This window comes from Maribacter flavus, from assembly GCF_008386635.1.
Lineage (GTDB): Bacteria > Bacteroidota > Bacteroidia > Flavobacteriales > Flavobacteriaceae > Maribacter > Maribacter flavus.
Window position 1 is genome coordinate 805174 of the sequence record NZ_VUOE01000001.1, and the last position, 230686, is coordinate 1035859.

The 230686-nt window shown below is 41.8% G+C and carries 188 protein-coding genes and 3 tRNA genes (2 of these 191 running past the window's edge); 110 read left to right on the forward strand and 81 right to left on the reverse strand.

Annotated elements, in window-relative coordinates; translation table 11 throughout:
* The 4 genes in view from F0361_RS03565 to F0361_RS18770 are tightly spaced (at most 12 nt apart) and all read right to left on the reverse strand, a layout consistent with a single transcriptional unit that may run on beyond the window.
* Nucleotides 1-1028, reverse strand: the 5' portion of a protein-coding gene (locus tag F0361_RS03565; protein WP_154917247.1) for a nucleotidyltransferase domain-containing protein. It extends 604 nt beyond the left edge of the window; 1028 of the gene's 1632 nt are visible here — the first part of the coding sequence; the start codon lies at nucleotides 1026-1028; the stop codon falls past the left edge of the window.
* Nucleotides 1029-1856 carry an SMODS-associated NUDIX domain-containing protein gene (locus F0361_RS03570; protein ID WP_154917248.1) on the reverse strand — a complete coding sequence of 276 codons (828 nt, stop codon included), beginning with the start codon at nucleotides 1854-1856 and terminating at the stop codon, nucleotides 1029-1031.
* Entirely contained in the window at nucleotides 1849-2265 is a 417-nt protein-coding gene (locus tag F0361_RS03575; protein WP_154917249.1) for a lecithin retinol acyltransferase family protein, read from the reverse strand. The genes F0361_RS03570 and F0361_RS03575 overlap by 8 nt, the downstream gene beginning before the upstream one ends.
* Before the next feature lie 12 nt (nucleotides 2266-2277).
* Entirely contained in the window at nucleotides 2278-2454 is a 177-nt protein-coding gene (locus tag F0361_RS18770; RefSeq protein WP_170257975.1) for a hypothetical protein, read from the reverse strand.
* 106 nt (nucleotides 2455-2560) lie between these two features.
* Here F0361_RS18770 and F0361_RS03580 point away from each other — a divergent pair, with 106 nt between their 5' ends.
* Both F0361_RS03580 and F0361_RS03585 read left to right on the forward strand, forming a co-directional pair.
* Nucleotides 2561-3229 carry a sigma-70 family RNA polymerase sigma factor gene (locus F0361_RS03580; protein WP_154917250.1) on the forward strand — a complete coding sequence of 223 codons (669 nt, stop codon included), beginning with the start codon at nucleotides 2561-2563 and terminating at the stop codon, nucleotides 3227-3229.
* Entirely contained in the window at nucleotides 3216-3947 is a 732-nt protein-coding gene (locus F0361_RS03585; RefSeq protein ID WP_149304598.1) for a hypothetical protein, read from the forward strand. The genes F0361_RS03580 and F0361_RS03585 overlap by 14 nt, the downstream gene beginning before the upstream one ends.
* A 71-nt stretch (nucleotides 3948-4018) precedes the next feature.
* Here F0361_RS03585 and F0361_RS03590 read toward each other — a convergent pair whose 3' ends face one another.
* Nucleotides 4019-4681 (reverse strand): N-acetylmuramoyl-L-alanine amidase family protein, encoded by a 663-nt coding sequence (locus F0361_RS03590; RefSeq protein ID WP_149304597.1) that lies wholly within the window; start codon nucleotides 4679-4681, stop codon nucleotides 4019-4021.
* A 189-nt stretch (nucleotides 4682-4870) separates the two neighbouring features.
* Here F0361_RS03590 and F0361_RS03595 point away from each other — a divergent pair, with 189 nt between their 5' ends.
* Genes F0361_RS03595 through F0361_RS03635 form a run of 9 tightly spaced genes read left to right on the forward strand, consistent with a single transcriptional unit; the run spans nucleotide 4871 to nucleotide 12007 of the window.
* Nucleotides 4871-5158 carry a hypothetical protein gene (locus F0361_RS03595; protein ID WP_149304596.1) on the forward strand — a complete coding sequence of 96 codons (288 nt, stop codon included), beginning with the start codon at nucleotides 4871-4873 and terminating at the stop codon, nucleotides 5156-5158.
* Complete coding sequence (locus tag F0361_RS03600; protein ID WP_149304595.1) at nucleotides 5158-5436, forward strand: hypothetical protein; 279 nt, start codon at nucleotides 5158-5160, stop codon at nucleotides 5434-5436. The genes F0361_RS03595 and F0361_RS03600 overlap by 1 nt, the downstream gene beginning before the upstream one ends.
* Nucleotides 5429-7831: a TraG family conjugative transposon ATPase gene (locus F0361_RS03605; protein WP_154917251.1), complete on the forward strand. Its 2403-nt coding sequence runs from the start codon at nucleotides 5429-5431 to the stop codon at nucleotides 7829-7831. The genes F0361_RS03600 and F0361_RS03605 overlap by 8 nt, the downstream gene beginning before the upstream one ends.
* A 4-nt stretch (nucleotides 7832-7835) precedes the next feature.
* Complete coding sequence (locus F0361_RS03610; protein WP_154917252.1) at nucleotides 7836-8411, forward strand: conjugal transfer protein; 576 nt, start codon at nucleotides 7836-7838, stop codon at nucleotides 8409-8411.
* A 2-nt stretch (nucleotides 8412-8413) separates the two neighbouring features.
* The gene (locus F0361_RS03615; protein ID WP_149304592.1) at nucleotides 8414-9256 is read left to right on the forward strand and encodes a hypothetical protein; all 843 of its coding nucleotides are present in this window, start codon (nucleotides 8414-8416) and stop codon (nucleotides 9254-9256) included.
* 11 nt (nucleotides 9257-9267) lie between these two features.
* Complete coding sequence (locus tag F0361_RS03620; RefSeq protein WP_149304591.1) at nucleotides 9268-9891, forward strand: conjugal transfer protein TraK; 624 nt, start codon at nucleotides 9268-9270, stop codon at nucleotides 9889-9891.
* On the forward strand, nucleotides 9872-10801 hold the full coding sequence (gene traM, locus F0361_RS03625; protein ID WP_154917253.1) for a conjugative transposon protein TraM: 930 nt from the start codon (nucleotides 9872-9874) through the stop codon (nucleotides 10799-10801). The genes F0361_RS03620 and traM overlap by 20 nt, the downstream gene beginning before the upstream one ends.
* Nucleotides 10798-11628, forward strand: a complete 831-nt coding sequence (locus F0361_RS03630; RefSeq protein ID WP_154917254.1) for a DUF4138 domain-containing protein — start codon at nucleotides 10798-10800, stop codon at nucleotides 11626-11628. Before traM ends, F0361_RS03630 begins: the two co-directional genes overlap by 4 nt.
* Nucleotides 11629-11635: 7 nt before the next feature.
* The gene (locus F0361_RS03635; protein ID WP_045802046.1) at nucleotides 11636-12007 is read left to right on the forward strand and encodes a hypothetical protein; all 372 of its coding nucleotides are present in this window, start codon (nucleotides 11636-11638) and stop codon (nucleotides 12005-12007) included.
* A gap of 13 nt (nucleotides 12008-12020) precedes the next feature.
* Here F0361_RS03635 and F0361_RS03640 read toward each other — a convergent pair whose 3' ends face one another.
* A complete protein-coding gene (locus F0361_RS03640) occupies nucleotides 12021-13400 on the reverse strand; it encodes an RNA-binding domain-containing protein (protein WP_154917255.1) in 1380 nt (459 codons plus the stop codon).
* Between the two features lie 184 nt (nucleotides 13401-13584).
* Here F0361_RS03640 and F0361_RS03645 point away from each other — a divergent pair, with 184 nt between their 5' ends.
* Nucleotides 13585-16440 (forward strand): TrlF family AAA-like ATPase, encoded by a 2856-nt coding sequence (locus F0361_RS03645; protein ID WP_154917256.1) that lies wholly within the window; start codon nucleotides 13585-13587, stop codon nucleotides 16438-16440.
* Here F0361_RS03645 and F0361_RS03650 read toward each other — a convergent pair.
* From F0361_RS03650 to F0361_RS03690, 10 genes are all read right to left on the reverse strand, one after another.
* Nucleotides 16437-17879, reverse strand: coding sequence for a type IV secretory system conjugative DNA transfer family protein (locus tag F0361_RS03650; protein ID WP_154917257.1), 1443 nt, complete (start codon nucleotides 17877-17879; stop codon nucleotides 16437-16439). The two genes, F0361_RS03645 and F0361_RS03650, sit on opposite strands and share 4 nt — an antisense overlap.
* Complete coding sequence (gene mobB / locus F0361_RS03655) at nucleotides 17876-18907, reverse strand: MobB family relaxase (protein ID WP_154917258.1); 1032 nt, start codon at nucleotides 18905-18907, stop codon at nucleotides 17876-17878. Before mobB ends, F0361_RS03650 begins: the two co-directional genes overlap by 4 nt.
* A 10-nt stretch (nucleotides 18908-18917) precedes the next feature.
* On the reverse strand, nucleotides 18918-19298 hold the full coding sequence (locus tag F0361_RS03660) for a BfmA/BtgA family mobilization protein (protein ID WP_154917259.1): 381 nt from the start codon (nucleotides 19296-19298) through the stop codon (nucleotides 18918-18920).
* A gap of 429 nt (nucleotides 19299-19727) precedes the next feature.
* On the reverse strand, nucleotides 19728-19925 hold the full coding sequence (locus F0361_RS03665; protein ID WP_121847525.1) for a hypothetical protein: 198 nt from the start codon (nucleotides 19923-19925) through the stop codon (nucleotides 19728-19730).
* Between the two features lie 12 nt (nucleotides 19926-19937).
* Nucleotides 19938-20318, reverse strand: a complete 381-nt coding sequence (locus tag F0361_RS03670; RefSeq protein ID WP_154917260.1) for a DUF6876 family protein — start codon at nucleotides 20316-20318, stop codon at nucleotides 19938-19940.
* A gap of 76 nt (nucleotides 20319-20394) precedes the next feature.
* Complete coding sequence (locus F0361_RS03675; RefSeq protein ID WP_149304580.1) at nucleotides 20395-20742, reverse strand: single-stranded DNA-binding protein; 348 nt, start codon at nucleotides 20740-20742, stop codon at nucleotides 20395-20397.
* Between the two features lie 732 nt (nucleotides 20743-21474).
* Entirely contained in the window at nucleotides 21475-22311 is an 837-nt protein-coding gene (locus F0361_RS03680; protein WP_154917261.1) for a DUF932 domain-containing protein, read from the reverse strand.
* A 17-nt stretch (nucleotides 22312-22328) separates the two neighbouring features.
* Nucleotides 22329-22487, reverse strand: coding sequence for a hypothetical protein (locus F0361_RS18655; protein ID WP_157518033.1), 159 nt, complete (start codon nucleotides 22485-22487; stop codon nucleotides 22329-22331).
* A gap of 254 nt (nucleotides 22488-22741) precedes the next feature.
* Nucleotides 22742-24529 (reverse strand): ParB/RepB/Spo0J family partition protein, encoded by a 1788-nt coding sequence (locus tag F0361_RS03685; protein ID WP_154917262.1) that lies wholly within the window; start codon nucleotides 24527-24529, stop codon nucleotides 22742-22744.
* Nucleotides 24530-24912: 383 nt separating this feature from the next.
* Nucleotides 24913-24994: transfer RNA gene (locus F0361_RS03690), tRNA-Leu, on the reverse strand.
* A 200-nt stretch (nucleotides 24995-25194) separates the two neighbouring features.
* Here F0361_RS03690 and F0361_RS03695 point away from each other — a divergent pair.
* Nucleotides 25195-26589, forward strand: coding sequence for a dipeptidase (locus F0361_RS03695; protein ID WP_154917263.1), 1395 nt, complete (start codon nucleotides 25195-25197; stop codon nucleotides 26587-26589).
* Nucleotides 26590-26695: 106 nt separating this feature from the next.
* On the opposite strand, the gene F0361_RS03700 is transcribed toward F0361_RS03695, so the two are convergent.
* Nucleotides 26696-27274: a PhnA domain-containing protein gene (locus F0361_RS03700; protein WP_154917264.1), complete on the reverse strand. Its 579-nt coding sequence runs from the start codon at nucleotides 27272-27274 to the stop codon at nucleotides 26696-26698.
* A 91-nt stretch (nucleotides 27275-27365) separates the two neighbouring features.
* Nucleotides 27366-28568: an NAD(P)/FAD-dependent oxidoreductase gene (locus tag F0361_RS03705; RefSeq protein WP_154917265.1), complete on the reverse strand. Its 1203-nt coding sequence runs from the start codon at nucleotides 28566-28568 to the stop codon at nucleotides 27366-27368.
* Between the two features lie 155 nt (nucleotides 28569-28723).
* On the opposite strand from F0361_RS03705, the gene F0361_RS03710 reads away from it, so the two are divergent.
* From F0361_RS03710 to tamL, 5 genes are all read left to right on the forward strand, one after another.
* Complete coding sequence (locus tag F0361_RS03710; RefSeq protein WP_154917266.1) at nucleotides 28724-29089, forward strand: BlaI/MecI/CopY family transcriptional regulator; 366 nt, start codon at nucleotides 28724-28726, stop codon at nucleotides 29087-29089.
* Nucleotide 29090: 1 nt separating this feature from the next.
* A complete protein-coding gene (locus tag F0361_RS03715; RefSeq protein ID WP_154917267.1) occupies nucleotides 29091-31400 on the forward strand; it encodes a M56 family metallopeptidase in 2310 nt (769 codons plus the stop codon).
* A gap of 113 nt (nucleotides 31401-31513) precedes the next feature.
* Nucleotides 31514-32614, forward strand: a complete 1101-nt coding sequence (locus tag F0361_RS03720) for a DUF4407 domain-containing protein (RefSeq protein ID WP_154917268.1) — start codon at nucleotides 31514-31516, stop codon at nucleotides 32612-32614.
* A 384-nt stretch (nucleotides 32615-32998) separates the two neighbouring features.
* Nucleotides 32999-37975, forward strand: a complete 4977-nt coding sequence (locus tag F0361_RS03725; protein WP_154917269.1) for a translocation/assembly module TamB domain-containing protein — start codon at nucleotides 32999-33001, stop codon at nucleotides 37973-37975.
* A 3-nt stretch (nucleotides 37976-37978) separates the two neighbouring features.
* A complete protein-coding gene (gene tamL, locus F0361_RS03730) occupies nucleotides 37979-40300 on the forward strand; it encodes a translocation and assembly module lipoprotein TamL (protein WP_317131722.1) in 2322 nt (773 codons plus the stop codon).
* A 34-nt stretch (nucleotides 40301-40334) separates the two neighbouring features.
* Here tamL and rfbD read toward each other — a convergent pair whose 3' ends face one another.
* The 14 genes from rfbD to F0361_RS03800 form a co-directional block, all read right to left on the reverse strand.
* Nucleotides 40335-41201 (reverse strand): dTDP-4-dehydrorhamnose reductase, encoded by an 867-nt coding sequence (gene rfbD / locus F0361_RS03735; RefSeq protein ID WP_154917270.1) that lies wholly within the window; start codon nucleotides 41199-41201, stop codon nucleotides 40335-40337.
* A 9-nt stretch (nucleotides 41202-41210) separates the two neighbouring features.
* Nucleotides 41211-41759: a dTDP-4-dehydrorhamnose 3,5-epimerase gene (gene rfbC / locus F0361_RS03740; RefSeq protein WP_154917271.1), complete on the reverse strand. Its 549-nt coding sequence runs from the start codon at nucleotides 41757-41759 to the stop codon at nucleotides 41211-41213.
* Between the two features lie 507 nt (nucleotides 41760-42266).
* Nucleotides 42267-44042, reverse strand: coding sequence for a MutS-related protein (locus F0361_RS03745; protein ID WP_154917272.1), 1776 nt, complete (start codon nucleotides 44040-44042; stop codon nucleotides 42267-42269).
* Nucleotides 44043-44292: 250 nt separating this feature from the next.
* Nucleotides 44293-44652, reverse strand: coding sequence for an MmcQ/YjbR family DNA-binding protein (locus F0361_RS03750; protein WP_154917273.1), 360 nt, complete (start codon nucleotides 44650-44652; stop codon nucleotides 44293-44295).
* Between the two features lie 114 nt (nucleotides 44653-44766).
* Nucleotides 44767-45090: a Dabb family protein gene (locus tag F0361_RS03755; RefSeq protein WP_317129170.1), complete on the reverse strand. Its 324-nt coding sequence runs from the start codon at nucleotides 45088-45090 to the stop codon at nucleotides 44767-44769.
* Between the two features lie 95 nt (nucleotides 45091-45185).
* On the reverse strand, nucleotides 45186-45809 hold the full coding sequence (locus tag F0361_RS03760; RefSeq protein ID WP_154917274.1) for a DUF4230 domain-containing protein: 624 nt from the start codon (nucleotides 45807-45809) through the stop codon (nucleotides 45186-45188).
* Nucleotides 45802-46161, reverse strand: a complete 360-nt coding sequence (locus tag F0361_RS03765) for a DUF4260 domain-containing protein (protein ID WP_154917275.1) — start codon at nucleotides 46159-46161, stop codon at nucleotides 45802-45804. Before F0361_RS03765 ends, F0361_RS03760 begins: the two co-directional genes overlap by 8 nt.
* Entirely contained in the window at nucleotides 46158-46910 is a 753-nt protein-coding gene (locus tag F0361_RS03770; RefSeq protein ID WP_154917276.1) for a cyclase family protein, read from the reverse strand. The genes F0361_RS03765 and F0361_RS03770 overlap by 4 nt, the downstream gene beginning before the upstream one ends.
* A gap of 32 nt (nucleotides 46911-46942) precedes the next feature.
* On the reverse strand, nucleotides 46943-48109 hold the full coding sequence (hemW, locus tag F0361_RS03775; protein WP_154917277.1) for a radical SAM family heme chaperone HemW: 1167 nt from the start codon (nucleotides 48107-48109) through the stop codon (nucleotides 46943-46945).
* Nucleotides 48110-48208: 99 nt separating this feature from the next.
* Entirely contained in the window at nucleotides 48209-48565 is a 357-nt protein-coding gene (locus tag F0361_RS03780) for a four helix bundle protein (protein WP_154917278.1), read from the reverse strand.
* 35 nt (nucleotides 48566-48600) lie between these two features.
* Nucleotides 48601-49158: a crossover junction endodeoxyribonuclease RuvC gene (gene ruvC, locus F0361_RS03785; RefSeq protein ID WP_154917279.1), complete on the reverse strand. Its 558-nt coding sequence runs from the start codon at nucleotides 49156-49158 to the stop codon at nucleotides 48601-48603.
* Nucleotides 49159-49161: 3 nt separating this feature from the next.
* Nucleotides 49162-49638 (reverse strand): hypothetical protein, encoded by a 477-nt coding sequence (locus tag F0361_RS03790; protein ID WP_154917280.1) that lies wholly within the window; start codon nucleotides 49636-49638, stop codon nucleotides 49162-49164.
* A gap of 233 nt (nucleotides 49639-49871) precedes the next feature.
* Nucleotides 49872-51776 carry a TonB family protein gene (locus F0361_RS03795; protein ID WP_154917281.1) on the reverse strand — a complete coding sequence of 635 codons (1905 nt, stop codon included), beginning with the start codon at nucleotides 51774-51776 and terminating at the stop codon, nucleotides 49872-49874.
* Complete coding sequence (locus tag F0361_RS03800; protein ID WP_138257743.1) at nucleotides 51773-52135, reverse strand: BlaI/MecI/CopY family transcriptional regulator; 363 nt, start codon at nucleotides 52133-52135, stop codon at nucleotides 51773-51775. Before F0361_RS03800 ends, F0361_RS03795 begins: the two co-directional genes overlap by 4 nt.
* 197 nt (nucleotides 52136-52332) lie before the next feature.
* Here F0361_RS03800 and F0361_RS03805 point away from each other — a divergent pair, with 197 nt between their 5' ends.
* Nucleotides 52333-52842 (forward strand): DUF456 domain-containing protein, encoded by a 510-nt coding sequence (locus F0361_RS03805; protein ID WP_154917282.1) that lies wholly within the window; start codon nucleotides 52333-52335, stop codon nucleotides 52840-52842.
* Here F0361_RS03805 and F0361_RS03810 read toward each other — a convergent pair.
* The 4 genes from F0361_RS03810 to F0361_RS03825 all read right to left on the reverse strand — a co-directional run bounded on the left by F0361_RS03810 (nucleotide 52839) and on the right by F0361_RS03825 (nucleotide 56080).
* The gene (locus tag F0361_RS03810; protein ID WP_154917283.1) at nucleotides 52839-53393 is read right to left on the reverse strand and encodes a nitroreductase family protein; all 555 of its coding nucleotides are present in this window, start codon (nucleotides 53391-53393) and stop codon (nucleotides 52839-52841) included. The two genes, F0361_RS03805 and F0361_RS03810, sit on opposite strands and share 4 nt — an antisense overlap.
* A gap of 144 nt (nucleotides 53394-53537) precedes the next feature.
* Nucleotides 53538-54398: a hypothetical protein gene (locus F0361_RS03815; protein ID WP_154917284.1), complete on the reverse strand. Its 861-nt coding sequence runs from the start codon at nucleotides 54396-54398 to the stop codon at nucleotides 53538-53540.
* A 15-nt stretch (nucleotides 54399-54413) separates the two neighbouring features.
* Nucleotides 54414-55115: a hypothetical protein gene (locus F0361_RS03820; RefSeq protein ID WP_154917285.1), complete on the reverse strand. Its 702-nt coding sequence runs from the start codon at nucleotides 55113-55115 to the stop codon at nucleotides 54414-54416.
* A 77-nt stretch (nucleotides 55116-55192) separates the two neighbouring features.
* Entirely contained in the window at nucleotides 55193-56080 is an 888-nt protein-coding gene (locus F0361_RS03825; protein ID WP_154917286.1) for a LysR family transcriptional regulator, read from the reverse strand.
* A gap of 85 nt (nucleotides 56081-56165) precedes the next feature.
* Between F0361_RS03825 and hutH the strand changes: the two genes are divergently transcribed.
* The 6 genes from hutH (at nucleotide 56166) to F0361_RS03855 (ending at nucleotide 64034) form a co-directional block, all read left to right on the forward strand.
* Complete coding sequence (hutH, locus tag F0361_RS03830) at nucleotides 56166-57740, forward strand: histidine ammonia-lyase (protein WP_154917287.1); 1575 nt, start codon at nucleotides 56166-56168, stop codon at nucleotides 57738-57740.
* A gap of 3 nt (nucleotides 57741-57743) precedes the next feature.
* Nucleotides 57744-58994: an imidazolonepropionase gene (hutI, locus tag F0361_RS03835; RefSeq protein WP_154917288.1), complete on the forward strand. Its 1251-nt coding sequence runs from the start codon at nucleotides 57744-57746 to the stop codon at nucleotides 58992-58994.
* Nucleotides 58995-59002: 8 nt separating this feature from the next.
* The gene (locus F0361_RS03840; RefSeq protein WP_154917289.1) at nucleotides 59003-61006 is read left to right on the forward strand and encodes a urocanate hydratase; all 2004 of its coding nucleotides are present in this window, start codon (nucleotides 59003-59005) and stop codon (nucleotides 61004-61006) included.
* A 141-nt stretch (nucleotides 61007-61147) separates the two neighbouring features.
* A complete protein-coding gene (gene hutG / locus F0361_RS03845) occupies nucleotides 61148-62125 on the forward strand; it encodes a formimidoylglutamase (RefSeq protein WP_154917290.1) in 978 nt (325 codons plus the stop codon).
* 425 nt (nucleotides 62126-62550) lie between these two features.
* Nucleotides 62551-63744, forward strand: coding sequence for a hypothetical protein (locus tag F0361_RS03850; RefSeq protein WP_154917291.1), 1194 nt, complete (start codon nucleotides 62551-62553; stop codon nucleotides 63742-63744).
* A gap of 62 nt (nucleotides 63745-63806) precedes the next feature.
* A complete protein-coding gene (locus F0361_RS03855; RefSeq protein WP_138257752.1) occupies nucleotides 63807-64034 on the forward strand; it encodes a hypothetical protein in 228 nt (75 codons plus the stop codon).
* Here F0361_RS03855 and F0361_RS03860 read toward each other — a convergent pair.
* Nucleotides 64027-64932 carry a universal stress protein gene (locus tag F0361_RS03860; RefSeq protein WP_138257753.1) on the reverse strand — a complete coding sequence of 302 codons (906 nt, stop codon included), beginning with the start codon at nucleotides 64930-64932 and terminating at the stop codon, nucleotides 64027-64029. The genes F0361_RS03855 and F0361_RS03860 overlap by 8 nt on opposite strands.
* Nucleotides 64933-65018: 86 nt before the next feature.
* Entirely contained in the window at nucleotides 65019-65708 is a 690-nt protein-coding gene (locus F0361_RS03865; RefSeq protein WP_154917292.1) for a Crp/Fnr family transcriptional regulator, read from the reverse strand.
* Between the two features lie 121 nt (nucleotides 65709-65829).
* Here F0361_RS03865 and F0361_RS03870 point away from each other — a divergent pair, with 121 nt between their 5' ends.
* The 11 genes from F0361_RS03870 to F0361_RS03920 all read left to right on the forward strand — a co-directional run bounded on the left by F0361_RS03870 (nucleotide 65830) and on the right by F0361_RS03920 (nucleotide 77044).
* Nucleotides 65830-68226 (forward strand): heavy metal translocating P-type ATPase, encoded by a 2397-nt coding sequence (locus F0361_RS03870; RefSeq protein WP_154917293.1) that lies wholly within the window; start codon nucleotides 65830-65832, stop codon nucleotides 68224-68226.
* 93 nt (nucleotides 68227-68319) lie between these two features.
* The gene (gene ccoS / locus F0361_RS03875) at nucleotides 68320-68523 is read left to right on the forward strand and encodes a cbb3-type cytochrome oxidase assembly protein CcoS (RefSeq protein ID WP_138257756.1); all 204 of its coding nucleotides are present in this window, start codon (nucleotides 68320-68322) and stop codon (nucleotides 68521-68523) included.
* Between the two features lie 6 nt (nucleotides 68524-68529).
* Entirely contained in the window at nucleotides 68530-70731 is a 2202-nt protein-coding gene (gene ccoN / locus F0361_RS03880; RefSeq protein WP_154917294.1) for a cytochrome-c oxidase, cbb3-type subunit I, read from the forward strand.
* A gap of 2 nt (nucleotides 70732-70733) precedes the next feature.
* A complete protein-coding gene (locus tag F0361_RS03885) occupies nucleotides 70734-70925 on the forward strand; it encodes a CcoQ/FixQ family Cbb3-type cytochrome c oxidase assembly chaperone (RefSeq protein ID WP_125221360.1) in 192 nt (63 codons plus the stop codon).
* Nucleotides 70922-71905 carry a cbb3-type cytochrome c oxidase N-terminal domain-containing protein gene (locus F0361_RS03890; RefSeq protein ID WP_154917295.1) on the forward strand — a complete coding sequence of 328 codons (984 nt, stop codon included), beginning with the start codon at nucleotides 70922-70924 and terminating at the stop codon, nucleotides 71903-71905. The genes F0361_RS03885 and F0361_RS03890 overlap by 4 nt, the downstream gene beginning before the upstream one ends.
* A gap of 132 nt (nucleotides 71906-72037) precedes the next feature.
* The gene (gene ccoG, locus F0361_RS03895; RefSeq protein WP_154917296.1) at nucleotides 72038-73456 is read left to right on the forward strand and encodes a cytochrome c oxidase accessory protein CcoG; all 1419 of its coding nucleotides are present in this window, start codon (nucleotides 72038-72040) and stop codon (nucleotides 73454-73456) included.
* Between the two features lie 14 nt (nucleotides 73457-73470).
* A complete protein-coding gene (locus F0361_RS03900; RefSeq protein WP_154917297.1) occupies nucleotides 73471-73917 on the forward strand; it encodes a FixH family protein in 447 nt (148 codons plus the stop codon).
* Between the two features lie 5 nt (nucleotides 73918-73922).
* Nucleotides 73923-74627: a sulfite exporter TauE/SafE family protein gene (locus tag F0361_RS03905; protein WP_154917298.1), complete on the forward strand. Its 705-nt coding sequence runs from the start codon at nucleotides 73923-73925 to the stop codon at nucleotides 74625-74627.
* Between the two features lie 10 nt (nucleotides 74628-74637).
* On the forward strand, nucleotides 74638-75126 hold the full coding sequence (locus tag F0361_RS03910) for a GTP-binding protein (RefSeq protein ID WP_138257762.1): 489 nt from the start codon (nucleotides 74638-74640) through the stop codon (nucleotides 75124-75126).
* Nucleotides 75127-75164: 38 nt separating this feature from the next.
* Nucleotides 75165-75560, forward strand: a complete 396-nt coding sequence (locus F0361_RS03915; protein ID WP_154917299.1) for a group III truncated hemoglobin — start codon at nucleotides 75165-75167, stop codon at nucleotides 75558-75560.
* Between the two features lie 92 nt (nucleotides 75561-75652).
* Nucleotides 75653-77044 (forward strand): Gfo/Idh/MocA family protein, encoded by a 1392-nt coding sequence (locus F0361_RS03920; protein WP_154917300.1) that lies wholly within the window; start codon nucleotides 75653-75655, stop codon nucleotides 77042-77044.
* 59 nt (nucleotides 77045-77103) lie between these two features.
* Here the strand turns inward: F0361_RS03920 and F0361_RS03925 are convergent, their stop codons facing one another.
* Complete coding sequence (locus tag F0361_RS03925; RefSeq protein ID WP_154917301.1) at nucleotides 77104-77925, reverse strand: universal stress protein; 822 nt, start codon at nucleotides 77923-77925, stop codon at nucleotides 77104-77106.
* A 24-nt stretch (nucleotides 77926-77949) separates the two neighbouring features.
* Nucleotides 77950-79311: an oxygen-independent coproporphyrinogen III oxidase gene (gene hemN, locus F0361_RS03930; RefSeq protein WP_154917302.1), complete on the reverse strand. Its 1362-nt coding sequence runs from the start codon at nucleotides 79309-79311 to the stop codon at nucleotides 77950-77952.
* Between the two features lie 200 nt (nucleotides 79312-79511).
* On the opposite strand from hemN, the gene F0361_RS03935 reads away from it, so the two are divergent.
* The 4 genes from F0361_RS03935 to F0361_RS03950 all read left to right on the forward strand — a co-directional run bounded on the left by F0361_RS03935 (nucleotide 79512) and on the right by F0361_RS03950 (nucleotide 84399).
* Nucleotides 79512-80387 (forward strand): nucleotidyltransferase family protein, encoded by an 876-nt coding sequence (locus F0361_RS03935; RefSeq protein WP_246160798.1) that lies wholly within the window; start codon nucleotides 79512-79514, stop codon nucleotides 80385-80387.
* A 786-nt stretch (nucleotides 80388-81173) separates the two neighbouring features.
* A complete protein-coding gene (locus F0361_RS03940) occupies nucleotides 81174-82034 on the forward strand; it encodes a UDP-2,3-diacylglucosamine diphosphatase (protein ID WP_154917303.1) in 861 nt (286 codons plus the stop codon).
* Nucleotides 82035-82048: 14 nt separating this feature from the next.
* The gene (locus F0361_RS03945; RefSeq protein ID WP_154917304.1) at nucleotides 82049-83044 is read left to right on the forward strand and encodes a glycosyltransferase family protein; all 996 of its coding nucleotides are present in this window, start codon (nucleotides 82049-82051) and stop codon (nucleotides 83042-83044) included.
* A gap of 8 nt (nucleotides 83045-83052) precedes the next feature.
* Nucleotides 83053-84399, forward strand: coding sequence for a GH1 family beta-glucosidase (locus tag F0361_RS03950; protein WP_154917305.1), 1347 nt, complete (start codon nucleotides 83053-83055; stop codon nucleotides 84397-84399).
* Between the two features lie 147 nt (nucleotides 84400-84546).
* On the opposite strand, the gene F0361_RS03955 is transcribed toward F0361_RS03950, so the two are convergent.
* Complete coding sequence (locus F0361_RS03955; RefSeq protein ID WP_154917306.1) at nucleotides 84547-85725, reverse strand: acyl-CoA dehydrogenase family protein; 1179 nt, start codon at nucleotides 85723-85725, stop codon at nucleotides 84547-84549.
* Nucleotides 85726-85775: 50 nt separating this feature from the next.
* Nucleotides 85776-86435 carry a tRNA1(Val) (adenine(37)-N6)-methyltransferase gene (locus tag F0361_RS03960; RefSeq protein WP_154917307.1) on the reverse strand — a complete coding sequence of 220 codons (660 nt, stop codon included), beginning with the start codon at nucleotides 86433-86435 and terminating at the stop codon, nucleotides 85776-85778.
* 169 nt (nucleotides 86436-86604) lie between these two features.
* Between F0361_RS03960 and F0361_RS03965 the strand changes: the two genes are divergently transcribed.
* A complete protein-coding gene (locus F0361_RS03965) occupies nucleotides 86605-88557 on the forward strand; it encodes a CHRD domain-containing protein (protein ID WP_211361138.1) in 1953 nt (650 codons plus the stop codon).
* A 70-nt stretch (nucleotides 88558-88627) separates the two neighbouring features.
* Here F0361_RS03965 and F0361_RS03970 read toward each other — a convergent pair whose 3' ends face one another.
* A complete protein-coding gene (locus tag F0361_RS03970) occupies nucleotides 88628-90070 on the reverse strand; it encodes a sulfatase family protein (protein WP_154917308.1) in 1443 nt (480 codons plus the stop codon).
* A 188-nt stretch (nucleotides 90071-90258) separates the two neighbouring features.
* Between F0361_RS03970 and F0361_RS03975 the strand changes: the two genes are divergently transcribed.
* Together F0361_RS03975 and F0361_RS03980 are read left to right on the forward strand one after the other, a co-directional pair.
* Entirely contained in the window at nucleotides 90259-93069 is a 2811-nt protein-coding gene (locus F0361_RS03975) for a DUF7133 domain-containing protein (RefSeq protein WP_154917309.1), read from the forward strand.
* Nucleotides 93066-94109, forward strand: a complete 1044-nt coding sequence (locus tag F0361_RS03980; RefSeq protein ID WP_154917310.1) for a sugar phosphate isomerase/epimerase family protein — start codon at nucleotides 93066-93068, stop codon at nucleotides 94107-94109. Before F0361_RS03975 ends, F0361_RS03980 begins: the two co-directional genes overlap by 4 nt.
* Here the strand turns inward: F0361_RS03980 and rimM are convergent.
* Nucleotides 94106-94633: a ribosome maturation factor RimM gene (rimM, locus tag F0361_RS03985; RefSeq protein WP_154917311.1), complete on the reverse strand. Its 528-nt coding sequence runs from the start codon at nucleotides 94631-94633 to the stop codon at nucleotides 94106-94108. The genes F0361_RS03980 and rimM overlap by 4 nt on opposite strands.
* A gap of 11 nt (nucleotides 94634-94644) precedes the next feature.
* Nucleotides 94645-95229 carry a 30S ribosomal protein S16 gene (locus tag F0361_RS03990; protein WP_094996311.1) on the reverse strand — a complete coding sequence of 195 codons (585 nt, stop codon included), beginning with the start codon at nucleotides 95227-95229 and terminating at the stop codon, nucleotides 94645-94647.
* 276 nt (nucleotides 95230-95505) lie between these two features.
* Here F0361_RS03990 and F0361_RS03995 point away from each other — a divergent pair, with 276 nt between their 5' ends.
* The 27 genes from F0361_RS03995 to F0361_RS04125 all read left to right on the forward strand — a co-directional run bounded on the left by F0361_RS03995 (nucleotide 95506) and on the right by F0361_RS04125 (nucleotide 126438).
* Nucleotides 95506-95961, forward strand: coding sequence for a ferritin-like domain-containing protein (locus F0361_RS03995; protein WP_154917312.1), 456 nt, complete (start codon nucleotides 95506-95508; stop codon nucleotides 95959-95961).
* Between the two features lie 243 nt (nucleotides 95962-96204).
* Nucleotides 96205-100641: a DNA polymerase III subunit alpha gene (gene dnaE / locus F0361_RS04000; protein WP_154917313.1), complete on the forward strand. Its 4437-nt coding sequence runs from the start codon at nucleotides 96205-96207 to the stop codon at nucleotides 100639-100641.
* Nucleotides 100642-100658: 17 nt separating this feature from the next.
* Entirely contained in the window at nucleotides 100659-101879 is a 1221-nt protein-coding gene (locus F0361_RS04005; protein ID WP_154917314.1) for a multiheme c-type cytochrome, read from the forward strand.
* A 108-nt stretch (nucleotides 101880-101987) separates the two neighbouring features.
* Nucleotides 101988-102305: a thioredoxin gene (trxA, locus tag F0361_RS04010; protein ID WP_138257780.1), complete on the forward strand. Its 318-nt coding sequence runs from the start codon at nucleotides 101988-101990 to the stop codon at nucleotides 102303-102305.
* Nucleotides 102306-102378: 73 nt separating this feature from the next.
* On the forward strand, nucleotides 102379-103308 hold the full coding sequence (locus F0361_RS04015) for a DUF58 domain-containing protein (RefSeq protein WP_154917315.1): 930 nt from the start codon (nucleotides 102379-102381) through the stop codon (nucleotides 103306-103308).
* Between the two features lie 72 nt (nucleotides 103309-103380).
* Nucleotides 103381-103454 (forward strand) — tRNA-Asp (locus tag F0361_RS04020).
* Nucleotides 103455-103903: 449 nt separating this feature from the next.
* Nucleotides 103904-106051: a tetratricopeptide repeat-containing sensor histidine kinase gene (locus F0361_RS04025; protein WP_161598197.1), complete on the forward strand. Its 2148-nt coding sequence runs from the start codon at nucleotides 103904-103906 to the stop codon at nucleotides 106049-106051.
* A complete protein-coding gene (locus F0361_RS04030; RefSeq protein WP_246160799.1) occupies nucleotides 106048-108243 on the forward strand; it encodes a tetratricopeptide repeat-containing sensor histidine kinase in 2196 nt (731 codons plus the stop codon). The genes F0361_RS04025 and F0361_RS04030 overlap by 4 nt, the downstream gene beginning before the upstream one ends.
* On the forward strand, nucleotides 108240-108977 hold the full coding sequence (locus F0361_RS04035) for a LytR/AlgR family response regulator transcription factor (protein ID WP_154917317.1): 738 nt from the start codon (nucleotides 108240-108242) through the stop codon (nucleotides 108975-108977). The genes F0361_RS04030 and F0361_RS04035 overlap by 4 nt, the downstream gene beginning before the upstream one ends.
* Nucleotides 108978-109196: 219 nt before the next feature.
* Nucleotides 109197-109412 carry a hypothetical protein gene (locus tag F0361_RS04040; protein WP_154917318.1) on the forward strand — a complete coding sequence of 72 codons (216 nt, stop codon included), beginning with the start codon at nucleotides 109197-109199 and terminating at the stop codon, nucleotides 109410-109412.
* Nucleotides 109413-109428: 16 nt separating this feature from the next.
* Nucleotides 109429-109998, forward strand: coding sequence for a hypothetical protein (locus F0361_RS04045; protein WP_154917319.1), 570 nt, complete (start codon nucleotides 109429-109431; stop codon nucleotides 109996-109998).
* A gap of 48 nt (nucleotides 109999-110046) precedes the next feature.
* Nucleotides 110047-110994, forward strand: coding sequence for a cadherin repeat domain-containing protein (locus F0361_RS04050; protein ID WP_154917320.1), 948 nt, complete (start codon nucleotides 110047-110049; stop codon nucleotides 110992-110994).
* Nucleotides 110995-111033: 39 nt separating this feature from the next.
* Nucleotides 111034-112758, forward strand: coding sequence for a cadherin repeat domain-containing protein (locus F0361_RS04055; RefSeq protein ID WP_154917321.1), 1725 nt, complete (start codon nucleotides 111034-111036; stop codon nucleotides 112756-112758).
* Nucleotides 112759-112843: 85 nt separating this feature from the next.
* Nucleotides 112844-113227, forward strand: coding sequence for a hypothetical protein (locus tag F0361_RS04060; protein WP_154917322.1), 384 nt, complete (start codon nucleotides 112844-112846; stop codon nucleotides 113225-113227).
* A 64-nt stretch (nucleotides 113228-113291) separates the two neighbouring features.
* Entirely contained in the window at nucleotides 113292-114497 is a 1206-nt protein-coding gene (locus F0361_RS04065) for a YbjN domain-containing protein (RefSeq protein WP_154917323.1), read from the forward strand.
* A 12-nt stretch (nucleotides 114498-114509) separates the two neighbouring features.
* A complete protein-coding gene (locus F0361_RS04070) occupies nucleotides 114510-115574 on the forward strand; it encodes a trypsin-like peptidase domain-containing protein (RefSeq protein WP_154917324.1) in 1065 nt (354 codons plus the stop codon).
* Between the two features lie 45 nt (nucleotides 115575-115619).
* Nucleotides 115620-116636 carry a hypothetical protein gene (locus F0361_RS04075; protein ID WP_154917325.1) on the forward strand — a complete coding sequence of 339 codons (1017 nt, stop codon included), beginning with the start codon at nucleotides 115620-115622 and terminating at the stop codon, nucleotides 116634-116636.
* 80 nt (nucleotides 116637-116716) lie between these two features.
* The gene (locus F0361_RS04080) at nucleotides 116717-117679 is read left to right on the forward strand and encodes a hypothetical protein (RefSeq protein WP_154917326.1); all 963 of its coding nucleotides are present in this window, start codon (nucleotides 116717-116719) and stop codon (nucleotides 117677-117679) included.
* Between the two features lies 1 nt (nucleotide 117680).
* On the forward strand, nucleotides 117681-118454 hold the full coding sequence (locus F0361_RS04085) for a hypothetical protein (protein WP_154917327.1): 774 nt from the start codon (nucleotides 117681-117683) through the stop codon (nucleotides 118452-118454).
* A 38-nt stretch (nucleotides 118455-118492) separates the two neighbouring features.
* The gene (locus tag F0361_RS04090) at nucleotides 118493-120022 is read left to right on the forward strand and encodes a hypothetical protein (RefSeq protein WP_154917328.1); all 1530 of its coding nucleotides are present in this window, start codon (nucleotides 118493-118495) and stop codon (nucleotides 120020-120022) included.
* 10 nt (nucleotides 120023-120032) lie between these two features.
* Nucleotides 120033-121250: a hypothetical protein gene (locus tag F0361_RS04095; protein WP_154917329.1), complete on the forward strand. Its 1218-nt coding sequence runs from the start codon at nucleotides 120033-120035 to the stop codon at nucleotides 121248-121250.
* Between the two features lie 11 nt (nucleotides 121251-121261).
* Entirely contained in the window at nucleotides 121262-121609 is a 348-nt protein-coding gene (locus F0361_RS04100) for a hypothetical protein (protein WP_154917330.1), read from the forward strand.
* 112 nt (nucleotides 121610-121721) lie between these two features.
* Nucleotides 121722-123056, forward strand: coding sequence for a hypothetical protein (locus F0361_RS04105; protein ID WP_154917331.1), 1335 nt, complete (start codon nucleotides 121722-121724; stop codon nucleotides 123054-123056).
* 12 nt (nucleotides 123057-123068) lie between these two features.
* On the forward strand, nucleotides 123069-123446 hold the full coding sequence (locus F0361_RS04110; RefSeq protein WP_154917332.1) for a hypothetical protein: 378 nt from the start codon (nucleotides 123069-123071) through the stop codon (nucleotides 123444-123446).
* Between the two features lie 8 nt (nucleotides 123447-123454).
* Nucleotides 123455-123796: a carboxypeptidase regulatory-like domain-containing protein gene (locus tag F0361_RS04115; protein WP_211361139.1), complete on the forward strand. Its 342-nt coding sequence runs from the start codon at nucleotides 123455-123457 to the stop codon at nucleotides 123794-123796.
* A gap of 9 nt (nucleotides 123797-123805) precedes the next feature.
* Nucleotides 123806-125710: a PA3715 family protein gene (locus F0361_RS04120; protein WP_154917334.1), complete on the forward strand. Its 1905-nt coding sequence runs from the start codon at nucleotides 123806-123808 to the stop codon at nucleotides 125708-125710.
* Nucleotides 125698-126438, forward strand: coding sequence for a hypothetical protein (locus tag F0361_RS04125; protein WP_154917335.1), 741 nt, complete (start codon nucleotides 125698-125700; stop codon nucleotides 126436-126438). The genes F0361_RS04120 and F0361_RS04125 overlap by 13 nt, the downstream gene beginning before the upstream one ends.
* Nucleotides 126439-126530: 92 nt before the next feature.
* Here F0361_RS04125 and F0361_RS04130 read toward each other — a convergent pair whose 3' ends face one another.
* Nucleotides 126531-126965, reverse strand: a complete 435-nt coding sequence (locus tag F0361_RS04130; RefSeq protein WP_246160800.1) for a VOC family protein — start codon at nucleotides 126963-126965, stop codon at nucleotides 126531-126533.
* Between the two features lie 246 nt (nucleotides 126966-127211).
* On the opposite strand from F0361_RS04130, the gene F0361_RS04135 reads away from it, so the two are divergent.
* The 4 genes from F0361_RS04135 to F0361_RS04150 all read left to right on the forward strand — a co-directional run bounded on the left by F0361_RS04135 (nucleotide 127212) and on the right by F0361_RS04150 (nucleotide 133542).
* A complete protein-coding gene (locus F0361_RS04135) occupies nucleotides 127212-127625 on the forward strand; it encodes a hypothetical protein (RefSeq protein ID WP_154917336.1) in 414 nt (137 codons plus the stop codon).
* 126 nt (nucleotides 127626-127751) lie between these two features.
* Nucleotides 127752-128834, forward strand: coding sequence for an efflux RND transporter periplasmic adaptor subunit (locus F0361_RS04140; RefSeq protein WP_154917337.1), 1083 nt, complete (start codon nucleotides 127752-127754; stop codon nucleotides 128832-128834).
* Between the two features lie 21 nt (nucleotides 128835-128855).
* Nucleotides 128856-132098, forward strand: a complete 3243-nt coding sequence (locus tag F0361_RS04145) for an efflux RND transporter permease subunit (protein WP_154917338.1) — start codon at nucleotides 128856-128858, stop codon at nucleotides 132096-132098.
* The gene (locus F0361_RS04150; protein ID WP_154917339.1) at nucleotides 132091-133542 is read left to right on the forward strand and encodes a TolC family protein; all 1452 of its coding nucleotides are present in this window, start codon (nucleotides 132091-132093) and stop codon (nucleotides 133540-133542) included. The genes F0361_RS04145 and F0361_RS04150 overlap by 8 nt, the downstream gene beginning before the upstream one ends.
* 68 nt (nucleotides 133543-133610) lie before the next feature.
* Here the strand turns inward: F0361_RS04150 and F0361_RS04155 are convergent, their stop codons facing one another.
* The 6 genes from F0361_RS04155 to dinB form a co-directional block, all read right to left on the reverse strand.
* Nucleotides 133611-135392: an alkaline phosphatase gene (locus F0361_RS04155; RefSeq protein ID WP_154917340.1), complete on the reverse strand. Its 1782-nt coding sequence runs from the start codon at nucleotides 135390-135392 to the stop codon at nucleotides 133611-133613.
* An 88-nt stretch (nucleotides 135393-135480) separates the two neighbouring features.
* Nucleotides 135481-136527: a phosphatidylinositol-specific phospholipase C1-like protein gene (locus F0361_RS04160; RefSeq protein ID WP_211361140.1), complete on the reverse strand. Its 1047-nt coding sequence runs from the start codon at nucleotides 136525-136527 to the stop codon at nucleotides 135481-135483.
* Between the two features lie 128 nt (nucleotides 136528-136655).
* On the reverse strand, nucleotides 136656-138401 hold the full coding sequence (locus tag F0361_RS04165; RefSeq protein ID WP_154917342.1) for a RagB/SusD family nutrient uptake outer membrane protein: 1746 nt from the start codon (nucleotides 138399-138401) through the stop codon (nucleotides 136656-136658).
* Nucleotides 138402-138440: 39 nt separating this feature from the next.
* Complete coding sequence (locus F0361_RS04170) at nucleotides 138441-141527, reverse strand: SusC/RagA family TonB-linked outer membrane protein (protein ID WP_154917343.1); 3087 nt, start codon at nucleotides 141525-141527, stop codon at nucleotides 138441-138443.
* A 395-nt stretch (nucleotides 141528-141922) separates the two neighbouring features.
* A complete protein-coding gene (locus tag F0361_RS04175) occupies nucleotides 141923-144955 on the reverse strand; it encodes a DNA polymerase III subunit alpha (RefSeq protein WP_154917344.1) in 3033 nt (1010 codons plus the stop codon).
* Between the two features lie 110 nt (nucleotides 144956-145065).
* Nucleotides 145066-146280, reverse strand: a complete 1215-nt coding sequence (gene dinB, locus F0361_RS04180) for a DNA polymerase IV (RefSeq protein ID WP_138257992.1) — start codon at nucleotides 146278-146280, stop codon at nucleotides 145066-145068.
* Nucleotides 146281-146408: 128 nt separating this feature from the next.
* Here dinB and F0361_RS04185 point away from each other — a divergent pair, with 128 nt between their 5' ends.
* From F0361_RS04185 to F0361_RS04195, 3 genes are all read left to right on the forward strand, one after another.
* Complete coding sequence (locus F0361_RS04185; protein WP_154917345.1) at nucleotides 146409-147230, forward strand: 3-keto-disaccharide hydrolase; 822 nt, start codon at nucleotides 146409-146411, stop codon at nucleotides 147228-147230.
* A gap of 16 nt (nucleotides 147231-147246) precedes the next feature.
* Nucleotides 147247-148206 carry a 2-hydroxyacid dehydrogenase gene (locus F0361_RS04190; protein ID WP_154917346.1) on the forward strand — a complete coding sequence of 320 codons (960 nt, stop codon included), beginning with the start codon at nucleotides 147247-147249 and terminating at the stop codon, nucleotides 148204-148206.
* 349 nt (nucleotides 148207-148555) lie between these two features.
* Entirely contained in the window at nucleotides 148556-149212 is a 657-nt protein-coding gene (locus tag F0361_RS04195; protein ID WP_154917347.1) for an outer membrane beta-barrel protein, read from the forward strand.
* An 87-nt stretch (nucleotides 149213-149299) separates the two neighbouring features.
* On the opposite strand, the gene F0361_RS04200 is transcribed toward F0361_RS04195, so the two are convergent.
* Nucleotides 149300-150415: a Gfo/Idh/MocA family protein gene (locus tag F0361_RS04200; RefSeq protein WP_154917348.1), complete on the reverse strand. Its 1116-nt coding sequence runs from the start codon at nucleotides 150413-150415 to the stop codon at nucleotides 149300-149302.
* A gap of 211 nt (nucleotides 150416-150626) precedes the next feature.
* Between F0361_RS04200 and F0361_RS04205 the strand changes: the two genes are divergently transcribed.
* Nucleotides 150627-151520, forward strand: a complete 894-nt coding sequence (locus tag F0361_RS04205) for a hypothetical protein (RefSeq protein WP_154917349.1) — start codon at nucleotides 150627-150629, stop codon at nucleotides 151518-151520.
* Between the two features lie 99 nt (nucleotides 151521-151619).
* Nucleotides 151620-152972 carry a TolB-like translocation protein gene (locus tag F0361_RS04210; protein WP_246160802.1) on the forward strand — a complete coding sequence of 451 codons (1353 nt, stop codon included), beginning with the start codon at nucleotides 151620-151622 and terminating at the stop codon, nucleotides 152970-152972.
* A gap of 229 nt (nucleotides 152973-153201) precedes the next feature.
* On the opposite strand, the gene F0361_RS04215 is transcribed toward F0361_RS04210, so the two are convergent.
* Nucleotides 153202-154287: a Gfo/Idh/MocA family protein gene (locus F0361_RS04215; protein ID WP_154917350.1), complete on the reverse strand. Its 1086-nt coding sequence runs from the start codon at nucleotides 154285-154287 to the stop codon at nucleotides 153202-153204.
* A 459-nt stretch (nucleotides 154288-154746) separates the two neighbouring features.
* On the opposite strand from F0361_RS04215, the gene F0361_RS04220 reads away from it, so the two are divergent.
* From F0361_RS04220 to F0361_RS04235, 4 genes are all read left to right on the forward strand, one after another.
* Nucleotides 154747-158892 (forward strand): hybrid sensor histidine kinase/response regulator transcription factor, encoded by a 4146-nt coding sequence (locus F0361_RS04220; RefSeq protein ID WP_154917351.1) that lies wholly within the window; start codon nucleotides 154747-154749, stop codon nucleotides 158890-158892.
* Between the two features lie 307 nt (nucleotides 158893-159199).
* Complete coding sequence (locus F0361_RS04225; protein ID WP_154917352.1) at nucleotides 159200-160318, forward strand: endo-1,4-beta-xylanase; 1119 nt, start codon at nucleotides 159200-159202, stop codon at nucleotides 160316-160318.
* 10 nt (nucleotides 160319-160328) lie between these two features.
* Nucleotides 160329-161783 carry an MFS transporter gene (locus tag F0361_RS04230; RefSeq protein ID WP_154917353.1) on the forward strand — a complete coding sequence of 485 codons (1455 nt, stop codon included), beginning with the start codon at nucleotides 160329-160331 and terminating at the stop codon, nucleotides 161781-161783.
* Nucleotides 161784-161788: 5 nt separating this feature from the next.
* Complete coding sequence (locus tag F0361_RS04235) at nucleotides 161789-162826, forward strand: glycoside hydrolase family 43 protein (protein ID WP_154917354.1); 1038 nt, start codon at nucleotides 161789-161791, stop codon at nucleotides 162824-162826.
* 80 nt (nucleotides 162827-162906) lie between these two features.
* Here the strand turns inward: F0361_RS04235 and F0361_RS04240 are convergent, their stop codons facing one another.
* The 8 genes from F0361_RS04240 to F0361_RS04275 all read right to left on the reverse strand — a co-directional run bounded on the left by F0361_RS04240 (nucleotide 162907) and on the right by F0361_RS04275 (nucleotide 175857).
* A complete protein-coding gene (locus tag F0361_RS04240; RefSeq protein ID WP_161598198.1) occupies nucleotides 162907-166161 on the reverse strand; it encodes a VCBS repeat-containing protein in 3255 nt (1084 codons plus the stop codon).
* 184 nt (nucleotides 166162-166345) lie between these two features.
* Entirely contained in the window at nucleotides 166346-167878 is a 1533-nt protein-coding gene (locus F0361_RS04245; RefSeq protein ID WP_138257831.1) for a RagB/SusD family nutrient uptake outer membrane protein, read from the reverse strand.
* Nucleotides 167879-167909: 31 nt separating this feature from the next.
* Entirely contained in the window at nucleotides 167910-170990 is a 3081-nt protein-coding gene (locus F0361_RS04250; protein ID WP_154917356.1) for a SusC/RagA family TonB-linked outer membrane protein, read from the reverse strand.
* A gap of 510 nt (nucleotides 170991-171500) precedes the next feature.
* Nucleotides 171501-171851 carry an L-rhamnose mutarotase gene (locus tag F0361_RS04255; protein WP_138257833.1) on the reverse strand — a complete coding sequence of 117 codons (351 nt, stop codon included), beginning with the start codon at nucleotides 171849-171851 and terminating at the stop codon, nucleotides 171501-171503.
* Entirely contained in the window at nucleotides 171848-173173 is a 1326-nt protein-coding gene (gene fucP, locus F0361_RS04260; RefSeq protein ID WP_154917357.1) for an L-fucose:H+ symporter permease, read from the reverse strand. The genes F0361_RS04255 and fucP overlap by 4 nt, the downstream gene beginning before the upstream one ends.
* Before the next feature lie 19 nt (nucleotides 173174-173192).
* Entirely contained in the window at nucleotides 173193-173987 is a 795-nt protein-coding gene (locus F0361_RS04265; RefSeq protein WP_154917358.1) for an SDR family oxidoreductase, read from the reverse strand.
* 6 nt (nucleotides 173988-173993) lie between these two features.
* Nucleotides 173994-174827 carry an amidohydrolase family protein gene (locus F0361_RS04270; protein WP_154917359.1) on the reverse strand — a complete coding sequence of 278 codons (834 nt, stop codon included), beginning with the start codon at nucleotides 174825-174827 and terminating at the stop codon, nucleotides 173994-173996.
* Between the two features lie 13 nt (nucleotides 174828-174840).
* The gene (locus F0361_RS04275) at nucleotides 174841-175857 is read right to left on the reverse strand and encodes a zinc-binding alcohol dehydrogenase family protein (RefSeq protein ID WP_154917360.1); all 1017 of its coding nucleotides are present in this window, start codon (nucleotides 175855-175857) and stop codon (nucleotides 174841-174843) included.
* 211 nt (nucleotides 175858-176068) lie between these two features.
* Between F0361_RS04275 and F0361_RS04280 the strand changes: the two genes are divergently transcribed.
* From F0361_RS04280 to F0361_RS04310, 7 genes are read left to right on the forward strand one after another with little or no spacing between them, the layout of a single operon-like run.
* Nucleotides 176069-178540, forward strand: coding sequence for a glycosyl hydrolase family 95 catalytic domain-containing protein (locus F0361_RS04280; RefSeq protein WP_154917361.1), 2472 nt, complete (start codon nucleotides 176069-176071; stop codon nucleotides 178538-178540).
* A 2-nt stretch (nucleotides 178541-178542) separates the two neighbouring features.
* Nucleotides 178543-180108, forward strand: a complete 1566-nt coding sequence (locus F0361_RS04285; RefSeq protein ID WP_154917362.1) for a glycoside hydrolase family 43 protein — start codon at nucleotides 178543-178545, stop codon at nucleotides 180106-180108.
* 11 nt (nucleotides 180109-180119) lie between these two features.
* Nucleotides 180120-181322, forward strand: coding sequence for an esterase (locus F0361_RS04290; protein WP_154917363.1), 1203 nt, complete (start codon nucleotides 180120-180122; stop codon nucleotides 181320-181322).
* 17 nt (nucleotides 181323-181339) lie between these two features.
* The gene (locus F0361_RS04295; protein WP_154917364.1) at nucleotides 181340-182698 is read left to right on the forward strand and encodes a glucuronyl esterase domain-containing protein; all 1359 of its coding nucleotides are present in this window, start codon (nucleotides 181340-181342) and stop codon (nucleotides 182696-182698) included.
* Nucleotides 182699-182728: 30 nt separating this feature from the next.
* Nucleotides 182729-184480, forward strand: coding sequence for a glycoside hydrolase family 43 protein (locus tag F0361_RS04300; protein WP_154917365.1), 1752 nt, complete (start codon nucleotides 182729-182731; stop codon nucleotides 184478-184480).
* Between the two features lie 49 nt (nucleotides 184481-184529).
* Entirely contained in the window at nucleotides 184530-185423 is an 894-nt protein-coding gene (locus tag F0361_RS04305; RefSeq protein ID WP_154917366.1) for an alpha/beta hydrolase, read from the forward strand.
* Nucleotides 185424-185459: 36 nt separating this feature from the next.
* The gene (locus tag F0361_RS04310) at nucleotides 185460-188171 is read left to right on the forward strand and encodes an alpha/beta hydrolase-fold protein (protein ID WP_154917367.1); all 2712 of its coding nucleotides are present in this window, start codon (nucleotides 185460-185462) and stop codon (nucleotides 188169-188171) included.
* 245 nt (nucleotides 188172-188416) lie between these two features.
* Here F0361_RS04310 and F0361_RS04315 read toward each other — a convergent pair whose 3' ends face one another.
* The 13 genes from F0361_RS04315 to F0361_RS04375 all read right to left on the reverse strand — a co-directional run bounded on the left by F0361_RS04315 (nucleotide 188417) and on the right by F0361_RS04375 (nucleotide 207000).
* A complete protein-coding gene (locus F0361_RS04315; RefSeq protein WP_154917368.1) occupies nucleotides 188417-189604 on the reverse strand; it encodes a fumarylacetoacetate hydrolase family protein in 1188 nt (395 codons plus the stop codon).
* 212 nt (nucleotides 189605-189816) lie between these two features.
* Entirely contained in the window at nucleotides 189817-191028 is a 1212-nt protein-coding gene (locus F0361_RS04320; RefSeq protein ID WP_154917369.1) for a cupin domain-containing protein, read from the reverse strand.
* Between the two features lie 61 nt (nucleotides 191029-191089).
* Nucleotides 191090-193339 (reverse strand): outer membrane protein assembly factor BamB family protein, encoded by a 2250-nt coding sequence (locus F0361_RS04325; protein ID WP_154917370.1) that lies wholly within the window; start codon nucleotides 193337-193339, stop codon nucleotides 191090-191092.
* A 59-nt stretch (nucleotides 193340-193398) separates the two neighbouring features.
* A complete protein-coding gene (locus tag F0361_RS04330) occupies nucleotides 193399-194334 on the reverse strand; it encodes an RraA family protein (protein WP_154917371.1) in 936 nt (311 codons plus the stop codon).
* A gap of 27 nt (nucleotides 194335-194361) precedes the next feature.
* A complete protein-coding gene (locus tag F0361_RS04335) occupies nucleotides 194362-195642 on the reverse strand; it encodes a mandelate racemase/muconate lactonizing enzyme family protein (protein WP_154917372.1) in 1281 nt (426 codons plus the stop codon).
* Between the two features lie 40 nt (nucleotides 195643-195682).
* Nucleotides 195683-196789, reverse strand: a complete 1107-nt coding sequence (locus F0361_RS04340) for a bile acid:sodium symporter family protein (protein ID WP_240042695.1) — start codon at nucleotides 196787-196789, stop codon at nucleotides 195683-195685.
* An 11-nt stretch (nucleotides 196790-196800) separates the two neighbouring features.
* On the reverse strand, nucleotides 196801-197253 hold the full coding sequence (locus tag F0361_RS04345) for a nuclear transport factor 2 family protein (protein ID WP_161598199.1): 453 nt from the start codon (nucleotides 197251-197253) through the stop codon (nucleotides 196801-196803).
* 36 nt (nucleotides 197254-197289) lie between these two features.
* Nucleotides 197290-198228, reverse strand: coding sequence for an RraA family protein (locus F0361_RS04350; RefSeq protein ID WP_154917374.1), 939 nt, complete (start codon nucleotides 198226-198228; stop codon nucleotides 197290-197292).
* 181 nt (nucleotides 198229-198409) lie between these two features.
* Nucleotides 198410-199912: a mandelate racemase/muconate lactonizing enzyme family protein gene (locus F0361_RS04355; RefSeq protein ID WP_240042696.1), complete on the reverse strand. Its 1503-nt coding sequence runs from the start codon at nucleotides 199910-199912 to the stop codon at nucleotides 198410-198412.
* A 61-nt stretch (nucleotides 199913-199973) separates the two neighbouring features.
* Entirely contained in the window at nucleotides 199974-201539 is a 1566-nt protein-coding gene (locus F0361_RS04360) for a SusD/RagB family nutrient-binding outer membrane lipoprotein (protein WP_154917375.1), read from the reverse strand.
* A gap of 4 nt (nucleotides 201540-201543) precedes the next feature.
* Nucleotides 201544-205107 carry a SusC/RagA family TonB-linked outer membrane protein gene (locus F0361_RS04365; RefSeq protein WP_161598200.1) on the reverse strand — a complete coding sequence of 1188 codons (3564 nt, stop codon included), beginning with the start codon at nucleotides 205105-205107 and terminating at the stop codon, nucleotides 201544-201546.
* A 113-nt stretch (nucleotides 205108-205220) separates the two neighbouring features.
* Nucleotides 205221-206381: a FecR family protein gene (locus F0361_RS04370; RefSeq protein ID WP_154917376.1), complete on the reverse strand. Its 1161-nt coding sequence runs from the start codon at nucleotides 206379-206381 to the stop codon at nucleotides 205221-205223.
* A gap of 112 nt (nucleotides 206382-206493) precedes the next feature.
* Entirely contained in the window at nucleotides 206494-207000 is a 507-nt protein-coding gene (locus F0361_RS04375) for an RNA polymerase sigma factor (protein WP_154917377.1), read from the reverse strand.
* Nucleotides 207001-207241: 241 nt separating this feature from the next.
* Between F0361_RS04375 and F0361_RS04380 the strand changes: the two genes are divergently transcribed.
* Nucleotides 207242-208195 (forward strand): alpha/beta hydrolase, encoded by a 954-nt coding sequence (locus tag F0361_RS04380; protein ID WP_154917378.1) that lies wholly within the window; start codon nucleotides 207242-207244, stop codon nucleotides 208193-208195.
* Nucleotides 208196-208318: 123 nt separating this feature from the next.
* On the opposite strand, the gene F0361_RS04385 is transcribed toward F0361_RS04380, so the two are convergent.
* Nucleotides 208319-208400 (reverse strand) — tRNA-Leu (locus F0361_RS04385).
* Nucleotides 208401-208588: 188 nt separating this feature from the next.
* Between F0361_RS04385 and F0361_RS04390 the strand changes: the two genes are divergently transcribed.
* The 3 genes from F0361_RS04390 to pth all read left to right on the forward strand — a co-directional run bounded on the left by F0361_RS04390 (nucleotide 208589) and on the right by pth (nucleotide 210951).
* Nucleotides 208589-209530 (forward strand): ribose-phosphate pyrophosphokinase, encoded by a 942-nt coding sequence (locus tag F0361_RS04390; protein WP_138257884.1) that lies wholly within the window; start codon nucleotides 208589-208591, stop codon nucleotides 209528-209530.
* Between the two features lie 57 nt (nucleotides 209531-209587).
* The gene (locus F0361_RS04395) at nucleotides 209588-210238 is read left to right on the forward strand and encodes a 50S ribosomal protein L25/general stress protein Ctc (RefSeq protein ID WP_138257885.1); all 651 of its coding nucleotides are present in this window, start codon (nucleotides 209588-209590) and stop codon (nucleotides 210236-210238) included.
* 83 nt (nucleotides 210239-210321) lie between these two features.
* Nucleotides 210322-210951 carry an aminoacyl-tRNA hydrolase gene (pth, locus tag F0361_RS04400; protein ID WP_154917379.1) on the forward strand — a complete coding sequence of 210 codons (630 nt, stop codon included), beginning with the start codon at nucleotides 210322-210324 and terminating at the stop codon, nucleotides 210949-210951.
* Here the strand turns inward: pth and F0361_RS04405 are convergent.
* Both F0361_RS04405 and F0361_RS04410 read right to left on the reverse strand, forming a co-directional pair.
* Complete coding sequence (locus F0361_RS04405; RefSeq protein ID WP_246160804.1) at nucleotides 210948-211631, reverse strand: hypothetical protein; 684 nt, start codon at nucleotides 211629-211631, stop codon at nucleotides 210948-210950. The genes pth and F0361_RS04405 overlap by 4 nt on opposite strands.
* Nucleotides 211628-215413: a reprolysin-like metallopeptidase gene (locus tag F0361_RS04410; RefSeq protein ID WP_154917380.1), complete on the reverse strand. Its 3786-nt coding sequence runs from the start codon at nucleotides 215411-215413 to the stop codon at nucleotides 211628-211630. Before F0361_RS04410 ends, F0361_RS04405 begins: the two co-directional genes overlap by 4 nt.
* 53 nt (nucleotides 215414-215466) lie before the next feature.
* On the opposite strand from F0361_RS04410, the gene F0361_RS04415 reads away from it, so the two are divergent.
* Both F0361_RS04415 and F0361_RS04420 read left to right on the forward strand, forming a co-directional pair.
* A complete protein-coding gene (locus F0361_RS04415; RefSeq protein ID WP_154917381.1) occupies nucleotides 215467-216396 on the forward strand; it encodes a bifunctional riboflavin kinase/FAD synthetase in 930 nt (309 codons plus the stop codon).
* Nucleotides 216396-217718, forward strand: coding sequence for an HTTM domain-containing protein (locus F0361_RS04420; protein WP_317131723.1), 1323 nt, complete (start codon nucleotides 216396-216398; stop codon nucleotides 217716-217718). Before F0361_RS04415 ends, F0361_RS04420 begins: the two co-directional genes overlap by 1 nt.
* On the opposite strand, the gene F0361_RS04425 is transcribed toward F0361_RS04420, so the two are convergent.
* On the reverse strand, nucleotides 217715-218095 hold the full coding sequence (locus tag F0361_RS04425) for a VOC family protein (RefSeq protein ID WP_154917382.1): 381 nt from the start codon (nucleotides 218093-218095) through the stop codon (nucleotides 217715-217717). The two genes, F0361_RS04420 and F0361_RS04425, sit on opposite strands and share 4 nt — an antisense overlap.
* A 79-nt stretch (nucleotides 218096-218174) precedes the next feature.
* On the opposite strand from F0361_RS04425, the gene serS reads away from it, so the two are divergent.
* On the forward strand, nucleotides 218175-219446 hold the full coding sequence (gene serS / locus F0361_RS04430) for a serine--tRNA ligase (RefSeq protein ID WP_154917383.1): 1272 nt from the start codon (nucleotides 218175-218177) through the stop codon (nucleotides 219444-219446).
* Between the two features lie 3 nt (nucleotides 219447-219449).
* On the opposite strand, the gene F0361_RS04435 is transcribed toward serS, so the two are convergent.
* Nucleotides 219450-220757, reverse strand: coding sequence for a ComEC/Rec2 family competence protein (locus tag F0361_RS04435; RefSeq protein WP_154917384.1), 1308 nt, complete (start codon nucleotides 220755-220757; stop codon nucleotides 219450-219452).
* Between the two features lie 206 nt (nucleotides 220758-220963).
* Here F0361_RS04435 and F0361_RS04440 point away from each other — a divergent pair, with 206 nt between their 5' ends.
* The 13 genes from F0361_RS04440 (at nucleotide 220964) to F0361_RS04505 (ending at nucleotide 230295) form a co-directional block, all read left to right on the forward strand.
* Nucleotides 220964-222748, forward strand: coding sequence for a tetratricopeptide repeat protein (locus tag F0361_RS04440; RefSeq protein WP_154917385.1), 1785 nt, complete (start codon nucleotides 220964-220966; stop codon nucleotides 222746-222748).
* A 203-nt stretch (nucleotides 222749-222951) separates the two neighbouring features.
* Nucleotides 222952-223581 (forward strand): DUF4286 family protein, encoded by a 630-nt coding sequence (locus F0361_RS18935; RefSeq protein WP_211361142.1) that lies wholly within the window; start codon nucleotides 222952-222954, stop codon nucleotides 223579-223581.
* A 53-nt stretch (nucleotides 223582-223634) separates the two neighbouring features.
* The gene (rsmA, locus tag F0361_RS04455; protein WP_154917386.1) at nucleotides 223635-224510 is read left to right on the forward strand and encodes a 16S rRNA (adenine(1518)-N(6)/adenine(1519)-N(6))-dimethyltransferase RsmA; all 876 of its coding nucleotides are present in this window, start codon (nucleotides 223635-223637) and stop codon (nucleotides 224508-224510) included.
* Entirely contained in the window at nucleotides 224497-225852 is a 1356-nt protein-coding gene (gene mgtE, locus F0361_RS04460; RefSeq protein ID WP_154917387.1) for a magnesium transporter, read from the forward strand. The genes rsmA and mgtE overlap by 14 nt, the downstream gene beginning before the upstream one ends.
* Nucleotides 225853-225871: 19 nt before the next feature.
* Entirely contained in the window at nucleotides 225872-226237 is a 366-nt protein-coding gene (locus F0361_RS04465) for a cupin domain-containing protein (protein ID WP_154917388.1), read from the forward strand.
* Between the two features lie 7 nt (nucleotides 226238-226244).
* Nucleotides 226245-227189 carry a 2-hydroxyacid dehydrogenase gene (locus tag F0361_RS04470; protein ID WP_154917389.1) on the forward strand — a complete coding sequence of 315 codons (945 nt, stop codon included), beginning with the start codon at nucleotides 226245-226247 and terminating at the stop codon, nucleotides 227187-227189.
* A gap of 32 nt (nucleotides 227190-227221) precedes the next feature.
* Nucleotides 227222-227593 carry a VOC family protein gene (locus tag F0361_RS04475; protein WP_154917390.1) on the forward strand — a complete coding sequence of 124 codons (372 nt, stop codon included), beginning with the start codon at nucleotides 227222-227224 and terminating at the stop codon, nucleotides 227591-227593.
* A 1-nt stretch (nucleotide 227594) separates the two neighbouring features.
* Nucleotides 227595-228050, forward strand: a complete 456-nt coding sequence (locus F0361_RS04480) for a DUF1801 domain-containing protein (RefSeq protein WP_154917391.1) — start codon at nucleotides 227595-227597, stop codon at nucleotides 228048-228050.
* A gap of 7 nt (nucleotides 228051-228057) precedes the next feature.
* Nucleotides 228058-228444 carry a VOC family protein gene (locus F0361_RS04485; protein WP_154917392.1) on the forward strand — a complete coding sequence of 129 codons (387 nt, stop codon included), beginning with the start codon at nucleotides 228058-228060 and terminating at the stop codon, nucleotides 228442-228444.
* 53 nt (nucleotides 228445-228497) lie between these two features.
* Complete coding sequence (locus F0361_RS04490) at nucleotides 228498-228884, forward strand: TM2 domain-containing protein (protein ID WP_138257900.1); 387 nt, start codon at nucleotides 228498-228500, stop codon at nucleotides 228882-228884.
* Nucleotides 228885-228960: 76 nt separating this feature from the next.
* Nucleotides 228961-229284, forward strand: coding sequence for an ArsR/SmtB family transcription factor (locus tag F0361_RS04495; protein WP_154918490.1), 324 nt, complete (start codon nucleotides 228961-228963; stop codon nucleotides 229282-229284).
* Between the two features lie 16 nt (nucleotides 229285-229300).
* Nucleotides 229301-229786: a DUF6428 family protein gene (locus F0361_RS04500; RefSeq protein WP_154917393.1), complete on the forward strand. Its 486-nt coding sequence runs from the start codon at nucleotides 229301-229303 to the stop codon at nucleotides 229784-229786.
* Nucleotides 229787-229800: 14 nt separating this feature from the next.
* The gene (locus F0361_RS04505; RefSeq protein ID WP_154917394.1) at nucleotides 229801-230295 is read left to right on the forward strand and encodes a GNAT family N-acetyltransferase; all 495 of its coding nucleotides are present in this window, start codon (nucleotides 229801-229803) and stop codon (nucleotides 230293-230295) included.
* A gap of 4 nt (nucleotides 230296-230299) precedes the next feature.
* Here F0361_RS04505 and F0361_RS04510 read toward each other — a convergent pair whose 3' ends face one another.
* On the reverse strand, nucleotides 230300-230686 hold the end of the coding sequence (locus F0361_RS04510; RefSeq protein ID WP_154917395.1) for a GNAT family N-acyltransferase. The gene runs 1428 nt beyond the window's last position; 387 of the gene's 1815 nt are visible here — the last part of the coding sequence; its start codon lies beyond the right edge, outside the window — the gene reads right to left on this strand; its stop codon occupies nucleotides 230300-230302.

Below are 230686 nucleotides of genomic sequence, written 5' to 3' on the forward strand. Positions count from 1 at the left end.
CTGCCAAACAAGTCTTCCGCAACACTAAAGTTCCCATTTTTTAACTGCTCCCATTTTTCTTTATAGCTCCTAACAAAACTGATGAATTGAGTATAGTATTCTTTGTCCTTATCCCACTTTTCAGTAAAGTCCTCATCTTCATTTACTGGATTTAAAACCTTAATCCTTTTATAGACTCCACTACTTTCAAAAAGCTTTTCATAGCTAGTGTAGCGCTCTAAAATCCTATTGAGTGTATTATCAATTGTTTCATAAATCGATGCCTCACCTTGGTATAATTCTCCGAAAATTGTAGTCAATACGATACTTGATGTTTTGTGTTTTGGTTTTTTCTCAAAGAAAATATCTCTGTATCGTTTAGTAAGCTGTACAGCACGTTTTAGCGGCTCTTTTTCATAGATGTTCTCGTCTGGTAATTCCTCCTGTTCAGCCTTCGCTTCAGATAGGGTAACATAATCAGTAAATGCTTTTCGCAACAATAATGGCTCTCGGACATCTTCGGCTTTATCCGTAAACCATTTAGCATATCCCTTTGGAAAAGAAGAAGTCCAAGATGCAAGTTCTCGGTCGGGTACCATAATTTTATCTTCGAAAGGAATGATTATGCAACCAGGCAAAATATCTAAATGAAAATCCCCAGCGTAATTTATTCTTGCGCACCTATTCTTTTTTAGAAGTTTTGGCCTATAAACCTCATTGCTTGTGAAAACACGTATTAGGTGATTGTAAATCTCTGAAGAGGTGTAGTTCCTGTACGAATCCTTAATTTGAACCACAATATCCAAATCAAATTCATCCTTTCCTATTGGCTTTGTTGTTGTTCCTATGGCTTTTGAGCCTTGCGGGTAAACCACAAAATCAACCTTAGAGAAAAACACTGGGTCTGCTTTTAAAACATCATAGATGGCATTGTAGGCAGTCTCCATCTTATTTGACCTTGTTTCGTCAAGCTCGAGAGACTCAGCAAGTCTTGCCAATAAGTCCTCTCGCTGAAAGCCATTTCTATATAAGTAATCTTGAAAATTCATTTACGATATGTATTTTGCGTGTTGTCCTATTCTTGTTTTATGTTCGTTAAAGCATTCTTTTTTTATGTCATCTTCACTAACAAAGGCATACTTCTCATTAAATGAGCTGCTTTTTAATAGTTTTTTAAATTCCTTTAACTGCTTTGTATTTAGTTCAATCTGGAAAATATCGTAAATCAAAGTATGATACTCTTCATCCTTAAAGCGTGTTTGTTTGCACAGGATGTTCTCCTCAGTCCCGAGGTATTCTGCTCTAATAGATTTGAAATTAGTAGCACTTAAAATTTGAGTTTCAACCAATTCTTCCGAAAATTCTCGCCATACCCCAGTTTCCCTGTCCTTTCGAGAATAGAACCAACTGATAATTTTTGGGACGAATTTTGCGCTTACAAAAAACCGTAGGTCTTTAGGGTTCTTTCCATCCGCGTTCGGGGCTGCCTTCCAGTCCTTGTATAAATCCTTATTACCAACTAATTTATATACACCTCCAACTGGCTGATATTGATTAATCTTACCACCCTTGACCAAAAAATACTTTTCGTCTCCTGGTATTTTAATTCTGAGTAAGTAACTTAGAGATACGTATACTTTTTTGTTTGGAATTAAAAGGAAACACCTTAAGGCAATCCAAAAGTATTTCCCATGTGCTTTAACGATTTCTATAATACCTGTAAAGCATCCGATTACAACTGCGAAGGCTGCTGTTACCAAAATTTCTTTGTGAAAATCGTTTGCACCCTCTAAATACAGATAACGATATGACAAATAGCTAATTGCTACAAGAAATCCGATTAGGTAAAACAAAAAGCGTCTAAGTACTTTATTCATCGTTCGATATAAGTCTTAAAAAGATTACGCTTCCAAGCACCATCAAGCCGGTATTTACTTGACTACTTCTCTCTTTACCGTATTGTACCCAATTTGCAAAATGCTCACAATTGAAGCCTAAGAAGCTATAACGCTGACCCAGCTTTTGATACGCCCTCTTAATTGCATTTTGAATGTCAAAATGGCTCCCTCTAAACTTTCGGATTCTCACAGGTTCGTATTCTTGCAGGAGTTCCATAAGTTCATTCTCTGGGATAATTTTAACCGCACCTTTAAGATTACCTATAAAAACACCATTGCCTAAATAAACTACGTAATGGTCCAGTATTCTTCCTAGACCGTTTCTCTTTTTAGCCACTATTGCATCGATAGGGGCTAACTGTTTAATCAATTGTAAGTATTTTGTCATATTACTCAATTATTACTTTTCCTTTCTTACTCCTTTAAATGGTTTTTTACTTGATGTTTTTCCATCCATAAACTTACCGGTTTCCGAATCACGCTTGGTCCAAATCCCTGTTTTAGGGTTTTTTACTTGGGATCTTTTCTTAACTGCTCCGTGCCTGCGGTTGTCGCCGCTTTTTCCATTTGTTGCCATAATAAAATGTTAAAAAATATGCTTAGTTTTGTTTTAGCGTGTTACGCCAACCTTAGTACGCAAAACCATCCCCAACGCTTTTTCGTACCATTATTGAAAACAACCAATGTCAGATTGGAAAAAACTAAAAGATGAGCACACTTTACGACTTACCGAGATTTATCAGGATAAGAGCAACCCCCAATCCTTAAGGGAAAACGCCTTTCACGCGCTGACGCATAGATTTAAAGATGACATATTAAAAAAATGCGAGATTAGATGTAAAAGATTTGGTCACGACATCAATGTCGCCGAACAGGTTGTTACAGCGACTTTTAAGTCCTATGCTGAAAAAGGGAAGTTTGAAATTAATCCTGAAGATGAAGCAGATGTAGATTACTTATTTGTGGGTTATTTAGTTGGTATAGTAAAAATAGAACTCACTAATTATTACAGACAACAACAGAGAAAACTTAATTACCCTTATGATGGTTCTGAAGAGATTGTTACAGACATTCCTGACGTTGATGGTATGGAAATGAATCTAGAACAACAAATTCTAATTAAGGCAATACATTCACTTACGCCTTCCCAAAGAACGGTTTATCTCACATACAAGCAATACGAAATAGACGGTTTTAATCTACCAAATAAACTACTTAAAAAACTTCGAGAACATCTGGGTGATGTTAAACAGCCTACGATTCGAGGCTTGAAAAAGGAAGCATTAGATAAAATAAAGAATTATACTTCTGCGATGGAAGTAACAAAAGAGTTTTACAATGGAAGAGTCTAAGATTAATGAAATACTGATTTCATTGGGTTTTGGTCTTCCCCAAAGTCCAGATGAAATAAAAGCTTTTGACGATACATTCAAGTCTTGTAAAACAGAATCAAATCCTGACAAAATAGATTCATACAAGATTTTAGAGGGGTTAAGGCCTAAAAAAAAAGCAACAAATATTGATTATCACAAGAGGACAGTGCTTGCTGCAGAAATCGTATATCAGTTGCACCAAGAAAATACACTAGGACATTTAAAGCTTCAGAAGCTTCTTTATTTGTGCCAAAATTCCGCAAGAATTGATATCCACGCCAACTTCTTGAAACAAGCTATGGGACCTTATGATAATCGCTTAATGCGTTCAATTGATAAAAAGTTTAAGGAAAATAAATGGTTCTCTTATAATCCAAGAGAATATGAAAAATATCAACCTTTAGAGAAATATGGTGGCCATAAAGAATGGTATGAACGCTATTTCAATGAACAACTCTCTGAAATTGATTTTATAATAAATAAGTTTCGAAAGACTAAAACTAGAGCCATAGAATTGATTGCCACCATTTTTGCTTGCTGGAAGGAAATTATTGATGAAAAGCAACTACTTACAGAAGAAATTTTAGTTCATAAATTTTATCAGTGGCATCCTGATAAATCAAAATTTGATAAAGATGAAATTCTGCAGACCATCGCTTTTATGAAAAATGATGGTTTTCACCCTAATCAACAGTAGCTCATTTTTTCGATAAAGACAGAATAAAATTCAAAATAGAAAGAATTACTTTTCTCAAACATTTTACAACCTCAATCCCCAACTCTTTCATAACTATCAATATTTTTTATTAAACATTCCCAAATCACCAGTGCCACAGCATTCAGAGATTCTGGCTTTAGCAGATAACCTTGTTCATCTTCATTACTTACAAACCCCAATTCCAAAAGAATTGAAGGCATATAGTCAGTCGTTTCCCTAAGCACCTGAAAATTAGCAAATTTTACGCCTCTACTTTCAAATCCCAACTTCTCATTCAATTCTGCTTGTAATTGAAAGCCAAACCAAGTTGCTTCATCCAAAAACTTCAACCTTTTATTGGGCACATAGACTTCCACACCTCTTGCATCTGGATTATCAGAATGATTGCAATGCAGGGAAAGAAACAAATCTGCATTTAGAACTTTGGCCAGCTTGGCTCTATCACTTAAAGAAACTAAGGTATCGCTATACCGTGTTTGATAAATTTCCACAGTTTTATTGTAGTTTTTCTCAGCCAATTCTGAAATCAACCTTACTATTTCTAAGGTGATTTTCTTTTCCCTTAAGCTATTTACCCCAATTGCACCAGAATCATTTCCGCCGTGGCCAGGGTCAATGACAATGATTTTTTTCTCATCCAAATCCTGACCCAAAAGCAAGCAACTTTTGAGAAGTAAAAACACAAAACTGACGTTTTTGAGCCACTTTTTCATTTTCCAATTTTAGGTTTTCAACAGTTACACTTCAAAATTCCATAGAATTTGATGCCAAATAATAGCATCGAAAACCAAACAATATCAAATAATATTTTATTCACATATATTTGATTTTCAATTATTTATGTTCAAATATATGTAAATTTCACATAACGAAAATGAACCAAAATTTTAATCTAATTCGTTATGAAAAAAACACATTATTTGGCAGGCGTTCTTTCGCTCTTATCAACTTCGCTTTTTGCTCAGATTGGTGGTATTGAAGATTCGGTCAACGATGTTTCCGACACCATCCGAACTATTTTCCCAATTATATTGGGTGTCATCTTCCTAATAGGTTTCCTGTTTAATGCAGGACACTTCTTTGGTGAAAACGCAGACCTTAAAAAAGGGATTACGCGTGTATTGGTCTTTGTGCTAATTGCTGGTGCAGTCGTTGGAATCTTCACCTATCTAATAGGCATTGTAGTGTAGTGAAGAAGTTTGAAGTCTATAGAAATATGCGGAAACGTGCGGTCATCTTTGGTCTGCCCATTTCCCTGTTTGCCTTGATGATGGTATCCATTTTGGCATCACTTCTCATTATCATCTTTTCCTTCAGCTTTGGTGTCATCATTGGGTTAATGGTATTCAATGGTGGTCTCTACATCGCATTAACTCGAATTGCCAACAATCCACAGCTATTTCAAATGGGTAATCCTTTTCCAAAAATCATCAGCAACAAGCGTAACTCAGGTTTTGAATATGAATAAGATGAACCTCTCAGCATATCAACCCATTGCAGATATTCAGGATAATATTGTCTTTGCCAATAATGGCAATGTGGTGTTGTGCTATAAAGGGAATCTGCCAGAAATCTATTCGCTTTCTGAAAAGGACTTTGAGGATATACACGGTGCGTGGTTCCAAGCCTTGAAGTCACTACCTGTTGGAATTGTGGTTCATAAACAGGATATTTATTTAAAGAAGTCCTACTCTTCAGAACAATTGCCCAATGAGTCCTTTCTCGAAAAGGCAACGCACAATCATTTTAAAAGTCGTGGTTACATCGAACATCAATGTTATTTGTTCTTTATCCTGACAAAAAACAAGGCACTCAACAATCCAAAATATGTCAACCCATTCCGAAAGGTTTTCAAAGGAATTGTCCAGCAAATGGATGACAACATTAAGGTGTTTGCCAATGCGGTGAGCGATTCGGTGTCCTTTATCAATAACAGCCGAAAGATGCGTTTTGTTTCGCTTCAAGCGAAAGAAATACTACAACTCACCACAAACTATTTCAACGGATTCAGCGAAGGTTTTGATACCGACATCCTACTGGAAAAAAAGAACGTCACCATTGGCGATAACCATTTTGATGCCCTGGCCGTCAATAGCGAACTGTGCTTTGGCGAAAGTGTACAGAGTAGCAAGACCAATGAGAAATTCACTTCGGACGATTTTGTGTTTCATCAAGGGTTTATTGATGGCTTAGGGCTTACGCTGAATGAGAACCACATCGTCAACCAAATCCTGTATTTGGATGATAAACAGAAATGGCGAAAGCTGCTGGATAAGAAAATAGAAGAGCTTAACAAAAGTTCCAATTTCGGTTCGCAGAATAAGGTGGTTCTTGGTAAAATCCAGCACATCCTTGACCAAATCAATGCCGATGATAATGCTCGGATCATCCGTGGTCACTTAAATGTGGTCTATTGGGCAAAGGATAAAAAAAGTCTCGATTCAATTACCTCGAAAATCAAGACTGAGTTTAAGGAACTCGATATCATCCCTTACTATCCGAGAGGTGAAGAACGTAAAAATTATATTCTGAACAGTTATTGCTGTTTTTCATCCAACTTCTCAAACAACGATTTGTACGTAACCGATTTGAAGCACGCCCTATGTCTGTTCATCAACAATACCAACTACAAATCTGATGCTACCGGAATTATTTTTAATGATAGGGAACATAACATTCCTGTGCTAAAAGATGTTTGGGATGAACGCAAGAGACGTATCAAAGCCCGGAACTTTGCAATTTTCGCACCGACTGGCGAAGGCAAGTCCTTTTTGGCCAATAACATCCTACGCCAATATTTTGAAAGTGGTGTTCGCCTGGTCATAATTGACCTCGGTGGATCCTACACCAAATTTGCCAAACTCTATCCTGAGAAATACACGGTACTTCGCTATGAAAGTGGAAAGAACTTGGGTATCAACCCATTCTTCATCAGCGATAAAAATGACCTAACACCGGAACGTCTCGAAGACTTGTCGGTTTTCCTTTTTGAATTGTTCGCTTCAGACCTAAAAGTGACGAAAGCACAATCCGTTTCGGTCAAAAAGATATTGCGTCACTATTACGATAGCACTTCTGAAAATCATTCGCTCGAAGGTTTCTACAATTTTATAGAGAGGCATCAAAAGGATATTCTGAAAACCCTTAAAATCCATCCCGACTACTTTAATGTCACGAGCTTCTTGCACGTAATGTCCGAGTATGTCGGTGATGGTCTATACAGTTTTCTGTTCGAGGTGAGCGAAGACCAGACCTATAAAATCGAAGATAAACGCTTGATTGTCTTTGAGCTTGATGAAGTAAAGGATAATAAGGAAATCCTATCCGTAATGCTTAAGCTTATTAAGTCAGCTATCCAACGCACCATTTGGCGTAATCGAGCTGAAAAAGGCATTATCCTTTTCGATGAGTTTGCCAAACAACTGAAGTTTGACAACGTGCTGGAAAGTGTGGAATTCTACTATCAGGCCATACGGAAACAGAATGGTGCTATCGGTATCATTTTGCAGTCCATTAATCAGCTACCAAACAATTCCACATCGGCAAGTATTCTTGAGAACACACAGGTTATCTACAGCTTAAACAATGAAAAAGGCTACGATGAGCTGGTCAAAAGGCTCAACCTTTCCAGTCACGACCTGAACCAGTTAAAGTCCATCAAAAACAATCTTTCCGGACTACGGAAATACACCGAAATGTTTATCAAAATAGGCAAGGAAAGCAACATCTTCCGGTTAGAAGTTCCGAAAGAAGTCTATGCGGCTTATCTGACCGATGGATTGGAAAACGAGGAAATAATGAAGCTCTACGACGAGCATCAGGATATGGAAAAAGCAATAATTCAATTCACATCTAAAACATAATGTTATGAAGACAAAACTTTTAATTATAGCAACGGCATTCATCTTTTTACTGCCTGCACGCGCTGCGTGCCAGGGAATGCCCGTTTATGACAACACCAACTTCATCAGCTTGGTAAAACAGCTCTTGGAATCGGGTAAACAGACGGCAGAAATGATTAAGTCCGTAAAATTCTTGAAGGATGCCAAAGAAGCTATTGAAAAAGTTTCAAGCGTTGTCCAACAGCTTAGGGCAGTTGAGGAAATCGCACAGAACAATCAGCGCCTTATCAATGTAATGCAAAATGACCTTCAGGATATTCTAAATTCCCCCTACATCAAACCCGAGGAAATAGACAAGGTTATGGGCTCTTTTGAAACCATTGTACAAAATTCCCTTGACACGGTTGATTTCATAGACGAAGTTCTCTCCAGCGATTATCTCAAAATGAGTGATGCCGAACGCGCCGAAATACTGAAAGCAAAAGAACTGGAATCAAAGCAAATGGTTTCCAACATCACTATGAAAACAAAACGTTATCGTGATATTATTTCATTCAGAAAGATGCAAGATAAAGTCAATAATCGAGAAACCGAATACTAACAATGACTGCGACCATCATTTTAGGAATTGGGCTGGAATACATCGATACGGTGTTCCAGACCATACAGGCCAGCGACTTTTCGCAATATACCATTGCCGGAATGAAAACGCTTGCTGTCCTATTTTTCTTGGTCAACATCCTTAAAAAATACAACGAAGGTATTGCAGACAAGGACGGTTACACTTGGGGGTTAAGTCCGGGCGAATTGGCAAAAAATTTTGCCATTGTGGTTTTGGTCATATTCTCAACGCAGGTATTAGGGTTTTTTGATGGGATTTTAGTGGCCATCGAAGGACAGTATCGAGGAACTGCACCTGCATTACTACCGTTACAGATGCAGGATATACCATTAGAGGAAGATGTAAGTCTTTTTGATGCGGCAAGTTCGGCAATGACACTTTTGTATGAGGCGTTAGTGACACCATTGTTTGGATTCAAAATTTTGGCCTTTATATTAAGTACCATACTCTGGATATTGGATTTGTTCATCTATCCGCTATTCTTGGCAGAGCGTTTTTTCCTGTTGGGAATAATGCAAGCCTTTTTCCCTTTGGTCATAAGCCTTGCCGTATTTGAAAAGTTTCGCTCGCTCGCATATACCTTCTTTAAATTGTACGCTGCCGTTTATATGCTTGTGCCAGCATTTTTTCTGGTCAATGTATTTGTCAATGCCATTTATACCGAAATCAACACCAATTTCTGGGTAAACCTGTTTGGAACCGATACGGGCCAGGGCTTCTTTGCACCTGTCGTACAATTGGGCTCAGTAGGGTTTATCGTGTTCCTGAAATTCAAACTATATCGGCGTGCCACCTCGTTTACCCTCAGATTGTTTACCAACTAATTCCATTCAGAATGAAAACACCCTTTAAAAATATATACAACGTCCTAAAGCTAAATCGGTTTATTGTTTTGGCGGTCGTCATTTGTGCACTGCTATCCAGTACTTTTTCAGTTTGGATGGTATTCAACACCAATCAGAAGGCGCTCAACAGCGCTTTTGCAATCAATACTGATGGCACTATCATCCCGCTCAAACTCGTCACCCAAAAAGAGAATTTCAGGGTCGAAGCCCTGGCTCACTTAGAACTGTTCCACAACTATTTCTATAACATCGATGCCAGCAATTATGAACGCAATCTCAAAAAAGCACTTTGGCTGGGTAACAGCTCTGTGGACAATCTGTACCGTCAGAAAAAGGCTGATGGTGTTTATAACCGATTGTTGCAGTATTCCTTAGTGCAAAAGGTGCTAAGTATCGATTCCCAAGTTGAGCAACAAAACGGAAGCCACGTCTTCCGAACCGTTACCATTTTTGAAATTAACCGTGGACCCGTCATTGACACTTACGAATTGGTATCTACAGGAAACTTGATTATGGTAGACCGAAACTTTCCCAACAATCCACACGGATTGTTGATTACCAATTATTTCGAAAACACTTTAAGAAAAATAGATTATGAAAGTAGAAAAGAATAAAATCATTTTCGCTGGTGTCCTCGCCATCATTTCCCTCTTCCTTATCTCATATTCAGTGATGCTTATGGAAGATGAGGACAATGATGAAGACACCTTGCAACAGACGCTTGTACCTGAACTGGAAGATGACCAAAAGGAATACGATTCCAAACTCGATGCCATAAACGACCTCAAGGAAGTGCGTGAAAGCACCGCACCGAGCATCTATGATGAAAAGCTGATTGATTCCCTGGGCTTTTACGACCCAGATTTACCGGAACTTGAAAAAGAACGTATTGTGGACAGCATTTACAATGCTGGTAAGATAAAGTATTCCGAAAAACGCTACCAACATTTGGGACATAAACGAGTTGTTCAGCAAACGGTACCAAAGGTGGATTCTGCTGAAGTTAAAAGGGAACAAAAAATTGAAGCCAAAGAATTGGGCCTGGAACATCAACTGTTCTTTGCAGCTTCGCCCAAGCCCAATGAAGTTTCAATTATTGGCAATACTGATGAAACGATTTACGTAGTCGTAGATGGTGACCAAATTGTTCAAGCGAATACCCGATTACGGATGCGCCTAACCAAATCGGCTACTATCAATGGTAAACTTATGCCAAAGAACACACCGATTTTCGGCTTTATCAGTTTTCAGCCTAATCGTGCTTTAATTGAAATTGAGAATATTAAACACCATCCCACCAAACTAAAAGCCTACGATTTACAAGACGGTAGCGAGGGCATTTATGTAGAAAACAACTTTAGGGAAGAAGTAACCAGAGAGGTATTTGATGATGTTATTGGTGATATTAATATTCCCAGCGTACCGCAAGTGGGTGGACTTACCCAAGTATTTAGGCGTTCTAACCGAAGAGTAAAAGTAACCGTCCTGAACAATTACAGATTAATTCTAAAACCAAAGTTATGAGAGCGATAATTTCAATATTGACTGTATTTATTTTTGCTTTCGCGAAAGCGCAAACAACTATAAAATTAGATACCATTTATGCAAACGACACCAAGAATGTTGCGCTATTCTTCCCAGAACCTATTCGGCAAGGTATAACCGGTTCAGATAATTTTGTCTTTACCTACAATCGTGAGAAAGAACAGTATTTCGGCCTGTTGCAAGCCAAGCCAGGAAAGGAAAGTAATTTACTGGTAGTCAACAGAAATGGTTCGATTTTTTCGTATATTGTAAGGTATAAAAAACAGCTTTCTAAGCTCAATTATTTTATTCCGATATCAAGTAGTATCGGGAATGAAAAACCGATTGTTACCGATTCAATTCTTGCTGAATCTTCTGAAGAGCGTGTAGATAACAGAACATACCATTACCAAAAATTCTGCGCATACCTTCTCAATAGGAAACAGCGCATTGGACGAATCAAAAAGCGAAATGAAGGCATTGTTTTAAGTGTTGAGAATATTGTTTTCGATAAAGAAGAACTGTACTTCGTCATCCAGATTGAGAATAATTCTACTTTGGATTACGATTTGAATTTCTTGAACCTTTCGATTGAAACACGACAAAAAGGAAAAAGAAAGTCATTGCAACGCCTGTATCAAGAACCGATATACAAACATAAATTGCCTTCAAAAATTGTGGAAGGCCAAATGCTACGGTTTGTTTATGTGTTGCCCAAGTTCTCGTTATCCAATTATCGTAGGGCTGTTTTAGAACTAAACGAAAAAGATGGTGAACGAAATATCGAAATGAGACTATCGCACAGATATATTAATAACCCAAATTAAAGTCATTATGAAAAATATTGTTGTTTTCTTACTTGTAGTGCTGTTCCTCTCTTGTGCCGATTCTAAAACTAAAGTTTCAGGACCAAGTGCCACAGCCCAAGTTGTTATCGAAAGCTTTTATGAAAAGGATGAAGAAACCTTAAAGGCTAACTCAACGCCACAGGCGTATTCAAACTATATGAATACCATAAATATGTTCAACGCTACACCAAAGGAAGATTCCAACTTTACTGTTTTGCAGGATACAATTATGGGTGATGTGGCTTGGGTAAAATATACAACAGCTTACGACAAAACGCCTGGTCTTTTTAAGTTGGTTAAACAAGATGGTAAATGGCTGGCAGATGCAAGAGGTTCAAAGGATAAGTCGCCTTTTTGATGAAAGTTAGTTGTTAGTGTTTCGGTAGTTTAACTTCCCAATATCCTCTCGTTCCACCCACACGCCCTATATATCCAGCATCCTTTAAATTATTAAGGTGTTTCTGAATTGCAGATTCATTGATATGTAAAACTTCAGCTATACCCGAGCGACTTATCCGATTATCTTGAGCAATTAACTTCAAAACTTCTTTTTGCCTATGAGTTAATTCAGAAATAGCCTCGATATCCTTTTCGATTTGACCACCTATTTGACCACCTTTTAGACCACCCATTACACCACCTATTTGACCACCTTTTGCACCACCATCTTCAACAGTAGTTTCTTTAGCTACAAAAGTCATTCTAAGAAAGTTGTCAGAAAAGCTAAAGTTCTCTTTGCCATAATGTTCCAAAATACGAGGAATGCCCGAACCTAATTGTTCTACCAGTTCCAAGTCCTTGAAAATTCGCATCAGTTCTTTGTTGCGTGGCACGGAAAAGCCCTCAAAAAACTCTTGCTTGCTCAAACCTTCAGGAAGTCCGCCAGCCGAAGTAATCTCAATCCTATCCACAAAGATTTCAAACTTTGGGGTAATCTCATTGGTATAGTCATTATGTACAAAGGCATTGATAATTGCTTCACGCAAAGCGATAGGATTCCAAAGATTGGTCTGTTGCCGTTCTTTAGGGGTTATCTTGGTTGTGGTTCTATTTTCTACCGTAATCTTATCGATAACCTGCTTGGTCGCTTTAACCAAACATTCGTGGCCATATTCGTTGCTTTCAATAAGGTCTGTACGTGTCTTCCCTGAATACTTGGCAACCTTGATTGAGGTATTGTTCTTATCGGCCAAAAGATAACCGGCGTAATTGAATGCGCCATCCTCGGTAAGCAGTTCCAGATTCTTTGCAAAGGCTTTACCAAGATTATAGCCAGCTTCTTCGTAGTAGATTTTCAACTGGCCAAAGCTCAGGTCTTGTCGTCCAGCCTTAATTTTGCTGATGGAATTTCGAGTGCGCTTGGCAAAGAGCTCGTCTATCATCTTTTGGGACATTGGCTCTACAGATGAGCCGATGCGGATGAAACAACCCTTTTCGCTCATCCCATATTTTTTGAGATGATAGGGTTTTTCGGGACCACTGGCCACGATAATTTTAAGAACATCCTTATCATCCCGTTCTTCACTCACAATGTCAAACAGTCCCAATGCAGAAGGTCGGATGTTGTTCTTTAGCCTATCCTTAATCTTAAGTTGGTCGCCGTCCGGGTCTGCCAAACCGTAAACATTTTCATTCTTGTCAATACCGATATAGAGAATACCACCCTCCCGATAGTTCAAAAAAGCAATGACTTCTTTTTCAAGTCCATCGGACAGTTCTCGTTTGTATTCTATACGGTTTGTTTCTGGCATTCATTAAGGTAAATTAGGGGATAAAGATAGTGATATTAAATTGTGGCATTTAGCAAAAAACAGATATAATAGGATTGCGGTGATTTAATATGAAAGAAAATATTTGTTAAAACTAAACTGAAATGAACTGTTAAAATCCACAAAATGTTAATTAACTTTAGCGATTTTAATAACCTATCTTTTTATGAATAAAGGCGCAAAATTTTATCGATGTGATTTCCAAGTACACAGCCCTCGTGATATTGCTTGGACAGGTTCACGTTTTGGTGTAAGTGAAGAGCAAGTAGAAGGCTTAACTCAAGAAGATAAACAGCAAATTGATGATAACCGAAATCAATTTTGTAAGGAATATTTAGATAAGATAAGCAGTGCAGGAATTGACGCCATCGCTATGACAGACCATCACGATGTAGTTTTTGTCCAGCACTTAAGAAGAGTCGCCATAGAGCAGAATGAGATACACGAGATAATGGGCGAGCCAGAGAAAAAAGTTACGGTTTTCCCAGGCATTGAACTCAGCCTATCCAATCCTGCAAGTCAGGCCATTATTATTTTTGATGCAGATTTCGAGGACACCCATCTCAACTCAGTCCTTAATTTTCTTGGGATACAACCTACAGACGCTTATGATAGACAAACGGTTCAAACCCAGAGAATTTCCCAAGAGGTAATCAACAACCTTCCCCAGCTTCATAAAATTTTAGATGAAGTAAGTTATTGTAAAGGTAGGTACATTGTACTTCCTAATGTTGGGAAAGGTGGCCAACATTCCATAATACGTCAAGGCTTCCAAGAACACTACGTTAAAATGCCTTGCGTTGGCGGTTATGTTGATAAGGAAATATCACAGGAATCCGGTTATCAAAATAAAATTAACGGTGGGGATGCAAACTACGGAAACAAAAGCATAGGTCTTGTATCTACTTCAGATAATAGGTACGAGGACGGTCGTGAGTTTGGAAAATATTCTACTTGGGTTAAATGGGCAGAACCAACTGCAGAAGCTATTCGGCAGGCCTGTTTGGCCAAAGAATCCAGAATTTCTCAGAATGAGCCAGAAATGCCTCAAATATTTATTGAATCGCTGGACGTTACAAATTCTAAATTTCTGGGTGGTTTCAATATCAACTTCAATCAACAATATAACGCATTGATTGGTGGAAGAGGAACTGGCAAGTCAACTATTTTAGAATACATACGATGGGGATTGTGTGACCAAACGGTTAAAATAGGCAACTATCAAGAATTGGATATTATTCAGAACCGAAGAGATACGCTAATAAGGAAAACGTTGACAGCCGTTGAGGGTGAAGTAAGAATTACGATGGTGAAAAATGATGTCCGCCACATCGTTAAAAGAAATTCTGCCAGCAGAGAAATACTTTTGAAAATTGGTGATGGTGAATTTCAAAAAGTTAGTGAAGAAGATATCCGGAAAGTACTGCCAATACAATCATATAGCCAAAAACAACTTAGTGATGTTGGTGTAAAGACAGAAGAACTAAAGCGGTTTATAGAGCAGCCTATTAAGAGCAGCTTAGAGCGTACTTCTTACAATTTAGACGAAACAAATCTAAAACTCAAAACTGCTTACAATCAATTAGTACGCAAAAAGAAAGTGCAGAGTGAGATAGCAAATTTCAATATTGAAGGTAGTTCTATAAAGGGCCAAGTTAAAGGTATTCGAGAGTCTTTAAAAGGGATTTCGGAAGCTGACCAAAAAACCATTAACAAAAAATCAAAATTTGAGTTAGAGAAGACAATTATAGAAAATACTGAATCTGAACTATCGCTTTTTGAGTCTAAAGCTGATGAGCTTCTTGAGCTTTTAAAATTATACCCAGAACCTATTGAACCTCAAATTGATAACATAGAGAACAAGGATTTGATAGAAAATCTTAATACAGAGGTCAAAGCAAAATTCAAAAACATCAATGAAGCTGTTCAAAATTTGAAGGATATTTTCAATGAAAGTGGATTAAAGCGGTACACTGAAATTGTAGAAGAATGGGGGAAAAAGCAAGCGCAGTTTGATAGTGAATATGAGGCTGCCAAGGGGAAATCCATAGCAAGTCAAGAACAACTGACGAATATTAAAAAACTCGAAGACCGTCTGGCAGAGATTAATAGTTTAGTTGCCGATAGGAAATCAGTATTAAAAGAGCTTGGAAATCCAGAAAACGACTATAACGCCCATAAAGAAGAATGGAAGGATCTACACTTGGAAAAAGTTCAGGTATTAAATGATCAGGCAACAAATTTCACCGACTTATCAAATAAACTAATCAAAGCAGTAGTTACCAAAAATATCAATCTTGCTAATTTCAAGGAAAAATTACGTTCTATTCTTGAAGGAACGAGAATCAGAGAAGAGCGAGTAGATGCACTAATAGCACATATCCGCAGCAAAGCTGACCCAATTTCTGAATTTATAGCGGTCTCGGAAGAATTAAGATTATTGGCAGAATTTAAACTTGACGAAGAGAATCCAGAAGAATTACCATCTACACCAATCTTGGACACAACCGGATTCACCGAAGACCACAAATTAAAGATACAATCCAAAATCACAACCGATGACTGGCTACAATTGACAGCAACAGAATTAGAATTTGACCCTGAATTCTTTTATACAACAAATAACGAACTTGGCGATGAAATCCCCTTTCGAGATGCATCAGCTGGGCAGCAGGCTACGGCACTACTTACAGTATTACTCAACCAGCCCGGAATACCTTTACTAATCGACCAACCCGAAGATGACATTGACAATAGAGCCATTGATGCAATAATCCAAAATATCTGGAATGCCAAAAAGAAAAGGCAATTGGTTTTTACGAGCCATAATGCCAATTTGGTAGTTAACGGTGATGCCGAATTAGTGATTTGCTGCGATTATAAAGACGCCAGTTCACAAACAAGAGGGATTATCAAAGCTGAAGGTGCTATTGACACCAAAGAGATTAAAAACGAAATTACATCTGTAATGGAAGGTGGCGAAAAGGCGTTCAGGCTTAGAAAAGATAAATATGGATTTTAGTTGAATATCGACCTCGCCTCATCATAAACCCGCTCAAAATTTGCTCTTAAATCCGCATCAGAATATCGTTTTGTGCTCTGTGGAAGTTGCCTTTCGATTTTTGATAATTTGAACCGCACTTTCTTGTCCTTTCCATCAGCGAACGTGACAAACTCACCTTGCTTTAATCTGAAGAAAATATCTGCCCTTCTTTTGGAAACCTCTCTTTCGCCTTTTGTGATTCTGGTATCCGTTTTAAAGATGTTGGCGGCTTTGCTCACGCTTTTCGTAGGGTTTTTAATGATTTCAAAGAAGCGTTCATAATATTTAGCGGTGTCTGGGTCGTTGACCTTGCCAAAGAATTGATAGGAAAGATTGCTCAGAATGGCCTTGCTTGCCTTATCACCATACATCATATCGTTTTGTATCTTATCCTGCATCACATAAATGGTGGCGATATCATAGCTTCGCAGTGTCGCTGGAATGCGGTGCATATTGAGTAAGCGAATGGTCGGTGCTTCTTCCATTAATAGAAATGAAGGTTTGGAATTACGCACACTCATCTGTTTGGTGATGGTGTGGATGATGGTTGCGATGACAGGCGAATAAGAAGTCTCAAATTTGGGATTGTTCACTACGGAAATAACTGCTGGATTTTTTGTGCTATTGATATTCAACGGCACTTCATCTGCGGACAATGCCATAAAAATCCGTTGCGTACTGATGCGTTTGAGCGCATTGGCCAGAGTGCTTTTTACGCCAGCGGTCTGCCGTTCGGAATCTTTACCACTTATGAAAGCATCTGCCATTGCCCTCGATGTGGTATTGGTTTCCAGAAACTGGACCAGGCTATCGGTATCGAGCATTTGATAAATCGCAATTAAATGGGGCAACGTGCAGAACTGAGAGTAATCGGATTTCATCTTCCAAATCAATCCGCCAATCAACCCTTCAGCAGCATCGTTAAAGAATTTTGTCGTCCCAGTTGTTCCGCTTTCTCTTTGTTCTAATAGATTTTCGATTAGTACCCTTGACACTTCATTGACGCTTTCCTCATTTTCCAAATAACGCGGCGCAATGGGATTGACCCGATGGATAATCCTGTCAAATGAAATAACCTTCATAGGAATTTCACCATCAGCAAAAAGCGGGTATGCCATTTCGGTTAGTTCAAAATCCTTGTAGTCGTGTATGATTCCACAGAAATCGTTTTCACGAAAGTGTTTTAAAAAACCATATACCACACTTTCGGTCTTTCCGCTTCCTGCAGAACCGATTATAGATGCACCACGTTTGATGTTATCGATTTTGAATTTTCCGGATTTGGTGAGAAATTTTACTTGATACCTTTTATCCTTTTTACCGGTGGGTTCACTATCGTAAAGCGCATAAAAAAGTATGGCTACAGACAGGATTGGCACTACAATATAGATGAGTATTTCTACCAATGACCAATTCATATCCCAATAGAACTTGATTTCACAGCGATTTCAGCACCTTTACGCAACCGCTTAAAAACCCGAAGTGCCAATTGTGCTTTACTGGTCGGGATGTTTGGAAGTAGTGGGATTCCTGACTTGCCCATTATCTTAAAAGCCATTGCCTTGTCATTGGCTGGTAATTTCATCAAAGCAGCAAAGTAGAGTTTGGGATTTTTTACAAAATCTTTCTTCGCTTTGTAGGTTTCAGCATAGTTGCGTTTGTAACCAAATGTTTTATCAAAAGTCTTTTCGGCACGCTCAAAAAACTGGTCACGGTCAAAACCACGCTTTACTTTTTTACCGTGCATCTCAACTTCAGAGGCTTTGTGTTTGCTCCCTGGGGAAAGACTAAACGAATTTGAAGCATCCTTTCTGCTCACGATGATGTGGATGTGGCTTTGGTTTCCAGGTTTCTTCATTCCCTGAACGATGCGTTTGCCATTTTGTTGGTGTGGTGCTTCTTTTTCCAACTTTCCTATCTTCAGTTTTAATCGGTCAATATTGCCTGTTACCTGACCTTGTTGAATGCGCTTGACTTCCTGTTTCAATTCAAGGATTTTAGTGGCAAAGGATTGATTTTCCCTCACCTGAAAATCTGTGCCCTTAAAGGTGCGTTGGTGTTCAATTTTGGCGAAGTATTTAATGTCATCAACATTAACTGGTCGCCCATTGATTTCCCGATTGAAGCTGGAAGCATAATCTTTCATCAGCTCTCGGGTGTATCGTTTTAAATCTTCACTACTGCTCTCAAGCTTTCGTAATTCATATTTGGATGGACTTACTGTGATTGAATAGAATTTTGGTTCTTTCTTTTTGAGTTTTGCCGTATTTCCGTCAATCTCTTTGACCGCTTCTTTAGCTGAAATCTCATCACCATATTGGTTAAAAAAGTGTTCCATTTCTTCTTTTTCCAGACCTTCGTTTTCCTTTTCGAGATAGTCCACAAAATCTGCTGAGCTCTGACTATAATTAGTTCCTAATTTTTGTGCGGTGATGTTGATATACATAGCCAGGGCTTTAAAGTTGATTTGAGTTATTTCGCTTTTCTTGAAACTTAACTTCTTTATTTTCTTCTGCGAATTTCTTTTCCAAAATCAGCGGTTTCTTTTTTGGCTCATCCATTTCAAAAAGGGATTGCAACATTGCGACCGTGGGTTTGGTTTGAGTCTTTTCCACATCACGCATTATGGCAATGACCGCGTTAATTCGCTTCAATAATTTTGCTTCTATGGTGCGCCCGGTCGGACCTAAATTTTCCTTTGGTGAAATCTCGTTGTAGAAGAAAAAATCGAGGATGGCTTCCATCGCCTCGGTGTGCGTCTTGAAGTGTGTACGTGAGAATTCCTGAAAACGTTTTGCTGTTTCTTTCTTGAACCTGATACCAATAAATGTGTCCATATTTCGCCGATTTGTCGCAAATCCTTCCCGAAAAATGGGCGTTTTGAGGGCATTTGTCGCAAATTACTGAAAATCAAAGAATAAAAATGAATCTAAACGATTGATTTTCAATGATTTGAAAACGAAAAGGAATATGTAACATCGCAACGCGTGTTACCCTCTTGCTGTTCCTTTTCGTCCCGCTCACGGGACAAAAATCCATACAATCCAGCTAAAAAGCTGATTGCCATTTTCGAGGAAATGAAATTTCCGATACATTAATTTTCGATGGGTACTGTTATCGGCGAAAGTCAAAAAGTGGATAACTGTACTTAAATTGTGTGCTGTATTTCAGCGAAATAAAGATACGATTTTTTCGTGATTATGAATGCACTAAAAATGAAAACACCTCTGAAAATTCAGAGGTGTATTTCTTTCAAAAAACATCATTCAGATATTAAATACATAGGTATAGGAATATAAATTCCGTAACGCTTCTTCGTCAAGCATTTGGTCTAAATTGGTATGATGCTTGGTGGCATAGTCCATCAAATCCTTGCCATATTTTTTCTTGACATCTTCCTTGGAATTGGCAATTAATCGCTCTTGCGCTTCCTCACTCAAATCGGTAAAATTTAGATAAATCATAGCTTCCCGATTTTAGTATTCACTTGGTAACATCAGCGTATCGTTCACAAAGAACATCCGCAATTCATCCAGTGGAAAATCGGTGGCATTATAGCGGTGGGTTTCCAAAACGTTGTCGTTTCCATCGCTGTAAATGATTTCAGCTTCGTAACCTGTAAAGTCTTGTTTTTCTTCGGACATTCTTTTAAAGTCAATCGTGATAAATTCACTTCGGTTCATCAGACTTTTAGCGATTACCGACGCATCCGTTATGAGCCAAAAACATTCAGCGACTTCGGCTAAATATTTTAAACCGTCAGTAAATCGGGTTTTCAAAAGCGGTATTTGGTAGAACATTTCCGTTCCCGTAAAAAATTGCAACCGCTCTTTTATTTCGTTAACTTGTGTCTTCATTGTGATTTCGATTTAGAAATTAAGAATGAAAAAGAGGGCGAAACTTTCCACAGGTGCGCCCTCTTTGTTTTTGTTTTTACTCGTTGCCATTCTTTGTACCCAACAATAGGATTTCGTTGGCTTCGATTTCGGTTAGGTATCGTTTGATACCGTCCTTGTCCTCATAGCTTCGGGATTTCAGTTTTCCGCTTACGCCTACCTCTTTTCCTTTGACTACATACTTCTCTACAATTTCAGCAGTCTTGCCCCAGGCAACCACGGTATGCCATTCGGTGTTTTGCTCTTTTTCGCCTTTCTTGTTCTTATAATATTCATTTGTGGCGAGTGAAAAACGGGCTACCTTGCTTCCGCTTTCAAGGTTCGTAATGGTTGGCTCTTGACCAACGTTTCCAATCAGTTGTACGTGATTTCTTAAAGTACTCATAACTAAAATTTAAAGATTAATAATTCCCCTGTTTAATTAAATTGAGATGAAATTTTAAGGGGTGTTTGTTTGATTTCTTACGTGCGTAGCACAATGGGTGACGTGGGTTTTGTCAAGACTTTCAGGGAATAAATCAGGTGTGTCTGCGACGTAGTAAAATGCTCGCATTTTCAAGGAAGTAGATACCTTATTTTTCGCTGAAACTTGTCACGGTCTTGACAAGTTCCATAAGGGCATTAGCAATTCTTTTAAAGCCGGTCGTGAGTTGAGCGTACGGGAAGTTAAGCGAGGCGAGCGATCGGGTTTAATTTAGAATTGGTTATGCACTGCCTGTTTTTCGATGCCCCGAAAAACATTCAAGGCTTCATCCATTATAAACCCCTTAAAATGTGTGGGCCGGTGCCGTGGTTTTTAAGAATTTTCGAGCAAGGGCTCAAGAAGTTCTTGCCGTAAATTCTGTTAAGAAAATCGAGGTGCTGGCCTTCCGATTTGGTAAGGCGGACTTAATTCACAATTTTCGCTCTGGAATGAAGTGTTCCTTCCCAGCCTAAGCGGGAAGGGTTAGCGAAATGGAAAGCTGAAATTGGGGATTGTGTCCAAGATATTTGCAGTGAAGCTCTTTTCCCGGAATGTAGGGAAACGGAATGCAGGGGAATGTGCTGAGTGGTTTTAGTAGTACGGATTTGTAATAATGGAAAATCCAGTTTAAGGTACTGGATATACCTTTTAAAGCTATGCCAGGGCATACACTTCATCGAACAACTTTTTATCCAATAGTTCCTGTTGGCCGAAACTCTTTTTCAGCACATTGTGCAATACCGAATTAAAGGCATTATAACCTAACCAGAGATTTGGTTCTTCATCAACTAAAAGAGCTTCGTAATTGAGGATTTCCAAAACCTCTCTCGACTTCTTCGATGGGTCGCTGTTTTTATCGCTACATTCATAGCGGAACAGTTTGGTTCTGTCAAGAATGGCTTTTACGAATTCTTTAGTATCGATGATTTTAAATTCCTTCATCCTATCAAACTTCTTGGTTATGGTATAGAATTCATTGTCAAGAAATTTATCAAACAGGTTGTTCAACCTTGGCATTATGAGGTCTGTATTGTTCCTGCTGTGCTTTATCGAAAATTCGATTTCAGCTTGTGAGACGTGAAGTCCGTTGGAACATACTTTTCGATAGAATCCGAAGTGGCCAGAGGTCTTTTCGCTACCATCATACGAGTTCTTGAACCTTAACATTGGCAGTATCAAGTCCTTATCATTCTTAACAGTAAACTGGCTTTTGTCGTCTATGATAAAATCGGTAATGAAAGACCTATCATTTTTGTTGATGGTGCGCTTGTGATAATTTAATCCGGCATCAGTTAACATTTCCTCTGCTTTCTTGAAGAACAGTTGGTTCGGTATGTGGCCATAACTGTTTGATACCACGTTAACGATTTTGCCATTCGAAATGATGGCATTTTCAAGTCCGCGACGGGATTCCATCTGGGTCAGGTTTTTCAAAGATTTCATTTCGTTTGAAACGAAAATCTCATCTTGTTGCAAATTTTGTAAATACATAGCTTTTGAATTTTAGGTTAAACAATTTGTGATAGCAGAGCGTAATACTCTGGATGCTTCTCTCTATAGTAAGCCAGATGACTTTCGGCACCTTCAATGATGTAATTTTCCTTACTGGATTGATAATGTACTTCGGCTTCCTCGACCGAAATCTTTGCTTTTGATGCTTGTTCCATAATGTTGAAATTTTAGTTAAACAATATTTGAGCATCACCCAAACGGAAGCTAAAATCACAGCTCAAAAGGAAACGGAATAAATAAGAAGAGGGATGCGCGCAACGGCTTTATGCCGTAGTCTTTTGATGGGTGTATTTTACGAGTTTACCTTTGCGCTGATATTGATTGATGCTTTCTCTTAGTACCCTTTTGTTAATATCATAAAAAGAAAAAGGGCCGACACGAATGCCGACCCTTCTTCAAACAACAAAAGCTAATCCTTGAGCTCTTGGATTTTCTTTTCAAGAACTGCGATACGCTCTTTCAAACGTGCTTCACGCTTGTTTCGTTTCTCAGCATAGCTCTTCTCAATGTCTGCAATCTTGGATTTGTAATATCCCTGCATCGCATAGTAAAATGAAATATTCGTGAGGTTATTGTTATGGTTGCTTTCGCTAAAATGTACTTGCTTCGTGAGCATATACCGAATCAACTTGTGAAAGATTTCCTTTTTGAAATTCTTCTTGAAATGCTCGACTATTTCAACCCTGGACATTTTCGATGTTTTGGCGAAAAATCCTGAAAAGCATTTTTGCCGGCTCATATAGTCCACATTGTTTTCAAAGAGTGAAATGGAAAACGCAACCATTTCATCTACCGAAAGCGTTTTTTTGGTATCGATATAATCCGTCTCACGAATCATCTGCACCACTTCCTCAAATTGCTTGTTGTTTTCAATCTGTCGCTTGCGGATTTCACGCTCGTTGATTTTGATGATTTGTTCTTCGGGCGTACAATCTGCCATTTTCCTATTGGCCAATGGTGCTGAATATTCAGAAGAATCATTCTTTAATTTCTCAATCACTTTTATGAAAACATTCTTGTTTTGATATGTTTCAGGATGGAAGACGATACCATTTACAAAACCATTCTTTTCTGCTGAACAATACGTTTTCAGTTCTTCCTTATATTGCTGAATAGCCTCTTTGAACTCTGCTTTCAGTTCATCCTCGGAATAATCATAATGCTGATATTCAATCTTAATGGCATCCATTGTCGGCTCGATAGGATTCTCTATAATTTCGACATCGTCCAGCAAATAGACTTTCAATCCATTATTTTCCAGTTGGGAAATAACGAGCTGATTTTTTTCTTCATCAGCCCAGTACTGTCTTATTTCAGGAATGAGCAAAAGGTTTTTTTTCTTGGATTTTTCAATAAGGTTCAAGAACGATTTGGTCTTTTTCGTCTCAAAACAGGGCGATTTCGTACAGACCATCTTGCCTTCACCAAAAAGGTTACCTTGATTCGCAGCATTGAATGGACATTCTACACAAGAACCCGCTTTAACCACCAAAGTCTTATCGGCTACATCAAAGGGTGCTTTTTCCAAATCATAGGTTCGATTGTTTATCATTCGGTTTATCTGATGTGCATTGAAGTCTTCGCCCATCGTTTCCAGCATCATCTGTTGTTCCTCTGGCTCAAAAAGTGCGACACCAACACCTAACGAAATGGTCATTTCACCATTGCGAACAAAATGTTTGAAACCGTCAATCAATCCAGCCAACTTCAAACGTTGTCTTATGAAATTGTCGGTTCTTCCCAAACGCTTTGCGATTTCAGAGGGTTGATATTTGTCGCTTAGATAAGCTATCGCTTCGGCTTCTTCGGTAGGCTCTACGTCCTTTCTTTGCAAGTTTTCGATGATTTGAACTTCCAACACTTCATCGTTTTCATAAGTTCTTACTATACTGGGAATTGTATTCTTTCTGGCAATCTTGCTTGCGCGAAATCGTCTTTCGCCCATAACGATGATAAAGTCCTTTCCAGATTTCCGAACCGTTATCGGTTGTAGCACACCAAACTCTTTGATACTATCCGAGAGCTGTTTTAGCTGTTTTTCATCAAAGGTCTTTCTCGGTTGCTTGGGGTCAGGCTTAATTTTGCCAATTGGAATGTTCTCGATTTGAAGTACCGGAACTTTTTTTCCGTTAACTTCTTTCTTCGCAGTAGTTGTTGTACTTCTACGCTTTCTTGTGGTACTTGCTTTTGTTGTCATAATACTCAAATTTTAGATTAAACAATATTTGAGCAGTGAACCAAACGGAAGATAAAATCTTGGCTCAAAAGGAAACGGAATAAATAAGTATGGACAGAAGCGGTGGCTTTATGCCGTAGTCTTTTGATGGAAGTATTTTACGAGTTTAACTTTCGGGAATATTGTATGATAATAAACTCCAAATCGAAGAACAAGAGTCGAGAAAACCTAAATTCTATGAATTTATATTGATTGACATAGTGGTTAATATCAAATGGAATTATATGACACTAAATCAAAGTTTATCTTGAAAATAGGTCAAATGTTGTACCTATGTTGTACCCGTGCTTTTTTTTGGTCAATTTTCAAAGTAAAAAAGCCGAAGATTTCTCTTCGGCTTTTAGTGCGGGTGAAGGGACTCGAACCCCCACACCTTGCGGCATCAGATCCTAAGTCTGACGTGTCTACCAATTCCACCACACCCGCATAAAGTGCAAATTAACACTTTTTATTTGGATAAATCCTAAGTCTAGCGTGTCTACCAATTCCACCACGCCTGCATTTCCCATCCGACCACTGTCGAATTATTCGGGAGGCAAATATAAAGTAAATTTTCAATTCTCTAAATAATCAATCTTTAAATTCCAGCTTTTTGTATTTTTAAATGGATTATTCAAAACACATACATGCAAAACGTAAAAGAATACATTGCCCAACACAAAGACAGATTCCTACAGGAACTTATTGAGCTTTTAAAAATTCCTTCCATCAGTGCCGATTCCGCCTTCTCCCAAGACGTATTGGATACTGCCGAAGCGGTAAAAAAAGCCTTGGAAAAGGCCGGTTGTGATTTGGTGGAAATTCATGAAACGGACGGCTACCCCATTGTGTATGGTGAAAAGATACTAAACACCAATTTACCCACCGTACTGGTTTACGGACACTATGATGTGCAACCTCCAGACCCCATGGATCTATGGAACTCCCCTCCGTTTGAACCTGTCATCAAGAAAACGGAACTCCATCCTGAAGGTGCCATTTTTGCCCGGGGCGCCTGTGATGATAAAGGTCAAATGTACATGCATGTAAAGGCTCTGGAATTTATGGTCAAAACGGATCAATTGCCCTGCAATGTAAAATTTATGATCGAAGGGGAAGAAGAAGTGGGCAGTAACAATTTATCTACCTATGTTTCGCAAAACAAGGAAAAACTAAAAAACGACATAATCCTTATTTCCGATACCGGAATGATTGCCAATGATGTGCCTTCCATTACCACGGGACTTCGTGGGTTAAGCTATGTGGAGGTAGAAGTCACAGGGCCTAACCGCGATTTGCATTCAGGTCTCTACGGCGGTGCCGTCGCCAATCCCATCAATATACTCGCCAAAATGATCGCCAGTCTACATGATGGGAACAATCATATTACCATTCCGGGATTTTACGATAAGGTTCAGGAACTTTCAGATGAAGAACGCGCCGAAATGGCCAAAGCCCCCTTTTCTTTGGAGGTGTATCAAAAAGCGTTGGATATCGATTCCGTCTACGGTGAAAAAGGATATACCACTAATGAACGAAACTCCATTAGGCCTACCTTGGACGTGAACGGTATTTGGGGTGGATACATTGGCGAAGGTGCCAAAACGGTCATTGCGAGTAAAGCCTACGCGAAAATATCCATGCGATTGGTGCCCAATCAGGATTGGAGGGAGATTACGGAGCTCTTCAAACGTCATTTTGAGTCCATAGCTCCTAAAGGGGTAAAAGTGAAAGTGAAACCGCATCATGGGGGTCAAGGCTACGTAACACCGATAGATACTGATGGCTATCAGGCCGCCTCCAAAGCCTATGAAACTACCTTTGGCAAAAAACCGATACCGCAACGCAGTGGTGGAAGTATCCCAATCGTTTCGCTTTTCGAAAAAGAATTGGATAGTAAAACAATCCTAATGGGTTTCGGCCTCGACAGTGACGCCATCCACTCCCCCAACGAACATTTTGGGGTTTGGAACTATTTAAAAGGCATTGAGACCATACCCTACTTCTATGAATATTTTACGGAAATGAAAAAGAGCAGTTAGCAGTTAGCAGTTAGCAGTTAGCAGTTAGCAGTTAGCAGTTAGCAGTTAGCAGTTAGCAGTTAGCAGTTAGCAAAAAAACTCTTTTAACTATTAACTTTTAACTTAATCAGACCTTCTTCACGTACTTCGTAATGATGACGATTTGCTGACCATCTACTCTGCCCTCTATATATTCGGCATTTTCATGGTCCAAGGAAATTCTACGAACGGCCGTACCCTGTTTGGCCACCATACTGGAACCTTTAACTTTTAGGTCCTTAATCAACACCACGGAATCCCCGTTCTCCAAAATGGCTCCGTTGGCATCCCTATGGACGATTTTATCGGCTTCCAAAACGCCCTCTCCCGTGGCCTTGGCCCATTCCAAGGTCTCCGGTTCCAAATACAGCATATCCAACAAATCCTGAGGCCATCCTTCAGATTTTAATCGGGACAGCATGCGCCAAGCCACTACTTTGACCGCATCGTGCTCGCTCCACATACTATCGTTGAGACAACGCCAATGGTTGGCATCGGTCGTATCTGGATTTTCAATTTGGCCAATACAGGTACTGCACGACAATACGCTGCCATCAAATCCGCCCGTAGAGACCGGGGGCACTTCGTAGATCGATAAGGTATCGGCAGTGCCGCAAAACTCGCACACTTTGCCACTTCGGTCTTGTAAATCTTCCAATAACCCCATTTTCAAAATATTTATCGGCAAACATACACCAATTCGTTCACTATTGCCGATTCCCAAAATCTATATCGCAATAAAGGCTCAAAAAACGATACTACGGTAAAAAGGAATAGCCCTTTCTGGTCTTCCAAAGAAAATATTTTTCAAAAAGTACCTTGTTGAAATCGTACAGTACGTTGGGAATCATGATGGCAAAATTGCGAGGTTTGAACAAGTGATCGCTCAAAATGATGACCTCCTTTTTACCGGCGTCCATGACACAGATTCCCGGGATTTTGCCCCATGCCTTTTTTCTGAGTTTGCTTTTGCCCGATAGGGTCCTTATAATGTTTTCGGCAACTATTTTTCCGGTTTCATCCGATGGATACCCCGTTTTGGGTCCGGAAAAAGGGATTTTTCCAGGTTCAAACGGCAACTTGACATCTACGGCGATACCGGCTGCCCAAATATTATGATAAACGGCATGTCTATAATCCTCGCCAACGGGTAGATAGCCCGTGGCCGTTGGTTGGAGCTCCGGTGAGTTTAGTACAAAATCAACCCCTTTGAAAGGAGGCATCAGCATGGTAAAACTACTTTTCAACACCTTTCCGTCGCTTAAAACCACGGCATCCTTTTGTACCTCGGCAACGCCGACCTCGGTATGGTAGTGGATATTGAACATCTTCATAAAGGACTTCAACATGGTTTCGGCTCCGGGCATACCGTCAATGCCAAAATGTCCCAAATAGGTTTCAGGGGTTATCCAATGTAGGTCGACCTTCTTGCGAATGTTCTCTTCCCGCAACCATTTCTCTATATTGAACAAGAACTCATAGGCAGCACCCATACAACCTGCGTTTTGGGTGGCCCCTATGACAATAGGACCAGGATTCTTTTTGAATTCCTCCAAGGCCTTGCGGGTCTTCATGGCACCGTCTGGAGTTCCTATGTAATGGGCATGCTCCAGAACGCCAGGTGCGACATCAAAATCGACCTTGGGTCCCGTAGCTATGACAAGGTGGTCATAACCGATTTCCCCTTTGGTGGTTTTTAGCTTTTGGGCTTGGGGGTCTACACGAAGTGCTTCGGCATGTACAAATTCCACCCCCTTCTTTTGAAGTATCTTATCTTTCCTAAAGGATATATCTTTTATATTCCGTCTCCCAAAGGGCACCCAAATTAAGGACGGGATAAATAAAAAGAGGGGCGATTTATCGATTACGATTACCTTTTGTTCCTTTTTCCCCTTTCTTTTAAGTTCGAGGGCGGCGGTCATTCCGGCGAAATTTCCACCTATTACTACAGTTGTGGTCATTATTCGTGATTTATAGTTCAAAGGTAAAATGGTGCATAGGCCGATTTTATGACAACTATCAGTTTCCAAAAGATTTCACAAAACCGATATTCTACATTTGTAGAATAAAATATTTTATTCTATATTTGTAGAAGAAACCCTAACCTGTAGAAAAAATGCAGTTGTCAAAATCCGAAGAAGAGCTCATGAACATCGTATGGAAACTCAAAAAGGCCTTCATGAAAGACCTACTGGAGGCGTATCCGGAACCAAAACCGGCTACCACCACGGTGGCGACTCTTTTAAAGCGTATGGCGGACAAGGGGTTTGTGGCCTACAACAGTTACGGAAGGAGTCGGGAATATTATCCCTTGGTAAAAAAGAAGGATTATTTTTCCAAACACGTAAACGGACTGATCAAGAACTTCTTCAACGACAGCGCCAGTCAGTTTGCCTCCTTTTTTGCGCAAGAAACCAATCTCAGCAAAACGGAACTGGAAGAATTGAAAAAATTGATAGACGACGAAATAAAAAAGAAGTGATATGCTGTTGTTTCTTTCAAAATTCACCGCCTGTTTGGCCATTTTTCTCCTCTTTTACAAGCTTTTGTTGGAAAAGGAAAGCATGCACCACTTTAAAAGGGCCTACCTACTGGGTGCCTTAGTGGCTTCTTTACTGATACCTACCATCGTTTTTACCGAATACGTTGCGATTCCCACAAATACCGACCTGCTTAAAGCAACACCTCGAGAGGCCAATCCCGTCCTTACCGATGCCCCATCAAAAATCCAGACTGAAAAAATGAATTGGGAAACCGTTCTCTGTAGTATATACTTGTTTGGCGTAACCATATTCGGGATTCGGTTTCTGCTTCATTTAAGACAACTTTGGTGGCGTATTCGTAAAAACCCAAAATTAAGGACACGTCTTACAACAAGGGTCTTATTGATACCAAAACTACCTCCTCACACCTTTTTTAGCTATATTTTCTTGAACAAGACCGCTTACGAAACGGACCAAATTCCACAAGAAGTATTGTTACATGAGGAAACCCATGCCAACCAATGGCATAGTTTGGACATTATTTTGGTAGAGCTGGCCCAAGTACTCCTTTGGTTCAATCCCCTTATTTACCTGTTAAAATCGGCCATAAAGCTGAATCATGAATTCTTGGCGGATAGTGCCGTCGTCAAGAACGATACTAGCATACCAAAATACCAACATCTTCTTCTTTCCTTTTTAACAAAGGCGAGTGAAAACCACCATTCATCCATCAAAATAGCGAACGCTATAGTTTATTCATCAACCCGTGCCGAGCGTAGCCGAAGCATCAAAAAACGTTTTACAGTCATGAAAACAAACACATCAAAAAAATCAATTGTATTGAGGAGTTTTCTATTGCTCCCATTAACCGTATTCCTACTTCTTGCATTTAGCACCAGCAAGGAAGTTTATATACCAAAAAATGCATCATCGGACACTTCTTCTGAACATTACGCAAGAAGCCTAAGCATAGAAATTTTAGGGAATGGTAATTACCTTGTTGAAGATATAGCGGTGAATAAAAATAATTTTTTATCCATTGTAAATCAGTTCAATACTGATATAGATGCAGATATAAGAAACAAAATCTTAAACATCCATTTAACCTCCTCACAGGACATTCCAAATAGCGAAGTTTGGTTCGTGTATAATTCACTTTTGGATTATGGATTTTACCGCATAGTTGCACCAAATCAAGAAGTTATACGTGAAAAGGGAAATACCCCTTTCGCCATTGAAAATGATTATCCAGAAAGGCAGGAAATTGAAAAATACAATGCCTTGGCCACAAAATACAATGTCATTCCTATTGAAAAACGAAAAATTCCATTGAATGATTTAAAAACTCTAGAGACCATTTACAGTAAAATGAGCGAGGTGCAGAAAAGGGAAGCGCAACCCTTTCCTGAATGTTTACCAAAAACCAACACAACAATTCAGCATACCGTTAAACAGATTTCTGTCAACATCAATAATAAAGGTCAAATATTGGTCCAAGAAGATTTGGTTGCTTTGGAGGCGTTAACAAAGTTCCTTACGAATATCAATCCACATTTATCCGTTGAGCAAAGAAGAAAGATTGTAGCTTCTAAAATATATGTCGATACCAAAGCACCTAAAGAAGTGGTTCAAAAAGTCGAACGAATACTTGTTGAATATGGTGTAGCCACCATCAATATTGTAGGCCCGGAGGATAAACAATTCTCTAAAGTTCAGCATAGCGCCACCCGTGAGGAAATGAAGGAATACAACGCATTGGCCAAAAAGTACAATGAAATGGACCGTAACAGTATAATCATCAAAAACAAGGAAATAAAACGCCTAAAAGAACTGTATGGCAAAATGTCCAAAAAACAACAGGCGGATGCGGAACCTTTTCCAAATTTTCCCCCACCGCCTCCGGCTCCCAAAGCTCCCGAACCTCCCAAAAATGTTTCGGATACAGAGTATGCAGTGAACCAAATAGAAAGCATTATTGACACCCAGGATCCGTATGATGTGGTTGGCAAGACCATACTGGTTCATCGGTCGGAACTACCGGAGTCTCAACCGATCCCAACCTATATTAAGATGAGCGAACCCAATATAGCAACGCCACCACCTCCGCCAAACCCTATCTCCCACGTTGAAAGCATTGAGAAGTTGGCCAAAGAAGGAGCCGACTTTATGCTCAACGGCACACCCATTTCCGCCGAAAAAGCTCTGGAGGTCGTAAAAAAAAATGACAAGATAAATATCGACCCAAGGGAATCCACGAATGAAAAAACATTGGTAAAGCTGTCGGTCGACCCAAACCATCTAAAGAACTAAAAAGAACTCACAAATACTGTTAAAAGCCCCTTCCAAGGGGCTTTTTATGTAACAAACTTTGGTAAACTACGTTCTAACAGGTAAGGCTTTAATCAATCAAAAAACAAATCATCATGCTACAAAACTTTTTTATCCTCTGTTCCGGAGCGGATTCCGAAATTTTAAAAACCTGCTCCAAAGGCGAGCAGAACAAATACGCCGGTATTGGCGCCACCGTATTCTTTACGGCCGTCATGGCCTTTATTGCCAGTAGCTACGCGTTATATACGGTATTTGACAGTGTGTATGCCGCTGCATTTTTCGGGCTTATTTGGGGGCTTTTGATTTTTAATCTGGACAGATTCATCGTTTCCACCCTAAAAAAAAGGAACAATTTTTCACAGGAATTGCTGCAGGCCACCCCAAGGATTATTTTGGCCATCATCATCGCGGTTGTCATTTCCAAACCGCTTGAAATGAAAATTTTTGAGAAGGAAATCAATCAGGTGCTTTTGGAGCAGAAAAACGAACTTACCTTGGCCAACAAGGAACAACTTGCTTTACAGTACACGCCCAAAGTGGAGCAATTGAACCAGGATATCGCCAATCTAAAATCGGAAATAGCGGCAAAGGAAGCCGAAACAAACGCCCTCTATGATATCTATATCAACGAAGCTGAGGGAACTGCCGGAACTGGACTTCTGGGGAAAGGTCCCGTATATAAGGAGAAACGTGAAAAACACGATGCTTCCTTGGCCGAACTACAGCAATTAAAAACCACCAACGGTGAAAAGATTGTTGGTTTGGAAAACCAAATAACCTATCTTAATACGGAATATGCCGAAGTAGTACAGAACACACAACCTATCATAGACGGTTTTGACGGACTCATGGCCCGTATCAATGCCTTAGGTGAACTACCTTGGTTTCCCTCCTTTTTCATCTTCCTTTTGTTCCTTGCCATTGAGACCTCCCCCATCATTGCCAAGTTATTGGCTCCCAAAGGTGAGTACGATGTAAAATTGGAAGAACAGGAAAGTATCCTTTCCTCTTGGGTGACCCAAAAGGTGGCACAGCGTCAACTCATTGTTGCTACAGATGGGGAACTCAACCAAAAAATCTACGAAGATTTAAAAGGAGAAGAGGAACTCTACGGGTACAAAAAACAAAAAGCAGAAGAACTCTTACGCCTCCAGGCCGACAAATTCCACGAGGTTCAGGTTAAAAACCTCTAAAGACCATTTAAGTTTAGATTTTCTAAAATGTAAGATATTCCTTGTGGCCATCCCTACAAAGGACAAACCACAATTTCTCTGCTATTTCGGCCTGGACTATTGAATTTTAAGCCTTCAAATCAGCGTGATAGAGGTGGGCGTTCCTCTATCTAACTACAAGTAAAAGAGACACTCTTTATTTCATAACAGCATCACCTTTTGAAGATATCAACCTACCTTTGCGCTTAATGGGTACATTAAAGGAACAAAAGCAGAAAAAGAGGAGGGTATACAATCTGGTAATTATAATTTCCCTTCTGCTTGTAATTATTACCGCGATTTTGGTGAATACCTTATAAAATGGCCAAGGGCCAATCGCCTATTTATCTCCTTTTTTAACGACCTATGGAAAACAAAAAATGGAACCGCAAACGCATTCTTAAATCGGTAGGAAAGATTTTTCTTGCCCTTTTAGCCTTGTTCGTTTTTTTGGTTTTGGTTCTTAGAACACCATGGGCACAAAACTATATCGTTACGCAACTAACGGATTATGTTTCCGGTAAGACAGGTACAAAAGTAGCCATAGAACGAGTATTCATCACATTTGCAGGAGACTTAAAAACCAAGGGTATTTATTTGGAGGATATCCAAGGGGATACTTTACTCTTTGCAAAGGAACTTCAATTGGATCTACCCCTCTATCCACTGCTTTTTAAGAACCGACTTTCCATCGACGATGTTTCTGCGGATGGTATTATTGCCAATATCCATAGAGGTTCTGAGAGGGACCGATTCAATTTTTCCTTTATAATCGATGCTTTTTCGACGCCGACCGATTCCACACAGTCCTCGGAACCTATGGAAATTAGCTTGGGTAATTTTTCCCTTTCCGACTGGAAAGTGGACTACGAGGACGACTATTTGGGGACCAACGTACATCTTTCCTTGGGAACCTTAGAAACCGATATGGAGGAATTCGATTTGGAAACGATGATTTTTAGTGTTGTCGATTTTGAACTTGGAAATACCCAAATAACCTATAACCAAGCACATGCTTTTCCGGAAAGCGACGAACCTAATTCAAGTCCATTACCCAAAATAAACGTCGACCAATTGTTACTTGACAACGTAACGTATGAATATTCTTCCTCTCCCGATAGTATTGAAACATCTGGAAAACTAAACCATTTTAACATCACAGAAGCGAATGTGAACCTTCCTGAATTTATATTCACTGTGGAGGACTTCATTCTTGAAGATTCATCCATGTCCCTCGCCCTTAATCAGTCCGTGGATACCACCCAGACACAGAATACTTCCTTCGAGTGGCCCGAAATGGAACTTTCCACGAACAACATCCGCCTAAAGAATAATGAATTCCATTTTTCCAGACCGGACGCCCGTACAAACGAAACTACTTTCAATCCGAACAATCTCAACTTTCAAGAGATGACGTTCCTTGCGCGAGATTTCAATTATAAGCCTAAAAATTTTGAACTGATCTTGGATGAAACAACTTTTAAGGAAGCCAGTGGCATGGTCCTTAAACAATTAGCTTTCAATGTGCAGGTATCTGACAAAGCGTCCTCTCTAAAAGATTTATCTGTTTCCTTCAATCAGAGTAAAGCTCGTGCAAATTTGGAGATGGAATATGAAAGCTTAGAGCAGGCGTTGGTCAACACGTCCAACTCCAACCTAAACGCCAGTATTACGGATGTATCCATTGCCACCAAGGATGTTCAAAAATTCCTTCCACAACTCCAACACAACCAATATCTGGATTCCCTATCGCAGCACAATATTACAGGGAACCTAGAGGTATCCGGAAACTTGAAAAGGATTGACCGATTTCAGTCGGAAATACATTGGGGTCCCAATACACATCTTTACATTCAAGGGGAGGCCAGTGCTATCACGAATGAAAATGAATTTTACTATAATTTGCACGATATTAACCTAAACACGATAAATACGGATGCTTATAAGTTCATATCGGACAAAGAATTGGGAATTGAAATTTCAGAATCGATAGCGCTTACAGGGAATGCGAAAGGCACATTAAAATCCTTAGAAACGCATTTACAACTTTCAATCCCTGAAGGATCCGTCCATCTGGATGGCAATGCACGTTTTGATACGACTCAAAGTTTTGATGGCACCCTAAAAACCGATAGTCTCCATCTGGGTAAAATCTTGAAAAATCCGCAATTGGGATTGCTATCACTACATCTAAACGCCAGCGGGTCCGGAACAAACCTTTCCAACCTAAATTCTAAAATTAATGGTCAAATCCCGATGGTGGAATTTCATGACTACGCGTATAAAGATATTCTTATCAATGGGGAAATTAGTAATGGAACAGGTGGTGCGTCCCTTGAAATGCAGGACAGGAATCTTAATTTCAAATCCACGGCAACTATTGATTTAAAAGCAGCAACCAATTCCGTAAACTTCAATGCCAATTTAATAGGGGCGGACTTAAGGGCATTGGGCCTTACCAGAAAGGATATTAAACTAGCCGCCAATATGGAGGGCTCCTATACGGGGCTTTCGAATAATTTCAGCCTTGAAACCACCATCGACAATGGAATTGCGGTAACGGACAACCAACAATATCAAATTGCGCCGCTCAACATCAATGCCCATGTAGAAGATTCTATTACGGATATAAAAATAAAGAGCGGTTTTATTAACGGAGGACTATTTTCAAACGCCTCCCCTGCCAGAATCACAGCCGCTTTAAAAAACCAATTTGAAACCTATTTCAGTTCGGATTCCCTAACGACCATGGAGTTGGACAGTGTTAAAGCCACCCTGGACTTGGCACTTGCACCTACCCCCATAATTTCAAAGGTGTTTTTTGATGGTATACAAGAACTGGATTCCCTGACCATTGATGCTAAGTTCGATTCGTTTACCAAGGAAATATCCGGTCAGGTCATCGTCCCCAGGGTCTCCTATGCGGGGAGCACGATAGATAGCCTCCGGGTGGATTTGGAGGGCGACTCCCAGGATTTTAAATTCATGGCCGGAGTTTCTGAACTTGATTACCAACCGGTTCTTTTAAAAAGGACGTATTTGGAGGGCAGTCTTAAAAACAAGGAACTGGTCTTGGATTTTAGTTCGGCCAATGATACTACTACAGTGATGCACGTTGCATCGGAACTTGTTTTCCAACGTGATACGGTTCGGCTTCATGTGTCTCCAAAAAATCTCGTATTGAACAAAAAACCATGGGACATTCCAGAGGACAATGTCATACACTTAGCGAACTCGTACTCCCAATTTAAAAACGTATTACTCTCCAGAAACAGTCAAAAATTGGAGGTATCAACCCAAATTCCTGAAATGTCATCGGACCATATCGGCATCCAATTTGAAAACTTCCAGCTACAGACCTTTTTAAGCCTTTTCAATCCAGAAGAATCCTTGGCCAAGGGCATCGTGGATGGCAACTTTGTCATTTTAAATCCGTACGGGGCATCCGGTTTGGTGTCTGAACTCAATATAGACCAATTTCGGTTGCTACAAAACCCGTTAGGGACCCTCAGCTTAAATGCCTCCTCAAAATCGCTATCGGATTATGATATCGACTTACTATTAAAAGATGGTGGTGCCAATGTACGCCTTACGGGGGATTATGCGGCAACACAGAACGGCGCCGATTTAAACTTGGAGCTGGACATACAAAAATTGGAGACTGCTATTGTACAAGGTTTTTTTGCCGATGAACTCTCAAACCCTTCAGGAAATATATCTGGAAGTTTATTGGTCAACGGTTCACTAACCGAGCCAGAGTATTCGGGTAGGATCAAATTCAATGATGTGGGTCTTACACTATCTGCCTTTAAAACCGATCTAAAAATAAATGGCCAACAGTTGGATCTGAACGAAGAAGAAATCGCCCTCAACGCCTTTCGTATAAATGACTCGAACCAAGGCAGCCTACTATTGGATGGAGCGATTACCACGGACAACCTCTTAAATCCAGGTTTTCAACTTACCGTAAAGGCCAAAAACTTTACAGCCTTGAATTCGGAAAAAGGAGATAACGAATTGGTGTATGGGTCTGCCGTAATCGATACCGACCTAGAAATTACAGGAGATTTGGAACTACCGGTTATTAATGGCTCCCTGAGTATAGGTAACGCTACGGACCTTACCTATTTGGTACCTCAAACACAATACGAAATTCAGGAAAGGGAAGGTGTGGTCATCTTTGTAAATCGAGAAAACCCGGATGCTATATTGACGAGAAATACCGGGGAGACGGCCAGCTCCGTCTTTTCCGGAATGGATATCAATACCACCTTGGAGATTTCGGACGATGCCGTTTTCAACATTGTACTGGATGAAAAGACCCAAGACAAATTACAAGCCTCCGGCAATGCCAGTTTAAGCCTAAACATTGACCCCAATCAAGATATTCGATTATCAGGAAGGTTGGAACTCAATTCAGGTTTTTACAGGACCAGTTTGTACAATTTGGTTAGCAGGGAGTTTACCATCAATGAGGGGAGTAGTGTCACCTGGTCTGGTGACCCATACAATGCAAAATTGAATGTAACGGCCATCTACGAACTGGAAACATCGGCTGCACCCTTAATGTCATCCATTAGTTTTGGTCAGGATACCGGAATTTCGGGGCAATATCAAAGATCATCCACTTTTCTAGTGTATCTGATGGTCGGTGGGGAAATAACCACTCCCGAGCTCTCCTTTGCCCTCGATATGCCCGAAAATGCACAGGGTTCCTACGGTGGAGCGGTGTATGGGCGCATACAACAATTGAACGAGCAGGAATCTGAATTGAACAAACAGGTATTCTCCCTCCTGGCCCTGAATCGTTTTTATCCCACCTCCGGTAGTGATGGAAGTAATGGGGGCGCCATTGCCTTGGCAAGAAACAATGTCAACAAGGTATTGTCCAGCGAACTGAACACGATTTCGAACAAAATATTGGGAAACAGTGGTTTTGAACTTGATTTTGACCTGGACAGTTTTCAGGATTATCAAGGAAACGGCTACCGGAACAGAACCCAACTGAATGTCAATGCAAGTAAAAAATTATTCAATGACCGCCTAATTGTTACGGCCGGAAGCGGCTTGGATGTGGAGGGCAGTGCCGCCAATTCAGACACTTCCACTCCGGTCATCGGTAATGTAATGCTTGAATATCGTTTATCCGAAAAGGGAACCTACCGCTTAAAAGGATTTAGAAGACAAGAATATCAAAATATCATTGATGGACAATTAATCGTGACCGGACTTGCATTTATCTTCGATAGGGAGTTTAATAAATTTAGTCAACTTTTTAGTCCGGTCAAGGTAAAAACAGAAGACGATATAAAGGAAAATGACAACCAAAAAAAGGAGAACTAGACTTTGAAAACGTTGCACCTAAAATACGCGCTCTTCCCCCTATTGGTAATGTTCCTCTCCGCCTGTAGTGTTGAGAAATTCATTCCTGAAGGAGAAAAACTATATACGGGTGCCACTTTAAAAGTGGATACCATTGGTGACATTAGGGACCTTAAAAATATCGAGAGGGAATTAACAACTTTAATAACCCCTAACCCAAATACCAAGTTTCTAGGTATGAAACCAGCACTTTTTTTTTATTATAAGGCTCAAAGGGAGCGTCCAGGTTTTATATATAAATTCCTAAACAATTCTTTTGGAGAAGAACCTGTATACTTCTCTGAAATAAATCCGGAACAAGTAGAGGAGCTCTTATTGAACCGTTTGGACAATAACGGTTTCTTTTACAGTAAATCAAGCTCAGAAGCCAACATAGGGGATAAAAAGGCTTCGGTCAATTATAGTATCTCCATTCAAGAACCCTACATCCTTGGGAACTATCAATTGGATAGGGATTCGCTTCCAATTTATAAGGAGTTGGAAAAGCTAATTGTAGAAACTCCCTTAAAAAAGGACAATCGATTTGACCTTGACCTGTTAAAAGCGGAACGGGAAAGGCTTGACAATGGCCTGAAACAGAAAGGGTATTACAACAGCCAAGCCAATCTTTTGATTTTTGAGGCGGATACCAACCAATACAATAACAGAAAATTCGACCTGTTCCTTAGACTTAAAAAAGAAGTCCCTAAAAAATCAGCCATTCCATTCACTATAGACTCCATTACCGTTTTCCTGAATTATTCTATAGAAGGCGACACCATACCCGTTTCTAACCAAAAGAAAACCACCGTAAACGGAACTGATTTTATCCAAAACGAATTCTACTTTAGACCCGAATTATTGGAAACCTACCTACTCTTTAAGGAAGGTGATCTATATGATGCCAATACCTCTAGGATTACCAGCAATAGGCTTTCTTCATTGGGCAGTTACAAATATGTGAATATCCAATATACAGAACTGGACACTACCATGACCGATGGTGACGGGGGTTCCCTTGCTGCCGATATTTATTTGGCCCCTTTAACGAAACGTTCCATTCGGGCAGAGGTGCAGGCCGTAACCAAATCCAATGGTTTTACCGGACCCGGAATACAACTGACCTATAGTAACAGAAATTTGTTCAAGGGAGGCGAAACACTTAGTTTATCCACGAATTTTTCCTATGAATCGCAGCTATCTTCAGGAAACAATTCAAGTCTGAGCAGCATTGCCTGGGGGGTCAAGGGAGACCTAATATTCCCCAGATCCATTCCCTTTTCCCCAAAAAACTTTAGATATTCCGTGCCTAAAACAAAAATTTCTGCTGGTATCGATTACTTGAGACGTAGTCAGCTGTTCACCTTGAGCTCCATTAACGGTTCCTTTGGTTATACATGGAAGGAGAACAGGTATGTGTACCATCAATTAGACCCCGTAAGCCTCAGCTATGCGAGATTAACGAACGTAACGGAGGATTTTCAGGTAATTCTGGATGACAACCCCTTTTTAAGACGCAGTTTTGAGCAACGGTTCATCGCCGGATTGTTATATGGATTTACCTATGATGAAGTTTCTGATTTGGAAAAAGACTACCCAATATTCTTCTCCACCAACCTGGACATTGCAGGAAATCTTTTCAGTTTGATCGATGGAGGTTCGGGGACCATCATCGGTTCTGAGTATGCCCAATATGCCAAATTGGATGCAGACTTTAGGTTTTATTTGCGTTGGGGCAATGATCAAACCTTGGTATCGCGTGTCTATGCAGGGTGGGGCGTACCCTATGGCAATAGCGAAACCTTACCTTTTGTAAAACAGTTTTTTTCTGGAGGGCCCTATAGTGTCAGGGCCTTTAACATTCGATCCCTAGGTCCCGGGAATTTTAATGCCCAACAAGAAGATGCCACTACCGATTATTTCGATAGGTCCGGAAACTTGGTGCTAGAAGCAAATTTGGAGTATCGGTTCCCAATAGTATCCTATCTAAAAGGTGCTTTCTTTGTTGATGCGGGAAATGTTTGGTTGACCGGAAGCTATGAGGATTTAGAAGCGGACCAACAACAAAGTGCAGCTTCCAATTCGTTGTTTACTGATGGGAAATTTGAATCCGGTTGGATTAGTGAAGTAGCTGCCGGATTTGGATTTGGAGCGCGGGTCGACATTCAAAACTTTGTAATTCGGTTGGACTTGGCATCACCGTTTCGCATTCCTTACCGACCAGAAAACGACCGATGGAATATTCCATTTTTTGGGGATAAAGGGAACAGAATGACACTGAATTTTGCTATTGGATACCCTTTTTAGGAGTTGCTCTTTGGCACCTACAAGGCTATAAGGACTATTCCATAAATTTGGATACCTCTGCAAGACTTCTTCTCCAATGTCGTATGCGCAAATGCAATACATGCTTGATTTTGCTTTTGTCCAAAACACTATAGCTGGGTCGCTCAGCTGGCGTTGGATAGTCTTTGGAACGGATGGGTCTTAGGTCTACCTCAATATGGTTGATTTCGAAGATGGCCGCCGCAAAATCGTACCAACTGGCCACGCCTTCATTGCTAAAGTGATAGATTCCATACGCGTCTATTTCCTCCGAAATGATTTTTAGAATTACTTCGGATAGATCATGTGCCGATGTGGGCGTGCCCACTTGATCGAAAACGACCGATAACTGATCCCGCTCCATACCATATTTGAGCATGGACTTAAAGAAGTTATGACCATATGCCGAATACAACCAAGAAGTACGTATGATAAAATATCGCTCCATATTCCTTACTACCTCCTGTTCGCCCTTGAATTTGGAATGTCCATAAATACCCATTGGACGAGGTCTATCAGTTTCCAAGTAGGGAGTATTTTTTGTGCCATCGAAAACAAAATCCGTAGAAATGTGTATTAAAACAATGTTGTATGCATGGCAGGCTTTTGCTAGATTTTGGGCACCCTGCTGATTTATGAGCAAGGCTCTTTCCGAATCCTCCTCTGCTTTGTCCACTTGGGTATAAGCAGCACAATTGACACAATAATCAAAGCTGTCCTTATTTAAAAATTCCGTGACTGCCTCTAGGTTCGTAATATCCAAATCCTTCGAATTAGCGAATTCAAATTCAATGCTCTCATCAATCGGTTGAACCAATTTTTGTAAGGTTGTTCCCAACTGACCCGAACTTCCGGTCACCAATACTCTTTTTTTACGCTGCATCTATAGGGCTTAATGGATTACCAAATCCTTGAATTGAGGAAGTATTTGATCTTTCTCGGAAATGATAAGTTCGCTATCGGATAATTCCCAATCGATATTCAGGTTAGGATCATTATAGATGATTCCCGCCTCGGCCTTTGGGTCGTAGTAATTATCACACTTGTAAAAGAAGGTTGCCGTATCACTAAGGGTAACAAAACCATGTGCACATCCCCTTGGGATAAAAAGATGTCTATAATTTTCTGAGGATAAAATTGTTTTGAATACGTTTCCATACGTTGGGGAATCCTTTCGGATGTCCACCGCCACGTCCAACACCTTTCCCTGAAGCACCCTTACTAGTTTTGCCTGGGCACTTTCACCTTTTTGATAATGCAGCCCGCGCAACACCCCTTTTGTGGAAAATGATTGATTGTCCTGAACAAAATTCACCATAAAGCCTGTAAGCTCAGCATACCTTTTTTGATTAAAACTCTCGAAGAAATACCCCCTTTGATCTTCAAAGACCCTAGGTTCCAATTCATAACAGTCCTTTATGTTTGTTTCTTTAATTTGCATCTACACTTTCAGCCAATGAAATGTACAGTAAGTTTGCTTCTTCTAAATTTCACACGTGCAAGATACTTACTTTTTGGGAAGTTGGTTTTGAAATATGCCAAACGTAAACCTCAACTAAAAAAATAAGCCGATAGGGATATCGGCTTTTGAAAGATTCGGGGGAAACTACCTATGGTAGTTTTACTTTAAGGAGCTATGGGAGTTAGGGTGCTTAGAATTATTTCCTTTCTGTTGATACTAACATTACAAATCTGATAAATACAATGTGATTTTGATATTTCTAAATAGCCCAGGGATTTTTTGAGTTTACTTCGCTTATTCATAATAGTTTGTATTTAATTATGAAACAAATATAAAGTCGTGCAAAGAGAACATGAGGACTCTCAAGATGAAACCCCAAATTACTGTAGACGAATGGTAAATTACCTTAGATTATGATCTTAATTAAAAAAGTTTAAATAGGAGAATCTGCAATCACAAAGTTTGGATATATAAACAAGGTATTGGCTACTCGCCTATGATATCCATTTTCCTTAATAAAAAAGAGGCGTTCATGTTCTGGCAGATGCCCTTTTTGAAGATATAGTCAAAATGAAGTTCGTCATTCACAATCTCCGCATCAAAATAGTAGTTTTTAACCTTTGATAGTTTCTTGGCCACCTCGCACAAGCTTAGGTCATGGGTGGCAATGATCCCCGCAGCACCCGAAGATACCAAACGCTCCACGAACTTCCTTGAGCCTGCGGCCTTATCCGTACTATTGGTGCCTTTGAGAATCTCGTCCAAGACAACGAAATAACGATCCTTTTTTATTTCGTCCACAATGAACTTTAGCCTTTTCAATTCTGAAAAGAAGTAGGAGGCGTCATCCGTTAGGGAATCTGATGTACGCATACTGGTGATCAGTTTTATGGGACTGTATTCCATGGATGCCGCACATACAGGAAGTCCAATATTCGCCATCACAATCTGTAAGGAAACCGTTCTCAAAAAGGTACTTTTGCCGGCCATATTGGCCCCCGTGATGATAAAGAAATCGGTTTGCCCTATTTCGTAATCGTTCAGCACACACTTCTTGGGGTCCAGCAAAGGATGCCCGGCCTGCTTGGATTTAATGCATATTCCGTTTTCCTTAAGAATTGGAAAGGTATATCCCGGATGGTTAAAGACAAAATTCGCCAAGCTATTATGGGCATCGAAAAAGGCGATACAATCGAACCAAATACCCATGGATTCTTTGTGCTCAGAAATCCATTTTTCAACCTTATATGCCGTATACAGGCCTCTTAGAAACAAGCCGTTTCCAAAAATAAGGTATAATAGATTGTTGTTTTGGTCCAAATCCGACAATAAACCGGCGAATTCCCTAAGCACTACGGAGTTCTTTTTACCATGGCTTTGTATCCCTCCCTGTTTTTCCTTCAGTAGGGCCGACCCGAATTTTTGCGATTCGATGGCCGCTAGCAAACGATTATAGCGTTCGAATAAAGATTGAATCTTACTTGTGCCTGAAACGAGTTTGGTCATTTTTTTGGTAAAGGCACCTGTTATCAATAGCCCCAACAACAACCAGTAGAACAATACCGAAGTAGGTAGAAAACCCATAAGCAACAGGCCAAAAAACAGAATACTGCCTCCGGTGTACAGCCACGGTAAAAATCGCATAACACCCGGAACAAAGGGCCTGTAACTGGTTATCCAGTGCAATGCCGTTTGGGTGGTTACTTCCGACTTCGACAACGCCGCGGTGGCGGCAAAATCCTGTCGCCATTTGGGGATTTGAGCCAATTCCTTCATTGACTCTTGTTTTGCTTCAATTCGGTCCACAGTGTTTTCCTTTAATATGGAAGCTAAGAGTAGGCCGCCTTCCGGAAGGCTGCTTCTGTTCAGATACTGAAAAAAGGAACCCCTGCCAAAAAGGTCAATATCCTGACTATAAAAATGGGTATCGTCCTTAAATTCATCTCCTGTTGGAAGGTTTTTATAGTCCCTGTTTAAAACCTGGATCTCGGTTTCATTGATAGCGATCAATCTTTTGAGCTTGTCCCTTTTATACTGTAAATCGGTATGCCTAGAGACCAAATAAAGAAAAATGACCATGGCAACGACCAAAACTACCAGGACCATTCTGGTATTCCCATATAAAAAATAAACACCAACAACCGCAAGTATGAAAACGACCAAACGAACGGTGCTGGAGGCGAGCAATTGTGACTTTACCGTTTCCAATTGCCCCTGGTACGATTTTATTTCATCCTGATAAAAAGATAGGGGATCCCTCATGCCATTGCTTACTTCTGAAGTTTCAACAAAAGTAGGGTTTCAAACGCTAAGCAGGTAAATTTATAGGGATTGAATCACTCACATAACCAGCCGTTGTTCTGTAGCTCCGAAAATCGAAAACTTGCAGAGCTGGTGGGGGCACGAGATTGGGGAATTATAAATCCGTTTGGTTGCAGGAATTAAAAGACCCCAAAGGTTTAAAAAACCTTTGGGGTCTGGTTGCATTAACCAAGATTCTTCTTGCTCTTACTTATAATAAGGCATCATATTCCGTCCGAAGCTTCTTAGGGAACTTCGCTACCACCAAATCATAGGAATGGTCCGTAAGCTCCAGTACCAATTTTGGTGGTAAGTTTTCTAGAAAAAGGGTATTCCAATGGATCTTGCTCATATGGTAGCCGGGAATGATCTGGCCATCATACTTTTCCCTTAATTCCTCGCCACGATCCGGGTCACACTTTAGGTTCACTTGTGAGGGTACCCGTTCCAAGCCGCACAACGCAAACATTTTTCCCATGACCTTGAAAACGAGGGTCTTTTCGTCAAAAGGAAATCCTTCCGTTACGCCCTTTTTGGATAAGCAGTATTCCCGAAATTCCTCAATGTTCATTGCAAATAATACTATTTAAACCCTAAGGGAAAAAATGCAAATCTTTCTTCTATTTAAGTCCTCCCTTCACCTATGCTGAGCGAAGTAAAAGCATTGGAGGGATTGGGGAGGCTCTTATATACCTGTTGAGTCGTAAACAATCACTTTCTCCCAAAGATGTTCTGATTCCTCGATGAAAAGTTTATGCGGGGCTTCATCTTGGTACGCCTGTTGTGCCTCAGCAGATTCGAAGGACACCATCAATGAAAAAGTAAAGGAACCATCCACGACGTCCCTACTCGCTTTTGGCGGGGTTCCTATGAACTTGGTCTTGGCATACCCGGAATTGTCCAGAAATTTGGACAGGGATTTTACAAAGGCATCCCTATCGGCCTGACTATCTGGATTTTTCAACCAAAAAAATACGGTATGGTTGAAATTAGGATCGAATTCTTTCATGTTTTCTTTTGTTTGGCCAAAGGCCATGGTTGTAAGTACCAAAAATACTAAAGTTGTTATAGTTTTCATGTGATTGTATCCGTAGTTTGATAAGTTTATTGTTCGAGTAGTCTCTTGTCCTTTTCCGAAATATGCAAGGCGGAATAATCCAGTTTCCAGCCAATGGTCTCCACGATTTTTTCAATGAGCAAAACCGATTGCAACGCTTCCTTCTTGGCGGTCTCCATGAGTCCGCTTTCCGGTATTTTTTCCCTGATATGCTTTTTTGCCTCGGTGTTGAGACTTGTCAAATCATCAGGGGTAAAGGTATTGAAAAGTCCGTTTTTAATATCATAAAATTCCAAATCGGGCTCAATCGACAAAACCTCAGGTTCTGGAAAATTGGATAGGATAATCTTCCTTTTGCCAGTATCGGCATGCATCAATATTTTATTAAGATCGTATCCAATCTGTGCTTTCGCCTTAATGATGATGAGCGCCTTTTTTTTGCTGCTCAAAAGGCTCATAAACCGTTCCCGCGTATTTTCATACTTGTAGACTTCGGCAAAATCGCCCTCAACCGAAATCAACTTGCAGACACTGCGTATCTTTTCCAATAAAACGGTGGACTGATGCGTGGTAATTTCCTTGCTCTGTTTTTTTCGGAAGAGGGAAAACAGCCAATACATGCTGATTCCGCCCAAAATAAGGCCCAAAAAGACATCAAGTATATTATCCATTCCTTTTTCCTATCTCCCCTAAATGGGTGTATTTAAATCCCTTATTGTATTTAAGTCCATACCCAAAAATCCGGTCCATAGATGCGTGCGCGAACAGTATTACCCCAATCATCTGAACGACCGGCATGGAAAGGTACATCCCCAAAAAATACAAAAGTATGGCAATTCCCTTATGGTGAAAAAGATTATAGCCTATGGCCCCAACCTTTTCGTTCATCAGATAACCGAGCATGCCAATATCCGGCGTTAGCAGCAGTACAAAAAATAACCACCAAGGGTAGCCCAATAGTCCGTACATAAAGATGCCCAGCACGAACATGGCCACTTCCTCCAAACTCAATAAATTCCTCATACTTCGGTAATTTTAAACAACACTGGTCTGCTTGGGCTGGCATCATTCACGAACGGCGCTACCTGTAGGTTCAACAAATACATTCCGTCGGCTACCTCGTTGGGCACAAAAATAAATTCCGTAATGGTGGCCTCCTTTCGTATGTCGCCGTTCATGTTCCAAAAGGTTCGATGGCAACGCAAGGCACCGCCATCCCTTTCCTTATCCACGGATGGTAGGTCTACCAATAAATGGTCTATACCGCTGTTGACCAAAAATGTCATGGCATCCTCCATAAAATAAGGGGGATTGCTATTGGAATACTGTTTTGAGAACTTTTCCTTGGTGTTGGGCAAGGTGCGTACCACCAAGGCATTCGGTTTTGCCCCCTTCATGGCATTGCTCAACTGATGCTTGGAAATCACAAAATCGTCCCCCAATTTTCCCGGGGCGATCGTAATGACTTCGGCCAAAAAAAAGTAGTTTTTCAATTTTTCGTTGACGGAATAGACCTCACGGGTAATATGGCCGTAGCACTCCGTGTGCGTGCCATGGGCATGGGGGTTGAACCAGATATCATTAAAATTGGTGCTTGCGCCCTGCTTTACGTTACCCGTAAAACCATGTTCCACATGCGGCTCGATCCTGGGATGGTCCACGTACCACGCATTCACATTGGAAATATCACCGGTCATGGGTATGGATAAATCCAAAGGTTTGGAAAGGTCTACTTGATAAGTCCTTTTTTTAATGGTTAGGGTCGCTTTCAAAACAATTGTAGATCGGTTACGTGGTTTGTTTGTTATGACAAGTTAATCATAAACAGATCAGCGGCAATTCCATCCGCCAAAAACTTCCCTTTTTTGGTGGTAGAAAGTACATTTTCCTCCAATACCAACAGGCCTTCTTCCCTAAACTTTTTGGATTGCATCAAAAGATAGTCCTTAAATTTTTCCCCATACTCTTTTTGGATTCGGGTTACGTCCACGCCCCAAATGGTTCGAAGGCCGGTCATGACATACTCGTTGTATTTATCCTTTGTGGACAAGGTTTCCGTTTCCATGGGAAGTTCCCCTTTTTCCAGTGCCTTTATGTATTTGGGGTTGTTGCCGATGTTCCACCCCCTGCGAATCCCGTCAAAGGAATGTGCCGATGGCCCGATACCCACATATTTCTTTTGCTGCCAGTAGGCCGAATTGTTCTGGGAAAAATAGCCCGGCTTGCCAAAATTGGAGATTTCGTAACAAATAAAACCTTCCTGCAGCAATGTTTCGTACAAGAGGTGAAAGTGCTCTTGGGCCAGTTCATCACTGGCAGGCCGAATCAATCCTTTGTCCACAAAATTGGCCAATGCCGTTTTGGGCTCTATAGTGAGCGCATAGCTTGAAATATGGGGCACTCCATAGGAAAGGGCCTTTTCGATGTTTTTTTTCCATCGGTCCAAGGTCATATCTGGCATGCCGTAGATAAGGTCGATGGAAATATTGTCGAAATGGCGTACCGCATTTTTTAGGGATTCCGATGCTTCATCGGCAGAATGGGCACGGTTCATCAGTTTTAAATCGGTGTCAAAAAAAGACTGTATGCCAAGGCTCAATCGGTTGATGGGGCTTTTTGCCAATGCCTGGATTTTTTGGAGCGAAAGGTCATCCGGATTGGCCTCCAGGGTAATTTCTGGCGTATCGGCCACCTTATAATGCTTATAGACGGTCGAGACCAAATCATGGATTTCACCCAATTCCAGCACCGAGGGTGTTCCACCCCCAAAATAGATGGTTTCCACGTTTTCAGTGGCGAATTCCGACTTTCGTAATTCCAATTCCCTTTTTAAAGCGGCTATCATAGCTTCCTTTTTTCCCAGGGATGTGGAAAAATGAAAATCGCAATAATGGCAGGCCTGTTTGCAAAAAGGGATGTGGATGTACAAGCCCCCCCCGCCCCCAAAGGGGGAGCTATTTTCAGTATTCATACGAAGCTGATTTTCAAGAATCATTTAGCAATTAACAATAAGCAGTTAGCTATTAACAGTAAACAGTTAGCAGTATCATAATCATAATAATATTTTCAATTAACCTTTATTAATTCGTGTGGACTTCAATATTGAAAACATAATTCTAGATAATTCGTCCGCTCTTTCAAGTAAATCAACAGCAATACTTTTTTCTAAATAATAAGAATCCTGAAGCAATCTCAACCAATACTTAGTTTCTAAACTTTCCTTGTAGGCAATGGATATCTTAGAAGAAAAGTCAGCTGTTGAAATAGCACCATTTGCCTCGGCAATATTAGCTCCAATAGAGGTTCCTGCACGAAGCAGCTGTTTTGAAAGAATGAATTCCCTTTTCTCATCGATAAAAAATCTGGAAGTTTTTACAATCTCTAAAGCAAATAAATATGACTTTTCAGCTAATGGATTATTTTTCATTCATTGTTAATTGTTAACTGATAATTATTCATTGATTAAGTACCTCCAATCTTTCCCGGATTACTTTTAATGTAGGATTCCCACCCAGTATACGACTTCCCTACCTCTACCCTGCCTTCATTGTAGAAATGACAGACTGCTGCCGCAAGTCCGTCCGTGCTGTCCAAATTTTTGGGGAGCGATTTTAAGGAGAGTAGGCTTTGGAGCATTTTGGCCACCTGCTCTTTACTGGCATTCCCATTGCCCGTAATGGCCATTTTTATCTTTTTTGGGAGATATTCCGTAATAGGTATCTGCCTGGAAAGACCTGCCGCCATGGCAACTCCTTGTGCCCTGCCCAATTTTAGCATGGACTGGACGTTCTTGCCAAAAAACGGTGCTTCGATCGCAATTTCATCCGGATGGTAGGTGTCGATGAGTTCAATCGTGCGGTCAAAGATCAATTTGAGCTTGGTGTAGGGGTCTTCATATTTTTTCAATTGCAGTTCGTTCATTTGGAGGAACTGCATCTTTTTGCCCACTACTTTTATAAGGCCGAAGCCCATAATCGTAGTTCCGGGATCTATCCCTAAAATGATTTTTTCTGTCGCCAAACCTTATTTGGTGTTTAATTGTATGGGTATCTTAAATTTTGTTTTTACCGGAATGCCCCTTTTTAGGGCCGGGGCGATGGGAGGTATGTTCTTGAGACTTTGGGTGATGATCCCATCAAATTCGGGCATTTGCCGTAGGATGGCCGCATCCTTGATTATCTTTTCGACACTGATTTTCCCCTTCGCATCGATGACAAAGATAACATCTACCAGGGCCCCTCGGTCAGAATCAACGGTAAATTCAAATTCCCGCAAGGTATTTTCGAAATGGGTCGTCAATTGATGTTCAAAGCATTTTCTCTGTGCCTCTTTGCTGGCCGTTTCATCACATTCCATAAACAGCGGATAGGAATCCACGGAGTTCCAGTCCATTTCCCGAAGTTCCGCGTTAATCAATTCTTGGGTCCTTTTTTCCTTGGACTGGAAAAGGTTACAGGAACCCAAACTTAAAAAGACCAACAATACCAATATGCGTTGCATGACACCAAATCTATGGTGGAAATTACAAATTTTTGACGGGTTTAGTTTTTGGAAAAGTGGATTTCTGCCTTGAGATCGGAAATGCGTTTGGTTGCTATTTTGGTAAGGTAAGCTGTATCAATTACCAGTCTAATAATTTATATAGAAAGTATTTTGAAGTATTAGACCTGTCAGGTTTTGAAAACCTGACAGGTCTATAATTATAAGAACAACCTATCCAGACCATTTTTTATTCAATATCCAGAAACTTTTATCCTTTTTGTAGGTAAACCTTCATATCGAAATTCTATAATTTGTCCTTCCGATGCTTCAACCGAAAATTGACCGTCAAATTCAGAAATAACAGCCATATTACTCCCCGCAACCATTATATTAACCCCAGGTATTCCCATGAATTCACTATCCATTACCTTGCCTTTAAAGACATTAGAACCATCGTCAACTGCCAGTGCGCCAGTTACCTGTAAAAAATCTTCTATTTCATTACTGGCTTCCTCCTCGTTCGTATCCTTTAATTTAAAAGTCACAGGAACCGAATAAGCAACCGCCACTTCCTCACCCTTATTTTTACCTGGTTTCATTACTGGCAAACGCTTTAAGATTCGCTCGACCTCATCCTCCAAAAGTTTATCAGGTCCGCGCATGGCAATATTTTCAACGTTTCCTTCTTTTGAAATCGTAAAAAGGGCACTTACCCTACCTTCAATTCCCTTGTCCTGTGCTTCTTGGGGATAGCTGAAATTCTTGCCGATATGCCGCATTATTTTTTCATTGAAACAGGCACGGGTATCACTAGCATTTTCGCAGCCTGGGAAAATGGGTACTGCATCTACTTCGCCAAATGGTACGGCATTCGATTCTAAGGATTTCTTTGCCCGAATTGTTTGGGCCGACGTTCCATCCAGTTGAAAAACTACGGGAATGGAATAAGGTATGTTTACGGTCTTACCATCCTTTAAACCCGGTTCCATTTTAGGAAGCTTGGAGATGATCCGTTCCACTTCCTCCTCCAAAAGAGGATGGGGACCGCGCTTTTCGATATTAACTATACTTCCCTCTGAATTTATGGTAAACATAACACTCACCCTACCTTCAATGTTTTGCTCAAGGGCTTCCTCTGGATAATTAAAGTTTTTACTGATGTGTTCCATGATTTTTTGATTGAAACACGCCCTTTTGTCCTCGGAATTCTCACAGCCCGGAAAAATGGGTACAGCATCTACTTCTGAAAATGGAACCATATTGGATTTTAAGGAAGTAGCTTCCATATTCTCTTTGGAATTTGCCTCGCTTTCACACGAGGTATAGAATAACATACCGAGTACCAGGGGTACCAATACCAAATACTTTAACTGCCAGATTTTTTTTGATTTTGATTTTTGTAACATGACTATTCGTTTTTTGATTAATGTTGATTTAAAAAATGGATTGATGAAGGAAAAATTCCGGACTTCGAACGCTTGGGACAACAGCATTTCACAGTGTTCCTGTAGCTCTTGTTTGGGAACCTGGGCATCGGCGATAAATTCGTGCAGTTCCGTGAGTCGGTTTTGATAAACATAAACCAAGGGATTGAACCAAAACACGATTCGCACGACCTCGAAAAACAGTAGGTCCAAGGTGTGCCACTGCCTAATATGGACCATCTCATGTGCTACAATGGATTCGGTTTCCTTACGACTAAAATTCTCTCCTAAGAAAATAGACTTTAGGAACGAAAAGGCCACATTACTCTGAGGGATCAGAATCCTTCTATGGTCCCTATAAACTTGTACCTTCCCCGTCAACTTTAAGGTTCGCAAGCGCCAAAGTTTCACGACAAAGGCAATGACAGCCATTCCGCACCCAATGAAAAATAGGACGATGAGCCAAGTAATTTCCATTGCCGCCGGAGCAGTTCCAACTCCCACGATAGCCGTCGGCTGAAGGTTCCATAAATACTCGGAATACCCTAATAAAACGGGGGCTTCGTTTTTAAATGCCTCTATTTTTACCCAGGGCAAGGCCAAGGATGCGGCAAATGTGGCCAACAGATAGACCCGGTTCCATTGAAAGAAGGTCTCGCGCTTAAGGAAAAAATCATAAATAACGAGGAACACCAATTGAAAGGCGATGCACTCTAGGATATACTGTATCATTTCTTGTCCTTTTTTATTTCGTTCATAATGGACTCCAATTCGGACAGGCTCATATCGTTCTTCTTCATGAAAAAAGAAACCATACTCTTGAAGGAGCCCTGAAAATAACCGTCCACCAATTTGTTGATGCTTTGGTTGCTGTAATCCGATTTTTTCACGATTGGATAATAGAGGTATCCCTTTCCCTCCTTCTCATGGTCCACAAAGCCCTTGCTCTCCAAAATCCGAATGATGGTGGAAACGGTGTTGTAGGCCGGCTTGGGTTCGGGCAATTCATCAATGACACCCGCTACGTTCGATTTTTCCAATTGCCATAATACCTGCATTACCTCCTCTTCGGCCTTTGTTAATTGCTTCATTACTTTAGGTTTTTATTTTTATTCTAAATACAAATTTCAGTTATAGCACCCTTCGACTCCGCTCAGGGTAGCAGTTCGATTCGTAAATCTCATCGCTAATATAACTAAATATTTAGTTTAAACTAATTTTTTAGTTAAAAAATTGATTTCAGTATGACACTTGTAACATTTTTGACCTATTTTCGTCCAATCGTCATATGGATATAGCACTATTGATTATCGGGTTTATTTTTATGCTGCTAGGCATCCTTGGCAGCTTTCTCCCCGTACTTCCGGGACCACCTATTAGTTGGATCGGACTCTTACTTTTATACCTTACTAAGGCCATTCCCAACAGTTGGTGGGTGTTGGGCATCACCCTCGCCATTGCACTCATTGTATTTGCGCTTGATTATATCATTCCTGCCATGGGTACGAAGAAATTTGGCGGAACACGGGCAGGGATGATAGGTACGACCATCGGCCTCATAGTTGGATTGCTCGCACCTATACCTGGAGGAATCATTATTGGTCCTTTTGTAGGTGCCTTTCTAGGGGAACTATCGGCGAAAGCCGATAACAAAACGGCCCTAAAAGCTGCCTTTGGTTCCTTTTTGGGTTTCCTTACCGGTACGTTTATGAAGTTTGTGGTCGCCGTGGTCTATTTGGGACTGTTCATCTCCACCGCTTGGGAGTACAGAACGGCGTTGTTTCCGTATTTTAATTAATCCAGCCAAACGGTTTTTTCCGAAATTGGATTTCTTGTAGATACCGGCACATCGCCATCATAATAGCCCATGTACAAAAATCCTAGGCATTTTTCCCCTACGGCAATGTCGAAAAATTCATCCATGTACTTAATAATTCCCGGGGAGCTCCAATAACACCCAATTCCCAGCTCGGTACAACATAACCACATGTTCTGCACGGCCATGGCAACCGCGGCCACCTCTTCCCACTCGGGAAGGCTCTCCTTAGGGTCTCGCTGCATACAGATGGCTATCACCGCTGCGGATTGATCGGCGTTGGCGCGTAACTTTTTGATCTTGATCTGTTGGGGTCGTGCATCAGTATCCTCATATTTTTTGGACAGGAATGCGCCCAAGGCTTCCTTGGATTTTCCCCGTAGTACCTTAAATCGCCATGGTTCCGTTTTTTTATGCGTTGGCGCCCAATTGGCGGCCTCCAATATGCGCTCCAAATCGGTTTTGGATAGTTCCTTTTCTATATATTGAGGTGGAAATACCGACCTTCTTTTTTTAATCAAATCAAATACCATAGAGTTTTATATTACGTTAAAATCCCTTTAGAAGAATGAATGTTCATCCATAACAAATATAGGACATAGGCCATATATTACCTTCGTACTGCTTCGCCAAAAAAAATATGAAAACTGCTTCAGGTTCCTATTTTTAGACCTTCTTTATAACACTTTGCGGATACCATATACAAATCTAAGCACTTTAAGATTCCATAAAGTCAAGGTTTGTGTCGCGGTAATCCTACCATTTTCGCTACCCACGACCAATGTATCCTTGAAGGACCTGATAAATTTTGTCCATATTTCACTTTTCGAATCCATAAGCAAAAAGTAAAATCCGCTATCCCCTATTTTTTTGCCTGATGAATCCAATATCAATTCACCATTCTCACCAACTGTAGGGGCTAAAATAACGGTGGCATTTCCATTAGGTAACGGAAAAACCGCTTTGATACACGTGGGTCCATTGGGCAAAACACAAGTTCCATATACCCCTGAATATACTACTTCACCCGTGGATTTAAAAGTTCTCAGCCACACCGTTCTTTTGACCTTATTGGTTTGGGAATCCACCAATTTTATTATTTCACTGGTTAGTCCCATGGAACCTTCCAAATTCTTAATGGGAACATTAAGCTGCTCAATTCTCTTACTAAAGATAATTTTTACCAATATGCCAAAAGCCTTGAATAACGGGTTCCATTTAGCTTTCAGAACAAGATCGTAGTTCGAAGTGTTCTCGTAAAAATCAATAACATCGGGAGAGAGCTTTTTCATATCATTTTCGGAAAGCCCTAAATCCATGATGGAATCCAGTAATCCCTTATCCTTTCGTTGATTATCGATTAACAGGTTTTCATTGTGGGCTAGTTCCTTTATATATTTTAAACCTATTCCATTTATTCCACCAAAGGGCCCAAAGAGCCACTCGAATCTCGATTTATCAATCTTTTGGCCAAAAAGAATCACCCATTGTTGGGTAATCCAGTCCTGTACACTTTGATTTTTCCTAGCTACTCCCATTATTATTGAAATACCCTATCCTTTGGGAATAAAATTAGTACTGCCTTTCCAAGTGCCAAACTCCGCCAGAGGCTTGAACCGAAGTGTGGTAAACTCAAAATGAAAGTCCTTTCTCTCCCTTTCTTTCATTGCGTCTATATGCCTTTTTGGATTTTCAACTTTACTATGGCCTTGTACCATATCCTCCATCTCCTTTACAGATTTCCAAATAGAAAAAGTGGAAACCGTATTCGGAAACTTTACAGCGGCCAATGCGAGTGTTGTACTGGGATGGTCCCTTACCAGTTTTTCAACTGGTCTGCCCCAGTTTATGAATCTGGGTACCGAAACAGGCTTCATCCGGGCAATGGTTACTGCAACAACGGGGCCATTCATGCTATCTAACTTCTTATTGTATTCCGGAATTTTGAATCCCTCGTATTGTCCCCATTGTCTTGTAAACGACAAGCGAACGTGCCAACCGCTAGAAAGAACCTTGCCAAAATGGTCATTCTCTAGATAGTGATTAAGTGCGGTTTCTTCCTCCCATTGCATAAAAACAGCTACTTGCCCAATGAGTACTCTTGCAGTCGATAAAATCGGCGAACCTAAGGTCATGGCTGTCATATATTCTGAATGCACCAATCCCTTTGTTCCCTTGGAAATAGGTGGAAAGAGTATGCCCTTCAGCGCGTGGAAAAAATTAATTTCCACTAAATGATAAGAGAATAGCGCCACTCCAATTTAGTTTTTATTTGAAATTCCTTTAGTTTTTAAATTCTTCCAAAAGGAAGTCTAACGGTGCGTTCCTTTCATCAAGAACCAAACAACAAATCGATGCAGTTCTGTAAAACCGGATTCCTATGTTCCTTTTTCCAAATGGCAGATAGCAGTGCCTTTTGTTCAATATCCCTGAGCTCTATAAACTTCACCCGCATTTGAAAGCCATATTGTAGGGCCGTTGGGACAATGGCAATGCCCAAATTGTTCTCCACTAATTTAAAAATGGTCTGGGCGTGCACGGATTTATGGGAAACCTTGGGTACGAATCCCGCATCGGAACAGATGCTCATGATTGTTTCGTAGTAATAGGGACTGTAATCCTGACTGAACAAAATAAAGTTATCTTCGGAAAAGCGTTCCATCCCCGAGTATTCCCTTGTAAGCATGGGATAGCTTTCGGGCAATACCAAGGAGAAGGTGTCCTCATAGACCGTTCGCATGTGCAAATTGGCCGGAACTTTGGCCAATCGAACAAAGCCTATATCCAAATCTCCCTTTAAAACAGCATCCACTTGGTTCAAATTGGACAGCTCCTCCAAAGAGGTCTTTATCTTTGGAAAGGTATCCCTCAATTTTAAGAGCAGATTTGGGATGACATCCTGCATGGCGGAACCCAAAAACCCGATCCGAATTTCACCCGTATCGCCCTCCCCCATCAGCTGTAATTGTCGTTTTATCTCCTTTAATTGTTTAAACAGCGATTCGGATTGGTGCTTCAGGTAATGGCCTGCAGGGGTCAGTGCAACCTTCTTTTTATCCCTCACGAAAAGTTCCGCCTGCAATATTTCCTCCATTTGCTTTATTTGGCGTGACAGTCCCGGTTGGGAGATAAAGAGCTTTTCCGCAGCCTTTCTAAAATGTAGTTCATCGGCTACCGCCAAAAAATACGTAAGGTGCCGTAATTCTATTTGAGAACTCATAGTTATCGATTGTTCAACAAAATGGTATTGGTAATTATCAAACTTAAACAATATCTTTATAAAACTAATATCTAAAAGGCAAATTTTGGCGTTGGACACCTTTAAATTTGGAGAAGACTGGCTTACTGTAGGTAAGGTCTTAAGTATTGGAAAAGGAGGTACTACAATTGTTCTTTCCCAATCGGTTGAAAAAAGGATCGAGAACAGTTCGCAGGTAGTCACATCCATCGTGGAAAAAGGACATCCTGTTTACGGGATCAATACGGGCTTTGGGCCGCTATGCACCACAAAAATTTCCAAAGAGGAGACGCGCATTTTACAGACAAACATCCTTAAAAGCCATAGTGTGGGCGTTGGAGAGCCTATTTCTAGGGAATTGGCCAAAATCATGCTGATTTTGAAGGCCCATTCCTTGGCAAAAGGATATTCCGGCATCGCGCTTGACACCTTGGAACGAATTATTTGGCACATAGAAAACGATGCGATACCTGTGGTCCCCTCCCAAGGTTCCGTTGGAGCGTCGGGTGATCTGGCTCCCTTATCGCATTTGTTCCTTCCCCTCATAGGGCTGGGCAAGGTCGATTATCAAGGTAAAATTATCCCGACACAGACCTTATTTGAAAAAACGGGACTGGCATCCCTAAACTTGGGGCCCAAGGAAGGGCTCGCCCTTATCAACGGAACCCAGTTCATTGCCGCCCACGCCGTCAAGGTCGTGGAAAAATTGCATTCGGTTTTGTCCCAAGCCGATATCATTGGGGCCATGATGATCGAAGGGCTGCAAGGTTCCGTAAAGCCCTTTTACAAGGAACTGCACGAACTACGTCCCTTTAAGGGCAATATCCATGTGGCCAGGCGCGTCAAGCGATTGCTAAAGGGTTCAGAAATCATGGAGGACCATATCGATTGTGACCGCGTACAGGACCCGTATTCCCTGCGTTGTATTCCCCAAGTGCACGGTGCCTCCAGAAATGCGTGGTTACACCTGAAGGAACTTTTGGAAACCGAACTGAATTCGGTTACGGACAATCCCGTCATCATTGACGAGGAACTCACGATCAGTGGCGGAAACTTTCACGGGCAGCCCTTGGCACTGGCCCTGGACTATGCCTGCTTGGCGGCATCGGAAGTGGGAAATATTTCGGACCGCCGCATTTATTTAGCCTTAGAAGGAAACAGTCCCGGCGTACCCAAATTGTTGATGAAGGACACGGGGATCAATTCCGGTTACATGATACTACAATACACCAGTGCGGCCCTGGCCAGCGAAAACAAGGGGATGTGCTTTCCGTCCAGTGCGGACAGTATCCCCACTTCCCTAGGGCAAGAGGATCATGTGAGTATGGGCTCCATTGGAGGCAGGAAGGCGCTTCGCGTCATAGAAAATGTAGAAAAAATATTGGCTATAGAATTGTTGACGGCGGCTCAGGCCTTTGAATATAGAAAGCCCTTAAAATCGGGCATCTTTTTGGATGAAATACACAAAGCGGTTCGGAAAAGGGTACCTTTTGCCGAGAAGGACCGTGTTTTTTCGGACGATATCGAAAAGGGCATCGAAATGATCCAAAACAAAACGATCATATCGGTGATTGAAAAAGTTGAAAAGAACACAAACATTTCGCTCAAAACGAAATATTCGGCAGAATTTGAAAGCTATTGATATATGGAAGCATTGCAATTAATCGGACCCTTCAAACAATTATTGACCATGGAGACCCTGCCCTTAAAAGGTGCGCTGTCCGATAGTCAACTTTGGATCACTGAGGATGCAAGCCTATTAATTTCCGATGGAAAAGTGATGGCCACGGGAAATTACGCTTCCCTAAAAAAAGAACATCCTTCCGCAAAATGTCACGAATTAACAGGTGCCCATGTGTGTCTTCCCGGTTTTATCGATGCCCACACCCACATTTGTTTTGGGGGAAGCCGGGCCAACGACTACGCGCTCAGAAATTCGGGAAAAACCTATTTGGAAATCGCTAGAGCGGGTGGTGGTATTTGGGATACGGTTACCCAAACCAGAAAGGCGGACAAGGAAACCTTGATAAAAAGGACGGCAAAATTGGCCAATCGGCACCTTAAAACGGGCGTCACAACGCTGGAGGTGAAAAGTGGATACGGACTTTCATTGAACGAGGAAATTAAAATGTTGCAGGCTATACAGAAAGCCGACAACGAAGTTCCATCGGACCTAATCCCAACCTGCCTTGCCGCGCACATGTTCCCCAAGGATTATGCGGGTACCAAAACCGAATATTTACAGGAATTGGCCCAAAAGTTATTGCCAAAATTGAAGGCCGAAAATCTCACCAACAGAATCGACGCTTTTATTGAAGAAAGTGCCTTTACTCCAGAGGAAATAGCCCCGTATTTTGAAGCGGCCAAACAACTTGGATTTGATATCACGGTGCATGCCGACCAATTTTCCACGGGCGGTAGCAAAGTGGCGGTTGATTTTGATGCCATCAGTGCAGACCATCTGGAGGCCAGCACGGATATAGAGATTGAACTTTTGGCCAAAAGCAATACCATCGCCACGGCCTTACCGGGGGCCTCATTGGGACTTGGCTGTAATTTTACACCGGCAAGAAAATTATTGGATACCGGGGCCACTTTGGCCATTGCAAGCGACCACAACCCGGGTTCCGCCCCCATGGGCGATCTATTGACCCAAGCGGCCATATTGGGTGCTTTTGAAAAATTATCGAATGCGGAGGTCCTGGCCGGAATTACCGTAAGGGCGGCCGCTGCCTTGGGGCTGAAGGACCGGGGGAAACTGGCCAAGGGATACTTGGCGGATTTTAGCCTTTTCCATACCGATAACTATCAGGAAATCCTGTACAACCAAGGAAACCTGAAACCCTGCATGGTCTGGAAAAACGGAAATTTGGTGTACAACAAGCATAAAGCCTAAAGACTAGCATGGATTTTAAAGCACAGATTCTTGCGGGAATCCCATCGGAACTACCAAAGAAAAAAGAACGTTCTTCCACCGTTTCACACGCCCCAAAAAGAAAGGATATCCTTTCAACCGAAGAAAAAAAACTGGCCATACGCAATGCGCTGCGGTATTTTCCACGGGAATGGCATCAAGAACTTGCGGAAGAATTCGCTCAAGAACTCATGGAATACGGTCGGATTTACATGTACCGCTTCATGCCCGATTATAAAATGTACGCCCGACCCATTTCCGAATATCCCGCCAAGACTTCCCAAGCGGCCGCTATAATGTTAATGATCCAGAACAACTTGGACCCTGCGGTGGCCCAACATCCGGAAGAATTGATTACCTACGGGGGCAATGGCGCCGTTTTTCAGAATTGGGCCCAATACCTTTTGACCATGAAATTTTTGGCCACGATGACCGAAGAACAAACGCTTCACATCTATTCCGGGCATCCCATGGGCTTGTTCCCGTCTTCCAAGGAAGCCCCTAGGGTGGTCGTGACCAACGGTATGATGATTCCCAATTATTCCAAACCTGATGACTGGGAACGTTTTAACGCCTTGGGTGTCACGCAATACGGGCAAATGACGGCAGGTTCGTATATGTACATAGGTCCGCAGGGCATTGTTCATGGCACTACGATTACAGTCATGAACGCCTTTAGAAAAGTGTTGAAATCTGGAGAAACACCCGAAGGTAAAATCTTCCTTACGGCCGGACTGGGCGGTATGAGCGGGGCCCAGCCCAAAGCTGGAAACATTGCGGGCTGCATTACCGTCTGCGCCGAAGTGAATCCGGCGGCCGCCCGAAAACGCTTTGAACAGGGTTGGGTGGATGAACTTTTGGAAAGTATTGACAACCTTCTTGAACGAACCAAAACCGCCATCGCACAAAAAGAAGTTGTTTCATTGGCCTATATAGGAAATGTAGTGGATGTTTGGGAGCGCTTCTATAAAGAAAACATTTTTGTGCATTTGGGTTCGGACCAGACCTCCTTGCACAATCCTTGGGCCGGGGGCTATTACCCCGTGGGACTCGGTTATGAAGAGGCCAACGAATTGATGAGCACAAATCCCGAACTTTTCAAAGCCAAGGTTCAGGAATCGCTACGGAGACATGCCAGTGCCATCAACAAGCATACGGAACGAGGTTGCTATTTCTTTGACTACGGTAACGCCTTTTTGTTGGAAGCGTCCAGGGCCGGAGCAGAGGTAATGGCAGAAAACCAAGTTGATTTTAAATATCCTTCTTATGTTCAGGATATATTGGGACCTATGTGTTTCGATTTTGGATTTGGTCCGTTTCGATGGGTCTGCACGTCGGGGAATCCGGAGGATTTACATAAAACGGACCAGATTGCGCTGGAGGTGATGTTAGGTATAAAAACGACCGCACCAGCTGAGATTCGGCAACAAATGGACGATAACATCAAATGGATCCAAGAGGCCGAAGAAAACAACTTGGTCGTGGGTTCCCAGGCACGGATTTTATATGCGGATGCGGAAGGTAGGGCAGCCATTGCCGAATCCTTTAACCAAGCGGTGAAGTCGGGCGAAATTTCCTCGCCGGTTGTTTTGGGTAGGGACCACCATGACGTAAGCGGCACGGACAGTCCGTATAGGGAAACCAGTAATATTTACGACGGAAGTAAGTTCACGGCAGATATGGCCATCCACAATGTAATCGGCGACAGCTTTAGGGGTGCCACCTGGGTATCCATCCACAACGGTGGCGGCGTAGGTTGGGGCGAGGTCATCAACGGCGGTTTTGGCATGGTGCTCGACGGGACAAAGGAAGCATCGAACCGATTAAAAAACATGTTGTTCTTTGATGTAAACAATGGCATCGCCCGAAGAAGTTGGGCCCGAAACAAGGAAGCCATCTTCGCATTACAAAGGGAAATGGAGCGCACACCCAACTTACGCGTTAATTTACCTAACTTCGTGGAGGACCACGTTTTGGAAAAATTATTCCTTTAGCAGGAATCAATCGGATAGTTCTTTTGTCTCCTCGAAGGCAGTCGGGAGGTCGTCATAATTTGCAACTAGGAAAGAAGGTCTCGACTGCCCTCGACCGGACAAATACATATTTTAGGGCGACCCTAGCATTAAAAAAAATATATGAGCAACTACGCAGAAACTTTTTCGGAGATATACACTGGAAGGCCTACGGGGCGGCAACTGTATTTACATGAAAAGATTTCTTGCGTTCCTATTTCCAACGTATCAACGGTTGCTTCCAAAAAATGCTTTGCCCTTTTGGGCTATGCCTGCGATGAAGGGGTGAAAAGAAATTTGGGTCGGCCTGGTGCCGTAAATGGCCCGGATGCCATCCGAAAGCACTTTGGCAAACTGCCCAACCATCTTCCCACGGAGACGCTGCTCTATGATGTGGGCACACTACAATGTTTGGAAGGCGATATGGAAGTAACCCAACGGGCCCTCAGCGATTCCATTTGCCAATTGCTTCAACATAAACACTTCCCCATCGTACTTGGCGGCGGACACGATATGGCCTACGGCAGCTACAACGGACTCAAAAAATATGTTGCAAAAGGGGAAACCATCGGTATCATAAATTTTGACGCCCATTTTGACCTAAGAAACAACAGACAAGACAACGGTCACACTGTGAACAATTCCGGAACCCCGTTTTACCAAATAGCCCAGGACTGCCAAGCGGACGGCACCCTTTTCAAGTATCTCTGTTTGGGTATCAGACAAGATGCGAATGACAGGATTCTCTTTGAAACGGCCAAGGAACTGGATGTTAAGTACATCATGCGGGACACTTTTAGAATCCAATTCCACAATGAGATAAACGCCTGGATCAATGCCTTTACAGGCAATGTGGACCACATCTATGTGACCATTGATTTGGACGGATTTTCTTCGGCCTACGCACCCGGGGTAAGTGCTCCCTCGCCCATGGGTTTCACCCCGGATGTTGTCCTAGAATCCCTAAAGACCATTATGGCAACCGGTAAACTTAGGGTTTTGGACATTGCAGAATTAAATCCGGATTTTGATAGGGACGATCAAACGGCAAAATTGGCGGCATCCTTAGTGCATTACGTTTTACATGCTGAACGTAACTGAAAAGATTCCGCATTCAAGCGGAATTAGTTCAACCAACGGATAAATGTGCACTTCGTTTCACCTATCTGGTTTTCACTAACAAAAAAAGCCTCCCAAATGGAAAGCCTTTCATTGGTTCAATAGGTATAATCCTATTTTTACCACTGTCCCAAAATCCCTTTCGGGACACAACACAACAGCACAAAGATAAGAAAGGATTTTTATTTTTTAAGGTCATTCTAAAATTATCATCGGATGAGCGGTCTCCTTTTTCCTTTGAATTGAAATTTGACCATGAAGGGAATTCACGATTAAAAACCATATAATCAGATAAATAGATCCAACCAATACAAGTTACCAAGGAAACCTTCCACTGGTCGACACTTGGGTAGTTACTCCAAAGCGGCTACGTAATTTGCAGGTCCAAATCCAAATCGACCTATCCCATGAACCTACGACCGGTTGCCTTCATAATTGTCCTATTGCTGTTTTTTTCGTGTTCAAAAGAGGATATTTCCACCTACCAAGAGGATTTAGTGGTACGTTTGGACGAGAAAATTGAGACAGTATCCCATAAGACCAATGAAAAATCGCAACATGTTGATGAGGCCTTTGTTCATTGGATCGTAAACCGGCAGCAAGCATCGGGCCTGATGGAAAGTACGGAAATCTCCAATTTCACTTCCTTATACGACAATGCCTTGGCCGCGATATTTTTCATCCAAGAGGATCGAAGGGAAAATGCGGAAAAGATATTCGATTATTATTACTCTATTCGGGAAACGGAACTACCTCTAACGGGCGGGTTCTATCAATTTAGAAAATCAGATGGTTCCGATGCGGAAAGGATCTGGATGGGCGACAATGCCTGGCTGCTGATCGCTTTGAACCAATATGCCACCAAATACGGATCTGGAAAATATGAATCACTTTCGCTTCAATTGGAAAACTGGATCCGTTCCCTACAAATGGAAAATGGGGCTTTGAGAGGAGGAACAAATTCGGATGGAACGGAGATACCCAATGTTACGGAAGGTATGATCACGGCCTTTCACGCCGTAAAGGGATACGACGCATTCCATAAAAACATGCTGGATTTCCTGAAAAAGAATCGGTGGGACGAAGAGCTTGGACTGTTAATGGCCTGGCCTGAAAATCCAGAATATGCCTTTGCCCTGGACGTGCTTTCCCTAAGCAAACTTATTTTCAACGACCTCTCTGACGATGTGCTCTTCCAAGCCAACAAGTTCCTGAACAATCAAACAGCCACCATGAGCGGTGAAATGATTTCAGGCTATTGCTTCGACCAGGACAAGGATGTAATCTGGCTGGAAGGTTCCGCACAAATGGCAGTGGCCTTCAACAGTATCGCGCGGTTCGATATTTCGGAAAATATAATGGAAAACATTGAAAAAACGGTCATACAGAGCTCCATGACCGATAACGCTCAAGGCATACCCTATACCGCCAACTTTGGCACTTCCTATGGAAGCAACGAACTTTGGAATCATACGGATATTACCCCGGCGCTGTCCTCCACCCTCTGGTACTACTTCGCCAAAACCAATTTCAATCCTTTCGATACGGGAAAAAAGGACATGCTACCTACAGCCGACAAATTTTGGGAATACGATTTTTAGTCGCAGTTTTAAAAAACCTTTAACGCATTTAAGAGTCCCTAAACACTATCTTTCAATTAAAAATGAAAGATTCAGTCTACGTTTGGGTAGTGATTACCACATTGGCCTTGGTCACGGTCACCATAATGTCCGTAATGAACCTCCCCTTTAATTGGATATTTTATTGCACCGTGCTAGGCCAGGCCCTTATTGTCATCATGGTCTATAAAGTACTGACCGATAATTACAAGACGGACAAAACATTCAAGGATTTTTACGAGGACAATCCCATTGGGAACCGCGTTAATTAGGTACGACTACGTTTTCCCTCTTACTGGATTCCTTTAAATGGGAGGTCATGCCCAGTTCCGGTATGACCAGTAGCGGTATTTGGGTGTGAAATGCCACTCTTTTTACTACGGGCTCACGTACCAATTGTTCCATGTAACTGTGTTGGTAGTTCAACATGGCCAGTAAGTGAATGTCCATTTCCCTGGAAAAGACCTCCAAGGTCTTGGAAACGGAATTCAACTCGGATACGGTGTGTACGTAATGCTCCACTTCACCCAGGTACTTGCGCAACATTCCCAAATTGAACAATTGAAGCTCGGACAGGGTCTTGATTTCATATTGTACATGTACGATCCGAACGGTGGCATCAAAAATGCCGGCCAGTTCCACCAAAGGCCTTAGCTCGGATTTGGTATAAAATCGGGTGAAATCCGTCGCGAAAGCGATTTCGGTCGGTTTTTGAAATTCAAAGTTTTGCGGAATGGCCAATACGGGACAGTCCTTTACGGATTTGATGACACGTACCGTATTGCTGCCCATGAAAACCTCTTCCATTCCTGTTGCCCCCGTGGTTCCCATAATGACCAGTTCAATGTCATAGGCCGAAATACTTTCAATGATCTCATCCACCAACAAACTAAAGGAAGAAATGGTCTCAAAATGATGATGCTCGTTCACAAAGTCATTCTTGACCCGCGCCAATAGATCATCCAGGCCCTTTTGGGAATATTTGGCGGCACTGTTCGTTAGCATACTTTCCTCAAAGGAAGCCGCCATAAACCTGCTGCCGGCGATGGCTGGGGTATAGGTATTCAATAAATAGAAGGTACATTCCTGATCCCAGAACATGGAAATGGCATACTTGATGGCATTGCAGGAATTATCCGAAAAGTCCGTAGGGATTAAAATATTCTTCATCTAATTTCATCTTTGAATATGGGATAAAATTAGACCGAGCCTTACGAGGAAACTATGACAATTGTCATCTTTGGGAAATAATCGACTTAAAAACCTTCCACAAGGTTTTTTAGCGCCTTTTCATCCTTGATGCCGATTCTTTTCCCGGAAGTTTTTAGATACCCTTTTTTCTTAAATTCTGAAATGATTCGGATACACGATTCAATGGCCGTACCTACCACATTGGAAATATCCTCCCTGGACAACACAAGTCTTAGATAGCCTTCCTCATCCTCTCCAAAATTATTTTTCAGGTACAGGAAAGCTTCCGCCATTCGTTGTTTGACGTTTTTTTGGCTCATGTTCACGATAACGTCATCGGCCTCCTTCAGATCGTGGGCCATATGCCGTAATACCTCAAGGGTAAAATTGGGATTGGTATGCAAACTGGAAACTATTCCTTCCTTGGGTATGAAACAAACCTCCATATCACTTACGGCAATGGCGCTCAAGTTTACGTTTTCTTCCGCCACCACGGAGCGTTGTCCTATGACCTCCCCCTTGCTCGCAAGCTTAACGATCTGATCTTTACCGTTTTCACTTAATTTGGATAATTTGGATACCCCATCGCGTACGCAAAATACGCCATCCAACTTTTCACCCTCCTTAAAGAGGGCCTCTCCCTTTTTGATTGTTCGTGTAGTTTTTGAATCGGACACCCTTTTTAATTCCTCCTTGGACATAGCGCGTAAGGAGTTAAATTGCCGTACGATACAATTTTCACATCTGCTTTCCATTTAACTAATATTTACCTGACCCTACAAAAATAACAGCTTGAATTTACGTAAAAACTGACAAATATCATATTTGTAACCGCATTGATTTCCAACCTTTGCCCCAGGTATAAGCAAATGTATTATGGAAAAGCAACCCTGTTATCACTGTGGGGACGATTGCGACTCCGAGAGTATTCAGTACGATGAAAAGTGCTTCTGTTGCAACGGTTGCAAAACGGTCTACGAGATTTTTTCGGAAAACGATTTATCCTATTATTACGACTTGCAAACTTCGGCAGGTTCTACGCCTACAGCCATAGAAGGCAAGTACGATTTTTTGGAAACCGAGCGTATCGTGGAAAAATTAACGGAATTCAACGACGGCAACCTACAGATCGTAAATCTCTACATTCCTTTAATACATTGTAGTTCCTGTATCTGGGTATTGGAAAACCTGAACAAGCTCAACCCGTTCATCTCCTCCTCCCAAGTAAACTTTTCCAAGAAAACGGTACGGATTTCCTATAACAGCCAAAAAACCTCTTTAAAGGACGTGGTGGTGCTACTGGCCAGAATTGGTTACGAACCCTATATATCCTTGGAGGATATTGATGGAAAAGAAAAAAAGGTAGACCGAAGCCTTATTTATAAGTTGGGCGTCGCCGGATTTGTTTTTGGTAACGTGATGTTCCTTTCCTTTCCGGATTATTTTGATCTGAGCTCCAGCAAAACTTCCGGTGGCGAATTTTGGTTGAACCAATATGAAGTGGTTTTTAGATGGCTGATGTTCGCCTTTTCACTTCCCGTCGTTTTTTATGCAGGTGCGGACTACTTTGTTTCGGCCTATAAAGGCCTTCGTTCCAAAATCCTGAACATTGACGTTCCCATTTCCTTGGGTATTTTGGTACTTTTTGTACGAAGTACCTTGGAAATTATGTTCGATTGGGGAAGCGGCTTTTTTGACTCCCTTACAGGTTTGGTCTTCTTCCTGCTTCTAGGGAAGTTCTTCCAACAAAAAACCTATTCCTTTCTCTCTTTTGAACGGGACTATAAATCGTATTTCCCTATCGCGGTCACCAAAATTAATGATGATGGTACCGAGGAAAGTACCCAAGTGCACGAAATCAAACAGGGCGACCTGCTATTGATCAGAAACGGGGAACTGATTCCGGTAGACGGACTCCTATATAAAGGCAAAGCACAGATTGATTACAGTTTTGTAACGGGGGAATCGGTCCCTGTGGAGCGGGAATTTGGCGACAAAGTTTTCGCCGGAGGGAGGCAAATGAACGGCCCCATTGAAGTGGAGGCCTTAAAATCGGTTTCCCAAAGTTACCTCACCCAGCTTTGGAGCAATTCGGTCTTTAAAACGGACAAATCCACCCGATTCCAAAACATCACCGATAGCATTGGAAAACGCTTTACCATTGGGGTATTGACCATTGCTTTTTTGGCCACAGCCTACTGGTTGTTTTTTGACCCGTCCTTGGCAATGAACGTTTTTACGGCGGTGTTGATCATCGCATGCCCGTGCGCCATAGCCTTGGCCTCGCCTTTCACCCTGGGCAATATGCTCCGCATCTTTGGTCAGAAGAAATTTTACTTGAGGGATACCGGTGCCATTGAGCAATTGGCACAGATAGATACCGCTATTTTTGATAAGACCGGGACCATTACTACTTCCAAACAAAGTACGGCCACCTATCAAGGCATGCCGTTGACAAAGGAAGAGGAATCCCTTCTAAAAAATACCTTGAGGGCCTCCAACCACCCGTTAAGCAGGACCTTGTACGATATTTTATCGGACCATAACATTTACACGTTGGACGATTACGAGGAACATCTTGGCAAAGGCCTGGAAGGAAGTAAGGGCGACAGACATATAAAAATAGGCTCCTCTGAATTTGTGGGCAGGGAAGAGGTTTCGGACAATTTGAACACGGCGGTGCACGTAGCGAGCAACAATGCGTACAAGGGCAAATACGTGTTTCACAATCAATACAGGGAAGGTGTTTCCGAAGTCTTTGAACAAATGTCGGAACAACTACAATTGGCCATTCTTTCCGGGGATAACGAGGGCGAAAAACGCAACTTGGAAAAACTGTTGCCCAAATTGACTCCGTTGTATTTCAACCAAAAACCGGAGGACAAACTGGCCTTTATCACTTCCTTACAGGAACAGGGCAAAAAAGTCCTTATGGTAGGTGACGGATTGAACGATGCCGGTGCCCTCGCCCAAGCGGAAGTGGGTATTGCCATATCGGAAAACATTAATGTATTCTCCCCCGCCTGTGATGGTATTATGGATGCATCAAAATTCCAGCAATTGTACCAATACATCATCGCCTCCAAAAAGGCCATGAAAATCATAAAGCTCAGTTTTTTATTGTCGCTCCTTTACAATGTAGTGGGACTCTATTTTGCGGTTACCGGGCAACTGGAACCCGTTATCGCGGCCATTTTAATGCCCTTGAGTTCCATTAGCGTGGTTGGGTTTACAACGCTAATGACCAACCTTTTGGGCAAAAAATTAAAGTAAAAAACAAGGTATAGAATAAAATATTTAAAACTGATAAATGTCATATTTAAACGGAAGCAACAACGGTAATTTTACCCCGAAATTCAGGTAGGTATGAGTGTAATATATGTGTTATTGGCCATTAGTATCATCGTAGCCATTGTCTTTTTTGCAGCGTTCATTTTCTCGGTAAAAAATGGGCAATATGACGATTCCTATACGCCATCCGTCCGGATGCTCTTTGAGGACGAATTGGTAAAACAGAAAAAGAGTTTACAAAAATCCAATATGGATACATCAATAGAATCAAATAACTAATCAACTATGGAAGTACAGCAGTTTTATTACGATAACAAAATCGTAAAAAAGTTCATCTATGCCACAATGCTTTGGGGTATTGTTGGTATGTCCGTTGGCCTATTATTGGCCTTTATGTTCTTGTTCCCGAATGTTACGGACGGAATTTCTTGGCTCAGTTTTGGCCGTTTAAGACCCTTGCACACCAACGCGGTCATTTTTGCCTTTGTAGGTAATGCCATTTTTGCCGGTGTGTATTATTCGACACAGCGCCTCCTTAAGGCACGAATGTTCAGTGATGTGCTGAGCAACATCAATTTTTGGGGCTGGCAATTGATCATTGTGGCCGCAGCCATTACGTTGCCATTGGGAATTACCACATCTAAGGAATATGCGGAATTGGAGTGGCCCATCGATATTGCCATTGCCCTTGTGTGGGTAGCCTTTGGGGTCAATCTGATCGGAACCATGATCAAAAGAAGACAACGCCATTTATATGTTGCCATTTGGTTCTACTTGGCGACTTTTGTAACGGTTGCCGTACTTCATATCTTCAATAGTTTGGAGTTACCGGTAAGTGCCTTGAAGAGCTACTCCGTATATGCCGGGGTACAGGATGCCTTGGTACAATGGTGGTATGGCCACAACGCGGTTGCCTTCTTCTTGACAACCCCATTCTTGGGATTGATGTACTATTTTGTTCCTAAAGCGGCGAACAGGCCTGTATATTCCTATAGACTTTCCATAGTTCACTTTTGGTCCTTGATATTCATTTATATCTGGGCAGGACCTCACCACTTGCTATACTCCGCATTGCCGGATTGGGCCCAAAACCTTGGTGTTGCCTTTTCGGTCATGTTGATCGCTCCTTCCTGGGGCGGTATGATCAACGGCCTTTTGACCTTGAGGGGTGCTTGGGACAAGGTTCGTACGGACCCAACACTTAAATTTATGGTAGTTGCGATTACAGGGTACGGGATGGCCACTTTTGAAGGTCCAATGCTTTCCTTAAAGAACGTAAACGCCATAGCCCATTTTAGCGACTGGATCATTGCCCACGTACATGTAGGTGCCTTGGCTTGGAACGGTTTCTTGACCTTTGGTATGATCTATTGGTTGGTTCCCAAAATGTTCAAGACCCGTTTGGCTTCGGTAGGAATGGCAAACTTCCACTTCTGGATTGGGACCCTAGGTATCATATTATATGCGCTGCCCATGTATGTAGCCGGTTTCACCCAGGCCTTGATGTGGAAAGATTTTAATCCGGATGGAACCTTGGTCTACGGTAACTTCTTGGAAACCGTAAACGAGATCATCCCAATGTATTGGATGCGTGCTATTGGGGGTAGTCTTTACATTGTAGGTGCCATAGTTATGGTGTACAATATCGTTGTTACCATCAAATCCGGTCAAAAAGTGGAGGATGAGTTGGCCGAAGCCGCTGCCCTTACCCGGGTATCCAAAAACAGGACCGCAGGGGAAACCTTCCACACATGGTTGGAGCGTAAACCCATCCAATTGACCATTTTGGCTACCGTAGCCATTCTGATAGGTGGTATTGTACAAATTGTACCAACCATCATGGTGAAGTCCAATATTCCTACCATCACCAGTGTCAAACCTTATACACCGTTAGAATTGGAAGGAAGGGACCTATATATACGCGAAGGTTGTGTAGGATGCCATTCCCAAATGATCAGGCCATTTAGAAGTGAGGTAGAACGCTATGGGGAATATGCCAAGGCCGGTGAGTTCGTATACGACCACCCATTCCTTTGGGGAAGTAAGAGAACGGGTCCTGATTTGCTACGGGTTGGTGGAAAGTATTCGGATAACTGGCACTTAAACCACATGTACGATCCACAAACGACCTCCTCCGGTTCCATAATGCCCTCCTACTCCTGGTTGGTACGCAACAGACATGACAGAAGTGGGGTTCAGGACAAAATGGAGGCCATGGTTACCTTGGGAGTACCTTATACCGATGAGGATATTGCCAATGCCGAAGCCAGTATGAGCGAACAGGCCATACAAATTGAGAAGAACCTCTATAGCGACCCGGATTTTGCATCGACCTACGAGGCCGATAAAAAATACGCCGCTGAAAACGGGGAGGAATTCATTGAAATGCGCGACAGGGAAATTGTGGCCATGATCGCCTACCTACAACGATTGGGTACGGATATAAAAATTAAGGAAACCAACGAATTAATCTCAGAAAATAAATAGCCATGCTAAAGTTTGTAAAAGGATATATGGAAAACATTGAGGGGGTGGCCACCTACCCAATGATTTCACTGATGATTTTCTTCGTCTTCTTCGTCGTTCTCTTCTGGTGGGTCTTTACCGCATCCAAGGAGTATGTCAAAGAGGTGAGCGACATCCCACTAGACAATAACAACCAACAAAACATTGAATTATGAAGAACCTAGGACCTTGGTGGATCAGACTTCCACTACTATTTTTTATCATATTTGGATTGACGGAGTTTTTTATAGACTCGGGGGATAAGCCAGCCTTTCTGGACCAACCCATAGTCGCACTATTTCTAGGCTTTATAATCCTTTTGCTTGTGGGCATAGAGCTTATCCTGGCCTCCATTGAGAACGTCATGTTCCAGACACTATCGGAAGAAGCAAAGGAACGCTACTTGGCTTCCAAGGAACAAGGCTTTGAATGGGCCTGGGGCAAAAGAATGTACCAGAAGCTTTTGGGCTCCAAACCTATCGAGGCCGAAGGTGAAATCATCCTGGACCACAACTATGATGGCATTCGCGAGCTTGATAACAAGCTTCCACCCTGGTGGGTATACATGTTCTACGCCACCATCATTTTTGGGGTAGTGTATTTGGTGCGGTTCCACATTTTCAATGATTATGATCAGGATACCGAATATCTAACGGAAATGACCTTGGCCGAAGCCGAAATAGAAGAATACAAGAAAAACGCCAAGGACCTAGTAGATGTCAATACCGTGGAACTATTGACCGATGCATCCGATATTGCCGCGGGTAAGGCCGTTTTTGAAACGAATTGTGTGGCCTGTCATATGGCTGACGGTGGTGGGGGAATTGGTCCTAACCTGACCGATCAAAACTGGATATTGGGTGGCGATATTAAATCGGTTTTCAACACCATTTCAGAAGGTGGAAGGGACGGTAAAGGTATGATTGCCTGGAAACAGAGCCTAAAACCTGTGGAGATGGCGCAAGTTGCCAGCTATGTACTTAACTTTCAAGGAACCACACCAGCCAACCCAAAAGCTCCGGAAGGTGATATTATCGTAAACCCGCATATGGATGTGGAGGGAGCGCCCGCCGTGGATTCGGCCATGATTGAAGTTGAAGTCGACACCTTAGAATTCATTAAAACCATTGACGAAGAGGGTACCGTAATTGAATAACGAGATCCTTTTGGATTGCCACATGCCATACAAATTTGGTATGTGGCGGTTCAAAAAACCGATACCAAATAACCAAAAGCCAATAATGACAGCATTCCTATCCCTAGTAAAAGCAAGACAAATTAAACCGTAATGGCACAAGATCAAGAAAACTTTAGGGATTCCATTGGAACGATAAACGAAGAAGGGAAAAGAGCATGGGTTTTTCCAAAAAAACCCAGTGGCAAGTTCTACGAGTATCGGAAATATGTTAGTTATTTTCTGCTGGCTTTTTTGTTTGCCGCTCCTTTCATAAAAATAAATGGCAACCAGTTTTTAATGTTCAATGTATTGGAACGCCGTTTCAATATTTTTGGGTTTCCATTTTGGCCCCAGGATTTTCATTTGTTCGTCATTTCCATGATCATCGGTGTGATATTTGTCGCACTGTTTACGGTTGCTTTCGGACGTATTTTCTGCGGATGGATGTGCCCTCAGACCATTTTTATGGAAATGGTCTTCAGAAGGATCGAGTATTGGATCGATGGGGACCGTGGGGCCCAAATGAAATTGGACCGACAAGCATGGGATGCCGAAAAGATTAGGAAAAGGGTATTAAAGTGGTTCATCTTCTTTATCATTTCCTTTTTGATCGCCAATGTATTCCTGGCCTATCTCATCGGTAGCGACCGATTGATCAGGTATATTACGGACGGACCTTTTGAGCACTTAAGCACTATTGTCTCCTTACTGATTTTTACCGGGGTATTCTACTTTGTATTTGCTTGGTTCAGGGAGCAGGTCTGTATCATCGCATGCCCTTATGGTAGAATGCAAGGAGTCCTGTTGGACAATAAATCCATTGTCGTCGCCTACGACCACAAACGTGGCGAAGCGGAAAACGGCCGCAAAAAATGGCGTAAAAACGAGGATAGGGAAGCCCTTGGCTATGGGGATTGTATCGATTGTTTTCAATGCGTGAACGTTTGCCCAACGGGCATAGATATCAGAAACGGAACCCAACTGGAATGTGTCAACTGTACCGCCTGTATCGATGAGTGCGATACCATTATGGAAAAGGTAAATCTCCCAAAGGGACTTATCAGGTATGCAAGCGAAGACGAAATTACCAAAAAGGAGAAATTCAAATTCACACCACGCTTAAAAGGGTACTCCGCAGTATTGACCATTTTAATTGGTGTCTTGGTAGGGATGCTGTTTTTAAGGAACGACCTGGAAGCCAATATCCTTCGGTTACCGGGGCAACTATATGAGCACAAGGAAGGGAACATCATTAGCAACGTCTACACCTATAAATTGGTGAACAAGACCACCAAACCTGTGGAGGACGTTAGCTTTAAGTTGATTTCCCACAAGGGAACCGTAAAACTGGTCCGTAACGAAAACTTTGAGGTTCCCGCACAGGATTTGGCCGAAGGAACGCTCTTTATAGAGATCAACAACGCCGCCGTAAAAAGCGATAAGGAAAAAGTGAAGGTTGGGGTATATAGTGGAGATGAGTTGGTAGAAACTACCCTTTGCTCCTTCATGGCTCCAAGGAGTTATAAATGATAAAAAAATAAAAGATGAAAATTAATTGGGGAACCGGAATTGTACTGGCATTTATAGGTTTTATTGGCTTTATCCTCTTCTTTGTGGTACGGATGAGTACGGACAAACGTGCCAACCATGACCTTGTAACAGAGGATTACTACAGGCAGGAATTGGCCTATCAAAAGGAAATCGATGCCCAAAATAATGCCACTAAGGACATCAATAAATTACAGGTGAGAAAAAGTCCGGACGGACTTGAAATTCGTTTCCCCGAAAAGGTGAACCCCAAAGAAATTAAAGGCACAGTGTCCCTATACAGACCATCTAATAAGCAATTGGATTTTGACTTACCCATAAGTTTGTCCAATAACCATTTGCTCATACCTGACAACCGCTTGTTGGATGGTCGCTGGGACATTAAAGTCAGTTGGAACTACAATGGCACGGATTACTTGCATAAGGAAAATATAATCTATTAGAAATCATGCTACTTTCTGCCCTCATATTAGGTCTTATGGGAAGTCTTCACTGTGTAGGCATGTGCGGACCCATAGCCTTTATGTTGCCGGTGGACCATAAAAACAATCTTAAAAAGTTTGGACAGATCAGCCTATATCACATAGGTAGGCTATTGGCCTATGGCATCATCGGGTTGGTTTTTGGACTATTGGGGAAAGGACTGTATGTCTTTGGAATGCAGCAAAGACTATCGATTGCCGTTGGTATTGTAATGATCTTATTGGTGCTGATTCCTGCCAAAACCTTAAACAGATATCAATTGGGACGCCCGGTATACAGGGCCGTATCAAAAATAAAAAGCAGATTGGGCCAAGAGTTCAAAAAGAAGTCGGCCGACACCTTTTTGACCATAGGATTCCTAAATGGTTTCCTCCCCTGTGGTTTGGTCTACATGGCGCTGTTCGGGGCCATCGCCATGGGCGAGGTCGCTCAGGGCAGCCTTTACATGGTGCTTTTTGGACTGGGTACCGTTCCCCTGATGACCACGGCCGTTTATTTTAGTGCATTTTTGAAAGGAAACGCAAAGAAACGCATCCAGAAACTAATTCCCGTTTTTGTGGTCCTTATGGGAACACTTTTCATTCTTCGCGGACTTGGATTGGGAATCCCCTACGTATCTCCAAAACCGATTACCCAATTGGTATCGGCAGAAATGGAATGTCATCCATGATATAATACTGATGAAGAAACTATCCAACGATATTGTCCTTAGGCCACGGTTTCAGCTCGAAATTTTGGGAAACAGGGAGCAATTGTTGCGAAAGTTCATCGATTCAAAAAAAGCCCCCTTTCTGGTCAATTGTCTGGACAACCATATCTTCATAAAATACAACAAGGAGACCACCCATTTTGGCTCTCCCCAATTACACTTGGAAATAGATGCTTTGGACGATAGAACATCCAAAATCTATGGTTTTTTTGGTCCAAACCCAACGCTATGGACCTTTTTCATGTTTCTGCATTTTGTGGTAGCCACCCTGTTCATTATTGTGGGTATTTGGGCCTATGTGAGTGCATCGCTCAACAAACCCTACGGACTTCAAGTTGGGTTTATGGTCTTATTGGTGGTCGTTTGGTTCGCACTCTATACCTTTGGACAAATGGGCAAAAGAAAAGGCAAGCCTCAAATACAGGAACTTTACGCCTTTATGATGGAAACTTTGGGGTAGTTGCAACCCTTTTCCATTGAAATGTGTATTTTACTAGTATGAGCGATAAGCCGGAAATCAAGACCCGAAAAGATATAGCACTCCTTGTAAACACTTTTTATGAAAAAGTGCGGAAGGAGGATACCCTAGGGCCTATTTTCAACGGAATAATCTCCGATTGGGAGGCTCATTTGCAAATCTTGACCGATTTTTGGGAATCCCAACTGTTCCTTAAAAGAAAGTATACCGGCGACCCGATTAAGGCCCACATTAAGACCGATGATTACATGGGGAACACCATGACCATGGAACACTTTGGTATTTGGCTCAATCTATGGTTCGCTACTATAGACGAGCTATTTTCTGGGGAAACGGCCTGGATCGCAAAAAATAGGGCCCGCAAAATGAATACGATGCTTTTCCTGAAGATATTCGAACATCGGGCGGCCAAATAACCGTTCCTGAGGTTTTCACTTCGGATTTATCGTTTAAAAATTCCTATTTTTAAAACCGACGAACTCAAATTGTAACCAAGCCCTTTTCGATTATGAGCAAGAAAAACACCCGAAGGTCCTTTCTTAAAAAGGCTACCTTGACCTCAGCCGCCGTAACAACAAGTCCATTTCTATGGGCCTCAGGATTTGAGGAAAAATTGATGTTGAGCAGAAATTACACACCCAAATCCTTTTCGGCCAATGACCGCATCAACCTGGCGCTTTTCGGCACGGGAATCCAAGGCATTTATGATACCCAGACCGCTTTGCAGGTCGATGGCGTGCAATTAGTCGCTGCGTGCGATCTGTATACAGGCCGATTGGAAAGGGCCAAGGAACTTTGGGGGACATCTATTTTCACGACTCGGGATTATCGGGATATATTGAATAGAAAGGATATCGATGCCGTCATTGTTGCTACACCGGACCATTGGCATCAAAAAATCACGATCGATGCTCTGAAAGCCGGTAAGCATGTGTACTGTGAGAAACCCATGGTCCAGAAACCGGAGGAAGGAGAGGCCATCATCAAGGCACAAAAAGAAAGCGGAAAGATTTGTCAGATCGGGAGCCAAGGCATGTCCTCCCTTGGGAACGAAAAGGCAAAACAATTATATGAAGAAGGTGCCATTGGCGATTTGGTGATGTTGGACATGTACAACGACCGATATTCCGCCGAAGGCGCATGGCAATATCCCATCCCTCCGGATGCCGATACAAAAACCGTTGATTTCGATACCTTTCTGGGAAAAGCGCCCAAAGTTCCTTTTGAGCCCAAACGCTTTTTCAGGTGGCGAAACTATAGGGACTACGGAACAGGAGTTGCGGGCGATTTGTTCGTACATGCTTTCTCCACTTTAAACCACGTAATTAGTTCCATGGGTCCCAACCGAGCGCTGGCAACCGGCGGACTCCGCTACTGGAAAGATGGCCGGGATGTGCCCGATGTTTCCATTACCTTATACGATTATCCTCAAACCGATACGCATGCGGCGTTTAATGCGGCCTTCAGGATCAATTTCATTGCCGGTAGTGGCGGTGGTGGGGGCTTTAAGCTAATCGGTACCGAAGGGGAAATGGAAGTCGGACAAAATTCGGTCACCGTAAGACGTTCCAAACTGAGTATGGTACCCCATGGATACTCCCTGGTTTCATTTACCGAGGAAATGCAGGAAAAGATAAGGGCAGGTTATGATTTGGAAACCTTGGAACCAAGATCGTCTTCCTTAAGTACAGGCACTACCACTTGGGAGGCGGAACGGGATTATAAAGGAGGCCACTATGATCATTTCAACAATTTCTTTACTGCCATTAGGAACAAGGGTTCCGTAATCCAAGATCCAACCTTTGGATTAAGGGCCGCTGGTGCCGCGCTCTTGGCGAATGACAGTTATTATAAACAGCAACCCGTGAACTGGGATCCCGTAAAAATGAAGCTCATATAAAAAAAGGGTGCCTACGCACCCTTTTCAACCAACTAAAAACTGTGATTCCTTGCTTCTAACTAAATCTTAAAGGTGACCACAGGTAGCGTTGCATGGTTAGCAATGTCCTCCCCTATGCTGCCCATAAAGAAATGGGAAAGTCCCTTTCTACCATGGGTGGGAACCCCGATCATATCGGCATTGCTCTCCATTCCAAAATTCAGTACGCCCCGTTCCACGTTATAATCGTTGTAGATGGCGATCAATAGTTCAAACCCGACCAGCTCGCAAAAGGATTTTATCCTCTTTTGTATTTCGGCGGTGCTTAAAAAATCGTCACCTGGGGTGTTGATATAGACCAATTTTAGTTCCGCCGAAAAGCTGTCAGCGATGTACTTGGCCCGTTGTAGGGCATGGATATTTTCATTTTTGAGATCACAGGCAAATAGAATCTGCTTCGGATTAAAATCGGATATTTTGGATTTGATGACCAAAACGGGGATATCAGAATTTCTAACCACTTTTTCTGTATTGGAACCTACGAACATTTCCTTGAGTCCGTCCGCACCCTGGCTGCCCATCACAATCAAATCCACATCGTTCTCCTCGGCAACTTCGCTGATCTCACCAAAGACCTTGTAGTGCTTTATAATCGGCTCAACCTTTACACCTTTCAAATACGGTTTGTCCAAGAATTCATTCAATCGCTTTTCGGCCAATTTTATCAAAAAGACCGTCTGTTCCGGGTGGAAACCTTCGGTGGAGGTAAGCATTGCCTGATTCAATTCCAGCATGTGCAGCACGTACAGCGTGGCATCGTGTTTTTTGGCTATGGAAGCCGCTACCTCAAAGGCATACTCGGATATTTCCGAAAAATCTATGGGAACTATGATACTTTTCATTTTTACAAGATTTAGGTTAAACAATCAAATGGTCATGGAGAACAATCGGGTCTCCGGTGTTTTTTCGTGCAATTTCAAATCGAACGCCATACATATATTACGAACAAATGGACGCCCCTTTTCAGTGACCCGCAGTTGATATTGGGTCATTTCCAGAAGTCCGTCGTCCTGCATCTCCTTCAACCTGTCCATCACCACAGGTAATTCCTTGAACTGCATGGACTCCTGGAACCAAATAGTTTCAAGTTGACACATTAAGTTAAGGATATGTTTTCTGATGATCCTATCCTCATCGGTTAAAATGTGGCCTCTGAAAATGGGTATGATGTTATTCTCCACCAAGTGCTGATATTCTTCCAGGCTTTTGACATTTTGGGCAAAACCGTACCAACTATCGCTAATACTGGAGGCTCCCAGACCTACCATCAATTGGGTCTTGGAAGCGGTGTAACCCATAAAGTTCCGGTGCAGTTTGCCATTTTGCATGGATCGATACAGACTGTCCGTATCCAAGGCGAAATGATCCATCCCTATTTCCGTATACCCGGCCTTAGCCAGTTCCAGTTTCCCTGCTTCATACTGTGTACGCTTTTCCTCGGCGGACGGCAGATCGGTATCCTTATAACCACGCTGACCGTTTCCCTTGAGCCATGGTACATGGGCATAGCTATAAAAGGCCAATCTATCCGGCTTTAGGGTTTTCGTTTTTTCTATGGTTTCGAGTACATGTTCCAAGGTTTGGTGGGGTAACCCAAAAATGATATCGTGACCGATGGAGGTATACCCAATTTCCCTGGCCCATTCCGTAACGTTCTTAACGTTCTCAAAAGATTGCACCCGGTGGATGGCCTTTTGCACGGTCTCGTTGTAATCTTGTACACCATAACTCACACGTCTAAACCCAACATCGTACAGCGCCTGAAGGTGCTCCTTGGTCGTATTGTTGGGATGGCCCTCAAAACTAAATTCGTAATCCGCTGCCCTATCGGCCCTCCTGAAGAGTCCGTTGATAAGCATTTGAAGGTTCTCCGGACTAAAAAATGTAGGGGTACCGCCTCCCAAATGGAGTTCCTTGATAATCGGCCTTTCATCGAACAACTCCAAATAAAGGGACCATTCCTTCAACAAGGTGCGTATGTAAGGGACCTCAACATCATGCCTTTTGGTGATGCGCTTATGGCACCCGCAAAACGTACACATACTCTCACAAAAGGGAAGATGGATGTATAGACTGATGCCTTCTTTGGAATTCGATTCGGAAAAACTTTGTTTGACGGTCGCTTCCCATTTTTTGCCGGAAAACGAATGAATATCCCAAAATGGGACCGTTGGATAACTGGTATACCTGGGACCCGGAATATTATATTTTTGAATAAGATTGCACATAGTTGGTTTGAATATGGCACAAAGCTACTCCGTGCGCCTCCCAAAAAATATGATAATTGTCAGTTTGGAATACCCATCTTGGCCAATAAGCATACTTTGGAATAAAAAAGTAACTTCATGGGGAATCCTCAACTGTTTGGCCGATTCTTCCCCGCTATTTTCATCACAATCCGTACTTTTGGACTTTAAAATTTAAAATCATGACATTACTTTTAATGGCCGCAGGAAGCGGAAGTAGATATGGAAAACTGAAACAGTTCGATGATTTGGGCCCCAAAGGGGAATTCCTCATGGAGTTTGCCATCTACGATGCACTACAGAACGATTTTGAACAGATCGTGGTCATCACCAAAAAGGAAAATGTGTCCTTTTTGGAGGAATATTTAAGTGAAAGATTGCCAAAAAACATTAAAATAAATGTACTGGCCCAGGAATTGACGGATCTGCCCGATGGTGTAGATTACAAAGGTGACCGTCAAAAACCTTGGGGAACCGCACACGCGGTATGGACGGCCAGAAATGTCATTGACGGACCTTTTGTGGTCTTGAATGCGGACGATTATTACGGACAGGCCGTTTATAAAAAGGCTGCCGACTTTATAAAATCCAATAATGAGGCATACGCCCTTCTGGGCTACACCCTAAAGGATACCCTATCCGAACACGGTTCCGTGTCCCGAGGTGTTTGTAAGGTTGAAGGAGATAACTTGGTTTCCGTAAACGAACGGTTAAAATTGGTTCAAAAAGGCGACAAAATCGTTGATGAGGACACCGGTCTGGAATTTACGGGCGATGAACAGGCCAGTATGAACTTTTGGGTTTGCAGGCCTTCCATTTTTGAAAAGATAGATGCCGAGTTGAAGGTATTCCTACAGGACGAGAACAAAATCGCATCCAGCGAGCTGTATCTGCCCTTCATGATCCAAGAGATGCTGCAAGCTAATGAAGCCGAGGTGAAATGTATCCCCTCCGGCGCGGAATGGTTTGGGGTAACCTATGCCAGCGATCGTGAAAAGGCCGTGGAAAACCTACAGGCCAAGACCAATGAGGGACTTTACAAGACACCTTTGTGGTAGAAAACTCTTAAAAAATTAAAAAGGCCGGTAGTTGTTGCTACCGGCCTTTTTTGTGTTTTAACCCAAATTATGCTTTAGGACTTCGTCATGAGGGTTCAAAATACAATAAACACACGTGTTTTCTTAAATTTAGCATAGCATCGCTATGGTTAAATTAAAAAACAGCTTAAACAGGGTGTGTTTTTGAAGTAGTTTGAAGCCGTAATAGATTTTCTATTGCATATTTTGGGTTTAAGGATTACCAAAAGGGTTGAAACTAAAAAGAGTCCGACTTTGTGAAGCCAGACTCTTTTACGAGAACACTATATGAAAATGAAAAATTATTTACTTCTTTATTTTGATGTAAATGTAGCAGCTTTCCTTTCGCTCAAGAACTATTTGTTGTGAGTGAAGTGCTATTTGTTGTCAAACCAACTTAAATTGTGGTTTGCCGAAATTTCCTTCAACATAAGCGGCCAATCTCAGCTGATTCTTACTAGCGCTATGGGAAAATAGCTTAACAATCAGATAACTAAAAGATAAGTTACACCTAACCGAAATAGCGCGTTAAAGCATCAATTTTGTAGTCGGAGATTTTCTTTGTATGAAACCCTCATCGAGGGATTTTTTAGGGTGAACTATATATCTCACTTAAAGGAAATATTCATTTAGGGATCTCTTATACTTTATATGAACCTGTGAAAATAAGACTGAAACCTCTTACTTCATTTTCCTCAAGTTTTTCAGTAAACTCACCGGTAAGTCTATCATACTTAAGAAAAAATCACCACCAATTCATCGACCCTTATGAAAAAAAGACCTGTTGATATCGTGGTCATATCAGATGTGCATTTAGGCACCTATGGATGCCATGCCAACGAACTATTGCAATACCTCAAGTCAATTGCTCCCAAGGAAGTTATACTAAACGGTGACATTATTGACATTTGGCAGTTCAGTAAGCGCTTCTGGCCCAAATCGCATATGAAGGTGGTCAAATACCTTATGGGCTGGATCACAAAGGGCATCAAAGTGCATTACATTACAGGGAACCACGATGAAATGCTACGAAAATTTACGGGCTTTCAAATGGGTTCCTTAAGTATTGTCAACAAAGTGGTTTTGCCCGTTCACGGTAAAAAAGCATGGTTTTTTCACGGGGATGTCTTTGATGTGACCATGCAGCATTCCAAGTGGGTCGCCAAACTTGGGGCCAAGGGCTATGACTTTTTGATTCTGTTGAACAAGGGTATTAACTTTATCAGCAAACAATTGGGACGCGGACCTATTTCCATGTCCAAAAAAATAAAGAACGGCGTAAAATCCGCAGTCAAATTCATCAACAACTTTGAAACGACGGCCTCTGAAATAGCCATAGAAAATGGCTATGAATACGTTGTATGCGGACATATTCATCAACCCGAAATTCGCAAAATTTCTACGGATAAAGGAGAAGTAACCTACCTAAATTCTGGGGATTGGATAGAAAACCTAACTGCGTTGGAATACAACCACGGTCAATGGGAGCTCTACTCCTTTTACAATGATAAGGGCATACAAAATCAATTGGAGGATCCTCATGAGGAACATCCGGTCCTTGAAAGGGCCGAACTGTTCCAAAGCCTTTTGGATGAATTCAGGACAAGCGGATTGGTAAAACTAAAATAATACGACAGAAGTTTATGCGGGTATTATATGCCATTCAAGGTACCGGAAACGGCCATTTAAGCAGGGCAAGGGACGTAATTCCGGCCCTGCTCGATGAAAATATAGACCTGGATATCCTAATCAGTGGTACACAGGCCGATATAGACTTACCCTATACGATAAAATACCGATGCAAGGGATTGAGTTTCATATTCGGCAAAAAAGGGGGTGTGGATATGTGGAAGACCTACGTAAAATCGAACACCTTGCGATTGCAAAAGGAAATCCGAAGCATTCCGGTCCAGGACTACCATTTGATCATCAATGATTTTGAACCTGTTTCCGCATGGGCCTGCAAACTGGCGGAAAAGCCTTGCTTTAGTTTCAGCCATCAATCGGCCGTACTATCCAAAAACGCCCCCAAACCAAAGAAAAAGGACAGCTTGGGTAAAATGATACTAAAGAACTATGCGCCCGGCAGCCATCACTTTGGACTGCATTTTAAATCCTATGACGAGGGTATTTTTACGCCCATTATCAGGGCCGATATTCGTAATGCAAACGTTTACGAGGGGGAACACTACACGGTCTATCTTCCATCCTACAGTGATGGAAAAATCATTCATTTTCTTTCACAAATACCCAATGTAAAGTGGGATGTATTTTCCAAGCACAACAACCGGGAAACGGTCACCAAGAATTTGAGCATACGCCCCATTACCAATGAAGCCTTTGTGCAAAGTATGGCCACTAGCAAGGGTGTTCTATGCGGGGCAGGTTTTGAAACGCCAGCGGAAGCACTTTATATGCAAAAGAAGCTACTCGTAGTTCCTATGAAAGGTCAATATGAACAACAATGCAATGCGGCCGCTTTGCAGGAAATGAACATTCCCGTCATAAAATCCTTAAAGGAAAAGCACCTGCCCAAGGTCATGGATTGGGTGGAATCCAATAAAAAAATTGAAGTAGATTACCCCAATATTACCAGTGAAATAGTTCAAAAACTACTTCAGAAAAGCTTGCAGGAATAAGTCTCCAAATGACGAAAAAGATTCACTCCTCAGATTTTGGCAAGAATTTTATTTGGGGGGTCTCCACGGCCGCTTTCCAGATTGAGGGGGCCCATGACAAACATGGCAAAGGGCCCTCCATTTGGGACGTTTTTACCTCAAGGAAGGGAAAAATTCGCGGAAACGATACGGCCAAAACCAGTTGTGATTTTTACCACAGGTACAAGGAAGATATCGACCTGATGAAATCCTTGAATATCCCAAATTTTAGGTTCTCCATTTCCTGGAGCAGGATATTGCCTACGGGCACGGGTAAAATAAATACGGAGGGAATTGCCTTCTACAATAGGGTCATCGACTATTGCCTGGAACAGGACATAACTCCTTGGATCACTTTATACCATTGGGACCTACCCCACGAGCTTGAGTTGAAGGGAGGATGGACCAACAGGGAAATCCTGGATTGGTTCGAGGAATACACTAAGGTTTGCGCCCAATCCTTTGGCGACCGGGTCAAACATTGGATGGTACTGAACGAACCTATGGTGTTTACCGGCGGTGGCTATTTTTTGGGAGTCCACGCCCCGGGAAAAAAAGGAATGCGCAATTTTCTTCCTGCCGTTCATCACGCGCAATTGTCTCAAGCGGTTGGGGGACGCATGATTCGAAAATGGATTCACGATGCAAAAATTGGAACTACATACTCCTGTTCCTACATTGTACCAAAAAACAAATCACCAAGGAACATCAGGGCGGCAAAAAGGGTGGATGCCCTTTTAAACCGACTCTTCATAGAGCCCGTCCTAGGTCTGGGCTATCCCGAAAAAGATTTGCCGATCTTAATAAAACTAAAGCCTTTTATCCTACCCGGGGATATGGGAAAAAGCCAATTTGAATTTGACTTCATCGGCATACAAAATTATACGAGGGAGGTCGTACAACACAGTTATTTTATACCTTATATCAAAGCTAAAATCATTGAAGCACCGAAAAGAAAGGTAATTACCACGTTGATGGATTGGGAAGTATATCCACCCAGTATCTATGAAATGATACGCAAATACAGTGAGTATTGTACTATGCCGAATCTTATCATCACCGAGAACGGGGCCGCATTTCAGGATACGTTCACGGAGGGAAAAATAAAGGACAAGAAAAGACAAAAGTTCCTTAAGGACCACTTGGAGCAAGTGCTAAAAGCCAAAAAGAAAGGCCTAAACGTTCATGGATACTTCGTGTGGACGCTCACGGATAATTTTGAGTGGGCCGAAGGCTACCACCCCGGTTTTGGTTTGGTCCACGTTGATTTCAAAACGCAAAAACGCACCGTGAAAAAATCGGGAAAGTGGTATAAAAACTTTTTAAAGGATTCCTAGCAATTGGATAAAAAAAAAAGAAAAGCCGATGCTCCCATCGGCTTAAGCTAACTAACTCAAAAATTACATGAATCTTAATTACACGCAGGGCAAAAATAAGACCCTATTTTTGAGGATATGTTAAGATAACCTAAGCAATTTGTTATCTTATTTAAAGGCCTGATGCCCCGTAATATCCGCTCCTGTAATCAAGAGATGAATATCATGGGTACCCTCATAGGTAATGACACTCTCCAAATTCATCATGTGGCGCATGATGCTGTAGTCCCCGGTAATGCCCATACCGCCCAAAACTTGTCGGGCTTCCCTGGCTATGTTGATGGCCATTTCCACATTGTTCCGTTTTGCCATGGAAATCTGGGCCGTTGTGGCCCTACCTTCGTTCTTTAACTGCCCTAGACGGAATGCCAACAATTGTGCCTTGGTGATTTCGGTAATCATTTCGGCCAATTTTTTCTGTTGCAATTGAAAAGCGGCGATTGGCTTGCCAAATTGCATCCGCTCCTTCGCATATCGCAAGGCCGTATCATAGCAATCCATGGCAGCTCCAATGGCGCCCCATGAAATTCCATATCGGGCAGAGTCCAAGCAACCCAATGGCGCTCCTAGACCCGATTTGTTCGGTAACAAATTCTCCTTGGGCACTTTTACATTGTCGAAAATAAGTTCGCCTGTTGCCGACGCCCTTAGGGACCATTTGTTATGAGTTTCGGGTGTGGAAAATCCTTCCATGCCCCTTTCCACGATGAGTCCATGGATCCTGCCCTCCTCGTTCTTGGCCCAAACCACGGCAATGTCCGCAAATGGCGAATTGGAGATCCACAATTTTGCCCCGTTCAACAGATAATGGTCGCCCATAGCCTTAAACTTGGTCTCCATACCGCCCGGATTGGAACCGTGATTGGGTTCCGTTAACCCGAAACAGCCCATCATTTCACCGCTTGCCAATTTAGGTAGGTACTTTTTACGCTGTTCCTCAGTTCCATAGGTATAGATTGGATACATCACCAACGAGGACTGCACGGAAGCTGTGGAACGCACCCCACTGTCCCCGCGCTCTATTTCCTGCATGATAAGCCCATAACTGATCTGATCTAGACCTGCTCCTCCATACTCTTCTGGGATATACGGGCCAAACGCCCCTATTTCTGCTAATCCACCAATAATCTGCTTAGGGAATTGGGCCTTTTGGGCATACGTTTCTATAATGGGGGAAATATCCCTTTTTACCCATTGCCTAGCGGCATCACGTACCAATTTATGTTCATCGGAGAGTAAGTCATCCAAATTATAATAGTCGGGCGCTTCGAATAAGTCGGTTCTCATATATAGGATTTATAAGTGACGTAAAAATATAACATTGTAAAAACAATAAGTTACATTTTTAGATAAAAGTCCTTGGTCAAGGCCACGTATGCTTCGGTATATTCATGCCTTTCCTTTTCGATGGTCAATGTTTCGACTATTGCATCGGCCTTTGTCCTCGAAAATTCTATCAGACTACGCTTTAATGGGGCATCGCTGTGTCCCCTTACGCTACATATCCTCCAGACGTAAAGACCCGAGGTATTTGCCAGTGCGATAAACTCCTCGGTTTCCTTGTAGGGGATTATGACCGAAAACGTACCTCTATCGGACAATAACTTGGAAACACTTTCCACCAATTCCGTAAAGGGCAACGTATCGTTCTGGCGCGCCAAGTCCCTTGAGGTATTACCACTGGATACGGTTTCACTATAAAATGGCGGATTACTTATGATCAAATCATAGACCTCGTCCACTTCATCTACAAACTCGTCCAATCCAGCATGATAGCAGTATAGTCGGTCGCCCCACGGTGAGGCCTCAAAATTTTCGACACACTGTTCGTAGGCATTTTCATCGATTTCAAGGGCATCGATTGTAGGCGCATCGCATCTTTGAGCCAACATTAAGGATAATACACCTGTACCTGCACCAATATCCAAAATGGATTGTGGCTCAAAATCTACGTTCGTCCAAGCGCCTAAAAGGACACCATCGGTCCCTATTTTCATCGCACAACGTTCTTGGTCAATTTTAAATTTTTTAAAGCAAAAAGTATCCTTCAATGTGTTGTTTTTTGAGGTGTATGAAAATTTTGAAGGGCCTAGGTTCCAAAAAAAAGGAAAAAACTAAACCCTTGAAAAAATCTTCCGTACATAAACATACATAAAAACAATTATTATGAAACTTAGAAAAACATTCAGATTTATCCTGCCCATAGTCATGGGCGCAATGCTCGTTACTTCATGTAGTGATGATGACGGCGATTTTATTCCTCCAATAGTGGACGGAGGCGATTCCGAAACCTATCAACTGAGCTCCGTTTCCAACCCCGACATCTCGGGTACAGCCAAAATTATTGACAATGAGGACAACTCCATAACCGTAGAACTGGAACTGCAAAATACGCCCAGTGGCGGTATGCATCCGGCCCATATCCATTTCAACACCGCAGTGGAAGGTGGAGATATCGCAATTACCCTGGGTACGGTTGATGGTTCAACCGGCATGAGTTCGGTTACGTTTTCAACGCTTGACGACGGTACGCCCATTACCTATGAAGAATTGTTGGATTTTGACGGTTACATCAATGTACATGCCAGTGCAGATGACCTGGAAACCCTGGTTGCGCAGGGCGATATAGGCCAGAACGAACTGAACGGCGAGACGAAAGTTTACGAACTAGGAAGCGTGGCGATTGAAGATATTAGTGGTACCGCTACCTTCGCCGAACGTGTGAACGGGGAAGCGTTGGCCACCATTGTGCTGAACAATACGCCCGCTGATGGCATGCATCCAGGACACATTCATATGAACACGGCTGCAGAAGGTGGTGATATTGCCTTCACTTTCAATCCAGTCAATGGTGCTACCGGCATAAGTAATACGAATGTCTCCGCGTTGGATGATGGCACCGCTTTTGGTTACAACGATGTGCTAACCTATGACGGATATATCAACATTCACCTAAGCGCGGATGACCTCGCTACTTTAGTAGCCCAGGGGGATATTGGACAAAATGAATTGACCGGTGAGGCCAAAAGCTACGAACTTGGTTCTGTTGACGTTGATGGGATTGATGGTATGGCTACTTTTGAAGAACGGGTAAACGGTGAAGCCTTGGCAACACTTATGTTGAACAACACCCCTGAAGACGGAACACATCCTGCGCACATTCATATGAATACGGCCGCAGAAGGTGGAGACATCATCTTTACGTTCAATCCAGTCGATGGTGCTACCGGTATGAGCATGACCAATGTAACCGCGTTGGATGACGATACTTCATTTGGATATGCCCAAGTATTGGAAGTTGATGGATATATTAATGTTCATTTAAGTGCCGATGATTTGGCCACTTTGGTTGCACAAAGTGATATTGGCCAAAATGAATTGACCGGGGAAGCCAAAACCTACGAATTAGGTTCCGTTGCAGTACCGACCATCTCTGGTACAGCGACCTTCGAAGAGCGTCTAAATGGAGAGGCTTTGGCAACTATCATGCTTGAAGGTACCCCAGATGGTGGTATGCACCCCGGACACATACACGCCAATAGCGCGGCGGAAACGGGCGACATTTTATTTACCTTCAATCCCGTGGATGGAACTACCGGAATGAGCGTGACCAATGTAGCTACCTTGGACGATGACTCGGCTTTTGGATATGATGATGTATTGGAAGTAGACGGATATATCAATATTCACTTGAGTGCGGATGATTTGGCCACTTTGGTAGCCCAAGGAGATATTGGCGAAAATGAGCTCACCGGGACCTCCAAAACCTATGCCTTGGCCACAGTAGATGTACCAGGAATAAGTGGAAGTGCCACCTTTTTTGAACGTGTAAGCGGAAATGCCCTGACGGTAATCGAACTCACAGGAACCCCGGCAGATGGCGTTCACCCAGCCCATATCCATGCGAACAGCGCTGCGGAAACCGGTCCGATAATCTTTAGCTTCAATCCCGTTGATGGAACTACGGGGATGAGTAGCACACATGTGGAAATCTTGGATGACGAGACCCCGTTCAGCTATCAGGATGTGTTGGAAGTAGACGGATATATCAATGTGCATTTAAGTCCGGATGACTTGGCAACCTTGGTTGCGCAAGCTGACATCGGAATAAATGAGTAAACACGTTTCATTATTTGATAAAATAGGGCGACCAAATTTGGTCGCCCTATTTTATTATAAAAAAATCATTTTATCGTACCCTAGCTGGCTCCCTGCGTTCACTGCCTTCCATTCCAGTAAGGCTATCTCCCAATTCGGCCCGCATGGCATCGGCCATAGCGGTAATTTCTGAAATAATCTCCGGATGTAAATCCGCAATGTTGGTGGTCTCACTAACATCGGCCTCCAAATCATACAGTTCAATATCTTTTAGTTTCACCATTTTATAATCTCCTGGCAGCCCGTCCTTACCGGGTTCTTGACCTTCCATGGTTCTATAGGTATGGGGAAAATAAAGTTTCCATTTTCCATAGCGCACCCCAAAGAGTTCATTGACGCGATAGTAATAGAAATAGGCCTTTTGGGGACTATTGTCGGTTTCACCCGTAAAGAGGCCCCAAGCGCTTTTACCATCGATTTTCTTTTGGGGCAATTGTGAATTTGTTGCCTCGGCAATGGTAGGTAAAATATCGATGGACATGACAGGTGCATCCACCACCCTATTGGATGGGATTTTCTTGGGGTATTTCACCAAAAAAGGTTCGCGCTGGCCGCCTTCCCAAGCAGTACCTTTGCCTTCCCTGAGCGGATAGGCACTCCCCGCATGGTTGCCGTAGGAAAGCCAAGGCCCGTTATCCGAAGTAAAAATCACTATGGTATTTTCGGTCAGTGCGTTTTCCTCCAAGGCCCTTAGGATTTCCCCAACGGACCAGTCCAACTCCATGATAACGTCACCGTACAAACCCCTTCCGGATTTCCCCTTAAATTTATCGGATACAAATAAGGGAACATGTGGTTGTGGATGGGGCACGTAAAGAAAAAATGGCTTCTCTTTATTTTTGTTGATAAAATCCACGCTCCTTTCGGTAATGCTTTTTGTGAGGTCTGATTGGTCCGTTAGCGTGTCCAGTATTTTTTCGTTTTCGTACAACGGTAAAGGACCGAAATTGAACACAGGCCCTTGCTGCGGATGCAATGGCCACATATCATTGGAATAGGGAATACCAAAATATTCATCAAATCCATGATTATTGGGCATCAATTCAGGCGCATCGCCCAAATGCCATTTCCCAAAAATTCCGGTAGTATATCCCTGGGACTTGAGCATTTCGGCCAAGGTAGTTTCCTCAGGGTTCAATCCGATCTCGCTATTGGGCATCAATGCATTGTGGATGCCGATTCTATTGGGGTAGCATCCGGTAAGAATACCGGCCCTAGATGCGGAACAGACCGCCTGTGCAGCATAAAAACTAGTGAGCTTCAGTCCCTCCTTGGCCATTTGGTCCAAATTAGGGGTAGCGATGTCATCGGCTCCAAAAACACCTACATCATTGTATCCCTGGTCATCTGTAAAAATTAAAACGACATTAGGTGGCTGAACTTCTTTTGAAGTTGATTTTTGTGGTCTCTCTTGACAAGAACACATAGTAATCAGCATTAAAAAGACAAATCCTTTAAAATTTAATTGTTTCATGTGTTTTTTATTGTTGTTTTTGATAAGTCACATGTAACCATTAACGATTACACTATTTTTTTTTAAGGATTATTCTAAATCATGTCGGTTTCATTGACACTATTTCAAAAATACCCAGTTAAATTACTTGTAAGATGCCATGAATATAATTAATTTCCGAACGTATATTTTGAATGACCTTGACCAAAATGAATTTAAATAAGATCTTTAAGAAGAACCGCTCATTTTCATTTCTTTTAGTTTACGGCTTTTTGATTGTAGGATTACTTAGCTGCTCAAACCAAGAAAAAAAGGAAGTAGATAAAGATAGTGTGGCAGATGTGATCGCCTCGATGTCAGATACCCTTCCTATTGTTTCCTTACCTCCGGATGTGGATCCAGAGCATGAAGATTGGAAAGGCGCGGATCTAGATCCAAAATCCCCCGTACTTCCCTTATATCCAGAAGAAGAGGCCAAAAAATTTCTATTGCCCGAAGGCTACCATATTGAACCGATACTTACCGAACCCCAAATTGAACAGCCCGGTGCCATCGCTTTCGACGGTAATGGGAGAATGTTCGTTCTAGAATTGCGTACTTATATGCTTACGGCCGATTCTGACGGCACCTTGGAACCTACAAGTAGAATCTCCAGATGGGAGGATACCGATAATGACGGAATCTATGAAACGGGAACTGTCTTCGTGGACAGTCTTATTTTTCCCCGATTTGTACTGCCCTACGGAAAGGATGCCGTACTGACCATGAATTCAGATGAGGATAATGTATATAAATTTTCCGACACCAATGGTGACGGCAAGGCCGATAAAAAAGAACTCTTCACCACAAATTACGGTAGATCAGGGAACGTAGAGCACCAACAGGCCTTTATGTATTACAACATGGACAACTGGATGTACAGCACCTATAACGCCTTCCGGGTCAGGGAAACGCCTACTGGAGTCATCCGTGAAAATACGGGATATAACCGGGCACAATGGGGCGTAACACACGATGATGATGGAAAGGTTTGGTTTTTGGGAGGTGCAAGCGGCCTACCATCCCAATTTCAACAACCCGTACATTATGGTAATTTCGATTATGAGGATACCGACAATTATGCCGAAGGTTTTGAGGAACCGTGGGGCGCACCTGTATTGATCGGCGATCTTCAGGAAGGAATGGATCGAGTTCGTGAAAACAATGGTGGTCCAAAGAGGGTAACCGGTGCGGCCGGAAACGATATCTACCGTGGCGACCGATTACCCAAAGAATTATACGGACAATTGTTCTATGGAGAACCAGTAGCTCGGATTGTTCGCCAGGTTGATCCGGTGGTCAACGAAGGAATCACCACCTTGCACAACGCATTCCAGGACCAAAAATCCGAGTTCCTTCGATCCACAGACCCTTTGTTCAGACCGGTAGATATGACCACCGCACCAGACGGAACCATGTATATTACGGATATGTACCATGGAATTATACAGGAAGGGCAATGGGCGCAAAAGGGTACCTACCTTCGCGCAAAAATTGAGCAGTACCAGCTGGATAAGGTCATTGGATTAGGGCGTATTTGGCGTATTACCCATGACAGCAAGGAGCGGGACAAGACCAAGCCGAATATGCTGAATGAAACACCGGCCCAACTTGTAAAACATTTGGAGCATCCCAATGGTTGGTGGCGGGACAAGGCACAACAGTTGATCGTGTTGTCACAGGATAGAAGTATCGTTCCAGAACTTGAAGCCATGGTTAATAATAGCGATAATACATTGGCTCGTTTCCATGCCTTGTGGTGCTTGGAGGGCCTGGGTTCGTTGAAAGAGAAAATGGTTGAAAAATTAATGGAAGACCCCAATCCCAGAATGCGTATTCAAGCCATGCGTGCGGGGGAAACACTTTATAAGTCGGGTAAAAAATCGCTTGGAAAGGATTATTTAAAATTATTTGAGGAAAAAAATGTAGATGTAGTATTACAGGCAGTTTTGTCGGCACACATTCTTGAAGTCCCATCCTTCGACATTGCCCTTAAAAAATTACTCAAGTCCAATTCGGCCAAAGGAATACAGACCATTGGCAAACAGATTTTAGAACCAAAAGAAGTCAAAAATTGGTGGGAAGTTGGCAATAATCAGCTTACCGAAGCCCAAAAGAACAGCTTGGAAAAAGGAAAGGTCATCTTCAACGAACTCTGTGTACAATGTCATGGAAACGATGGCACAGGAACACCCGTTGGAGATGGTTTGGTCATGGCACCGGCCTTAAGCGGTTCCACCCGAGTACAATCGCACCCGGAATATGTTATTAAAACGGTGATGCACGGATTGGAAGGCCCATTGGATGGAAAAACCTATCCAGCAGGTATTATGGTAGGTAACAAAGAACAATCCGATGAATGGATTGCGTCGATTGTATCCTATATTCGAACCAACTTATCCAATGAAGCAACTTTAGTATCCGCTGAGGATGTACATAACGTTAGGACCAAATCGGAGGAGCGCAACGCGCCTTATGTATATGATGAGTTAATGACATCGGTTCCGCAACTCCTTGTGCCAAGCGAAGATTGGAATATTACGGCAAGCCATTCCGTACCCACAAGAATTGGTGGCCGGGCCTCCCCTACCAGTGCGTTTAATTTTGAGGGATGGAGTTCTGGAGGTAATCAGGAAGAGGGCATGTGGTTTCAAGTAGAGTTCCCGGAACCTATGAGCGTCTCTGAAGTTCACTATAACGCGACCCCAATTTCTAGAGGTTGGCGTCCCGGATCGCCACCGCCACTTCACACCTATCCGCGTGGCTATAGATTAGAAACCTCCATGGATGGAATTTCATGGAAAGAAATTGAAAAAGGCGAAGGAGAACAGGCAGATGTTTCCCTGATTTTCGACCCTGTTGAGGCCAAGTTTATTCGTATAAGCTTAACGAAAAACTTTGGCCCACAAGAGGACCGTGAAATACCATGGTCCATGAGACAAATGAAGATTTATGGAGCATCAAAAAAACCTGTATTATGAATAACAAAAAAAACACAGTTTCAAGAAGAAACTTCGTAGCGAATTCAGCCGCTTTGGCCATTGGGACAACACTGATTGGTCCAAATATTTTTGGAAAAAATAGGTTGCTGAATTCAGCTGTCCCAAGCTCTAAAATAAATGGGGTGCAAATCGGGGTAATTACGTATTCCTTTAGAAGTATGCCTGACCAAAGTGCAGAAGCTACGCTACAATATGTGTTGGATTCGGGCATTAACGCCATTGAATTAATGGGAGATCCGGCTGAATCCTTTGCTGGGAAACCCGAAAGTTCTTTGGACAGACGAACGCTTTGGGGATTAATGCGCTCCAAAAGGGAAGGAACCATAACAGCAGCGGATGAAAAAAAATTGACGGAAATGCAAAAGGCCATGGACGTCTATAATGCAGAAGTGGCTAAATGGAGGGCTCAAGTTTCTATGGACAAGTTCAAGGAACTTAAGAAAATGTATAATGATGCCGGGGTAACCATTTACGCATTTAAGCCCAATGCATTTGGCAAGGACAATACCGATGAAGAAATAAACTATGGGTTCAAGGCCGCAAAGGCCCTAGGGGCATCCCATGTGACCCTTGAACACCCAAGTGATGACGAGCACACGAAAAAATTAGGGGAAATGGCCGCGAAACATGGGATTTATGTTGCCTATCACGGACACACCCAACAAACGCCAACTTTTTGGGATACAGCCCTGAAGCAATCCAAATACAACGCGCTCAACTTGGATTTAGGTCATTTTGTAGCAGCAGGTAATGAAGCTCCGCTTGAAATTATGAAGGAAAAACATGATCATATCAAGAGTATGCATGTAAAGGATAGGCAAACACCGGAACATGGCCAAGGCAATGTCGTATGGGGCGAGGGAGATACTCCTCTGGCAGAAGCACTTCAATTGATGCGCGATAATGGATATTCCTTTCCGGCCACAATAGAATTGGAATACGATATTCCTGAAGGTTCCGATGCCATTGCGGAAGTAAAGAAATGCTTGGAATTTGCCAAAGAAGCATTGGAAGGTTAAGAAAGGTAAAGGTCTACCAAGCCTTCTGGAGTAGTCACGGAAATAGTTTTGCCTTGCCGGTCTACTTTTTTGATAATTTCATCATTGATGGGGATTAACAATTGTTTGTCCCCATTTTTAATTTCAAAGAGCGCTTGGGAAGTAGTGTCGTTAACACCTTCGATTACCCCGATATCTCCATGAACATCATCCAAAACGGAGAAACCAATGACCTCATGGTAATAGAATTTGTTGCCGGTAAGTTTAGGCAGCATGGTCAAGGGCAGATAAAGATCGCATCTCATGATTCGATCCGCATCAGATTCGTCCTTTACTTCCTCAAAATCTATTCGTAGCAAATTGGATTTATGGAGCCTACAGCGTTGAATAAAAAATGGAACCAGATTGTTTCCCAATGAAACAAATACTGATTCCATATTTTCGTATATCTCCGGGTCATCGGTATCCAGCTTTACAAGTACCTCCCCTTTAAAACTATATTTTGAAACGATTTTGCCTAGGTAGAAACAATCTTCCTTTCGCATCGTTACAAATACTATTCTCCTTCTTTAGGAGCTTCCTCCTCTTTCATTTCAGGAGCGGCAGGAGCCTCTTCTGGAACCTCGGGAGCTTCCTCAACAGCCTCTACCTCTTCCTCTGCACTTTCACCTTCAGGAGTTTCAGGAAGTTCTGCAGCCGCAGCTTCAGCAGCTCTCTTTTCGTTTATTTCCTTTTCGGCAGCCAATGCTTTTGCCTTGGCTTCTTCTTTTGCTTTATCCAATCCACCTTTTTTGGCATCAATTGCAGCTTCCTTTTCAGCTACCCATGCGTTGAATTTTTCTTCTACCTGCTCCTCGGTCAAGGCTCCCTTGGCAACACCTCCCAACAAATGTCTCTTCAAAAGAACTCCTTTATAAGAAAGAATCGCTTTTGCAGTATCTGTTGGCTGTGCACCGTTCTGTAACCATTTAACGGAACTATCAACATCCAATTCTATAGTAGCTGGGTTCGTATTAGGATTGTAGATTCCTAATTTTTCCAAGAATTTACCATCACGTTTGGCTCTTGAATCGGCGGCAACCACCCAATAAAATGGTTTACCTTTTTTACCGTGTCTCTGTAATCTAATCTTAACTGGCATATCACATTAATTTGTAGGGTGCCCGACCCTTGGTTATTAATTCTATTTATCCTTGAAAAAGGGCTGCAAATGTAATTTAATTAGTTTGATTTGGCAATGATTAAAACTAAAAAATAAACCCTAGGATGTTAAATGCATTTAAGATACCCTCATAAATAACGTTAAACCTATGCTAAACCCCCGTAAATACTTGGGTTTCCGAGATTTTCCTGTACCTTATATAGTGTAGTTATTGAAAGACAATAACCGTTATAAATTTAAATGATAAGATAGATTATGAAGTATTCAGAAAAAATTTCTAACAGGTTAAATGATTTGTTGACCAAAACGTACGACGCAGAAAAGGTATATAAGCTGGCACAGGATAAAGTAGATAATCCAACCGTAAAAAAATTTCTTGCGGATAAGGTTCTACAGCGCTATAATTTTGGCCATGAACTTAAGAGAGAAATTCAAACTTACGGAGAACTGCCGGATAAAGGTGGAAGCACCAAAGGCGACTTGCACAGAACATGGATGAATTTAAGTGCAAGCCTCAGTTCGAATAGTACTGAACGCATCCTGGAAGAAGTAGAGCGCGGTGAAAAGGCCAGTCTGGAAGAATACAACGAAATTCTAAAGGACGATAATATGGAACTCGCACCAACTACCCAAGAAATCCTGATCAAGCATAGAAACCAGATTGAGAGCGCTTTAAACAATGCCAGGATTTATGAGAAAGCGATTTCCTAAAAAATATCTAACCATAAATATGAATGTAAAGCGGACGCTAAAACGTCCGCTTTTTTTGGTTGATAACTCCTAGCAACTACACTTTTTCCAAACGTCACTTTTGAGTATTTTTATAAATCCATTTCTTTTGAATCCCAAACATCAGTTTTCGCAAAATTTTTATTGAATTTGGGCTTCGACTTTTTGGAATTGAACACAAGATTCGTCAATATGTTCCGATTCCCTCGGAATTAAAAAAAATATATGTACCTAATTTTCGACACCGAAACCACTGGACTGCCAAAACGCTGGGACGCCCCCATAACCGACACGGATAACTGGCCCCGATGTATCCAAATCGCATGGCAATTGCACGATGCCATGGGCAACCTTTTGGACCAGCAGGATTATCTGGTAAAACCTGAAGGTTTCAACATTCCTTATGATGCCGAGAAAATCCATGGTATCTCCACTGCCTTGGCGGAACAAGAGGGAGTCCCTTTGGCCGAGGTATTGGAAAAGTTCAATGATGCCATGTCCAAGACCAAGTTCATCGTAGGACAGAACGTTGGGTTCGATATCAAAATCATGGGAGCGGAATTCCACCGGATGGGCGTTGAAAACCCCTTGCAGGAACTTCCGGTCTTGGATACCTGTACGGAACATACGGCCGAACTTTGCCAAATCCCGGGTGGGCGCGGAGGTAAGTTCAAGCTTCCCACGCTAACCGAATTGCACGAATATCTTTTTAAGGAACCCTTTGCGGAAGCCCATAACGCCACCGCGGACGTGGAGGCCACTACCCGCTGCTTTTTGGAGTTGGTCCGGCTCAGACAGTATACGGCCGAGCAATTGGATGTACAGCCCGATTATTTCAGGAATTTCTCCGAAGCCAATCCGCAGGAGATTCAGCTTATCGGCCTAAAGCATATCAACCTAAAAAAAGCATCCAAAAAAATTGCCGATGCCCTCTGGGAAAAGGATACAGGCGGTATCACCAAGGAAGAAATAAAGGAAAACTTGGCCACCTTGGAGACGGCCGCTTTTGCCCATCTCCACAATCATACCCAGTTTTCCATATTGCAATCCACCATCAGCGTACCTGACCTCATCGCGGCGACGGCCAAGGCAAAAATGCCTGCGGTTTCCATAACGGACCATGCCAACATGATGGGTGCCTTTCACTTTGTGAACGGTATCATCAACCATAATAACGGGGTTGCGGCCAGGAACGAAGAAAACAGAAAGCGTTACGAGGCTACCAAAAACGGCACCTTGGAAGAAGGTCAGGAACCCCTGGAAACATTACCGGAACCGGAGCGGGAAATTACGCCCATTGTGGGTTGTGAGTTCCAGGTGTGCGAGGACCATACCAATAAGACCCTAAAGGACAATGGGTACCAAATCGTGATGCTGGCGAAAAACAAGAACGGCTATCTCAATTTGGCCAAAATGTCCTCCATTGCTTTCGTGGACGGTAAATATTATGTTCCCAGAATCGATAAAAAAATCATTGAACAATACAAGGATGACATCATTGTCCTAACGGGAAACCTGTATGGCGAGGTACCGAGCAAAGTTTTAAATGTAGGTGAAAACCAAGCCGAGGAAGCTCTGATATGGTGGAAGGAAACCTTTGGCGACGACCTGTATATTGAAATCATGCGCCACGGGCAGGAAGACGAGGACCGTGTCAACCAGGTTTTGATCCAGTTTGCACAAAAGCACCAAATTAAGTTGGTGGCCACCAACAACACCTATTACGAAAAAAAGGAAAATGCACATGCCCATGATATTTTGCTTTGTGTAAAGGACGGCGAAAAACAATCCACGCCCATTGGTAGGGGCCGTGGCTATCGTTATGGGTTGCCCAATCAGGAGTACTATTTCAAGTCCTCGGATGAAATGAAGGAGCTTTTCAAGGACATCCCAGAGGCCATCATCAACATTCAGGAAATCGTTGACAAAGTAGAGACCTTTACCTTGGCAAGGGATGTCTTGTTACCCGCTTTTAATATTCCCGAAGAATTCCAATTTGAAGAGGATAAACTTGATGGGGGCAAACGCGGTGAAAATAAGTACCTACGTCACATCACCTATGAAGGTGCCAAAAAACGTTACGGGGAAATTACCCCTGAAATTGACGAGCGCCTTGATTTCGAGTTGAAAGTCATTGAAAAAACGGGGTATCCGGGATACTTTTTGATCGTGGAGGATTTCATAAGGGCGGCCCGTGATATGGGGGTTTCGGTAGGACCTGGCCGGGGATCTGCCGCAGGTTCTGCGGTGGCCTATTGCCTTTGGATAACCAATCTCGACCCTATCGAATACGACTTGCTATTTGAGCGTTTCCTCAATCCGGACCGTATCTCCATGCCCGATATCGATATCGACTTTGATGATGAAGGCCGTAGCAGAGTTATGGACTACGTGATCGACAAATACGGATCAAACCAGGTGGCGCAAATTATTACCTATGGTACGATGGCCGCCAAATCTTCCATCCGTGATACGGCACGAGCCTTGGACCTTCCCCTTGGCGATGCCGACCGAATGGCGAAACTGATTCCCAACATGTCCAAGTTGAAAAAAATTATGGGGGTCGATGAGAAAATCCTCAGAAGCAAGTTCAACAGTGACGACATGGTCAAAATCAACGAACTGTTGGCCATTTCAGAAGGGGACGGATTGGAATCCGAAACCTTGAACCAAGCCTATGTTTTGGAGGGTTCCGTACGAAATACAGGAATCCATGCCTGTGGGGTCATCATTACACCTGACGATATCACCAAATTCGTACCAGTGGCCTTGGCGAAGGATTCCGACATGTACTGTACCCAGTTCGACAACTCCGTTGTGGAGAGTGCCGGACTCCTCAAAATGGACTTTTTGGGTCTAAAAACCTTGACCCTTATCAAGGACACCGTTAAGATTGTCAAGGCCAAACATGGCATTGAACTAGATCCTGAGAATTTTCCGTTGGACGATGAAAAAACCTACCAGCTTTTTCAACGTGGGGAAACGATTGGGGTGTTCCAGTACGAATCGCCCGGGATGCAAAAACACATGAGGGCGTTAAAACCTACCGTGTTCGCCGATCTTATTGCCATGAATGCCTTGTATCGACCTGGACCCATGGAATATATTCCCAGCTTTATCGCCAGAAAGCACGGTACGGAGGAAATCGTGTACGACTTGGAGGCTTGCGAGGAATACTTGGCCGAAACCTATGGTATTACGGTATATCAAGAGCAGGTAATGCTCTTGTCCCAAAAATTGGCGGATTTCACCAAAGGCGAAGCGGATGTACTACGAAAGGCCATGGGGAAAAAACAAAAGTACGTGCTGGACAAAATGAAGCCCAAATTCATCCAACAAGCCTCTGCCAAAGGCCATCCGGAGGACAAACTGGAAAAAATATGGAAGGACTGGGAAGCCTTTGCCGCATACGCCTTTAATAAAAGTCACTCTACGTGTTACGCATGGATAGCCTATCAAACGGCCTATTGCAAGGCCCACTATCCTGCCGAATACATGGCCGCGGTGCTCAGTAACAATATGAACGACATTAAGCAGGTCACCTTTTTCATGGAGGAATGTAAGCGCATGGGGCTGGATGTTCTAGGACCGGATGTTAACGAATCGTATTACAAATTCGCAGTGAACAAGGACGGAGCGGTCCGGTTTGGAATGGGGGCCATAAAAGGAGTAGGAAAAGGTGCCGTAGAGGCAATCGTTGAGGAACGAAAGGAAAATGGTCCGTATAAATCGGTTTTTGATATGGCCAAGCGCATCGACCTAAGGGCAGCAAACAAAAAAGCCTTTGAAAACTTGGCACTCGCCGGGGGATTCGATTCCTTGGGGAATTCCCACAGGGCACAATACTTTCATAACGACGGAGACGGAATCACCTTTTTGGAAAAAGTCATCAAGTACGGGGCAAAATTCCAGGAGAACCAAAATTCGGCACAAGTGAGCCTTTTTGGCGATGCCAGTGAAGTCTCCATCCCCGAGCCCATCGTTCCTCCCTGCGAGGAATGGGGTACCATGGAAAAATTAAGAAGGGAAAAGGAGGTAGTGGGCATCTACATTTCAGGCCATCCACTGGATGATTTTAAAACGGAAATCAAAGCGTTCTGCAATGCCAGTCTTTCCCATTGTAGCGACCTTCAAAATTATATCAATAGGGAACTGACCTTTGCGGGGGTCATTACGGATGTACAACACAGGATTTCCAAAAACGGAAAGGGATGGGCCTCCTTTACCATGGAAGATTATACGGACTCCTTTGAGTTCCGGATATTTGGGGAGGAATACCTCAAGTTTAGGCACTTCCTAATGCTAAACTCCTTCGCCTATGTAAAATTGTTCGTGCGGGAAGGATGGGTCAACCGGGAAACCGGACTCAAGGGAGAGCCACGAATGCAGTTCAACAGCTTTATGCTGTTACAGGATGTCATGGAATCCTTTGCCAAAAAATTGACCATTAGGCTGAACATCGATGAATTGGAAGAAGCGCAGGTACACCAACTCAAGGATACCTTGGTTTCCCACAAAGGGGAACACCCTTTGAGCTTTGTGGTGTATGAAATGCAGGAACAGATCAAGGTTCGATTGAGCAGCAGAAAACAAAAAGTACAGATTTCCAGTGAACTATTACAACGACTGGAGGAGCAACAGGTACATTTTAAACTTAATTAGCCAAAAGACCATTTCCATTGAAGAAAAAGATATTTGTCGGCCTTGGTTTAGTATTGCTCGGTTTTATTTCGGTAAAACTATACGAATATCTTTCCGGACCATCGGAGCAGTACACTGATGTAAAAGTGATTGCCTACCATTATAACGGTGAAGGGTACGTAGGATCTGAATCCTGCATGGAATGCCACGGGGATATTTATGAAACCCACTTACAAACGGCACATTACAACACTTCGGAATTCACCACCTTGGACAATATCCATGGTAGTTTTGAAGAAGGGAAAAATGTGGTGAGATTAATGGATGCCGATATTACCATAGTGGATAAAAATGGACATCCGTTTCAGGTTGCCCGATTAAATTATGGAGACCGGAAACAATTTGATTGGAGCATGGACATCACCATAGGCTCAGGACTAAAGGGACAAACCTTTTTGACCAATCAACCCGATGGTTTACATCAACTACAAGCATCCTATTTTGTGCCTACGGACACTTGGATAAATAGCCCAAATTATGCAAATACGTTGGTACCATTGAGGCCCGTAAACGACCAATGCTTAAAATGTCATGTCACTTTTGCCAAAAGCAACAATGAGAACCTAAACTCCAACATGTATGATATGTCCAGAATGGTTTTGGGCGTTGACTGTGAAAAATGCCATGGCCCATCGGAAAAACACGTAATTTTTCAAAGGAAAGGTATAGGAACACAAAAAGATACCACGCTCATAGCCTTGGCTTCCCTGTCAAGGCAGCAAAGACTTGATGTTTGCGCCTCATGCCACTCCGGACTCAGAAGCAATCAAATTCAAAACCCCTTTAAATTCTTACCTGGGGATACGCTATCCAAGTTTTCTAAAAACTTTAACTCACTTAGACCAAGCACGTCTTTGGACGTTCACGGAAACCAGTTTGGATTGCTCATCAGTAGCAAATGTTTTACCCAATCTGAACAGATGGACTGTATGACCTGTCATGACCCCCATAGAAACCAAAGAGGACAATCAGGCTATTTCAACAGTAAATGCATCGAGTGCCATCAACCAAATACAATCACATGTTCTATTTCGCAATCAAAAATGACAGCAAATAACAATGACTGTATACAATGCCATATGCCTATAATACCTTCTAGGAGCATGCAGGTACAATTGACCAAATTGGAAGAATCCACCCCAATTGGGGTCAGAACCCATAACATTGCCATTTACCCAGAAGCCGAGGCAAATGAGTAAATTGGCATAGATTACATCAATCTTTAAATAACCAAAACGAATACCAATAGCGTAAGGAAAGCGTTGAATATTTGACTAACTTTGCATAATCAATAAAATGTAATAATCATGGCATTAGAAATAACAGATGCTACTTTTGACGAAGTAGTTTTAAAAAGCGATAAACCCGTAGTAGTAGACTTTTGGGCCGCATGGTGCGGACCTTGTAGAATGGTAGGGCCGATCATTGACGAAGTAAGTAACGAATACGAGGGCAAGGCCATAGTTGGAAAAGTGGATGTTGATGCCAATCAGGAATTCGCCGCAAAATATGGAGTTAGAAATATCCCAACGGTCTTGGTTTTCAAGGACGGGGAAATCGTAAGTAGACAAGTAGGTGTTTCACCCAAAAAGGTATATACGGACGCTATTGATGCGCTTTTATAGGCCCGTTACCCATATAATTATAAAGGAAAGTCCAGTGAAGAACGCTGGACTTTTTTTATGTTATCTTTAGGCTATGGAAATACGCAAAGAATTAAACAACGCCACCTTATTTCCTAATCTGGAGATATTGGCCAATCAGGTCGTAGAAGGATTCATCAGTGGTATCCATAAAAGCCCCTTTCATGGTTTTTCTGCGGAGTTTGCGGAACATAAAATTTACAACAACGGCGAAAGTACCAAGCATATCGATTGGAAATTGTACGCTAAAACGGATAAGTTATATACCAAACGCTACGAGGAAGAGACCAATCTTAGGTGCCATATGATTTTGGACAACTCGGCCTCCATGTTCTATCCGCAGGTCAAGACCCAGACCTTGGGAAACCTGAATAAAATCGGTTTTGGAATATTGGCCATTGCGGCCTTAATGAACGTATTAAAAAAACAACGCGACGCCGTGGGCCTGAGCGTGTTCTCCGATGATTACCACTATTACACCCCCGAAAAAGGAAGTGAGCGCCATTTTCAAATGCTCTTGGCCAAATTAAATGAAATTGGGAGCGAAAAATCGGGCGGCAAGGAAACAAGAACCTATACCTATATCCATCAGATAGCCGAAAAAATAAAAAGAAGAAGTCTCATATTTCTCTTTACCGATATGCTTCAGACGGAAAAAGAAGATGAAGAATTGTTCGAGGCCCTTAGGCATTTAAAGTATAACAAGCATGAGGTGGTACTCTTCCATTTGATGGACAAGGAACTAGAATATCACTTCGATTTTGACAATACGCCCAAACGATTTTTGGATGTTGAAACGGGCGAACATTTGGATCTTTATGCCGATACTATTAAAGAAGCCTATGAGAAGGGTGTACAGGAATATTTCACCTCCATAAAGTTGAAATGTGCCCAATACCGAATCAAATATGTAGAAGTCGATATAATAAGGGATTTTTCTACGATACTGAATACCTTTTTGGTTGAACGCTCCAAATTTCTATAGAAGGTAATATTTTAAAAGAAAATGTTTGTGCAATTGAATAAGCAATGTATATTTGCACACGCTAAACGCCACGGTCTGGTAGTTCAGTTGGTTAGAATACCTGCCTGTCACGCAGGGGGTCGCGGGTTCGAGTCCCGTCCAGACCGCAAAAAGCCCTCAATTTATTGAGGGCTTTTTTGTTACCAATTTTTAGCTATGTATTTGGTATCCAATAATTCAAATTTTCATGTACGATTTTCGTAGTGTGATTTTCAAAATAGTTTGAACTTCCAATAATTATCTCACCAAATTAATTGGTTTGGTTAAAACATATATTTTTTCAAACCCTACGCTTATTGATTCGGAAATAACGGATATATATTTCTTTGATATTTTTTTAAACAAAACTCTTTCCTTACCGAATTAGGGATAGTAAAATCCGTATTTTGTTTTTTATAAGGCATCCAGAAAGCAAAAAAATGAATGTCCCATCAGTACAAATAGCTTTGCCATTCTAACTATGTATTCAAAACCCAAACGAATAAGAAATACAGTAATGGCATGGCCGTTTTTCGGTTCTGGAAAATATTTCCGTATATCATTTATCTGTTTTTTTTTGACAACGATTGCCCTACCGGCACAACAAAATCAAATTGACAGTCTTAAAATCGAGTTTGAAAAGCATACCATTAACGATTCAATTAGGGTTGATTTATTAAATCAATTGGCCTATGCTTATCGTAGAACCAATGCAGCTGAGGCAATTGCCTATCTTGAAGAGTCAGAGACCATTACCAGAAACATTGGATATTTAAAGGGTAAGGCAAAAAATTTATACCTAAGAGGGGTAATGGATGCCATACGAACGGACTACCGAGAAGGTTTTTTGAATTATGAAAAAGCCGTTGAAATTTATGGCCAAATCGGATGGAAGAAAGGTATAGCAGAATGCTACAAGGATATGGGTGTCTTTATGTCCCGAAACAGTAATCAAGGTGAAGCATTGCGGAATTATAGAAAATCATTAGAAATCTTGAACGAGCTTGGTGAAGAAAATGAAGTTGCCGTGCTTTTGTTCAATATTGGATGGACCCATGCTCAAAATGGAAATTATGAAGACGCCAGGGCGAACTATTTCAAAGCGGTTAGAATAAATGAGAAATTAAACGAGAATACAAGGCTTTCTTCTTGCTTAGGGAGTATTGCCGTAACATATTCCAACCAGGGAAACTATCCTGTGGCCTTAGAATATTATTCTAAATCACTTATTCTAGCAAAAATAAATGAAAGTAAGCGCGAAATAATCAGCACACTTGGCAACATGGGAAGCCTATACTATAACCTTAAAAACTATAATAAAGCGATAGACTATTATAATCAAGCACTTGAATATTTAGATGATACCGAAAAGTCTTTTAAAGCGCATTTTTATAATAATTTGGGCTTGACCTACAAAGAAAAAAAAGACAACAAACTTGCTTTTGATTACCTTACCAAGGGTAGAAATCTTTTTAATGAGACAAATAACAGAGCTGGTGAAGCCTACGCAATAAATAATATTGGGGGAATTTATTTAGAAGCAAAGGATTTTAATAAAGCATTGGAGTATTTTCTAGAAGCAAAAAAAGTTTGTCTAGAAATCAAGAACAATAGAGGCTTATGTTACTCCTACCTTGGTTTGGCAAAAGTATTTGAGCAAAAAAAGGATTATGAGAAAGCACTGTACAATGCCTTGATGAGCAAAGAACTTTCGGCTAAGCACCAGTTTTTGCAGTATGAGGTAGACGTCGAGGAACTACTTTCTGTATTATTTCAAAAAACGGGCAATTACAAAAAGGCACTCCAAAGCCACCAACAATTCAAAGTGTTGAACGACAGTCTTTTTAATAAGGAAAATATCGAAAAGATTGCCCAATTAGAGAGTGAGTATAAATATAAACAGGCCATTGACTCGGCGAGTATCCGGGAACTCAAATTGAACAAGACTATTTTGAGCACCTCCCAAGACCTGGCAAAGACCAAACAGAATTACCTGTGGGCCGTTATCGGTATCTTAGGCACTTCCATCCTATCCGGTACCTTCGTCTTCCATCAAAAGTTTAAGTCGGTCAAAATCAGGAACCAGAATATCGTCACGGAACAAAAACTGTTGCGCTCGCAGATGACCCCACATTTTATTTTCAACTCGCTTTCGGTATTGCAGGGAATGATCTTGAACAAGGAGGAGAAAAAATCCATCACCTACCTTTCCAAATTTTCAAAACTGTTGCGCATCGTTCTGGAGAATTCACGGGACAAGGTCGTTCCCCTAATCCAGGAACTGGATGCCATTGACAATTACATGATTCTACAAAACTTGGATGCCGAACCGCCCTATGATTATAGCTTGGTGGTGGATGAAAACATAGACATCAACCTGTTTTTGGTTCCGCCCATGCTCATCCAACCTTTTATAGAAAACGCCATAGAGCATGCGTTCACCGAAGGTCAAGAACATCGTGAAATAGCCATCCATCTTACCTTTGAGCACAAAAAATTACGCTGTACCATAACGGACAATGGTATAGGCATCGATGCCATTTCAAACAAAACGGATACCAAAAAGAAATCGCTGGCCACCACTATTACCAAAGAGCGCTTGGAAATGTTGGCCAAGGATTTTAACACGACCGGAGGCATTACCGTAGCGGACAGAACAAAAGACAATGAATGGGGTACGAGAGTAGCGTTGGTCATTCCCTATAAACTTATTTCCAATACATGAAAATAGAGTCAACAATTAAAAATAGTATTCTGATTTTCTTTCTAGTTTTAATGGGAAGCGTTTATGCACAGAATAAAAAAATCGATAGTTTAAAGAGCGAATTGGCGTTTCATACCGAAAAGGATACCATAAGGGTAAATCTGTTAAATGATTTGGCTTTCTCATATTTTAGTAGTGATTTGGCAAAATCCCTTGAATATTTGGATGAATCATCCGCTCTGTTGGAAACATTGAATTTCAAAAAGGGCAAGGCGAGGACTATTTACATTAGAGGTATAACGGAAGCCATACAATCAAATTTTGAGAAGGCCCTAGACCATTATAATGAGGCACTTGACATTTATAAAAAAATTGATTTCAATAAGGGAATAGCCAACTGTTACAATGCCATGGGCATTACTTACAGAAATAAAGGAGAATTTAGCGCTTCCGTTACATTTTTTAAGAGTGCGATAAAGATAGAAGAGGAAATAGGGAGCGACAATTTATCTGCCAGTCTTTTGAATTTAGGAACTTCATATGAAGAACTGGGGGACTTTGATCAAGCTATTTTCTTTTTAACCAAAGCTCTTTCCATTGCCAAGGAAAACAAAAATAACCAACGCATCGCCTATAGCTTAAATAATTTGGGTAATGTTTACAAAATTCAGGGCAATTATCCATTTGCTATGAAACATTTTAAAGAGTCCTTATATATAGATGAAAAGATAGGGGATAGTTTGGGCATTGCAAATCATCTATCCAATATAGGACAAATCTATCAGATTCAGAATGACCTTGTCAAGGCGATGAACTATTATAAAAAGTCATTGGAGATTTATTCAAGGGTCAATAGAAAACAAGGGATATCAGGGGCTTTGAATGATGTAGGAACCGTGCATAAGGAAATGGGAAACTACAAAAACGCCTTGAATTCTTATGCTGAAGCCTTAAGTATTAGTAAGGAAATTGGGTCAAAAAGTATAATTCCAAATATTCTAATAAATACTGGTGAAGTTAATTTGATATTGAAAGAATATAAACTTGCAAAAAAGTTTTATGATGAGGCAAAAAAAATCAGCCTTGAAACTGAAAACAAAGAATCATTATGCGAGGCTTACATTGGTCTGGCTCGCACTTATGCATATCAAAATGAATATAGAACTGCCTTATTTAAGGCCCTAAAGGCAAACAAAATTTCTAAAAAATTTGGTTTCTTAAAAAATCAGAAGGAATCTGAGGAAATTCTTTCTTTAATATACAAGGCAACAGGAGACTACAAAAAAGCATTTGAAAGTCATCAACAATTTAAAATATTGAACGACAGCCTTTTCAATAAGGAAAATATTGAAAAAATCGCCCAACTCGAGTATGAGTATAAATACAAACAGGCCTTGGACTCGGCAAGTATACGTGAATTGAAGCTCACCAAGACAGTAATGACCACCTCGCAAGACCTAGCAAAGACCAAACAGAATTACCTGTGGGCCGTTATCGGTATCCTCTTAACCTCCATCCTATCCGGATCCTTCGTTTTTTATCAAAAGTACAAGTCGGTCAAAATCAGGAACCAGAATATCGTCACAGAACAAAAACTGTTGCGCTCGCAGATGACCCCACATTTTATTTTCAACTCCCTTTCGGTATTGCAGGGAATGATCTTGAACAAGGAGGAGAAAAAATCCATCACTTACCTTTCCAAATTTTCAAAACTGTTGCGGATCGTCCTGGAAAACTCCCGGGACAAGGTCGTTCCCCTAATCCAGGAGCTCGACGCCATCGACAATTATATGATCCTCCAAAACCTGGATGCCGACCCACCCTATGACTATAGCTTGATCGTTGACGAAAACATAGACATCAACCAGTTTTTGGTTCCGCCAATGCTCATCCAGCCATTTATAGAAAATGCCATCGAGCATGCATTCACAACAAATCAGGAACACCGTGAAATAGGTGTACATCTTACTCTTGAGGGTAATAAGTTGCGTTGCACCATAACGGACAACGGAATAGGCATCGATGCCATTTCAAACAAAACGGATACCAAAAAGAAATCGCTGGCCACCACTATTACAAAAGAGCGCTTGGAAATGTTGGCCAAGGATTTTAAGACGGCCGGGGGCATTACCATAGCCGACAGAAAAAAAGACAAGGAACGGGGAACACGGATAACTTTGCTTATTCCATACAAACCAAACGAGGAAACATGAAAGCACTTATTATTGAGGACAAAGCCTATATTCGAAAAGGTTTGATCAACTTATTGGAAACGGTTGAAACCGATGTGGAGATTATCGGTGAATGCCCCTCGGTAAAGGAAGCGGTGGTGGTCGCCAATGCCTGCAAACCTGAATTAGTGTTTTTGGATATCAATCTTACCGATGGCACTGGGTTCGACTTTCTCGACCAAACCGACCACCTAAGCTTTAAAACCATATTCATTACTGCCTACGAGGAATATGCATTGAAAGCATTAAAGGCTGGGGCGGTCGATTACCTGTTAAAACCCGTTGATTTTCATGAGTTACAATCGGCCCTCAAAAAAATTAAGATCTTACCTGTTTCGGAACAGAAAAAGCAATTGAACACGGCAAAAAAAGTCTGGTATCAAGATGATGCCACCTTGGTGCTTTCGTTGAGCGATAGTTTTCAGGTCATAAACCTCACAGAACTATTGTATTGTGAGTCCGATAAAGGCTATACCACGTTCTACTTGGCCGATAACAAAAAATACGTGGCCTCCAAACCGTTGAAGGAATACGAAGAAAAACTGGAAACGGCCAACTTCACCAGACCCCATCAATCCTTTATGGTGAACTTAAAGTTTATCGATAAGTACGATAAGTCGGGAACCATCTATCTAAAAAACGGAAAAAAGATTCCCGTTTCCTCCCGAAAAAAGGATGCCTTTATCTCCACGTTCCTCCGTTTCAATAGTCATTGAACAGACTTGTTTTTAGGTAATTTTTGACTCTTTTCCTTCTCCTCAAAAAACGGAAATAGGTTGGTATCCAACATATTTACTTTGGGATGGTACATAAAAACATTGGTTGTTTTTTTGGAAACCACCTTGCCCCATCTTTACCCTGCAAAAACCATTTCTTGATCGGTTGCAGAAGGTAAAAAACCTCGACCTGTTAGGATACAATCAAATCAAACAACAATGGAAAACATCAAATCAAAATTGGGCCAAGGAGGCCTTGTTCTCGCGGCAATGGGTATCATATCGGCCTTATTGTCCATTTTCAACTACAACATTAGGCTCTTGGCCTGGATAGACATTTGGGGCAGCACCATGGGCTGGATCTTAAGAATTGTCCTTGTAATAGCTGGCGGTGCCTTGTTCTTTTTATTTGGAAGGGAAAAAGCAGAAGAATAACATAAAATTATTTAAGATGAAACATGTAAAACAGATTTTAGTCCTATTGGTTTTTGGAATAACCCTTTGGTCCTGTGGCGGCGGTGCGGCTAAACAACCTGCTACGGCCCAAGGCTTTGCCGACATTGAACAAGAACTGAAAAACGAATTTGGTGACAACGCCTACTATACGGAATTGACCATTATCTATAATGAATCCATTGGCAATAGTATATCGACAACGGTTACCGATGATCCGGAATCCATGGAAATGGGGCAATGGACGTACTCCATGGGCAGTTGGAACCAAACTTCGGAAATAACCCTCGAAGTGCCCCAAGGCACCAAGGCGGCCGATTTTATGTTCCAATTGGGCGAAAAAATAGGTCTTAAGAAGTTGGGCGAACTTGTTGAAAAATCCAAGGAGCAGCTAAAGGCCGATAAAGCTATTGACAACCCTCGTTTTGAAATGGCCTTCATAAAATATCCAAAAAACGGAGATATTGAAGCTGCGGAATACATCGTAAAACTTCAGCCCGAAAACGGAGGCACTTCGTTCACATTTAACTATCAATTAGACGGTTCATTCATTGAGATGGACTACTAAAATTCATTCATTTCCTCGAATTCAAAAACCTATCAAAGCAAAACTATTATGCGACATTTTTTTAAATCAAACATCTTTATCCTTTTGACCATTGTACTTCATATTTCCTGTAGCAGTGACGATGGCACCGTGGTAGTAAACCTTCAAGATTTAACGGTATCCCTGGATGAAAATCCTGCCAATGGTGATGCTGTGGGAACGGTACAATCCGACACACCCACTGCCAATTTCAGTATTAGCTCTCAAACCCCGGCAGGAGCTTTGGGCATAGATGCCACCACAGGTGAACTAACGGTAGCGGATGCCTCGATATTCGATTTTGAAACAAATCCCACGATATCGGCTAACGTTACAGCCGATAATGCGGCCAATGCGGCCATAATCACCATCGATCTGAATGATTTGTTCGAATCCTCAGTACCTGGCAATTCCAATACGGAATTTGTGATCGGTTCCGATGCCTACGTTACGCCAAAAGCCTATCTATTGGTAGACGATGCCTCTCTCGATGGCGAATACGACCGCGAATTTACTTTTGTATTTACCGATGGGGATATCATTGAGGATGTCACCAATGAAATCGCTTTTGAAACGACAACGACAGTTTTTACAAAGGTTACATGTAACCTGGTTTTTACTAGTCCTACCTTGGCGGCGACACCATTTTTTGTTTGGGACCCACAGGCCAATCCCAATGGGTTCGTTTCCATCGTCATGAGCGGTAACAACTATTCAAGATACGGAGTTAGCAATTTTACGAATACAATGTTGGTGGGCAGCCAAACCTTTGGGCAACCCTCAGATGGCACCTTGCTCAACCACACTGCTTTGCCTCAAGGTAGCGGCGTAACCAATTTATTAACAATTAACGCACGCACTTTTGACCTCAACACCATGACGGGTACCATTGACTGTAGCTATTCCTATGTGGATGACAACGGTGTAACGGTCACAGGGGTTTTCGTTGGCAACTATGAAATCCTAACCGCATTTTAATTTCTACACACAAATATTTTATTAATAAACCCAAAAACCATGATAAAACAAATTCTAAATGTAAAAATATTTATAGCCTTGGTTTTGCTGATCTCAGTGGGCTGTAACAAGGATGATGACCAACCTAGCACCGTAAATCTCCAGAATTTGGAGGTATCCTTGGATGAAAATCCTTCAAATGGTGAAACGGTAGGTACCGTTCAAACAACCAATGGTACTGCCATAAATTATAGCATTAGTTCCCAATTACCCTCAGGAGCATTAAGCATTGATAGTTCCTCCGGTGAACTGACAGTGGCGAATGCTACGTTGTTTGATTTTGAAACGAATCCTACGATTACCGCGACAATCACTGCGGACAATGCCGAAAATTCGGTAACCGTGACCATTACCCTAAACAATACCAACGAGGTTACCGCACAGAATTTGGAAGTGACCATTGATGAAAACCCAACAGCAGGGCAAGTCCTTGGTAGCCTACAAACTATGGGTAATGCTTCGGGTTTTACTATAACCACCCAATCTCCAGTAGGTGCTATGGACATTGATTCCAATTCGGGGGAACTGATCGTTGCAGATGCTTCGCTTTTCGACTTTGAAACAAATCCAACCCTAACTGCCACAGTTTCTATTGAGGATGCCGCAAATCCGGTTACCGTAACCGTAACACTTACCGATGTACTTGAAATAACGGTCCAAGACTTTACGGTTGCCGTAGACGAAAATCCAACGGATGGTCAGGTTTTGGGTACTGTACAAGCCACTGGAAATGGTGCATTTGACTTTTCAATCACTTCACAAACACCTATGGGAGCCATGGCCATTGACGCCACTACGGGAGAATTGACCGTCATCGACCCCAACCTATTTGATTTTGAGACCAATCCCGTTATTACCGCAGAAATTTCAGTAACAGATGGGGTAGAGTCAACGTCGTTGACCGCAACCATCAACTTAAACGATGTGGACGAAGTATCCGCTCAAAATACGGACCTGAACATTGATGAAAACCCATCCAACGGAGATATCATTGGAAGCTTACAGGCCAGTGGTTCCAATTTGACCTATACCATTACGTTCCAGAACCCTGCGGGAGCATTTGCGATCAACCAAAGTACTGGGGAACTTTCCGTAGCTAACGAAACCCTTTTCGATTTTGAAACAAACCCCAATATGTTGGCGACTATTTCGGTAAGCAACGGTACCCAAACCGTTTCCGCCAATACTTTTGTAGAACTAAATGACTTAAACGAAATCGGAGAGTATAAATATGGAGGTGTTATCTTTTGGATAGACCCGGCAAGTAACAACAGTGAAGGTTTGGTATGTGATATAAACAATCAAGGCTTTACATCTTGGAGTTGTTCTAATACGGTTGACATCACCGGAGCTACGGGTACCGCAATAGGTACTGGAGCCACAAACACCATGGCCATAATTTCAAATTCCTGTACCTCATCAAGCGGGGCAGCCAATATTATAGCGGCTTTGAACGTGAATGGATATAATGATTGGTTCCTGCCTAGTAAGGATGAACTTACGGAAATGTACTTGAACAGGAATATTATCGATTCAACTTCTGCAGTACAAGGAGGTAGTGATTTAAGCAATCCGGCGCAACCCATTTCGCATTGGAGCTCTTCGCAGAGTACAAGCGATGTTAATAAAGCTTGGATACGATTATTTGTTAACGGATCCGAAAATGAGGTTGACAAGACAGTCATAATCACGAGTCGCGCAGTACGGGCCTGGACAGACTTTTAAAACCTTATTTATTCTTCAAAGCTAAAACAAAAACCACGCTGCAATCATACGTAGCGTGGTTTTACATCCCTTAAAACAAACCAAAATGGAATCATTACTTAAAATTCAAAGCCAATACAATTCATTAGATAGCCTTAAGGCTTTTATTAAGACACAAACGGACTACGAGTGCTCCATCGAGTACGATATTTGGGAAGGTACTATCGATGCCAATGGGCAAATGGCCCAATGCCTTGTAATTAAAAAAAGCGGCATGCACGCCGTAAAGGCCCTTTTTGTAAATGACAACACTTTAAAGGTCAGTCATTTTATACCCAACAAGGTATTGAACGCTTATTTCGGTAAAAGTGTAAAAGCCTATAGGAGTGTTTTAGAAATTGCAGGGGAAGCCATTAAAAACTCCTTATTGAAAGGTTCGCAACAAAATGCCTTCGACGAATTGGAAAAGTTGATAGCCAAAGCAGCCTAGCGAACCAATTGGGGCAATGCCAAAATCACTTACATAACACGAACCAAGCATAGAATAGATATCAATGAGCAAAAGCAATACGTATTATCCACCCATACATCCTAAAAAAGCTTCGACCAGACAAGATGAAAAATGGGACGAAGCGGTAGGGTTGTTCAATAGCCAACAATTTGAAAAAGTAGTCCCTACCCTATTGGATTATATCGACCCCAACCTTAAAAACAAGAAAAACGGAGATACCTATGAGATTCCGCATGGCTCCGTGGTTATCTCCATCAGGCAAACAGCGGATGGCCTATGGATCAAATGTCCATTTTTGAACATCGCAAATGCCAAAAAAGTACCATTGATGCGAAGGTTGGCGGAACTTCGAATGTCGCCCCTTAATTTGACCAATCTGGTCTTGGAGGGCGATTTGGTATTTTTCACCTTTTCATGCCCCATAACCCTTTGCGAACCGTACAAAATCTATGGGGTACTCCGGGAAATCTGTTATTATGCCGATAGTTTTGACGATGAGTTTATCGAAAAGTTTGATGCGCAACACTTACAGGAGCCAAAGATTAGTTGGTTCTCCGAAGCCGTCAAACAGGAAGCCCATGCCAATTGTCAAAAAATAATTGCGGATGGCCTACAACGGTTTGACTACTATATGGAAAAACGGCATGGAAACAATGCCTGGTACACCTTGAACATCACCTTAAAAAAGATAGAGTTCCACGCAGAGCCACAAGGGTATGTACGTAGCCTTTTGGAAAAGGCTATCGACGGACTTTTTGATGGTAGGATTCCTTTTCATGACCGATTGCTGAACGGAAAATCCGACTTGGAAAAATTGAAGCAACTTCCGGAGGAAAAATTCCTGTCGGGTCTCTACCAAGTCGAAACCTTCGTTCCCTATAAATACAGTGGTAAAAAGGAAAACATCCGGGAAAATTGGCAGGAAAGCTACGAAGAGGCGCAGGAAATGATTTCCAATTCCAGATTTGAGGATGCTTCTAATCTCATACAGTCCTGTTTTTACAATTTGTTCTATTACAATTTGGTCAATGAAGAGATTAGTAAACCCATCACCGATGCCCTATCACAAGCAAGTGATTTGCCATGGAGCCAAGCGGCTCCCCTCCTCTTAAAGGGCATGCAAGCCATCATGGAAGATACGTTTATGGGTGCCGATTACGGTATGGACCTTTCAAAACTCATGGGCGAACAAATGCAACAATCCATGCAGATGATGCAACAGTTCATGGCCAATTACAAAACGAATTAAATACTAGGAAGAATGAACAACATAGAAAGTTCGGTATTCAAAATAAATACCGCAAACGGCACGGGCACAGGTTTTTACAGCAACGAAAACGATATTATCATCACCAATTACCACGTGGTGGCAGGTTGTCATACCGTAAGTGTGGAAGGAAAGGACAAGAACAGATACCTGACCCATGTATTATATGTAAATCCGGGAAAGGACATAGCGTTTTTAAGGGCTAACGACCTTCCAAAACCTATTGATACGGTGCTCATTGACCATCAAACGGAGTCAAGATCTAGAGACAAGGTAATCGTCTTGGGCTATCCTTACGGCATGCCGTTTACGGTAACGGAGGGCATCGTTTCCAATCCCCGGCAAAGTATTGGTGGCAGTTATTTTATACAGACCGATGCGGCCATCAACCCCGGTAATAGCGGGGGCCCCGTCATCAATGAAAAAGGGGAACTGATGGGTATAGTCACCTCTAAGTTTTCAGATGCCGATAACATGGGCTTTGCCATTCCGCTAGAAACTTTAAAGGAAGAATTGCAGGTGGTCGCTGATTTGTCCGAAGTATTTACCCTTGGCTGTTCCAACTGTGGTGGACTGATTGAGGAAAAGACCGATTATTGCCCTAATTGCGGCACCAACATAGATGAAAAACTGTTTGAGGAAATCGCCCTTTCAGATTTTAGCCTTAAAGTTGAGGAAGCTATTTCCAAATTGGATATCAATCCCGTCTTGGCCAGGTCCGGCCGGGAGCGATGGTATTTTCACCAGGGAAGTGCAGAGATTCGCATGTTCGTGTATGACAACAATTACCTCTTCGCAACCTCGCCTTTAAACGATTTGCCGCGTAAAAATCTGGCCGAAGTCTATAAATATATCTTGACTGCCGATACGGAACCGCATCGCCTTTCGATTTCGGACAATCAGATCTACCTCTCATATCGCATTCATATCAGTGACCTGTATTCCGGCCAAACGAACGAAATACTGGAGAACCTTGCACAATTGGCCATCAAAGCCGATGCGCTGGACAATACCTTCGTAACCAATTTTGGTGCGGAAATGACCCATTACAGCAAATAGCATCTACGGATGCCAAATTAAATCACACCCCAAAAAATTTAAAACATGAAGAAAACAACCCTTATTAGAAGCGTCTGTATGGTAGGAATGGCTTTTGTATTTAGCTGCTCCAGCAATGAATCTCCAGAAAGGGAAACTCCCATAAGGGCCACGCCCGAAGCTTTTGCCCAACTTAAAAGCACTTCGCTTGGGAACAAGGTCCAAAACTTTCAATTGGATGCTTCACAAACGGGATTTTTCACCACGGAAAATGGTGTCTTTTTCACCATCAACGGCAATTGCCTTTCCAAAAATGGAAATCCGGTTACGGGTATGGTAGACGTTCAGATTGTAGAACTTTTTGAACGGGGCGCCATGCTAACGACCAATAAACCTACCATGGGAACCCTGCCCAATGGCGACAAGGCCCTATTGATTTCTGGAGGGGAATTTTTCCTGAACATCACACAAGACGGGGAATCTGTGGACGAGGATTGTGATATGGTGGCCACCATTCCTTCTGATATTACGGGAGGGGCCGACACTGGAATGACCCTATGGAAAGGAAATGGCGGCGATCAAGACTGCGACGGTATTGATGATGATTGCGATGGTTTTGTATGGGACCAGAATGTTGATCCCAATGGCGACCCCATTGAGGCTGAGATTCAGGACGGGGATGGCGGCGAACGCTTCTACGTGGCACCTTTTGGTGATTTTGGCTGGACCAATGTAGACCGCTTTTTTAGCGACCCAAGACCAAAGACAACCATTTTAGTAGAGGTGCCGGAAGGTTTTAATGACGAAAACAGCAGGGTGTACCTATCATACGTAGGTGAACCCAATGCTTTGGCGTATTTGGACACCTATGATGCCACAACTGGACTTTTTAGTGAGCATTACGGTCAAATCCCTATTGGTTTGGAATGCCACGTAATTTTCACAAGTAAAGAAAATGGACAATGGCTCTATGGTATAAAATCGGTCACTATAACCGATGGGCAGACCGTGGAAATTGCCGATACCGATTTAAATACCGCCAACGAAAGTGAGTTGGAAGCCTTGATAAATGGCTTGCCTTAGCCCGTCGGAAGTCCTTGAACGCCTTTTTGGTGGGGCATCAAAGTGATTAGCATAAATCAAAAAAGTAGAAGGAATAGATTATGGGGTTTGCTTTCATCATACTTACTGCATCGGCTATTTTCTGTCTTTTGATTTTGTCGTTCTTGGCCCTGTCGAAAAACAAATTCCTTACTGCAATCTTACTGGTAATGGCCGGACTTTTTCTTGCAGCAGCATCGTTTTATGCTTTTACCGAATATTTGGCCTATAAGGAAAGAAAGGAACGTTATACCGTACAGGCCAACGAGGTTTTTGAACAAATTGATAAAGAAAGACTCCTATCCGAAACAGAATTTGGGGCTTTTAAGCACTTTAAAGAATATCGAAATGCTATGCACGGTTACGAAGTCTTCTTTTTGGATGTGGGCATCAACGATACCGACTATGTTTCTTATCAAAACACGATAAGGGATGAAATAATGGCCGGTTTGGAAAGCCAACAATATGGCGAAACGTATTGGAACACCATTCTCAACATTGCCTTTGATTACGATAAGAACAATAGAGAGTATCACCGGCCATACTATGGGTCATTGTATGTGGTTCCCGCCATATATGAGTATCACGGTTTGGAGGAAAATTATGGTGATTTGAACGATGCGGAAAACTATGCCTTTTTTGAACGTATGAGCCAACTGTTGTACATGGGTCAAAAAATAAAATCGTTTGATCGGTCGGCAGAAAATATCGGCAACCTATGGAATCATAATAAATCCTATATCTATACTTTTTTCTCAAAAAAGAAATATGATGAGCTCTGTAAAGAGGTTGTTGACGATTTATTGGAAGTGCATGAAACACTAACCGCAACGCCCAACTATAGAACGTTTTATGCGGAATATGATATTTCGGATGAAGGTTTTCTGGATTTCCCTTCCTTAGAATACACGAGTTCGTTCGATTATTCATGGCCGTTCAGTTTTTGGGACCGTCGTTTCTCCGAGAACAACGCCGGCGAAGTATATGCCGTATTAAAGGAAATTCAGGATCATTATAAAGATTGATATGAAAAAGATAGCTGTCATCTTCGTTATTGTTGGTCTTTGCCTTGTCGGGTTGGCCTATTATTTCTCATCGGAATCGCTCAAATTGATTGAAAGGAAACACAAAGGTGATGACCTCAATGATGTAATTCTAGGGAACGAAATGATTTTGGAAGTATCCGCCAAGGAAGAACTGCAATACGATAATGAAATCATCTATCCATCCATCGCGTTGAACAAACCTGATCATGCAGCGGTTAGTCCATGTATACAACTCTTTCAGTCCAACGGTGAACTTGATGCATTGTGCTTGAACAATCTATTGAACGTGGTCATCGATGATTTTGGGGAACTGGCGTTTTTTAAAGCAGATATCGGTTCTAGTATAGATTATGACAATCTTTCATTTGACCATACGTTCTTATCAAACCTGTTCAGCAAAAATAACACGTTGGCGAATAGCCTCACCCTTGGCTTTTTAAATAGGTACCGTAACCCTGAGCGGTTACAGCAAGCATTTCGCAAGCATAAGCAGGATTTATTCCAAAGCGTTCCGAAAAATATGTACCAAAGGGTTTTTGAAAAGCAAGTGAATAGATTGTTATCGGCCCATGAAGAAATAGCGCAACAGAACAACAAAGAAGCCTTTTTTGAAGACCTCTATTTTAAGGCGGACACGCAAAATTCACACCGCCAATATTGGAAGTACACCTTTTGGAAAAGAAGAGAAATAGAAAAAACCGACGGAATCGTTTTTACGATCCTAAGCGAAATAAAAAAACGGTATGATCGGTAAATGCAACCTGTAAAAAGCACAAAACAACAAATAACGAAATGTTTATAGTCCTCCTCCTCTTTTTGCTCCTTTTGTTGGTCGGCCTAGTGTTCTTGGTCATTAAACTGACCAAATGGACGTTTCGAAAGAAATTAAGAGTGAAGGCAGCAGGTATACTTTTTGGGGTGGCCATTATGGGTTTGGTAGTCAACCATTTCCTTTTTAAAAATATGCGGTTAATCCAGTCCGAAGTATATCCTAATCTCTATTTGGTAAAATACCCTGATAAAGAGTATTCCAAAGTTCAAAAAGCCATACAAGAAAAGATAAAGGAACACCTGCAGGCCGAACATAAAACCGGAAAACCATTGGCCTATAGAAACGAAAACGGCATCTATTTTTATGAATACGGCGGCACGACCTTCGGTTTTATTGGAGAAGCGGGTACTGGCTATTTTATTGACCATGAAGAAGATTTGGGTGGTTTTGTATCCGAAGAACTGGGTATTTACCAGGATTATAGGTTGGCGGAGTTTTACTATGATTCTTGCCCAGATGATTCAACTTTAATTTGTGGAGAAATCAACTATTTCAAAGAAGGTGAATTCCATAAAATTCATAGTCTGTCAAATCTTGCTTACGTGAACGGTAACCTAAAACCTTCAAAAGATTTAGGGAAATCTACTGAACAAAGTAATGCCCAAGTTTCCGAAGAGACCGATGAAAATCAAGGAGAAAAATTACCCCTTCATGGAATATTGGATAAAGAGGCTTTGGCCAAGTATTATCCAAAAATTTTAAATGAGTTTGACAGGACTGAAAATTTCTATTCCGAAAAGATAGAAGTCCCGAAAAATCATGGTGCCATAGTAAGTCTTTTACACCTTACAAACACCTCAACAGATTACTTATTATATACCCATAATCAAAATCTGGAACCCATTGACGCTTTTTATATTGGAAAAGCTACTGATTTTGACAATGGCAGAAGCGAGACAATTGATTACAAAATCAATCAAGACGGTACCATTGTTTTTAACAAAGTGGTTTGGGGAATGATGGAACGGAACAATGAAGAAATCATTGACACCCTGGCCCACAAAACCATTACAATTCGTTTATCGGACAAGGGAAATATTGACTATACCATTTCGAAAAACCCTGAATATTACGTTTTGGAGGCTTTTAACATGGATTCAGACCCTAACGGAATCAACCTACGAGATAGCCCCAATGGCACTATCATTAAAACCCTTAAACCACCGGAGTACGGTTATATTTTTAGTATCGTGCGAGGAGAAAATGGATGGTTCCGGGTTTTGAAAATCAACACCGTAGACGATGGTGAACTTAAAATGTCTCAAGGTATTTTATGGATACACAGTTCGGTAATAGGAATTCGTGCCAATCGGGATGCGCCAATCCTTGACACACCCCAAACGGGCAAGCAAATAGGTCTTATACCATCGGATAAGGAGATAAAAATTATGGATCTACATCGCGATTGGGTAAAAGTTGAATATCAAGGTATCATTGGGTGGGTAGATTCAGAATTACTCTGTGGCTACCCCGTTTCCACTTGTCCTTAACAAAAAGCTTATGATGAAACCAAAGAACATTTGGCACTTATTTTTGATACTCTTGGTAAGTATCTTCATTTGCTGTAAAGACAGCAAAACGGGCACAAAGAATGCCATGGAACCTTCCTCGCAAAATACTTTGGTCACCGAAAGCACAGAAAAAACAGACAATCAAACTTCACGTGACTACGCCAAAATTGATGCTGGTAATGATATCGCAAATATTGAAAAACTAAAAGAGACTTTTAGGAGCAAAAACGAAGTGCTGTTCCTAGAACAATTTCCATCAGACCAAGAGCAATTCATGCAGCACTTCGGATGGAACTATAAAAGCAACCAACCCAACGAACTGTACGAAGAAAGTTACGCCTACATTGATTACTTCTTTAATCTCTTGTCTCAAGACAAATACAAAAAGTTTGAATCGAAGTTTATCGACATTGCCAAGGATGGTTCTTGGCAAGAAGATGCTATCAATTACTTTCAAGACAAGACCTTAAATTTCATTAAGACTGGAAAGCGATACGACCTCATCAATACGTTGTCATCCGACGAGGCAAAATCCGTGCTGTTCTTTCTATTTGATGGGCCGCATCCAAAATTTGATGCTGAGTTTGCCTCCCATCTGAGCCCGTCAAAAAAAGAAATACTTGAAGAACTCTTTAAAACAGGTTTTTATGATCATAATGAAAACCCTGACCTCATTATGCCAGACCTTGAAGAAGTGGACCCCATAGATGATGAAGGATCGATCCATCATGATATTTCGGATTTTGAAGGCGCAGAGCACTTTTTTATTCGGGACATAGACATCAACAACGATGGTGTTTTGGACAAAATAGTAAGTGCAGACCCATATCAGGGCGATGAGCTATTTCTATTCGAAAATGTTGGGGGTGAATACCAACACACCCTAAAGACAATTAATTTTTCAGAGGACGGCGGAAATCAAATTGTGGATGTAATTGCAGAAAACAGCGGGTTTTATATTAAAACGGCATTTCCAGATGGCGGACTTCTAGAGGCCGATTACCACATTACCTTTAAAAACAATGCTTGGGTACTTACCCATACCGTTTACAGAACCCAAAGCAGCAATCAAGAAAATGCGGTTATCTATGTCTGCAATGTGGTTCAGGAATTGAATCTGGAAGATGCCGATTTTTTTGAGAGACTAAAAGGCATGCCTTACGAAACCGATAGGGAAAGGCTTTGCAGCAAAGAAAAAATGAATTAAAATCATCCCCTATGCGAATTGTAAAACATCTTTTGACCTACCTGCTCTGGACGATGTTGTCATTGCTCATGGGTATTGTGTATATGCGTCTATTATTGGGCGATATCGCCGAGGATGAAAGTATAGGAGGTTTTGGCTACCTATTAAAAGTTTTCTATCTACACGGACTTTTTTTTATCGGTTTGCCTTTTGGAGCCATTATAGCCCTTTTATTTATTGCTACAGATTGGTTTTTTCTTAGTAAAAAACGCAAACCAAAGACCAATAGAACCCTCATGCGCATTGCTTTGCTGTTGGTTATAACGGTTATCGTAGCCATAGTCCACTATGTTTTAGAAGTTGTGATCGATGTTATTTAAATGAGAAAAATGAAACCGACATGATAAATATAATCTTTAAACACACAGCGTAATGATTATTAGAATCATCAAAGGTTACATGTGTCCATATCAAAAACAATAAAATAAACACATGAAATATCTTCCCATATTACTGATACTATTGCTCTTTTCCTGCCAGCAAGGTGACAAGAATAAAAATATTCCTGAAACAGAGGTTGAGCAGCTAGAAGCTATTGATAAACAAATTGATACGCTTGAAACGAGTCAAACTCCAATACAAGTCAACAGTCCATTACGACCAAATGAAACCCTTTTTTTAAACAAAACGTATATCGACACCCTAGAGTTCAACGATTATAACGACGACTACGATTATCGATATCTTATTGGGAATAAAAATGGTAAAGAGGTTTCCTTTGCCTATAATTGGGATTGGTTCGATAACGAGGAATATAATTTTATACAAGGCGATGTAATTGAAGTACAATGGAAAATGGACAGTATCTCGATGCCGGGCGACCAAGAATCCGTAGCTATTGCTGAAATAGCCTTGGAGGCCAAGAAAATAGCATCGTCCAAAGGGCCCTTTCAATTTTTAAAAAGAAAGAATGCTTATGATGAAGCAGTAAAAGACACTTTCAGTACCATAGTAATCAACCATAGTTATTTACACAATATCACCCCACCCGAAAAAGCGGCCTTGGCCTTTGTGGCCTATGACATTGGTAACGAATGTGAATGGGGCTACGACTCGGATGGAAACGGACGTGTGCTATGGTGCCGCATCGTATCAGCCTTGGATTTGGGTCACCAATGTTCCGAAAAGCAGCTCAGCTTTTTGCGAAATTGGTTTTCTCGAGATACCGTCGCCCTTAAAAAACTGGAAAGTTGTCGCACTATACCCAACACTGCCACCATTCAGACCACTTTTGATGAGATTCTAATACAGAACAATGAAGCCGAAAAAACAATTACGGTGAGTTATAAGGTTACGGGCATAAATATGCGCGAATCAGAATCTTGGCACCACTCCCAGACCGATATTTTTAAATATGATTCGGAATATATTGTTTTGGTCGATTCCAAAAAATCGGATGTATCAGAAGATCAAATAAGCATGAACCCTGATTCCCCTGAAAATATTGATCCTCAAAACTTTGTTTTGGCCCTCAAAGACCACATACTGAACGAATGGAAGAATCAAGATGGTTTTGATACCCTTAAAATCACATTTGGCGACAATATTCTAAACATTCAGGGCAATGAAGGATTTACATTAAGCCGCTACGATTTTAATGAGATGGTCATTAATGGAACAAGTGAACCTCAAACAATTTACCTAACGATCACCAATGAAGGAGGCGGTGGTGGCGGTAATGTTGCGCTGGTCGAAACCTATAGTTTAACGGTCGTGGATGCTGAGCATTTCGACATTAAGCATGTAGAAACCGATTTGGCGGACTAAAAAACGAAGTTTATGAAATTAAAATTAGTCACGTTCTTACTTGTCATCACAACCCTGCTATTCGGGATAACAGCTGGAGTTTTATATACCCTAATTGATTCTTATGAAAAAACAATATGCGACCGTGAATTGACTATAAACAGCTATAAAAGAGTTATCGATGCCATGGGAAGAAGTAATACAATTTCATTGGATCAGCTTAAAACTGAACTTACAATTGATTTTTATCTGGACGAAAAGAGCTACAATGACTACAGCAATGAATATTACTTCGTAATACATCCAAAAAACGAAGAAGTCAATCGTAATGAAAACATTGATTTTATGGGATTACAACTGGTCTTTGATTATCAACAAAAACTAAAAACCATTTACCTATATAAACCATAACAATAAAAATGAAAAGCCAAAAAATAATCTTGTTTTTATTGCTAATATCTTGTGGTTCAAAGCCCAACGATTTTTATCAAGGATTGGTCATGGATAAAAACGGTAACCTAATTGAAAATGTAAGCATTTTCGAAGAATATGACACAGAAAACAGGTTAAAAACAAACAAAAAAGGGTACTTCAAATTGAATCGGACCTCTGATAGGATTCAAAGCTTGGTATTTGTAAAAGAGGGTTTTAAAACCGATACCATTCCAACTGTTTGGGCACAGCATGGTGAAAAGCTCAACTACCAATTCATAAAAAATGACACTACCGTAGTCCGGTTAAAGACTGTAAAATCAAAATAATTCTGAAAGATGTTCTATAAAATCAAAAGAAAGAAATTTTACGTAGCAATCGGTTTTCTAATTATCTCATGTGGCCAAGGCCCAAAAAAGGAAAAAGCACCGGAAATCGAAACCCAAGGTGCCGTAGAAATGATTGAAGCAGTTGTGGACTCCATACCCGACGATGAGGGTTTTGATTTTCTTAAAACTATTTCCAATACCAAAACGTTGAAATTACCTCACATAGAGAATACCAATTTCGACAGCTTTATCGATGAAGATGATTATGAAGTAATCGATTTCAAGGCTTTTAATTTGAACCAGATTTATCCTGATTATAATGCAGAGGGTCGAAACTATCGAGCTATTGCCAAGTACACCGTTCCGATAAGAGATAACTTTCATTCTGTAGTAGTGACCATCCTAAAAAGTGAGAATGAAATGGAATCCGTGTTGATTAATTACGATCCAGAAGGTACAATTATTGCTCATGAATTGGTTTCGTACGACGAAATAGCCGAGGGCATGTCCAGAACGGTTTCCCGTATCAGCGAAAACCGATTGACCGTTGACCGAATCTTCTGGGGCAACATTAGAGAAGTGGAACAAATAGAATACGAAATAACTTGGGATGGTACCATAGAAAAAGTAGATACCAAAAAATTGAACGATTCTTTTAAAAACTATACACTAATAAATAGTGTTTTAATGGATTTAAAATTGGATTGGATACAAATAAAAACCGATTTGATTGCCACTAAAGTCTATCCAGAAAATCCAGAAGAAACCATTGTGGTTATTCCAGAAATAGTGGATGAGGGCGAGCATTATTTTGCACTGAACAGCCATATCCTCATTGCTGATAATCGTTCTGGAAAAGTCACACATAAATACTTTGAAAGTAAAAAGACTAACGAATGGGTTTCGGATGCCATAGAATTGAACGGAATTCAAATCGACTCTACTTCATATCAGATTTCAGAAGACAAAATGGCCTTTGGTGTAACCGTTTCGCGTTTTGGCTCTTCTAGGGTAAACCCGTATTCAAATAAAGCGTTGTCACTTTTTGTAAAATCTGGTGACAGTCTAGTTAAAGTACTTTCCAACTATACTGTTGAAAATTATGGCGGAGAATGGGACGGCGATTGTGATGGAGAATTTAACGAGACGAAAAAAAGTCTTAGGATGGGACAGGAAAAAAACAACGGCTATTTTGACATCTGGGTTGATGCTGAAAATTCATATACCCATAGTTTTAAAGATAAAAACGGGGATTGCCTTTCAGAGATGAAGCTTAATCCCAAAACCACAATTTTAAAATTTAATGGCTGGCGATACTCAGAATATGATACTGAAACCATTGCCTATGCTGAATACGCCCCGGAAAAAAAAGTGAATGTTCGGTTAGAAAATGTCCACGTTGGTCACGCATTTCAAATGGAACCTTTTATCCTTTTGTCTGGACTGTATATGCCCAAAAACGGAAAAATAGTATTTCCTGACACTGAAACCGATAACGGTTATAGAGTATTCCTAGTGAACGAAGACAACGAAATACACTATAAATCCAAAGGTTTCGGGGATTTATACCATTTTGAACCCCATTTTTATAAAAGCGAAGCTTCGGACAAAACCATCATTATTTGTCAACTGGGCTTTGAATACCCGTTTGGCGGCGAAGTATTCATCTATCAGAATGAAAAGATGGAACATATAGGAACGCTGGATATTGAAGGATACGACCCTGAACAAAATGGCACTAATTATTTGACTGAAATCATTGAAATAAAAGAAGGTAAAACGGGTATTGAATTTTCCTTTAAAACGGACAGATTAATTCTCAATCCAGGTGGAGAGCATGAGGAAGTAATTACGAACAATAATGTTTTTTATGTCTACAAGAACAATGAGCTATCCTTACTATGGAACAACTAAAGAATTTTAAAAAGGTGTTTTTTTTAGGGATGGTTTTTGGGATTCTTGGTCTTCATGCCCAAAAAGAAGCAACGTATCCAAAATTACCCAAATCTGTAATGGAAATACACGATTTGATTCCCGATAGCTGGCAGATACTTTCGCAGGTCTCAGGGGACCTTAACGGAGACGGATATGAAGACCTGGCCTTTGCTATACAAAGCCCCGTAAAAGAGACGATTCAATACACCGATGATTCTGAAAGTGATACAATAGTTACAAGTCCCAGAATACTGGGTATCTACTTTGGCAAACGCAACGGAAAATTTAAGAAAAAGCTGCAATCCAATACGTTTATCATCAATCGAAATACACCTGTGATGGATGAGCCTTTTAAGGGTCTTGAAATCTTGCCAGACGGAGAATTTCAGATACTGTTCTTTATATGGCCATGCAGGGAATGTACCTCATGGTCAGAACATCTATATAGTTTCAGATACCAAAACAAAGCTTTTGAACTGGTGGGTTATAATGAAAATATTGCCCAACGCGTATCGGCTGATGATATAGCTTACAATATCGATTTTGAAAACAAAACAATGCATATCAGCACTAGCACGATCAATGATGAAACAGATGAACAAGTACTGGAGGAACAACCGACCATCAAATTTGAGCTTGATAAATTAAAAACCCTAAAATCGATGGAAAAACCCTTTGAATGGGAATTTCTTCAATTACATATTTAATACCATTCCCCAATTAAAAACAGGCCAAAAACGCTTGTTTTAATCACAGAGTATGGGGTGTTTAATCCTTTGGCGATGCCAATAAAACCAAACTATTTTGGCATTTTATCCATTTCCATGTGCAGCATGCTCCAACGGTGACCGTCCCTATCGATGAAGCCCATGGCGTACATCCATCCATCAACCTCAGCAGGTTCCGCAAAAATCCTGCCTCCGGCATTTTTCACTTTTTGGGCCATTTCATCGACTTCCGCTCTGGTCTGGGCATCCAGATTGATCAGCATCTCGGAACCTTGGTTGGTATCGGAAATCTCCGTCTGTGCAAAATGCTGAAAGGCATTTTCCGGAAAAAGCATCAGCACAAAATCATGCTCACCAATCAAAAAACTTCCTATGTGCTCAGAATGGGCATGCATGGGATTTTCCCTAAACCCAATTTGCTTGAAAAATATCTTTGAAACATTTATATCCTTTACGGGAAGGTTCAACCAAATCGATTTAATTGTATTTACTATTAGGTGTATCACCAAATATAGCCAACTTTCAGAAAATGAAAAGTTTGCAAGCAAATTCTGGAAAGCCTGTGCATAATCAAAAATCTAATTACGTAGAATGTATTTTTAGTTTATTTCTAAACTTTCTTGCTCTTTAATTATAAATAGAGTAAAAAACCATCCTTTAAACCTACATAAACGTTTTTCTAACGACTTTTACATTTTTTTAACAACCACTTTTTGTTAACAGGGTTTTCTTGACATAATTTCGCCCCCGTAATGAAGCAAAGTTTTTTAAAATATTCCTTACCACTAATGCTCACCTTGCTGTGTGGGCTTTACTTTGTTCATTCCAATTTAAAGGTCGAAGATTCCATAAAACTGGATTCCAAGGAGGCCTTTTCCCAATTCAAGGATGTAGACCAGCATGCCCAGGTTGCCATCAATCCATCATACAGTGATAAAAAACTTGCCATCGAGGTTGCAGAAACCGAAGAGCAAGAGGAAGAGATAAGACATAAGTTTCCAACGGAGCACGGTAGATACTTAGGTGGCATTTCCGCTGCTTTACTTAGAACCCAATTCATTTGGCATATACGCTTTGATTCTCAAAAATCCCTTGTAGCCTTCAGCGCATCGGATACAACTTCCCTATTTAGAAGATACATCAAGTATCAAGTATTTAGACTATAGCATTTTTTAGGCCGCAACACTTTGTTGGCCCCTTTTAAAAGCCTTTCTCACTTAGATTCCTTTTTAGGGGAAACGTGATAGGCAAATCCATTGTTCTAAATAATATCATTTTCTAAATATAAAATTATGAGGAGAATCCCCATGATTATAGGTCTTCTAGTTGTTTTAGGCCTATCGAGTTGTAACTCCAAAAAAGAAACCCACGAGGACCAAACCAAATTTTTGGTTACCAGTCCCATAAAAAAGGACACTTCCATTATCAAGGATTATGTGGCCCAAATTCATTCCATACGCCACATAGAACTTAGGGCCCTTGAAAAAGGGTACTTAAAGGAAATTCATGTAGACGAAGGCCAGTTCGTAAAAAAAGGGCAAAAGATGTTCAACATCATGCCCAATGTCTATCAAGCCGATTTACAAAAGGCAGAGGCCGAAGCCAAAATTGCAGAAATAGAGCTGAATAACACCCAACTACTGGCCGATGGCAATGTGGTCTCAGCCAATGAGCTCGCCATGGCCAAAGCGACTTTGGAAAAAGCCAAGGCTGAAGTTGCCCTTGCCCAGACGCATTTGGGCTTTACAGATGTACGCGCCCCTTTTGACGGTATCATGGACCACCTTCACGTACGGGAAGGTAGCTTACTCGATGAAGGAGAGCTATTGACCACCCTATCCGATAATTCCGAAATGTGGGTCTATTTCAACGTACCGGAAGCCGAATATTTGGATTATATCATGAGCAAGGACAGGGGCGATAAGAAAACCGTAGGTCTTTTGTTGGCCAATAACAAACAGTTCAACCAAAAGGGTATCGTACAGACCATTGAAGGTGAATTCAACAATGAAACGGGAAATATAGCCTTTAGGGCCACCTTCCCCAATCCTGATGGAATTCTTAGGCACGGAGAGACAGGAAGCATTCTCATGACCATTCCTTTTAAAGATGCGATCATCATTCCCCAAAAGGCCACTTTTGAGATCCTGGACAAAAAATATGTTTTTGTGATCGACGAAAATAACGTTGTGCAACAGACGGAAATTACCGTTGCCGCAGAACTTCCACACTTATTTGTTGTTAGTAAAGGCGTAAGTCTTAAAGATAAAATTTTACTGGATGGCATACGAATGGTCAAGAACAAGGAAAAAATAAAGACCGAGTTCGCGGAGCCGAACGAGGTGATTTCCAAGTTGGCCGTTTATGCCGAATAACAAGAATTAATCCAACGTATTATGTTCAGTAAATTTATCAAGAGACCGGTCTTGGCTATTGTCATATCGGTAATAATCGTATTTGTAGGATTGCTTTCCATAAAGCAATTGCCTATTTCACAGTTCCCCGAAATTGCCCCGACCACGGTAAACATTTTCATTGCCTATCCTGGTTCCAGTGCGGACGTTTTGGTAAAATCTACCCTTATTCCTTTGGAAACGGCCATAAACGGTGTACAGGGAATGCGCTATATCGCTTCCGATGCCACCAGTGCCGGCGAAGCGACCATACGTATCATTTTTGAACCTGGTACCGATCCGGATCAAGCGGTCGTACGGGTAAAGACCCGCGTTGACCAGGTAATGCCAAACCTACCCGACCTTGTGCAACGCGAAGGGGTAATCATAACCCCTATTCAGCCCAGTATGCTTATGTACGTTAACCTATACAGTGATAACGTGGATGATCATGAGCTCTTCCTCTACAACTACGCATATACCAAGATGATTCCAGAAATACAGAGAATCGATGGTATTGCAAGTGCCCAAATTTTGGGAAGCCGAAAATACGCGATGCGTGTCTGGTTAAAACCGGACCGTATGCGGGCTTACAATGTCTCTGCCGAGGAAATCCTCACGGCAATGGAGGAGCAAAGTATTTTGGCCAGACCGGGAAGGATCGGACAGAGCTCCGGTAAGACCTCGCAATCCTTGGAATATGTGTTGATGTATCAAGACCGATATAACGAACCCCAACAATACGAGGAAATTATCATAAAGGCCAACGAAGATGGTGAAATCTTGAAACTTGGTGATTTGGCCGATGTAGAGCTGGGAAGCGAATTTTTTGATATTTATTCCAATCTGGATGGTAAACCATCGGCTTCCATAATTTTGAAACAGACTTTTGGCAGTAATGCCAGTGATGTTATCGATGCTGTAAAGGAAAAACTTACCGAGTTGGAGAAAGACCTCCCTTCCGGACTTGATTATAAAATCAGTTACGACGTTTCCAGTTTCTTGAATGCTTCCATAGAACAGGTAATGCACACGCTCAGGGATGCTTTTATCCTGGTTGCCATTGTGGTATTTCTGTTCCTGGGCGATTGGCGCTCCACGTTAATACCCATCATTGCGGTTCCCGTATCCCTCATAGGTGCGTTTTTCGTAATGCAGCTATTTGGATTGTCCATCAACTTGATAACCTTATTTGCCTTGGTTTTGGCCATTGGTATTGTGGTGGATGACGCCATTGTGGTCGTGGAGGCCGTCCATGCCAAAATGGAAGAAAAACACGTTGGGCCATTTGAGGCCGTGAAGGTGGTCGTCAATGAAATTGGGGGCGCGATCATTGCCATTACCTTGGTGATGGTTTCCGTATTTATTCCCATTGCCTTTATGACAGGACCTGTGGGTGTATTCTATCGCCAGTTTTCCATTACCATGGCGGGATCTATCGTAATTTCAGCGGTGGTGGCCCTTACTTTGACACCTGTGCTTTGCGCTATGATCTTAAAAAACAACCATGGAAAGCAAAGAAAGAAATCCCCGTTGGACAAATTCATCGATTGGTTTAACCGTGGATTCGAAAAATTGACCGGTAAATATGGGAAGGTATTGGACCGGATCGTGGCTAGAAGGGTATTGACCTTTGGCATACTTATCGCATTTTGTGTAGGTATATTTTTTACGAACGAAACCCTCCCCGCCGGCTTTATACCCAATGAGGACCAAGGTATGATCTATGCGATCATCCAAACACCTCCGGGCTCAACATTGGAACGAACCAACGATGTTGCCAGAAAATTGCAACAGATATGTGAAGAGACGGAGGGCGTGGAATCGGTTTCTTCCCTAGCGGGTTATGAGATTATGACAGAGGGCCGTGGTTCCAATGCGGGTACCTGTTTGATCAACCTAAAACCATGGTCGGAACGCCATCATTCCGTACACGAGATCATGGAGGAGCTGGAAGAGGAAACCAAGGATTTGGGTGCGGTAATCGAATACTTTGAACCACCGGCCGTTCCCGGGTTTGGTTCTTCCGGGGGTTTTTCCCTACGTCTTTTGGATAAAACGGACGGAACCGATTACCATGAGTTTGAACGTATCAACAATAATTTTATGGATGCGCTATCAAAACGTGAAGAGATTACCGGCCTTTTCACTTTCTACTCTGCCAACTATCCGCAGTATGAATTGAAGATCAACAACAAAATTGCGATGCAGAAGGGAGTGAGTATAGACAAGGCCATGGAAAACCTGAATATTTTGATCGGTAGTACCTATGAGCAAGGTTTTATCCGCTTTGGAAGATTTTTCAAGGTATACACCCAAGCCGCTCCAGAGTACAGGGCGTTGCCTTCCGATCTGGAAAAATTGTTCGTAAAGAACGAGGAAGGCGAAATGGTGCCCTACTCTGCCTTTATGACGATGGAAAAACGTTTGGGACCCAATGAAATTACCCGGTACAACCTTTACAATTCGGCATCCATCAGAGGACTTCCCGCAAGGGGATTTACCAGTGGTGATGCAATTGACGCCATCAAAGAGGTAGCGGAAAAAACGCTTCCACGCGGCTATGATGTGGATTGGGAAGGTCTTTCGTATGACGAAGCTAAAAGAGGTAATGAATCGCTGTATGTTTTCATCGTTGTACTGATTTTCGTCTACTTTGTATTGGCGGCACAGTATGAGAGCTTCCTTTTACCTTTTGCTATTTTACTTTCGCTTCCCGTTGGTATTTTAGGGTCCTTTGTTATGCTCAAGGGCATGGGACTTGCCAATGACGTGTATGCCCAAATAGGACTTATCATGCTGGTTGGGCTATTAGGTAAGAACGCCGTACTTATCGTGGAGTTCGCCGTTCAGAAAAGGCGGCAGGGAAGTACTATTTTGGCATCCGCCATTGAAGGGGCCAAAGTACGGTTTAGACCTATTCTTATGACTTCCTTTGCTTTCATTGCCGGACTTATTCCTTTGGTCATCGCCCATGGAGCTGGAGCTATCGGTAACCGGACCATTGGAGGGTCGGCCATGGGTGGAATGCTGATGGGAACCCTATTCGGGGTACTAATAATCCCGGGTCTTTACTACATTTTCGCAAAGATGGCCGATGGTCGAAGTCTTATCAAGGGAGAGTCCAACGAACCGGTTTCCGAAGAGTTCATGAGAATTTCCGAAGAAGAAAGCAGGACTAAAACGGCCCTAAGGGAAATGAAAAAACTCTTGAAAAAATTAACTAAAAGAAATGACAATGAATAACTACAGAGTACCTAAAATAAAAAGCTACGGTAGGCTTTTCGTCTGTATTGTTCTATTTGGGGCCTTCCACTCCTGTGTTCCAACGAAAACGCTAAAGCAGGAGGACAAATGCCTTCCGGAAACCTACAGGGCCTTATCCAATGATACCTTGAACACCGCGAACACAAGGTGGAGGGAATTCTTTTCCGATGCCTACCTTGTATCGTTGATCGATACTGCCTTGGTAAACAACCAAGAGCTGAATATTATGTTGCAACATATCGATATCGCACAAAATGAGGTAAAGGCCAGAAAGGGGGAATATCTGCCATTTATCGATGTCAAGGCTGGTGCCGATATTGAAAAAGTGGGAGAATACACCCGAAACGGTGCGGTTGAAAAAAACCTGAACATTCGGGAGGATGAGGAATTTCCAGAGTCCCTGACCAATTATTCCGCCGGAATTTTCGCTTCTTGGGAGCTGGATGTTTGGAAAAAGTTACGAAACTCAAAAAAGGCAGCGGTCATGGAATATTTGGCCACTGTGGAGGGCAAAAACTTTATGGTAACCAGTTTGATTGCGGAAATAGCGGATTCTTACTATGAACTCATTGCCCTGGACAACCAATTGGCCATCATTGAGCAAAACCTTGAGATACAAGGAAATGCCCTTAGAATGGTACGTTTGCAAAAGCAGGCGGCAAGGGCGACCGAACTTGCGGTACGCAGGTTTGAGGCCGAAGTCCTAAAGAACCAAAGCCATAAATTTGAGGTGCAGCAGCAGATCGTGGAAACGGAAAACAAGCTCAATTTCCTCCTAGGCCGCAATCCCCAAAAAATAAATCGCAACTCACAAAATTTCATTGAGAGCGAAATCGATACCATGTACGCCGGTATACCTGCACAATTGCTTCAAAACAGGCCCGATATCCGCAAGGCGGAATTTGAGCTGGAGGCCGCTAAACTGGATATAAAAGTGGCAAGAGCCAATTTTTATTCTTCCATTGGTATAAAAGCTGGAGTTGGGTTACAGGCATTTAAACCCAAATACCTGACCGAAACCCCGCAGTCCCTTTTATATTCGGCGGTGGGCGATTTGGTCGCCCCGTTGATAAACCGAAATGCCATTAAGGCAGTATACAATACGGCCAATGCCAGACAGGTACAGGCGGTCTATGAATATGAAAAATCGATTCTTCAAGGATACATTGAGGTTGCGAATCAATTATCCAACATTGAGAACCTCAAAAAAACCTATGATTTAAAGGCTGAACAGGTGGAAGCTCTTACAGAATCCATTAACCTTTCAACACAATTGTTCCAATCGGCAAGAATCGAGTATATAGAGGTGTTGTTTACCCAAAGGGAGGCTTTGGAGTCCAAAATGGAGTTGATAGAAACGAAACGGGACCAACTTGTTGCCCGTGTAGCTATTTACAAGGCTCTTGGTGGTGGATGGAATTGATTTCCCCCGAAACCATTAAAAAAGCCTCCGAAAATCGGAGGCTTTTTTTGTTGAGAGAAAATTGATTCTTAATTGTTTAAATCTAGCACCGCATTAATCTTTGAAAATATCTCGGAGTTTTCATACACCCCTTTAAAATTTTGAGCTTGTGGCCCATAGGCAAATAAAGGAACCATGATGGCCGTATGATCGATAGTCAAAAAATCACCTTGAACTTCGCCTTCTTCCCAATTCCCCCCCACGATTCCAAAGCCGGACGTTTCATGATCTGCAGTTATCAAAACCAACGTATTGCCCGTTGTATCGGCAAACTTCAATACCTCGGCAACCGTTGCATCAAAGTCCAACATTTCATCTATGATGGTGGCTACATTATTGGAATGCCCACCATTATCTATTTGTGCTCCTTCCACGACCATGAAAAAAGGATCTCCATCTTTTGAAAGAACTTCCATGGATTTTTTTACGGATTTTGGCAACATATCCCCCCTGCCCATTTCTAGTGTCGGCATCTTGCTTTCTCCCAAAAATATCGCGGTCTTATTTTTTAGATTGGTAAATTCTGTCAGCGTGATTGGCTTAAACACCTTGCCCAATTCAGCAATATAGGAAGCTCCCCCAGCAATAAAAAAATCCAATTTACTTGTTTTCAAGTCCTTTAGGATACCATCGGTATTGTCCCTATCCTTTACATGGGCATAGAATGACGACGGTGTAGCACCGTAAATGTCATCGGTCGTAATTATTCCCGTTCTATACCCTTTTCCGGATGCGATATCGACCAAGTTAAGCAACACCTCACCATCGGGTCCCAACCCAATCGCCCTATTATTCGTTTTTTGTCCCGTGGCCATGGCCGTTGCCCCTGCGGCCGAATCGGTTATCAAATCATCAAACGCTGATGTTTTTATCAACCCAATGTCCTTAATAGTTGTGATACTCAATTGACCCCTATTCGCGAACATAGCGGCCGAAATTTGGGCCAATCCATTACCATCGCCAATCATGAGAATGATATTCATCGGTTTAGCGTTTGGATCAAATTTGTATTGTGGATTATATACCGATTTAACCTCACCCTTATAACTCCTGCTATCCAACGATTCCAAATAATTATATGCCTTGGCCGGTTGATCGGTGTTGATAAAATCCACCCCCAATGTGGCCAACCGTGCCCAAGCGGTCTTTGTATCCGGAGTTGCCCAAAACCGAAAAGGTTTATTGAACGCGTGGGCTCTTGTTATAGCTGCTTTGACTTGGTTCAGTTCTTCTTCCACCATTCGGCCATATCCGTTCCAAACAGAATACTTTTGAAAGCTAAGACTAATGATGGCTACCTTTTCCATTGGTACCGTTTCCAAGTCGACCAAATTTTGATGATCAAAGAATATGTAATCCGGATAATTGACATAATCTTTTGGATCTGGACGATTTCCTGATATCACAAAGGATACTTTATCTCCTTTTATAAGATTAGGGTATTTCCTTAAGACCTTTTGTATCTCCTTTAGGGTAGGTCCCGCTGGCGACTTTAAATCCAATAAGAGTTGTATGTTCCGTAGTTTACCATTTTTCTCTAGTTCCGATAAGGGTTCCAAGTATAGTGAAGCCAGCGTAAGGTCTTCCTTTATATTTGATTCTTCGTGGGTAACGTACAGTGTATTATCCTTTAGAAACAAATCAACTTCTATAGATGAAGCGTTATTTATATATGCTTCTACAAAAGGGAAATCCTGATGGTAATCATTATGGGAATGTACTTTGTAGGGTATTTGACCATGGCTAAATTGTAGGGCAAAGACCAGAATCCAAAGAGTTAATAGGTGTTTTAGTAGATTATCAAATTTCATTTTAATCAAGATTATTCGATGTCCTTATGGTTGTTGTTCTAGAAAGAGGCCACAAGGAAATCTAGGTTTGCGGAATTTGTAGGTTGCGCTATTCTTTTATTCTCTCAAATTTACCCATACCAAAATCAACTTTGTAGCGCGATTCAAAAAATTTGCTCGGCAGATAATAATCGGTAGTAATTATTTGGGCACCCGAAGCTTTAGCTTTCTCAAACCTTGTATAGTCATTATTTCTTGCCTCAACCGTTCCCGAATCCGCACGAGTGCGGACTATAAAACCCTTGGAAACCAAATTCCGGATTTTGTCAAAATTCCCAACCGGATCATTTACGATCATAAAGGCCGCTTCTGGACTTCCCTCCGGTTTATTGATAAATAGTACCGCATCCTTTAATAAAGGAAATTTTTTAAGGTATAAATCACTTTTGTTATCTCCTTCATCCAAGACAAAAAGAAAACGCCCCTTTACCTCGTCCAAACTGGGCCATCCATCGCCAAGTATTGCCTCCTTCAAAGATTCTTCATCCCCCTTTACCAAATCCGGAGTTATCAATTTTTCGTTTGGGAGAACCGTTTTTATCTCTTTATCCAAGTTTTCGAATGCATCGGCATCAAAAACCAAAGGATCCTTTAGTTGCGGTATTATCCCGTCTTTAGTGTTCAACGTGATGAAGATAGGAGTATGCTCCGGGTTCTTGTTGGACCAGGCCAAAAGTTCCTGCAGCGCCTCTTGAAAAAGTAATTGGTGGCTTCTAAAATCTATATCCTGAACATGAAATACTTTGAGGCCGGGTTTGTTTAATTTTTTCTCCCTATCGAACGGCAAGAATTTTTCTCCCGATAGCTCTACAATATCCAATCCTTTTGGATTGGAATAGTCTCCACCTTGAGGGTCGTGAAATACATCAAGTTCCAGGTTTCTAAGTCCTAAATCCAACTGTTGGGTCAATGGGATATGCTCATATTGAAGCGATTTTGCCATTGATGAATCCAATTGAAATAGATACTCCCATAAAGGCTTTTCAATTCCTATTTTGTAACTATTGTGACTTCCGATCACCTGGATATCGTTCAGCCGTACATTTCCTTTCCCATATTCCTGGGAAAGACAAAAAACAGGAAGTATTAAAATCATAAATACCTGTATTTGCTTATGCATTTTCATAGATTGCGATTAACCCGTTCAAACTAATTTAAAACCCCCAGAAAAGGAAAATACGGCAGGTATTTTCATACCGGCCGTATTTAATTTAATATAGAGCATCAATAACCGGGATTTTGCACCAAAAATCCCTCTACACTAGATGCTCCATCTATCGCTCTCTGAGGAATGGGAAACAATCTTTTGTTTGGATCGCTATCCGTCTTGCCCGTCCAGGAGCCCTCATATTTGCCAAAACGGATTTGGTATGTTCTTCTCAGTCCTTCCCAATAGAGCTCAAATCCAGATTCACGAAATAGAATATCAAGGTCAATCGTTGCAAGTGCTTCGGGCGTCTGCTCAGGCCTGGCGGTTCTTGAGGTTCTAAGGGTATTAATATCTGCCAAGGCACCGGCATTGTCCCCTTTACGGAGTTTTGCTTCGGCCCGCATCAAATAAATCTCACCCAAACGAAGCAATACTATATCCACGCTACTGTTGCTACAGCAATTGGGAGCTGTACGGCTGAATTGATATTTCGAAAACCGATGTCCAGTGTTGTGAAGACTGCCCTCATCCGTAAAATTAACGTCAAGGTTATGGTCCACATACTTAAGGTCCGCACCGCTTGTCCTTCTGTTTATGACGGGATAAATACGGACAGACCCATCATCACAGGTCAAAATATTCCCCCCTTCATCTTTTCGAGGTCCCCAAATTATTCCTCGAAGTATACCCCTATCAATTTCAAACTCCTCAGCCGGAACGCAGTAAAAATGGTCCGCATCGTTGTTTGGGTTTACCCCAGTGAGGTCTCTAAGATTTTCTGGGATTACGGTGTTCTCTTGAAAGAAACGGGCATCGGCCACGGCCGCATCAACATTGCCATAGGCATCTGCCCACGTCTGAATGAAATCAGGGGTTGCCGCAGCGGCATCGGTGCCTCGTGTATTGGGGAATTCCGGTCTTGGAATTTGATCGCCCGATATGGACCAGTACTGCCAACGACTGTGTTCTGTCTGCAAAACGCCCCTTTGATCGAGCGAAAATATAACTTCAGGGTTGCTATTGTTGTCGTCATTGAATATGTCAAAATACTCCGGTGACAAAGAGTAGGGTCCCGAAATGATATCATTGGTATATTGAATTACCTTATCCATATCGGCATCCAAAAAATTGGGTGTACCATAAGGATCGCGGTATACGGCGGAATTCAAGTACAATCGGGCCAAAAGGGCCTTCACCGCATCTTTGGTAAACCTACCGGGACCTTGGTCGTTATTGATAACTTCAACCACGGACAATAGTTCACTTTCAATATAATCCACAGCTTCTTGCGCTCTAAGGATTTGGGATATTTCTTCTGAACTTTCTTTTTTAAAAACAATTCCCCAATTATCCAGCGCCAACATATTGAGATAGGCCCTTGCGGCGATCATTTCGTGCAAAGCGCCTTGCGCCTCGGCATTTCCGTTATCAGCCTCAGGACGCAGTCTATCAATGGCGATGACCGCCCTGGATATGGATAAGGTTATTTCGTTCCAGGAATCGCCCACGAGACTATTACCAGGGGTCATAAGATGTTGATGCACTGCGATGAACTTGCCACCGTCAAACCAGTCCCTCCCACCACGGTTGGGAATTATGGCTTCATCCGAAGCGATTTCCTGGAGACCAAAATTACGTGTATGAAGCCATACATTTCTAAGTAGACCGTAAACGGGCGCAATGGAACCACTTACAATTTCAGCCTGACCGGTCCCGGTAAGCGACTCGTCCAGTACATCCTCCTCCAAGTCCGTGCAACCAAAAAATGCAACTAAAAATAGCACTATCGGTAATGCTCTATAAATTCTAATAGTTTTCATGATACTTTTTTATGTGATTTTAAAATCCTTTGTTTTTCATTAAAATGTTACGTTAAGAGCGAAAAGTAAGGTCCTTGCTCTTGGATATGTAAACCGGTCGATACCAAAGGTCTGTATTTCGCCTTGGGTAGCGCCCGTATTGACTTCTGGGTCAAAACCGGTATAATTGGTAAGAACGAAAAGGTTTTGCCCGGTTATCGAAAAACGGATGTTTTGAAGGGCATCCCCCAAGCCGACCTTTTCCGCGCTCAAATTATACCCTAGCGTGGCGTTGTTCAAACGTAAGAACGAACCATCCTCTAGATAGCGGGTGGATACCGTATTCGAATTGCTCAACGACTCATTGGGAAACTGCACGGCAAAATCCGTAGTGTTGTTAGACCTACCCAATTGCGCTTTGTTGAAAAGGGACATTGTTGTGTGATTGTATACTTCATTACCGGCTACCCCATTGAAGTTTAGCCCCAAATCAAAAGCCTTGTACTTGAAGTTCGCATAAAACGCGTAGATAAAATCAGGGATGGCACTGCCCACTACCCTACGGTCATCATCCAAGACGGCACCATCTCCATTAGTGTCCTTGAACTGGTTAAGACCATCGGCTCCAATACCATCGAATTCAAGCATGTAGAAAGCACCTATTGGCTCGTTGTTGATATACCCATTAATGGTTGCACCTGTTTGTCCGGACCCTTGCGCCGCTCCTGTAGTAAGGACCGAATAGGGTGAATCCCTTACTTCGTTTTGAATATAGGTGACGTTGCCCCCAATGTTATATGAAAAATCGCCCTGTGAATTGCTGTTGTAGTCCAATGCCAATTCGACGCCACTGTTATGGATTTCCATATTGTCGATATTATCCCAGAAAGTAGAGGTAGGTTCCACGGGGTCTGCGGGCACTACTTCCAATAAGATATTAGAAGAAACTTTATTGAAATAATCCAACGTACCCGTCAATTTATAGTCGAATAGCGCAAAATCAAGACCTAAATCAATTTGTGTGGAAACCTCCCATTGTAGATCGGGGTTCGCCAAACGGGTAAAAACGATACCGAACGGATAATCGTCAATGGAGTTGCCCTGGGTATCGATGGGGTAGGTACTTAGGCTCCCTGCACCCGTTAACAATCTATCTTCCGAAAAACTGGCCTTTGTAATTTTGGAGGGGATTTCTTGGTTACCTGTTTGTCCCCAACTTGCGCGCAGCTTAAGGTTATCAAATACGGAGTTGGCCATAAAATTCTCATTGCTAATATTCCAGCCAAGTGCAAATGCAGGGAAATACCCATATTTGTTATTTGCACCAAATTTTGAAGAACCATCTGCACGCAAGGTGGCAGTCACAAGATATCTATCATCATAGGTATAGTTGGCCCTTCCAAAGAACGATTGTAGCTCGTTCTGCTCTGCGGCAGCTGTTACCGTAGTTGGAAATTCATCCGTATTGGTCTGGTCTTGGAACCGTGGCTCAATATTATTGTTGGCGAAACCTCTATAAAAAAAGGTTCTCCCCTCTTCTAAAAATTTCTGATAGGAATGTCCCGCAAGTACGGTTACATTATGAACCTCATTGTTCCAATTATACGTTAGCGTATTTTCAACCAGTTCATTCGTATTGGAACTGATTGTGCTCTCCAATGAGCCCTGTGAGATATTGGATTCATTTACGACCTCTGGAAAAGGTCTGTACTGTTCGTCCCTTGTGGTAGTTGAATAGTCGACCCCTAGGTTTAATTTATAGACCAAACCGTCGAAAATTGTAACTGAAGGCGAAATACTGGCCAAAATACGATTGTTGATGGCAGTATCGCTAAAGAGTTCGTTCCTTTTTAACGGATTTAAGGCGTTTGTGTTCAAAATTGTTGGAACACCGTTTGTAAGTGCGGGAATCGTGGGGTTCAAACTGAGCATATCACTTATGGTTCCTGTTATTACAGGTCTCAAATTTTGGGTACGCGAGGCGGTGAGGTTATAATCAACGTTCAACTTACCGTTGAACGCTTTTTGGTTCATGTTCAATTTGCCCGAATAGCGTTCAAGGTTGCTGTTTTGCAAAACACCCTCTTGTTCTTGGTACCCCACCGAAGCGAAATAGGCAAATTTTTCCGTTGTGGCGCCACTCATGGAAAAGTTTACATTGTTGGATACCGCGGTTTGTGTCAATTCGTCCTGCCAATTGGTATTGGCCCCAAAATCTTCCAGCGTACCACCTACCGCTACTACTTGGTTGCGAAAGGTGTCCGCATCAAATACATCGATCTTGTTTGAAATGGTGGAAAAAGCCGTGGACGCCGAGAAATTCATTTCGGTTTTGCCCGTTCTTCCCCTCTTTGTAGTAATCACAACGACTCCATTGGAGGCTCGTGATCCGTATACCGCGGTAGCACTGGCATCTTTTAGCACATCAATGCTTGCTATATCGCTGGGGTTCAAAAAATTCAAAGGGTTGGTATCAAAACCATTGTTAGCATTGTCCAGTAAAAAGCCATCAACCACATAAAGCGGCTGTGTACCTGAACGCAAACTTCCAACCCCTCTGATAATCACATTTTGTGCCGCACCGGGCTCTCCGCTATTTGCCGCGATGTTCACCCCTGCCAATTTACCTTGAAGTAATTCCCCAGGGTTGGTTACCACTCCCTGATTGAAATCTTCGCTTTTAACCGATGCAATAGCACCTGTAATATCAGATTTCCTTTGGGTCCCGTAACCTACGACCACTACATCGTCCAATTGCGTGGCATCCGGCTCCAATTGTACATTTATAATGGAATTATTGCCTACCACTATCTCCTTGGAACTATAGCCCAAATAGGAAATTTGCAAAGTTGCCCCAGAGCTTACATTGATGGTGAAATTACCATCAAAGTCTGTAATGGAGCCGTTACTGGTTCCTTTTTCCAACACGGACGCACCAGGAAGTGGGGCTCCCGTTTCATCCGTAACCTGTCCGGTTATTGGGTTCTGTTCCAGAAAAAATATAAAATCATAGGAATCCTCTACAGATCCCCATTCTTTTTCAATACTTTTATTGGTAGTTTTTGAGTTCCCGAAGAGGAAACTGCTTCCTAAAATCGCAAAAAGTAAGATAAAGCCGATTTTAGTTAGTCGGTTTTTAAGATACATAGTTTTAAAGTGTTGAAGTTTTAGTGATTTTCGATGCTTTTTAGAGAGCCTGTTGCCGCAGGCTCTTTTTTGTTTTTAGATTTCCGATCAAAAGTAATTCTTAAGAAGTAGGTGGTAGGTTACGGATACTTTATGATTAGTTTAATTTAAAATGAGGTAGGACGCTTTCCATCGATATTTTTTGGTGATCCAAAGACGGAAAAATGGTTTTTACCGATTATTTCCCTCGGGTGTTCGAAGAGTTTGCCAAGAAAGTAGCTGTTCTGTATACTTTAGCGGTATAAATAATCGAACACCAAATCCAATACATTATGAAAAAGTGTATTATCCTTCTTGCCATTTATACTGTATTGCTTCTACTCTACTAAGAGCGATTTATTCCAATTGTAGTTTCCCTATTCCAACTTGAGTTCTGAAGGTGAAGCTGCATTCTTTTTATCGGAAAAAATTCTGGCACTGGTCTTCATATCGGCATAACGTGGATCCGGGATGTAATCCTCCTTGCGCATTTTGATGACTTCGATGCTCAAGAAATCGAACTCGCTCACCACCTTTCCGTAAAACCGATAAATACCCCTGCCCCTAAAAGCATACTTGGCAGCTACCGGTGGAAACAACACCGTATCGAAAACCATTCCCTGCTGATCTACCAACGTGGCGAAATACATACGCTTCCCCGTATGGGTACTCGTATTTTTCACCGTAACCAAATACCCATAAATATCTATATAACCGTTTACATAGTTCATTAGATCCTTGCTCCCGTTCGTATTCTTTGGAGGTTCTGCCAAGAGCTCGAACGGACTGCACAGACAAAAACCCAATAGTTCCAATTGGGTAAAGGCGTCCTCTTGATCACTGGTATGCAATGGGGGAATCCTAAAATTTTGATGTACGGCCGGAAAAAGCTTTGGGTGCTCCAGCTTTGTCCCCCTGTTGAGAAACAAATGGGCCTTCCACAATAATTGGTGTTTGTTGACTCCCGTAAACCGGAACCCATCGATACGTATAAGAATACTTATCTGTTCTATGGATATGACCACGCGGTCCAAGAAATCCTCCAAGGAGGTAAATATTCCTTCCCGACTCCTTTCCCTGAGGATACGTTCCGCTACCCTGCTTTCCAAATCGCGTAAATAGCCCAGTCCCAAGAAAATAGCTTCTCCGTAGATTACATTGTTATGATTGCTCCTATTGACACAGGGCGGGTGTATGGTAGCCCCCAGCATGCGGGCTTCGTGGACATAGAATTCCGTCCGGTAGAAACCGCCCCCGTTATTAAGCACGGCCACCATATATTCCAAGGGATAGTAGGCCCTTAAGAACAGGGTCTGATAGCTTTCCACCGCATACGAAGCGGAATGTCCCTTGGCAAAGGCATAGCCGGCAAAACTGGCTATCTGCTCCCACACCTCAAAAATAACACTGTCCGGCTCTCCCTTTTTGCGGCAATTCTCGATAAATTTTAAACGTACCTTTTCAAACTCTTCCCGCGAACGAAACTTTCCGCTCATTCCCCGCCGTAACACATCGGCTTCGCCCAAATCAAGGTCGGCAAAATAGTGGGCCACTTTGATCACATCTTCCTGATAGACCATGACCCCATAGGTCTCCGGCATAATATCCAACATGACCGGATGCGCCTTCTCGGCTGTCCTCCCCTTTTCCCTATGCCTTAGGATGTACTCCCGCATCATACCGCTTTTGGCAACCCCTGGACGGATGATGGAACTGGCAGCCACAAGGCCCAGGTAATTATCCACTTCCAGCTTTTTCAACAGCATCCGCATGGCAGGGGACTCCACATAAAAACACCCCATGCATTGGGCCGTCTTGATCAGGTTGTTGATCCTGGGATCTTTTTTGAACTTTTTGACATCGTGGATATCGATTTCCTGGGTATTACCCATGCGGTTATAGGCGATGATCTCCAAGGATTCCTTAATTTTCGAGAGGCCCCTTTGGCCCAAAATATCGAACTTATAAAGTCCCACGTCTTCAGATATCACCATATCGAACTGTGTGGTAGGAAACCCTTTGGGCGGCAAATGCGTGGCCGAAAACCAATGTATGGGCCTTTCGCTGATCAAAATACCTCCGGCATGAATGCTCAGATAATTGGGCATTCCCATGATCAACCGACCGTATTTCAACACCAGCCGTGCCACCTCATCAAGCTTTCCCGGATCGAACTTTCCTTCGGCGAGAAAATCGATTTCATTTTTTGGAAGCCCAAATACCTTCCCCAACTCACGGATAACGCCCCTTTCCTTAAAAGTAACGTAGGTACCCAAAAGGGCCACATGCTCAAAACGGTCAAATATATATTGGGTCATCACCGGTCGATCATGGTGTGAAAAATCGATATCAAAATCCGGGGGGTTGGTTCGATAGAGGTTTATGAAGCGCTCAAAATATAGGTCGAGTTCCATGGGGTCCACATCGGTAATTCGCAACAGATAAGCCACGATACTATTGGCGCCGCTACCCCTGCCCACGTAAAAGAATCCACGTTTTCGCGCATAGGAAATAATATCCCAGTTGATCAGGAAATAGGAAACAAAACCTTTTTCCTTGATCAGCCCCAACTCCTTCTTCAAACGCTCCATGATCTCCTCGCCCACCTCTTGGTATCGGTACGGTAGGCCTTCCCTACACAATCGCTCGATCATTGTATCATCTTCCTCCTTGGATCCCGTATAGGTTCGTAGGTTTTGGGAAACCCTGTCCTTTGAAAAATCAAAATGGATGGAACAGGTGTTCAACAATTTTTCCGTGTTTTCCAAGATAAAGGAGTATTCTGAAAAAGCGGCCACTAGATTCTCTATAGGATACATTTTTTCATCCTCGCTGCCTTCCTCCGTTTTCTCCAACTTGCTTAACAGCACATTCCTATCAATGGCCCGTAGCAACCTATGGGCATTGAAATCGCCCTTATGCCGAAAGGTCACCGGTTGTTGCACCACCAACTTGTCCCTCAACCCCTTTATTCTTGAAAATGGCAACTTACGCAGGTCTGCTATCGATATTCCTATAAACTCGTGTGCCCCAAAGTGTACCATTTCATTGAGAAGCACCTTTTCAAAAGGATAGACTGCATAGGCATTTTGAAAGCGTGGAGCCCGGGAAGGGAACCTTTTTTCCTCATGAAGATGTTTGGACAGGAAATTGTTCAGTTCCAAATAGCCTTCGTTGTTTTTGGCTATGCCTATAAAACAGGGGTCGACACCATTTCTAAAATCGATTCCCAATAGGGGACGTACATCATATTCAGGGGCCTTGCGTACAAAATTCAGCGCCGCGGACGTGTTGTTGATATCGGTCAGTACCAATTTCGACACCCTATTTTTTTGTGCCATGCGCAGAAGTTCCTCTTCGGAAAAGGTTCCGTAGCGCAAACTGTAATATGTGTGGCAGTTTAAATACAAGGGGCAAATTCAAGTTCAAGTGTCAAGTTCAAAAGCTACTAGTTGTTGGTTGTTGGTAATCAATAACATCTAATTCTAACAACTAGCAACTAACAACCAGTAACTAATTTTTACTGTTTCCGATGCGCCAGCACGATGGGCGGTCTCCCATCGAACGGATTGTGCATGCGTCCAATGGTATTCTTTCCCATGGCCGAGGCCCTAACCACGCTCTTTTCCCCAAAGCGGTTCCTAATATGGTCCATGGCATGGTACAGGTTGAGCCGCTCCTCGGTATCGTCAAAAAGATTGATCTGATAATTGCCCGATACCAAATGACTGAACCGGATACCTATCAACCGCACCAATAACCTTCGGTTATAAAGTACCCTGAACAGTTCCAAAATTTTGGGAATCAGGATATGGTCCGCACTCGTATAGGGAATCCGCAACTGCTTGGAATAGGTATTAAAATCAGAATAGCGAATCTTTACCGTAATGCAGGCCGTTAACTTTTCGCCCCGGCGGAGCTGGTAGGCCAGGTTCTCCGTCATGGCGATAAGGATCCCTTTCAACTTTGCCACGTCAATAGTGTCCTGATCAAAGGTACGCTCCGTAGAAATGGACTTTCGGTCACAAAACGGGACCACCGGGGAATGATCTATGCCATTGGCCCTTTTCCAAATGACCGTGCCATTTTTACCAAGAACGCGCTGCATGACGTCCATGGGCATTTCCTGTATGGTCCGCACCTTCCGTAATCCCAGATTCCTGAGCGTTTGATAGGTCTTATCGCCCACCATGGGAATCTTTTTTATGGAAAGTGGGGCCAAAAAGGGTTTTTCCAGGCCGTAATCTATCTTCAATTGGTTATTGGGCTTCGCCTCATTGGTAGCCACTTTGGAGACTACTTTGTTGACCGAAAGTCCAAAGGAAATAGGGAGCCCGGTTTCCCTGATAATTCTGTGCCGTAGTTCAGAGGCATATTTATAGGCTCCAAAAAAACGGTCCATCCCTGTAAGATCGGCATAGAATTCATCGATACTGGACTTTTCAAAAAGGGGCACGCTTTCCTTGATGATATCCGTGACCACATCTGAAAATTGACTGTAGGTCCCTGCGTTTCCCCTAATCTGTATCGCTTCGGGGCAAAGTTCCTTGGCCATTTTCATGGGCATGCCGGAGTGCACACCATATCCACGGGTCTCATAACTACATGCCGCTACCACCCCACGGTCACTCAACCCACCCACAAGGATAGGTTTCTTCAACAGTTTACTGTCCAGTCTACGCTCTACGGACACAAAAAAGGTATCCAAATCCAAATGTAAAATCGTCTTGTCCATCATCGATTAAAAAAGGAAGACTAATTTATGGAATAAATCCATATTATTGGAAATAATCCATCTTTATTTTATGCCTTTACATGCAGAATATGATTATTTTTAAAATCCATTCTAAAAATTGAAAAACTATGATAAAACCTGTCGCATTGCTCTGCAAGGGTCTTTTACTAACCGCTTTTATCTGTTCAACCAGCTGTAAGGACAACAAAAAAGCCGCTGAAAAAGTTGTTCCGGAACAACCCAAAGATCAATGGATAGCCATTTTTAATGGTGAAGACCTCAACGGTTGGACCATGAAGATAAACGGATACCCATTAGGGGAGAATTTTGGAAATACTTTTAGGGTAGAGGACAGTATCCTAAAAATACGTTACGATGGATACGGCCCCGAATTTGGCGAGCGCTTCGGTGCCCTTTTCTATAATAAGGAATTAATGGATTACCGATTAAAAGTAGAATATCGGTTTGTGGGCGAAACCGCTCCCGGTGCCCCGGAATGGGGCTATAGGGACAGCGGGGTACAAATACACACCCAACCGCCCAATACTGTTCAATTGAACCAAGGTTTCCCCATTTGTCTGGAGTACAATCTGCACGGGGGCAGTGGTACCGATGACAGACCTCTAGGCGCTATTTGCGGTATAGGAATGAAGGTAGAGATAGATGGGGAACGAAGTGACCTGTTCTGCAATCCGGCCAAAGTGGCCAAAACCTTCCACGGAGATCAATGGATAACGGTTGAAATTGATGTACAAGACGGAAAAATGAAGCACTTTGTAAACGGGGAGGAAATCATGAGCTATACCAATCCCGTATATGATCCAGAAAACGAATTTGCAAGGGCCTTTATCAAAGAAGGTGATTCCACGGTAAAAAGTGGCTATATTTCCCTGCAATCCAACAGCCACCCCATCGATTTTAGAAAAATAGAACTCTTACCATACAACTAGCCCAAAAACTATCACCATGAAAGTATTGGTTTCCTTGAACTTTCCTCCCTTGGGTATAGAAATGCTCAAACAAGAAGGATTGGATGTTACCGTTTGGAAAAATGATATCCCTATGACCCGGGAAGAACTTATCCAGGCCACTAAGAAACACGATATACTATTGTCCTCTAGTATTTATACGTTGGATGCCGATTTTCTGGAAAAGAACAAACATTTAAAGCTCATTTCGCAATTTGCCGTGGGCTATAACAACATCGATATAGAAAAAGCGACGGAATTGGGTATCCCGGTCACCAATACCCCGAATGCCATGACCGATGCCACTGCAGACATTGCCTTTGCATTGATGCTGGCCGTCTCCAGAAAAATGTTCCATATGCATAAGACCATTATATCCGGGGATTGGGGACATTTTAGGCCACAAGCCAATTTGGGCATGGAGCTAAAAGGGAAAACAGTCGGCATTTTTGGGATGGGACGAATAGGAAGCGAATTCGCCAGACGCTGCCGAGGGGCCTATAATATGAAAGTCATTTATCATAACAGGACACCCAACCCGGAGATGGAAAATGAGCTGGATGCGAGCTATGTATCCTTTGAGGAATTATTGAAAGAAAGCGATGTACTATCCGTTCATGCCGGGCTTTCAAATGAAACAAAGGGATTGTTTAATGCCGATGTATTTTCCAAAATGAAATCTTCGGCCATTTTTATAAATACGGCCAGAGGAGGTCTACACGATGAAAAAAGCCTCATTGAAGCTTTACAAAATAAGGTCATATGGGGAGCCGGTCTCGATGTTACCAATCCAGAACCCATGAATAAGGACAATCCCCTACTGAACATGGAAAATGTAGCGATCACTCCCCACATCGGTTCCGCGACCGTTGAGGCCCGCAACGAAATGTCCCGATTGGCGGCCTTGAACATCATTCAATTTTCAAGAGGCGAACCGTTGACAAACCTGGTTGACTAAAAAATACAAAATTATTACCTCCAATTTTCCTAAGTCCAAAATCATACAAATTGGTTACCGCATCAATAATATAGGTTGAAAAAGTATCCTAGTTGTTGAATGCCCTCAGCTGCATCCAAAATAATTGCCTAAGGCTTAAATTATCGATAATGTGTCTCCCTTAAAAGCTATGATTAATCATAATCGAACGAACAGTTTTACCTGTAGTCTATACTTCAACAAAAAACATTAATCCACTACATTAAACCATAGCTTTATGAAGTGATTACGTAAAGGTTAAATCTATAAATTTTAAATAATACGGTATAATAGTTGAGCATGGTTTAGGGAATATAAAATCACAATCCTTATGAAAAAAATTTCACTATTTACAATTCTTTTGGTCTGTCTTACCGCCTCGGCCCAAGAGCCCGAAGAAAAATTGGTCATTGAAAAAGGTCAGTTAAGTTTAAGCGGTGCAGCTGCACTAAACTTTAGAAGCTATGAAATTGGAGCAATGAACGACCAAAGGGAAGTGAACACAACAGGTGTTCAAATTGCCCCTCATTTGGGCTATCTAGTCAAAGATAATCTACAGATTGGACTTGGGTTGAGATATGCCCATAACAAAAACGAAAATGCTTTCCTATCGCCCACAACTAATAATATCATATATAGCACAAGCAATTCAATTGGGGCGACACCCTACATACGATTTTACAAAGGAATTGGAAAACAATTATCGCTCTATGTCCAAGGAGAGATGGGCTATGATAGAATTTGGACCAATACGGATGACCCCATCGATTCAGGTAACGAATCCAAAGGTTATAATATGTTCCTTGGTATACGACCTGGAATCACCTATTTTATTGGAAATAAATGGGCCTTGGAAAGTAGTATAGGGGCATTGGGTTATTCCTATTACGAGACTGAATACGAGGATGGCAGGAGCACCAAATTAGATAGTTTCAATTTAAACCTGGATGCCTCCAATATATTTCTTGGATTGACTTATTATTTTTGAGCACGAACTTTACAGAAAGCGTCGGATTTAAACTTTGATATCAAATCCGACGCTCTGTATTTTAATATGCTGTTTTATTTTAGAAGACTAAGTCCATTCGATCTGTATCTTCTCCCCACTCTTCGCCGCTTTAAAAATAGCATCGATGATCTTCATATCTTTTACCCCTTCCTCACCATCTACGGGCACAATGGGCTGCTTTCCTTCAAAAATAAGTTCTGCCATACCGTCCATTTGCAAGGTTTGATGGGTCACATGGGGCTGCTCCAGTTCGCCCTTGTGGGTGCGCCCTTGAATGGGACCGTAACCGGTGGATGGTTTCATCTCCATCCAGCCCTTGGTACCGGTCATGAAAAATCGGTCCAAATTGTTCATGTTATAGGTAGACAGACAATTGGCCACAGCACCGCTTGGAAATCCCATTTGAAACTGTATCGTCTCATCCACCCCTTCCCTAAACTTCACCGGATCTGTCTTGGTTTCCTGGGCGGTCACCCAGATAGGGTCTTCACCCAGAACATACCTGGCCCCATTTATGGAATAAATACCTATATCCATCATGGCGCCGCCACCGGCAAGTTCCTTATCTAACCGCCATTGCGTAGGATCTCCGATAACGAAACCGGACTGGCCCTGAAAAAATTTTGGCTGGCCGAATTCACCATCTTTTCGCATTTGGATGACGTGCACCGTTTTGGGCTCAAAATGCATCCTATAACCGATCAACAATTTTACATTGGCCGCCTTACAGGCATCCACCATTCTTTGTCCTTCCTCGGCATTCACTCCCATGGGTTTTTCGCAAATGACGTGCTTTCCAGCCTTTGCCACCCGAATGGTCTGTTCACAATGCAATCCGTTAGGGGTAATGACATATACGGCGTCTATATCCTTGTTGTCCTTTATCGCATCAAAATTCTCATAATTATAACAGTTCTTCGCGGGAATTTTGTATTTGGATTGCCAATCGGTAATTTTTGATGGGGTTCCACTGATGACACCCACCAATTTAGCCTTTTTACAGTCCAACATGGCTTCCGCCACCCTAGTACCATAGCTTCCAAGTCCCATAATGGCTACTCGTAGCATAGGCCCCTGATATTTTACTGAAGGAGCAGCGAAAAGATGAGCCGGATTGTTTAACAGCGAAACGCCAATTGATGAAATTGCGATATTCTCTAAAAATTTTCTTCTTGATGCCATGATAATCTAGTTTAAATCAACCACATAAAAATAGTGTTTTTCATACACCTAATACCGGTTCGCTAAATATATCAAAATAAAAAATGCCGTTTTGGACAATCCAGTATTTGCCCCCAACATTTTGGCAGAAAATACGTTATCATAAAACATCGAATTTTATAGCTTTAACGAAACTAGAAAAAGTGGATATATTTTGATTTTTAAATTTTACATGAAATACCCTTTAATTGCATTTCTTTTTTGTTTTGTTGGCATCAAAGGATTTACGCAAAAAAGCAAGTCCAGTATAGAGATCACCAATCCGGACCAAAGTACGGTCTGGACCATTCCCCAGGAGGTTTCCTTGGAGTGGACCACCCAAAATATTGGTCCGGAAAAATCGATTCGGTTCTTTTTGGTACGTAATGAAATGGTGGTGCAGGAACTTGGATCCTTCAAGAACAATGGAAGGGCAGACGGGATATCGCTTGCCAAAAACATAGGTTCCGGTAATCAATATCAGGTCGTAGGTATCGAGCTTTTCCCCGATGACAAATACAGCATAGCCAAGTTCGTAACCCCGTTTTTTTCAATTTCCAACAAGGCTTCGGACGAGCGAAAGAAAAAGCACGAACAGGCACAAGAAACGAAACGGGAACCGACCCGAAAGGAAAAGCGCGAAATGAGAAGAAAACAGCGGGATAAAAAAGAGAAAATCGAGACAATATCTTCCAATACGGTCAAGGAAACACAAAAAACGAAAAATGCTCTTAGGGACGAGTTTGAAGGCAGGAAAATCTCCTATACGAAAGAACTCTCCTTTGACAGTGAGAACATTACCATCAAAATTTGGGACCATGGAAGACAGGACGGGGACATTGTATCCATCTACCTCAACGGTTCGCCGGTCGTGTCCAAACACTATTTGACCTATTACAAGCGGGAATTCAAGGTAAAGCTAAACCCCAACAAATCCAACGACCTGTTCCTCTACGCGCACAATTTGGGCGATGCCCCTCCCAACACGGTATCCGTAGAAATATCGGATGGGTCAAAGTCTGAAAACCTGATCTTGAACTCGGACCTTCAAAGTTGTGAAGCGGTGATGATCAGCGTGAACAAGTAGTCTCAAAAGCCCAATTTAATTCTCTTGGAGTCCATAAAGCCAGTGCCCGTCATTTTTGGATAATTTATATGTACTTTTATACAAGTCACGTAAATTATAATGAAACAGATACTTAGGCTTTGGGCAACTATTGAAATTGGGCGTTTTCTAATGAAGCTCATTCCTCTTTTATCTATTCTCTTTTGTACGACAATACACTCCCAAAGGGAAAAGGACTCAGTAGAAATTATAAAGCTATTGGAAAAAGAAGGACTTACCTGGCGAGTGGGTAACAAGGAAGGACATGCCGAATGTTGGGAAGCGACTTCCAATGCAATCAATGTCATGTCCAGACCCGATGGCAGCTTTATTGACGTTCCCGTGTCCATAATGATGGACCCTCCATCAAATATGATCGGTAACGGTGGTTTTGCCTTTCACAGCAATCATAAAATACGTATTGATGGGAATTCTGCAATCGTTGGACATAATGAGGTTTCGGTGGACGTTCAAGGTAAGGAAAGCCTTTCCTATGAAGTCCGTTTTTTGGAAAGGTTCGATGGTGAATGGAAAATGGTTGGCCAATCCATGCATTTCTACGATCATCCAGCTGAAAACAAAATAGATACGACTAGCTACATACAAACCGTGGATATTGAAACGGGTCGCATTGAGACGGTTCTTCAAATCAACGAACATTTTGAGGCACCCAACTGGCATCCAGAAGGTTATTTGATCGTGAACAGTAAAGGAAAACTATATACCCTGGACCTTAACACGAAAAAATTGAACCTGCTTGATACTGGTTTTGCAAATAAGTGTAACAATGATCATGGAATTTCGCCAGATAACAAGTGGTTGGCCATAAGCCACAACGATAAAAATAATCCTTCCACCAAATCCTATAAATCGGCAATCTTCATCATGCCCATAAGTGGAGGAACACCAAAGCGTGTAACCACAAAAGTCCCTTCTTACTGGCATGGCTGGTCGCCCAACGGCAAAACCTTGGCCTATTGTGCGGAACGGAATGGGAATTACGACGTTTATACTATTGGCGTAAAAGGTGGCGAGGAAAAAAGGCTTACCACAACAGAAGGATTAGACGACGGACCCGAGTATTCCCCAGATGGAAAATATATTTATTTCAACTCCTACAGGACGGGCCACATGCAAATTTGGAGGATGTTGGCCAACGGAAAAAAACCGGAACAGTTAACATTTGATGAAAAATCCAATTGGTTCCCGCACCCTTCACCAGATGGTAAATGGATCGTATACATAGCATACACGACCGATGAAAAACAAAATCACTTATTTGGAAAACAGGTCAAACTAAGACTGATGGACGTTGAAACAAAGGAAATTCGTGATATTACTCCAGTTTTCTTTGGTGGCCAGGGAACTATCAATGTACCCTCCTGGAGCCCGGACAGTAAGAAATTGGCCTTTGTAAGTTATTCCGTGAATTGAAAACTTAGTGTTAAGTATTGAAATAAAAAAGCCAAGACATGAATCTCGGCTTTCCCTTTTGTACTGGAGATGGGAGTCGAACTGAACAAATCATTTCAAGATATGCACTTGCAAGGTGCTTTCTTTCAATATTTTAAACACTTTGCAAGAAAAAGAAAAATCCCTACTCTTTAATCCTAAGAGGATAACATTGCAATGTCTTTATCCCAAACTCATTTTAAGACAGATGCTACAATTTAACCACACAATTTTGTCTTGCAGATTTATAAATCGCCTCAACTACCCTTATGTCCCTTAGACCTTCCTCACCAGGAACCAACATGTTCTGATTGTTCTTAATGGACCAAGCGTCCTCATCCATTTGTTTTGCCTGTTGGCTATTGATAGAAAAATTAATTATTGTACCATCAGACATGCTACCTTTATTTCCATTGTAAGATGAATGCGGTTCCATTTTGAGCCAGCCTTTCTCATAATTTACATGTAAATAGTTCATCTGTATTCCAAAACTGGTTTGGCAAGAAGCAAGTGCTCCACTGGGAAACTCTAACTGAAACATCATGGTCTCTTCAACTTCATGGTAAATCTCCGGCCTAGTGGTGGATGCCTGCGCCAATACGGATATTGGTTCCTCCCCAGTAGCCAACCTGGCACCTTGCAATGCATAGACCCCCATATCTCCCATGGCACCTCCACCCAGGTCCTTTTTCTGTTTCCAATGATCTGTCCTTCCATCAAAATATCCGGCCGCCGATGTTATCATTTTGACCTTTCCAAAAGGTCTTTCCTTGGCCACTTTCATATAAGCTTGAATATTGGGGTCATGTTGGCATCTATATCCTATCGCCAGCTTTACGCCATTACTTTTGCAGGCGTTTATCATCGTTGTACATTCTTCTACCGAGGTTGCCATGGGCTTTTCACACCAAACATGTTTCCCTGCATTTGCAGCCCTAACCGTGTATTCCATATGCATTGATGGAGGAAGAACCACATAAATTATATCAATTTCCTCATTGTTGGCAATGGAATCAAAATTCTCATAATTATAAATATTCTTGTCCTGAATACCATATTTTTCCTGCCAAACCGGAATTTTCTCTGGACTCCCCGTAACAATGCCTTTCAGTTCACAATGTTCGGTCAACTGAAGAGCCGGTGCAAGAAGGTCTGTGCTATAATATCCCAATCCTACCAAGGCGACACCCAGTTTTTCTTTATTAGTTCGTGTTGCAGACATTAAAAAACTTGGGGAAAAGCTTGCTGCCGCACCTGCAATTAGCGTATTCTTAATAAAAATTCTTCTCTGGTTCATAATTTACTGTCCTATTTTAAATCAAATTACAAAATAAGATTTGATATCATCTTCAATACTTTAAAATGGTTTTCGACTTATTACTAAACATTCTAAAAAAACATCCTTTACAAAGGACTAGGCGATTTTTACAATAGTGTAAAAATTTAGGAGTCGCTTGGGATAAATTTAGGATTGACATTCCTGTGCAATATTCAAAAGAGCCAATGGAATTAAAAGTAAAAAAGGTTGAATCCTAGCCCGTAATTTCAAAATAATATCTGGCCTCAACCCTCCAATTCAAACCAATAAAATACTATTTTGCATTACCCACTAAAACATTTTCGTAAAAAACCCCCTTTTTAGATGAAAGATTATCAGTTACTTGGAAATTTATTGCTAAAATTGATAATTATACGTTATGTAAGAAAAATTATCGAATTTTCAGCTTGTACTGCCTATTAGAAAACATTTGAAACTATGGTCCATCGGAATTATGTTCAAACAAGTTACCTTATCGTATCCTTCTTTTGCTCCCTAATTCTATCCGCTCAAGAGAAGGAAGCGGCATATAACTTTTTGGCTATAGAAGAATCCATTACCCAAAGAGCAGTTTCCTCAATTGTACAGGACAACCAAGGATTGATATGGATGGGAACCTACGGAGTGGGGCTAAACAAATACAACGGAATAGATATAACTACATATAAGCAGGAATTTGACAATCCCAACTCCCTAAACAGTTCATTAGTCCACACCGCTTACGTTGATTCTTCCGGACTGCTATGGGTGGGTACGGAAACTGGATTGGATGTTTATCAAAAGGAGCTTGATAGCTTCAAACATGTCTCCTTTAATAAAAATGGAACCGTCTTAAACAATATTGTCGTTACATCCATTGTAGAAATAAACCAGAACAGTTTATTAATTGGATCAATTGCGAACGGACTTTTTAAAGTGGATATTCAATCTTTAATGGGATATCCCTTAAAAATAAATGATAACATTCAGACTCCCTCACTTATCAATTGCCTGGTTCAATACGGTGATGAAACTGTTTACATTGGAACGAACAAGGGTCTTTATGCATTTAATGGTGTTGAGGCCACGAAGGTTTTGCTCAAGGAAGATCTCTTTACTCATACTGAAAATGATGAATTGAATATCGAATCGCTCTTTGTAGATGACGAAGGTTCGCTTTGGATGGGAACACATTCCAATGGATTGATAAAATTTTTGGCACCTAATGGAACCGATAGTGAAAAAACAATCGAAACCTTCAATATTACGGATGAGCGCATATTGACCATTGTTCAAGCTCCTGATGATCGGATTCTGTGTGGGACCGAAAATGATGGATTATTCGTACTTTCCAAAAAAGGCGATCTCGTTAAAAATTATCGGTACGATAAATTCGACGGCAACAGTATTAAATCAAACTCTGTATGGTCGCTATTGGTGGATGCACAAGATCGTATTTGGATAGGATATTACAACAAAGGTGTTGGAGTACACGATTACAATTATGATAAATTTCCTGATATACAAAGCATTCCCAATGTTGAAAATTCGTTGCAATCATCTTCCGTAACGGGCATCCTAAAGGATAAGGAAGACAGGCTTTGGATAGCTATGGATGGTGGCGGGATAGATGTTTATGACACTGCAACAAATCAATTTATACATCTTTTAGACCCTAAAAATCCAATAGCCAAGCAATTAAATGCTGACGATGTACAGACCATATTCATGGACAGCCAAGATAACATTTGGGTAGGCACTTGGAATTCAGGCATTTACTTTCTTGAGTCCAACTCAAATGTTTTTGAACATTTCGATAACCAGAGTACTAATGGTGCCTTGAAATCAAATCGGGTCATGAGTTTTTCAGAGGATGCCTATGGTAAAATATGGATTGGGTCCTTCTCAAATGGTTTACATTTCTATAGTCTCGCAGACGGAAAATTTGGTTATGTGGACGATAAAAAGTTCAACGATTTAAAGACAAGCCGTGCGGAAATTCGCAAGGTCATGGTCGATAGAAATAACAACATATGGGTCGCAACCACAAGTGGACTGTTCAAAAGACAGGCCAGTACAAAGGAATCGTTCAATAAAATTGAGTTAAAGCCAGAGCTTATGAATCCAAATGGTCATATGGTCTCGGTAGACGTGATCGTTTCTCTCTTTGAGGACTCTGAGCATAATGTCTGGATAGGTACGGACGGTGCAGGGGTTTGGAAGTACAATACAACCAATAATTTTTTAACGTGGTACAATAAAGAACAAGGATTGCAGCAAGAAACAATTTCAACGATAATCGAATCCAACGATGGAAGATTGTGGATGGCTGGCAACAAAGGACTTTCGTGCTATGATAAAAGTAATCAACAGATTATCAATTATGACATAAATGACGGTCTTCTCACCAATGATTTTAACTTCAATGCCGCCTTTAAGGATGTTGATGGCACTCTCTACTTTGGCAATTATAAGGGTATAAATGAGGTAAGACCTGTTACATTACCTCAGAACATGTACGAACCACAGATATATTTTACGGATTTTAAGGTCTACAACAAATCTGTAAAAATCGACGATAAAAATTCCCCATTAAATAAGGTGATTTCAGAAACCGAACATATAACACTCAACCACAAGCAAAGTGTTTTTACTATAGAATATATTGGTATAAACTATACAAGGCCAGAAAAAAATCAGTATGCGTATTATTTGGAAGGGTTCGAGGAAGATTGGAATCTTGTGGGCAATAATAGAAGTGCAACATATACAAACCTGTCCCCGGGCAGTTATACCTTTAAATTAAAGGCAGCTAATAATGACGGGGTTTGGAGCAATGAAATAAAAACCCTCTCCTTTACCATTCTAGCCCCCTGGTGGAAAACAAAAATGGCTATAATCCTTTACCTACTAACCATCATTATTTTTTCATCTTGGTTGTACAGACTTGTAAGGGCGAGAATTCGAGAAAAACGTCTCGTCGAATTTGAACGCACCAAACGCAGTCAAGAGGAAGCGCTGAACAATAAAAAAATACAGTTTTTTACAAATATATCCCATGAGTTCAGAACCCCACTGACCCTTATTTTGAATCCGTTAAAGGACATAATGTCAAATACTGGACAGCCGCTTCCAAAGGAAGTAGCGGAAAAACATACCATAATTTACAAAAACGCAGCTAGGCTCAAACGTCTTATTGATGAGCTTATGGATTTTAGAAAACTTCAGTTAAACAAATTTTCCATTAAAGTTTCTAAAATAGGCATTAATGATTTTGTAAAGGAAATTACAGACCACTTCAAAGAAGAGGCTTTATTAAAGAACATTGCCCTATTGATAGAGCGCGATGAGACAACACCCTATCTGTGGAGCGATGCCGGAATGCTCGAAAAAGTAATCTTTAATATACTTTCCAACGCATTCAAGGTTACACCTGAAAATGGTGCCATAACAGTAAGCGTTTTCAAATCTTCTACAGATTACTGTTTTAGACTTGTAAATAACAAAACACTGCCATGTCTAGAGATTTCAATTGAAGATACAGGTAGTGGTATCAACCAAGAGGAAGTGAAAAAAATCTTCGATAGATTCTATCAGGTTAAAAATATGAATAGTCAGTATTATGGAGGTACGGGGATAGGACTAGAGGTGGTCAGGAATTTCGTTGAGTTATTGAAAGGAGAAATTATTATAGATAGTGAAGAAGCTGTAGGGACAAAATTTAGAATACTTCTGCCCTTGGGCAATCAACACTTTAAAGAAGATGAACTATTGAAAGATACGGCCAGCGAAAGTATGTTGCCGGATATGGGCTCATTAAAAAAACCTTTGACCCATAAATTTGGAAATAAATCTGCGAAGACAATTTTAATCGTTGAGGACAATGTTGAACTGAGGTCATACCTCAAGCAGGAACTTTCCTTTGACCATAATGTTTTTGAAGCATCTAATGGCCAACAAGCTCTGGATTTGGCAAACAGAAAAATACCTGACCTAATCATAACCGATGTAGTTATGCCAGAAATGGACGGTTTGGAATTCTGTAGTAAGCTTAAAAAAAATATTGCCACAAGTCATATCCCTATTATTATGTTGACCGCCAAGACCATGCCTGATGACATGATAAATGGTGTAAATTCTGGAGCTGATGTATATTTGACCAAGCCTTTTGATATGCGTTTATTAAATTCTTATCTATCCCGTTTGATTGAAAATCGACAAGTCTATATAAGCAAAAATTTGAACGACCCTTCAAAACTTAATTTGTTGGAAAAAACAACTGAATTGGATAAATCCTTTATGAGAAAGGTATTGGACTATTTGAACAAGAATATTGAAAAAGCAGAATTGAACGTTGAACATCTGGCAGAAGATATGTACTTAAGCAGAAGTCAACTGTATAGAAAAATTAAAGCCATGACCGGACTTACCCCTAATGAACTGATTCGCAAGGTTCGTTTGGAAAAGGCGAAAAATATGATAGAAACAGGGTGTGAATCGATTGCCGAAGTAGGGTTCAAAGTAGGTTTTTCTTCCCCATCCTACTTCAGTCGTTGTTTTAAGTCAGAGTTTGGTATCCTTCCTACTGATATTAAAACAAAATAGAAAAATGAACAATCTCTAAACACCCAAATTTTATTAAATAGTAGCATCAGATATACTCTGGGCTTAGCTTCAATGAAATCCATATCCAACCTTGGTTTTAAGGTAGTTCCGTAATACCATAAAATTTTTATACAACATGTTTAGGATACAAAGCCACAAATGTGATATTCTAAGGATTCGATTTCGGTTAGATTTATGGCCTAAATGACCAAATACAATGATTTACATAAATTCTAAAATGATTTGTTCTTCAATTAATAAAGCCGAAGAATTCCGTTCTATTGTGAGACTCGTTTTACAATCCTTCATGTTCGTTATTTTAACATCTCTGATAAGTTGCTCGCAGACAAAGGATGAAAAGCCAGTAAAAGTAAAATCACTAAAAGAAGCTTTTGAAAAGGATTTTTATATTGGCGTAGCTTTGAACGGTAGAATAATAGACCAAAGTGATAGTGCCTCTCTTAGCCTGGTAAAAAGAGAATTTAATAGCATTACCGCCGAAAACATAATGAAATCGTCCATTATCCATCCTCAAAGGGATAGTTTTAATTTTGAATTGGCCGATAAATTTGTTGCATTGGGAAAAAATAACGGCATGCATGTACATGGCCATACCTTAATTTGGCACAGTCAGTTATCTCCTTGGTTTGCAACTATCGAAGACAGCTTAGAATTTAAGGATGCAACAGAAAAACATATCAAGGATTTGGCTCTTCACTTTAAAGGTGTCGTTGACTCATGGGATGTTGTGAACGAAGCCTTAAATGAAGACGGTACACTTAGAAATTCCATTTTTCTTGAGAAAATGGGGGATGAATATCTTTCATTAGCATTTAAGTGGACCTCTGAGGTAGACCCTAATGCAAAGTTATTTTATAATGATTACAACATGACAAATCCTGATAAAAGGCAAGGTGCTATCAGAATGATAAAGAAAATCCAGGAAAAAGGAATAAAAGTTGATGGGGTTGGAATGCAGGGACATTGGCACTTGGATTACCCTTCCCTTGAAGAAATAGAAGAAAGCATTTTGGAGTATTCAAAATTGGGGGTCCAGGTAGCAATTACGGAATTGGATATTAGTGTATTGCCAAACCCATGGGATTTGGAAGGGGCCGAAATCAGTCAGAATTTCGAGAACAGCGAAGAGATGAATCCATACACCAAAGGTCTACCCGATTCAATACAAACAAAATTGGCCAATAGATATAAGGACATTTTCAAAATATTCCTAAAACATAGGGATAAAATCAGTAGGGTTACCTTTTGGGGTGTTAATGACGGACAGTCATGGTTAAACGGATTTCCAATTCGTGGTAGGACCAACTATCCTTTACTTTTTGATAGGGAGTTAAAACCAAAGCCAGCTTACTATGGCATAATTGGCCTAAAAGAAAAACTTGACCAATTACAGACAACAAACTAATTTGTAGATTATGAATCCTGATTCACATAAACTATCCATTAAGGAAAAAGTTGGCTATAGTTTGGGAGATTTATCCGCCAACCTTGTGTTCCAAACTTTGGTTACCTACTTGGCTTATTTCTATACGGATATTTATGGATTGGAAACGGATGATGCCTCGGTTATCATATTTGTGGTTGGTATCATTTCCGCATTCGCCTTTAACCCTATTGTTGGTGCACTTGCCGATAGGACAAGGAGTAGGTGGGGAAAATTTAGGCCATGGATATTGTTTACTTCGATACCCTTAGGAATCGTTGCACTTTTAGCATTCAGCACACCCAATTTTGAATATACAGGTAAGGTAGTCTACGCCGCGATAACCTATACCCTATTACTGTTATTGTATGCGGCCAACAACCTTCCCTATGCCGCTCTTAGCGGAGTTATAACAGGAAGTATGAAGGAGCGCAATAGTATTTCATCCTACCGATTCGTTGCCGTGATGTTTGCGCAATTCTTTGTACAGGTTTTCATGTTGCCAATCATAATGTATGCTGGTGATGGCAATAAAGCGGAAGGCATTGAAACGGTAATGACCTATTTGGCGGTTATTGGGACCATCATGCTATTGATCACCTTTTTTACAACCAAAGAACGTGTTGTCCCTACCCCTGATCAGAAATCTAGCTTAAAGGAAGATTTAGGCGATTTGGTAAAAAACAGACCTTGGATTATAATGTTGGTACTCACCACCTTGGTGTTCATAACCCTTGCAATGAAGGGAGGATCGTACGTTTATTATTTTGAGAACTATGTAGATGCGGCCAGTTTGGCAGAATTTATCGCTCCGCTTTTAAGGGCTCTTTCCAGCATAGGTTTGGACTTTTTTGGGGACGATCCAACTTCTGCAGGGTTTGGACTGTTCAATGCTGGCGGAATTATTTTTATGATTGTCGGGATTTCATTATCAAAACGTTTGGCGGACAAATATGGAAAAAGAGATGTATTTGGTAGTGCATTGTTCGTATCCACTCTATTTATAGCCATTTTCTACTTCTTTTCTTCTACTTCAGTAGAACTTATGTTCCTTTCGCAAATTCTGCACGGGTTTTTCTACGGCATAACCATTCCACTCTTGTGGGCCATGATTGCAGATGTTGCAGATTATTCCGAATGGAAGAACAATAGACGGGCCACGGCCATTATTTTTTCCGCCATGATGATCGGGTTAAAGCTAGGGCTCACTATTGGCGGTTCACTCGTAACGTGGATACTTGGGATTTACAATTACATTCCTAAGAAATTTGCCTCCAACGGTGCTGTAGTTCAACCGGATAGCGCAATCGAAGGTACAAGAATGTTGGTTAGCATATACCCATCCATAGCATTTTTAATGGGAATAGCACTACTATTTTTTTATGAGATTAATAAAAAAATGGAGACCCAGATTGAAAACGATTTAATTAGAAATAGACAAAAATAAATAGCATGCCTGAAGAGAGTTTAGATCAAATAAATTTTGACAAATTGAATGAAAAGGCGATTTCAAGTCCACTAGTAAAGCATATATATACAGCAGACCCTTCTGCTCATTATTATAATGGTAAAATATACATCTATCCCTCACATGATATAGACGCTGGCGAGGCTTTTGACGACTTAGGGAGTCATTTTGCCATGGAGGACTATCATGTCCTATCCATGGATTCCATTGATAGTCCGGCAGTTGATCATGGAATTGCCCTCCATGTAAATGATGTTCCTTGGGCGGAGAGACAGATGTGGGCGCCTGATGCTGCGTATAAAGGCGGTAAATATTATTTGTTTTTTCCTGCAAAGGCCCATGACGGCATTTTTAGGATAGGTGTTGCCGTAAGCGATTCTCCAACCGGCCCCTTCACACCACAACCGCAAGCTATAAAGAATAGCTTTTCCATAGACCCAGCAGTCTTTGAAGATGAAGATGGAAGCTTCTATATGTATTTTGGTGGTCTTTGGGGCGGTCAATTGCAACGATGGCGAAATGGCTCATTTAATGGTAAAGAACCTGAGAGTCCAACAGCACATCTACCCAATGACGATGAAATGGCACTAATGCCCAAGATTGCAAAAATGACCGATGATTTACTTGAGTTTGCTGAAAAACCTAAAGATGCCTTAATCATTGATGAAAATGGCAATCCGCTTTTGGCCGGGGATAACAAAAGACGATTCTTTGAGGCCGCCTGGTTACATAAATACAAAGGAAAGTACTATTTCTCCTACTCTACTGGCGACACTCATTTTATATGTTATGCCGTTGGTGATAATCCATATGGGCCATTTACCTATAAGGGAAGGATCCTCGAACCGGTAGTTGGTTGGACAACCCACCATTCAATATGTAAAGTAGACGAAAAATGGTATCTTTTCTATCATGATTCCTCATTATCTAAGGGCGTAACCCATCTAAGGTGCGTTAAGATTGCTGAAATTGAACACCTAAGCGATGGAACCATAAAAACGCTCAAACCTTATAGGGACTGATAATAGTTTTAAAATTAGACTATTGCTTTTAAAGTACTAAGAAACATCACCGAAGGTTAAAAGAATTGATTTTGTTTCTACTAATTTTTTGAGAGTGGAATCGTTTTTCTAAAAAACCTTAAAGTATCGTTTTGTAAACCTAAAATTATTAGTTCATCGTCGGAATGGCTTTTCAGTCTTAACAAAGACCGTGCTTCCCCAGTAATGTCAAAACCACTTTTACTTGATTTGATCAATTCAAATTCACCTTTAGTCCGATTATATTCCAGCGTCTGTCCTATACCTGCATCATAATGGCCGGTTAGGATTTCAGTGTTCATAAAATTACCTACACTCAACAATTCCATAGCATCATCACCATTAATATCGATGTCAATAAAATCGAAAATAGGAGACCATTGCAACTGCTCGGGTAGTGGAGATTTCCTAAATTTTCCATTTCCCGTATTCTCAAAATACATGGAGGCCAGTTCATATGCTTTGAAAATAGAATTTGAATCCATTTTCTCCTTATCGAATAGTTCCCCAAAAGTTTTCTCCCCGTAATCATGGTAATTTTTTGTCAACTTTCTAATTAATGGCAACTGTTTCATCAAAGTACCCCTTGCCTGTAAAATGTACTCCTTACCCTGATTGAAATACGTTATAATAGGTTCAATGGAGCCATTTTTATCAAAGTCATGGGCGTAAAGTCTTAGTGGTTCCTCTCCAGTTGCGTAAAAGGGATTGTTCAAGCCCCAATTACCGGCTACGAAATCCATATCGCCGTCCCCATCAAAATCTCCAGCCCTTAAACAATTCCACCATCCGTGTGTGTTTTTTAATCCATTATCGCTCAAATCGAGAGCCAATCGACCTTGCTTGTTCAAAAAAAGTTGAACCGGATTCCACTCGCCCACCAAAATAAGGTCGATCCACCCATCATTATTTATGTCTGCAGCAGATGCATCCGTAATCATTCCAGGGTAAACCAGTTCTGGGGCAATTTTCTTTGTTACATCCATAAAAACACCTTGGTTATTCTCCAAAAGATAGGATCTTGGTGAGAAAGGAAAATTATTGGGGTCTAAACGACCTGCTACAAAAAGGTCTTGATCTCCATCTTTATCGAAATCAAGAGGAACGACGGTATTGGTTGGAAATGAAATTTTGGGAAGTGCATCGGTTTCCATATTAAAAAAACCATTTCCGTCGTTCAAATAAAGAACGTCTTGGTACAAATCAGTATCGGCATAATTTTCTGAACTTCCGTTTGCAAGATATAGATCTAAATCCCCATCATTGTCCGCATCAAAAAAGCAGCCAGCTGAATTTTCACTTCTAATTTCATCTTGGGATTTCTGAAATGGAGATTTAACAAAGTTGCCATTTGCTGACTGTACATAGAAGTTGGCAGGATTATTTGCAGTTCCTCCCACAAAAAAGTCTTCTAGACCATCGCCATTTATATCTCCTCCTAAAAGAATGGGGCCTGGCCTACTGTAGCCTCTAAAAAGCAGCGGCCATTTTTTAAAATCGTCAAAGGTGTTTTCTTGGTGGACATAGACGGAGTCCAAAGGAGGGGCAATCTCCTCCAAATAGGCTTTTTCAAGTTTTTTTGAAATTTTAACATCAATCTTTGAATTTCCTTTTATTGGAGCAATCGTTTGATTGGTATCAACATTTTGTAACAATGTTGTAGCATCATCGGGCCAGATTACCCTGATCGAATCAATAATCGCTGCATTTCCCAAACCAAAGTGCATAAAAGGTTCAACAGATGATAGATATCCACGCTGGGGATGGAATTCCCCGTATTGCTTTCCCTTTTTGGAATAGACCCATACCTTGGCCCCAATATTCTCTGCATTTGGATTGAACTTCAACCTTAGATAGCTGGAATTATCCTTTTTAACATCCGTACTTTTATTCTCAAAAAGAAGTATTTCATCATCGATGTTATTGGTAAGAATGTCAAGATCGCCATCCAAATCCAAATCTGCATATACTGCACCGTTTGAATAAGATGGCACCTGTATACCACTGGTGGCCGTTTCATTTTCGAACTTGTTCTGGCCCCTGTTTCTGAAGAAGAAGTTTGACTTTTTTACCCCATCCATTTTTTTCAGTTGATCGACAAGTGCCTTTCTCTTTTCTTCAAAAGAACCAAAGACATTTGAAGAGTTATTGAAATCCACAAAATCCATATCGGTAATATCTTTTTTATAACCATTGGTAATATAGATATCCCGAAGTCCGTCATTGTCAAAATCAGCTATCAAGGGTGCCCAACTCCAATCCGTAGCCGAAACACCGGCAAAATTTCCAATATCACTGAATCCTGAGGATGTACTCACCTGAAGTACGTTTCTAACGAATTGCGGTTGGTAACCTGCTTTAACCGATGAATTAAACCTGTCGAAAGGTATTTCGGAAAACATGGTTTTCCTTCTTAAATTATCTTCTGGAAACATATCCAAAACCAAAAAATCAAGCCCTCCATCATTGTTGATATCGGCTACATCTATACCCATACTATTGTGGCTCTGATGCTTAAAATATTCAGAAACTTTATTGGTGAATGTGCCGTTTCCATTATTCACGTACAGCACATCATTGGACAGAAAGTCATTAGCTACGTAAATGTCCGGATATTGGTCCCCATTAATATCCATTACAGCAACGCCCAAGCTCCATCCCTCAATAGAGATTCCCGCTTCCCTTGAAACATCCTCAAACTGGAGAACGCCATTTTTATTGGTTCCGTTGTTCCTGTAAAGTTTATCCGTACTTTTTCCCCTGCCATCCTTTCGTTGACCAAAAGCATTGTTCTTAGGGTATTCTTCTTTGGAATTGTTGGCCAAAAAAAGGTCCAAATCGCCATCCCTATCATAATCCAGCCAAACGGCCTGCATCGTGTAGGAAGAATCTGCGATGTTCATTTCACTTGCAAGGTTCCTAAATTTTATTTCCTCCTTGGATTCCGTTTCATTGAGGTAAAAATAGTTTTTAGTGTTTCCCAAAAAAAGATCGTGGGCCGTCGAAATATGGATATCCGGTTTCCCGTCATTGTTAATATCAACAATGGACACACCGGTACACCAAGCATCGGTTATGATTCCGGAAGACGAAGTGACATCTTTAAACTGAAGCTTCCCAATATTTTGATAGATACGGCTAATGACCATGTTACCAGAAAAAACGACATCAGGCAGACCATCTGAATTAAAATCCCCAATCCCCACTCCACCTCCATTAAACAGATATTCATAATCTATAATATTCAATGTTTCATTCTCTGTAATAGTGTTCCTGAAAGTGAGGCCTGAGTGTTCGGTCGTTACCTTTTTAAACAATGTATTTTCAGGCTTTTTGGTCTCACAACCAAACAAGAGAACACATAAAATAAAACCGCTAATCCAACGCATATAGTAAAATACTAAATAATATAGATAAGTATAAAAGGGAAGTGCCAAAACCCTCACGGTTTTGGCACTACCAATAAAAACTAACTCAATCTAACTAATATTTATATGACTACTAATAACCAGGGTTTTGATCAGATTCCGACAATTTAGCATTGTTATCAATCTCACTTTGTGGTATAGGGAGTAGTTCCAATTTTGGTTCAAAATGTGAAATAGGTTCGGCAGGCAACTTACCTTCCTTTCTCCATCTTAAAATATCCCTATTCCTAATTTGCTCTGAACTTAGTTCTACACGCTTTTCATGGATAATGGCTTCCATAACCTCGGTTGGGTTACTAACAGGAAAATTAGTAGTAGGATATGGCGGCATATCTACACTAGGCCTTGCACGAACTTGATTCAATAACGCTATTGCCCTTGCAGGGTTACCTAACTCCAATTCACATTCTGCCAAGTTGATCAGGACTTCCGCATAGCGAATTACCCTCATGTTGATACCTCCTGTTAGGAATCCTCCAGGATCGGTTTTGTACATAAGCGAATACTTTCTCCAGCTTATTTTTGTGGTAACGCCCTCAAATGTGGTCTCCTCGCCTTGGACATCTGTCAAAACACTTTCTCCATTATTAAAAGTATCACCCAAGGAATAAAAACTTTTTGCAAATCTTGGGTCATCTTTCGCATCGCCTTTGGATACACGTTCAAACTCATTTAATAGACCATCTGAAGGTATTAAGTTTCTCCAACCCACAGCAGAATATTCCTGTGTTCTAACACTTTGCTCGTTACCTACGCCGTCACCCGTTCCGTTCCAGTTGAAACCACCAACGTTCGAGTAACCAATCTCTGCAATGGACTCCCTATTATATTCATTCTCCTCTTGAAAGTTATCATCGAACTCATCTACCAAGGCGTATTCACCTGAGTCTACTATGGCTTCAAAAGCGGTTTTTGCTCCTGCATAGTCACCTGTAAACATTAAAGCACGTCCTAACATTGCCTGAGCGGAACCTTTTGAAAACCTGCCAGGTTGTTCAGTCTGTGATGCCAAAGGCAATCCTGCTGCAGCGTCCCTTAGGTCTTGGATGGCCAAATCCAGTACTTCTTGCTGTGATGATTTTGGAGCACTGTCCTCAAATGTTCCAGCATAGGTGGTATAGATGGGAACTCCTCCCCAAAGACTTCCTAACTCAAAATAGGCCCAACCTCTTGTGAACTTGGCTTCTGCAATTAAGGCCGTCCGTAAGCTTTCGCTTATATCCGCTACTTCAGGCCCTTGGGTTATTACAATATTTGACCTTAAAATTACAGCGTACAAGCCTGTCCATACATCCCTAGCGACCGAATTACCAGGGTCATTGGTACCGATTAACAACTGATTTCTTGGCGTTTCTAATTGGCCTCCGCCGGCTTTATTATCATCGCCCCTTAAATCGTGTAAAAAGAAATATTCCCTTGCATACAACTGAAGACTCTGTAGGGATGCATAGATGGAGTAAACACCGCTCCTTAACTCGTCTCCGTTCTTGTAAAATGTAGCAACAACGACTTCATTAGGGTTCGTTAGATCCAAATCTTCCCTTCCGCATGATAAGCTGAAGAGAAAAGCCGCAATTATGGCAATCGTGGGTTTTAAGTTTTTCATATTTTTCATTTTATTTTCTTTTATAACAATTTTAAAATCCTAATTCCAATCCTATTAAGATAGTACGGGGTCTTGGATATTGCCCGTAATCCACACCTTGGATATTCAGGTTGTTGTTTCTTGCCCCAATTTCAGGGTCATATCCTTGGTATTTTGTGAAAGTCAACAAATTGTTTCCAGAAAGATACACGTTAAAATTGCTAAGACCGGCCAAGCCCCTGTCCAACCAATCTTGTGGAAACCTATAGCCGATTTTTAGGTTCTGCAATCTTAAAAATGAGGCATCCTCCACAAAGCGATCTGATGTTCTGGTATTCTGGTTGGGATCACCATTTACCATTCTTGGTATGTTCGTATCTGTGTTGGTAGGGGTCCAAGCATCCAATACCTGGGTACCATGATTAAACAGTCTTAACCCTCCTTCAGTATATACCCTTGTAGCATTGTAAACATCATTTCCTTGATTTCCATACCAGTACATATTAAGATATAAATTTTTATAGGAAGCGTCAAAGTTTAAACCGTAGGAGAAATCAGGAATAAAACTACCAATGACATCACGGTCGTCCGCAGTTATATCACCACTGCCATCCAAATCCTGAAAAATAAGATCTCCAGGCGCAGCATTACTTTGATACGGTGTGGATGCGTCACCATCAAGTGCATTATATTGATCAATTTGAGCTTGGCTTTGGAAAATACCCTCGACCTTCCATCCATAAAAGGATTGAATAGGGTCGCCTACAGCGGTACGGGTTATGTCAAAACCACCCGCATCGGCATTTTGACCACCAAAAATACTAGCGGATTCAGTAGCTAATGCCACTACCTCATTTCTAAAAAGCCCAACATTAGCAGCAACGTTCCACTGAAATTCGGTTCCTGGTTTTGAATAATAAGAAGTGCTAAAATCCATACCCCAGTTTTCCATACCCCCTACATTGGCAATCGTGTTTCCTGCGAAACCAAGTGAGGCAGGAATAGGAACATTAAGAATCAAATTGTCCGTAGTTCGCTTATACCATTCCGCAGACAACTGAACCCTATTTTGATATAAGCCCAAATCAAAACCTACGTTGGTCATAGTTGTCACCTCCCACTCCAATTCAGCATTGGCAAGACGATTGAAAAAAGCCCCTTGTACTTCCTCATTGTTTATAATAGCGTTGGTGTTGGTAGAGATACCGGCCTGACTTTCAAAATCACCGATTCCTTCGAAACCAACTTGACCCCAACTTCCCCTAATTTTTAATTCTGACAAGTTTTCAAGTCCTTGCATAAAAGGTTCTTCAGCTATATTCCAACCAGCGGATATTCCCGGAAAGGTTTTCCACTTGAATCCATCGGAAAATTTTGAGGAACCGTCACGCCTTAATGAAGCGCTTAACAAATAACGACCACCAAAATCATAGTTCAATCTTCCCAAGAAGGAATAAATGACATTGGAGCCTTCCGTTCCGCTAACTGTTTGTGCCTGGGTTCCCTGGAGAACATTTAAGTCATTACTTAAACGACGACCATTACCGGTTATAGTGTAAATATCAAAATCTTGTCTTTCTGCAACGGCTATGGCATCGATATTATGCTTACCAAAAGTCTTAACAAAGTTCAATTGGTTTGAAAAATAATTTCCAGTGGAGGTGTTCTGTTGATCTATTGTAATATTTTCTACCCTACCAGCAAATCCGTCAAAATATATGGGTTGCAATTGCAGGTTTCTGAAATTGTTCCAATCGATACCCGCTGTAAAACGATAATCCAATCCATCAAAAAGTTTAACATTGGCGTAGGCCGTACCAAAAATCCGTACATTGGAGTTTGTATTTCTGTCTATTACCGCGGGTCTTAATGGGTTTTCAGGATCCGTACCATCAGCGCCATCTGGCGCTCTAAGACCTCCTGGCAATGTTGGGTCCCTCAACGGTATATAAGGTATACCTCTTATAATGTTTTGAATCTGAGTTCTTCCTCCCAACTCCGCTTCATTTAGTCTTTCACCATTGGATATTGTGAAAGATTCTCCAACCGATAACCAATCATTGATATCATGATCTGAGTTCACCCTAAAATTATATCTAGAAAAACCGGTTCCCAACATAATACCGTCTTGCTTAAAATAGCCAAATGAAGCATACACCCTAGAAGCTTCAGAGCCTCCTCTAACACTAAGGTGATGCTGGGTGGTGATACCCGTGGTAAAAACGGCATCCTGATAATCTGAATCGGTTTCAGCATAGGTTTGGGTTGCACCAGGATAAATAGGCGTATTCAATTCACTCCAACGGGAAGGATACGTGGCTCCAGCATTATCCAATAATTCCCTTCCAAATTCGAGATATTGCTCTCGGTTCAATAAATCCAATTTGTTGGAAGCATTTGCAAACCCGCTAAATGTGCGATAATTCAGTTCAACCCCATTTGCGGCCCTGCCTTTTTTAGTGGTGACCAATATAACTCCGTTAGCAGCTCTTGAACCATAAATGGCGGCAGCACTGGCATCCTTAAGTACTGAAATGGAAGCGATGTCATTATTATCGAAGTCGCCCAGACCACCTACCGGATATCCATCTACAACGTAAAGAGGACTTGATGCAAAACTAATGGAGCCAATACCACGAATACGCACAATTGGATCGGTACCAGGTCCCCCTGAATTATTGATTTGGATACCAGGAACACGACCTTGGAGTGCCTCGGCAAAACTCACAACCGGGAGCGCAACGATATCTTGAGAAGAAACGGTAGAAACGGCTCCGGTTACAGATTCCTTTTTCTGAGTACCATATCCTATTAGAACTACCTCATCCAGCGCCTCCGTATCCTCTAGAAGAACTAAGTTTATTGTAGACCGACCATCGACCTGAATTTGTTGTGTCTTAAATCCAATGTAACTAAAGGCTAAGGACCCATTGGAGGGAACGTTTGAAAGAACGTAGTTTCCATCAAAATCCGTTTGGGTACCATTACTGGTGCCTGCAACCAAAATCGATGCTCCGGGTAGCGGTGTTCCAGTATCATCGGTCACTGTACCCGTAACAGTCAACGTTTGGGAAAATGCCAATTGCAATCCTAAGATAAATGTTGCAATCAAGGCTGTTTTAAATCTATTCATAATTAAGTGGTTAAAGTTTGTTGCAATCAATAGTAATGTTAATCAAGTTTAATTGTCACCAATAAACTGAAACCAAATGTATTCCAAAGGGGAAAGAAATATTAAAACAGATGATGCGCTTTCTTGAAATATTGTTGCACCCAACTGATTATATTGTTAATTATTCAAACAACACCCATTTATCAAGGTATAATTTTAACAGTACTTCATCTTATTGCCCCAAATAATGCAAATTACTTAGGAATGATTAGATCCCATAAAACTAGATAATACTCAATGAATTAAAATTTTACACCTCTTATTTTACGTTGGAATGGACCGAATAACTGTTAATAAACGATGTTATGAGGCTGTTTTGAAGTTTAGGTTTGATTCTCGCTGATAAAAACTATAAATAAAATGTCTTCAAAATGTACAATCGCCATCGAATTCCAAAAATATAGGGACACAATGCATTTTTTATAAGAATAATTTAGAGCATGTTTAAAATTGTACGATTGATTTTATCACTTATCGAGATAGCTTGAATATACATTCGGTTGGTATCCATTTTTCCCCATCCCGTGCAGACGGTAAGGCCTGTTGGAACGTCCACATCAATTGTTCCCATTCCTGAACTTTGGCATTTTCCTTGTCAATTTTTTGTTTCCGTTCAAAGGAAAAGCTTTCGTCCACTTCCATAATCATAAAAAGCCTATTCTCGACCAAATAAATTTCCATATCCAAAATACCGGCATCTTTAATACTTTCAGTAACCTCTGGCCAAACATTTCCAGCTTCATGATATTCCCTATATTTCTTTATTAAATCAGGCTCATTTACCAAATCACAGGCAAAACAATAGCGTTTGGTTGGTTTCATAATGTAGGATTATATTTTGTATACACATTGCGTCCATAGATTCCAACAAGAATAAAGCATAACAATGGTAGAACAAATGAGAAATTCACTTCAGGTACTCCGAAAATCGATATATCCGTGTAACCGGTTCCCCCCAAATCCAAAATCAATCCTTGTAAGGTGGGCATCAACGCACCGCCAACGATGGCCATTACCAAAAAGGCAGCCCCAAATTTGGAATCATCTCCCTGCCCTTCTAATGCAATACCATAGATTGTTGGGAACATAATGGACATAAAAAAGGAAATGCCTACCAAAGCGATCAATCCTACCATACCCGAAACAAAAATGGTTATCAATGTAAAAATGGATGCTCCTATGGCGAATATAAACAGTAGCTTTCCGGAACTTATTATCCTGAGTAGTGCGGTTCCCACCCATCTACCAGTCAAAAATATGACCAACGCCGCAATTCCAAAATTTACCGCCTTCTCATTGGTAATACCAAAGGATTCCGCATATTGATAAAGGTAGGTCCAACACATAATCTGTGCCCCTACATAGAAAGCCTGTGCCACTACACCCCCTACAAATTTTTTGGACTTAAAAAGTCTTTTTATGGATTCCGATACAACCACTTTGCCTTCCTGTCTTTCGTTACGTGGCATTTTGATCAATGCAATGACCACAAAAAATGCAATGACCACAAGACCCAAGATTACATATGGATTACGAATTACTGCCAGGTCCGATGTCCTTACCAATTCCTTAGCTGTTTCTGACAAAGTTCCATAAACAGGCGCTCCGTTAGGCAAAAGGTCATCTGATTGCAATGACGCCAGAATGAATTTTTGTGCTACCAAAAGACCTAGCAGTGCTCCAATTGGATTAAAGGCCTGGGCCAAATTAAGGCGTCTTGTAGCAGTTTCTTCGGAGCCCATTGAAAGAATATAAGGGTTTGCTGTAGTTTCCAAAAATGCCAATCCAAATGTCAGAATATACAAGGCCGCCAAAAAAAACCCAAATTCCTCATAGGCCGCTGCCGGATAGAAAAGAAGGGCTCCTACGGCATACAAGGCAAGGCCCAGCAAAATACCTTTCTTATAGGAATATCGGTTAACGAATATCGCGGCAGGTAGGGCCATGGTAAAATATCCACCGTAAAATGCCAATTGAACCAAAGAGGCTTGGAAATTATCCAGTTCCAACACTTTTTTAAATGCGGAAACCATTGGATTGGTTATATCATTTGCAAAACCCCAAAGGGCGAAAAGGGAAGTAATAAGTATAAAGGGAACTAATACCGATTTTTTAAGTAATGGTGTTGGGGTCTGATTTGCCATGATTTTAGGTTGGGTTGGTTTATTTTGTGGATAACAAAGCTCTATCCAAATGTACATATCCCCCGTCTACAAAAACGAACTGACCTGTAGTATGGGAGGATCTTTCCGATATTAAAAAAAGAACGGTATCGGCTATTTCAGACGGTAACGTCATTCTTGAATCCAAGGGAATCCTGTTTTTTATCTCCTCTAATTTCTGTTTTCCGTTCTCCAAACTATTTATCCAAGTCTCATACGCGGGTGTATAGCTTTCGGCAATCATCAACGCATTGGAACGTATGCCAAATTTTATCAAATCCACTGCCCACTCCCTGGTAAGCCCTAAAACCCCACCCTTAGCGGCCGCATAACCAGAAGTACCTCCCTGCCCGGTAAGGGCTACCTTGGACCCAATGTTCAATATATTTCCTTTACTTTTTTTCAATAGGGGTAACGCAAATTTGACCGTTGCAAAGTAGCTGATAAGATTCAGTTTTAAAGAGGCTACAAAATCCTCAATGGATTTGTCCAAGGAGGCCCCATCATTTACGCCCACATTATTTATGACCACATCAATACGACCATATTTTTCTGAAACTTTATCTATCGCATTTTTGATTTGGTCTACATCGGTCATGTCCGTTTGAATAAAAAGGGCATCCAACCCGGTTTGCCCTAACTGCTTTTCGTACTCAATCCCCCTTATGTTTCTATCGATAAGTACCGGTATGGCACCTTCCGCTGCCAAGGCAAATGTTATTGCATGTCCAATGCTGCCTTCCATCCCCGCTGAACCCGTTACTACAACGATTTTGCCTCTAAGATTTAAATCCATGCTGCTTCAATTTTTTAGGTTATATATTCTCCCTGCATTATTATGATAGAAATCCTGTTGCTCATTTTCGGAAAGTTCATTGGCAAATTCTTTGGCCAATTCCAGGACTTTGCCATAATTTCCGGCTACAAGGCAAACGGGCCAATCAGAACCATAAAGTATACGCTTGGTACCAAAGGACTCCAGAGCCACTTCCAAATAGGGCAGCAAATCCGGAACCGTCCAATTCTTATAATCGGCCTCCGTAATTACACCCGATATTTTACAGTGTACATTTTCAACATTCCCTAGTTCCTTCATGAGTAATTTCCATGCTTGGATATATCCGGATTTAATATAAGGTTTGCCCATATGGTCAAGTACAAAAGTTATGTGGGGAAAAAGCCTCACGAATTCCAATACGGAAGGTAATTGATGCGGAAAGACCAAAATTTCATAGATCAGGCCGCGATTCTGCAGCTCTCCAATACCCTCCAGGAATTCTTTCCTTAAAAGAAATAATGGGTCTATTTCGGCCTGTACTACATGTCTATACCCCTTGACAATGGGGAATTGCCCATAAATGTCCAAATCATGCTGAAGACGTTCACTTCGCAAATCGACCCAACCTATGATGCCTTTTATAAAATCGTGCTTACTGGCCAAGTCCAGGAGAAAATCGTTTTCCTTAAGGGTTTGGTCCGCCTGTACGGCAATACAACCACCCACCTTGTTTTCATTATAAATGGGCTCCAAATCCATCGGTAAAAAATCCCTTCGGATGTTGGCCATATTATCATCGATCCAGGCATGTTTTTCCTTTTCAAAAATCCAGAAATGCTGATGTGAGTCAATAATCATAAAAACGAACTTTTCATTTCCAATCAAAAGTAACCATGGCCTTGACCACATTTGTTTCTGGTAATAACCAAGAGTCGAAATGTTCAATCATTTCAGAATAATGAACCTTATGCGTTATAAACGAATCTGTTGGGAAATCCTTGATATGATCGATTACGAACTGAAAATCTTCCAAAGTAGCATTTCTACTGCACATCAAAGTCGTTTCCTTGGCATGTATCTGGGGGTGCACATAGGTAAGTTCTCCTTTGGAAAGGCCTACCAAAACAAATCTGCCACCGTGTGACATATAGGATACACCTGTTTCCAAAGCATGTTTGTTTCCAGTAGCGTCAAATACAGCGGTAGCCAAGTCACCATTGGTAATTTCAGCTATCTTTTCAAGGGGGCTCTCCCTAACGTCCAAAACATGGGAAACCCCTATTTGATTGGCAGCGTAATTCAATCGGTCCTTATTCATATCCAAGGCAATAACCTTGGCACCCTTAATTTGGGCCAACTTCATGAGGCCGATACCTATAGGTCCACAACCAATTACTACGATTGTTTCGCCTTTATGAATAGCTGCCCTTCTTAGGGCATGTGCCCCAATAGCCAAAGGCTCTATGATGGCCATTTCCTCGAGGGAAAGATTATTTGCGGGAATAAGCAGATTTTTAGACAGGCTTATAATTTGTTGCATCCCCCCATCCACATGTACGCCTAAAACATTGATTTGGGTGCAGCAATTTGTTTTTCCATTTCTGCAGGCCACACAGGTGCCGCAACTTACATAAGGCATGACGATTACTTGATCGCCAATTCTGAAATCATCTTCATCTTGGGCAATATCCAATATCTCCCCGGCGAGTTCATGACCCAGTATTCTTGGGTATTTGAAAAAAGCTTGATTTCCACCATAGGCATGTAAATCCGTTCCACAAATACCTACACGATGTATTTTGACCAGTACTTCCCCGGTCCTTCTAACCGGTCGTTCTTTTTCCTTCAATTCAAAACGGCCAGGTTCCTGGCAAATGATATATTTCATGGTGCTGCGTCACTTATCTTAAACCAAAAAAATTAATAATTCGGTTCACAAATGTTATAAGTCTCAAAATAACGGAAGTTATTCTAACAATTTATTGGTTTTTTTTAGATTCCTTCACAATTATTCAAAAAATACTTTTTAAAAATAAAATTTAAATCGGCTTTATGTGTATATTGAACACTTAAATTTAAACCTTCATTTTATAAGTTAGATGGTAACCCTAAAAAAAGTAATATGTACGGCCATTCTCCTAGCTCCATTTTTATTTTTTGGTCAACAAAATTCCGACCTAAAATTATGGTATGATGAGCCTTCTGGAGAGGTTTGGGAAAATGCATTACCCATAGGAAACGGACGCATAGGAGCCATGGTCTATGGGAACGTAGACAAGGATATTTTTCAATTGAATGAGCATACAGTTTGGAGCGGCAGTCCCAACCGAAATGATAATCCGGATGCACTGGAAGCTTTGCCAGAAGTGCGCGAGCTGATTTTTAAAGGCGAATATAAGGCCGCAGAAGAACTGGCCAATGAGAAAATCATTACCAAAAAATCACATGGTCAAATGTTTCAGCCCGTGGGGAATCTGGAGCTATCGTTTCCAAACCACCACAACTACCAAGATTACTATCGGGAATTGGATATCAGCAAGGCCATCAGCAAAACCTCATACCAATTAAATGGAGTTACCTATACCCGAGAAGCCTTCGTTTCTTTGGCCGACCGTGTGCTAGTGATTAAAATTTCGGCCGATGAACCGGGTAAAGTTTCATTTACGGCAAACTTTACTACGCCGCACCTAGAACCAAGAATTGAGACTCAGGGTAACGACCAACTTTCACTTTGGGGCAAAACGAGTGACCACGAAGGAGTAGAGGGTAAAGTGGAGTTCAATGCGCTGGCCAGAATAAAAACTACTAACGGAACGGTCACCCAAACCAATTCCTCCGTTGAAGTTAAAAATGCGGATGAAGCCGTTATCATGGTTTCCATTGCTACAAACTTTAATTCATACCATGACTTGAGTGGTGATGAAACGGAACGGGCAAAAGCGTATTTGGATGCTGCTTTTGAAAAAGACTATGACCAATTAAAGTCTGACCACATTAAAAAATATCAAAAGCTCTTTGATAGGGTTGTTTTGGATTTTGGAAGTTCGGAGGCTTCAAAACTACCTACGGATGAGCGATTGGCAAATTTTAGAAATACTAATGACCCTTCGTTTGTGTCCCTATATTTTCAATTTGGAAGGTATTTATTGATTTCCTCTTCCCAACCTGGTGGACAACCGGCAAACTTGCAGGGAATATGGAACGGACGCATGAAACCCGCATGGGACAGTAAGTATACGATCAACATAAACGCGGAAATGAACTATTGGCCTGCAGAGCGAACCAACCTCTCGGAATTGCACGAACCTTTTTTGACCATGGTGCAAGAGCTTTCGGAAACGGGAAAAGAAACCGCAAAAGTCATGTATGGTGCTAGGGGTTGGATGGCGCATCATAACACCGATATTTGGCGAATTACCGGCCCCATAGACGGTGCGTTTTGGGGCATCTGGAACGGTGGCGGGGCATGGACCAGCCAGCATCTTTGGGAACATTATTTATATACTGGGGACACATCATTTTTACAATCCATATATCCCGCTTTAAAAGGTGCTGCCGAGTTCTATGCCGATTTTTTGGTTGATCATCCTAATTATCCCTATCTGGTGGTTGCTCCTGGAAATTCCCCCGAAAACGCACCAGAGGAACATCAAGGTTCTTCCATTACGGCTGGCTCCACCATGGACAATCAATTGGTTCTGGATGTTTTCAATACCGCAATCAAAGCCTCTAAAATTTTGGGAAAGGATGAAGCTTTTGCCGATTCCCTTAAAATGCTAAGAAAACAACTCCCACCTATGCAAGTGGGCAAGCACAATCAATTACAGGAATGGTTGGATGATGTGGATTCACCCGAAGATCATCATAGGCATATTTCTCATTTGTACGGTCTCTTTCCGTCCAACCAGATTTCGCCCTACCGAACTCCCAAACTTTTTGCAGCCTCAAAAAATACATTACTGCAACGTGGTGATGTCTCTACAGGATGGAGCATGGGCTGGAAGGTAAACTGGTGGGCCAAAATGCAGGACGGCAACCATGCCTATAAATTGATAAAGGACCAGTTGACCCCGGTCGGCATAAACCAAGGCGGGGGCGGTACCTACAATAACCTCTTCGATGCGCACCCACCGTTTCAAATTGATGGGAATTTTGGGTGTACCTCCGGTATTGCCGAAATGTTGTTGCAAAGTTCCGATGGCTCGGTTCATTTGCTCCCCGCCATTCCAGATGCCTTAAAGTCCGGCTATGTAGGCGGTTTAAAAGCTCGGGGTGATTTTGAATTGGTTTCGATGGAATGGAAGGATAAAAAATTAGTAGTCGCTACGATCAAATCGAATTTGGGAGGAAACCTCCGACTTCGAGTTCCAAATGCCGTAGAATTAGTCGGAATAGGAACCTTGAAAAAAGTGGAAGACGAAAATCCGAATCCACTCTTTTATGTACCTGAAACGGCTGCACCCATAATTTCCAAGGAGGCCACCTTGAAGAATCTAGAATTGGCAAATACGTTTCTATACGATTTGGAAACTGAAAAAGGAAAGACATACACCTTTATAATGGAGAAGTAAGCATGATCCGATTTTTCACCCATACTATTTTGCTCGTTTTACTGATGCTTCAGTTTTCCGCTCATGCCCAAAAGCAAAACGCACAGAACCCCATTTTGTTTGCGGATGTTCCGGATGCATCCATGGTGCGTGTAGAAGACACATACTATATGAGCAGTACCACCATGCATTTGAGTCCCGGGGTTCCTATCATGAAATCCAAAGACTTGGTCAATTGGGAATTGGTGAACTATGCCTATGACCGACTCGGGGAGGTGGATGCCATAAATATGGAAAACGGTAAAAATGCCTACGGCAGGGGTTCTTGGGCCAGTTGTATACGCTACCATAATGGAACATTTTATGTCTTCACGTTTGCAGCCACCACCGGAAAAACCTACGTCTTTTCTACCAAGGATATAGAAAATGGTCCATGGAACGAAACCTCATTTGAACCTTCCTATCACGACTTGACGGTCCATTTTGACGATGATGGCAAAGTATACATGATTTGGGGTGCCGGGAAATTGATGATCGCCGAACTTGAAAGCGATTTGTCCGGCGTAAAAAAAGGAACGGAAAGGGTCTTGATTGAAAACGCCAGTGCCCCGGCCGGTGACAATATCATGTTGGGTGCGGAGGGTTCACAACTCTTTAAAATCAATGGAAAATACTATCTCTTCAACATTACTTGGCCAAGAGGTGGCATGCGCACCGTATTAATTCATCGAGCGGACAACATCAACGGTCCTTGGGAAGGCAGACTTGCGCTCCAGGACAAAGGAGTTGCCCAAGGCGGCCTCATAGATACCCCGGATGGGAAATGGTTTTCTTATCTCTTTAGGGATTATGGCTCCGTGGGTAGAATTCCATATATAGTTCCGGTCAAATGGGAAGATGGTTGGCCCATACTTGGCATAGATGGAAAAGTACCTAATACCTTGGATTTACCTCCAAGCGAAGGATTGATTCCGAATATCGTGGCTTCGGATGAGTTCAAGCGTAAAAAAAATGATGTAATACTTCCATTGGTTTGGCAATGGAACCATAATCCTGTGGACAGTTTATGGTCGCTTTCAAACCGTAAAGGTTTTTTACGATTGACCACAGGGCGAACGGACGAAACATTGGTGGATACCAGAAATACGCTTACACAACGAACGATAGGTCCCGTTTGTCAGGGTGTTACTTCCATAGACGTTTCCAATATGAAGGAGGGTGATAATGCCGGATTGGTGCTTCTCCAAAAAAACTACGGTTGGGTCGGTGCAACCCAAGTAAAGGGCAAAAAGAAAATTGTCATGGTTTTGGGTAACGATGAAGGTGAAAAGATTGTAGAGGAGCTTCCTCTCGACCAGAATACACTCTATCTAAAAGCAAGCTGCGATTTTACCGATAAAAAGGATGTGGCTTGGTTCTATTATAGTTTGGATAACAAAAATTGGAAGAGAATAGGGTCGGAATTAAAAATGTCCTACACCCTACCCCACTTTATGGGATACCGTTTTGGGCTCTTCAATTATGCCACTTCCCAAACCGGAGGCTTGGTGGATTTCGACTATTTCCGGATTAAGAATGAACTGGATTAAAAAACACTACTATGAATTTTAAGAATTTTTATTTACAAATTTTCACCTCGGCTCTGCTGCAAACTGTAGCCCTTGGCTTTGGTCAGCAAGCGAATGTCAACTTGGACTATAACCCACAGAAAGATACGGAAGGGTTGATTCCTTTTAGTGCAGCGGTAAATTCTCCCGAAGTTCATGATGACCGCACCGTTACTTTTCGGGTAAAGGCTCCCCACGCAAAAAATGTGGAATTGAACCCTGGTGCCATCAACACTGCTTTGGGCAAGGGAAGAGAGCCCATCCCCTTTACCCAAGGCGATGATGGGGTCTGGTCATTGACTATTGGCCCACTTCCGGTAGATATGTATTCGTATCATTTTAGGATAGATGGTGCGCAAATTGCAGATCCCAATAATACCCAGGCCGCTTTTACAGCCATGCCACCATACAGTACTTTGGTGGTGCATGGTGACGAACCTTCGTATTATGATGCGAAAAATGTTCCCCATGGAAATGTTACGCGTCATGTTTATCATTCGGATGTCACCAATGGCGAACGGGAATTGTATGTGTACACGCCTCCCGGTTATGACTCTAGTAAAGAATATCCAGTACTCTATCTGGTAGGAGGTAGTGGCGAACTACCATCCAATTGGATTTATGATGGAAGGGCAAATTTTATTATGGACAACCTTTTGGCAGAAGGCAAGGCAAAGCCAATGATTATTGCCATTCCCAACAATCAGGTCATCCACAGAAACCATCCTGAGCATGCACAACTGACTTTTGATATTTTTGAAAAGGAGCTACGAAACCATGTGATTCCAATAGTAGATAGAAATTACAGTACGATAGAATCTCCTCAAGGAAGAGCCATTTCCGGATTATCCATGGGAGGCCGTCACAGTATGTTCATCGGTTTTAGGTCGCTCGATCTTTTTGCGAACTTTGGAATTCTCAGTGCTGGAGATACCGATGCGGAAACTTCTTTGAAAGATTTCTTAAATGATCCAAACGTCAATGACAAGGTCGATTATCTTTTCGTAGGTCAAGGAACCAAGGAAGCGGAAGGTTTTTTCAATGCTAGGGTCCAAGGCCTCGTCGATGCCTTAAAAAACCACAACATAGAACACGACTACTATGTGGGCGGCAAGGGTGGACATGACTGGTCTACTTGGCGGCACCTCTTATATTATAGGTTTCTGCCCAACCTTTGGAAAGACCTTGATAACTGAACAAAAATCCTTCCAACTTGAAAAAAATACTATACTTCTTTATTTTCTTAAGTACTATCCTAGTAGGTGCCCAGAATAGTGATTTGTCAAGGGATAGTATCGCCAAGTATACCCGACAAGATTTTGCACAAATGAAGGAGCAATTGGGGATTACGATTCCCAATCGTCCAGGACCATCAGGAAATCCCACTGACCCCAATGCCGCTAATACGGATGAGAACAAAGTTGGTTTCTATTCCCTACCCGACCCTTTAGTTACTTCAAACGGAACTCCAGTAGCAACAGAAAAAGCTTGGTGGAATATTAGAAGACCAGAAATAGTAGCACAGTTTGAAGAGGAGATGTACGGTCATGTCCCGGAAAACATCCCCGATATAAGCTGGACCGTCGTGTCGGAAAAAGACACTACCGCCGGTCCGTATCCGGTAACGGAAACGCTGCTCATAGGCAAGGTGGACAATTCCAACCATCCCAATATCGAAGTTAATATTGAGTTGCTGATAGGGCTTCCCAAAAACATTGAAAAGGCGGTGCCTTTGGTCACCCGTTTTGGCTTTATTACTTGGCCTTTTGGTCCACCTCCCGCAGAACCCAACAGTTATTTCATGTCCTCTTATGAACCCTTATGGAAACAACAACTGATCTCACAAGACTGGGGCTATGCCATTTTGGTACCTTCAACTATTCAGGCGGATAATGGGGCGGGATTAACCTCAGGGATTATAGGTCTCGTCAATAAAGGAGAGCATAGAAGCCCGGAAGATTGGGGTGTACTCCGTGCTTGGGCCTGGGGAGCTGGAAGAGCCATGGACTATTATGAAACTAATCCAAAAATCGACGCCTCAAAAATCGGTATTGAAGGAACATCGCGCTATGGTAAGGCGGCCTTGGTCACCATGGCCTTTGACCCACGGTTTTCTTTGGGCTTTATTGGTAGCTCTGGAGCTGGAGGAGCTTCCCTATTACGAAGGAATTTTGGTGAGATGGTAGAAAATTTGGCTTCTAGCGGCGAGTACCACTGGTTTGCAGGTAATTTCATTAAATATGCGAGCACCCTCACGGTAAATGACTTGCCTGTTGATGCCCATGAACTCATTGCGCTATGTGCGCCAAGACCCGTCTTTATTAGCGTAGGTTCGCCGCTCATCGAAGGGAATTGGGTAGATGGCAAGGGCATGTTCCTTGCAGGACTTCATGCTTCCCCGGTATATACCTTGCTCGGCAAAAAAGGGATGGAAAGTGAGGAATATCCTGTAATTGGACAAGCCTTGACTTCTGGAGAAGTTGCTTTTAGGCAACATGCGGGTGGGCATAGCACAGGGCCCAACTGGAGTACTTGGATTGCGTGGGCACATAAATACTGGACAGATAAATAAGAATTAATACAACTTTTGAATACTTTAAAAATGAGAAAAAGAAATACACTTTTAGTAATGGCCGTTTTATCGCTGTTTGCAATGGTAAGCTTTACCGTTGCGGAATACAGTACGTATCCTCCTAAGAAAAATGTCCCCATATTTACGAAAGTCATCTATGAGGGTAACGATCAGGTCTACAACGATTATCCATTGGAAGAAGGGGAATTTTATAATCCCATTTTACAGGGTTGTTACCCAGATCCTGCCATTACCAGAAAGGGAGACGACTATTATATGGTTTGCTCCTCTTTTGCCATGTTTCCCGGCGTGCCCATTTTCCACTCAAAAGATTTAGTTAATTGGACCGACTTAGGTGGTGTTCTAGATGACATTACTGAGTTCAACCCTCACGATACCGGTATTAGTCAAGGTGTTTATGCCCCTGGTATTACTTACAACCCTAATAATGACACATTTTATATGATAGTTACGGCTTTTTCTGGGGGACTAGGAAATATCATCGTAAAGACAAAAGATCCTATGAAAGGATGGGGCAGCCCAAAAAAGCTAGATTTTGGCGGAATTGACCCCTCCATTTTCTTTGATGATGACGGTAAGGGGTATGTTGTACATAATGATGCCCCAGATAAAGGAAAAGAATTATATAATGGGCACAGGGTCATCAAAATATGGGAATATGATATTGAGAAGGATCAAGTAATAGCCGGTACAGACGAAATCATTGTTGATGGTGGCGTAGATATTACCGAAAAACCTATTTGGATCGAGGCACCACATATCTATAAAAAAGACGGAAGTTATTACTTAATGTGCGCGGAAGGTGGTACGGGCGACTGGCATAGTGAAGTGATTTTTAAAAGTGATAGCCCAAAAGGACCCTACATTCCTGCTCCTAGTAACCCGATTTTGACCCAACGTTACTTTCCAAAAGACAGAGAAAATATGGTGGACTGGGCCGGTCATGCCGATTTGGTTAAAGGTCCGGACGACCAATATTACGGCGTATTCCTTGCCATTAGACCCAATGAAGAAAATCGCGTTAATACGGGTCGGGAGACCTTCATTCTACCGGTGGATTGGTCCGGTGAATATCCTGTCTTCGAAAATGGCTTAGTCCCTATGGAGCCAAAGCTTAAAATGCCGCAAGGCGTAACCAATAAAACCGGTCAAGATGGTTTTATACCCAATGGAAACTTCACCTTTGAAGAAAATTTCTCTTCGGATAAGCTGGATTATAGATGGATTGGTTTAAGGGGTACACGGGAAGCATTCATCAAACAAACAAAGAAAGGCTTGGAAATCTCCCCGTTCAGTACCAACATCAAGGAACGAAAACCTACCTCAACGTTATTTCATCGGCAACAGCATAGAACCTTTTCCTTTACAACTACTTTGGAATATGAGCCTAAATCGGAAAAAGACATGGCCGGAGTTACGGCCTATCAAAATGAAAATTCCAATTATGTATTCGGTATCACAAAAAAAGGAAAGGAAAACTATTTAGTTCTTCAGAAAAACAGTAAACCAAATTGGCGTGGCGAAACAGTTTCTGAAATCATCGCAACGGAACCGATTGATTTGAATGGCCCAATAGACCTAAAAATATCAGCCGAAGGGGATGAATATCAATTCAGTTATGCAGTAAACGGTTCGGATTTCAAAACGGTTGGCGGAACAGTTTCTGGAGATATTCTTTCTACCGATGTTGCCGGAGGTTTTACCGGTGCCTTGTTAGGATTGTATGCAACATCGGGTAACGACATCATACTGGAGGATTAGTACAATTATTTTTTGAAAAGTAATTACCGAGTAACTTAAAATCTACTTAATGGGGAAAAATATTTTTTATCATATAGTTTTATTCTTCTTATCATTTTCCGCTATAAATGCTCAGGAAATAATAAATCTATATTCTTCTGAAATTCCAAATTCAAAACCCTCTGAAATAAAAGAATCGGGAGAAGGTTTGTATAGGAATGTAACCCATCCTACCCTGGAATATTTTAAACCAAATCCCGAAAAAGCGACAGGCACAGCCGTTATTCTTATTCCCGGCGGCGGTTATAGTGTTGTTGTTTATCAAGGTGAAGGCATTAACAATGCAAAAATTTTAGCTGAAAAAGGTATTGCCTCTTTTGTTCTAAAATATCGCTTACCAAATGATGAGATCATGGTTGATAGAAAAATTGGCCCTTTACAAGATGCCCAACAAGCCATAAAAATAGTACGTGAAAATGCTGAAAAGTGGGGGTTGAACAAAGATAAAATTGGTGTAATGGGGTTTTCTGCTGGTGGGCATTTAGCTTCAACTGTTTCCACCCATTTTGAAAAAGCCCACATAGAAAATGCAAAGAACACAAGCTTACGGCCCGACTTTCAAATTTTGATTTATCCAGTGATTAGCATGACCAGTAATTTAACCCACGATGGTTCTCGAAATGCTTTAATTGGTGAAAATCCAAGTGAAGAAGATGTTCAACTTTTCTCTAATGAATTACAAGTGAATACAAATACACCAATTGCTTACATAACGCATGCTGCAGATGATATCACTGTTGATGTGGACAATAGTATTGAATATTTCGAACAATTGAGACACAAAAAAGTAAATGTGGAAATGCATATTTATCCAAAAGGAGGTCATGGATTTATTTTCAAACACTCCAGCTGGATTACTCCCTTATTTGATTGGATGAAAAGGAACCAATTAATGAATGACTGATATTTTTAATTGTAAACTAGATACACAGCACTAAAAATGAAAAAACTAAGAATCCACATCGGCGTTTTGGCAATATTCTTAATGTCTTCCATAAAAATTATGGGTCAGGACCCAAACTTCCATATTTATTTAAGTTTTGGTCAGTCAAACATGGAAGGCAATGCGCGTATAGAAGCACAGGATACTATTGATGTAACGGACCGTTTTAAGGTTTTGGCAGCAGTAGACTGTCCGGAACTTAATCGAAAGAAAGGAAATTGGTACACGGCCATACCGCCCCTATGCCGTTGTAAAACAGGCCTTACACCTACAGATTATTTCGGAAGAACAATGGTAGAAAGTTTGCCCGACAGCATTACAGTTGGGGTCATAAATGTAGCGGTAGGAGGTTGCAAAATTGAGCTTTTCGACAAGGATGGTTATGAGGATTATGTCAAAACAGCCCCAGATTGGATGCTGAATATGATTAAGGAATACGACGGAAATCCATATGGTCGTCTCGTAGAGATGGCAAAGATTGCTCAAAAAGATGGTGTTATAAAGGGTATTTTATTACATCAGGGAGAATCGAACACCGGGGACACCCTATGGCCCAAAAAAGTAAAAGTAGTATATGACAACCTGCTTAAAGACTTGGGGCTCGAGGCTTCCAAAACACCTTTAATTGCCGGTGAGATGGTACATGCGGATCAAGGCGGTATTTGTTCGAGTATGAACGAAATTGTTGCAACGCTTCCAGAAACGATACCCAATGCACATATTGTTTCGTCAAAGGGAGTGCCGGATGCAAAGGATAATCTTCATTTTAATGCCGAAGGCTACCGTATTCTTGGCAGAAGATATGCCATTAAACTATTGAATGCTCTTCGTAATCAGGCCAACAATCCAATTGCCGAAAGGCACGCTCCTAAAGGGTTTGATATGGAAAAATCCGGAATAGCGAAAGGTCGTATCGACAGTATTCTGTATGATTCAAAAACGGTCGGTACCCAGAGGAAAGTGCTCATTTACACTCCTCCAGGTTATTCCAAATCAAAACGCTATCCAGTATTATATTTATTACATGGCATCGGTGGCGATGAAAAGGAATGGTATAAAAATGGAGCTCCGGCCGCAATTTTGGACAATCTTTATGCGGAAAGAAAATTGGAACCCATGATTGTGGTCATGCCAAACGGTCGCGCCATGAAAAATGACCGGGCCGAGGGTAATATTTTTGCCCAGGATAAAGTGGCCGCATTTGCCACTTTTGAAAAAGACTTGTTGAACGATTTGATTCCGTATGTCGAGAAAAAATTCAAAGTCTACAAGGATAAGGAGCACCGTGCCATTGGAGGTCTCTCTATGGGTGGTGGGCAAACCCTAAATTTTGGTTTGGGCAATTTGGATACTTTCTCTTGGGTAGGTGCCTTTTCTTCGGCTCCAAATACAAAAGTACCTGAAGAATTACTGCCAAATCCTGAAAAGGCTAAAGAATTGGAAGTATTATGGATCAGTTGTGGCGATGCCGACGGTCTGATGCCTTTTAGTAAACGTACGAGTGATTACTTGAATGCACACGATGTTCCCCATATCTTTTATGTGGAACCAGGTGGACATGATTTTGAGGTGTGGAAAAATGACTTGTACATGTTTTCTCAATTACTCTTTAAACCGGTTGATAAATCACTTTTCAACAAATACAGCGTGCTCGGATTAACAGCAAGCACCAATATAAGAAGGTCTTCCTATCCTCAAATACTACCAGATAAGCGTGTTATTTTCAAGACCAAGGCTCCGGATGCCAAAAATCTACAAATAGACCTGGGTAAAAAATACGACATGGAAATAGATGATGAAGGTTTTTGGACCGTTACCACAGACTCCATCACCGAAGGTTTTCACTACTATTCCCTGATTATCGACGGGGTAGCGGTTGCAGATCCTGCCAGCGAATCATTTTATGGAATGGGCCGTATGGCCAGTGGAATCGAGATACCGTTCAAGGGAGATGGATACTACAGCTTAAAGGATGTTCCCCATGGTGATATTCGCATTAACAAGTACTATTCCGAAGCTTCCCGTTCTTGGCGAGAAATGTATGTCTATACACCTCCGGGGTACGATGGGTCAACCGGCAACTATCCGGTGCTCTACCTCTTACACGGCGGTGGTGAGGACCAACGGGGCTGGGCCATGCAAGGGAAAACTAATCTAATATTGGACAATTTAATTGCCGAAAATGAGGCTGAACCTATGATTATTGCCATGTTGGACGGAAATGTTTTCTCTGGCGGTCTCGCCGGGTTCAACGAAAATTCACTGAAGGCTTTTGAAAATGAACTAAAACAAGCAGCGATACCTTTTGTGGAAAACAAATATCGTGTTAAGACAGGTTCTGAAAATAGGGCCTTGGCCGGACTCTCCATGGGTGGATTGCAAACACTTTATGCAGGTATTCAGAATACGGATATGTTCGCTTATTTAGGTGTTTTCAGTTCGGGATGGTTCGCGAATAACGATGAGTTATCGGGTCCCCAATATGCACTTATGAAAGAGCATACCGAGAAAATCAATAACAATTTGAACCGCTTCTTTATTTCCATGGGAGGTAAAGAGGATATTGCCTATCAAAACTGTCAGGTGATGATGAAAAAATTTGACGAGATAGGTATCAAATATGAGTACAGCGAATATCCAGGAGGGCATACATGGCCCGTATGGCGGCATGACCTGTATACTTTTGCACGGCACTTATTTAAGAAATGAAACCTTTTGAAAAATAATGACTGTGGAAAATTCAAAAGGCTTAATGCGCAATTTCGTTATGGATTATATACTTTGAACTTATCCAATACAATGTAATCTATGTTGACTCCCAATCCCTATAAGCACAATTGAAAATTGCTATTTACAGAGGTTGGGAGTAATAACACAATAGGTTTAGGAACAAATAAATCAGTTTCTTAAGAAGGGGGATTTCAATTTACCACAGCATCAACCTATAGCTAATGCTAGCCAATCATTCTTTTTAGGGTATAATCAACAAAGGCATTGATTCCAAATTGCCATCTTGGAATCCTATTCGTTAAGTTTACCCAATTAACCAATTGGCCAAGTTTGGGAGATGCAATTACCACTTTATCACTTATTTTATGGGTAAAGCCCATGCCTTCTTTGTCCCGGTCCAACGTAGGGGCGAACATCGTTCCGCAAAAAAGTACAAACCCATCGGGATATTGATGATTATCGCTCAATACCTGACTCACCAAGTCCTCCGGAGACCTGCTTATTTCCCCCATATCACTGGAATCCTCCAAAAGAAAACCATCATTTCCTTCAATTTTCAATGATACTTTTGAAGTTTTTAAATGCTCCAAGGCAAACGTATCGTCAAACATTCTAAATAACGGACCGATGGCGCATGAGCCATTTTGATCCTTCGCTTCGCCAAGTAATAAGGCGCTCCTTCCCTCAAAATCCCTCAGGTTAACATCGTTGCCCAATGTGGCACCCACTATTTGCCCTTTATTGGTCACTACCAATACCACTTCTGGTTCTGGGTTGTTCCAACCAGAATCATGGTGAACCCCTACTTCTGCACCAAAACCAACGGAAGAAAAGGGTTGGGACTTAGTGAATACTTCGGCATCCGGCCCTATACCTACTTCCAAATATTGTGACCAGATACCTCGTTTTTTTAGTTCTGCCTTCAATTTCATGGCATGGTCAGAACCGGGTCTAACATTATTTAAACCCTCCCCTATGGTAGCCGTAATTTCTTCCCTTATCTCATTTGCCAACATGGGATCACCTTTTGCCTTCTCCTCAATTACACGTTCCAATAGGCTTTTAATGAAAGTTACCCCACAGGCCTTAACCGCCTGGGTATCGTTAGGGGCCAGTAAAAAAGGTTTTTCTTCATCTCTATTATGGAATATGGAGTTCTCCAAAATTTCTTCCAGCTTTCCTATTTGGGTAATATTTTGGTCGTTCACCTTTAGAAACTCTTTATAAGAACTAGTATTGATAAGTTCACTGGTAGATTTAAAATAATAGGACAGATCATAAACTATTCCCTTATGGGCCCAAATCACGTGGGGTCCCGCTATATTTTTAAAAGCGTTTTTTTTTGGAACGTGGCATCTTCCTATCCATATGCCTTCATTAGCCAATTCTGGGATTATTTGATTTTTATCCATGTATAGTTTTGATATTTAGTGGGTTGTACAATCGTTGTTGTATTGCCATGTATTTGCCTAATTTTATTCTAAAACATCGCCTTACGAGGTGTCGAATCTTGTTTTCAATAAATGCCTGGATGCTTATTTACCCATCTTAAAAATAAGAAACCATTTTTAAGCCTTTATTACTAACAAGGAAAATGCCGACCCATTTTAAGAACGACTATTTTTTATTGCTGCACATCATCACCCAAAACATCGTAGCCTCGCCACTTAAATTCCTTGGCAAGTCCTGATGCTGCCGGCCATGCAATTTGATGCTGGTCGCTGGCCACCCATTTTCTCCTATTTTCTTCCGTATCGAAAGATATTTGAATTTGGTAGTTGAATATAGTTGGTTCCGCTTGGATCTCCTTTGACAAATCTTGAGGAAAAAGACGAAGTAGTTTAGAACTTAAATATCCGTCTTGTACGACCATTGCGGGAACATAAATGGAATAGTACATTTTTTCAAAAGCTGCCGCATTTTCCGCATCTACCACAAAGTCCATTTGCAATGCCATGGCCTTGGGTCGGTTCAAGGGTTTATTAATTTTATGCACACTTTCATTGGATGCGGCTATACCAATCACCAAAATTTCCAAATCTTCACCATCACCAGACCATGATATCTCCTCTCCCAAGCTGGCAAAGAAGGAATCGTCTTTCTTTAACTCTACCGTGGACGAACCTACTGTAGCGGACCCTGTTCCTTTCATAATGTAATAAACCTCCTCTGTACCTTCCAATCGATGCATTTCTGTTTTGGTCCCTGCCGGCACTACTAGATGATCCACATGGTGCCAAGCGGTTCTAAAGATTTCGGGTCCCAAAATTCTTTTAAACTTTGCTCCCTTTCCATAATGGGCCTTTTCGTCCTCTTTAAGTTGGCTCCTGTTCAATTGAGCATTTACAAACACAGGGGCGCCATCTTTTTTGGTTTTGGATAAATCGTCTCCCAAATCAAAGGCATCTCCCCTTGCCTTTACCTCGCTTACGGCAAAATTCAACCACTTTAAAGGTTTTCCAGAGGCATTATAAATACCATGGGAATCGCCAAGTTTGCAGGGAACTAATGCCGGCCCCTTTAGGGTCGATGTTCTTCCATTAATCGTAAACTCCGCCTCCCCATCCAGAATAACGTACATCTCTTCAATGGAATGGTGAAAATGATGGCCTATCCCAGATTTAGGCTGAATTATTCCAGAATGTAAATACAAAAAATTAGTGGCCAGATCATTTCTACCTACTAACTGGGTAAAACCCATTGTACCTGCACCTGCGTGCACACTAGACAAATCCCGATAGGTAGAAGGGTCATTATGGACCACCCTTTCATTGAGGTTTTGCGCTATACAGATACTGCCCAAAAGACAGCACAAAAAACTAAGTATTGGTTTCATAAGAGTTAACTATATTTTAATCGATTCGAAAAATTATCATTTTTAACCCCTACGAAAGAAGTCATTTTTTATCCGGTATCCCGTAAACCACGTACCCTTTGGAAATGGCTCCCGACTTTTTTGAATGATCGTAACTATCGCTTCTAAAATTGGAAGTAGCATTTATGACCAAATATTCCTTACCGTTCAAAGTAAACATACTTGGTTGGGCATTGGTTTCATTGCTCAAAGTAGTTTCCCATAGTACGCTTCCATCTTCACTATCAAATGCATATACCTTGCCTCCTTTGGCAGTAGCAAATACGATACCCGTAGAGGTAATTACCATACCCTTACGTTGTGTACCATTTGGAGCTCCCTTGGTCTCATCCCCTTTTGCATAAAGGGAGTCCACGCCAATGGGCCGTCTCCATTTTATCGTTCCGTTATTGAGGTCATATGCAAGGATCGAAGACCAAGGTGGGTCAATTAAACCCGGCCAGTCCAAACCATAATCCGTGGTGTACCTTACTTCTGGATGATCAGTGCCTTCAGGATACTCTTGCATGGGAGCGCCACGCTGGGTATCCGGGGGAATATCCACGCCTCCTGAAGCCACAACTGGCCCTTTAATCGGTACATCTTCACGTTGGCCACGTCTAAAATTTCTACGTTCAGGATCACCCCCCAAAAACTGAAACAACGCCATTAAAGAGGCTTCGTCCACATGTATCAGACCAGGCATGACCCCTTTTCCGTTGATTACGATATTTCTAAAATCCTCATAAAACATGTGGTGTCCCAAATTTTTTAGGGAAGGTCCCGCACCACCCTCCATATTTGGACCATGACAGGCAATACACGAAGACCCGTAGAGCGATTTCACCTTATCAACATCATTATTCGTCAATTCATTTTTAGGTGGTTCCACTTTATTTAACCTGTACGTTGAGGCATACTCTTGGGTCATTATGTACATTATTCCCTTTTCTGGATCTGCAGCAGTATTACCATAGTTGGCACCACCCAAGGCTCCAGGCATCATTAGGGTTTCATATTTATCCGATGGCGGCACATACAGACCGGTTTTTGCCGAGTCCAGCCGCTTAAGCCAATCCTGTCGAAGGCTATCCGAAAAATATGGATTCAAATTTTCCTTGGTTACCTCATGTCTTGTAAAACTAGGAAGTGATGTTATGGGTTGGGTAGGCCAAGATTCTTCCCCAGGCATTTCGCTTTTTGGAAATGGTTTTTCTTCAATTGGAAATAAAGGTTCCCCGGATACCCGATCAAACACAAAAACAAATCCATGTTTTGTGGCTATGGAAACCGCATCTATTTTTTTCCCATCCTTGTTCACTGTTAGTAGTTGAGGTGCAGGTGATAAATCATAATCCCACAAATCATGATGTACCGTTTGGTAATGCCATAATCTTTCTCCTGTCTTGGCATCTACGGCAACAAGGGAATTTGCAAAAAGATTACTTCCTAGTCTATCGGCCCCGTAATAATCATACGTAGGTGAACCAATGGGCAAATACGCGATTCCCCTTTCCTCATCTACGGAGATTTCACTCCAAACATTGGCACCGCCCACGTATTTGTAAGCATCCTTTGGCCATGTTTCATAGCCATATTCGCCAGGATGGGGAATAGTATGAAATATCCACTCCATTTTACCAGTGACCACATTATAGGCCCTGACATGACCCGGCGGCGAAAAATATCCTTCTCCGGGCGCGGACCCCATTATCAATAGATTGTCATAAATGACACCTGGCATCATAGATTGAATACGGGTTATTGAGGTTGGATCACGGTCCAACCCTTCCCTAAGATCTACATATCCATTGTTTCCAAAATTCTCTATGGATTTTCCTGTTCTTGCATCTATGGCCTGTATGGAATTGTTCAAGGTAAACAACAATCTTTGATCACTCTTGTCCTCACTTTCCCAGTAATTGATACCTCTTCTGGTAATTCCCGGTAAATTGGCATGAATCCAAAGCTCTTCCCCTGTTAGGGCATTAATTGCAATTAAAGAACTATTCTTTCCTAACACAAACATGGTACTGTCCACAATAATAGGACTGAAAAAATAAAACCTATCATCGCCGGAAGGATAGCTCCAAAGCATTTCCAATTGACCTACATTTTCCTTGGTAATACTAGGCGACTCAAAAAACTTGGATTGATCCGGACTGCCCCCATAGTGGGACCATGTCTTATGGTCCCTTCTTTGAACTTCAGGAGATTGACATCCAACAAGAACGAGTAAGATCATCGTTACTGAAAGAGAAATCAGAAATCTGGATAAGTCTTTTTTTTGCATTATTTTAAGGTGTAAAATCCCGGCGATAAGGGTTTTAATTTCAACCGTACTCCTAACGGTTACCAAGTTCTTTTCTTCAATATTTCTTGAATCTGTTCCCTTGAAACAGGAAGATCATCTATATGTTCGTTGAGCCACTTGCTAAAGTCTTTTTCTATATCCTCTGCCCAACGGGTATCTATTTGTCCTGCGGTATATACACCTTCTTTTATGCGCAAGTGGCCAAACATATCACGGAGCCTAACAACTTCCGAAGTTGTTGCGACCTTTTCGGCCAAGTGGGGAGGTATAAAAGTCACTACTCCCATTTTTCCCAAGACCACGTCGCCTGGCATAACGGTTACCGTTCTGATTCGGGTAGGTTGGTTTATACCGATGAGCATCGTATTCAAATCTCCCGGTGGATTGTGGTGGGATGCATCATAGCTGGTGTAATAGGAGGTAAAACCACCTATTTCCATGAGTCCCTCCACATCCCTAAGAGCGCCGTCGTAAACGATGCCATTTCCAGTTTTGGCATAAATGGCATTCCCTACATTGTCCCCAATGGTAGGACCGTCCTTATCCGCCCCAAATTGATCGGCAACATAAACATCACCCTTAACCAAAATATCCACGGGCCATGTATTTTGTCCCCGTTTTCCCTCAGCTTTTCCACGGTCATCAATGGCTTTCCATACATCAGGGCGGCCTGGCATAAAGGTGGCTGTTACGGCGCGACCTACCAAAACACTATCTGGATTGATCATTTTCCAATCCTCCGCTATTTGATATCGATATCCTTCGTTCTTCATGACGGCCCAAGCCTCTTCCACACTTACGGATTTTATCCTTTCCAACAGGGCATCGGACACCTTGGGTCTTCCATCATCAAAACGTTCTCCGGTCCATTGTGGAGTCAAAAAAATAAGTTCTTCCTTACTGATCTGCTGCCCCATCATTTGTGTTGCAAGACCCACGAGCACCACTAGGAGCATATATTTTTTTTTAAACATAATCTTCTCTATTTAATGTGTTATTAATTATTCAAAAAACGGAATTCCTTCAGGTGCATATTTTCGCATGGCATCCTCATTGATGTCTACCCCAATACCCGGTTTATCCGAAACTTTTACAAAACTATCCTTTACCCAATCTCCTTCATCATAGGTTACTATTTCCTTAAACATGGGGTCTGTATGAAAGTACGATTGCCATTCCATTAAATGGAAATTTGGAACCGAGGCACACACATGGGCGCAGGCCATGGCACCTAGGAATGAAGCCACCATGTGTGGAGAGAAAGGAACATAATATAAATTGGCCAAATTGGCAATACGTTGACCTTCACCTAATCCGCCACATTTTTGAAGATCTGGCATAATAATATCCACTCCATTGTCTAACAATTGCTTGAACCCGTGACCTAGATACACATTTTCACCAGCAGAAATTGGAGTACTTGTTTCTTCGGCAAGTGTTTTAAAAGCATCAAAATTTTCTGCTGGTATGGGCTCTTCCAACCAAGTAAGATTTAAATCCTCTACTTTTTTTGCTATGGTCTGGGCGGTAACATGATCATAACGTCCATGCATATCCACACACAAATCAATTTTTGGACCTACCGCTTCCCTCACCGCGGCAAGTTGATCATACATACGTATAATTTCACCCGGACTGGCGGTCCAATTATATCGATCATACTTATCCGGATCACTAGCATAATCCAAATCGAACTTTAAGGCATTGAAACCCCAATTTTTGATGGCATCCTTTGCTGCGGTAGCGAAATCGTCCGGCGAGGGAAAACGAACCCTATAAAGCGCCGTATCACAATATACTCTTACCTTGTCCCTGAATTTGCCTCCAAGCAACTTATAAACAGGCAAATCCAAGGCTTTGCCAGCCAAGTCCCACAAGGCAGTTTCAATAGCTGAGAGAACTGCTACGTAAGTACCTGACTGCGCGCCGCCAAAATGACCCGCCCGTCTAATATCCTCAAATATTTTATGAACGTTGAAAGGACTTTGGTCCCTTAAAAAAAAACCCATTCTTTTGACCAGGTGGTAGGTACCTGGCACGGCATCAACACCTTCTCCACATCCGTAAATTCCCTGATTGGTATGTATTTTCACGAAAAGACCACTACCCCTTCGTATAAAACCACATTTTACATCGGTTATCTTTAAATCTGAAGGCGCAGAAAGTTTGGGGTTTTTATCAATAGCTGCTACATATTCGTTACCATAGGTACTTGAAACCATACCTAAACCTGCTCCAGCCATTAAAGATTTTGATATAAAAGATCTTCTTGAATTTTTCATTGGTTCTTTTGATTTTTGTTAATGTGATTAATTTTATTTATTAATTGGTTTCCAAAACTTTAGCTTCCTTCACCGTTGGTTTTCCATGCCAGTAAGAGGCCAATACAGATCCAGTGATGTTCATCAATGGTCCAAACACTGCGGGCGCCAATCCCATGGTTGCTATTTTTCCAAGACTGTTGGCAATACCAGATGCCAATCCAGCATTTTGCATGCCCACTTCAAGAGCAATGGTTCGCGCATCCTCTTCGGACATTTTGAAGAGTTTCGCGTACCAATAACCTAGAAGGTATCCAAAGAAATTATGGATCAATACAAGAAACATTAATATGCCTCCTATGTCCAACAAACTATCCCTGCCCGCAGCTGTGATGATCGTAATGATCAATCCAATGGCCAACATTGAGATTAGCGGCATGGCTCGACCAATCCAATTGGCACCTTTTCCCAAAAGTTTATTGACCAAAAGACCCGCACCTATGGGAAGAATAATCATTTTGATAATGCTCCACATCATAGAAAGCACATCGATTTCAATGAATTCACCTGCAAATACCTTCATCATTAGTGGCGTAAGAAAAGGAGCCAATAATGTTGCTATGGATGTAATGGTTATGGACAGAGCAACATTGGCATTGGCTAAAAAAGCCATAACATTTGAGGCCACACCACTTGGGGAACAGCCAATTAAAACGATACCGGCTGCAATTTCCGGAGGAAAATCACTTATCTGTGCCAAAATGTAACCAATGATGGGCATTACTAGTAACTGTGCCGACACCCCTATAGCAACACCCTTAGGTGATTGAAAAACAGCTGCAAAATCCTTGATGCTCATAGTGGTACCCATACCGAACATAATAATTTGTATAAGTGGAATTATAAGTACAGTGAGCTTGAAATCACCAATATTGGTGAAATAGGATGGGTAGTAGAGGGCAGCCGTCACCCCCATAAAAATCATAATTGTAAAAATAAGACCTTTTAATTTTTCATACCCGTTGAAGCCGAATGCAATGAGGGCAAAAAGAATTAGTATGAAAGGTCCTGCCATATCTATATTTCCCGATATAATCATACCAACGACGACCAATAAGAAAACCGCCGCAAAGCCTAAAGAAATTGAATAAATATTGATTTTTCCCAAGAGTAAATATTTTAAAGTTTATAAGCTTGTCTCGCCAGTAGTTTCCATCGGCCCTCCTTTTTAAATACCAATAGACAGCCAATCCTTACCTCGGCCGGTTTACCATTGTTGTTTCCTTTGGCCTCAAAAATATGCCGAACCACACCTACATTACCGGTTACCGCAACGGTCTGTTCCTTTTGCGTAATGGAAGAAAACTGAAATGCACCGTTCAGTACCCCGTTTACATATTCCGATTTATTTTCCAAAGCACCACTGGAATGACCATAGGATAAATTTTCCGATGTCAATTGCTCCAAAACTTCTTTTTCCTTGTCCACCATGGCACCGTATAATTCGGTAACTGCTTTCTCTATTTCCGTAACATTCTTATTTCGATTCTGCGCCGAAATAAAAGAAGTAAGGCCCAAAAGTGTAATAAGTGTTAGTCCCCGCGCAACCTTAGAAAGAAAACGCAACTTCATTGCTATCATATTCCTTTTTATTTAATGGTTTGATATTTAATTTTTTTTGGAATCCATATAATCGTTAAGCTCCTTTCTTGTCATGGGTAATTTGCTGTCCGGATAGGATTTTAACCAGTTTTCAAAATCCTTATTGATTTCATCGGTCCATTTGGTATCGATTTGGCCAGCAGTATATTTCTTCTCCCGCAATCTCTGAAATCCAAAAATGTCCCGTAAGCCTACAATTTCAGAGGAAAGCACCAGTTCAGAAGCCAAATAGGAAGGAATGAAGATGGTTCCATGCCTATTTGCCAATACCACGTCGCCTGGCAAAACAGTTGCCCTTCCTATCCTAATTGGCACATTAATGGCAGACAACATTTCTTCTTGTAGATAGGACGGGTCCGCTCCTTTATGCCATCCATTGAAGCCTTCAATATCCAAAAGACCCGCCACGTCACGTACACCGCCATTAAAAATGACCCCGTTCTGTGAATTGGCATAAATGGCATTCCCCAAATTGGAACCTATAAGGGTACCATCAATGATTCTACCATATCCATCCGCCACGTAAACGTCTCCCGGTACCAACTGTTGAATGGGCCAGGAATTGCTGCCCCCTATGGTATCCCTTTTTTCCTCGGCTCCCTTTAGTTTTATCAATCTTTGATAGTCCGGTCTTAACGGCATATATTGGGCAGTGACCACTCTTCCAGTCATAACACCTTCCGGATGGATAATTTCCCATTCCCCTTCATATTGGTTGTTGTAGCCTCTACTTCTTAAAAAGCCCCAGGCCTCCTCTATCTGTATATTTTTCATCCTGCTTAAAAGGGCATCCGTTACCTTGGGTCTTCCATCATCAAAGCGCTCCCCTTTCCATTGGGAAGTCAGCTCCTTGATATATTCCACAGAACCTGTCACCCCTTGAGCATCGCCTTGGAAATAATATGTAAAACAAAACAAGACCAGTACAATTTTGAAATTTTTCATTTTAACCCGATTTAAAGTTTTTCCATATTCAAATTAACAAAATACCTAAGCTACAATAGTAAGCAAGCTGAGAACACTTCCATATCAAGGAAGCGTTCTCCTGCTCAACTTAAACTAACTCAAATACAAAGTTTTAATATTGGTAAACCCTTACTCAATACACTTAATTATAATTCAAAATTTAACTAAAGGTTCTATCATGAGACCTGAGTTCATTCCATTCCTCCGTTGATTTGAAGAATGTCTTATCAGAAGGGTGCAAATGGGCCTTCACTACTTCCTCATCCAACTCAATTCCCAGACCTGGAGCCGTTAATGGTACAGTTGCAAAACCTTTATCGATCATTTTAAAACCGCCAACGGTTTTTACCAGACTTTCCCACCAAGGAACATCAACAGAGTGATGCTCCAATGCCAAAAAGTTTTGGGTAGCGGCAGCACAATGTACATTGGCCATGAATGAAACCGGTGTACCCGCCTGATGCATGGCCATTGCTATACCATATTCTTCGGCATAATCGGCGATTCTTTTTGTTTCCAAAAGTCCACCAGAAGATGCCAAATCTGGATGGATGATATCCACTGCCCTGTTATGTATCAGAGGAAGAAAATCCTTTAGAAGATAAATATCCTCACCTGTCGTTGTTGGTGTCTCTATAGCATCGGTAATAGTGCGCCATTGTTCATTATATTGCCAGGGCACCATATCTTCGAACCAGGCCAATCTATACTTGTCCAAGGCCTTTGCCAATCGAATACCATTGTTCAAATCAAAATGCCCATAATGGTCCGTAGAAATGGGAATCTCATAGCCTACCATATTGCGTACATCCTCCACGACCTTTTGAAGTTCTTCCAAACCCTTTTCGGTGATTTGGATTTGCGTGAAAGGATGCATCGTATTTCCGTAGGACATCATGTTTCTTCGATCGCCCCATTGGGCCAATACTCCTTTATCGTTCTCCCAAAACTTACCATTTACAACAGTACCTGGTTTGCCACGAAGTTCCCCTATGGAAACATCCATTTTCAACCAGGTATATCCTTGTTCATTTATCCTAAAGTCGATCAATCTTTTTTGTTCCTCTGGAGAAGATGCTTCGGGTGTATCTGCATAGAGCCTAACCTTATCCCTATATCTTCCTCCCAATAATTGCCAAGCCGGAACATCATACGCTTTACCACAGATATCCCATAATGCCATTTCAACGGCACATACACCACCCGCTTGCCTTGCAGGTCCGCCAAACTGCTTGATGCTCTTGAATATCTTTTCTACGTTGCATGGATTTTCTCCTAAAATGCGACTCTTCAAAAACAAGGCATAGCGAACATCCGCAGCGTCCCTTACCTCACCAAGACCATAAATACCTTGATTGGTCTCGATTTTGATAATGGCCGTACCGCCCATAACATTGGTCAGTGCATAGCGCATATCGGTAATCTTCAACTCCGACGGGGCAGACATCCTGCTGACCTTGGAAGTTGTTTGCGCTATGGTATCCTCGATACCAAGACCCATCATTCCGGTCATCGCTATTCCACCCAAAGCGGTCTTTTTGAGGAAGTTTCTTCTTTGGTCCGTGATTCTAGGATCTTCCAGTTCCCTGTTTCTAAGGGCCAAGATACCTTCTTCCTCTTTTTTAAATTTCGATACTAGTTTTCGCAGTGTGTTTTCCATCATAATTTAGTTAGGGATTTTAAGTTTTTAGCTCTTAATAAATTATCCCTTTAAATTAATCCTTTTATTCCACATCCCAGAATACCCTCGAAACTAGATTGTCACCCCCTATGGCGGAGACCGCAGCAGTGTAACTATCGGAATTGGCAGAACCCTCTCGGTCTGGATATGTCATTCTATGCACAAATCCGTCACCACCGTTTGCCAGTAAATTATCATTGAAATCATTACGGGCTAAATCAGGGAATCCACTTCTTCTAACATTTGCAAATGCTTCTGTTCCATTGCGGTAATTGGCCAACCAATATTGAGTATTAATAAGCTCCAAAGCGTTTGAAGCATTATAGGCAACTTCAGGTTCGGCCAAATAAGCATCCACTTCAGATGCTGGTATAGGCTCCGTATTGGGATACAAAGAATAAATATCCATATTGGCCCTGATACCATCCTCATAATAAGACTGGGCATCTCCAGAGACCCAACCTCTAAAGGCAGCTTCTGCCAATAAGAGAGATGTTTGGCCATAGGTTACATAAAATGCCGGTGCCGCAGGGGAAGCGGCTGCAAAAACATTAATCTGGCTATAGTCAAGACCTGTTCCTTTTGGTCCTCTGTACCCAAGGGATGTGTCCGATAATTGCAAATCAGAAACACCGACTGGAACACCAAATTGATTATCTAAATCCGTATTTGGATTCGTTTCGTTGGCCACTGCCCCGGGATCTTCAAACATTGCAATCATATACTTTGCCCTTGGGTCATTGGTTGTCTTTAACTGGTCCACCAGTGGCTCAGCGGCATAATTGAAAAAGGAAAAATTACGTAGCTGATTATTGTCTCCCCAGGCATACACGTTGCCATCATATTTGACGTACGCATTATCAGCATTCGAAGTCATAACTCCACCGGAAAACGCTTCCGAAACAATAGATTCCGCCCTAGATGGATTAACTTTTGAATAGCGCATACCCAATCTCAACAATAAAGAGTTTCCAAGTTTTCTCCATTTTTCAACTTGTGCCGACGCAGAGTTTGTAGGTTGACTACCATTACTTCCGTAAAACAAATCATCCGAAACAAAATCACCACTGGCATTAAGGGATGCAACCGCACTTGTTATCTCATTGTATAAATCATCATAGATAGCTTCGTCATCATCATATGAAGGAAAGTAAATGATATCACTGACCGCCTTTCCAGCCTCGGAATATGGCACATCACCATAAGTATCTACGACCCCCATGAAAACTTGGGCCTTCCAAATACGGATCATACTTAATAAGTTGACACGGTCAGTATCTTCACCGAGCAAATCGGTAGCTTGTACCAAATTTCGTATGACAGATGGGTATGAATCATTCCATTTGGGATTGTTTACCCCATCAATATCCTCATTAAAATTAAAACCTAGGGTAGCTCCCTGATTATAAGGAATTACAAAATGTTGTACAATGGTATGTTCAGCTGCCCAAGTTCCTAAATGACTCCTTTGCGCTCCGGCAAACAAAAGTGCCGCATCAACCTCATTAACTTGATAAGGATTCGTGTTCACTTCCACAAAATCTTCGTCGCACCCTTGAAAAATCAGGCAGACTAAAACTAGGTATAATATATGTTGTATCGTTTTCATGGTTCTAGAATTTAACATTAAGACTAAAATTAAAATTACGGGTAGTAGGCAGCGCAGAATTTTCATAACCGGCCCTAAAATCACCCGAGGACTGAATAGCTTCAGGATCAAGTCCTGGAATATCCTTATAAAGAATAGCTACATTTCTACAAGAAGCAGCTAGAGTCAATCCCTTTACAAACTTTAAGTCCGCCACATTGCTAACAATATCCGTAAGATCATAGGATAATGAAATACTTCTCAACTTTATAAAATCAGATTTAAAGGTAAATGGATCTCCAATTTGAAGGTTACGGTAGTCTGCATAAAAAGATTGCAAATTGCTTACCGCCGTAGTATTTGGCTGTCCATTACTTTCATAGACACTATTGGGAACAACTACACCATTTTCTCCCTCTCTACGACCTTCAAGGGAAAACAGGGAATGTCCTTGCCTAGTCATGTTCAAATGTGTGGACGACAACATCGTACCACCAAATCTATAATCAATCAAAAAGCTGAAATTCAAATTCTTATATGAAAAGTTGTTATTCCAACCCCCTACGTGCTTTGGTATGGAAGAACCAACGGGCAAAAATCCATTTGTGTTTTCAGCTCCAGGCGTATCACCGTTTGTAGCCAATAATCTACCATCATCGTTCACTAGAATCTGACCACTGTCATTTCTTCTATACGTTCTGGTATATAGTTGGTTCATTGGCAATCCTTCCGTATATCTTAGCTCTCCGAGAAATTCGTTTCCGGTTCCATTAAAGAAAATTAATAAAAGTGTACCACTATCATTTCCAACATCCAATACTTCTGTTTTAAGATAGGCGTTGTTCCATGTACTTGACCACATGAAATCATCGGTCTGTATGGGCACCACTTCTACCAAAGTTTCCAAACCAGAGTTTTTAAGGGATCCCAAGTTTTGTTTTGAATTATCATAACCAGATGCGTTGGATAAGGTTACATCCAGCACTTGGTCAGTGGTCACCTTATCAAAAGCAGCTATATCAAAACGGAGGCGACTGTTAAACATCCGCATTTCCAAACCAATTTCTTTCTCTGTAACCGTAAAAGGTCGTAAAAGTGGATTTGGGGCAAAATTACCTGCAACCCCTGCAGTGGTTTGGCCATTAAATGGTGGGTTAATAGTGTAATTCAGTATACCCTCATAGGTCCCCACACCATTGGCACTACCTACTTCTGCCCAAGAACCTCTTAATTTACCATAAGTCAACCAACTTTGTTCTTTCATCAATTCAGAAAAGATAAGACTACCGGAAACAGAAGGATAGAAAACACTATTGTCCTCTGGGTTTAGTACCGAGAACCAATCTTGTCTACCCGTAAAGTTCAGGTATAAAAGATTGTCATATCCAAATTCAGCCAATCCATAGAGAGAATTGATTCTGAAGGTACTAAACTGGTAAGGTTGAAAAGCGGCTTCATCAGTTTCGAAACTTGTTCCGTTTTTTATTGAATATAAATCAGGTACTACGAACAATCTTGAATATTGGGCATTTCTTTGAAATTGCGAACGCCAAGTATTACCTCCAAAACTTGCATCAACCGAAAACTTTCCAAATTCCTTATTTGCACCCAATAAGAAATCAGCGTTTACATCCCGCGTTTGGGTCTGCTGAATGTCATAACGACCTCTATAAAACCCTGTATCACCTTCTAGGGTCGTTGTAGCACCAGCTCCATTAAGCTCATTCCACTCCGTAAAATTGGTAGCATAATCATAATTATACCTTCCTTGAAGGTATAGCCAGTCTGTAAATTGATATCTTAAAGTAGCCGTACCTAACAGACGGTTCCTATTATCATTAAAAAATTGATTCTTTTGTAATTGGTAATAGGGATTGTTGATAGTTCCTAAAAATCCATTGGTACGCAATTCTGCACCAGTAACAGGATCAATGGCACTTTGACGATAAGCCTCAATAGGCGTAGAAATAGCCAATCTATTGAAAAAACCTACGGCACCTGGGCCTTGTGTACCAATCTGTGGTGGATTGATATTCTCCTCGTTCGTATAGTTAACGTTTAAAAGCATGTTCAGCTTTTCTGTAACGTTATAATTTATACCTACATTAAATATGCGTTTCTCATATTCATTCGCAGGTTGAATACCCTTAGCGGAAGTATTTGCAAATGAAGCACGGAAACTTCCTTTCTCATTGCCCCCGGAAAACCCAACGGTATTGGTTAGGTTTGTCCCTGTTCTTAAGAAATCGTAGAGTTGATATGGATTAGGCGAGTAAGGTCTAGACACACCATCAAAATTGACCGTGGGTACTCCATCAAATCTTTCGCCAAAACTAAACTGTCCTGTACCTTGGGCCTCTCCCTGTGTCTGTGGCCGAACCCCTCCAGTTCCTTGACCATACTCAGTTTGTCTTATTTCATCCAAGAAATTCAACGCATGCGAAGTAGTAATGCTTGATGTGAAATCAACCCCAATACCTTGGTTTAAGGTACCTGTTTTTGTTGTTATTATTACCGCACCATTAGCTGCCCTAGCACCATAAATAGCGGCGGCAGTAGCTCCCTTAAGAACCGTCATACTTTCAATATCGTCCGGATTAAGATTTTGTAGGTTATCCCCAAGATCTCTTTGATTATCACGTCCATTGGCCCCTCTAGCACCTTGATCTATTGGAAGACCGTTGATTACAAATAATGGTGAATTGCTTGCACCGGCAAATGCGGATTGACCACGCAAACGAATTTGAACACTGGCACCAGCCCCTGCTGATGGAGGGCTGATATTTAATCCGGCTACCTTACCTTGCAAAGACTCCATAGCATTTACCGTTCTGGTTTTGGTAAGCTCCTCTGTATCCACAGCGGTGACCGCATATCCCACTTTTTTCGCATCCCTTTTTATTCCCAATCCAGTCACCACAACCTCGTCCAGTCCTTCAACGTTTTCTTCCAATACAACATTGAGTTCACTGGATTGCCCCACGGTTACTTCCTTCCTGGAAAACCCCAGTGAACTGAAAATGAGCACCGCGTTTGGTTGGGATAAGGTTATGGAGTAATTTCCATCGAAGTCGGTTGCAACTCCATTTGAAGTTCCCTTTTCAACTACCGAAACCCCGGGAATCGGCTGCCCGTTGGTATCATTTACGGTTCCAGACACGCTTTGTTGAACAGAAGTGGTTTCATTGTCCGAACTTTTTACACTAGACTTTGGCGTATTGGTTTGTACCTGTTTAGGTTTCAATACGATTTGATTTCCACTAAAAACAAAATCGGTATTTGTATTGTTAAAAAGTACTTGCAGTACATTTTCAAGTGCTAAGTCTTTAACCTTGATGGAAACCTTTCTAGAAGTATCCACTTTATTGACATCATACAGAAATTTATATTCCGTAGTTGCCTCAATTTCTTCCATAACCCTGTACGTTGGCACGTCTTCCAAGTTAATGGTCATCTTGGTTTTTTGGGATAGGGTGTTCGCCTGCGCAGAAATGAGCGCGGCGATAAATAAGAGCGAACATAGTTTGGTCGTTAAACCAATTTTCATGTAACCGGGTCTAAATAACCCTAATAAATCGTTAGTTTTCATATCATATTGTTGATTATTAATTGATTCAGTTTTCTTTCTTACAGAATTGAGTGGGTTCTGTAGGTTGATTTTAGTTTTTAATTTGTAACCATAGGCAAGTCGATTTAAGGTTGCTATTTAATACGTATATGGTCCCCTTCAATTTCATAATCAAAGGGTGTTTCCAGTTTAAATGTTTCCAATACCTCCCAAATTGATTCTTTCTCAAATGTGGCCGTGAACACTCTATTATTCAATTCATGGTTCTCACTTGTAATGGTAACATTGTAATGCCGTTGGAGCCTTTTAACAATATTGGAAAAGACCATTTCCTTCATCATCAGTTTGCCGTTTATCCAACCTGTATATAATTCTGTATGTACTTTTTCTAAATCAATATTGTTAGTTTCTGTATTCCATTCGGCTTTATAGCCAGGTGAAAGCAGGGTAGAGTTTTCCAGGTCATAAATAGAACCGGTTTTGTAAAGTCGAACTGAACCTTCGACCAAAACCGTATTTTGGTTCTGGTCCTCAGGATAGGATGTTATATTAAATTTGGTACCCAGCACTCTAACATCCACACCACCAGATGTGACTATAAAAGGACTGTTTTCATTTTTTGTTACTTCGAAAAAACCCTCACCAATTAATGAGACCTCCCTATTTTTATTTTTTTGGAATTTTACAGGATATTTTAAAGATGACCCAGCATTCAAGTGAACTAAAGTTCCATCTGAAAGGACTACCTTGAAAGTCTTTCCATGGGGTATCCTCAAGGTGTTATATTCCGACTCCGTTTCCACCTCGTCTTCATTTTTTGATTGCGAATAATCAACCAAACCATCCACCTTTTCGCCAAGAACCTCTCCCTTAGTATTGGTTATTTTCAACGTACCCTCATTGGTAAGTACCTGCGTTTTTCCATTACCCAAAACCAATGTTATGGAATCAGGATCAATTGGCTCAACTATAGAAATATCTTCCTGAAAAGACTTGTACATAAAAAAACAACCCAATAACCCCACGAAAATGGCGGCGTATTTTAGAATATCCCTTCCAGAAAATTTTGAATCGTTCTTTCTTTTTTGCTTTCCGGCATGAACAACAAGTTGCCAAGCTTTCTTGGCATCCAGTTCGTCTACATCAGGCAAAGGCACATTTAGCTCATGCAACTTCACCAGTCTTTGATACGTAAGTAGATTATCCTTGCTTTGGGAAAGCCATTTCTGAAAATAAAGCTCTTCTTCACGACTCAAAGTACCCTTGATCCTCTTAACTATAATATTTGCTATCAATCCTATTTATTTAGTAAACAAATCAACGTTGTCTACTATTAAGACCCATGAAGATTAAAATCGGGTAGTGGATTTATCAAAAAAAGATGTGTAAAATTAAAGAATGCTTAAATTATAAGAACCATAAATACACATCCTTTAAATTTACCCGTAAAGACTTAAAAGACTTCTTAAGATGATATTTCACCGTATTTACGGTAATTCCCATGATTTCTGCGGCACTTTCATACTTGTTACCTTCCAGTACGCATAGGGTAAAAACTCTTTTGTTCTGCTCAGGTAAAGCCTCTAGTTCTCTTAGCATATTTTCAGAAACTTCCCCTTTTATCAACTCGCTTTCATGGGAAGGTACTTCTGTTGATTGGTTGTTAAGCTGAAAAGTCTCACGGCTCTTTTTAATTTTTTTAAGGCTTTCGTTCCTTATTGCCACATTAAGATATTTATGAATATCAATAACATGGGAAAGATTTTCTTTTTGCAAAAGTTTGACAAAAACGTTTTGAACAACATCTTGGGCATCATCCATATTTTCAACATAACTAAAGGATTTTAGACACCATTCTTTATAATGGTCCAAAAACATTTGCTCTAGAAGTTTATGGCTTGGCATTTCCATCATATGTGTTTTTACGATTCCAAGGTGAAGTATTTGCTGCCTACAAATTACCTATTTATAACTGTGTTTTTTACACTTAATAGAGGCAATGTATTAAATTGCTATTATATATGCAATAAAAATATCATATTGTAAAAATTTGTCTTTAATAAATAGAAAATTCATTGTTCGTGGATACGTTGAATTATAAGGGCTATTTATTAAATATATTTTTTACATTTAAGTGTAATTAAAACACCTTTAAATGCTAAATAATTTTAAAATCCCTTTGAAACTCGCCATTTTTCTGGTTTTCTTTGGCAAATGCCCTATGATAGCCCAAGATGGGACAATCTATCCACTTGAAGCACCGAAGGAACCGAAGGCAATTCCGTTAAAAACAGGAGGTGTGGAAAATCAGCCTGCCAAGGAATCCTGGTTTAAGCAATGGGGCGATCCTATGGCCAGAAATATAACGCAAGCCACACTTACTCCCTTTTTACCAGACACTGATAAGGCAAATGGCGCAGCTGTTATTGTTGCCCCTGGTGGTGGATTTAGATGGCTATCCCTGGGTAATGAAGGCTGGGAAGTGGCAGAAGCACTCGCCAAGGAAGGATATGCTGCTTTCGTACTTAAATATCGTTTACACCCTACCCCAGAGTCCCTTGATGATTTCACCGCATGGATGAACCGACCTCGAACTCCAGAACCTACTGAAAATTCGAATGGGAATAAGGAAGAAACACCCGTGCCGCCTAGACAAATGGACCTTTCCAACCAATTGGAGGATGCAGAGGCCGCCTATGCAATGATAATAGAACGTGCAAAGGAATGGGGCGTGGACACAAAGAGAATAGGAATGATTGGGTTTTCCGCAGGGGCCGGGCTAACTATGCATTCAACACTAAATTCAAAATCTATGAAGTTAGCTTTTATAGGCCCCATTTATGGTGGTATGGGACCTGTTGAAGTTCCTAATAACGCACCTCCTATGTTTAATGTTATTGCAAGTGATGACTTTCTTTTTAGAGGACAGTTTGGGATTATTGATTCCTGGTATAAAGCTGGTATTCCAGTAGAATTCCACTTATATCAAAACGGGGGACATGGATTTGGCCTAGGAAATCCAAACCGTACGAGCAATCGCTGGTTCGATGCTTTTGTTCATTGGTTGGATGTCAATGGCTTTGGGAAAGAAGTGATGGCAAAGCAATAAATATTAGAGCGATAATGGCGTTTAATAAATTTTAAAGGTAGCACCTGAGATAATTCCATTCTGAAACTATACCTTATCTAAAGAAACAAAAAAGCCGAGACATGAATCTCGGCTTTTTCTTTGTACTCGAGGTGGGAATCGAACCCACACTCCCGAAAGAACTGGATTTTGAATCCAGCGCGTCTACCAATTCCGCCACTCGAGCGTTTAAAATAGGACTGCAAAACTAAAAAATATTTTTATTTCCACACCAAAAAATTCAACAATTATCCTTTAGCAAGACAAATTAATTTCTAAATTTGCACCTCCTTAGAAAACACCTGCGCTGAGCACAGTAGAAACAAGGCATTAGGCCTACTTTATTCTAAGGGCAGAGATACAAAAAAACAAGCCATGCCATATAGCGTTCCAGAACCAAAATTTTTCGCCTGTACCCAAAGTACGGTTTTAGGAGAAAAAATTGCCAAGGCCTATGGTGTGGATTTGGGCAACGTTATTTTTTCCCGTTACAGCGATGGTGAGTTTCAACCCTCTTTTGAAGAATCCATTCGTGGTGCAAGAATATTTATCATTGGATCTACCCATCCCGGTCCGGAGAACCTTATGGAGATGTTGTTGATGATCGACGGTGCCAAACGTGCCTCTGCGCGACATATAACTGCCGTAATGCCTTACTTTGGATGGGCCAGACAGGACAGAAAGGACAAACCAAGGGTACCCATTGCCGCTAAACTTGTTGCAAAAATGCTGGAAACGGCTGGAGCTACCCGGATCATAACTATGGATTTACACGCGGACCAGATTCAAGGATTCTTTGAAAAACCTGTAGATCATTTGTTCGCCTCTACGTTGTTTCTCCCTTATTTGCAAAACCTGGGATTGGAAAACCTAACCATTGCATCACCTGATATGGGCGGATCAAAAAGGGCCTATGCCTATTCCAAGGCCTTGGATAGCGATGTAGTCGTTTGTTACAAACAGCGGGCCAAGGCGAATGTCATTTCCCACATGGAACTTATTGGGGATGTCCAAGGGAAGAATGTTGTTCTGGTGGATGATATGGTGGATACCGCAGGTACATTGACCAAAGCTGCAGATTTGATGATGGATCGGGGAGCGGTAAGCGTACGGGCGATTGCTACCCATGGCTTATTGTCCGGCAATGCCTACGAGAAAATCGAAAAGTCCAAACTAACGGAATTGATCATTACAGATTCCATCCCTTTGGAAGTAAAAAGCGATAAGGTAAAAGTACTTAGCTGTGCGGATCTATTTGCGGATGTTATGCACAAAGTACACAACAACAATTCCATTTCGTCCAAGTTTTTAATGTAAAAAGAGACTAAGAACGGACCAGGAGACAATTAGAATTTTTAATTTTTAATACATATAATGAAGTCAATTACAATTAAAGGATCAGAAAGAGAAAGCGTGGGCAAGAAGTCAACAAAGGCCCTACGTAATGCTGGAAAGGTTCCTTGCGTAGTATACGGAGGGGATAAACCATTGCACTTTTCAGCAGATGAACTAGCGTTCAGGGATTTGGTTTACACCGCCAATGCGCACACAGTTGCAATTGAATTGGATAACGGGACCAAGGTGAACGCCGTAATGCAGGACATCCAGTTCCACCCTGTTACTGACAGTATCATGCACATTGATTTCTATCAGTTGTTCGAGGACAAACCGGTAACCATGGATATTCCAGTTAGGTTGCAAGGAAACTCGCCAGGGGTTAGAAACGGTGGACGTTTATTGTTCAGAAAAAGAAAACTTACCATTAAGGCCTTACCGGATAAATTACCGGATTTCTTTGATGTGGATATTTCCAAACTTAGAATTGGCCAGAACATTGCGGTTTCGTCCTTGTTAAGTGACGATTTCACCATCCTTCACCCAGATACCACTACGGTAGTACAGGTTAAAACTGCACGTACTGCGGTTATGACCGATGACGAGGATGAAGAAACTGATGAAGAAGAAGGAGCAGAAGCAAGTGCTGAGGGAGCAGAGGCCCCAGCTGAAGAAGCTGCCCAAGAATAGATTTGATTTACAGACCCAAAAAGCATCCCGGTTTAAATATTGGGGTGCTTTTGTATTTTTAGGCAACGGTAAAAAGATATTCCATGTTGAAATATCTTAATAAATTATTGGGCTTAGAAGACCCATTTTTAGAAGAGGTAGACCCCATGAAAAAGTATTTAATCGTAGGATTAGGAAATATTGGTGCCGATTATGCCGAAACCCGACATAACATTGGTTTTAAAATTTTGGATGCCCTCGCAAATCAGAAAGGGCTGGCTTTTGAAACCGAGAAGCTAGGTGACATTGCAATCTACAGATTAAAAGGCCGAAGCATCCTCTGCCTGAAACCCTCCACCTACATGAACCTTAGCGGTAAAGCGGTACGATACTGGTTGGACAAGGAAAAAATACCCTTGGAAAACTTGCTCGTCATAACGGATGACATCAACCTCCCATTTGGTACTTTGCGTCTCAAGACCAAGGGAAGTGATGGCGGCCACAATGGTCTAAAGGATATTCAACAAGTATTACAGACTACCAATTACAATCGGTTTCGATTTGGTGTTGGGGCCGATTTTGGCAAGGGCAGACAAGTGGAATATGTTCTTGGCCAGTGGAACGACGAGGAGAACTCAAAAATGCCGGAGCGATTGGAAAAATCCATCGCGCTTATGGAATCCTTTGTCTTGTCCGGGGTTTCCCGCACAATGAACCAATTCAACGGGGTTTAAAGTACGCTGAAACTATAGATTCCAGAGTTGGTGGCATTTCCTTCAGCATCCCGCGTAACCACACTCCAATAGTACGTAGTCCCTGAGATTACGGATACTTTAAAGGTAGTGGCCATATTGGACAGAGTGGCTTCCAAATCTGTAGGGGGATTCTGTTCCGAAAAATAAACCTCGATATTCTCAATATCATTATCCAGATCCGATGCCGACCAAGACAGGGTCACTTCATTGTTAATGTCCTTGAAAACACGTTCGGACATGCTGGGATCCAATATTTCAGCCGGGAACGGGGCAAATGTGGTTCTTGAACCTGCATTATAAAAACTCCACATTTCGCTAGAAATCGTGTTGTCCACTTGATTGTTCCTGGAACGCACCAACCAAGAATAAGGCTGTCCCTTTAGCAAGGGAAGACTGGCCGTTGTGCTTTGGGTGGAAATTGTCTGCACCGTATTGGAGTTGATATTGGTCACGCGCAATTCATAGCTGTCCGTATTGTCAGATCTTTGCCATTGAAAGGTCACCCTGCTCGTAGTGGCATCCTGATCTATACCCGTGGTACATTCAGAATTCTTTTCAGGGAACAAAAGCAACACCTGACCGGGAGGTTTAGGGTCGTCTTTCTTTTTACAACCAAATACCGCAAAAAGGCACATAAGAAGTACTGTCTTTCTCATCATCTTTTTAAAATCTTAGTTGTTTTTTTCATTCCCCTACTTTCGTATTGCAAATAATACATGCCAACGGGCAACATACTCAGATCATATTCTTGGGAGGAAACGCCATCCTGTAATTTATCGGTTCGTAACAACCTACCATCCGAACTGAACAACTGCATCGTAGCCCGTTGTGTGGGTACATCAAAATAGATTTCTATAAAATCGCGGAAGGGGTTCGGGAATACCAGTGGGCCATCAGAAACTAGAATTTCCTCCTCATACATACCCTGACAAGGAATATCGGTGTACACCTTTAAAAAATTGATGCCCTTGGAAAGGTCCAATGAAAACTGCTTTTCTGCCGTATAGGTAGTGAAACCATTAAGTTCCACATAGTATCCTTTTGCTCCTTCCAAATCCAAAACCACCTGGGGAGCCTTTAAGGAAACCTTGGAGGTAACACTCAGCGGTGCAGGTTCTGTAATGACCACCTCCAAACAGAAGGGTTCATAACTGATGGTACCATCGGTTCCCGAAATACAGATATCATAGGTTCCCGCGCTTAAATTGGTAAGGTTGTAACTATTGGTAAAATTATCGGTAGTATTTACACCGTTCCCGTTTACGGTGATTTCATAATCCAAAAATACTTTGGGAACTATCCGTATGGCACCATCGTTATTTGGCCTGCAGGATTCGCTTTCAAGGCTTACGTTAAAGTTTTCTTGGGTAAATCTGTAAATTGCACAACCAGATGCATCCACTTCCTGCCCCAAAGGTGTGCCCAAACACAGATCATCTCCATCATCGAACACCCCGTCCTCGTCGTCATCAGGTCTAAAATCACCCTCAACACATACCTCAAGAGAGAAATTGTTGAGTCGGCCTCCGTCCGACGCGGCATTGTCCTTAACCTCCAAGAACCACTCACCTAGTATGGATTCCCCATAAAAGGAACTTAAGGTGCCAATGGGACGCACGGTTCCGTTAATTGCAGGGGAACCGGAGCATGTAAATGCGTCTGCAGCCTCATCGTCAAAAACCGCATTGATGTCCGAATTGTTCCCACAGGCACTGGAAACCAAAACCACCGTTGTTCCCGCTGGGGAAGTGAGGCTGATGACCAAATCCGATAAATACGTATGTTCTATATCCAGGTTTACATTGATATCGGCCAAATTCAAATCCTGATAAAAAAGAACCCTTGAGGTAATCGTTGGTGTTCCTACAGGGGTTATGGTTATTGGAACGTTGTTACTCGCCTTGGTGATACAATTGAACTGTATCGTTGTAAAACTGAAAGGTGCCCCAAAAACTCCTTCCCCGCAGGCATTCATAGGCTTGACACGCCAAAAATACTGGGTTTCGTTCAACAAGGACGTGGGCTGGTAGGAATTTGCCGCCAACACTTTGGATTCAATAATTTCCGTAAAACCGATGTCCGTTGCAATTTCAACCGCGTAGGAGGTACTCACCAAATCCGGTTCCCATTCCAAGACTACATCTTTTGACACGTCCAAACTTCCGTCCGAAGGAGCGGTAAGTACAACTTCGGAGAAATTGGTATCGAAAACGCTCAATTGCAAGGAAATACTTTTTGTAACGTTGACCGAAGTGGCAATAACATCAATAGGATAATTTCCAATGGCCAAATTTCCAGTTCCCGAAATAGTAAGATCAATCGTGGTATTGGAAACGGAAACGGTATCCTGTGAAAAAGTGGCGGTCACACCAGGAGGCAACGCCCCAACGCTCAGGGTACTTTCCTCCATGAATCCCAAATACGCTTCATAGTCAAAACTGACCACAAGGTCATCCGGTTTACAGACTTCATAGGTAAGGTCCGCAAAATTGAGAACCACTTCAGACTCCGAAATGGAAAAATCCGCTTGGTTCACGGCAAAGAAAATATTGTTCGAAGCCTTGACCATAAACCTCCCGGCAGTTGTGCTATAACCTCCCGGAATCACTAGGGTATGACTACCATCATTGGTAATGTTCTGGGCTATCCTGTTGGGGAAGGTGAGTCCGCCATCCGTGGAGAGAAAAATATCCACATTCTGGGCTGCTATGGGTAATTCATTGGTATTGGCCACATCCCAAGTGATGGTCTCCGTTTCGCCTGCCACAAAAGTTGCCGGCACCTCTTGTGAGGTAACCAAAAAAGGGCCTGCCTGTCTGGAAACGACAACCGTAACCTCATCTGAGGCGGATTGTCCGCCGTTCAATACATTATCGCGCACAGTAAGCGAAAAGTTCATTTCACGCTGCACATTAGATACCGTTTCCCATGCCCCTCCTTCAACAGGGTTGGACTGGGTAAGGTCACCCGATACTACCCTACTCAACCTTGGAAAATAACGTTCTGGAGATACTGAAGGGGGGAGCGAACGGAACATGGCACCTGTGGGATTATTGGGCCCAAAAGTGGCCTGGGTGACAATTCCATTGTCTATTTGTTCCCAAGTGTAGGTCACCACATCCGTTGAATCAGGATCACTGGCACTGCCCGTCAATACAAAGGCGGTTCCAACAGGAATGGTGTAGTTACTGACCGGATTTAAAATGGGGGCATTGTTGGTCAAAGGCAGGGTTTCCCCACAGCTTATCGTCTCCAAATATTCGCGGATCTGTACGATGCTCACATAGTGAAAATAGTCATCTGAATTTGTGGCGACGTCATTTGCGTTCGTAATCCCGGCATACCCCATAATGGTGGTGCCGCTTCCAGGTTCCACCTGCACTAAGGTGCCTTCGGACAAATGTGAAAAAGTATGGTTGGCTCCAAACTGATGTCCCATTTCATGGGCAACCAAGTCGATGTCAAACTGATCGCCTTGTGGAGCGAACAAAGTGGTGTAGGCGCTGCCCTTTCTGTTATCCTGACAGACGGAACCAATAAAACCTGCATTGCCATCCAAAGTATTGTCCTGCTGATTGAACAAATGGCCTATATCATAATTGGCCTCGCCAATAACACTGGTCAAGGTATTCTGGGTTTGGGAACTCAACCCCCCTGAAAAGGGATCCGTATCCGGGTTGGTATAAATAACGGCATCCGTATTGGCAATCAGCTCCAAGGTCACTCCCAGATCACGTTCAAAAACGCCGTTCACCCGTGTCAATGTGGCATTGATGGCCGCAAGGGCATCGGGGATGGTACCCCCATGGAATTGCGTGTATTCCCCGGAGGCCGCAATCGCGACCCTAAACCTCCTCAGGCTTTGATCGTCCACCAGTTTGGCTGTTGACGCGGTGGATTGTAAGGCATACGAATTTGGGTCGGTCTTACAGACAAAATCCAATTTTTGGGTCAAATGATCTTTTGCATTGTAAACCACATAATCACCGCTGTCCGCTTTTTCCATAAATACGGTGCCCTCTTTCCCAGGGTCCATGATCATAGTCTGTATCCCTTTGGGGGAAACGCTAAAAAATATCTTTTGCGTATCTGGTCCGGACCCTACGCCCCTATAGGATTTTATGTTGGGATATTTTTGGGCCAATTCCGGTGCAAATAATTGGGATTCTTCGACTTGAAACGGTATCAAATTGCCTTCAGCATCCGGAAAAAGGATGGTTCTTACTGATTTTTTGGATTTGGAAACCTTGGAAAGTTCCCCTTTCAACCCTTTTTCATCCAGCACAAATGCCCTGGCCTTTTGTACATCCAATCGCTTTAGGGTACTTTGCCTATCCTGATTTTTAAGCTCCGCTCTTTGCCAATAATTGGTCTGTGCAAACCCAGAAAAGGAAAGAAATACTATGGTAATTGAGAAAACAAGACGTAATTTAGCGGTCATTGTGGGGCTTTTATCTCCAAATCAAATATAGTTCTTTTTATTTTCCAACAGCGTTGATTACAGTTCAAAGCATTTCCAATTACGATGAAAAACACCCTGTTGCCATAACCATTGGCACCTTTGACGGAGTACATATTGGTCACCGGAAAATATTGGAAAAAGTCATAAACCGTGCCAAGAACTCCAATTTAAAATCGGCCGTACTTACCTTTTTCCCGCACCCCCGTATGGTACTGCAAAAGGATGCCAATATAAAGCTTCTTAACACCATAGACGAAAAAAAATCCATTCTGGAGAAAATGGGATTGGATATTTTGGTCATCCATCCGTTTACCAAGGAATTTTCGCGGCTTTCGGCCACGGAATTTGTTCGCGATCTCTTGGTGAACAAATTAAAATCCAAGAACGTTATTATTGGTTACGACCATCGGTTTGGCAGAAACAGGAACGCCAATATAACCGACTTGATCGCTTTTGGAAACGCGCTGGATTTTTCCGTGGAGGAAATCCCTGCGCAGGAAATAGACGAGGTTTCCGTGAGCTCCACGAAAATACGTAGGGCCTTGGAAAATGGCGATATAGAAACGGCAAATGCCTACCTGGGCTATGAGTACATGCTAACCGGGACCATAAAAAAAGGGAAGGGCCTAGGCAGAAAAATCCACTTCCCCACGGCGAACGTCCATATTGAGGAAACCTATAAACTCATTCCCAAAAATGGGTCCTATATCATAAAAAGCCATATCGAGGGTGCGGATGTTTTTGGCATGATGAATATTGGCTATAATCCAACAGTGAACGGCACTTCAAAAACAATAGAAGTTCATTTTTTTGATTTTGATGCGGACCTTTACGACAAGAATCTCCAGATAGATCTCCTTTCCCGACTCCGCGATGAGCAAAAGTTCGATTCATTGGACGAACTCAAATTACAATTGACCAAGGACAAGGAGAAATCACTGCAATTTATATCCAATAGATAATGATGCTCAACAGGTTGTTACTTCATAGAATTGACAACAGCCCGCTTATCATTTTCCGAATATTTTTTGGCGTTCTCGTTTCACTGGAATGTTTTGGTGCCATAGCCACGGGCTGGCTCAAAAGGAATATCGTAGCACCCCAATACACCTTTCCCTTTATTGATTTTGCATGGCTGGAAGCCCTTGCCGGACAGGGTATTTATTTTTATTTTTCCCTGATGGGTACCTTGGGAATATGTATAGCGTTGGGGCTAAAATACAGGTTCTCCATACTGGCTTTTACCTTGCTCTGGACCGGCAGTTACCTGATGCAAAAAACCGCATATAACAATCATTATTATTTATTGGTCCTTATTTCATTTTTGATGTGCCTATTCCCGGCCCATAAAGCATATTCCTTGGATGTTCGCATGGGAAACGCTCAAAAGGAAAATTCCATGTACGGCTATGTGAAGTGGGTCATAGTCCTGCAATTGTTCATAGTATATATCTACGCCTCAATTGCAAAACTGTACGGAGATTGGCTGGATTTTGGCATGATCGATATACTGATGAAGTCAAAGTCCGGCTATCCGCTCGTTGGTGATCTATTGCAACAGCCTTGGATGCACAAAATCATCGGGAGTTTTGGGATTATTTTTGATTTGTTGGTGGTTCCGGCGTTGCTTTGGAAACCTACCCGAAAATCGGCATTCATCGCCTCCATTTTCTTTCACCTCTTCAACTCCATCATATTCCAGATAGGGATATTCCCATACCTTTCCTTGGCTTTCACCGTTTTCTTCTTTGAACCGGAAACCATCCGAAAGCTATTTTTCAAACGTAAAGTCCCTTTTAACCTCCAGAAAACGGTGGTCCCAAACTATAAAAAACCATTCCTGATAGTGTTCGGCATCTATTTTTTGCTCCAGTTAATCCTACCTATCAGGCACTATTTTATAAAGGACGATGTCCTATGGACGGAAGAAGGCCATAGAATGAGCTGGAGAATGATGTTAAGGGAACGAAGCGGTACGGGCCAATTTAAGGTAGTACGCGGCAACGGCATGGAACTGTTCATAGATACACAGCAATATCTTACTGCAGGTCAACAACGAAAAGTCCTTGCCTATCCAGATTTTGCCTGGCAATTTGCCCAGTATTTAAAACGGGATTTAAAAGAGGAAAACGAGGAAGTATCCGTATACCTAATTAATTCAAAGGTAAGCGTCAATGGCCGACCTCCAGCTCCTTTTATAGACCCAACCGTGGACCTCGCAAATATTCCTTGGACACCATTGAAACATAGCGATTGGATACTACCGTCTCCATTGGAGGACTAAAATTTTATCGCCCGCTGGCAAAGCTGTAAGGGCATCCCCCAAGGATCCCGAAGCATAACGAGGTGACTGCCATCCGGCTTTTGGACCTCCTCAAAGAAAGATGCGCCCTGGGCCATTAAACGCTCCTTGTCCTTCGCCGCATCCTCCGAAACAAAGGCTACATGAAATATCAACGGATGTTCTGTTTCAAAATTCCTTTTTGGGGCATCGTCCCTACTGTAAAGTTCCAAGACGACCCTGCCTGTGCTATCAGCCAAAAAGGTCATATAGGGTGCTACTTTTTGCTGGCTTGCGATCGTTAGCCCCAGATGCTGGCAATACCATTCTACCACCTGTCCAATATTGGCAACGTTCAAGGCAAAATGCTCAAAAACCATAAACCATTGTTTTAGGTATTAAAAGTATACCTTTTAATGGGAACTTTCCCTTAAATTTGCTGCCAAATTATATAGAGCGATGCTACAATTACAGGTCATACGAGAGGATAAGGAGAACGTTTTGAAAGCCCTTAAAAAAAGAAATATTGATGCCGAATCCATGCTGAACGGCGTACTTCTTTTGGATGAAAAAAGACGCGCTACCCAAACCCGTTTGGATTCCATCCTTGCAGAATCAAATAAGTTATCGAAAGAAATTGGCATGCTCTATAAATCCGGAAAGGCACAAGAGGCGAATACCTTAAAGGAAAAGACGGCGGACCTTAAGGAGGAATCCAAACAATTAGGGGAGGAACTGACAAATACGGCAGAGGAACTTCAATCGCTTTTATATCAAATTCCCAATATCCCTAACAAATTGGTGCCGGCAGGAAGTTCCGAAGAGGACAATGAGGAAGTTTTTAGGGAAGGGGACATTCCCAAGCTGGTAGATGGCGCCTTACCCCATTGGGAATTGGCCAAGAAATACGATATTATCGATTTTGAACTCGGCGTTAAGATCGCAGGAGCCGGTTTTCCCGTATACAAAGGGAAAGGAGCACGTTTACAGCGTGCCTTGATTTCCTATTTTCTGGACAAGAATACCGATGCCGGCTATACTGAAATGCAGGTGCCACACGTGGTAAACGAGGCTTCGGGATATGGAACAGGGCAATTGCCGGACAAAGAAGGACAGATGTACCATATAACTGCAGACGACCTGTATCTAATACCTACGGCGGAAGTTCCCGTGACTAATATTTTTAGGGATACCATTTTACAGGATAGCGACTTTCCCATTAAATACACCGGTTATACGCCTTGTTTTAGAAGGGAGGCGGGAAGCTATGGTGCCCATGTGCGCGGACTGAACAGATTGCACCAGTTTGACAAAGTGGAAATTGTTCATGTAGAGCATCCCAATAAATCGTACGAAGCTTTGGATGGTATGGTAGAACATGTAAAAACTATTTTGCGTGAGTTGAAATTACCGTACCGTATCTTGCGTTTGTGTGGCGGCGATTTAGGCTTTACATCTGCCCTAACCTACGATTTTGAGGTGTTTTCTACGGCGCAGGACAGATGGCTAGAAATCAGTTCGGTTTCCAATTTTGAAACATATCAGGCGAATCGTCTCAAGTTAAGATACAAGGACGAAAACGGAAAAAGTCAACTAGCACATACCCTGAACGGAAGCTCTTTGGCCTTACCCCGAGTCTTGGCCGGAATTCTTGAAAATTATCAAACCGAAGACGGTATCCAAATCCCAGAGGTGTTGGTGCCGTATTGTGGTTTCGATAAAATTGACTAACCCCTATATGTCATTGTATTTCAATTCATAGGATTCCCATTGATAACCCATTTGGACCCTGCGAAAGGCGAATATTTTTTCGCCGTCCGTACGCACATTGATGATTCCCGGTAATACTTTCTTGAAACGCTGTCTGGCTTCCGTGTTTGCCAAGGAATCGGAAAAATCGAGGTCTCCCAAGGTGGTAACCGTGGAGTCTGAATGGATTTGCGCCGCAACGTCTCCCGCATCCACAAATAGAGCTGAAAGTTCCGTTGAAAAAATAAGGGGCATTTTCCCCCTTCCGGCCAGTCCCAAACCTCCTAAAAATACCGCTCTTGGGTGACCATGATCCGGTGTTTCCCCAGAGGAAACCACAGTGACCATGGGGTTCACATGATTTAGCAAATTTTGGGAAAATTCGTGGCTGCCGTGATGGGGCGCCTTAAAAATATGGGCGTTTACTTTAAGGGTGTTCCCCGGTATCGACAAGAAATGTTCACTTCCCTCCACGTTCAAATCCCCAGAAAAAAAGGCCCTTACATGGTCATAGTCAATCCTAAAGATCAAGGAATGTCCATTAATGGTATGGGACTTACCGCCAAACCACTTAAACGAATTGTCGGGTTCCAGGGTGGGTCCCAATATTTCCAACTGTACGCTTGCGTCCCCTATGGGCAGATACCCGTTGGAAGCGTCCACACGTTGGTAGGTAGCTCCAGATCCTTTAACGGCATCGATCCATTCGCTAAAGTCACTTTTAAGATGTTCATTCTCCAAATCCTGTACCGAGTCATGGATGGTTCTCAACCTATCATTTTCCATGGTACCTATTTCCGTGCTGTGTCCATCGGCATATAATCCGATACCATTGTGGTATATATTCTTAACCGTAATTTTGGGGTGTTCAAGTAGCGGCGCCAAGCCGTCAATATGATCCTTATCGGCATGGCTCAAAAACAAATGGTCAATTGTTACGCTGGTATCGGGCAGGTCCAATCGGTATTTCCAGATAAGAAAACCCAAGGCCCTGTCCTTTAATCCGCCGTCCACCAATATTTTAATATTATCAGGGGTAACGGTAAAGGAAGCATCCCCTTGCCCAATGTCCAAAAAATAAAATTCCAAACTCCTTTTGGGCAATAGTTTGGTGTTGGAGGCAATCTTTCCTTCTCGCCCCCGGTAAATGGCGGTTCTGTAACTCTCCGCAATATTGTCCTCCAAAGGTTCCACCATTAGTTCATCACCATAGATTACCACATAGCTCACGTCCTCAACGCCGTTGTTGAAGTAAAACCGTTTTGTTTTTGACCCTAAAAACCGTGTTTCCATTTAATTTTTTGTGTTTGGCCTGTAAATGGCCCTTCTACTAAAACTACATTATTAATAGTATTCCTACAATATATTATTTGATAACCAGTCGCAGAATCTGTACGAATTGACATGAAATCCCATTGCCGCCATTCGATATTGACCTTATTATAGTTCAGTTAACAGATTCTTTTACGGCTCTTGCTTAAATTTGATAAATTTCTGCTATGAAGTTTTTAGGATTTTTTGCTTTTCTATTCTTCTCCATCAGCGTTTGTGCCCAAGAGGACTTTTTGGCCAAGCAGTATTTTGCCGATGGCGATTTTGAAAAAGCGGTCGTTTTCTACGAAAAATTGGCAAAACAGAATCCGAGAAGAACGGACTATCTACAAGGTCTTATTGCCTGTTATCAACAGCTGGAACGCTATACCGATGCCGAAGCCTACCTATTGGAACAGTTGAACCAGAGAAACCCACATCCCACCCTATTGATAGAAATGGGTTACAATTATTCCCTCCAGGACATGCCGGAAAAGTCCGAGGAGTATTATGACCGTGCCCTGGCTTTTATAGAGGAAAACCCTAACTACGGGTACGCTTTGGGCTACCAATTTCAAAAATATACTTTATTGGATAGGGCCGTCGCAGCCTATAAGAAGGCCATGAAACTGAACCCTACCTTGGACTACAATTACCAGTTGGCCAGGATTTATGGGGAACAGGGCGATATTGAAAGAATGTACACCGCTTATCTGGAACTTTTGGTGAACAATAAAACGTCAAAATCCAATATCCTTAGAAGCATCGACGACTTCATAACATCAGATCCGGAGGATGTCAACAACCAAACCCTTAGGACCATCCTACTTCAAAAGGCACAGAAAAATCCGGATATCATCTGGAACGAGCTGCTGAGCTGGCTGTTCGTAAAACAACGCCAATTTGGAAGCGCATTCAGACAGGAAAAGGCCATTTACAAACGTATGGAGGGCAGCAATACCGGTCGCCTGGAGAATTTGGGCACCACGGTACTTGAGGAGAAGGAATATGAGGTTGCCAAGGAGGTTTTTGAATACATCAAGGATGAAAGTGCGGACCCCATTGTGCAATTGAACGCGGAGCTTCATTTGATAGAAATCATCTTGGAAGAAGTGGAAAAAAATCAATTGGACGCCATACAGAAACGCTACGAAGCCCTCATCGAACAATACGGATACCAGACCCAGACCCTGCAACTCCAGGTGGCCTATTCCAATTTCCTGACCTTTCAAAAAGACGAGCCCGGCCCGGCCATCGAACTGCTAAAGAACAGTTTGGAACTACCCATGAACGAACGGAGCAAGGCCTACATTAAGCTTGCCCTTGGCGATATTTTGGTATACGACCGTCGGTTTAACGAAGCGCTCATATACTTTTCGCAAGTTCAGGACAAGTTGAAAAACGATGTCATGGGACAGGATGCCCGATACAAAGTAGCGGAAACAAGCTTCTATAAGGGAGATTTTGACTGGGCATTGACACAGCTAAAGGTGCTAAGGGGTTCTACTTCGCAGCTCATCGCGAACGATGCCATGCAATTGAGTTTGTTGATATCGGACAATTCCTTGGAAGACTCCACCCAGACAGCATTGAAAAAATATGCCCGTGCCGATTTTTTGGCCTATCAGAACAAAACGGACGAGGCGATCCAAGACCTAAACGATATTTTGGAAAACCACAAGGGAGAAAAAATAGAGGATGAGGCACTCCTAAAACAGGCCCAATTATTGGAATCCCAAAAAAAATACGAAGCGGCAGAATTCAACTATCAAAAAATAATCGAGTTCTATGGGAACGGTATCCTGGCAGACGACGCCTATTTTGCCTTAGGGGAACTTTACAGGACTGTTCTGGACGAGCCGGAGAAGGCCAAGACACATTATGAACGTATCATTTATGACTATCAGGACAGCTATTATTTTCCACAGGCCCGCAAAAATTTTAGAATGCTGCGTGGGGATGCGGTCAATTAACGTTTAATAGTTGAGAGTGCGGAGTGCAGAATGCAGAGTGCGGAGTTCAGAGTGTAGAGTTAAGAGTTAGAAATATGCTGGAGGCAATACATAATAAACAATTAGCATTGAACAGTTAATAGCTTAGAGTCGAACAGCGGTAAGCGTTTAGCGCAAAGCGCATAGCGAACAATCAACAACCAAAAACGAACAACCATCACCCCATGTACATTTATAACGTAACCAGCAACATAGAGGATAAGGCCCATGAAAAATGGCTTCACTGGATGAAATCCGTACATATTCCAGAGGTGCTTGCCACAGGAAAGTTCCTGAGTGCAAAAATGACCAAGATATTGGTCGAAGAAGGTACGGGGCACACCTATTCCGTCCAATATACCGTGGCCAGCAAGGAAATGCTCAATGACTATTACAGGGAGGATGCCCCAAGATTAAGGCAGAAAGAGCAAAAATTATTTGCTGACCAATTGATTTCATTCCGGACGGAACTAGAGGTGGTCGATGAGTTTTTTGTGCATCGGAATACCGCAACGCACCATCTTTTTACCTATGGCACCTTACAGGAAAAAGAGGTTCAATTGGGCGTTTTTTCAAGGCTTCTGGGCGGGTATAACGATACCCTACACGGACATCGGATTTCCGATATAAAGGTCGCCGGTTTATATCCCACCTTGGAACCGACCCATAATCCGCAAGATAAAATTCATGGTAAAGTCTTTGTGCTGACGGACGATGAATTAAAAAAGGCCGATTTATATGAAGGGGACGCCTACGAAAGAATCGAGGTCGGTTTGCTTTCAGGTAAAAAAGCTTGGGTATATTTGGCAAGGTAAGCACCTAGCTCTAGGTAAACCTGACATTTGGGGAAGCTTTAAAAAAATCTGAAATGGGAAAAAGAAAGGGAAAGGGAAAAAATAAAAAGCCTCGCGATGATCAGGGAAACTATGCCGACCAAAAAAGTCCGGTCAAAGCCAAAAAGCACCTTGGGCAGCACTTTTTAAAGGACGAGAACATCGCCCAAAAAATTTCGGAAACACTTTCGTTTCAAGACTATACCCATGTGCTGGAAATCGGTCCCGGCACCGGGGTACTCACAAAATATTTATTGCGAAAGGAAATTGATTTGGTCGCTATGGATCTGGATGCCGAATCCATCATTTACCTCAACCACAGTTTTCCCTTGGAACACCCCAAGGTATTTCAAGGCAACGGCTCCTTTAAGGTAGTGGAGGCCGATTTTCTTAACTACGACCTGTCCACCCTTTTTGGTGCTGAACCCTTTGCCATCACCGGGAACTTCCCGTACAACATTTCCACACAGATCGTTTTTAAAATGTTGGAGATGCGGCACCAAGTACCAGAGTTTTCTGGAATGTTCCAAAAAGAAGTGGCACAGCGTATCTGCGCAAGGGAAGGTAGTAAGACCTATGGGATATTATCCGTCCTTACGCAGGCGTTTTATGATGCGGAGTACCTTTTTACGGTGCATCCACAGGTTTTTGACCCGCCACCAAAAGTGCAATCCGGAGTATTGAACCTTACGAGAAAAAAGGACTACGTATTGGACTGCGATGAAAAATTATTGTTTACCATCGTTAAAACCGCCTTTAACCAGCGCAGGAAAACCATCCGTAACAGTTTAAAAACATTCGGACTCTCCGAAAATCTTAAAGAAGATGCTATATTTGATCAACGTCCGGAACAGCTTTCCGTTTCGGAATTCATTGCGTTGACAAAGAAGATAGCACATGACGCCATTTAAACTCACAGAGGAACTCATTGCCCAGATAGAGGAGCTCATCGAACACCAAAGGGATACGGAGCTGAATTCCCTTTTGGAGGACGTGCATTATGCAGATGTTGCGGAAATTATCAATGAACTCAACGAGGACGAGGCCACCTACCTCATAAAACTGCTGGATAGCTACAAAACTTCTGATGTGCTTACGGAATTGGACGAAGACGTTCGAGAAGCCATTCTGAGCAATCTTTCCTCGAAGGAAATCGCCGAGGAACTAGCGGAACTGGATACGGACGATGCCGCGGATATCATTGGGGAACTTCCGCAGGAAATGGTTCAAAAAGTAATTTCTGAAATAGCGGACCGGGAGCATGCGAAGGATATCGTTGACCTGCTTCGGTACGATGAATATTCCGCCGGGGGCCTTATGGCCAAGGAATTGGTAAAAGTAAGGGAAAACTGGAACGTACTCACCTGTGTAAAGGAAATGCGCGCCCAGGCCGAAAATGTGACCCGCGTACATTCAATTTATGTCGTGGACGAAGAAGACAAGCTCATTGGCAGGTTGTCGCTCAAGGACCTGTTGACCACTTCCACTAAAACACATATTAAAGATGTCTACATTCCCAAGGTAGACTCCGTCAACGTCAATGAAAAACCGGAAGAGGTTGCCAAGATCATGTCCAAATACGACTTGGAAGCCATCCCGGTTGTGGATGAGATTGGCAGGTTGGTGGGGCGTATCACCATTGATGACATCGTGGACGTAATCAGGGAAGAAGCGGATAGGGACTATCAAATGGCTGCGGGTATCTCGCAGGATGTAGAGGCAGACGACAGTATCCTTGATTTGACCAGAGCACGGTTACCATGGCTGATTTTGGGCCTTATTGGCGGTATTGGTGCCTTTATGATTATGGGTGGCTTTGAGGAGGATTTCAAACAGGAGCAGTTCATTATTTTCTTTTTTACCCCGTTAATCGCCGCCATGGCCGGGAACGTAGGGGTACAATCCAGTGCCATCATCGTACAAGGCCTTGCCAATGACGATTTAAAGGGAAGTATCAGCAACCGATTGATAAAGGAAATGTTGTTGGCCACCTTGAACGGTATTATACTCGCTATTTTACTATTTATATTTGTTTGGTCCTATGAAGGCAAGGTCAATATCTCCTTTGCTATTTCCATCTCCTTGATAGCGGTCATTATAGTAGCTGGACTGATCGGTACTTTTGTGCCCTTGTTCCTGCATAAAAGGGGCATAGACCCTGCCATTGCCACGGGTCCCTTTATCACCACCAGCAATGATATTTTTGGCATCCTCATATATTTTATGATCGCCAAGCTTATTTTGGGGATTTGAACTTAATATCCGTTCAAAAATGAAAACCATCAATCTTCAGGAAAAACATAGTCGGTTCAACACGTATTGGCACCCACATCAAATAGCGGTCGTGGACGACATGCAGGTGTTATTGGCAAAGGTTAAAGGTGAGTTTGTTTGGCATTCCCATGAACATGAAGATGAATTGTTTCAGGTCATAAAGGGGACACTCTACATGCAATTTAGGGACCGTACCGAAGTAGTAAGGGAAGGTGAAATTATTGTCGTACCAAAAGGGGTGGAACATTGTCCCAAGACCGATGAGGGCAAGGAAGTCCATATCCTTTTATTTGAAAAAATTTCCACGGCCCATACAGGCAATGTAACCCATGACCTCACCCAGACCACCTATCCAAAAATTTAAATATCCTATGAAAGTACTTCATGTAGATAGAAACCATCCCTTGATTATTGAACAATTCAACGCAATGGGGTTTGTAAATGATGAGGACTATGTTTCCACAAAGAAAGCGATAGAAGAGAAAATTGGGGACTACGACGGACTCATTATCCGAAGCCGATTTACCATTGACGCCTCTTTTCTGGACAAGGCGAAGCACTTAAAATTCATTGGACGCTTGGGCGCAGGTTTGGAGAATATCGATACCCGGTATGCCAAGTCCTTGGGCATATTTTTGGCCGCTGCGCCGGAAGGAAATAGAAACGCCGTTGGGGAACATGCCTTGGGCATGCTCCTGTCTCTCTTGAATAAATTGAACAAGGCTGATGCCGAAGTCAGGAACGGCAAATGGGACCGCGAAGGCAACCGAGGGGTAGAATTGGAGGGTAAGGTAGTAGGTATCGTAGGATACGGAAACATGGGAAAATCCTTTGCCAAAAAACTAAAGGGTTTTGATGTAGAGGAGGTTATCTGTTATGACATCATAGGTGGCGTAGAGGATGAAAATGCCCGGCAAGTAGGCATCATGGAGTTACACCAGAGAACCGATGTCCTAAGCCTGCACGTTCCCCAAACCGATGCTACCATAGGCATGGTCAATACGGAATTTTTGAGCAAATTCCACAATGATATCTGGATCATCAACACGGCCCGTGGCAAATGCATAAATACGGCCGATTTGGTCGGTGCCTTGAAATCGGGGAAAGTGTTGGGCGCTGGTTTAGACGTCCTTGAATATGAAAAATCCTCCTTTGAAAATATGTTTGCCGGAAAAGGACTTCCCGAGGCCTTTGAATATTTGACCCATGCGGAAAATGTCATCCTCTCCCCCCATGTGGCCGGTTGGACGGTAGAGAGCAAAATTAAGTTGGCACAGACCGTGGTGGACAAAATCAAAAATAAATTTGTAGCTTAAGGGATTGATAGTCAATCTTAAACACCTTTAAAATGAACTTAGGCTCTTTTTCCCTAAGCCTTAGTGTCAAGGACATTAAGGCCTCCAAAGCGTTTTATGAAGCTTTGGGCTTCTCAGTTTTCCATGGAGATATTGAACAAAATTGGTTGATTCTAAAAAATGAAACCTCTACCATTGGGCTCTTTCAAGGTATGTTTGAAAAGAATATCCTCACCTATAATCCCGGTTGGGATTCTAATGCCAATACCTTGAACAATTATACCGATATCCGTGACATCCAAAAGCAGCTAGAGGCCAAAGGCCTAAACCTTGTTAAAAAAGTGGAAGAAGGCACCTCGGGACCTGCCAGCATTACGTTATTAGATCCAGATGGCAACCCCATTTTAATAGACCAACACGTTTGAGATGCAGTACAAGGCGGATTCACCAGAAGACTATATTTCCCAATTGCCCGAAGAAAGAAAGGCGGTAATTTTGGAAATTAGGAAAAACATCTTGGAAAATCTACCGGAAGGTTTTGAGGAACAGATCAGCTATGGCATGTTGGGCTATGTAGTGCCGCATAGCCTGTATCCCGCCGGTTACCATGTAGATCCGAAACTTCCTCTCCCCTTTATAAATTTGGCGTCCCAAAAGAACTTTGTAGCCCTCTATCATTCCGGTCTGTACGCGGACCCCAAGTTGTTGGATTGGTTTAAAACGGAATATCCTAAACACAGTAAACGTAAATTGGATATGGGGAAAAGCTGTATTAGGTTCAAGAACTTGGACGACATTCCCTATGTACTAATTGGGAATCTAGCGCGCAAAATGAGCGTTCAGGACTGGATAGCCCTTTACGAGAATAAAACTGGAAAATAAGAAACGTATGAAAAACAGGGTAACTGGATTGGGCGGATTCTTTTTTAAGACGTCTAATCCAGAAAAAGTAAAAGAGTGGTATAAAACACACCTTGGCTTAAATACAGATAAGTACGGATGTACATTTTGGTGGAAGGATGAGCAAGGAAATGACTGCTCCACCCAATGGAGCCCTATGAACGAAGATACCCAATACTTTAAGCCAAGTACATCCTCCTTCATGATGAATTTTAGAGTTGAAAACCTAATTGAACTTTTAGAAGTATTGAAAAAGGAGGGAGTTACAATTGTCGGGGAAGTTGAGGAATACGATTATGGTAAGTTTGGTTGGATTCTAGACCCAGATGGCAATAAATTGGAGCTTTGGGAACCTAATGATAAAGTTTTTTTGTGATATCGTTTTATTCTTTACTTTTAAATTATAATTAACCACCTAAAAATAATACCATGTCAGAAGAAAACAAAGATTTTGGCGATAAGGCAGAAGATGCTGCCAACGATTTCGCCAATGAAGCAAAAAAGACCGCAAATGAATTCACTGAAGGCTTAAAAAGTGCTACTGGTGGAAGTGAGAACAAAAAAGTATTGGCGGGTATTCTAGCAATTTTATTGGGTTCGCTTGGGGTACATAAGTTCATACTAGGCTATCAAAAGGAAGGATTCATCCTTTTAGGGGTTTCATTAGCTGCTTATGTTTTGTCATGCTTAGCCGTTGGGCTGTTGTTTGTTTGGATTCCGGGATTAGTCGGTTTGATTGAAGGGATTATCTATCTTACCAAATCAGACGAAGAGTTTTATAACACCTATCAGGTGGGCAAGAAACCTTGGTTCTAAAATTTAAAAGCCTTTATGAAAAAGGCTTTTTTTATTTTAATTTATTATCGTAATATTGCAATATATAAATATTATGATGGGGGTTACCAAAACACAAATTTTTACTGACAAGCAGAACGAACTGGCCGTTATCTTTAAGGTGTTGGCTAATCCTGCACGGATCGCCATCCTCGAATATATAAGCAAGCAGGAAGCCTGTATCTGCAACGATATTGTAGACGAAATAGGCTTGGCCCAACCTACCATTTCCCAGCATTTAAAAGAATTGAAGAGTATCGGTTTAATTTCTGGGGAAATAGAAGGGAAACGGGTATGCTATTGCATCAATCTGGAAAGATGGTCGGCTATTCAAGAAATGTTGAACACCTTTTTCAATAAGACCAAAACAAACTGTTGTTAAAACAAAAAATCATAATATGAAGACAAAAGAGCTTTTAAATATCCTCGAAGTAAATTCTGGTAAAAACTTACTTTTTGAGTATGCCCCTGGCCAATTGGTAGGCGCCAATTACCACATAACGGAAGTTAAAAATGTAACCATTGATTCCGTAGACTGTGGTGCCCGTCCAGACTTCTGGAAAGAAACTATCATTCAATTATGGGAAAGTCCTTTGGAAATCGGAAAAAGGGACTATATGTCAGCCTATAAAGCACTTTCCATTCTTAAAAAAGTCGACAAAGTAAAGCCCATGGAAAGGGACGTTGAGGTAAAATTTGAATATAGCAACAATAATTTTCACACCGCACAACTGTTCGTTAACGACTATGAAGTTTCCAATGAGGACCTAATTTTAAAGTTAGGGGTAGAAAAAACGGATTGCAAGGCAAAGGAACTATGTGGCGTTCCTGAAACAGTTGTGGCCCCAGCTTCAGCTTGTGCCCCTGGCAATGGTTGTTGTTAACCATCAAAATACCAATGATTACCATTAGAACCATGGACCCATCCGATTGGGTTCAAGTGGCCACGATCTACAAAGAAGGAATTGATACAGGCATGGCCACTTTTGAGACCCAGATTCCCACTTACGACAAATGGGACAGGTCACACTTGAAAATTTGTCGGTTTGTGGGACTTTATGAGGACAATCTTGCTGGATGGGCAGCGTTGGCGCCCGTCTCTAGCCGACATGTATACAGGGGCGTAGCGGAGGTCAGCATATACATAGGTGAAAAGTACAGGGGGCTGGGCCTTGGTAAAGCCCTTTTAGAACATTTGATTTTGGAAAGTGAAGCACAAGGATTTTGGACCTTACAATCGGGGATTTTTCCATCGAACCAAACAAGTATTAGATTACACGAATCGGCAGGTTTCAGAAAAATCGGTGTCCGCGAGCGGGTTGGAAATTTGAGCGGTGTTTGGATAGACAATGTCCTTTTCGAAAGACGCAGTACGGTTATCGGTATAGATTAAAACCTTACTCTTGATTTTGTTGGGATTCAGCCAACTTGCGTTCCAATTCCGCCTGAAATTCCTCCATGACCGGTTTTACGGTACTTTCGGGCAAATCGGCTATTTTAATGTACATGAGACCATCCACAGAATTATTGAACAAGGGGTCCACGTTAAATGCGACCACTTTGGCGTTCTGCTTGATGTATTTTTTGATAAGGACGGGCAAACGCAGGCTACCGGGTTCCACCTCATCGATCATCTTATCGAACTTATTTAAATCGGCCTGTGTCTCATCAAAGACAAACTCTTTATCGGCATCCTTAAGCTTTACCTTGAATTCCTTTTTGGGCCGAATGTATTGGGCCACATAGGGATCCCAATAATGCGACTTCATAAACTCGATCATCAA

Bases quoted from the DNA above. Each gene is read 5' to 3' on its own strand.
- F0361_RS03570 (WP_154917248.1), bottom strand. From the start codon at position 1,856: ATGAATAAAGTACTTAGACGCTTTTTGTTTTACCTAATCGGATTTCTT.
- F0361_RS03575 (WP_154917249.1), bottom strand. From the start codon at position 2,265: ATGACAAAATACTTACAATTGATTAAACAGTTAGCCCCTATCGATGCA.
- F0361_RS18770 (WP_170257975.1), bottom strand. From the start codon at position 2,454: ATGGCAACAAATGGAAAAAGCGGCGACAACCGCAGGCACGGAGCAGTT.
- F0361_RS03580 (WP_154917250.1), top strand. From the start codon at position 2,561: ATGTCAGATTGGAAAAAACTAAAAGATGAGCACACTTTACGACTTACC.
- F0361_RS03585 (WP_149304598.1), top strand. From the start codon at position 3,216: ATGGAAGAGTCTAAGATTAATGAAATACTGATTTCATTGGGTTTTGGT.
- F0361_RS03590 (WP_149304597.1), bottom strand. From the start codon at position 4,681: ATGAAAAAGTGGCTCAAAAACGTCAGTTTTGTGTTTTTACTTCTCAAA.
- F0361_RS03595 (WP_149304596.1), top strand. From the start codon at position 4,871: ATGAAAAAAACACATTATTTGGCAGGCGTTCTTTCGCTCTTATCAACT.
- F0361_RS03605 (WP_154917251.1), top strand. From the start codon at position 5,429: ATGAATAAGATGAACCTCTCAGCATATCAACCCATTGCAGATATTCAG.
- F0361_RS03610 (WP_154917252.1), top strand. From the start codon at position 7,836: ATGAAGACAAAACTTTTAATTATAGCAACGGCATTCATCTTTTTACTG.
- F0361_RS03615 (WP_149304592.1), top strand. From the start codon at position 8,414: ATGACTGCGACCATCATTTTAGGAATTGGGCTGGAATACATCGATACG.
- F0361_RS03620 (WP_149304591.1), top strand. From the start codon at position 9,268: ATGAAAACACCCTTTAAAAATATATACAACGTCCTAAAGCTAAATCGG.
- traM (WP_154917253.1), top strand. From the start codon at position 9,872: ATGAAAGTAGAAAAGAATAAAATCATTTTCGCTGGTGTCCTCGCCATC.
- F0361_RS03630 (WP_154917254.1), top strand. From the start codon at position 10,798: ATGAGAGCGATAATTTCAATATTGACTGTATTTATTTTTGCTTTCGCG.
- F0361_RS03635 (WP_045802046.1), top strand. From the start codon at position 11,636: ATGAAAAATATTGTTGTTTTCTTACTTGTAGTGCTGTTCCTCTCTTGT.
- F0361_RS03640 (WP_154917255.1), bottom strand. From the start codon at position 13,400: ATGCCAGAAACAAACCGTATAGAATACAAACGAGAACTGTCCGATGGA.
- F0361_RS03645 (WP_154917256.1), top strand. From the start codon at position 13,585: ATGAATAAAGGCGCAAAATTTTATCGATGTGATTTCCAAGTACACAGC.
- F0361_RS03650 (WP_154917257.1), bottom strand. From the start codon at position 17,879: ATGAATTGGTCATTGGTAGAAATACTCATCTATATTGTAGTGCCAATC.
- mobB (WP_154917258.1), bottom strand. From the start codon at position 18,907: ATGTATATCAACATCACCGCACAAAAATTAGGAACTAATTATAGTCAG.
- F0361_RS03660 (WP_154917259.1), bottom strand. From the start codon at position 19,298: ATGGACACATTTATTGGTATCAGGTTCAAGAAAGAAACAGCAAAACGT.
- F0361_RS03665 (WP_121847525.1), bottom strand. From the start codon at position 19,925: ATGATTTATCTAAATTTTACCGATTTGAGTGAGGAAGCGCAAGAGCGA.
- F0361_RS03670 (WP_154917260.1), bottom strand. From the start codon at position 20,318: ATGAAGACACAAGTTAACGAAATAAAAGAGCGGTTGCAATTTTTTACG.
- F0361_RS03675 (WP_149304580.1), bottom strand. From the start codon at position 20,742: ATGAGTACTTTAAGAAATCACGTACAACTGATTGGAAACGTTGGTCAA.
- F0361_RS03680 (WP_154917261.1), bottom strand. From the start codon at position 22,311: ATGTATTTACAAAATTTGCAACAAGATGAGATTTTCGTTTCAAACGAA.
- F0361_RS18655 (WP_157518033.1), bottom strand. From the start codon at position 22,487: ATGGAACAAGCATCAAAAGCAAAGATTTCGGTCGAGGAAGCCGAAGTA.
- F0361_RS03685 (WP_154917262.1), bottom strand. From the start codon at position 24,529: ATGACAACAAAAGCAAGTACCACAAGAAAGCGTAGAAGTACAACAACT.
- F0361_RS03695 (WP_154917263.1), top strand. From the start codon at position 25,195: ATGCAAAACGTAAAAGAATACATTGCCCAACACAAAGACAGATTCCTA.
- F0361_RS03700 (WP_154917264.1), bottom strand. From the start codon at position 27,274: ATGGGGTTATTGGAAGATTTACAAGACCGAAGTGGCAAAGTGTGCGAG.
- F0361_RS03705 (WP_154917265.1), bottom strand. From the start codon at position 28,568: ATGACCACAACTGTAGTAATAGGTGGAAATTTCGCCGGAATGACCGCC.
- F0361_RS03710 (WP_154917266.1), top strand. From the start codon at position 28,724: ATGCAGTTGTCAAAATCCGAAGAAGAGCTCATGAACATCGTATGGAAA.
- F0361_RS03715 (WP_154917267.1), top strand. From the start codon at position 29,091: ATGCTGTTGTTTCTTTCAAAATTCACCGCCTGTTTGGCCATTTTTCTC.
- F0361_RS03720 (WP_154917268.1), top strand. From the start codon at position 31,514: ATGCTACAAAACTTTTTTATCCTCTGTTCCGGAGCGGATTCCGAAATT.
- F0361_RS03725 (WP_154917269.1), top strand. From the start codon at position 32,999: ATGGAAAACAAAAAATGGAACCGCAAACGCATTCTTAAATCGGTAGGA.
- rfbD (WP_154917270.1), bottom strand. From the start codon at position 41,201: ATGCAGCGTAAAAAAAGAGTATTGGTGACCGGAAGTTCGGGTCAGTTG.
- rfbC (WP_154917271.1), bottom strand. From the start codon at position 41,759: ATGCAAATTAAAGAAACAAACATAAAGGACTGTTATGAATTGGAACCT.
- F0361_RS03745 (WP_154917272.1), bottom strand. From the start codon at position 44,042: ATGAGGGATCCCCTATCTTTTTATCAGGATGAAATAAAATCGTACCAG.
- F0361_RS03750 (WP_154917273.1), bottom strand. From the start codon at position 44,652: ATGAACATTGAGGAATTTCGGGAATACTGCTTATCCAAAAAGGGCGTA.
- F0361_RS03755 (WP_317129170.1), bottom strand. From the start codon at position 45,090: ATGAAAGAATTCGATCCTAATTTCAACCATACCGTATTTTTTTGGTTG.
- F0361_RS03760 (WP_154917274.1), bottom strand. From the start codon at position 45,809: ATGGATAATATACTTGATGTCTTTTTGGGCCTTATTTTGGGCGGAATC.
- F0361_RS03765 (WP_154917275.1), bottom strand. From the start codon at position 46,161: ATGAGGAATTTATTGAGTTTGGAGGAAGTGGCCATGTTCGTGCTGGGC.
- hemW (WP_154917277.1), bottom strand. From the start codon at position 48,109: ATGAATACTGAAAATAGCTCCCCCTTTGGGGGCGGGGGGGGCTTGTAC.
- F0361_RS03780 (WP_154917278.1), bottom strand. From the start codon at position 48,565: ATGAAAAATAATCCATTAGCTGAAAAGTCATATTTATTTGCTTTAGAG.
- F0361_RS03790 (WP_154917280.1), bottom strand. From the start codon at position 49,638: ATGCAACGCATATTGGTATTGTTGGTCTTTTTAAGTTTGGGTTCCTGT.
- F0361_RS03795 (WP_154917281.1), bottom strand. From the start codon at position 51,776: ATGATACAGTATATCCTAGAGTGCATCGCCTTTCAATTGGTGTTCCTC.
- F0361_RS03800 (WP_138257743.1), bottom strand. From the start codon at position 52,135: ATGAAGCAATTAACAAAGGCCGAAGAGGAGGTAATGCAGGTATTATGG.
- F0361_RS03805 (WP_154917282.1), top strand. From the start codon at position 52,333: ATGGATATAGCACTATTGATTATCGGGTTTATTTTTATGCTGCTAGGC.
- F0361_RS03810 (WP_154917283.1), bottom strand. From the start codon at position 53,393: ATGGTATTTGATTTGATTAAAAAAAGAAGGTCGGTATTTCCACCTCAA.
- F0361_RS03815 (WP_154917284.1), bottom strand. From the start codon at position 54,398: ATGGGAGTAGCTAGGAAAAATCAAAGTGTACAGGACTGGATTACCCAA.
- F0361_RS03825 (WP_154917286.1), bottom strand. From the start codon at position 56,080: ATGAGTTCTCAAATAGAATTACGGCACCTTACGTATTTTTTGGCGGTA.
- hutI (WP_154917288.1), top strand. From the start codon at position 57,744: ATGGAAGCATTGCAATTAATCGGACCCTTCAAACAATTATTGACCATG.
- F0361_RS03840 (WP_154917289.1), top strand. From the start codon at position 59,003: ATGGATTTTAAAGCACAGATTCTTGCGGGAATCCCATCGGAACTACCA.
- hutG (WP_154917290.1), top strand. From the start codon at position 61,148: ATGAGCAACTACGCAGAAACTTTTTCGGAGATATACACTGGAAGGCCT.
- F0361_RS03850 (WP_154917291.1), top strand. From the start codon at position 62,551: ATGAACCTACGACCGGTTGCCTTCATAATTGTCCTATTGCTGTTTTTT.
- F0361_RS03855 (WP_138257752.1), top strand. From the start codon at position 63,807: ATGAAAGATTCAGTCTACGTTTGGGTAGTGATTACCACATTGGCCTTG.
- F0361_RS03860 (WP_138257753.1), bottom strand. From the start codon at position 64,932: ATGAAGAATATTTTAATCCCTACGGACTTTTCGGATAATTCCTGCAAT.
- F0361_RS03865 (WP_154917292.1), bottom strand. From the start codon at position 65,708: ATGGAAAGCAGATGTGAAAATTGTATCGTACGGCAATTTAACTCCTTA.
- F0361_RS03870 (WP_154917293.1), top strand. From the start codon at position 65,830: ATGGAAAAGCAACCCTGTTATCACTGTGGGGACGATTGCGACTCCGAG.
- ccoS (WP_138257756.1), top strand. From the start codon at position 68,320: ATGAGTGTAATATATGTGTTATTGGCCATTAGTATCATCGTAGCCATT.
- ccoN (WP_154917294.1), top strand. From the start codon at position 68,530: ATGGAAGTACAGCAGTTTTATTACGATAACAAAATCGTAAAAAAGTTC.
- F0361_RS03885 (WP_125221360.1), top strand. From the start codon at position 70,734: ATGCTAAAGTTTGTAAAAGGATATATGGAAAACATTGAGGGGGTGGCC.
- F0361_RS03890 (WP_154917295.1), top strand. From the start codon at position 70,922: ATGAAGAACCTAGGACCTTGGTGGATCAGACTTCCACTACTATTTTTT.
- ccoG (WP_154917296.1), top strand. From the start codon at position 72,038: ATGGCACAAGATCAAGAAAACTTTAGGGATTCCATTGGAACGATAAAC.
- F0361_RS03900 (WP_154917297.1), top strand. From the start codon at position 73,471: ATGAAAATTAATTGGGGAACCGGAATTGTACTGGCATTTATAGGTTTT.
- F0361_RS03905 (WP_154917298.1), top strand. From the start codon at position 73,923: ATGCTACTTTCTGCCCTCATATTAGGTCTTATGGGAAGTCTTCACTGT.
- F0361_RS03910 (WP_138257762.1), top strand. From the start codon at position 74,638: ATGAAGAAACTATCCAACGATATTGTCCTTAGGCCACGGTTTCAGCTC.
- F0361_RS03915 (WP_154917299.1), top strand. From the start codon at position 75,165: ATGAGCGATAAGCCGGAAATCAAGACCCGAAAAGATATAGCACTCCTT.
- F0361_RS03920 (WP_154917300.1), top strand. From the start codon at position 75,653: ATGAGCAAGAAAAACACCCGAAGGTCCTTTCTTAAAAAGGCTACCTTG.
- F0361_RS03925 (WP_154917301.1), bottom strand. From the start codon at position 77,925: ATGAAAAGTATCATAGTTCCCATAGATTTTTCGGAAATATCCGAGTAT.
- hemN (WP_154917302.1), bottom strand. From the start codon at position 79,311: ATGTGCAATCTTATTCAAAAATATAATATTCCGGGTCCCAGGTATACC.
- F0361_RS03935 (WP_246160798.1), top strand. From the start codon at position 79,512: ATGACATTACTTTTAATGGCCGCAGGAAGCGGAAGTAGATATGGAAAA.
- F0361_RS03940 (WP_154917303.1), top strand. From the start codon at position 81,174: ATGAAAAAAAGACCTGTTGATATCGTGGTCATATCAGATGTGCATTTA.
- F0361_RS03945 (WP_154917304.1), top strand. From the start codon at position 82,049: ATGCGGGTATTATATGCCATTCAAGGTACCGGAAACGGCCATTTAAGC.
- F0361_RS03950 (WP_154917305.1), top strand. From the start codon at position 83,053: ATGACGAAAAAGATTCACTCCTCAGATTTTGGCAAGAATTTTATTTGG.
- F0361_RS03955 (WP_154917306.1), bottom strand. From the start codon at position 85,725: ATGAGAACCGACTTATTCGAAGCGCCCGACTATTATAATTTGGATGAC.
- F0361_RS03960 (WP_154917307.1), bottom strand. From the start codon at position 86,435: ATGAAAATAGGGACCGATGGTGTCCTTTTAGGCGCTTGGACGAACGTA.
- F0361_RS03965 (WP_211361138.1), top strand. From the start codon at position 86,605: ATGAAACTTAGAAAAACATTCAGATTTATCCTGCCCATAGTCATGGGC.
- F0361_RS03970 (WP_154917308.1), bottom strand. From the start codon at position 90,070: ATGAAACAATTAAATTTTAAAGGATTTGTCTTTTTAATGCTGATTACT.
- F0361_RS03975 (WP_154917309.1), top strand. From the start codon at position 90,259: ATGAATTTAAATAAGATCTTTAAGAAGAACCGCTCATTTTCATTTCTT.
- F0361_RS03980 (WP_154917310.1), top strand. From the start codon at position 93,066: ATGAATAACAAAAAAAACACAGTTTCAAGAAGAAACTTCGTAGCGAAT.
- rimM (WP_154917311.1), bottom strand. From the start codon at position 94,633: ATGCGAAAGGAAGATTGTTTCTACCTAGGCAAAATCGTTTCAAAATAT.
- F0361_RS03990 (WP_094996311.1), bottom strand. From the start codon at position 95,229: ATGCCAGTTAAGATTAGATTACAGAGACACGGTAAAAAAGGTAAACCA.
- F0361_RS03995 (WP_154917312.1), top strand. From the start codon at position 95,506: ATGAAGTATTCAGAAAAAATTTCTAACAGGTTAAATGATTTGTTGACC.
- dnaE (WP_154917313.1), top strand. From the start codon at position 96,205: ATGTACCTAATTTTCGACACCGAAACCACTGGACTGCCAAAACGCTGG.
- trxA (WP_138257780.1), top strand. From the start codon at position 101,988: ATGGCATTAGAAATAACAGATGCTACTTTTGACGAAGTAGTTTTAAAA.
- F0361_RS04015 (WP_154917315.1), top strand. From the start codon at position 102,379: ATGGAAATACGCAAAGAATTAAACAACGCCACCTTATTTCCTAATCTG.
- F0361_RS04030 (WP_246160799.1), top strand. From the start codon at position 106,048: ATGAAAATAGAGTCAACAATTAAAAATAGTATTCTGATTTTCTTTCTA.
- F0361_RS04035 (WP_154917317.1), top strand. From the start codon at position 108,240: ATGAAAGCACTTATTATTGAGGACAAAGCCTATATTCGAAAAGGTTTG.
- F0361_RS04040 (WP_154917318.1), top strand. From the start codon at position 109,197: ATGGAAAACATCAAATCAAAATTGGGCCAAGGAGGCCTTGTTCTCGCG.
- F0361_RS04045 (WP_154917319.1), top strand. From the start codon at position 109,429: ATGAAACATGTAAAACAGATTTTAGTCCTATTGGTTTTTGGAATAACC.
- F0361_RS04050 (WP_154917320.1), top strand. From the start codon at position 110,047: ATGCGACATTTTTTTAAATCAAACATCTTTATCCTTTTGACCATTGTA.
- F0361_RS04055 (WP_154917321.1), top strand. From the start codon at position 111,034: ATGATAAAACAAATTCTAAATGTAAAAATATTTATAGCCTTGGTTTTG.
- F0361_RS04060 (WP_154917322.1), top strand. From the start codon at position 112,844: ATGGAATCATTACTTAAAATTCAAAGCCAATACAATTCATTAGATAGC.
- F0361_RS04065 (WP_154917323.1), top strand. From the start codon at position 113,292: ATGAGCAAAAGCAATACGTATTATCCACCCATACATCCTAAAAAAGCT.
- F0361_RS04070 (WP_154917324.1), top strand. From the start codon at position 114,510: ATGAACAACATAGAAAGTTCGGTATTCAAAATAAATACCGCAAACGGC.
- F0361_RS04075 (WP_154917325.1), top strand. From the start codon at position 115,620: ATGAAGAAAACAACCCTTATTAGAAGCGTCTGTATGGTAGGAATGGCT.
- F0361_RS04080 (WP_154917326.1), top strand. From the start codon at position 116,717: ATGGGGTTTGCTTTCATCATACTTACTGCATCGGCTATTTTCTGTCTT.
- F0361_RS04085 (WP_154917327.1), top strand. From the start codon at position 117,681: ATGAAAAAGATAGCTGTCATCTTCGTTATTGTTGGTCTTTGCCTTGTC.
- F0361_RS04090 (WP_154917328.1), top strand. From the start codon at position 118,493: ATGTTTATAGTCCTCCTCCTCTTTTTGCTCCTTTTGTTGGTCGGCCTA.
- F0361_RS04095 (WP_154917329.1), top strand. From the start codon at position 120,033: ATGATGAAACCAAAGAACATTTGGCACTTATTTTTGATACTCTTGGTA.
- F0361_RS04100 (WP_154917330.1), top strand. From the start codon at position 121,262: ATGCGAATTGTAAAACATCTTTTGACCTACCTGCTCTGGACGATGTTG.
- F0361_RS04105 (WP_154917331.1), top strand. From the start codon at position 121,722: ATGAAATATCTTCCCATATTACTGATACTATTGCTCTTTTCCTGCCAG.
- F0361_RS04110 (WP_154917332.1), top strand. From the start codon at position 123,069: ATGAAATTAAAATTAGTCACGTTCTTACTTGTCATCACAACCCTGCTA.
- F0361_RS04115 (WP_211361139.1), top strand. From the start codon at position 123,455: ATGAAAAGCCAAAAAATAATCTTGTTTTTATTGCTAATATCTTGTGGT.
- F0361_RS04120 (WP_154917334.1), top strand. From the start codon at position 123,806: ATGTTCTATAAAATCAAAAGAAAGAAATTTTACGTAGCAATCGGTTTT.
- F0361_RS04125 (WP_154917335.1), top strand. From the start codon at position 125,698: ATGGAACAACTAAAGAATTTTAAAAAGGTGTTTTTTTTAGGGATGGTT.
- F0361_RS04135 (WP_154917336.1), top strand. From the start codon at position 127,212: ATGAAGCAAAGTTTTTTAAAATATTCCTTACCACTAATGCTCACCTTG.
- F0361_RS04140 (WP_154917337.1), top strand. From the start codon at position 127,752: ATGAGGAGAATCCCCATGATTATAGGTCTTCTAGTTGTTTTAGGCCTA.
- F0361_RS04145 (WP_154917338.1), top strand. From the start codon at position 128,856: ATGTTCAGTAAATTTATCAAGAGACCGGTCTTGGCTATTGTCATATCG.
- F0361_RS04150 (WP_154917339.1), top strand. From the start codon at position 132,091: ATGAATAACTACAGAGTACCTAAAATAAAAAGCTACGGTAGGCTTTTC.
- F0361_RS04155 (WP_154917340.1), bottom strand. From the start codon at position 135,392: ATGAAATTTGATAATCTACTAAAACACCTATTAACTCTTTGGATTCTG.
- F0361_RS04160 (WP_211361140.1), bottom strand. From the start codon at position 136,527: ATGATTTTAATACTTCCTGTTTTTTGTCTTTCCCAGGAATATGGGAAA.
- F0361_RS04165 (WP_154917342.1), bottom strand. From the start codon at position 138,401: ATGAAAACTATTAGAATTTATAGAGCATTACCGATAGTGCTATTTTTA.
- F0361_RS04170 (WP_154917343.1), bottom strand. From the start codon at position 141,527: ATGTATCTTAAAAACCGACTAACTAAAATCGGCTTTATCTTACTTTTT.
- dinB (WP_138257992.1), bottom strand. From the start codon at position 146,280: ATGGACAAGACGATTTTACATTTGGATTTGGATACCTTTTTTGTGTCC.
- F0361_RS04185 (WP_154917345.1), top strand. From the start codon at position 146,409: ATGATAAAACCTGTCGCATTGCTCTGCAAGGGTCTTTTACTAACCGCT.
- F0361_RS04190 (WP_154917346.1), top strand. From the start codon at position 147,247: ATGAAAGTATTGGTTTCCTTGAACTTTCCTCCCTTGGGTATAGAAATG.
- F0361_RS04195 (WP_154917347.1), top strand. From the start codon at position 148,556: ATGAAAAAAATTTCACTATTTACAATTCTTTTGGTCTGTCTTACCGCC.
- F0361_RS04200 (WP_154917348.1), bottom strand. From the start codon at position 150,415: ATGGCATCAAGAAGAAAATTTTTAGAGAATATCGCAATTTCATCAATT.
- F0361_RS04205 (WP_154917349.1), top strand. From the start codon at position 150,627: ATGAAATACCCTTTAATTGCATTTCTTTTTTGTTTTGTTGGCATCAAA.
- F0361_RS04210 (WP_246160802.1), top strand. From the start codon at position 151,620: ATGAAACAGATACTTAGGCTTTGGGCAACTATTGAAATTGGGCGTTTT.
- F0361_RS04215 (WP_154917350.1), bottom strand. From the start codon at position 154,287: ATGAACCAGAGAAGAATTTTTATTAAGAATACGCTAATTGCAGGTGCG.
- F0361_RS04220 (WP_154917351.1), top strand. From the start codon at position 154,747: ATGGTCCATCGGAATTATGTTCAAACAAGTTACCTTATCGTATCCTTC.
- F0361_RS04225 (WP_154917352.1), top strand. From the start codon at position 159,200: ATGTTCGTTATTTTAACATCTCTGATAAGTTGCTCGCAGACAAAGGAT.
- F0361_RS04230 (WP_154917353.1), top strand. From the start codon at position 160,329: ATGAATCCTGATTCACATAAACTATCCATTAAGGAAAAAGTTGGCTAT.
- F0361_RS04235 (WP_154917354.1), top strand. From the start codon at position 161,789: ATGCCTGAAGAGAGTTTAGATCAAATAAATTTTGACAAATTGAATGAA.
- F0361_RS04245 (WP_138257831.1), bottom strand. From the start codon at position 167,878: ATGAAAAACTTAAAACCCACGATTGCCATAATTGCGGCTTTTCTCTTC.
- F0361_RS04250 (WP_154917356.1), bottom strand. From the start codon at position 170,990: ATGAATAGATTTAAAACAGCCTTGATTGCAACATTTATCTTAGGATTG.
- F0361_RS04255 (WP_138257833.1), bottom strand. From the start codon at position 171,851: ATGAAACCAACCAAACGCTATTGTTTTGCCTGTGATTTGGTAAATGAG.
- fucP (WP_154917357.1), bottom strand. From the start codon at position 173,173: ATGGCAAATCAGACCCCAACACCATTACTTAAAAAATCGGTATTAGTT.
- F0361_RS04265 (WP_154917358.1), bottom strand. From the start codon at position 173,987: ATGGATTTAAATCTTAGAGGCAAAATCGTTGTAGTAACGGGTTCAGCG.
- F0361_RS04270 (WP_154917359.1), bottom strand. From the start codon at position 174,827: ATGATTATTGACTCACATCAGCATTTCTGGATTTTTGAAAAGGAAAAA.
- F0361_RS04275 (WP_154917360.1), bottom strand. From the start codon at position 175,857: ATGAAATATATCATTTGCCAGGAACCTGGCCGTTTTGAATTGAAGGAA.
- F0361_RS04280 (WP_154917361.1), top strand. From the start codon at position 176,069: ATGGTAACCCTAAAAAAAGTAATATGTACGGCCATTCTCCTAGCTCCA.
- F0361_RS04285 (WP_154917362.1), top strand. From the start codon at position 178,543: ATGATCCGATTTTTCACCCATACTATTTTGCTCGTTTTACTGATGCTT.
- F0361_RS04290 (WP_154917363.1), top strand. From the start codon at position 180,120: ATGAATTTTAAGAATTTTTATTTACAAATTTTCACCTCGGCTCTGCTG.
- F0361_RS04300 (WP_154917365.1), top strand. From the start codon at position 182,729: ATGAGAAAAAGAAATACACTTTTAGTAATGGCCGTTTTATCGCTGTTT.
- F0361_RS04305 (WP_154917366.1), top strand. From the start codon at position 184,530: ATGGGGAAAAATATTTTTTATCATATAGTTTTATTCTTCTTATCATTT.
- F0361_RS04310 (WP_154917367.1), top strand. From the start codon at position 185,460: ATGAAAAAACTAAGAATCCACATCGGCGTTTTGGCAATATTCTTAATG.
- F0361_RS04315 (WP_154917368.1), bottom strand. From the start codon at position 189,604: ATGGATAAAAATCAAATAATCCCAGAATTGGCTAATGAAGGCATATGG.
- F0361_RS04320 (WP_154917369.1), bottom strand. From the start codon at position 191,028: ATGAAACCAATACTTAGTTTTTTGTGCTGTCTTTTGGGCAGTATCTGT.
- F0361_RS04325 (WP_154917370.1), bottom strand. From the start codon at position 193,339: ATGCAAAAAAAAGACTTATCCAGATTTCTGATTTCTCTTTCAGTAACG.
- F0361_RS04330 (WP_154917371.1), bottom strand. From the start codon at position 194,334: ATGTTTAAAAAAAAATATATGCTCCTAGTGGTGCTCGTGGGTCTTGCA.
- F0361_RS04335 (WP_154917372.1), bottom strand. From the start codon at position 195,642: ATGAAAAATTCAAGAAGATCTTTTATATCAAAATCTTTAATGGCTGGA.
- F0361_RS04345 (WP_161598199.1), bottom strand. From the start codon at position 197,253: ATGAAGTTGCGTTTTCTTTCTAAGGTTGCGCGGGGACTAACACTTATT.
- F0361_RS04350 (WP_154917374.1), bottom strand. From the start codon at position 198,228: ATGAAAAATTTCAAAATTGTACTGGTCTTGTTTTGTTTTACATATTAT.
- F0361_RS04355 (WP_240042696.1), bottom strand. From the start codon at position 199,912: ATGATGGAAAACACACTGCGAAAACTAGTATCGAAATTTAAAAAAGAG.
- F0361_RS04360 (WP_154917375.1), bottom strand. From the start codon at position 201,539: ATGAAAACGATACAACATATATTATACCTAGTTTTAGTCTGCCTGATT.
- F0361_RS04365 (WP_161598200.1), bottom strand. From the start codon at position 205,107: ATGAAAACTAACGATTTATTAGGGTTATTTAGACCCGGTTACATGAAA.
- F0361_RS04375 (WP_154917377.1), bottom strand. From the start codon at position 207,000: ATGATGGAAATGCCAAGCCATAAACTTCTAGAGCAAATGTTTTTGGAC.
- F0361_RS04380 (WP_154917378.1), top strand. From the start codon at position 207,242: ATGCTAAATAATTTTAAAATCCCTTTGAAACTCGCCATTTTTCTGGTT.
- F0361_RS04390 (WP_138257884.1), top strand. From the start codon at position 208,589: ATGCCATATAGCGTTCCAGAACCAAAATTTTTCGCCTGTACCCAAAGT.
- F0361_RS04395 (WP_138257885.1), top strand. From the start codon at position 209,588: ATGAAGTCAATTACAATTAAAGGATCAGAAAGAGAAAGCGTGGGCAAG.
- pth (WP_154917379.1), top strand. From the start codon at position 210,322: ATGTTGAAATATCTTAATAAATTATTGGGCTTAGAAGACCCATTTTTA.
- F0361_RS04405 (WP_246160804.1), bottom strand. From the start codon at position 211,631: ATGATGAGAAAGACAGTACTTCTTATGTGCCTTTTTGCGGTATTTGGT.
- F0361_RS04410 (WP_154917380.1), bottom strand. From the start codon at position 215,413: ATGACCGCTAAATTACGTCTTGTTTTCTCAATTACCATAGTATTTCTT.
- F0361_RS04420 (WP_317131723.1), top strand. From the start codon at position 216,396: ATGATGCTCAACAGGTTGTTACTTCATAGAATTGACAACAGCCCGCTT.
- F0361_RS04425 (WP_154917382.1), bottom strand. From the start codon at position 218,095: ATGGTTTTTGAGCATTTTGCCTTGAACGTTGCCAATATTGGACAGGTG.
- serS (WP_154917383.1), top strand. From the start codon at position 218,175: ATGCTACAATTACAGGTCATACGAGAGGATAAGGAGAACGTTTTGAAA.
- F0361_RS04435 (WP_154917384.1), bottom strand. From the start codon at position 220,757: ATGGAAACACGGTTTTTAGGGTCAAAAACAAAACGGTTTTACTTCAAC.
- F0361_RS04440 (WP_154917385.1), top strand. From the start codon at position 220,964: ATGAAGTTTTTAGGATTTTTTGCTTTTCTATTCTTCTCCATCAGCGTT.
- F0361_RS18935 (WP_211361142.1), top strand. From the start codon at position 222,952: ATGTACATTTATAACGTAACCAGCAACATAGAGGATAAGGCCCATGAA.
- rsmA (WP_154917386.1), top strand. From the start codon at position 223,635: ATGGGAAAAAGAAAGGGAAAGGGAAAAAATAAAAAGCCTCGCGATGAT.
- mgtE (WP_154917387.1), top strand. From the start codon at position 224,497: ATGACGCCATTTAAACTCACAGAGGAACTCATTGCCCAGATAGAGGAG.
- F0361_RS04465 (WP_154917388.1), top strand. From the start codon at position 225,872: ATGAAAACCATCAATCTTCAGGAAAAACATAGTCGGTTCAACACGTAT.
- F0361_RS04470 (WP_154917389.1), top strand. From the start codon at position 226,245: ATGAAAGTACTTCATGTAGATAGAAACCATCCCTTGATTATTGAACAA.
- F0361_RS04475 (WP_154917390.1), top strand. From the start codon at position 227,222: ATGAACTTAGGCTCTTTTTCCCTAAGCCTTAGTGTCAAGGACATTAAG.
- F0361_RS04480 (WP_154917391.1), top strand. From the start codon at position 227,595: ATGCAGTACAAGGCGGATTCACCAGAAGACTATATTTCCCAATTGCCC.
- F0361_RS04485 (WP_154917392.1), top strand. From the start codon at position 228,058: ATGAAAAACAGGGTAACTGGATTGGGCGGATTCTTTTTTAAGACGTCT.
- F0361_RS04490 (WP_138257900.1), top strand. From the start codon at position 228,498: ATGTCAGAAGAAAACAAAGATTTTGGCGATAAGGCAGAAGATGCTGCC.
- F0361_RS04495 (WP_154918490.1), top strand. From the start codon at position 228,961: ATGGGGGTTACCAAAACACAAATTTTTACTGACAAGCAGAACGAACTG.
- F0361_RS04500 (WP_154917393.1), top strand. From the start codon at position 229,301: ATGAAGACAAAAGAGCTTTTAAATATCCTCGAAGTAAATTCTGGTAAA.
- F0361_RS04505 (WP_154917394.1), top strand. From the start codon at position 229,801: ATGATTACCATTAGAACCATGGACCCATCCGATTGGGTTCAAGTGGCC.